Annotated in this window: 179 protein-coding genes, 5 pseudogenes and 2 riboswitches; of the genes and pseudogenes, 80 read left to right on the top strand and 104 right to left on the bottom strand. The window is 70.4% G+C overall.

All coding sequences use genetic code 11. The annotated features are described in order from the left end of the window. Window positions 1-105: 105 nt before the first annotated feature. Window positions 106-711, bottom strand: a complete 606-nt coding sequence (locus ACFYSH_RS28205; RefSeq protein WP_359479315.1) for a class I SAM-dependent methyltransferase — start codon at window positions 709-711, stop codon at window positions 106-108. 121 nt (window positions 712-832) lie between these two features. Continuing rightward, entirely contained in the window at window positions 833-3,079 is a 2,247-nt protein-coding gene (locus tag ACFYSH_RS28200; protein ID WP_359479317.1) for a serine/threonine-protein kinase, read from the bottom strand. Between the two features lie 567 nt (window positions 3,080-3,646). Between ACFYSH_RS28200 and ACFYSH_RS28195 the strand changes: the two genes are divergently transcribed. Together ACFYSH_RS28195 and ACFYSH_RS28190 are read left to right on the top strand one after the other, a co-directional pair. Beyond that, a complete protein-coding gene (locus ACFYSH_RS28195) occupies window positions 3,647-4,039 on the top strand; it encodes an FKBP-type peptidyl-prolyl cis-trans isomerase (RefSeq protein ID WP_359479319.1) in 393 nt (130 codons plus the stop codon). Between the two features lie 421 nt (window positions 4,040-4,460). Beyond that, window positions 4,461-5,882: a serine/threonine-protein kinase gene (locus ACFYSH_RS28190; protein WP_359479323.1), complete on the top strand. Its 1,422-nt coding sequence runs from the start codon at window positions 4,461-4,463 to the stop codon at window positions 5,880-5,882. Between the two features lie 331 nt (window positions 5,883-6,213). Here ACFYSH_RS28190 and ACFYSH_RS28185 read toward each other — a convergent pair whose 3' ends face one another. Both ACFYSH_RS28185 and ACFYSH_RS28180 read right to left on the bottom strand, forming a co-directional pair. After that, a complete protein-coding gene (locus ACFYSH_RS28185) occupies window positions 6,214-6,771 on the bottom strand; it encodes a hypothetical protein (protein WP_388756186.1) in 558 nt (185 codons plus the stop codon). A gap of 50 nt (window positions 6,772-6,821) precedes the next feature. After that, window positions 6,822-7,067: a hypothetical protein gene (locus ACFYSH_RS28180; RefSeq protein ID WP_388756183.1), complete on the bottom strand. Its 246-nt coding sequence runs from the start codon at window positions 7,065-7,067 to the stop codon at window positions 6,822-6,824. Window positions 7,068-7,192: 125 nt separating this feature from the next. On the opposite strand from ACFYSH_RS28180, the gene ACFYSH_RS28175 reads away from it, so the two are divergent. Further along, entirely contained in the window at window positions 7,193-7,633 is a 441-nt protein-coding gene (locus tag ACFYSH_RS28175) for an ATP-binding protein (RefSeq protein ID WP_359473698.1), read from the top strand. 380 nt (window positions 7,634-8,013) lie between these two features. On the opposite strand, the gene ACFYSH_RS28170 is transcribed toward ACFYSH_RS28175, so the two are convergent. Continuing rightward, a complete protein-coding gene (locus tag ACFYSH_RS28170) occupies window positions 8,014-9,048 on the bottom strand; it encodes a hypothetical protein (RefSeq protein WP_388756180.1) in 1,035 nt (344 codons plus the stop codon). 115 nt (window positions 9,049-9,163) lie between these two features. Further along, on the bottom strand, window positions 9,164-9,484 hold the full coding sequence (locus tag ACFYSH_RS28165; RefSeq protein WP_388756177.1) for a hypothetical protein: 321 nt from the start codon (window positions 9,482-9,484) through the stop codon (window positions 9,164-9,166). Window positions 9,485-9,916: 432 nt separating this feature from the next. Between ACFYSH_RS28165 and ACFYSH_RS28160 the strand changes: the two genes are divergently transcribed. Next, window positions 9,917-11,059 (top strand): MarR family transcriptional regulator, encoded by a 1,143-nt coding sequence (locus ACFYSH_RS28160; RefSeq protein WP_388756174.1) that lies wholly within the window; start codon window positions 9,917-9,919, stop codon window positions 11,057-11,059. Window positions 11,060-11,124: 65 nt separating this feature from the next. On the opposite strand, the gene ACFYSH_RS28155 is transcribed toward ACFYSH_RS28160, so the two are convergent. After that, window positions 11,125-11,295, bottom strand: a complete 171-nt coding sequence (locus tag ACFYSH_RS28155) for a hypothetical protein (RefSeq protein WP_359473720.1) — start codon at window positions 11,293-11,295, stop codon at window positions 11,125-11,127. Further along, window positions 11,292-11,653, bottom strand: a pseudogene (locus ACFYSH_RS28150) (hypothetical protein). The gene ACFYSH_RS28155 and the pseudogene ACFYSH_RS28150 overlap by 4 nt, the downstream one beginning before the upstream one ends. Before the next feature lie 606 nt (window positions 11,654-12,259). Between ACFYSH_RS28150 and ACFYSH_RS28145 the strand changes: the two are divergent. After that, window positions 12,260-14,371 (top strand): RNA-directed DNA polymerase, encoded by a 2,112-nt coding sequence (locus ACFYSH_RS28145; RefSeq protein WP_388756171.1) that lies wholly within the window; start codon window positions 12,260-12,262, stop codon window positions 14,369-14,371. Window positions 14,372-14,394: 23 nt separating this feature from the next. Here the strand turns inward: ACFYSH_RS28145 and ACFYSH_RS28140 are convergent, their stop codons facing one another. The 7 genes from ACFYSH_RS28140 to ACFYSH_RS28110 all read right to left on the bottom strand — a co-directional run bounded on the left by ACFYSH_RS28140 (window position 14,395) and on the right by ACFYSH_RS28110 (window position 24,200). Continuing rightward, the gene (locus ACFYSH_RS28140) at window positions 14,395-14,961 is read right to left on the bottom strand and encodes a hypothetical protein (RefSeq protein ID WP_388756168.1); all 567 of its coding nucleotides are present in this window, start codon (window positions 14,959-14,961) and stop codon (window positions 14,395-14,397) included. Then, entirely contained in the window at window positions 14,958-16,148 is a 1,191-nt protein-coding gene (locus ACFYSH_RS28135; protein ID WP_388756166.1) for a helix-turn-helix domain-containing protein, read from the bottom strand. Before ACFYSH_RS28135 ends, ACFYSH_RS28140 begins: the two co-directional genes overlap by 4 nt. A gap of 138 nt (window positions 16,149-16,286) precedes the next feature. Beyond that, window positions 16,287-17,600, bottom strand: coding sequence for a hypothetical protein (locus tag ACFYSH_RS28130; RefSeq protein WP_388756163.1), 1,314 nt, complete (start codon window positions 17,598-17,600; stop codon window positions 16,287-16,289). A gap of 44 nt (window positions 17,601-17,644) precedes the next feature. Further along, window positions 17,645-18,028, bottom strand: coding sequence for a hypothetical protein (locus tag ACFYSH_RS28125; protein ID WP_388756160.1), 384 nt, complete (start codon window positions 18,026-18,028; stop codon window positions 17,645-17,647). 147 nt (window positions 18,029-18,175) lie between these two features. After that, window positions 18,176-21,427: a GH92 family glycosyl hydrolase gene (locus ACFYSH_RS28120; protein WP_388756157.1), complete on the bottom strand. Its 3,252-nt coding sequence runs from the start codon at window positions 21,425-21,427 to the stop codon at window positions 18,176-18,178. Window positions 21,428-22,452: 1,025 nt separating this feature from the next. Then, on the bottom strand, window positions 22,453-23,439 hold the full coding sequence (locus ACFYSH_RS28115) for an aldo/keto reductase (protein WP_388756154.1): 987 nt from the start codon (window positions 23,437-23,439) through the stop codon (window positions 22,453-22,455). A gap of 338 nt (window positions 23,440-23,777) precedes the next feature. Further along, entirely contained in the window at window positions 23,778-24,200 is a 423-nt protein-coding gene (locus ACFYSH_RS28110) for a secondary thiamine-phosphate synthase enzyme YjbQ (protein ID WP_359473669.1), read from the bottom strand. Between the two features lie 75 nt (window positions 24,201-24,275). Between ACFYSH_RS28110 and ACFYSH_RS28105 the strand changes: the two genes are divergently transcribed. After that, window positions 24,276-25,352, top strand: coding sequence for an FAD-dependent oxidoreductase (locus ACFYSH_RS28105; RefSeq protein ID WP_388756151.1), 1,077 nt, complete (start codon window positions 24,276-24,278; stop codon window positions 25,350-25,352). 46 nt (window positions 25,353-25,398) lie between these two features. Here the strand turns inward: ACFYSH_RS28105 and ACFYSH_RS28100 are convergent, their stop codons facing one another. Continuing rightward, window positions 25,399-27,207 (bottom strand): ABC transporter ATP-binding protein, encoded by a 1,809-nt coding sequence (locus ACFYSH_RS28100; RefSeq protein WP_359473663.1) that lies wholly within the window; start codon window positions 27,205-27,207, stop codon window positions 25,399-25,401. A gap of 163 nt (window positions 27,208-27,370) precedes the next feature. Here ACFYSH_RS28100 and ACFYSH_RS28095 point away from each other — a divergent pair, with 163 nt between their 5' ends. The 5 genes and pseudogenes from ACFYSH_RS28095 to ACFYSH_RS28075 all read left to right on the top strand — a co-directional run bounded on the left by ACFYSH_RS28095 (window position 27,371) and on the right by ACFYSH_RS28075 (window position 33,465). Then, a complete protein-coding gene (locus tag ACFYSH_RS28095) occupies window positions 27,371-27,817 on the top strand; it encodes a MarR family transcriptional regulator (RefSeq protein ID WP_359473714.1) in 447 nt (148 codons plus the stop codon). A 184-nt stretch (window positions 27,818-28,001) separates the two neighbouring features. Continuing rightward, window positions 28,002-28,217, top strand: a pseudogene (locus ACFYSH_RS28090) (hypothetical protein); the annotation flags it as partial. A gap of 108 nt (window positions 28,218-28,325) precedes the next feature. Next, window positions 28,326-30,155, top strand: a complete 1,830-nt coding sequence (locus tag ACFYSH_RS28085; protein WP_359473660.1) for an ABC transporter ATP-binding protein — start codon at window positions 28,326-28,328, stop codon at window positions 30,153-30,155. Beyond that, a complete protein-coding gene (locus ACFYSH_RS28080) occupies window positions 30,152-31,933 on the top strand; it encodes an ABC transporter ATP-binding protein (protein WP_359473657.1) in 1,782 nt (593 codons plus the stop codon). Before ACFYSH_RS28085 ends, ACFYSH_RS28080 begins: the two co-directional genes overlap by 4 nt. A 170-nt stretch (window positions 31,934-32,103) precedes the next feature. Beyond that, window positions 32,104-33,465 carry an NAD(P)/FAD-dependent oxidoreductase gene (locus ACFYSH_RS28075; protein WP_359473654.1) on the top strand — a complete coding sequence of 454 codons (1,362 nt, stop codon included), beginning with the start codon at window positions 32,104-32,106 and terminating at the stop codon, window positions 33,463-33,465. Between the two features lie 41 nt (window positions 33,466-33,506). Here the strand turns inward: ACFYSH_RS28075 and ACFYSH_RS28070 are convergent, their stop codons facing one another. Continuing rightward, entirely contained in the window at window positions 33,507-35,042 is a 1,536-nt protein-coding gene (locus tag ACFYSH_RS28070; protein WP_388756147.1) for an ATP-dependent DNA ligase, read from the bottom strand. A gap of 54 nt (window positions 35,043-35,096) precedes the next feature. Then, the gene (locus ACFYSH_RS28065; protein ID WP_388756144.1) at window positions 35,097-35,888 is read right to left on the bottom strand and encodes a metal-dependent hydrolase; all 792 of its coding nucleotides are present in this window, start codon (window positions 35,886-35,888) and stop codon (window positions 35,097-35,099) included. Between the two features lie 156 nt (window positions 35,889-36,044). Here ACFYSH_RS28065 and ACFYSH_RS28060 point away from each other — a divergent pair, with 156 nt between their 5' ends. After that, window positions 36,045-38,558 (top strand): DUF3516 domain-containing protein, encoded by a 2,514-nt coding sequence (locus ACFYSH_RS28060; protein WP_359473645.1) that lies wholly within the window; start codon window positions 36,045-36,047, stop codon window positions 38,556-38,558. Between the two features lie 34 nt (window positions 38,559-38,592). Beyond that, on the top strand, window positions 38,593-39,468 hold the full coding sequence (locus tag ACFYSH_RS28055; RefSeq protein WP_359473642.1) for an acyl-CoA thioesterase II: 876 nt from the start codon (window positions 38,593-38,595) through the stop codon (window positions 39,466-39,468). A gap of 46 nt (window positions 39,469-39,514) precedes the next feature. Here ACFYSH_RS28055 and ACFYSH_RS28050 read toward each other — a convergent pair whose 3' ends face one another. Further along, complete coding sequence (locus ACFYSH_RS28050) at window positions 39,515-39,742, bottom strand: DUF6011 domain-containing protein (RefSeq protein WP_359473639.1); 228 nt, start codon at window positions 39,740-39,742, stop codon at window positions 39,515-39,517. A 359-nt stretch (window positions 39,743-40,101) separates the two neighbouring features. Here ACFYSH_RS28050 and ACFYSH_RS28045 point away from each other — a divergent pair, with 359 nt between their 5' ends. Both ACFYSH_RS28045 and ACFYSH_RS28040 read left to right on the top strand, forming a co-directional pair. Next, window positions 40,102-40,653 carry a GNAT family N-acetyltransferase gene (locus ACFYSH_RS28045; protein WP_359473636.1) on the top strand — a complete coding sequence of 184 codons (552 nt, stop codon included), beginning with the start codon at window positions 40,102-40,104 and terminating at the stop codon, window positions 40,651-40,653. 31 nt (window positions 40,654-40,684) lie between these two features. Beyond that, a complete protein-coding gene (locus tag ACFYSH_RS28040) occupies window positions 40,685-41,173 on the top strand; it encodes a glutathione peroxidase (RefSeq protein WP_359473633.1) in 489 nt (162 codons plus the stop codon). 164 nt (window positions 41,174-41,337) lie between these two features. Here the strand turns inward: ACFYSH_RS28040 and ACFYSH_RS28035 are convergent, their stop codons facing one another. Then, window positions 41,338-42,564, bottom strand: a complete 1,227-nt coding sequence (locus tag ACFYSH_RS28035) for an acyl-CoA dehydrogenase family protein (protein ID WP_359473630.1) — start codon at window positions 42,562-42,564, stop codon at window positions 41,338-41,340. A 174-nt stretch (window positions 42,565-42,738) separates the two neighbouring features. Between ACFYSH_RS28035 and ACFYSH_RS28030 the strand changes: the two genes are divergently transcribed. Then, window positions 42,739-43,389, top strand: coding sequence for a TetR family transcriptional regulator (locus ACFYSH_RS28030; RefSeq protein ID WP_359473627.1), 651 nt, complete (start codon window positions 42,739-42,741; stop codon window positions 43,387-43,389). Between the two features lie 15 nt (window positions 43,390-43,404). Here the strand turns inward: ACFYSH_RS28030 and def are convergent, their stop codons facing one another. Then, a complete protein-coding gene (gene def / locus ACFYSH_RS28025) occupies window positions 43,405-43,956 on the bottom strand; it encodes a peptide deformylase (protein WP_359473624.1) in 552 nt (183 codons plus the stop codon). A gap of 114 nt (window positions 43,957-44,070) precedes the next feature. Here def and ACFYSH_RS28020 point away from each other — a divergent pair, with 114 nt between their 5' ends. From ACFYSH_RS28020 to ACFYSH_RS27990, 7 genes are all read left to right on the top strand, one after another. Beyond that, entirely contained in the window at window positions 44,071-45,309 is a 1,239-nt protein-coding gene (locus tag ACFYSH_RS28020; protein ID WP_359473621.1) for a MurT ligase domain-containing protein, read from the top strand. A gap of 34 nt (window positions 45,310-45,343) precedes the next feature. Then, window positions 45,344-46,072, top strand: a complete 729-nt coding sequence (locus ACFYSH_RS28015) for a glutamine amidotransferase (protein WP_359473618.1) — start codon at window positions 45,344-45,346, stop codon at window positions 46,070-46,072. Window positions 46,073-46,271: 199 nt separating this feature from the next. Further along, entirely contained in the window at window positions 46,272-47,297 is a 1,026-nt protein-coding gene (locus ACFYSH_RS28010; RefSeq protein WP_359473615.1) for a 6-phosphofructokinase, read from the top strand. Window positions 47,298-47,408: 111 nt separating this feature from the next. Then, on the top strand, window positions 47,409-48,359 hold the full coding sequence (locus ACFYSH_RS28005) for a cytochrome c oxidase assembly protein (protein WP_388756137.1): 951 nt from the start codon (window positions 47,409-47,411) through the stop codon (window positions 48,357-48,359). 66 nt (window positions 48,360-48,425) lie between these two features. Beyond that, entirely contained in the window at window positions 48,426-48,584 is a 159-nt protein-coding gene (locus ACFYSH_RS28000) for a hypothetical protein (RefSeq protein ID WP_351280882.1), read from the top strand. 142 nt (window positions 48,585-48,726) lie between these two features. Beyond that, entirely contained in the window at window positions 48,727-49,155 is a 429-nt protein-coding gene (locus ACFYSH_RS27995) for a hypothetical protein (RefSeq protein WP_388756134.1), read from the top strand. 188 nt (window positions 49,156-49,343) lie between these two features. Next, the gene (locus ACFYSH_RS27990) at window positions 49,344-52,694 is read left to right on the top strand and encodes a S8 family peptidase (RefSeq protein ID WP_359473605.1); all 3,351 of its coding nucleotides are present in this window, start codon (window positions 49,344-49,346) and stop codon (window positions 52,692-52,694) included. Between the two features lie 74 nt (window positions 52,695-52,768). On the opposite strand, the gene ACFYSH_RS27985 is transcribed toward ACFYSH_RS27990, so the two are convergent. From ACFYSH_RS27985 to ACFYSH_RS27975, 3 genes are read right to left on the bottom strand one after another with little or no spacing between them, the layout of a single operon-like run. After that, complete coding sequence (locus tag ACFYSH_RS27985; protein WP_359473602.1) at window positions 52,769-53,389, bottom strand: hypothetical protein; 621 nt, start codon at window positions 53,387-53,389, stop codon at window positions 52,769-52,771. Next, on the bottom strand, window positions 53,386-54,858 hold the full coding sequence (locus ACFYSH_RS27980) for a HAMP domain-containing sensor histidine kinase (protein WP_359473599.1): 1,473 nt from the start codon (window positions 54,856-54,858) through the stop codon (window positions 53,386-53,388). Before ACFYSH_RS27980 ends, ACFYSH_RS27985 begins: the two co-directional genes overlap by 4 nt. A gap of 2 nt (window positions 54,859-54,860) precedes the next feature. Further along, a complete protein-coding gene (locus ACFYSH_RS27975) occupies window positions 54,861-55,544 on the bottom strand; it encodes a response regulator transcription factor (RefSeq protein ID WP_359473596.1) in 684 nt (227 codons plus the stop codon). A gap of 458 nt (window positions 55,545-56,002) precedes the next feature. On the opposite strand from ACFYSH_RS27975, the gene ACFYSH_RS27970 reads away from it, so the two are divergent. Then, window positions 56,003-56,296 (top strand): LLM class flavin-dependent oxidoreductase, encoded by a 294-nt coding sequence (locus ACFYSH_RS27970; protein ID WP_388756130.1) that lies wholly within the window; start codon window positions 56,003-56,005, stop codon window positions 56,294-56,296. A gap of 173 nt (window positions 56,297-56,469) precedes the next feature. Here the strand turns inward: ACFYSH_RS27970 and ACFYSH_RS27965 are convergent, their stop codons facing one another. The 12 genes from ACFYSH_RS27965 to ACFYSH_RS27910 form a co-directional block, all read right to left on the bottom strand. Next, complete coding sequence (locus ACFYSH_RS27965) at window positions 56,470-57,030, bottom strand: dienelactone hydrolase family protein (protein WP_359473593.1); 561 nt, start codon at window positions 57,028-57,030, stop codon at window positions 56,470-56,472. Between the two features lie 71 nt (window positions 57,031-57,101). Then, window positions 57,102-57,701, bottom strand: coding sequence for a sugar O-acetyltransferase (locus ACFYSH_RS27960; protein ID WP_388756126.1), 600 nt, complete (start codon window positions 57,699-57,701; stop codon window positions 57,102-57,104). A 115-nt stretch (window positions 57,702-57,816) separates the two neighbouring features. Then, window positions 57,817-59,067 carry a sigma-70 family RNA polymerase sigma factor gene (locus ACFYSH_RS27955; protein WP_359473587.1) on the bottom strand — a complete coding sequence of 417 codons (1,251 nt, stop codon included), beginning with the start codon at window positions 59,065-59,067 and terminating at the stop codon, window positions 57,817-57,819. Further along, window positions 59,064-59,765 carry a YciI family protein gene (locus ACFYSH_RS27950; protein ID WP_359473584.1) on the bottom strand — a complete coding sequence of 234 codons (702 nt, stop codon included), beginning with the start codon at window positions 59,763-59,765 and terminating at the stop codon, window positions 59,064-59,066. Before ACFYSH_RS27950 ends, ACFYSH_RS27955 begins: the two co-directional genes overlap by 4 nt. 236 nt (window positions 59,766-60,001) lie before the next feature. After that, window positions 60,002-61,204, bottom strand: a complete 1,203-nt coding sequence (locus ACFYSH_RS27945; protein ID WP_388756122.1) for a cytochrome P450 — start codon at window positions 61,202-61,204, stop codon at window positions 60,002-60,004. Between the two features lie 72 nt (window positions 61,205-61,276). Then, the gene (locus tag ACFYSH_RS27940; protein WP_359473578.1) at window positions 61,277-62,332 is read right to left on the bottom strand and encodes an NADP-dependent oxidoreductase; all 1,056 of its coding nucleotides are present in this window, start codon (window positions 62,330-62,332) and stop codon (window positions 61,277-61,279) included. Beyond that, complete coding sequence (locus ACFYSH_RS27935) at window positions 62,329-64,113, bottom strand: NAD(P)/FAD-dependent oxidoreductase (RefSeq protein WP_359473576.1); 1,785 nt, start codon at window positions 64,111-64,113, stop codon at window positions 62,329-62,331. The genes ACFYSH_RS27940 and ACFYSH_RS27935 overlap by 4 nt, the downstream gene beginning before the upstream one ends. Further along, the gene (locus ACFYSH_RS27930; RefSeq protein ID WP_359473574.1) at window positions 64,110-65,822 is read right to left on the bottom strand and encodes an NAD(P)/FAD-dependent oxidoreductase; all 1,713 of its coding nucleotides are present in this window, start codon (window positions 65,820-65,822) and stop codon (window positions 64,110-64,112) included. Before ACFYSH_RS27930 ends, ACFYSH_RS27935 begins: the two co-directional genes overlap by 4 nt. Next, complete coding sequence (locus ACFYSH_RS27925; protein WP_388756119.1) at window positions 65,812-75,456, bottom strand: amino acid adenylation domain-containing protein; 9,645 nt, start codon at window positions 75,454-75,456, stop codon at window positions 65,812-65,814. The genes ACFYSH_RS27930 and ACFYSH_RS27925 overlap by 11 nt, the downstream gene beginning before the upstream one ends. A gap of 314 nt (window positions 75,457-75,770) precedes the next feature. Then, window positions 75,771-76,628: a sterol desaturase family protein gene (locus ACFYSH_RS27920; protein WP_359473569.1), complete on the bottom strand. Its 858-nt coding sequence runs from the start codon at window positions 76,626-76,628 to the stop codon at window positions 75,771-75,773. An 881-nt stretch (window positions 76,629-77,509) separates the two neighbouring features. After that, complete coding sequence (locus tag ACFYSH_RS27915; RefSeq protein ID WP_359473566.1) at window positions 77,510-78,676, bottom strand: acyltransferase; 1,167 nt, start codon at window positions 78,674-78,676, stop codon at window positions 77,510-77,512. 149 nt (window positions 78,677-78,825) lie between these two features. After that, entirely contained in the window at window positions 78,826-80,295 is a 1,470-nt protein-coding gene (locus tag ACFYSH_RS27910; RefSeq protein ID WP_388756196.1) for an SMI1/KNR4 family protein, read from the bottom strand. Between the two features lie 312 nt (window positions 80,296-80,607). Here ACFYSH_RS27910 and ACFYSH_RS27905 point away from each other — a divergent pair, with 312 nt between their 5' ends. Together ACFYSH_RS27905 and ACFYSH_RS27900 are read left to right on the top strand one after the other, a co-directional pair. Then, on the top strand, window positions 80,608-81,318 hold the full coding sequence (locus ACFYSH_RS27905; RefSeq protein WP_359473563.1) for a lysophospholipid acyltransferase family protein: 711 nt from the start codon (window positions 80,608-80,610) through the stop codon (window positions 81,316-81,318). 64 nt (window positions 81,319-81,382) lie between these two features. Then, window positions 81,383-82,432, top strand: a complete 1,050-nt coding sequence (locus ACFYSH_RS27900) for an NAD-dependent epimerase/dehydratase family protein (RefSeq protein WP_388756115.1) — start codon at window positions 81,383-81,385, stop codon at window positions 82,430-82,432. A 71-nt stretch (window positions 82,433-82,503) separates the two neighbouring features. Here ACFYSH_RS27900 and ACFYSH_RS27895 read toward each other — a convergent pair whose 3' ends face one another. The 8 genes from ACFYSH_RS27895 to ACFYSH_RS27860 all read right to left on the bottom strand — a co-directional run bounded on the left by ACFYSH_RS27895 (window position 82,504) and on the right by ACFYSH_RS27860 (window position 89,404). Further along, window positions 82,504-84,081, bottom strand: a complete 1,578-nt coding sequence (locus ACFYSH_RS27895; protein WP_388756112.1) for an alpha/beta hydrolase — start codon at window positions 84,079-84,081, stop codon at window positions 82,504-82,506. A 155-nt stretch (window positions 84,082-84,236) separates the two neighbouring features. Beyond that, window positions 84,237-85,022: an urease accessory protein UreD gene (locus ACFYSH_RS27890; protein ID WP_388756109.1), complete on the bottom strand. Its 786-nt coding sequence runs from the start codon at window positions 85,020-85,022 to the stop codon at window positions 84,237-84,239. After that, window positions 85,019-85,696 carry an urease accessory protein UreG gene (ureG, locus tag ACFYSH_RS27885; protein ID WP_388756106.1) on the bottom strand — a complete coding sequence of 226 codons (678 nt, stop codon included), beginning with the start codon at window positions 85,694-85,696 and terminating at the stop codon, window positions 85,019-85,021. Before ureG ends, ACFYSH_RS27890 begins: the two co-directional genes overlap by 4 nt. A gap of 31 nt (window positions 85,697-85,727) precedes the next feature. Next, window positions 85,728-86,393 (bottom strand): urease accessory UreF family protein, encoded by a 666-nt coding sequence (locus tag ACFYSH_RS27880; protein WP_359473553.1) that lies wholly within the window; start codon window positions 86,391-86,393, stop codon window positions 85,728-85,730. A gap of 21 nt (window positions 86,394-86,414) precedes the next feature. Beyond that, the gene (locus ACFYSH_RS27875; RefSeq protein ID WP_359473550.1) at window positions 86,415-88,136 is read right to left on the bottom strand and encodes an urease subunit alpha; all 1,722 of its coding nucleotides are present in this window, start codon (window positions 88,134-88,136) and stop codon (window positions 86,415-86,417) included. Continuing rightward, on the bottom strand, window positions 88,129-88,440 hold the full coding sequence (locus tag ACFYSH_RS27870) for an urease subunit beta (protein ID WP_388756101.1): 312 nt from the start codon (window positions 88,438-88,440) through the stop codon (window positions 88,129-88,131). Before ACFYSH_RS27870 ends, ACFYSH_RS27875 begins: the two co-directional genes overlap by 8 nt. 14 nt (window positions 88,441-88,454) lie before the next feature. Beyond that, a complete protein-coding gene (locus ACFYSH_RS27865; RefSeq protein ID WP_359473544.1) occupies window positions 88,455-88,757 on the bottom strand; it encodes an urease subunit gamma in 303 nt (100 codons plus the stop codon). Between the two features lie 347 nt (window positions 88,758-89,104). Further along, entirely contained in the window at window positions 89,105-89,404 is a 300-nt protein-coding gene (locus tag ACFYSH_RS27860; protein WP_359473541.1) for a type II toxin-antitoxin system Phd/YefM family antitoxin, read from the bottom strand. A gap of 79 nt (window positions 89,405-89,483) precedes the next feature. Between ACFYSH_RS27860 and ACFYSH_RS27855 the strand changes: the two genes are divergently transcribed. The 3 genes from ACFYSH_RS27855 to ACFYSH_RS27845 all read left to right on the top strand — a co-directional run bounded on the left by ACFYSH_RS27855 (window position 89,484) and on the right by ACFYSH_RS27845 (window position 91,447). Further along, window positions 89,484-90,119 (top strand): ATP-dependent Clp protease proteolytic subunit, encoded by a 636-nt coding sequence (locus ACFYSH_RS27855; RefSeq protein ID WP_359473538.1) that lies wholly within the window; start codon window positions 89,484-89,486, stop codon window positions 90,117-90,119. Between the two features lie 7 nt (window positions 90,120-90,126). Further along, window positions 90,127-90,435, top strand: a complete 309-nt coding sequence (locus ACFYSH_RS27850; RefSeq protein ID WP_359473535.1) for a hypothetical protein — start codon at window positions 90,127-90,129, stop codon at window positions 90,433-90,435. Between the two features lie 341 nt (window positions 90,436-90,776). Next, window positions 90,777-90,973: riboswitch (cyclic di-AMP (ydaO/yuaA leader) on the top strand. A gap of 3 nt (window positions 90,974-90,976) precedes the next feature. Next, on the top strand, window positions 90,977-91,447 hold the full coding sequence (locus ACFYSH_RS27845; protein ID WP_359473532.1) for a C40 family peptidase: 471 nt from the start codon (window positions 90,977-90,979) through the stop codon (window positions 91,445-91,447). Window positions 91,448-91,465: 18 nt separating this feature from the next. Here ACFYSH_RS27845 and ACFYSH_RS27840 read toward each other — a convergent pair whose 3' ends face one another. Next, on the bottom strand, window positions 91,466-92,101 hold the full coding sequence (locus ACFYSH_RS27840; protein ID WP_359473529.1) for a LysE family translocator: 636 nt from the start codon (window positions 92,099-92,101) through the stop codon (window positions 91,466-91,468). Between the two features lie 72 nt (window positions 92,102-92,173). Between ACFYSH_RS27840 and ACFYSH_RS27835 the strand changes: the two genes are divergently transcribed. Beyond that, window positions 92,174-93,088, top strand: a complete 915-nt coding sequence (locus tag ACFYSH_RS27835) for a LysR family transcriptional regulator (protein ID WP_388756096.1) — start codon at window positions 92,174-92,176, stop codon at window positions 93,086-93,088. 41 nt (window positions 93,089-93,129) lie between these two features. Here ACFYSH_RS27835 and ACFYSH_RS27830 read toward each other — a convergent pair whose 3' ends face one another. After that, on the bottom strand, window positions 93,130-93,561 hold the full coding sequence (locus ACFYSH_RS27830) for an ATP-binding protein (protein ID WP_359473523.1): 432 nt from the start codon (window positions 93,559-93,561) through the stop codon (window positions 93,130-93,132). A 230-nt stretch (window positions 93,562-93,791) separates the two neighbouring features. On the opposite strand from ACFYSH_RS27830, the gene ACFYSH_RS27825 reads away from it, so the two are divergent. Next, window positions 93,792-94,745 carry a helix-turn-helix transcriptional regulator gene (locus tag ACFYSH_RS27825; RefSeq protein WP_359473520.1) on the top strand — a complete coding sequence of 318 codons (954 nt, stop codon included), beginning with the start codon at window positions 93,792-93,794 and terminating at the stop codon, window positions 94,743-94,745. Continuing rightward, on the top strand, window positions 94,682-94,888 hold the full coding sequence (locus ACFYSH_RS27820) for a DUF397 domain-containing protein (RefSeq protein WP_359473517.1): 207 nt from the start codon (window positions 94,682-94,684) through the stop codon (window positions 94,886-94,888). Before ACFYSH_RS27825 ends, ACFYSH_RS27820 begins: the two co-directional genes overlap by 64 nt. Here the strand turns inward: ACFYSH_RS27820 and ACFYSH_RS27815 are convergent. Continuing rightward, window positions 94,881-96,029 carry an 8-amino-7-oxononanoate synthase gene (locus ACFYSH_RS27815; RefSeq protein ID WP_359473514.1) on the bottom strand — a complete coding sequence of 383 codons (1,149 nt, stop codon included), beginning with the start codon at window positions 96,027-96,029 and terminating at the stop codon, window positions 94,881-94,883. The two genes, ACFYSH_RS27820 and ACFYSH_RS27815, sit on opposite strands and share 8 nt — an antisense overlap. 143 nt (window positions 96,030-96,172) lie before the next feature. Here ACFYSH_RS27815 and bioB point away from each other — a divergent pair, with 143 nt between their 5' ends. From bioB to ACFYSH_RS27795, 4 genes are all read left to right on the top strand, one after another. Further along, entirely contained in the window at window positions 96,173-97,336 is a 1,164-nt protein-coding gene (bioB, locus tag ACFYSH_RS27810) for a biotin synthase BioB (RefSeq protein WP_388756193.1), read from the top strand. Then, a complete protein-coding gene (locus tag ACFYSH_RS27805) occupies window positions 97,329-98,633 on the top strand; it encodes an adenosylmethionine--8-amino-7-oxononanoate transaminase (protein WP_359473511.1) in 1,305 nt (434 codons plus the stop codon). The genes bioB and ACFYSH_RS27805 overlap by 8 nt, the downstream gene beginning before the upstream one ends. Before the next feature lies 1 nt (window position 98,634). Then, window positions 98,635-99,324 carry a dethiobiotin synthase gene (gene bioD / locus ACFYSH_RS27800; protein ID WP_359473508.1) on the top strand — a complete coding sequence of 230 codons (690 nt, stop codon included), beginning with the start codon at window positions 98,635-98,637 and terminating at the stop codon, window positions 99,322-99,324. A gap of 73 nt (window positions 99,325-99,397) precedes the next feature. Further along, on the top strand, window positions 99,398-100,093 hold the full coding sequence (locus ACFYSH_RS27795; protein WP_359473505.1) for a class I SAM-dependent methyltransferase: 696 nt from the start codon (window positions 99,398-99,400) through the stop codon (window positions 100,091-100,093). A gap of 9 nt (window positions 100,094-100,102) precedes the next feature. On the opposite strand, the gene ACFYSH_RS27790 is transcribed toward ACFYSH_RS27795, so the two are convergent. After that, window positions 100,103-100,474 carry a fic family toxin-antitoxin system, toxin component gene (locus ACFYSH_RS27790; protein ID WP_359473502.1) on the bottom strand — a complete coding sequence of 124 codons (372 nt, stop codon included), beginning with the start codon at window positions 100,472-100,474 and terminating at the stop codon, window positions 100,103-100,105. Beyond that, on the bottom strand, window positions 100,471-100,698 hold the full coding sequence (locus tag ACFYSH_RS27785; protein WP_359473499.1) for an antitoxin: 228 nt from the start codon (window positions 100,696-100,698) through the stop codon (window positions 100,471-100,473). The genes ACFYSH_RS27790 and ACFYSH_RS27785 overlap by 4 nt, the downstream gene beginning before the upstream one ends. A 133-nt stretch (window positions 100,699-100,831) precedes the next feature. Here ACFYSH_RS27785 and ACFYSH_RS27780 point away from each other — a divergent pair, with 133 nt between their 5' ends. From ACFYSH_RS27780 to mug, 6 genes are all read left to right on the top strand, one after another. Next, entirely contained in the window at window positions 100,832-101,089 is a 258-nt protein-coding gene (locus ACFYSH_RS27780) for a hypothetical protein (RefSeq protein ID WP_388756090.1), read from the top strand. 209 nt (window positions 101,090-101,298) lie between these two features. Then, complete coding sequence (locus ACFYSH_RS27775; RefSeq protein ID WP_359473493.1) at window positions 101,299-102,636, top strand: hemolysin family protein; 1,338 nt, start codon at window positions 101,299-101,301, stop codon at window positions 102,634-102,636. Then, complete coding sequence (locus tag ACFYSH_RS27770; RefSeq protein ID WP_359473490.1) at window positions 102,633-103,652, top strand: hemolysin family protein; 1,020 nt, start codon at window positions 102,633-102,635, stop codon at window positions 103,650-103,652. Before ACFYSH_RS27775 ends, ACFYSH_RS27770 begins: the two co-directional genes overlap by 4 nt. A gap of 113 nt (window positions 103,653-103,765) precedes the next feature. After that, a complete protein-coding gene (locus ACFYSH_RS27765) occupies window positions 103,766-104,602 on the top strand; it encodes an SGNH/GDSL hydrolase family protein (protein WP_359473470.1) in 837 nt (278 codons plus the stop codon). A gap of 111 nt (window positions 104,603-104,713) precedes the next feature. Beyond that, on the top strand, window positions 104,714-106,156 hold the full coding sequence (gene purB / locus ACFYSH_RS27760) for an adenylosuccinate lyase (RefSeq protein ID WP_359473467.1): 1,443 nt from the start codon (window positions 104,714-104,716) through the stop codon (window positions 106,154-106,156). Between the two features lie 19 nt (window positions 106,157-106,175). Next, window positions 106,176-106,724, top strand: coding sequence for a G/U mismatch-specific DNA glycosylase (mug, locus tag ACFYSH_RS27755; protein WP_359473464.1), 549 nt, complete (start codon window positions 106,176-106,178; stop codon window positions 106,722-106,724). A 78-nt stretch (window positions 106,725-106,802) separates the two neighbouring features. On the opposite strand, the gene ACFYSH_RS27750 is transcribed toward mug, so the two are convergent. The 3 genes from ACFYSH_RS27750 to ACFYSH_RS27740 all read right to left on the bottom strand — a co-directional run bounded on the left by ACFYSH_RS27750 (window position 106,803) and on the right by ACFYSH_RS27740 (window position 109,050). After that, window positions 106,803-107,240 carry a hypothetical protein gene (locus ACFYSH_RS27750; protein ID WP_359473461.1) on the bottom strand — a complete coding sequence of 146 codons (438 nt, stop codon included), beginning with the start codon at window positions 107,238-107,240 and terminating at the stop codon, window positions 106,803-106,805. A 125-nt stretch (window positions 107,241-107,365) separates the two neighbouring features. Then, window positions 107,366-108,109: an ABC transporter permease gene (locus tag ACFYSH_RS27745; protein WP_359473458.1), complete on the bottom strand. Its 744-nt coding sequence runs from the start codon at window positions 108,107-108,109 to the stop codon at window positions 107,366-107,368. 5 nt (window positions 108,110-108,114) lie between these two features. Beyond that, entirely contained in the window at window positions 108,115-109,050 is a 936-nt protein-coding gene (locus tag ACFYSH_RS27740) for an ATP-binding cassette domain-containing protein (RefSeq protein ID WP_388756085.1), read from the bottom strand. Window positions 109,051-109,158: 108 nt separating this feature from the next. On the opposite strand from ACFYSH_RS27740, the gene ACFYSH_RS27735 reads away from it, so the two are divergent. From ACFYSH_RS27735 to ACFYSH_RS27725, 3 genes are all read left to right on the top strand, one after another. Next, entirely contained in the window at window positions 109,159-110,331 is a 1,173-nt protein-coding gene (locus tag ACFYSH_RS27735; protein ID WP_388756082.1) for a sensor histidine kinase, read from the top strand. A gap of 4 nt (window positions 110,332-110,335) precedes the next feature. Beyond that, window positions 110,336-110,986: a response regulator transcription factor gene (locus tag ACFYSH_RS27730; RefSeq protein WP_359473450.1), complete on the top strand. Its 651-nt coding sequence runs from the start codon at window positions 110,336-110,338 to the stop codon at window positions 110,984-110,986. A gap of 130 nt (window positions 110,987-111,116) precedes the next feature. Then, complete coding sequence (locus tag ACFYSH_RS27725; protein WP_388756079.1) at window positions 111,117-112,274, top strand: ROK family protein; 1,158 nt, start codon at window positions 111,117-111,119, stop codon at window positions 112,272-112,274. A gap of 120 nt (window positions 112,275-112,394) precedes the next feature. On the opposite strand, the gene ACFYSH_RS27720 is transcribed toward ACFYSH_RS27725, so the two are convergent. Both ACFYSH_RS27720 and ACFYSH_RS27715 read right to left on the bottom strand, forming a co-directional pair. After that, entirely contained in the window at window positions 112,395-113,162 is a 768-nt protein-coding gene (locus tag ACFYSH_RS27720; protein WP_359473444.1) for a GntR family transcriptional regulator, read from the bottom strand. Between the two features lie 268 nt (window positions 113,163-113,430). Next, window positions 113,431-114,318, bottom strand: a complete 888-nt coding sequence (locus tag ACFYSH_RS27715; RefSeq protein ID WP_359473441.1) for an RNA polymerase sigma-70 factor — start codon at window positions 114,316-114,318, stop codon at window positions 113,431-113,433. A gap of 144 nt (window positions 114,319-114,462) precedes the next feature. Between ACFYSH_RS27715 and ACFYSH_RS27710 the strand changes: the two genes are divergently transcribed. After that, window positions 114,463-115,293, top strand: a complete 831-nt coding sequence (locus ACFYSH_RS27710) for an alpha/beta fold hydrolase (protein WP_359473438.1) — start codon at window positions 114,463-114,465, stop codon at window positions 115,291-115,293. A gap of 5 nt (window positions 115,294-115,298) precedes the next feature. Here ACFYSH_RS27710 and ACFYSH_RS27705 read toward each other — a convergent pair. Next, window positions 115,299-115,815 (bottom strand): annotated as a pseudogene (locus tag ACFYSH_RS27705) (EamA family transporter); the annotation flags it as partial. Window positions 115,816-116,129: 314 nt separating this feature from the next. Here ACFYSH_RS27705 and ACFYSH_RS27700 point away from each other — a divergent pair. Both ACFYSH_RS27700 and ACFYSH_RS27695 read left to right on the top strand, forming a co-directional pair. Beyond that, window positions 116,130-117,710, top strand: coding sequence for an alkaline phosphatase D family protein (locus ACFYSH_RS27700; protein WP_388756076.1), 1,581 nt, complete (start codon window positions 116,130-116,132; stop codon window positions 117,708-117,710). 97 nt (window positions 117,711-117,807) lie between these two features. Next, window positions 117,808-119,214, top strand: a pseudogene (locus ACFYSH_RS27695) (GNAT family N-acetyltransferase); the annotation flags it as partial. On the opposite strand, the gene ACFYSH_RS27690 reads toward ACFYSH_RS27695, so the two are convergent. Further along, complete coding sequence (locus ACFYSH_RS27690; RefSeq protein WP_359473433.1) at window positions 119,135-120,409, bottom strand: PLP-dependent transferase; 1,275 nt, start codon at window positions 120,407-120,409, stop codon at window positions 119,135-119,137. The pseudogene ACFYSH_RS27695 and the gene ACFYSH_RS27690 overlap by 80 nt on opposite strands. 59 nt (window positions 120,410-120,468) lie before the next feature. On the opposite strand from ACFYSH_RS27690, the gene ACFYSH_RS27685 reads away from it, so the two are divergent. From ACFYSH_RS27685 to ACFYSH_RS27675, 3 genes are all read left to right on the top strand, one after another. Then, window positions 120,469-120,999 carry an Lrp/AsnC family transcriptional regulator gene (locus tag ACFYSH_RS27685; RefSeq protein ID WP_359473430.1) on the top strand — a complete coding sequence of 177 codons (531 nt, stop codon included), beginning with the start codon at window positions 120,469-120,471 and terminating at the stop codon, window positions 120,997-120,999. 69 nt (window positions 121,000-121,068) lie between these two features. Next, entirely contained in the window at window positions 121,069-122,754 is a 1,686-nt protein-coding gene (locus ACFYSH_RS27680) for a DUF885 domain-containing protein (protein WP_359473427.1), read from the top strand. A gap of 86 nt (window positions 122,755-122,840) precedes the next feature. After that, window positions 122,841-123,710, top strand: coding sequence for an ATP-grasp domain-containing protein (locus ACFYSH_RS27675; RefSeq protein ID WP_359473424.1), 870 nt, complete (start codon window positions 122,841-122,843; stop codon window positions 123,708-123,710). Between the two features lie 15 nt (window positions 123,711-123,725). On the opposite strand, the gene ACFYSH_RS27670 is transcribed toward ACFYSH_RS27675, so the two are convergent. Beyond that, window positions 123,726-124,214 (bottom strand): rhodanese-like domain-containing protein, encoded by a 489-nt coding sequence (locus tag ACFYSH_RS27670; protein ID WP_359473421.1) that lies wholly within the window; start codon window positions 124,212-124,214, stop codon window positions 123,726-123,728. A gap of 94 nt (window positions 124,215-124,308) precedes the next feature. On the opposite strand from ACFYSH_RS27670, the gene ACFYSH_RS27665 reads away from it, so the two are divergent. Continuing rightward, a complete protein-coding gene (locus ACFYSH_RS27665) occupies window positions 124,309-124,755 on the top strand; it encodes an Lrp/AsnC family transcriptional regulator (protein ID WP_359473418.1) in 447 nt (148 codons plus the stop codon). Here ACFYSH_RS27665 and ACFYSH_RS27660 read toward each other — a convergent pair. The 3 genes from ACFYSH_RS27660 to ACFYSH_RS27650 all read right to left on the bottom strand — a co-directional run bounded on the left by ACFYSH_RS27660 (window position 124,745) and on the right by ACFYSH_RS27650 (window position 129,729). Further along, window positions 124,745-127,798, bottom strand: coding sequence for an AAA family ATPase (locus tag ACFYSH_RS27660; RefSeq protein WP_388756070.1), 3,054 nt, complete (start codon window positions 127,796-127,798; stop codon window positions 124,745-124,747). The genes ACFYSH_RS27665 and ACFYSH_RS27660 overlap by 11 nt on opposite strands. Then, window positions 127,795-128,961 carry an exonuclease SbcCD subunit D gene (locus ACFYSH_RS27655; RefSeq protein ID WP_359473412.1) on the bottom strand — a complete coding sequence of 389 codons (1,167 nt, stop codon included), beginning with the start codon at window positions 128,959-128,961 and terminating at the stop codon, window positions 127,795-127,797. Before ACFYSH_RS27655 ends, ACFYSH_RS27660 begins: the two co-directional genes overlap by 4 nt. 141 nt (window positions 128,962-129,102) lie before the next feature. Further along, window positions 129,103-129,729, bottom strand: a complete 627-nt coding sequence (locus ACFYSH_RS27650; RefSeq protein ID WP_388756067.1) for a YigZ family protein — start codon at window positions 129,727-129,729, stop codon at window positions 129,103-129,105. Between the two features lie 82 nt (window positions 129,730-129,811). On the opposite strand from ACFYSH_RS27650, the gene ACFYSH_RS27645 reads away from it, so the two are divergent. Together ACFYSH_RS27645 and ACFYSH_RS27640 are read left to right on the top strand one after the other, a co-directional pair. Further along, window positions 129,812-130,228, top strand: a complete 417-nt coding sequence (locus ACFYSH_RS27645; RefSeq protein WP_359473407.1) for a CoA-binding protein — start codon at window positions 129,812-129,814, stop codon at window positions 130,226-130,228. A 36-nt stretch (window positions 130,229-130,264) separates the two neighbouring features. Beyond that, window positions 130,265-131,077, top strand: coding sequence for an AAC(3) family N-acetyltransferase (locus ACFYSH_RS27640; protein ID WP_359473405.1), 813 nt, complete (start codon window positions 130,265-130,267; stop codon window positions 131,075-131,077). A 49-nt stretch (window positions 131,078-131,126) separates the two neighbouring features. Here ACFYSH_RS27640 and ACFYSH_RS27635 read toward each other — a convergent pair whose 3' ends face one another. Both ACFYSH_RS27635 and ACFYSH_RS27630 read right to left on the bottom strand, forming a co-directional pair. After that, window positions 131,127-131,711: a helix-turn-helix domain-containing protein gene (locus ACFYSH_RS27635; protein ID WP_388756064.1), complete on the bottom strand. Its 585-nt coding sequence runs from the start codon at window positions 131,709-131,711 to the stop codon at window positions 131,127-131,129. Window positions 131,712-131,820: 109 nt separating this feature from the next. Next, complete coding sequence (locus ACFYSH_RS27630) at window positions 131,821-132,573, bottom strand: acyltransferase (RefSeq protein ID WP_359473399.1); 753 nt, start codon at window positions 132,571-132,573, stop codon at window positions 131,821-131,823. 147 nt (window positions 132,574-132,720) lie between these two features. Between ACFYSH_RS27630 and ACFYSH_RS27625 the strand changes: the two genes are divergently transcribed. Next, window positions 132,721-133,254 (top strand): gamma carbonic anhydrase family protein, encoded by a 534-nt coding sequence (locus ACFYSH_RS27625; protein ID WP_359473396.1) that lies wholly within the window; start codon window positions 132,721-132,723, stop codon window positions 133,252-133,254. An 81-nt stretch (window positions 133,255-133,335) separates the two neighbouring features. On the opposite strand, the gene ACFYSH_RS27620 is transcribed toward ACFYSH_RS27625, so the two are convergent. Together ACFYSH_RS27620 and ACFYSH_RS27615 are read right to left on the bottom strand one after the other, a co-directional pair. Continuing rightward, on the bottom strand, window positions 133,336-133,995 hold the full coding sequence (locus ACFYSH_RS27620; protein ID WP_359473393.1) for a DedA family protein: 660 nt from the start codon (window positions 133,993-133,995) through the stop codon (window positions 133,336-133,338). A 128-nt stretch (window positions 133,996-134,123) separates the two neighbouring features. Beyond that, window positions 134,124-134,561, bottom strand: a complete 438-nt coding sequence (locus tag ACFYSH_RS27615) for a DUF4442 domain-containing protein (protein WP_359473479.1) — start codon at window positions 134,559-134,561, stop codon at window positions 134,124-134,126. 109 nt (window positions 134,562-134,670) lie between these two features. Here ACFYSH_RS27615 and ACFYSH_RS27610 point away from each other — a divergent pair, with 109 nt between their 5' ends. Both ACFYSH_RS27610 and ACFYSH_RS27605 read left to right on the top strand, forming a co-directional pair. Then, window positions 134,671-135,693, top strand: a complete 1,023-nt coding sequence (locus ACFYSH_RS27610) for a hypothetical protein (protein ID WP_359473390.1) — start codon at window positions 134,671-134,673, stop codon at window positions 135,691-135,693. A gap of 67 nt (window positions 135,694-135,760) precedes the next feature. Continuing rightward, entirely contained in the window at window positions 135,761-137,071 is a 1,311-nt protein-coding gene (locus ACFYSH_RS27605; RefSeq protein ID WP_359473387.1) for an MFS transporter, read from the top strand. Here ACFYSH_RS27605 and ACFYSH_RS27600 read toward each other — a convergent pair. The 4 genes from ACFYSH_RS27600 to ACFYSH_RS27585 all read right to left on the bottom strand — a co-directional run bounded on the left by ACFYSH_RS27600 (window position 137,033) and on the right by ACFYSH_RS27585 (window position 140,256). After that, the gene (locus ACFYSH_RS27600) at window positions 137,033-137,878 is read right to left on the bottom strand and encodes a spermidine synthase (protein WP_388756059.1); all 846 of its coding nucleotides are present in this window, start codon (window positions 137,876-137,878) and stop codon (window positions 137,033-137,035) included. The genes ACFYSH_RS27605 and ACFYSH_RS27600 overlap by 39 nt on opposite strands. A 39-nt stretch (window positions 137,879-137,917) precedes the next feature. After that, window positions 137,918-138,769, bottom strand: a complete 852-nt coding sequence (locus ACFYSH_RS27595) for a patatin-like phospholipase family protein (RefSeq protein ID WP_359473381.1) — start codon at window positions 138,767-138,769, stop codon at window positions 137,918-137,920. A gap of 70 nt (window positions 138,770-138,839) precedes the next feature. Then, window positions 138,840-140,009, bottom strand: a complete 1,170-nt coding sequence (gene tuf / locus ACFYSH_RS27590) for an elongation factor Tu (RefSeq protein WP_359473378.1) — start codon at window positions 140,007-140,009, stop codon at window positions 138,840-138,842. Between the two features lie 91 nt (window positions 140,010-140,100). Next, window positions 140,101-140,256, bottom strand: coding sequence for a hypothetical protein (locus ACFYSH_RS27585; RefSeq protein ID WP_359473375.1), 156 nt, complete (start codon window positions 140,254-140,256; stop codon window positions 140,101-140,103). 352 nt (window positions 140,257-140,608) lie between these two features. On the opposite strand from ACFYSH_RS27585, the gene ACFYSH_RS27580 reads away from it, so the two are divergent. From ACFYSH_RS27580 to ACFYSH_RS27570, 3 genes are all read left to right on the top strand, one after another. Next, window positions 140,609-141,355, top strand: coding sequence for a TVP38/TMEM64 family protein (locus tag ACFYSH_RS27580; protein ID WP_359473372.1), 747 nt, complete (start codon window positions 140,609-140,611; stop codon window positions 141,353-141,355). A gap of 171 nt (window positions 141,356-141,526) precedes the next feature. After that, window positions 141,527-142,399 carry an undecaprenyl-diphosphate phosphatase gene (locus ACFYSH_RS27575; protein WP_359473369.1) on the top strand — a complete coding sequence of 291 codons (873 nt, stop codon included), beginning with the start codon at window positions 141,527-141,529 and terminating at the stop codon, window positions 142,397-142,399. Between the two features lie 203 nt (window positions 142,400-142,602). Then, entirely contained in the window at window positions 142,603-143,385 is a 783-nt protein-coding gene (locus ACFYSH_RS27570; protein WP_359473366.1) for an SGNH/GDSL hydrolase family protein, read from the top strand. Window positions 143,386-143,387: 2 nt separating this feature from the next. Here ACFYSH_RS27570 and ACFYSH_RS27565 read toward each other — a convergent pair whose 3' ends face one another. After that, a complete protein-coding gene (locus tag ACFYSH_RS27565; protein ID WP_359473363.1) occupies window positions 143,388-147,506 on the bottom strand; it encodes a bifunctional nitrate reductase/sulfite reductase flavoprotein subunit alpha in 4,119 nt (1,372 codons plus the stop codon). 216 nt (window positions 147,507-147,722) lie between these two features. Here ACFYSH_RS27565 and ACFYSH_RS27560 point away from each other — a divergent pair, with 216 nt between their 5' ends. From ACFYSH_RS27560 to lnt, 3 genes are all read left to right on the top strand, one after another. After that, window positions 147,723-148,586 carry a universal stress protein gene (locus ACFYSH_RS27560; RefSeq protein ID WP_359473360.1) on the top strand — a complete coding sequence of 288 codons (864 nt, stop codon included), beginning with the start codon at window positions 147,723-147,725 and terminating at the stop codon, window positions 148,584-148,586. A 77-nt stretch (window positions 148,587-148,663) separates the two neighbouring features. Next, window positions 148,664-149,131 (top strand): nuclear transport factor 2 family protein, encoded by a 468-nt coding sequence (locus ACFYSH_RS27555; protein WP_359473357.1) that lies wholly within the window; start codon window positions 148,664-148,666, stop codon window positions 149,129-149,131. Window positions 149,132-149,232: 101 nt separating this feature from the next. Continuing rightward, window positions 149,233-150,861: an apolipoprotein N-acyltransferase gene (gene lnt / locus ACFYSH_RS27550; protein ID WP_359473354.1), complete on the top strand. Its 1,629-nt coding sequence runs from the start codon at window positions 149,233-149,235 to the stop codon at window positions 150,859-150,861. On the opposite strand, the gene ACFYSH_RS27545 is transcribed toward lnt, so the two are convergent. Both ACFYSH_RS27545 and ACFYSH_RS27540 read right to left on the bottom strand, forming a co-directional pair. Next, window positions 150,785-151,690: a Gfo/Idh/MocA family oxidoreductase gene (locus ACFYSH_RS27545; protein ID WP_359473348.1), complete on the bottom strand. Its 906-nt coding sequence runs from the start codon at window positions 151,688-151,690 to the stop codon at window positions 150,785-150,787. The two genes, lnt and ACFYSH_RS27545, sit on opposite strands and share 77 nt — an antisense overlap. Before the next feature lie 33 nt (window positions 151,691-151,723). Beyond that, the gene (locus ACFYSH_RS27540) at window positions 151,724-152,935 is read right to left on the bottom strand and encodes an FAD-dependent monooxygenase (RefSeq protein WP_388756052.1); all 1,212 of its coding nucleotides are present in this window, start codon (window positions 152,933-152,935) and stop codon (window positions 151,724-151,726) included. Window positions 152,936-153,017: 82 nt separating this feature from the next. Here ACFYSH_RS27540 and ACFYSH_RS27535 point away from each other — a divergent pair, with 82 nt between their 5' ends. Together ACFYSH_RS27535 and ACFYSH_RS27530 are read left to right on the top strand one after the other, a co-directional pair. Next, complete coding sequence (locus ACFYSH_RS27535) at window positions 153,018-153,653, top strand: TetR family transcriptional regulator (protein ID WP_359473342.1); 636 nt, start codon at window positions 153,018-153,020, stop codon at window positions 153,651-153,653. Window positions 153,654-153,693: 40 nt separating this feature from the next. Next, window positions 153,694-154,206, top strand: a complete 513-nt coding sequence (locus ACFYSH_RS27530) for a DinB family protein (protein WP_359473339.1) — start codon at window positions 153,694-153,696, stop codon at window positions 154,204-154,206. Between the two features lie 37 nt (window positions 154,207-154,243). On the opposite strand, the gene ACFYSH_RS27525 is transcribed toward ACFYSH_RS27530, so the two are convergent. The 7 genes from ACFYSH_RS27525 to ACFYSH_RS27495 all read right to left on the bottom strand — a co-directional run bounded on the left by ACFYSH_RS27525 (window position 154,244) and on the right by ACFYSH_RS27495 (window position 160,348). Continuing rightward, window positions 154,244-154,756 carry a hypothetical protein gene (locus ACFYSH_RS27525; RefSeq protein ID WP_388756049.1) on the bottom strand — a complete coding sequence of 171 codons (513 nt, stop codon included), beginning with the start codon at window positions 154,754-154,756 and terminating at the stop codon, window positions 154,244-154,246. Between the two features lie 76 nt (window positions 154,757-154,832). Further along, window positions 154,833-155,552 carry a uracil-DNA glycosylase gene (locus ACFYSH_RS27520; RefSeq protein ID WP_359473333.1) on the bottom strand — a complete coding sequence of 240 codons (720 nt, stop codon included), beginning with the start codon at window positions 155,550-155,552 and terminating at the stop codon, window positions 154,833-154,835. An 89-nt stretch (window positions 155,553-155,641) separates the two neighbouring features. Then, entirely contained in the window at window positions 155,642-157,222 is a 1,581-nt protein-coding gene (locus ACFYSH_RS27515; protein WP_359473330.1) for an ABC transporter substrate-binding protein, read from the bottom strand. A gap of 120 nt (window positions 157,223-157,342) precedes the next feature. Then, window positions 157,343-158,098 (bottom strand): SDR family oxidoreductase, encoded by a 756-nt coding sequence (locus ACFYSH_RS27510; protein WP_388756045.1) that lies wholly within the window; start codon window positions 158,096-158,098, stop codon window positions 157,343-157,345. A gap of 22 nt (window positions 158,099-158,120) precedes the next feature. Further along, window positions 158,121-158,882 (bottom strand): 3-oxoacyl-ACP reductase FabG, encoded by a 762-nt coding sequence (fabG, locus tag ACFYSH_RS27505; protein ID WP_359473324.1) that lies wholly within the window; start codon window positions 158,880-158,882, stop codon window positions 158,121-158,123. A 201-nt stretch (window positions 158,883-159,083) separates the two neighbouring features. Then, window positions 159,084-159,467, bottom strand: coding sequence for a DUF3037 domain-containing protein (locus tag ACFYSH_RS27500; protein ID WP_359473321.1), 384 nt, complete (start codon window positions 159,465-159,467; stop codon window positions 159,084-159,086). Beyond that, window positions 159,464-160,348 carry a HipA family kinase gene (locus ACFYSH_RS27495; RefSeq protein ID WP_359473318.1) on the bottom strand — a complete coding sequence of 295 codons (885 nt, stop codon included), beginning with the start codon at window positions 160,346-160,348 and terminating at the stop codon, window positions 159,464-159,466. Before ACFYSH_RS27495 ends, ACFYSH_RS27500 begins: the two co-directional genes overlap by 4 nt. 252 nt (window positions 160,349-160,600) lie before the next feature. Here ACFYSH_RS27495 and ACFYSH_RS27490 point away from each other — a divergent pair, with 252 nt between their 5' ends. After that, the gene (locus ACFYSH_RS27490; RefSeq protein WP_388756040.1) at window positions 160,601-160,777 is read left to right on the top strand and encodes a hypothetical protein; all 177 of its coding nucleotides are present in this window, start codon (window positions 160,601-160,603) and stop codon (window positions 160,775-160,777) included. Window positions 160,778-160,888: 111 nt separating this feature from the next. Here ACFYSH_RS27490 and ACFYSH_RS27485 read toward each other — a convergent pair whose 3' ends face one another. Further along, window positions 160,889-162,454 carry an MFS transporter gene (locus tag ACFYSH_RS27485; protein ID WP_359473312.1) on the bottom strand — a complete coding sequence of 522 codons (1,566 nt, stop codon included), beginning with the start codon at window positions 162,452-162,454 and terminating at the stop codon, window positions 160,889-160,891. Between the two features lie 99 nt (window positions 162,455-162,553). On the opposite strand from ACFYSH_RS27485, the gene ACFYSH_RS27480 reads away from it, so the two are divergent. Then, the gene (locus ACFYSH_RS27480) at window positions 162,554-165,388 is read left to right on the top strand and encodes a BTAD domain-containing putative transcriptional regulator (RefSeq protein ID WP_388756037.1); all 2,835 of its coding nucleotides are present in this window, start codon (window positions 162,554-162,556) and stop codon (window positions 165,386-165,388) included. Window positions 165,389-165,685: 297 nt separating this feature from the next. Here ACFYSH_RS27480 and ACFYSH_RS27475 read toward each other — a convergent pair whose 3' ends face one another. After that, window positions 165,686-165,964: a hypothetical protein gene (locus ACFYSH_RS27475; RefSeq protein WP_388756034.1), complete on the bottom strand. Its 279-nt coding sequence runs from the start codon at window positions 165,962-165,964 to the stop codon at window positions 165,686-165,688. A gap of 228 nt (window positions 165,965-166,192) precedes the next feature. After that, on the bottom strand, window positions 166,193-166,843 hold the full coding sequence (locus ACFYSH_RS27470) for a TetR/AcrR family transcriptional regulator (RefSeq protein WP_388756031.1): 651 nt from the start codon (window positions 166,841-166,843) through the stop codon (window positions 166,193-166,195). A gap of 115 nt (window positions 166,844-166,958) precedes the next feature. Between ACFYSH_RS27470 and ACFYSH_RS27465 the strand changes: the two genes are divergently transcribed. Further along, a complete protein-coding gene (locus ACFYSH_RS27465; RefSeq protein ID WP_388756028.1) occupies window positions 166,959-167,657 on the top strand; it encodes a hypothetical protein in 699 nt (232 codons plus the stop codon). Window positions 167,658-167,897: 240 nt separating this feature from the next. Further along, window positions 167,898-168,884, top strand: a complete 987-nt coding sequence (locus ACFYSH_RS27460; RefSeq protein WP_388756025.1) for a hypothetical protein — start codon at window positions 167,898-167,900, stop codon at window positions 168,882-168,884. Window positions 168,885-169,512: 628 nt separating this feature from the next. Here ACFYSH_RS27460 and ACFYSH_RS27455 read toward each other — a convergent pair. Further along, window positions 169,513-170,700, bottom strand: a complete 1,188-nt coding sequence (locus ACFYSH_RS27455; RefSeq protein WP_388756022.1) for an MFS transporter — start codon at window positions 170,698-170,700, stop codon at window positions 169,513-169,515. Between the two features lie 118 nt (window positions 170,701-170,818). On the opposite strand from ACFYSH_RS27455, the gene ACFYSH_RS27450 reads away from it, so the two are divergent. Together ACFYSH_RS27450 and ACFYSH_RS27445 are read left to right on the top strand one after the other, a co-directional pair. Continuing rightward, window positions 170,819-171,676, top strand: coding sequence for a helix-turn-helix transcriptional regulator (locus ACFYSH_RS27450; protein WP_359473298.1), 858 nt, complete (start codon window positions 170,819-170,821; stop codon window positions 171,674-171,676). After that, window positions 171,660-171,916 (top strand): annotated as a pseudogene (locus ACFYSH_RS27445) (hypothetical protein); the annotation flags it as partial. The gene ACFYSH_RS27450 and the pseudogene ACFYSH_RS27445, both read left to right, overlap by 17 nt. A 66-nt stretch (window positions 171,917-171,982) precedes the next feature. Here the strand turns inward: ACFYSH_RS27445 and ACFYSH_RS27440 are convergent. From ACFYSH_RS27440 to manD, 4 genes are all read right to left on the bottom strand, one after another. Beyond that, window positions 171,983-173,113 carry an L-idonate 5-dehydrogenase gene (locus ACFYSH_RS27440; RefSeq protein ID WP_388756019.1) on the bottom strand — a complete coding sequence of 377 codons (1,131 nt, stop codon included), beginning with the start codon at window positions 173,111-173,113 and terminating at the stop codon, window positions 171,983-171,985. After that, window positions 173,110-174,504 (bottom strand): MFS transporter, encoded by a 1,395-nt coding sequence (locus ACFYSH_RS27435; protein WP_388756017.1) that lies wholly within the window; start codon window positions 174,502-174,504, stop codon window positions 173,110-173,112. Before ACFYSH_RS27435 ends, ACFYSH_RS27440 begins: the two co-directional genes overlap by 4 nt. A 64-nt stretch (window positions 174,505-174,568) precedes the next feature. Then, on the bottom strand, window positions 174,569-176,023 hold the full coding sequence (locus ACFYSH_RS27430) for a mannitol dehydrogenase family protein (RefSeq protein ID WP_359473289.1): 1,455 nt from the start codon (window positions 176,021-176,023) through the stop codon (window positions 174,569-174,571). Further along, entirely contained in the window at window positions 176,020-177,228 is a 1,209-nt protein-coding gene (gene manD / locus ACFYSH_RS27425) for a D-mannonate dehydratase ManD (protein WP_359473286.1), read from the bottom strand. The genes ACFYSH_RS27430 and manD overlap by 4 nt, the downstream gene beginning before the upstream one ends. A gap of 225 nt (window positions 177,229-177,453) precedes the next feature. On the opposite strand from manD, the gene ACFYSH_RS27420 reads away from it, so the two are divergent. The 3 genes from ACFYSH_RS27420 to ACFYSH_RS27410 all read left to right on the top strand — a co-directional run bounded on the left by ACFYSH_RS27420 (window position 177,454) and on the right by ACFYSH_RS27410 (window position 179,307). Continuing rightward, entirely contained in the window at window positions 177,454-178,167 is a 714-nt protein-coding gene (locus ACFYSH_RS27420; protein WP_359473283.1) for a GntR family transcriptional regulator, read from the top strand. A 144-nt stretch (window positions 178,168-178,311) separates the two neighbouring features. After that, on the top strand, window positions 178,312-178,752 hold the full coding sequence (locus ACFYSH_RS27415; RefSeq protein ID WP_359473280.1) for a Rieske (2Fe-2S) protein: 441 nt from the start codon (window positions 178,312-178,314) through the stop codon (window positions 178,750-178,752). 84 nt (window positions 178,753-178,836) lie between these two features. Beyond that, window positions 178,837-179,307 (top strand): pyridoxamine 5'-phosphate oxidase family protein, encoded by a 471-nt coding sequence (locus tag ACFYSH_RS27410; protein ID WP_359473277.1) that lies wholly within the window; start codon window positions 178,837-178,839, stop codon window positions 179,305-179,307. Window positions 179,308-179,501: 194 nt separating this feature from the next. Here ACFYSH_RS27410 and ACFYSH_RS27405 read toward each other — a convergent pair whose 3' ends face one another. Beyond that, window positions 179,502-180,833 carry an aminotransferase class I/II-fold pyridoxal phosphate-dependent enzyme gene (locus ACFYSH_RS27405; RefSeq protein ID WP_388756012.1) on the bottom strand — a complete coding sequence of 444 codons (1,332 nt, stop codon included), beginning with the start codon at window positions 180,831-180,833 and terminating at the stop codon, window positions 179,502-179,504. Window positions 180,834-180,868: 35 nt separating this feature from the next. Between ACFYSH_RS27405 and ACFYSH_RS27400 the strand changes: the two genes are divergently transcribed. After that, a complete protein-coding gene (locus tag ACFYSH_RS27400) occupies window positions 180,869-181,570 on the top strand; it encodes a pyridoxamine 5'-phosphate oxidase family protein (protein ID WP_359473271.1) in 702 nt (233 codons plus the stop codon). 515 nt (window positions 181,571-182,085) lie between these two features. Beyond that, a complete protein-coding gene (locus ACFYSH_RS27395; protein ID WP_359473476.1) occupies window positions 182,086-182,997 on the top strand; it encodes a MerR family transcriptional regulator in 912 nt (303 codons plus the stop codon). Window positions 182,998-183,048: 51 nt separating this feature from the next. Here ACFYSH_RS27395 and ACFYSH_RS27390 read toward each other — a convergent pair whose 3' ends face one another. The 4 genes from ACFYSH_RS27390 to ACFYSH_RS27375 form a co-directional block, all read right to left on the bottom strand. Then, entirely contained in the window at window positions 183,049-184,005 is a 957-nt protein-coding gene (locus ACFYSH_RS27390) for a DMT family transporter (RefSeq protein WP_359473268.1), read from the bottom strand. Window positions 184,006-184,157: 152 nt separating this feature from the next. Further along, window positions 184,158-185,177, bottom strand: coding sequence for an EamA family transporter (locus ACFYSH_RS27385; protein WP_359473265.1), 1,020 nt, complete (start codon window positions 185,175-185,177; stop codon window positions 184,158-184,160). Between the two features lie 67 nt (window positions 185,178-185,244). Then, window positions 185,245-185,775: a Clp protease N-terminal domain-containing protein gene (locus ACFYSH_RS27380; protein WP_388756008.1), complete on the bottom strand. Its 531-nt coding sequence runs from the start codon at window positions 185,773-185,775 to the stop codon at window positions 185,245-185,247. A 204-nt stretch (window positions 185,776-185,979) separates the two neighbouring features. Further along, window positions 185,980-186,576 carry a PadR family transcriptional regulator gene (locus tag ACFYSH_RS27375; RefSeq protein WP_359473259.1) on the bottom strand — a complete coding sequence of 199 codons (597 nt, stop codon included), beginning with the start codon at window positions 186,574-186,576 and terminating at the stop codon, window positions 185,980-185,982. 335 nt (window positions 186,577-186,911) lie between these two features. Between ACFYSH_RS27375 and ACFYSH_RS27370 the strand changes: the two genes are divergently transcribed. Then, window positions 186,912-187,733 carry a PhzF family phenazine biosynthesis protein gene (locus ACFYSH_RS27370; RefSeq protein ID WP_359473256.1) on the top strand — a complete coding sequence of 274 codons (822 nt, stop codon included), beginning with the start codon at window positions 186,912-186,914 and terminating at the stop codon, window positions 187,731-187,733. Window positions 187,734-187,906: 173 nt separating this feature from the next. On the opposite strand, the gene ACFYSH_RS27365 is transcribed toward ACFYSH_RS27370, so the two are convergent. Both ACFYSH_RS27365 and ACFYSH_RS27360 read right to left on the bottom strand, forming a co-directional pair. Beyond that, complete coding sequence (locus ACFYSH_RS27365) at window positions 187,907-188,686, bottom strand: type II CAAX endopeptidase family protein (protein ID WP_359473253.1); 780 nt, start codon at window positions 188,684-188,686, stop codon at window positions 187,907-187,909. Window positions 188,687-188,780: 94 nt separating this feature from the next. Further along, window positions 188,781-190,286 (bottom strand): glutamate-cysteine ligase family protein, encoded by a 1,506-nt coding sequence (locus tag ACFYSH_RS27360; protein WP_359473250.1) that lies wholly within the window; start codon window positions 190,284-190,286, stop codon window positions 188,781-188,783. A 492-nt stretch (window positions 190,287-190,778) separates the two neighbouring features. On the opposite strand from ACFYSH_RS27360, the gene ACFYSH_RS27355 reads away from it, so the two are divergent. Then, entirely contained in the window at window positions 190,779-191,393 is a 615-nt protein-coding gene (locus ACFYSH_RS27355) for a hypothetical protein (RefSeq protein ID WP_359473247.1), read from the top strand. 285 nt (window positions 191,394-191,678) lie between these two features. Continuing rightward, window positions 191,679-191,885 (top strand): DUF5999 family protein, encoded by a 207-nt coding sequence (locus ACFYSH_RS27350; protein WP_359473473.1) that lies wholly within the window; start codon window positions 191,679-191,681, stop codon window positions 191,883-191,885. Between the two features lie 66 nt (window positions 191,886-191,951). Here the strand turns inward: ACFYSH_RS27350 and gcvP are convergent, their stop codons facing one another. Beyond that, the gene (gene gcvP / locus ACFYSH_RS27345) at window positions 191,952-194,837 is read right to left on the bottom strand and encodes an aminomethyl-transferring glycine dehydrogenase (protein WP_359473244.1); all 2,886 of its coding nucleotides are present in this window, start codon (window positions 194,835-194,837) and stop codon (window positions 191,952-191,954) included. 193 nt (window positions 194,838-195,030) lie between these two features. Next, window positions 195,031-195,126: riboswitch (glycine riboswitch) on the bottom strand. Between the two features lie 132 nt (window positions 195,127-195,258). Here gcvP and ACFYSH_RS27340 point away from each other — a divergent pair. After that, entirely contained in the window at window positions 195,259-195,636 is a 378-nt protein-coding gene (locus ACFYSH_RS27340; protein ID WP_359473241.1) for a PRC-barrel domain-containing protein, read from the top strand. Here the strand turns inward: ACFYSH_RS27340 and ACFYSH_RS27335 are convergent. The 10 genes from ACFYSH_RS27335 to ACFYSH_RS27290 all read right to left on the bottom strand — a co-directional run bounded on the left by ACFYSH_RS27335 (window position 195,552) and on the right by ACFYSH_RS27290 (window position 205,493). Then, on the bottom strand, window positions 195,552-197,009 hold the full coding sequence (locus tag ACFYSH_RS27335) for a DNA polymerase IV (RefSeq protein WP_359473239.1): 1,458 nt from the start codon (window positions 197,007-197,009) through the stop codon (window positions 195,552-195,554). The genes ACFYSH_RS27340 and ACFYSH_RS27335 overlap by 85 nt on opposite strands. 75 nt (window positions 197,010-197,084) lie before the next feature. Beyond that, window positions 197,085-197,702 carry a MerR family transcriptional regulator gene (locus tag ACFYSH_RS27330; RefSeq protein ID WP_359473237.1) on the bottom strand — a complete coding sequence of 206 codons (618 nt, stop codon included), beginning with the start codon at window positions 197,700-197,702 and terminating at the stop codon, window positions 197,085-197,087. Window positions 197,703-197,870: 168 nt separating this feature from the next. Then, the gene (locus tag ACFYSH_RS27325) at window positions 197,871-198,344 is read right to left on the bottom strand and encodes a bifunctional nuclease family protein (RefSeq protein WP_006123076.1); all 474 of its coding nucleotides are present in this window, start codon (window positions 198,342-198,344) and stop codon (window positions 197,871-197,873) included. A 53-nt stretch (window positions 198,345-198,397) separates the two neighbouring features. Continuing rightward, the gene (locus tag ACFYSH_RS27320) at window positions 198,398-199,138 is read right to left on the bottom strand and encodes a MerR family transcriptional regulator (RefSeq protein WP_359473234.1); all 741 of its coding nucleotides are present in this window, start codon (window positions 199,136-199,138) and stop codon (window positions 198,398-198,400) included. Window positions 199,139-199,179: 41 nt separating this feature from the next. Next, the gene (locus ACFYSH_RS27315) at window positions 199,180-199,896 is read right to left on the bottom strand and encodes an FHA domain-containing protein (RefSeq protein WP_388756002.1); all 717 of its coding nucleotides are present in this window, start codon (window positions 199,894-199,896) and stop codon (window positions 199,180-199,182) included. Window positions 199,897-200,086: 190 nt separating this feature from the next. Then, entirely contained in the window at window positions 200,087-200,923 is an 837-nt protein-coding gene (locus tag ACFYSH_RS27310; protein ID WP_388755999.1) for a DUF881 domain-containing protein, read from the bottom strand. Between the two features lie 5 nt (window positions 200,924-200,928). After that, window positions 200,929-201,261: a small basic family protein gene (locus ACFYSH_RS27305; RefSeq protein WP_003970459.1), complete on the bottom strand. Its 333-nt coding sequence runs from the start codon at window positions 201,259-201,261 to the stop codon at window positions 200,929-200,931. Beyond that, window positions 201,258-202,178, bottom strand: a complete 921-nt coding sequence (locus tag ACFYSH_RS27300; RefSeq protein ID WP_359473226.1) for a DUF881 domain-containing protein — start codon at window positions 202,176-202,178, stop codon at window positions 201,258-201,260. The genes ACFYSH_RS27305 and ACFYSH_RS27300 overlap by 4 nt, the downstream gene beginning before the upstream one ends. Window positions 202,179-202,276: 98 nt before the next feature. Continuing rightward, a complete protein-coding gene (locus ACFYSH_RS27295; protein WP_359473224.1) occupies window positions 202,277-204,772 on the bottom strand; it encodes a mannose-1-phosphate guanyltransferase in 2,496 nt (831 codons plus the stop codon). 112 nt (window positions 204,773-204,884) lie between these two features. Continuing rightward, entirely contained in the window at window positions 204,885-205,493 is a 609-nt protein-coding gene (locus ACFYSH_RS27290; protein ID WP_104790512.1) for a CDP-alcohol phosphatidyltransferase family protein, read from the bottom strand. Window positions 205,494-205,679 lie beyond the last annotated feature (186 nt).

Genomic DNA, 205,679 nt, shown 5'->3' with positions numbered 1-205,679 from the left:
CTGCACACCTACAATCACCACCGCGGACACACCGCGCTCGCAGGCAAACCACCCGCCAGCCGCGTCCCCAACCTCACAGGGCAATACACCTAGGTCCGGCGCAGCTCACCGACGGTGGACGCTGACGGCATAGCCACCGCCGTCGTAGGGGTCGGCCTCCCAGGTGGCGAAGCGGTCGACGAGGGTGAGGCCTGCTGCGGTGCAGCAGTCGTCGTACTCCGACAGCGTGATGCTGGGCGGCACGGGCAGGTGAGCTTCGTCCAGGCCGAAGCCTGCGATCATCAGGCCGCCCGGGCGCAGAGCCTCGGACAGGCGCTCGACCACCGTGGCTTCGGTGCCGGGAGCGAGCAACGGGAAGATGTTGCCGGCGGCGATCACAAGATCGAATCCCGCCGCGATGCCGAGCCGAGCCGGCTCGAACTCGGTCAGATCGACTTGGAACCAGGGGAGTTCCGGCGCGTGCTTGCGCGCCACGGCCAGCATCGACGGGTCAAGATCCACGCCGACACAGTCGTAGCCGAGCTCCGCGAGCCGGATCATGACCCGTCCGGTACCACACCCCGCGTCCAGCACCCGCGCCCCGACGGGCACGAGAGCTGTGCAGAACCGCGCCTCGCCATGCACCTCCTTGCCGCTGCGGGCCAGGGTCGCGAATCGTGCGGCGTAGTCCTCCCCGGACACCTTTCCGGTCAAATCCGTCCAGCGAGTCATGAGACCAACTATAGGCCGACCGTGGGGCGACCCGAAGAAGCGGTTCCACGCTCTCGCGTGTGAACGGCGCGTCGAGAACTCGGCGAGGGCGCAGGCGACCGGGTGGGTGCGGTGCCGCGGGTCAGCCCGACTTCGTCGGCTTCTGCCCGTCGAAGGCGAAGAGGGTGTTCCTGGCCGCAGCCACGATCACCGCACGTCCCGCCACGGTCACGCGCGGGCTCGCGCCCTGCTCGCCCGTCAGACCATCGGCCTGCGGGTCTGTCGTCCACAGGGTTCTGCCGTCGTCAGGTGACAGCGCGACCACCCGGCCGGTGGCCGAGCTGAAGTACAGCGCGTCAGCCCCCGCGACGGGGCCCGACGCGCCCTCCACGCTCGTCTGCCGCGACCACTTCTTCCTGCCGTTCGTGGGGTCGAGCGCTGTGAGGAGGCCGGTCTGCCCGCTCACATAGACGGTGCCGCCCGCCATACCGGGCGTCCCCGCGTACGTCTTGGCCAGCCGGGAGTACGTGACCTTCCGCGAGGCCGGGTCGACCCGCACCACCCCGTCGTAGCCGGCCGACGCCGCTCCTTCCAGGTGCTCCTGGAGGAGTACGAGCCTGCCGTCGGCGACGCCCACCGGCACGGCGGGGCCGTCGACCGCGATGGGCCTGCCCAGTGTCCCCGAGACGCGGTCGAGCGTGTACAGGGTCGGGTGACTCACCCGTGAGGCATCCACCTGCGCATGCGTCGCGCACATGGCGAGGAGCTGTGGTCCCACCGGGACGGGAGCGCACTGGGTGTCCGCGGGGAACGACGTGGTCCAGATGACCTCACCGCTGTGCGCGTCCCGGGCCTCGAGTCGGGAGTTGGAAGCGTCGACCGTCACGACGGCGGAGCCGACCACGACGGCGTCCTGGGTCCGCCCCGTGACGGCCGTCGACTGGGCGCCGGAGGGCACGGACCAGAGCTCCCGGCCGTCGTCCGCGTCCATGGCCACCACCTCGCTGGGAGGGCCCTGCGGGGCGTCCTCGGCGGCGAAACGGTACCCGAGCACCGTGTCGTCGGTGGCGCCCACCAGGTGCATGCCCTGGACGGGGACGCCCGGGCTCTTCACCGTCCACGCCCGCGAGCCGTCCAGGGTCTTGATGCGGGTCGCGACCACACCGCCGCCGCCACAGAACAGCGCGTCGCCGCGCGCGACGCACCGCAGTTCGTCGGGGATGTCCTCGCGCCCGCCCCGTACAGTCACGTGCCACGGCTTGAAGCCGTCCGGAAGCGCGGCAGCCGGCGTCGCGACGCTGTTGCCCTTGTCACCGCCGCTGTTCCCGCCGAAGCTCCCCGTCGCCAGCGTGGCGGCTCCCCCGCCGATCGCCGCCACCGCGACCGCGGCCGCGAGCACGGGACGCCATCGGCGACGCAGCCGGCGGCCCACGGGGGTGCCGGTGCTTGCCGCTTCGGCACCGGCCGGGTCGGTGGTCGGGGCGGTCAGCGCAGGGGTGGCACGCGTCCCGGAGTGATGCTGGGTGTCCATGTCGCGGGTGCGGCCCGTGACATGGACACCCTGCACGTCGGTCCCACCGAGGTCGGCCGGCAGGTCCCGCAGCAGCACGAGGAGTTCGTCCGCCGAGGGGCGCCCCTCGGGGTCCTTGTCCAGACACGACTCGACGACCGCACGCAAGGCCACCGGTACGGCACCCAGCGACGGCTCCTCGTGCACCACCTGATACGCCGTCATATAGGGGCTGTCCGAGTCGAAGGGCCCGCGGCCCGTCGCCGAGTAGACCAGCAGCGTCCCCAGGGAGAAGACGTCGGATCGCGGCCCCACACCACGCGGCGCCTGCAACTGCTCCGGTGACATGAACGGCGGCGTACCGATGACCCGCCCTGTCATCGTCAGCGTCTGCTGGTCCACGGCGCGCGAAATGCCGAAGTCGATGACGCGCGGACCGTCGGGCGAGAGCACGACGTTCGAGGGCTTCAGGTCACGGTGGACGACTCCCACTCGGTGGATGTCGCGCAACGCCTCGGCCAGCCCGATGGCGAGCTTCCGCAGCTCAGCACCGTTCAGCGGGCCCTTCGCGGCGATGTGCTGGGCGAGTGTGTGCCCCTCGATGTAGGTCGTCGCCATCCAAGGCTGCTCGGCCTCAGGAGCAGCGTCGACCACGGCGGCGGTGAACGCGCCGCTCACCCGCCTCGCGGCTGCCACCTCCTGCCGGAAGCGGATGCGGAACTCGTCGTCCCCCGCGAACTGCTGGTGGATCAACTTGATCGCGACAGGCCGCCCCGAACTCGTACGGGCCAGGAAGACCGTGCCCATGCCACCCGAGCCCAGCCGCGCCTCGAGCGGGTAGCCGCCGATCTCCGCTGGATCACCTCCCCGCAGCGACACTCTTCCCGACCTCCGTTCCCCGTGCACCTTCGCCGGCACGGGCCTGCGTACCTGTCCTGCACACAAACTAGCCGCACGGCGGTACGGCAGAGTGAAGCGGGTGACGACCAGGGGCCGCGACAGCGGAAGCACGGGCTCCGCCGCCCCCGACGACTTCGCGGAACGAGCCCGTAACGCCCACACCGCACATAGGCCCGCGCACAGGGCCGCACATCAGGAGCCCTTCGTGAGCCGGTCGTACGATCCCGTGCTCAGGGAAGCTCGATGCCTCTGCCAGTTCTTCTCGTCGTCACTCCCGCGGCCCACCGCGTGGACACGGCCGTGCCCAAGATCGGCGGGCAGCCCGTCCGGCTGGAGCGACCCACCTGGCCGCTTTCGCGGTCGAGCGAAGAGCCGATGCAGTTCCTCGGGCAGTTCGCCGGCGCCTGGCCTACCTGTTCCTGGCTGCCAACGAGGAGGGGTACGTCGAGATGGGCGTTGCCGGTAGCGTGATCGCCTGCCGCATGGAATGTCCATGTGTCCGGCCGGCCCGTGCGGGGGACGCCGGTGGCGAGCGATGGGACCGTGATGAGCGAACTGACGAAGCCCAGAATCGAGGTCCCGGAGGGTGACGCGCCCACCGAGCTGACGAGCCGGGACCTCGTGGTCGGGGACGGACCCGAGGCCCAGCCGGGCAGGGTCGTCCAGGTGCACTACGTAGGGGTCACGTTCGCGTCCGGAAGGGAGTTCGACTCCTCCTGGGAGCGGGGCCAGCCGTTCAAGTTCGCCGTGGGCGGTGGCAAGGTCATCAAGGGCTGGGACCGGGGAGTGAGAGGAATGAAGGTCGGCGGCCGACGCGAGATCATCGTTCCCCCGCGTCTCGGTTACGGCAAGCAGTCACCCTCTGCCTTGATCCCGGCGGGCTCGACGCTGATCTTCGTCGTGGACCTGCTCACGGTCGTGGGCGGGCCCGCCGGGTAGTGACGGTCAGGGCGCCTGTCGGTGGCCGGACTGATCGCGACCGCACCGTGCTGCACGAGGGGCTGCGCAACGGCCTGCCCCGCTACCTCGACCAGGGCCTGCTTAGCCAGCATCGGCCGGTGCTACGCGCCCTGGCCGGTCACACCCTGCGCACGATGCGGGAGGACGCTGGCCCTCAGCTCGCCTCCCGCACACGGGCGGCCTCGTGACAGCCATGTCGACGGCCCCCTCGGCCCCGTCATGCGCGGTTTCCTCTCCAGTCCGTCAGCCAACCGCGCCTCCTCGAGTACGTGCGACAGCCTGGAGCGCCTCTGTCGGCGAGAAGGTGGGGTACTCCAGCTCTTCGTGGGTACCCGCGTTTCCAGGCGCGCCGATCGCGGCGCGCCGAGGGCATTGGCCCTTCGATGCAGTGGGAGAGGGCATGAGGCTTCGTGACTTTGCTCAGGCCACAGCTTCCCTGTGCTCCGCCGACGTGCTGGGCGGCCGGTACCGTCTGGACAAGCTCCTCGGCTCAGGCGGTGCTGCGGATGTCCACCGAGGTTTCGATCTGCGGTTGCGACGACCGGTAGCGGTCAAGATCTTTCGTCCCGACGCCGGCGTCGGCATGGAGGAGACCTGGCACAGCGAAGCGGTGATCTTGGCCCGGCTGCACCATCCTGGGCTTGTCACCGTCTACGACGCCGGGCAGCACGATGGACGCGCCTTCCTGGTCATGCAACTGATCCAAGGTGACACACTGAAGACCCGCATCGCTGAGGGACCGCTGCCACCCGAAGCGGCTGCTGCAATCGGCGCGGACCTCGCTCATGCGTTGGCTCACGCACACGAAACTGGAATCGTCCATCGAGACGTCAAGCCGTCCAACATTCTCCTGGATGACAGGAACCGGCCCCATCTCGCCGACTTCGGCATCTCCCGGCTGCTGGACGCCACCGCCCACACCGCGACTGGCACACTTATCGGCACCGCCGCCTACCTCTCTCCCGAGCAGGTCCTCGGCGAGCCTGTTGGCCGGCCCGCCGACATATACGCCCTCGGTCTGGTGCTCCTCGAATGCCTCACAGGCGAACTCGAGTACGACGGTGCCCCTCTTGAAGCCGCGATCGCACGACTGCACCGACGCCCCGTCCTGCCTCACTGGCTGTCGGAGCAACTGAGCATTCTGCTGCGAGACATGACAGCCCTGGACGCACAGAACCGTCCAACGGCCCGTCATTGCGCGCGCATCCTGACGGCGCTGGCCGACGAGGCCCACATCGCACCCGAACCGTCGGCGCCCGCCACCAACCTCATCGCCGGCAAAGGGTCATCGCGCACGGCCGAGGACACCCACACGAATCCAATGGTCCGTAGAAAACGGGCCGCTCCCCGCACCACGCCCGCGCGTGGTCGCACCCTCATGGCCGGTGCGACCATCGCACTCGCCGCCGTCACGGCAACTGCCCTCTCCGTCACCGGCAGCTCCGCACCACAAGACAACGACCGAAGCGCGACCAGGGCTACCAGCACCCCCACAGGAGAGGCGGAGCCCTCTGGCAGCGCAGGGCAGAAGAAGTCGGACACGACATCCACGGCGGCGCCACCCTCTGAGTCCGCCGAGGGACAAACCACCCACCCCGGTTCTCACGATCCGAAAAGGGAATCCGCTGCCGCCGCAGCCGCACACGGCTCATCGGACAAGGCGACGCACGTCACGCCGACCCCCGACACATCCGCAGCGACAACGCAGGGTGGCGCGCCGACCGCCGCGCCACACGGACCGCCTGGCCAAGCCAAGAAAGCAGGAGAGGCCGCGAACAAGGCCCCGCAGAAGAAGGGCAACAAGAGGGCGCCGCAACGCTGAAGGTGCGAAGCGAACGCCGCCTGACGTCGTCGACCTCGAACAAGCGAGCTACCTGCCCCCTTCGTTCGGTGACACCGTAAACGGTCGCAGGGCCAGCAGCCTTCCGAGACCGAGATCCCCGGGGCGGCCGGCTCCGCAATCCATGGATGCGGATATCACGACCAGTAGGGGCATGGGGTTGGGTGACGTCGCGCCGCTTCGCACTGGTGAGCGACATTGCTGGTGTTTGTATCCACCAACCTCCGTTGAGGCAACCTCGAGGACAGCTGGACGCCGGCCCTTCATGGGCCGACGGCATCGGAAGCGTCACCGGCGTTACGCGACTTGCCCCTCATGACGCCTTGCTGTCACACACATCCGACTTCTCGACCTTCTCGGTGAAGGAGACGATCAGACGCTTCATGGCGTCGGCGTCCCTGTGGTCGGAACCGTAGGCCTGAACTCCGGTGTAAAGCTCTTGCCCGTACTTCTCGTCAACGCAGCCTTCCGTCTTGCCGAAGGCCTGCCAGCCGGAATACATGTACCGCCCCGCGTCCGCGCTCTTCTCCACCCGCTCGAGGGTCTGACTGCCGAGGAAGTACGCCGTGTCAGCGCCGCCCTGCCACCATTTCTGGACCGTTCTGACGGCGAGCTTTCCATCCACGGACACATCGCACCAATTCCCCGAGAGGTGGATGACGGGCTTGACGGAGAGCTTCTTCCCCGGCCGGAGGAACGGAGTGAGTTCCTTGGTGTCGAACGGTATGCCACAAAGGGTGCCTGGCACGGAATAGTCCCTGGTCTCCTCGTCGGCGCCGCATCCTGTGACCGTGGCGGCCAGGACGACGAGAGCGACGGCGGCGAAGGCAGGAGCGGAGCGTGTCCCAGGGACCGGTCGACGGCGGGTCATGGTGGTACCTCTCGAGGGCTGCTTGGCATCTGGAAGGTTTGGCTACTTCATCAGGACGTTGTCCGGCTGCCCGGCGTACGACCGTCGACGATCGCCTGGGCGTCGTTGAAGCCCCGTTCACCGCTTTCGAGGGCCCAGGCCTCGGCGTCGGAGGCGTCGACCATGCCGTATTTTTCCGCGGCCAGCCGAGCTGCCTGGCCCGAGCGGTTGCCGTTGTTCTCCGAGCTATCTTGCCAGCGACCGCCCCGCGCATCCTCGGAGTCCTCCAGTTCCGTGCTCTTGAAGTCCTGGAACATGGATTCGAGGACGGTGCCGGTGATGGTGGTGGTGGCTCCACCCGCGACGGCTCCGATCCAGGGGGTGGCGACGAAGGAGGTTACTACGCCGACCGCCGTACCGAGACCACCCGAGATGCCGCTCCATGAACCACGCGCTGCCCCAAGTCGACCGCCCCACCCGCACCTTTACCCAGCTCCTGTCGTCCACGCGACGCGGCGCCCGGCTGGCCAGGCTGCTCGCCGTGACCGAGCTGCGGACCTGGGGCGCCCCGCAGGACCTCACGGAGCGTGGCGAACTCGTGGTCGCGGAGCTCGCCGCCAACGCCGTCCTCCACGGCCTCGTACCGGGTCGCTGTTTCCGGCTCACCCTCGTCTTCGACCCGGCGGCCGGCCGTCTCCGCGTCGAGGTCACCGACGCCCGCGGGGAGGTGTACCCGCAGCCCCCTCCGGCGGACACCGAACCCGAGGCACTACACCCCGGCGGACGCGGCCTGCTGCTCGTCGCCGCCCTCGCCGACCACTGGGACTGCGTACCTCATCCACCCGGCGATAAGACCGTCCGCGCCGAACTGTCGACGCCTTGACCACCCCATGACCACGCCGAGCGGAGAAGTACGGGACCCTACCTCGGCGCCCTCATGGACCTGCGCTCCACCACCGAGGCCCCGAGGCCACACCGACCCGCGCCTCCTCACCCCTCATCGCCCGCGACCAGCGGTCATCGGTGACGCCTGCCGCTTCCAGACAGGCACCGCAGGGGCCCTCGCGTTCCGAGAGCCACCAAGGACCGGACGGCCGGACGCGACGCGTTCGATCAGCAGACGTCTCCCGAAGACCGTCAGCCGGGCATTGTGGTGGGACGCGAAGACCTCCGTGTGGTGTGTTCCCAGACAGTTCCACCACATCGGAGGTCTTCGCCATGTTCAAGACTCACGACTGTCAACAACGCTCGTGATCAATACGCCTAGCTGATCATGCCCCGCGCCGTCGCAGACGGGGTATGCCCGTCCTGGGCCTGCTGCGCGCGTTCCGCCACCATGCGCGTAAGCGCCTGCAACTTATCCAGCTGGTATCTCCCGAAATACTCTGCAGTCTTGCCCTCCGACACCGCGACGACGACGGTGCCCACCTGCACCCACGATTGGCCCCGTTTGTTCGAATTATCGTCCGCGAACTCGATGGCGATCGACTGGTCACCGAAGGCCGGCATGGCCACCTGCGTGGCTCCTTTCGCCTTCGTCAGCTGCTGCGTAGTGCGCTCGTAGAAGCCTTGCGCGTCGTCGGCCGAACCCCAAGCAGCCACTATGAAGTCCGCGTACTGGTCATAGGGATCGTCGAAGGCCCCCTGCGCCACGCTGAGGAGCCCCGGGCAGTGGTCTGCCGGCAGTTCCTGGCAAGCGGCAGGACCCGTGGTGAGAGAGGTCGAATCTCCGCTGGTCCAGCCACTTGGCATGCTGTGTAGGTCAGGGGCGACAGCCTTGACCATCGTGGAGTCCTTGAGTGCGGTGACCCTGTGCCCCGAAGCAGCTGACGGCGGGCCGTCGCCGTCAGTAGCCAACCGAGCCAGCCCCCAGATCAGCAGTGCCATCACGGCGACCGCCGCGACAACAGCCATCAGCGCCCAGGGATCGCCCTTGCGGATCTTGGTGACCGCCTGATTGCCGAGCACAAAGGTGCCGCGGGCCCGGCTGCCGCGGTCGACGTTGATGCTGTGCGAAATGGTGGACACCACGTTCGGTTCAGGCAGGGCCAGGACGCTCGCCAGATCCGCGGCGAACGCCGGGTCCTCGGACAGCACCTCCGACAGCCTCTCGTGCAACCGCGAGCGCGCGTCGGGATCGTCCGGTGACTCCTGCACCGCCAGAACGGCCTCTTCTCCCTGGCCGATGCCGCTCAATCGGCGGCGCACCAGATCGACGACTGTGTTGCCGATCGCATCGGCAGTCCCCTGTCCCACCGCCTCCACCGCAGCATTCGCAAGGTCCATCACGTCTGTCACGCCCGCCCCCAGACTGTTTGGTTCCCTCAACTAGCCTATGACATCAACGAGTTGTGAGATCCGGTGAATCGTAGGTCTGAACGGGCGGTTCGCAATAATACGAATGGCCCTGGTTTCACCTGAAGGTATGGGTGAGGTAGGAACGTTCCGATCCAGTGCTGGTGCCCTGCGAGTGCCTCCCGGTGTCCACGGCCGCGGAGAACACGGCCGGGTACGACACCGCCGCTGCGGCGAGGGCGCGGCTGTCTGCCCGCGCTCCCGATACCGGCGCCACCATCATGAGCGAGAAGGAGAGCGAACCGACGTACAACCGGGTGTAGCTGCCTTCGGTCCTCGCGGGCCGACTGGCCCGGAGGAGACGTGCCTCGCACGGCACCCCGAAGGGAGCGTCCGCGTCCTCAGCGGTGTGCCATACGACGGAGTTCTGTGCCCGCAAGCCATCTTCTTCAGTCGGTGGCGCCCGACGCCGGTCAGCACCACGACAGCGGCAGCGGCAGCGCGTACGGGTAACTACCTGTCCTGACCCGGCACCCGAACGTCGAGTGCCGAGCTCCGAGCGCCGGGAGGCGCCGACTCACTCGTTCGTGTGTACATCGAGAGGGCCGGGCCCGGCGCTCGAGCTTCGGGATCCGGGTGCCGGGATCCGGACTCCGGGATTCGAGCGCTCTTGGGTAACCGGTAGGTAGAAAAAGGGGGTTGGGAAAACCTCCCCACCCTCCCCACCGCGTCACGGCCAGCAAGTATGACTAAATGTGATCAGCTTGCAACGCGGCGTCATGGCTGCTTACGGTGCCCCCAACGAAACGACCCCGACGCGGTGCTGAAACACCGGCCGGGGTCTCACCCCAAGATCGAACAGGACGATCTCGTGGCTACCGAGAACCTTAGCCCTGCCCTGCGCGCACCCGCACCCTCCCACCCGTACCCGAAGTCCCCCCGCGGCTACGGCAAGCGATCCGCGCCGGACCAACGCCCGCCGGGCGCGCACGACTTCGCGCTGCTGCCCGAGCGTGAACGCCACATCGCGGGTTACGTCGACCATCTCCCGGACGGTGCGGCCATGGACATCAAGACGCTGGCCAAGCACCTCCCGCTGTACGGTCAGATGGCTGTCGGCAGCGCCCTCAGGGCTCTGACCGTCGCCGGTCACCTGCGGCGCGCACAGTGCCGGACCGGTGAGGGCGAGAGCCGTTGGGTCACTCTGACGTACTGGTCCCGCACCGCCCGGGACAACGAGTGGTGGGACGCCTTCGCGGCGGCCGAGAACACCCGGGTCGTAGCCCAGGAAGCAGCAGCGCTCCCGGCCGGGCCGCCACCCCCGTGGACCCCGGTCAACACCCCCGCCGAGCAGGAGATCGTCGCAGGGACGCCGGCCCCGCAGACCGCCGCTCCCGAGGCCACCGAGGCACCACCCACGCAGGCCACCGAGACACACCCCACCATGCTCCACGGGCTCGCACCACGAACGGCCCCGCAACCGGCCCCTCAGCCCGCCCCCGCTCACACCCCGCCCGTACCGCGACAGCGCACCCCGGAGCCGGCCACGGGCGGCCACCCCTCCCCCGCCTACGTCGCCCTGGCCCGACTCGGCCTCACCGACCCCCGCCTGGCCCTCTCAGCCGCCGACTGTGCCGCCCTGGAGGAATCGGCCACCGCCTGGCTGGACCGGGGCGTGAGCACGGACTACCTCACCCACGCCCTCACCTCCGGTCTCCCCACCCAGGTCGACTCCCCGGTCGGCCTCGTACGCCGCCGCCTCCGGGACAAGCTCCCCCCACACCTGCCCGCCGCCCCGGCACCGGCCGCGCCGGACGCCCCCGCACGCCGCCTGCTGGTGGAATGCACCGAATGCGGCAGGCCCGGCCCCTCCGAAACCCTCCCCGACGGCCTGTGCCGCCCGTGCCGCACCCCGGCACCCGAAAGCGCCCCCGCAGACCCCGTGGACCCGCCCGCCGAACGCGACATCCACGCCCTGGTCGGCAACCTCCGCAACCTCATGCGGACCCCTTGAACCGGAAGCCGCATTCCCATGACGGCGGAATCCATCACGCTCGTGCAAAGGCTCGCCACTGCGAACTACTCGCAGACCAGCGCAGGGTTCTCGATGGCGACATCAAGATCGCGGCTGAAGGGTTCGGCCAGACCGTGGGCCTGCACGGCGTATCCGCCGGTGAGGACCAGTGGATAGGGAGAGCCCAGGTCAAGGATGTCGGCGAGGAGGCGCTCGTGGAGCGGCGTGAGCTTCACGCGGCGGTCGCGTCGACCGGGGCGGTGCGGGGCAGCTCGGGGAAGGCGTCCTCCCAGACCTCACGGATATAAGGGCTGACCAGGCGACGCAGAACGGGCCACTGCTCGGCCAGCAGCCGGTGATGGAGAAGGGCCGCCACGTCCTCGTACAGACCCTCGGCAAGGACGGTCCGGTAAAGCGTCATACGGGACTTCGGGCGGTCCAGGCTGTAACTCGTCCGTCCGACCAGGCGATGTGGAGCGGGAGGTCGACGGTGCCCGATACGGGGCCGGCCAGGTCCCGCAGGCGCTCGGGCAGCCGACTCCGGTAGCGGTCCCGCAGTACCTCGGCGCGGGGGGCGGTGTCCGTCGCATCCATGCAGCCAGTATCGCCGACGAAAAGCGGCGGAGTGGCGCACGCGACCTCACGGTGTTCCTGTCTACGTGAGTGTCGGCCCATGGTGCGGGAGCTGCAGAGGGCCGGTCCAAGCAGGCGACCGGTTGGCATCGGGACGAGCGGTGGGGGCCAGACCACTGCGGAGTCGGCGTGGCGACGATAGCGGTCGTCGAGCCGGCGAGGACATGGCACATCGCGGGCAGCGGCGGCGAACCCGGCTCCGGCGGACGGCCTCGTACATCCACCTCCGCGTCGGAAGCCCGCGGCCGACACCCCTGCTGCCGAACAGTGTGGTGAGCCCACTGTGGGAGGTGTCACGAGGTGGCCTGAACCGATGGGGTCGATTCAGTGGCGGGCTACGATCCAACTCGACGCAGTCGGCCGGTCTCAGGAACCCATCCCTTGCGATGGGCCCTCCGGTCCGGGGCACTTTGGTGGTGATCACATCGGGTGCTGGGGATCGGGCTCTGTGCTTGCACAGGGTGGCGGAGGGATACAGCGGACCGCCCGTGGCGTTGCGGTGGAACGACTCAAGGTGAGGCCCGCCGACTGCGTCTCACAGGTGAGGAACGAGGCGGCTCGGTGACGATGGCAGACAACTTCCTGGACCTCGAGCATGCGCAGTTCCTCAAGGCGGTGGTCAGCGGCTCGATCTTCCCGTACACCGAGCACCGCATTCCCAAAAGCCGCGGCGGGCTACGGACCCTCCATGCTCCGGTTCCGCGGCTGTCCGTGTTACAGCAGGGAATTCTGGGCCGTCTGGAGACTCTTCCAGCCAGGTTCCAACCCCACCCGTCAGCGTTCGCCTACCGACGCGGCCGCTCGGTCGTGGACTGTGCCGCCATCCACCTACGTGCCCACACCGTGATCCGCCTGGACATCGCCGACTTCTTCGGGAGCATCCGGGAACGGCATGTCCACGCAGCGCTGAAGGACGCCTGGGCTCACCCGACACAGCGCGAGTACCGGATCGATCTCGTGGAGGACGGCGACGGCCGTCAGAAGATCGGCCTGCGTCGTATCGGCCGCACCATGAGCGCGTACACCACCGCCCGGATGGTCACCGTGTCCCCGCCCGGGCCGAACCAGACGTGGACGAATCGTGGCACCGGGCGTCGCGATGTGTATCTGGAGGCCACGGGGCAAAGCTTCACCGTCAGCCGGCCCGACTTGTTCTACAAGGACACCCGCGAGGGGTTCCTGCCGCAGGGCGCTCCTACCAGCGGATATCTGTCGAACATCGTCATGCGCGACGTCGACGCCGTGATCACGCACCTGGCGGAGTCCTTGGGCCTGCGCTACACGCGCTACAGCGACGACATGTACTTCTCCAGCCGACGGATCGTTCACCACGGGACGGTCGACCGCCTCGTGAGCGGTGTGAAGAAGGCGTTGACTCCTCTGGGCATGAGACTCAACGCGAAGAAGACCTACGTGGCCCGACCCGGTGCACGCCGCAGCGTGCTGGGCATCCTCGTCGACGGCCCTGCCCCTCGCCTGACGCGCGAGTACAGGCGCCGCATCACCAAGCATGTGCGAGGGGCCGCGTCGTTCGGAATCGAGCAGCACAGCCGTCACCAGGGGTTCAAAGGTCTGGCCGAGCTGGACTCCCACGTGACCGGACTGCTGTCGTTCGCGCACATGGTCGAGCCCGGCTGGGCCGAGAAACAACTCGTGGACTGGAAGCGGCTGCGCGAGATCCCCTTCGAGCACGAAGAACCGGTGATCGCGCAGCACGGGCTCGACTGGTACTGGGACGAGGAGGTCGAGGTCTCGCAGTCGGACCTGGCCAAGGCCTCGATCGACGACCTCATCCGCGGCGCCCAGCGCTACCGCTCGTCCTCGGACTACTTGCAGATGCTCGAGTTCGTAGGCCGGTTCAAGCGGTATGCCCCGTTCAACGCGATGGTGGTCCACATCCAGAAACCCGGGGCTCGCTACGTCCTCTCCTCCTCGGAGTGGATGTCGAAGCACCGGCGCGTGCTCAAGCCCGGTGCCCAACCGCTGCTGATCTTCCAGCCGCGTGGGCCCTACATGCTCGTGTACGACGTCGGGGACACCGAAGCACTGCCCGAAGCTCAGCCTCTGCCCAGGTCGATCACCGCCCCTGCGTCGGTCTCCTCTCGCGTCGGCGAGAAGAAGCTCGTCGAGATCTGGCATCACACCGCGTCGAACCTCGCGCCCCTGGGAGTCCGGCTCACCCTGGTCAATGACGGTGCCTCCTCCTACGGGCGTACGTACCGCAGCAGGTCCGACGGGTTCGTCGAGCGTCCCGGCAGCAGGCCCGGCGACCGCCCGGAGACGTACCCGACGCTGTTCGAGATCGAGGTCAACCGGAACCTGCCTCTGCTGGACCGGTACGCCACGCTTGCCCATGAACTCGGCCACCTGTTCTGCGGGCACCTCGGCGCGGGCCCCGGGGGCTCATGGCCCGACCGGCAGTCGCGGCCCCTCTCGGATGAGGAACGCGTCACGGCCCATGCCCGCGATGAGGTCGAGGCCGAGTCCATCGCCTACATGGTCCTCAAGCGGCTGGACCCAGATGTCCAGATGGGCGACTACATCACCGGACACCTCGGTCCCGACCAGCAGGTTCCGGAGAGCGTCGCCCTCAACCTCACGTTCAAGGCCGCCGGCCTGGTCATCGAGATGGGCGGAAAGCGCCTCTCTGCAACCAAGCTCCAGAAGCCCAAGAAATGATCTGGGCACCCGCCCTGGGCGCGTCAGTCCAACAGGCGCTCGGGGCGCTCCGGAACGCCACGGATGTGCCGGCCGCCGTCAACCATGGCGAGGAGGAGACGGTGCCCCTCCGCATGATGGATCTGCCCGGACACGGCGGCCTCGCGCATGAGGGTGACGGTGTTCTTGACGGGAATTCCGCGCGCGGTGGCGTACTCGCCGGCGTCGCGGTCGTCCGTGATCCAGACGGCCCCGGCGAACTCCTCCCTCGTCTGGATGAGGGCGAGGGTTTCGGCTTCGCCGAGGTGGCGCATGGGCTCGCTCGGGGTTCCGCCGAAGACCGCTCGCCGCAGCCGGTCAGCAAAGGCGATCTCCGCCTCGGTGCAGAGCTCGATCGGCTCTCCCAGCCAGCCCTCGACGGGGAGTTGATCGAGGCCGCGGACGTAGGTGGCGGAGCGGCGGGCTTCCTCCGCCACCGCTTCGGTCCAGCGGCCGCACCCGTCGAGCACCTTGCGGAGCAGATCCAGACGGCCCACGGTGCCGAAATTGCAGAGGACCGTGTTGTCGGGGAAGAGGCTGAAGCGGCCGTGAAGGCCAAGGGGACTTGTCATGGTTGGAATACCGGGTCGCCCTTCTCGTCCTCCGGCAGGGGGCGCGGGGCGCGCGCGGGTTCGAGTATGGCTCTCAGGTCGTCGACGGTGCGGTCCAGATAGGCGGCCAGAGGGCGGAGGGTCGTCTCGCCGGCCTCGTACGCGGCGTGCAGCTCCGCCATCGGGACGAGCGGCGGGCGTGCCACGGCGGATTCGGCACGGTGACGGTAGTGGTCGTCGAGCCGCCCCGCGAGGACGTGGCAGATCTCGGTGGTGAAGCCGCGGAACCGGTCCCGGCGGGTGGTGTCCAGGAGCCCGAGCCGGTGGAGTCTCGCGGCCAGCGCGCTCGGTGAGACCTTGAAGGCGACGACGAGCTCACTGAGCTCGATGTCGGTGGGAGCGTTCCGGTCGGTGACCGTGCGCTCCCAAACAGCTCGCAGATCGGCTTCGGGCATCAGGAAGTGGGCGGCGAAGACATTGGCCCTCACCTCGGTGTAGTCCTTCTGCTTGCCGGGTTCCGGTACCGCGTCAGCCCGTAGGTCCTGGGCGTCCCGGGCGAGGAGGTGTCCCACCTCATGGGCCAGGGTGAAACGCGCCCGGGTCCATTCCCGGGTCGTCGCAAGCAGGACGATACGAAAGGCGTCGGACTGCCATGTCGCGCCGGACAGGGCCGCTTGGGCAGGGAAGTCGACGAGCGCCACATCGATTCCGCAGTGGTCCGCGAGAAGGCGGGTGAGGGCCGGGAGATCCATACCGGCGGGGGCCCCCGCGCCTTGCCGCGCGAGGTGCTCCGTGAAGTCGGCCGCGAGGCGTTCCCCCTGGTCGACGTACCGCTCGATACCCGGGCGGGGCTGGGGCAGGTCGGGGATCGCACGGGGTCGGCCGAGCAGGTCCAGCACGTCGTAGGCGTTCTGGAACCGGCAGGCGATGGCCTCGACCTCGGCCCACCGGGCCCCTTCGGCCACCGCACCGACGGAACGGGCGGCTGAGCGGGGGCGCACCGGCTCGCGTCCACCGAGCAGGTAATCCACCGTCGTGCCGGTGGCCTCCGCGATACGGGCGAGATCCAAGGAGCTGAAGCGGCGCACGCCACTGAGTGACTTGGAGAGCTTGTCCGGGGAGAGGCCGACCCGCTCGGCGAACGCGGTCTGGGAGAGGGAGGCTGCGTCCATGACTCCACGTACACGGTCGATCACAGTCTCGGTCATCCCCTCACCGTATAGACGTGTTGCGAAAATCGCAACACTTGCGTCGTCCGACCATCGAGAGGGACTCCCACTTCTCAGCGGCCGGCCACCTTCGCGTCGAGGTCACCTGCGCCCGCGGGGACCTCCACACCGATACGCCTATGCGGGCACCGCAGGGAAGACGACCACCGAGCCGTCCCTGTCGCGGGCGATCTCGATCGCCACGTCTGCGGGGCGGCTGTCGGCCGTGACGCCGTCGCCCAGCTGGTGAATCCGGTGTGTCGCACGCATCAGGCGATCGACTTCACCGGGCGTGAAGACGGGCCGCAAACCGTTCGGGCGGGCCAGCTCCAGCGCCGACAGGCGTAGCAGGACACCGGCGATGCCCGACTCCAGTGCGTCGAGGCGCTGCTGGTCGCGCTTGAGTGCGCGGGTGAAGTTCTCGAACAGGTTGCTCGGGTCGTCCTGGGCATGCTCGACAGCCTGCAGGACGATGACCCGCCGCTTCAGCGCAACGGCCAGGGCGGCGAGTTCGAGGTGGGCCCGGAACGTGCCGCCCTGTTGGTCGATGCCGGGGAACGACTTGGTCAGCGTGCCGATCTCGACGGCCTCACCGTCGGTCAGCTTGTCGAGCGCGCCCTGCCACCGGGCAAGGCGGCGGTCGGCTTTGCCCAGCGCCGTGTCGATGGCATACACCGCCGAGTCCAGTCCCAGCGAGACACCGAGCTTGCCCTGGTCGAGCAGAATGGCGGTGGCTTTGTCGATGGCACCGCGGCAGCCGTCGAGGGCGCTGTGCTCGTCATCGAGCTTGTCTTCGTGCAGTTGCTCCAGCAGTTCCGTGATGTGCTCGATGGCCTGCTGGCGCTGGCGGTCGGCATGCGCACTCACTCCCACCGCTACGGCCATGAGCACGAGCGGCGCGGCCACGGTGAGCGCCGCGCTGCCGGCGACCGCGACGCCGGCTGTCGCACCGGCTCCTCCGGCTGCGCCCGCTGCCGCCGCTTTACCGACCGGCACGTACGTCGCGTGGGCGACGATGCCGCCCATCGGGCCCACGAGCGGACCACGGACACCGCCGGCCACCGCCTTCGACATCATCGGGCGGACCATGCCCTGACCGAACTGGGCGGCGACCTTCGCCGGAACCACCATGCGATACAGGTTCTCGCCGGCGGCGGTCGCCGTGGCCGCGGCGGAGGTGTTCCGCGCTGTCTGCGTGACGAGCTGCGACAAGTGCTGTGCCAGGGGACTCACGGCGTCGAGCGGGATGCCTCGGCTGCGGTCGAGCGTGTCGGGCAGCGGATGTGCCTCGAGTGTGGCGATCGGCTCGTCGGCCAGGGCGGCCAGTACGCCGCGCAGTTCACCCAGGCGCTCAGCCGTCATCGGCCCGTCTCCGGCCACTGCCGGCACTCGGACGTCCCCCGTCGCCAGCGTCCACACCGGAACGGCTGCTGCCTTGCGGTAGTCAATCATCGTCTCCCCTTGTTTTCACACGACACCCTACGGCTGACTGGCCGTCACGCCATGCGATGACCGTCGTGCCGGCTCGCAGCGACGGACGACAACCGCTCCCCGATCGCTCGTCGTTCGGCTCGGCGGCCGTCGGCGTAGGTGCGCGTGGTGCCGCTCTTCTTGACGCCCCAGTCCCAGTCCTTGGCCGTGCGCTCGTTCACACCAACCTGCCGGGCCGCCACCCGACGCGCGACACCGATGGCCCGAAGCCGCTCGTACTCGTCCCGCCCGGGATGCCGCCACCGCTGCGAACGCAGTCCGGCCTTCCGGGCCCAGCCAAACGCAGTGTTCCGGTTCACCCCCAGCTCACGCGCCACCACGGTCACGCTCCCCACGACATCCAGCCGGGCACGGAAACGCTCCCGCAGCCACAAGATCAGCAGGCTCAACGCCCACGGTCCCCGCAACTCCCACAGATGGCGGGTGTTGCGAGGACCGTTAGAACCCAAGCTTTCGCGCCGGGGCCCTGATGAGAGGGGTGCGCCGATCTGGTACGGCGCACCGCCGGCTGGGTTTCGGCGGTCCGCCGTCCCTCTCTAAACGAGCGTCATGGCGTAGATCTCGACGCGGGAGTCGTCCGGCAGCGAGACCGAACGGACCGTCTTGCCCCCATCGAGCTCGGCGGCCGTACCGAAGAGCCGAATGGACGGCCCGTCGACACCGCTGCCCCGCTTGATGCGGTGCGGCATGTCGAGGACGACCGTGCTGCCGTTCGGCGCGGAGCCCGCCCAGTCGCCGAACGTCACCGGTGCCTCCGTGCTGCTGCCGTCCGTGTAGTGCACGGTCAGTGTGGTGGTCACAGGACCGTTGTGCGCCGAGCCGACCAGCCGCAGCGCACTGTGCTGTCCGGCGGGCAGCAGGAGGGCCTGCCCGCTTGCTTCGAGGAAGTTGTTCGCCTTGCCCGTGGGATCCGGCGCGTCGTACGTCACCCCGTCCCAGGTGACCGGCCCCGCCTTGGGCAGCAGGTCGCCGTCATAGCTCCAGCCATGCCCGTCGAAGTCGCCCTCGTCGGAGTTCGCCACCGTGGCCGTGCCGTCGTGGCCGAGGTCTGCGCGCAGGTCCACCGCGCACTGCCCGTTCGCCTCACTCGCGCAGGTCGTGGCGGCTCCCACCGTGACGGTGGCCTTGCGGGTGACCGAGTTCGTCCCTCGGCCCGCGACCTTCACCTCCACCGGGTAGGACCCGGCCGCGACGCCCGGGGGCACGGTGATGTCGAGCGACACCTTCTTCTGGACCGGGAGGTGACCGGAATCGATCACGAGTGGTGAACGCTGTGCCGTCGTGGCCTTCCAGCCGCTGGGCACCTTCGCCGTGACCGACACGTTCAGCTTGCCGGGAGCCTGTCCGAGGACGTCCAGCGTGAACTTCGCGGTCTGTGCGGCGTCACCCGTGGGGACGACCGCCGAGGCGGGACGCAGCGACGCGTCGACGTGCTTGCGGCTGTCGGGGGATGCCTGGTTGACGGAAGGCGGCTGGGCGCCCTTGCCCGTGCCCCAGGAGGAGGGGGAGGTCCCGAGCCGGTGGGCAAGGGTTCCGCCGTGCGCGAGCTTGTTCCAGCTCAGCCAGGTCTGGGGCACGTCCCGGCCGTTCAGGGCCACGCTCTGCACGTACCGCTTCGTGTCGCTCGCTCCGGGTGCTTCGATCGTCAGCGTGCCGCCCTGGCCCTTGGTGCCGGGCGCCTTGGGATAGCTGCCGATCCGGACGGTCGCCGATTCGAACTGCGGGCTGGACACGGCCAGGAAGTCGCCGCCGCTCATCGTCGGGTAGAGGCCGAGGGAGGAGAAGACGTACCAGGCCGACATGGTGCCCAGGTCGTCGTTGCCCGTCATCCCGTCCGGCCCGTTGGTGAACAGCGTCATCGCCGCACGCACCACGGTCGCGGTCTTCGCCGGGGCGCCGACCCAGTTGTACATGTACGGGGCGTGCAGGTCCGGCTCGTTGTTCGGGTTGTACGTCGGCTTGCCGTAGTAGTCGTACGGCTGCGAGATCCAGTCATTCCGGGCGGTGCCCGCCGGGTCGGTGAGCAGCTTGTCGTGGACGAAGAAGGAGTCGAGCCGCTTCTCGGTGGCGCTCCGGCCGCCCATCAGGCTGACGAGGCCGGCCGGGTCCTGCGGTACCAGCCACTGGTACTGGTACGCGCCGCCCTCATGGAACTGGTGCGCCGCCTCGACCGGGTCGTAGGGCGTGAGCCAGGTGCCGTCGGCCGTCCGCGGCCGGAACTGCTGGATCGAGGAGTCCCACAGGTTCCGGTACCACTGGCCGCGCGCGGCGAACATCTTGGCGTCCGACCTGTGTCCGAGCCGGTCGGCCATCAGCGCAAGCGACGCATCGGCGGCGGAGTACTCCATCGTCGCCGACGCCGGGTGCTTGCAGTCGTTGTCGCCGCCCTTGTCCGCGCAGTCCTTGCCGAGCTCGAGACCTGACGGGATGTAGCCGCGCTCGGTGTAGTGGTCCGATCCCGAGCGTCCGTTGTACGGCGAGTCGGCGGGCGGGGTGCTGGTCGCGTTCTTCTTCAGCAACGCGTAGGTCTCTGCCTCGTGTCCGGCGAGCAGACCCTTTGACCAAGCCTCTACGAGAAAGGGCGTGACCGGGTCACCGGTCATGATGTTGGTCTCGCTGTTGGCGAGCGCCCAGCGGGGCAGCCAGCCTCCGTCCCGGCCGGCCGCGACGACCGACAGCGCGACGTCCCGGGCGACCTTCGGCTCCAGCATCTGCAGAAGCTGGTTCTGCGGCCGGTAGGTGTCCCAGAGCGAGAAGTTCTGATACGGCGTGTAGTCCTTTGCCGTGTGCGTCTTGTTGTCGAACCCCTGGTACGTGCCGTCGACGTCACCGGCGAGGTTCGGGTGCATCTGGCTGTGGTAGAGCGCGGTGTAAAAGGCCTTCTGCCGGTCCGCCGCGCCTCCGCCGACCCGGATGGAATCCAGCTGCTTCTTCCAGGTGTCCTGCAACGCCGCACGCGTGGCGTCGAAGTCGAAGGACTCCTTGGTCTCCGCGGCCAGGTTCTTACGGGCGCCCTCCACACCGGTGTAGGACAGCCCCACCTTCAGGACGGCGTCCCGGTCGGTGGTCGCGTCGAAGGTCACCCAGGCGCCGTTCTGGCCGCCTCCCTCCGCGTCGCGGGTGCCGGGCTCGGGGTCTGCGCCGTCCCACGTGCCGTAGCCCTTGAAGGGCCGGTCGAAGGTGGCGCTGAAGTACACCGTGTGCTCGTCGTGTCCGGCACAGAAGCCCCCGGCGTGCACCCGGCCCTCGATGGTGCGGTCACCGACGACGTGCACCTCGGAGTCCAGCACGGACTGGTTGGCCTTGCCCGTGTTGAACAGGACGTTGGCCGAACCGGTGGAGGGGAAGGTGTAGCGCTGCCACCCGGTGCGCTCGGTGGCGGTGAGTTCCGCGTCGACGTCGTACCTCTTCAGCCCCACCCGGTAGTAGCCGGGACCGGCCTGCTCGTCGTCGTGGCTGTACGGGGAGCGGTAGGCGTTCGGGTCCACGGAGTCGACCGCACCCGTGGTCGGCATGATGGGCAGCTCGCCCATGACGCCGCAGCCGACGCCGGACAGGTGCGTCTGGCTGAATCCGTAGATCGAGTCCTGCTTGTAGTCGTAGCCGCCCTGGCCGCCGGTGTCCGGACTGACCTGGACCATGCCGAACGGCGCGCTCGCCCCGGGGAAGGTGTTGCCGAAGTTCTGGGTTCCGACGAACGGATTGACCAGATCGATCGGTTCCGCGCCCGCGGCGGCGGCGGGCTCGGCGATGCCGACCACTCCACCACTCACGAGTACGGCGGCCATCAGACCGGCTGTTATACCGGAAGCACGGGTACGGAACGGTCTGAAAGCAAACCGCATGGGGTATTTCCCTTCGAGTCCTGCTGAACTGACAACGTTGTCACTCTGTTCGTTCGCACCATAATCCCCGGCCGCCCCGGATGTCACTGGGTGAGCGGGGGCAAATTCTGACGCGCTGCATCGATTCTCCGGAGTGGGGCGTCGACAAGCGGCCTGCCTGCCCTGGCGCGCGGCCTGCGGGGCGGATGCGCCACCCAACGGCACACGGAGATGGGCGTAACCCTCGCGGCCGGAGAGGAACCGCGCGACGGCTTGGGCCGAGACCTCGTCGGGCACGTCGAGGTACAGGGTGGGAGGGAATCCCCAGGCCCGGAGCGCCAACCGGCCGGTAGTCGCTGGCGAGCGGAACAATCACGTGACACCCGAGATCCGGCTCCGCCGGCTGCTGCGCGCACATCCGAGCCAAGTCGGCGGATAACGGAGTGGGGTTGAGCAGCTGCCGCTGCCAGGTCCGTCTGATCAGGTGTGCCGTACAGCCGGGTGTGGCACTGCCCGCACAGGGCGATCTTCGTCAGGAGATACTCACGATTCGAGTTGCGTGTCCAAGGCACCATTCGGTGGAGTATCACCTTCTTCAACGCTTCGTGGGTCGCTCGGTCCCACAGCCCCTCACAGGGCCTTACGGGATTCCCATCCTTGCCGAGCACCGGCTTGTACTGGTGCATCAGGTAGCCATGTGACTTCCCGCAGTTGACCCGATCTTCGTTCGGGACGAAGAAGCCGTGGGTTCGAATCCCGCCGTTCCGAAAGCTGAAATGCCAGGTCAGAGGGCCCAGTGTGCAAGTCGCACTGGGCCCTCTGGCGTTGCTGCGTGACTACCGGTCGCGATCGCCCTCGAAGAGGCCGTGCATGACCACGGCCCGGCCTGGATCACGGGGCGGAGCTGCTTCCGGTAGACCTCTTCAGCAAAGGAACGGTCACCCGTCCTGGCTTCGGCGCCGAAGCCCTGCGATCTGCCGCGTGGACCGTCAGTGGACGGCGTCGAGCCGGGCTCGCTGATCAACTGTCAGCTCCAGGTCCACCGCGGCCAGGTTCTCCTCCAGTTGCGCCAGGGACGACGCCCCGGCCAGCGGGATGACCGGCAGCTCGCCGCCGATCTGCCAGGAGAGGACGACCTGGTTGACGGTGGCGCCGGTCTCCCGGGCGACGGAACGCAGCTCGGCGAGCCGGGCCGGGGTGCCCGGGTGGTCGTAGTCCGGCGGCAGCGGCTTGTCCTCGCGTACGTACGCACCGGCAAGCAGCGGGGAGTAGGCGACGAGGGTCAGGGCGGGCTCAGCCCGCAGGTAGCCGAACAATTCGGGGCCGGCGTGGCCGAGGCTGCCGTCCGGGAAGAGGTCGCTCGGCACGTCGAACCGGGGGCGCAGGTGGCTGTGCTGGTACTGGAGCACCTCGTATCCGGGCAGCCCGGCCGCGGCGGCCAGCGCCCGGGCCCGTTCGACCCGCCACATCGCCTGGTTGCTGGCGCCGAGGAGTCCGACCGTACCCTCCGCGACCAAGGCGCCGAATCCCTCAACGGTCTCCTGCTGCGGTACGCAATAGTCGTCGATATGTGCGTACAGCAGGTCCAGCTTGTCGACACCCAGCCGTTCCCGGCTGGCCTCGGCCGCTTCGCGGATCACCTTGGCCGACAGACCCTCCGGGTTGTCGACGAAGCCGGTACCGGGAGCCAGGGGACGGGCGCCGAGCTTGGTGGCGATGACGATCTCGTCACCGACGCCCCGGCTGCGCCGCCACCGGCCCAGGACGTTCTCGCTGTGACCACCCTGTCCCCCGTCGGTCCAGAAGGCGTAGTTGTCGGACGTGTCGATGAAGTTCCCGCCCGCTTCGACGTAGCGGTCGAGAAGGGCGAATGAGGTCTTCTCGTCGGTCAGCGAACCGAACAGCATCGCGCCGAGCGCGAGCACGCTCACCTCACGCCGGTGGGCAGGGTCGGTGCCTATGGTGCGGTATTTCATGGTTGTCCTCCCCTTCGTCCCGGTAGTCCGGGCTCGATGGGGAGTCTGCATTGTGAAGTGCACTCCAGGTCAAGCGTTCCGGGGCTCCTTGGGGACGGAATCCCCGGGCGCCCCGGCGGCGGACGTCAGCCCACTGCCAGCAATGGCCTGACAAAGGTCAGGCCCAGGCATTGTCGGTCAGCACGCGTTCGATGCGGGTGATGCCGAGTTCCTCGCGGATGACATCCTCCCCAGGCGCACATCGCCGCGCAGCACTGCTCATCCAGCCCTGCCCAGAGCTGGGCCTCTCTCACTTGGTGCGGCCGGACATCACTCCTACAGTGACGGCAGACACAGCCCTACCCGAAAAATGACAGGCGGACCTGACGGTTTGCATTGTCGCGATTTGTATCCACCAGGCAGACGGACTGCCACGTCCCCAGCTCCAGCCTCCCCTCGATCACCGGCAAGGTGGCGTGCGGCGGTACCAGCGCCGGAAGCACGTGGTCGCGGCCGTGGCCGGGGCTGCCGTGGCGGTGGCGCCAGCGGTCGTCGGCGGGCAGCAGGGTCTGCAGGGCGGTGAGGAGGTCGTCGTCGCTGCCGGCGCCGGTCTCCAGGATGGCGATGCCGGCGGTGGCATGGGGCACGAAGACGTTGAGCAGGCCGTCCCTGCCGTGAGCGCTGCGGGCCAGGAAGTCTTCGCAGTCCTCCGTCAGGTCCACGACCGTCTCGGTCCGCCCCGTGGAGACGCTCAGCAGATGTGTGGCAAAGGTGTCGGACATGGCCCCATTCTGCCGTCGTCGGAGTTGTTCGCGCCCACCGGGAAGACCTGGGGCACGCCAGGGGTTGGTAGAAAAATGAACAACTTCGGGACGCGTGAGCTGGACGTGGTCGTCATCGGCGCCGGGCAGGCCGGGCTGTCCGCCGCCTACCACCTGCGCCGCGCCGGCCTCGGCCCCGACCGGGATTTCGTCGTGCTGGACCATGCGCCCCGGCCCGGCGGCGCCTGGCAGTTCCGCTGGCCCTCACTCACGTACGGCAAGGTGCACGGGATGCACTCCCTGCCCGGCATGGAGCTGACGGACGCCGACGGCAGCAGGCCGTCCTCCGAGGTGATCGGCGCGTATTTCGACGCGTACGAGCTCCGCTTCGGTCTGCGGGTGCACCGGCCCGTCGAGGTGAGCGCCGTGCGGGACGGCGCAGGCGGCCGACTGCTGGTCGAGACGTCCGAGGGTACGTACGCCCCTCGCGCGCTGATCAACGCCACCGGCACCTGGGACCGCCCGTTCTGGCCGCGCTACCCGGGCCAGGAGACCTTCCGGGGGCGGCAGTTGCACACCGCGAGCTATCCCGGGCCGGAGGAGTTCACCGGCCTGCGAGTGGTCGTGGTCGGCGGCGGCGCGTCGGGTACCCAGCATCTGATGGAGATCGCCGAGGTCGCGGCGGAGACGTACTGGGTGACGCGGCGTCCCCCGGTCTTTCGCGAGGGGCCGTTCGGGGAGGAGGCGGGGCGGGCCGCTGTGGCGATGGTCGAGGACCGCGTACGTAGCGGGCTCCCGCCGCAGAGCGTGGTGAGCGTGACCGGACTGCCACTCAACGACGCCGTCCGGCGCGCACGCGAGCAGGGCATCCTCGACCGGCTCCCCATGTTCGAGCGCATCACACCGGACGGAGTGGCCTGGCCCGACGGCCGCGTCGTCGAGGCCGATGTGATCCTCTGGGCGACCGGCTTCCGGGCCGCCGTCGAGCATCTGGCACCGCTGAAACTGCGCGAACCGGGCGGCGGCATCCGAGTCGAGGACACGAGGGCGGTGCGCGACCCGCGCGTGCATCTCGTCGGATACGGCCCGTCCGCCAGCACCATCGGCGCCAACCGGGCGGGCCGGGCGGCGGTTCGTTCGGTCACCCGGCTGCTGGAGCGCGTACCCGTGTGACCTGCGGCGGATGGCGACTTCAGCATGTCAGCGGTCAGGCAGGGGCTCAGGAGATGACAGCGGGGGCCGGCCTGCTGTCTCGGCGGATCAGGGCCGCATAGCGCCCGTTCTGTGCGAGCAGTTCCTCGTGCGTACCGCGCTCGGCCGTGCGGCCGTCGTCCAGGACCACGATCTGGTCCGCGTCCCTGACGGTGGAGAGCCGGTGCGCGATGGTGAGAGTGGTGCGGCCCTTCGACAGGGCGTCGATGGCCTGCTGCACTGCGTGTTCCGTACGGGTGTCGAGGGCGCTGGTCGCCTCGTCGAGGATCAGCACGGGTGGGTCCCGGAGAATGGTGCGGGCGATCGCCAGCCGCTGCTTCTCGCCACCCGAGAACCGGTATCCGCGTTCGCCGACGAGGGTGTCGTAGCCGTCGGGCAGCCCTGCGATGTGGTCATGGATCTGTGCGGCGCGCGCGGCGGCTTCGATCTCCTCGTCCGTCGCGTCCGGTTTGGCGAAGCGGAGGTTCTCGGCGACTGAGGCGTGGAAGAGGTAGGTCTCCTGGGAGACCACGCCGACGGCCCGGGCGAGGGTGTCGAAGTCCAGGTCGCGCACATCGACGCCGTCGATCGTGACCCGGCCCGCCGTGACGTCGTACAGCCGCGGCACCAGATAACTGAGGGTGGACTTGCCGGATCCGGTGGGACCGACGACGGCGAGGCTGCTGCCCGCGGGCACGGCCACGTCGATGCCGCTCAGGGTCGGACCGCTCCTCGCGTCGTAGCTGAAGGTGACGTCCTCGAAGGCGACCTCACCACGGATCTTCTCCAGCCGGACGGGTTTCTCGGCCTCGGTGATGTCCACGTCGAGGTCGAGGTACTCGAAGATGCGCGCGAACAGGGCGAGGGACGTCTGCATCTGCACCCCGGTGGAGAGCAGGCTGACGGCCGGCCGGAACAGACCTTGCTGGAGCGACACGAAGGCGACGAGGGTACCGATGGAGACGGCCGTGACACCCGTCTGGAGGGTGAGGCCCGCCGCCCAGTAGATGACCGCGGGCATGGCGGCCATCACGATACCGATGGTCGACATCCTCCAGCGCCCCGCCATGTTGGAGCGCACTTCGAGGTCGACCAGGCGCTCCGACTCCTCGGAGAAGGCCCGGGTGAGTGAATCCGAGCGGCCCATGGTCCGGCCGAGCAGAATGCCGCTGACCGAGAGCGATTCGGTGACCGTGGCCGCCATCGTGGCCATCTGCTTCTGGCGCTGGGTGGTGATCTTCTTTCGCTCCCGGCCGACCCGCCGGCTGATCCAGACGAAGACGGGCAGCAGGAGCAGCGAGACGACGGTGAGCCGCCAGTCCAGCGCGAGCATGGCCACCACGGTGGCGATGACGGAGGTGAGGTTGGAGACCAGGGAGGTGGCGGTGGAGGTGACCGTCGCCTGCATGCCGCCGATGTCGTTGGCGATGCGGGACTGGACCTCGCCCGTGCGGGTCCGGGTGAAGAAGGCGAGCGGCATCCGCTGCAGCTGGGTGTAGACAGCGGTACGCAGGTCGTGCATGACGCGCTGGCCGACCGTCGTGGAGATCAGGGTCTGCAGGACGCCGAAGACGCTGGTCATGACCGCGGTGAGGACCATGCCGAGCGCGAGCAATGTGAGCAGCCCCGTGCGTCCCTGGGGGATCGCGGTGTCCAGGATCTCGCGGAGCAGGAACGGGGAGGCGACCGACACCAGTGAGGAGGCGCCTACCAGCAGTCCGACCACGGTGAGTCGGCCGCGGTAGGGGCGGAAGAGCCGGAAGATGCGGCGTAGCTCGGCGGGCGGCTGTCCGGCGTCTGCGGCTGGAGGCGTCCAGGTGGGTTCGTCGGGTTTCATGGGCTCCTTCGAGAGCGTGCGAAGGGTGGGTGCCGGGCTTCCGCGAGCCGACGCGGCGGTCCGGGACGAGCCGGGCGGAAAAGCGGACTTCGAGAGCCTAGCTCATTGTTACCTCTACTCACAATGAACAAGGTCCTGATATTGTTCCCCCATGGATTCCCCCATGGGCTCCCCCGATCCCGACGGCGTGCTGGCCGAGCAACTGCTGCGGCTCACGCGCCGCCTCCAGCGCATCCAGAGCCGGCAGCTGGAGCCGATCGGTATCACTCCGGCCCAGTTCCGCCTGCTGCGCACGACCGCGCACTACGACGGCCCGCCCCGGATGGCCGATCTCGCCGAGCGCCTGGACGTGGTCCCACGGGCGGTGACCACGCTGGTCGACAGCCTGGAGGCGAGCGGCCGGGTGCGGCGTGCACCGGATCCGACCAACCGCCGGGTGGTCCGTATCGAAATAACCGAGGAGGGCCGGGGGGTGCTCCGTTCGATGCGCGCCGCGCGGAAGGCGGCCGCGGAGGAGATCCTGGCTCCATTGACCGCCGCGCAGCGTGAGGTGCTCGGCGGGCTGCTCACCGCTCTGGTGGACGGGATGCCGGAGCGCCGCCGCTGCTGAGGCAGGCGGTCGTCGGCACACCCGCACCCGTGCCCCTCCCCGACTTCCCCTTCGAATTGGCGAAGACCGCCACGCTCAACGGCAAGCACGTCGGCGTCGAGTGTCCGGCCGCCCTGCGGCTCGACCAGCTCTGGCAACTGGTCGACCATTCCGAGCGGACCGGCGGCACCGCATGCAGCGCCTGCTCGTCCCCGACTTCGATGTGTACGACGCGGCCACCTGGACCGCGCCGGTCCCGATGAGCCACCTCTCCGTCAAGGCCCGAGGTGTCCCGCAGCAGATCCCGGACTTCACCCGCGGTGAGTGGAGGAGGACGCGTTCGGGCATGGACTCCCAACAGCCCGCCGAGTATGGCGGATCGGGCCCCGACACCGGGGCCCGGTCCCGCAGGCCGAAATAATCGTTTGCCTCGGACGGGGGCGGGACGCGAACCTTGCACGGTTTGGTCCCCCCACAGTTCCTCGAGATCCCTCGCGGATCTCCGCCCCCTTCCGATCCTTGGGACGTCATGCAGATTCGCGATCTTCCGTACTCGGATCCCGGCGATCCCGATGTCCGGTCAGGCCCTCGTTTTCTGTTCTGGCTCGGGCGAAGTCAGCTCACCGGCCAGCTCAAGTCCCTGTCCTGGGGACTGCTCCACCACTGCGCGATCGCGGGCCTCCCGCTCGCCGTCGGCCTGGCGGTGCAGGCCGTCATCGACCGCTCAGGACGGGACCTCGCGGTGGCCGGAGTCCTCCTCGTCGTCCTCGGTGTCCTCATCGCCGTGGGCGACACCATGCTCCACCGGACGGCGGTCACCAACTGGATCACCGCCGCGGCCAGGGTCCAGCAACTGCTGGCGCGCAGGACGGCCGAGCTGGGCTCGGCGCTGACCCGGAGAGTGGCGGCCGGTGAAGTGGTCGCGGTGTCCACGGGCGACGTCGAGAAGATCGGATGGTTCGTCGAGGCGCTGTCGCGCTTCCTGGCCGCCGCGACAGCGCTCGTACTGATCTGCGTCGGGCTGGTCCTCTACCTGCCCTCGCTCGGCGTCCTGGTCGCGGTTGCCACCCCGGTCCTGGCACTGGCCGTACTGCCCCTGCTCCCCCGGGCCACCCGCCGGGCGGATCTGCAGCGCGAGAAAGCCGGCCGGGCCACGGAGCTGGCCTCCGACACGGTCGCCGGGCTGCGGGTGCTGCGCGGCATCGGCGGCGAGGAGTTGTTCCTGGAGCGCTACCGGCGGGCGTCCCAGGAGGTCCGCAAGGCAGCTGTGCGCAGTGCGCGGATGTGGGCGCTCATCTCGGCGGTCCAGGTGTTCCTGCCGGGAGTCCTGCTGATCTCACTGGTCTGGTACGGCGCGACGCTGGCCCGGGACGGGCGGATCGAGGTGGGCCAGCTGGTCACCGTGTACAGCGCGGCGACCCTGATGCTGTTTCCTCTGCGGAACGTGGAGGAGATCGCCATGGCGTACTCCTTCTCGCGTCCGTCCGCGCAGCGCGCGGTGCGGGTGCTGTCCCTGCGTCGCAGTACGAGTACCCCGACGGCGGACGCCGCGAAACCGCAGGGCGATCTGTACGACCCGGTGACCGGACTGATGGCGCCACAGGGCCTGTTCACCGCCGTGGTCTGCGGGGACCCCGACCAGGCGGGGCGGCTGGCGGAACGCCTCGGCGGCCACGCGGAGCTGGACGACACGGCCGGACCTGTCCCTTCGGTGCTGCTCGGCGGTGTGCCGCTGGACGAGCTGCCGCTCGACTCGGCCCGCGCCGCGGTGCTGGTGCAGGACAAGGATCCGGTGCTGCTCTCCGGAACGCTGCGGGAATTGCTGGACGTACCGTCCTCGGGTTCGGTGACGGCGCAGGACGCGCTTGCCGCCGCCCGGTGCGGCGATGTGCTGGACGCGCTGGCCCAGGCATCCGTCGACGCGGACGGCGACCCGATGAACACCCGGATCACCGAGCGCGGCAGATCACTGTCCGGCGGCCAGCGGCAGCGGCTGGCGCTGGCCCGTTCGCTGGTCACCGACCCGGAGGCGCTCGTGCTCGACGAGCCGACGTCCGCCGTCGACTCGCACACGGAGGCCAGGGTCGCCGCCGGTATCGAGCAGTTGCGACGGGGCCGTACGACGGTGGCGTTCGCCTCGTCCCCGCTGCTGCTGGACCTCGCCGACCGCGTCGTGCTCCTCCACGAGGGCACGGTCGTGGCGGTGGGCACGCACCGCGAACTGCTGAGGGACGAACCGCGCTACCGGGCGGTCGTCACCCGTGAGACCGAGGACGAGTCCGTGGCACGGGACGGGGGCGCCGCGATCGACGGCCTCCGGCCGGCCCGGGCGGTCGAGGAAATCGAGGAGAGCGCATGACCGGCCTGGCACCACCGGAGTACGACCCGGCCGCACCGCAGTCGGCGACGACGCTGCCGGTCGGTACGCCGACGACCGTGCGGACCTATGTGCGCGCCCTGCTGCGGCGCCACCGCAGGCCGTTCGCGCTGCTGATCGCCGCCAACGCGGTCGCGGTGATCGCGTCGATCACAGGCCCGTATCTGCTGGGCGGGCTGGTCGAGGACCTCTCGAACGGCGCCACCGACCTGCATCTGGAGCGCACCGCCGCGGTGTTCGCACTGGCGCTGATCGTGCAGACGGTGTTCACGCGGACGATGCGGCTGCGCGGAGCCATGCTCGGTGAGGAGATGCTCGCCGATCTGCGTGAGGATTTCCTCGTACGGTCGGTCAGGCTGCCGCCCGGCGTCCTGGAGCGTGCCGGTACCGGCGATCTGCTGTCCAGGATCACGACGGACATCGACCGGCTGGCCAACGCGATGCGGGAGGCCGTGCCGCAGCTGGCGATCGGCGTCGTCTGGGCCGGGCTGCTGCTCGGCGCGCTGACCGTCACCGCCCCGCCGCTGGCACTGGCCGCACTGATCGCGCTTCCGGTGTTGGTCGTCGGCTGCCGCTGGTACTTCCGGCGGGCCCCTTCCGCGTACCGCTCGGAGGCGGCGGGTTACGCGGCGGTCGCCGCCGTCCTCGCCGAGACCGTGGACGCCGGGCGGACCGTGGAGTCCCACCGGCTGGGTGCCCGCAGGGTCGCGCTGTCGGACCGGCGGGTCAAGGAGTGGACGGCCTGGGAGCGGTACACCCTGTTCCTGCGTTCGGTGCTCTTCCCGGTCATCAACACCACGTACGTGACGATTCTCGGCGCGGTGCTGCTGCTCGGCGGCTGGTTCGTGATCGAGGGCTGGCTCACTGTCGGACAGCTGACGACGGGGGCGCTCCTGGCGCAGATGATGGTGGACCCGATCGGTCTGATCCTGCGCTGGTACGACGAGCTGCAGGTCGCCCAGGTGTCGCTGGCCAGGCTCGTCGGCGTCCGGGAGATCGAGCCCGACGCGGGTGACGACCTCGTCGGTCCCGACGGCCGGGAGGTGAAGGCCCAGGAGGTGCGCTTCGGCTACCGCACGGGTGTCGACGTCCTGCACGAGGTGTCCCTGGACGTGGCCCCCGGTACGCGGCTGGCGCTGGTCGGGCCGTCCGGAGCGGGCAAGTCCACGCTGGGGCGGCTGCTGGCGGGGATCTACGCGCCCCGCGCGGGTTCGGTCTCGCTGGGCGGCGCCGAACTGTCCCGGATGACGGCGGAGCGGGTGCGGACCCACGTGGCGCTCGTCAACCAGGAGCACCACGTGTTCGTGGGCTCGCTCCGGGACAACCTTCAGCTCGCCCGTACGGACGCCGAGGACGCGGAGCTGTGGGCCTCCCTCGCGGCGGTGGACGCGGACGGCTGGGCGAAGGCCCTCGACGCAGGACTGGACGCGGAGGTCGGCTCGGGCGGTCTGTCCCTCACCCCGGCCCAGGCCCAGCAGATCGCGTTGGCCCGGCTGGTCCTGGCGGACCCGCACACGCTGGTGCTGGACGAGGCGACGTCGCTGCTCGATCCGCGGGCGGCCCGTCATCTGGAGCGTTCGCTGGCCCGGGTTCTGGACGGCCGCACGGTGATCGCGATCGCGCACCGGCTGCACACCGCGCACGACGCGGATGTGATCGCGGTGGTCGAGGAGGGCCGGATCAGCGAATCGGGCAGCCACGACGAACTGGTGGCCGCGGACGGCGCGTACGCGTCACTGTGGCGCTCCTGGCACGGCTGAGCGGGTTCGGGCGGTCGCGGGGGCCGGTGCTGCTGGGCACCGGCCCCCGCGTCCGTCGCCGCCGCACAAGAGGCGAACTCGGTCCCCTCCGGTGAGGATGAGGGAGTGACTGGCCCCGGATCCGGGGCAGGCGAGCGATGACCGCGTAAGCCCGAGAAGGGACGCACACCGTGGCACGACCCAGGATTCTCGTTGTCGGCGCCGGCTTTGCCGGGGTCGAGTGCGTGCGCCGGCTGGAGCGCAGCCTCGCGCCCGGCGAGGCGGACATCGCGCTCGTCACCCCGTTCTCGTACCAGCTCTATCTGCCGTTGCTCCCCCAGGTCGCCTCCGGAGTGCTCACTCCCCAGTCGGTCGCCGTCTCCCTGCGCCGGAGCCGGCGTCACCGCACTCGTATCGTGCCGGGCGGAGCCATCGGAGTGGATACGAAGGCGAAGATCTGCGTGGTACGGAAGATCACGGACGAGATCGTGAACGAGCCGTACGACTACCTCGTGATGGCCGCCGGCAGCGTCACGAGGACCTTCGACATCCCCGGACTGGTCGAGAACGCCCGGGGCATGAAGACCCTGGCCGAGGCCGCCTACATCCGGGACCACGTGATCTCCCAGCTCGATCTGGCCGACGCCAGTCACGACGAGGAGGAGCGGGCGTCGCGGCTGCAGTTCGTGGTGGTGGGCGGCGGGTACGCCGGTACAGAGACGGCCGCGTGTCTGCAGTTGCTCACCTGCAACGCGGTCAAGCACTACCCACGGCTGGACCCCAAGCTGATCAAGTGGCATCTGATCGACATCGCGCCCAAGCTCATGCCGGAGCTCGGCGACAAGCTCGGTCTCAGTGCCCTCGAGATCCTGCGCAAGCGCGGCATCGAGGTCTCGCTCGGTGTATCCGTGGCCGAGGCGGGGCCGGACAAGGTGACCTTCACGGACGGCCGGGTGCTGCCCAGCCGCACCCTGATCTGGACCGCCGGGGTCGCGGCGAGTCCGCTCGTCGCCACCCTGGACGCCGAGACGGTGCGCGGCCGGCTCGCCGTGACGCCGGAGATGACGCTGCCCGGCGCCGACGGTGTGTTCGCGCTCGGCGACGCGGCGGCGGTGCCGGACCTGGCCAAGGGCGACGGAGCGATCTGCCCGCCGACCGCCCAGCACGCCATGCGTCAGGGCCGGAAGCTCGCGGACAACATCATCGCGTCCCTGCGCGGCCGTCCGCTGCAGCCGTACGTCCACAAGGACCTCGGCCTGGTGGTGGACCTCGGCGGCCGGGACGCGGTGTCCAAGCCGCTGGGCATCGAGCTGAAGGGCATGCCGGCCCAGGCCGCGGCCCGTGGCTACCACTGGTCGGCGCTGCGGACGAACGTCGCCAAGACCCGGGTGATGACCAACTGGCTGCTCAACGCGATCGCCGGCGACGACTTCGTGCGCACCGGCTTCCAGGCCCGCAAGGCAGCCACCCTGCGCGACTTCGAGTACACCGACGCCTACCTCACGCCGGAGGAGATCCGCGCGTACACCGCCGGGGCCGACGCCCGAGGCTGATCCGGCTGTCCCGGCCCCCGCCACGCGTGCGGGGGCCGGAGTCATGTCCGGTGGGAGAGGACCGTCTCGACCGTGTCCGCTTCCTGGGCCCGCTTGTCCTCGCGGTAGCGCAGGACCCGGGCGAACCGCAGCGTGACGCCCGCCGGGTAGCGGGTGGAGCTCTGGAGTCCGTCGTAGGCGATCTCCACGACGAGTTCCGGGCGCACCGTCACCACGTGTCCGTCGTCTCCGGTGGCCAGCTCCCGCAGGCGTTCGGTCTGCCAGGTGAGCAGGGCGTCGGTGAGCCCCTTGAAGGTCTTTCCGAGCATGACGAACGTGCCGTCCTCCCTGCGCGCGCCCAGGTGCAGGTTGGAGAGTTTCCCGGTTCGTCTGCCATGGCCCCATTCGGCGGCAAGCACCACGAGGTCCAGGGTGTGCACGGGCTTCACCTTCAGCCAGGAGGCGCCACGGCGGCCCGCGCTGTACGCGGCGGTGCCGCCCTTGACGACGACGCCCTCGTGCCCACGGGTCAGTGTGGCCTCGGAGAAGGCCATCGCGGCCTCGCGCTGCGACTCGTCCGCGGGGTCCTGGACGACGACGCGCCGTACACGCATCGGTTCGGGCACCAGAGCGGCCAGCTCCCGGTGGCGTTCGGCGAAGGGGAGGTCGAGAAGGTCGCGCCCGTCGACGGACAGCACGTCGAAGAAGACGGGGGCCACGGGGACGGCGCCCGCCGCGGTGGCGACGTCGCGTCGGGACCCCACCCGGCCGGCTGTCTCCTGGAACGGCCGGGGCCTTCCGTCGGCCCCGAGTGCGATCACCTCGCCGTCCAGGATGAACCGCTCGGCGCGGAAGCCGGTCACCGCCGTGGCGAGTTCGGGGAGCCGGTCCGTGATGTCGTCGAGCGTGCGGGTGTAGGCACGCACCCGCGGCCCGTCCCGGTGCACCTGGACGCGGATGCCGTCCAGTTTCTCCTCGACGACGCAGGGACCCAGCCGGTCGATCGCCTCGGTCACCGAGCGGGCGGTGTGCGCCAGCATGGGCTGGACCGGCCGGCCGACGGTGAGCCGGAAGGACGCGAGCGCCCCGGGGCCCTCCGCGAGCAGCGTACGGGCGACGGGACCGAGAGATCCGGCGAGCATGACAGCACGCCGTACCTCCGCGGGAGGGGCTCCGGCGGCAGTCGCCAGGGCATCGACGGCGACGGCGTCCAGCGCTCCCTGGCGTACCTCGCCGGTGAGCAGTCCGCGCAGGAAGTACTGTTCGTCCGCGGTGGCGGCGCCGAGCAGCCGTGTCAGGCGCTCCTTACGGGCCGCCTGCGACCCCGGGCCGGTCAGGGCGCCGATCGCGGTCAGCTCCGCGTCGGTCTCCGTCACGGTCAGCGTGGGCGAGTCGGCGGGCGTCACCGGAACGCGCAGGGCACTCCAGCCGATCCCGAGACGTCCCTGCGGGAGGCGGCCGGCGAGATACGGGATGACGATCGGGACGTCGTCCGGCCCGGCTTCCCGGAAGAGTCCGGCCAGCAGGGCCGTCTTCCGGGTCCGGGCCGACGTCGCGGCGACCTCCAGGGACACGTGGGCGAGCCGGGCGAGCAGCATGCGGCCATGGTGCTACGGCGGCGGGCGCGCCGCCCCCGGAGCGGGGCCGCGGGTTCAGATGACGTTGAGCGCCGCCGCGCCGCCCACTCCCCCGAGGATCATGAAGACGGGCATCAGCACCTTGAGCTCCACCCAGCTGCCGGCCCGGAAACGCATGGCCTTGGGCGGCCCGATCGGGTACCAGCGCTTGCGGCCCAGCGGGATCGGCCACAGGATCGGGCAGCCCGAGACGGTCAGTGCGTCGCCGATGTCGTGGACGAGGGCGCCGAGCACGATCGGCAGCCCGAGCCAGAGGTATTCCTGACCGGGTGCGCTGAACAGCCAGTCCGAACCGTTGCCCGGCTCGTCGAGGACTCCCGCGAGGATCCATGCGCTGGTCGCGCCCAGCAGCCATACGAGGACGTCACTGGACACCCGGGCCGCCCGCCACAGCAGGCCTTCCACGGCGAGCACGAGGTGGACGAAGAGGAGGGCCAGCACCGCCCAGCGGCCGCCGAAGACGGCCGCGCCCGATGCTGCGGCGCCGGTCAGCACCGCCCAGAGCCAGGTGTGGGTGAGGGTGCGGTGGCCGCCGTTCCTGCGCGGGTCGCCGGGCCCCCTGGTCGCTTTGTAGACGGCGTACGAGAGTTTGTCGACTATCTCGCAGAGGGCTTTGGAGACCGGTCCGAAAGCCCGTGAGATGGTCGCCGACTTGTGGTCGAGATCCGGGGCGAGCGCGGCGCCGGCGGTGATCAGGGCGCCCACGACCAGGACGGGCCACGGCATCGTGTGGCCGGCGGCGGCGGCCGCGGCACCCACCCCCAGCCAGGCTGCCGCCCCTGACAAGGAGTGTGCCGGTCCCATCATGAGCTTTCCCGCCCCCATCGTGATTCGGCCGTGCGTCCGGGCCGGGCCGCCATTGTCTGTGCGAGGCAGCCGAGTTGAGTGGGAAGCGTATCGCCCGTGATCTTCGCCGGATCGTCCGGTTCCCTCATCCGGGCAGGAGACAGGCAAGATGGGGGCGTGACCCTTATCGATCAGCTGCCCCCGACCGCCGACCCGGACGCCCTCTTCGAGGCCTTCTCGTCATGGACCGAATCGCAGGGCATCACCCTCTATCCGGCTCAGGAGGAGGCGCTGATCGAGGTGGTCTCCGGGGCGAACGTGATCCTTTCCACCCCCACCGGCTCCGGGAAGAGCCTGGTCGCGGCGGGTGCGCACTTCACGGCCCTGGCCCAGGACAAGGTCACCTTCTACACCGCGCCGATCAAGGCGCTGGTCTCGGAGAAGTTCTTCGACCTGTGCAAGCTCTTCGGTACGGAGAACGTCGGCATGCTGACCGGCGACGCGTCGGTCAACGCCGACGCACCGGTCATCTGCTGCACCGCCGAGGTGCTCGCCTCGATCGCGCTGCGTGACGGCAAGTACGCCGACATCGGCCAGGTCGTGATGGACGAGTTCCACTTCTACGCGGAACAGGATCGTGGCTGGGCCTGGCAGATCCCGATCCTGGAGCTGCCGCAGGCACAGTTCGTGCTGATGTCGGCGACGCTCGGCGATGTCTCGATGTTCGAGGAGGACCTGACGCGCCGTACCGGCCGTCCGACGTCCGTGGTGCGTTCCGCGACCCGGCCGGTGCCGCTGAGCTACGAGTACCGGCTGACGCCGATCACGGAGACGCTCACCGAGCTTCTGGACACCCGGCAGTCGCCCGTCTACATCGTGCACTTCACTCAGGCCGCGGCCGTCGAGCGGGCGCAGTCGCTGATGAGCATCAACATGTGCACGAAGGAGGAGAAGGAGAAGATCGCCGACCTGATCGGCAGCTTCCGCTTCACCACCAAGTTCGGCCAGAACCTGTCCCGCTACGTACGGCACGGGATCGGGGTGCACCACGCGGGCATGCTCCCCAAGTACCGCCGGCTCGTGGAGAAGCTCGCGCAGGCCGGTCTGCTGAAGGTCATCTGCGGGACGGACACGCTGGGCGTCGGTGTCAACGTGCCCATCCGTACGGTGCTGTTCACCGCCCTGACCAAATACGACGGGACCCGTGTGCGCACGCTGCGCGCCCGTGAGTTCCACCAGATCGCGGGCCGCGCCGGCCGGGCCGGGTTCGACACGGCGGGCTTCGTCGTCGCGCAGGCCCCCGAGCACGTCATCGAGAACGAGAAGGCCGTCAAGAAGGCGGGCGACGACCCCAAGAAGAAGCGCAAGGTGGTCCGCAAGAAGGCCCCCGAGGGCTTCGTCGCCTGGTCGGAGACGACGTTCGACAAGCTGATCCAGTCCGAACCCGAGCCGCTGACCTCCCGTTTCCGGGTGACGCACACGATGCTGCTGTCGGTGATCGCCCGCCCGGGCAACGCCTTCGCGGCGATGCGCCATCTGCTCGAGGACAACCACGAGCCGCGCCGGGCTCAGCTCCGGCACATCCGCCGGGCCATCGCGATCTACCGGTCGCTGCTCGACGGCGGTGTCGTGGAGCAGCTCGACACGCCCGACGCCGAGGGCCGGATCGTACGGCTCACCGTCGACCTCCAGCAGGACTTCGCCCTCAACCAGCCGCTGTCCACGTTCGCGCTGGCGGCCTTCGACCTGCTGGACGCCGAATCCCCTTCGTACGCCCTGGACATGGTCTCCGTCGTCGAGTCGACGCTCGACGACCCCCGGCAGATCCTGGCCGCTCAGCAGAACAAGGCCCGGGGTGAGGCCGTCGGGCAGATGAAGGCGGACGGTGTCGAGTACGAGGAGCGGATGGAGAGGCTCCAGGAGGTCACGTACCCGAAACCGCTGAGCGAGCTGCTCTGGCACGCCTACGACGTGTACCGCACGAGCCACCCGTGGGTCGGTGACCATCCCGTGTCGCCGAAGTCGGTGATCCGGGACATGTTCGAGCGGGCCATGACCTTCACGGAGTTCACTTCGAACTACGAGCTGGCCCGCACCGAGGGCATCGTGCTGCGCTATCTGGCGAGCGCGTACAAGGCGCTCGAGCACACCATCCCGGACGATCTGAAGTCCGAGGACCTGGAGGACCTGATCGCCTGGCTCGGCGAGATGGTGCGCCAGGTGGACTCCAGTCTGCTGGACGAGTGGGAGCAGCTGGCCAACCCCGAGGTGGAGACCGCCGAGCAGGCACAGGAGCGGGCCGACGAGGTCAAGCCGGTCACGGCCAACTCCCGTGCCTTCCGGGTCCTGGTGCGCAACGCGATGTTCCGCCGGGTGGAGCTGGCCGCGCTGGACCGTGTCCGGGACCTGGGTGAGCTGGACGCCGACGCGGGCTGGGACGAGGACGCGTGGGGCGAGGCGATGGACGACTACTGGGACGCGCACGAGGACCTGGGGACGGGCCCGGACGCGCGTGGCCCGAAGCTGCTGAAGATCGATGAGGACCCGGCGCACGGTCTGTGGCGGGTGTGGCAGGCCTTCGCCGACCCGGCGGGGGACCACGACTGGGGAATTCGTGCGGAGGTCGATCTCGCGGCCTCCGACGAGGAGGGCCGGGCCGTCGTCCGGGTCACGGCCGTGGGCCGGCTGTGACGGCGCACCGGCCAGGAGAGTGGAGAAGAACCGCATGAGGAACCCCGCCGACAGCCTGGTCGATCTGCTCGACCTGGAGCGGATCGAGGTCAACATCTTCCGTGGCCGCAGCCCCGACGAGTCCCTGCAACGGGTCTTCGGCGGGCAGGTCGCGGGCCAGGCGCTGGTCGCGGCCGGGCGCACCACGGACGGGGACCGTCCGGTGCACTCGCTGCACGCGTACTTCCTGCGGCCCGGCCGTCCCGGCGTGCCGATCGTGTACGACGTGGAGCGGGTGAGGGACGGCCGTTCCTTCACCACACGCCGGGTCACGGCCGTGCAGCAGGGCCGGACGATCTTCAATCTGACGGCGTCCTTCCACCGCCCGGAGGAGGCCGGCTTCGAGCACCAGCTCCCGCCGGCCCGCGTCGTACCGGATCCGGACGAGCTGCCGACGGTGGCCGACGAGGTGCGCGAGCACCTGGGCGGCCTGCCGGAGGCGCTGGAGCGGATGGCCCGGCGCCAGCCCTTCGACATCCGCTACGTCGACCGGCTGCGCTGGACGCGTGAGGAGATCGAGGACGCGGACCCGCGCAGCGCGGTGTGGATGCGCGCGGTCGGCCCGCTGGGCGACGACCCGCTCGTGCACACCTGCGCGCTGACGTACGCGAGTGACATGACGCTGCTGGACGCGGTACGGATCCCGGTCGAGCCGCTGTGGGGTCCGCGCGGCTTCGACATGGCCTCACTGGATCACGCCATGTGGTTCCACCGGCCGTTCCGGGCGGACGAGTGGTTCCTGTACGACCAGGAGTCACCGATCGCCACGGGCGGCCGTGGGCTGGCCAGGGGCCGGATCTACGACCGCCAGGGGCAGTTGCTGGTGTCGGTGGTGCAGGAAGGGCTGTTCCGTCGGCTGGACGGCGCGTAGCCGCGCGGCCGGGGCCCGGTCGGGTACCGGGCCCCGGCCGGGCCGGTCAGACGCCGGGCAGGGGGTCCTGGTCGACCTCGTGGCGGCGGGTACGGATGTCCGGCCCCGCAGGATGCAGCTTCGCGTCGCACGCGGGGCCGAGACCGGCCCGCCGTGACTCCGCGCCGGTGAGGGGACGTCCGCACAGGGCGCAGCGCACCGTCCGGTGGCGTGCCGGACGCTCCGGCTCGGCCGGCGGTTCGGGAAAACCGGGGAAGGGTTCGAGGGACTCCACGAAGCGATCCTCTCAAGCCGGTGCGGCGGACGGCGCCCGCAGCGGATCCGTGTCGGATCAGCGTCGTAGGGCTGGTCAGCTCTCCGACGAGTTGGCCGGACTCGGCGCGCCGCCTGGGCGTCGGCGTGGCACAGAGCGGTGCCTGGAGCTCGGTGGTGAGCCTTTCGGCACGTTCCGTCGGGGCAGCAGGGCCGCGGCAGCCCGATGGCGCCCGTCACGTCGTCGGACATGCATGCGTCGCCGAAGTCATGGATGGGGCCGGCCACCGCGTCGGGGACGGGACTCCGTGGTATCACCGTGTGGACCCCGGCGGGACACCACGGCCTGGCGGGGCCCCGACACCGAGGAGACCTGAGACCATGACCGAGATCGCCGCCGTGTCCGGCCCCGAGCTGGTCACGTACGCCGATGAGCTCGCCGCCCTGCTGATCGAGAGCGTGGAGGGCGGGGCCTCGGTCGGATTCCTCGCCTCGCTGGACCGGGCCGAGGCCGCCGCCTGGTGGCGGGAGCGGGCCGCAGCCGTGGAGGCGGGTGACCAGCAGGTCTGGATCGCCCGGGACGCCGAGCGGGTGGCGGGCACGATCGGCCTGGTGAGGGCGGCTCTGCCCAATGCCCGCCACCGCGCGGAGGTCGCCAAGCTCGTCGTCAGGCCCTCGGCACGCGGCCGGGGCGTCGGCCGGGCGCTCCTGACGGCCGTGGAACAGGCCGCTGCCGCGGAGGGGCTGACGCTGCTGGTCCTGGACACCGAGACGGGAAGCGACGCCGAGCGGCTCTACCGCTCGGCGGGATGGACCCCGTGCGGCTCCATCCCGGACTACGCCGCGAACCCCTTGGGCACCCTGAAGGCGACATCGCTGTACTACAAGGCGCTCGGCCCCCGGGATGTCTCCCCGGAAAGGACGGCACAATGAGGGCGACGCCACGCTACCGAGGAGTTCCCGCATGACGCTGCACGACATCCCCCTCCGCTCCCTCGCCGGCGAACCGACCACACTGGGAGCCTACGAGGGCTCGGCCGTCCTCGTGGTGAACGTCGCCTCCAAGTGCGGGCTCACTCCGCAGTACGCCGGCCTGGAGAAGCTGCAGAAGGAGTACGGGGACCGGGGTTTCACCGTGCTCGGGGTGCCCTGCAACCAGTTCGCCGGCCAGGAGCCGGGCACCGCCGAGGAGATCCGGACGTTCTGCTCGACGACGTACGGAGTCAGCTTCCCGCTGCTGGAGAAGACCGACGTCAACGGTGAGAACAGGCACCCGTTGTACGCGGAGCTGACGAAGCTCGACGACGCCGAGGGTACGGCCGGGGACGTCCAGTGGAATTTCGAGAAGTTCCTGATCTCCCCGGCCGGTGAGCCGGTCGCCCGGATCCGCCCCGGCACCGAGCCCGAGGCGCCCGAGGTCGTGGCGCTCATCGAGTCGCAGCTTCCCCGGTAGGGGACGCAGGGCCGGACCGGTGGACGAGACACGTGGTCCGGCCCTGATGCCCTGACACGGCACACAACGTGCCGTGTCGGCCGAGGTCCGCCCCGTCACGGCGCCCGGCACTCCCTCTCGCCGCGACGCCGCTCCCTGACCGGCACACCCTGGCCGACGCGCGACTAGCGGATGGGCATCCCCGACAGGGTGCGGGCGATGACCAGGCGCTGGATCTCGCTCGTGCCTTCGAAGATGGTGTAGATCGCCGCGTCCCGGTGCATCCGCTCGACCGGGTACTCACGGGTGAAGCCGTTGCCTCCGAGGATCTGCACGGCCTGGGCGGTGACCGTCTTCGCCGTCTCGCTCGCGTAGAGCTTCGACATCGAGCCCTCGGCCGCCGTGAAGGGCTTGCCGGCGCTCGCCATCCAGGAGGCGCGCCAGACGAGCAGCCGCGCGGCGTCGATCTGCGTACGCATGTCGGCCAGTTGGAAGGCGATGCCCTGGTTGTCGATGATCGGGCGGCCGAACTGGGTCCGCGTCTTCGCGTAGTCGAGAGCGACCTCGTAGGCGGCGCGGGCGGTGCCGACCGCCATCGCGCCGACGGCCGGACGGGACGCCTCGAAGGTCGCCATGGCGGCGTTCTTCACACGTTCGCCGCCGGACCTGGCGCGCTCGCGGGCCCGGGCGAGGCGCTCGTCGAGCTTCTCCTTGCCGCCGAGCAGGCAGTGCCCGGGGACGCGGACGTCCTCGAGGACGACCTCGGCCGTGTGAGAGGCGCGGATGCCGTGCTTCTTGAACTTCTGCCCCTGCGACAGACCGGGGGTGGCCGGCGGGACGATGAAGGAGGCGTGGCCCTTCGAGCCCAGCTCGGGGTCCACGACGGCGACGACGACGTGGACGTTGGCTATACCGCCGTTGGTCGCCCAGGTCTTGGTGCCGTTGAGCACCCACTCGTCCTTGGCCTCGTCGTAGACGGCACGCGTCCGCATCGAGGCCACGTCCGAGCCGGCGTCGGGCTCGGAGGAGCAGAAGGCGGCGACCTTCACGTCCGACGCGTCGCCGTACATCTGGGGGATCCAGGTGCCGATCTGCTCCTCGGTGCCGTTGGCGAGGACGCCGACGGCCGCCAGGCCCGTACCGACGATCGACAGGGCGATGCCCGCGTCGCCCCAGAAGAGCTCCTCCATGGCCATGGGGATGCCGAGGCCCGTGGGGTCGAAGAACTGCTGGGCGTAGAAGTCGAGGGAGTAGATCCCTACCTTGGCCGCCTCCTGGATGACGGGCCAGGGCGTCTCCTCACGCTCGTCCCACTCCGAAGCGGCCGGCCGGATCACCTCGGCGGCGAATCCGTGCAGCCAGTCACGGACCTGCTTCTGGTCGTCGTTGAGCTCGAGCGTGAACTCGGCCATGGTTCCCTCCATGCACTTCCGGATAAACCGTTACTAGCGGTAACAACAGTCTGTTACCAGCAAGTAGCCCCTGTCAACCGCTCACCTGCGGATCCGCGCATGTCGGAGCAGGGTGTTACGTTGCCCGGGCGTGACGAGATCGCAGGACAGCCGGGTGGGGTGGGAGAGTACGACATGGAGACCACACGAGGGGCCGAACGGCAGCGCACAGCAGCCGAACGCCGCCGTCGGGAGCTGCTGGAAGCCGCGGACCGAGTGGTGCTCAGGGACGGCCCGAAGGCGTCGATGAACGCGATCGCCTCGGAGGCCGGGATCACCAAGCCCATCCTCTACCGGCACTTCGGCGACAAGGGCGGGCTCTACCGCGCGCTGGCCAAACGGCACACCGATGCCCTGCTGAGCGCGCTGCGGGCCGCGCTCGACGCACCTTCCGAGCGGCGCGAACGGGTCGAGTCGACGCTGGACACCTACCTGGCGGCGATCGAGGCGCGTCCGCAGGTGTACCGCTTCCTGATGCACCCGTCCGACGACGCGGCCCCCACGCCCGAGCAGGGCTTCGACGTCGGACGGCACTCGGCACCACTGCTGCGCCGCCTCGGTGAGGAGCTGGGCAAGGTGATCGCGGAGCGGGTCGATCTCGGCCCGGACAGTGAGCAGGTCGCCCGGATCTGGGGCCACGGCATCGTCGGCATGATGCACGCGGCGGGTGACTGGTGGCTCGGTGACCGCCCGTGTTCGCGCGAGCAGCTGGTACGCAGCCTCGCCGACCTGCTGTGGGGCAGGCTGGCCGAAGCGGGCGACCTGCCAGGGGGCCCGGGGTTCTGAGTCACCCCTGCCGGCTCAGCCGGCGGCCGTACGCCCCCATGGCGCCCGCCGGGCCGCCCGCAGCGTCCTGGCACGGCGCAGCCCCGTCAGCCGGTCCGGGTAGACCAGGCCGTCGAGGTGGTCGCACTCGTGCTGCAGACAGCGGGCGAACCAGCCGGTGCCGGCGATCCGCACCGGCTCCCCGGTCACGGTCCGGCCCTCCACCACCGCGCGGTCGAAGCGAGGGGTGCCCGCTTCCAGCCCCGGAAGTGAAAGGCACCCCTCCGGTCCGCGTACGGTGATCCCGTCGGCCTCGACGAGTACGGGGTTGACGAGATGGCCGAGGTGTCGGACCTCGTCGTCGTCCGGGCAGTCGTAGACGAACACCTTCAGCGGCACGCCGATCTGGTTCGCGGCGAGCCCGACGCCGTTCGCGGCGTACATGGTGGCGAACATGTCGTCGACCAGGCGGGCGAGCGACGGCCCGAAGTCCGTGACGTCGTCGCAGGGGCCGTGCAGTGCCGGGGCGCCGAACAGGCTCAAGGCACGAACGCGTCCGGAACTGCCGGGGATCGGGCGGTTTCGCATGGGGAGAAGCGTACGTTCCACGTGACCTCCACGTTCCGCGCGGTGCCGAGGTGCGGTCGTCGCGCCGGACATCGATAGGCTGGGCGCGGACTTACGCAAGGAGGATCTAGGACGATGGCAGGCAACACGGAGCCGTTGTCGCCGCGGGCCAAGCTCGCCGTGACGGCGGGCAAGGCCGCGGCGGCGGTGTCGCGCGCTGCGGGGCGCGGCAGCGGATCGGTGATCGGCGGCCGGGTGGCGCTCAAGCTCGACCCCGACCTGCTCGGGCGGCTGGCGCAGCACCTGGACGTGATCCTCGTGTCCGCGACGAACGGCAAGACGACCACCACCCGGCTGATCGCCGAGGCACTCCGGGCCGCCGGGCCCGTCGTGTCGAACGCGCTCGGAGCCAACATGCCCGCGGGGATCACTTCCGCGCTGGCCGGCGGCTCGGACGCGCAGTACGGCGTGATCGAGGTCGACGAGAAGTATCTCGCCGGCGTGGCACGCGACACGACGCCGAAGGTGATCGCGCTGCTCAACCTCTCGCGCGACCAGCTGGACCGCGCCGCGGAGACCCGGATGATGGCGGAGCAGTGGCGGGAGGGCCTGTCGGGCTCCAAGGCCGTGATCGTGGCCAACGCCGACGACCCGCTGATCGTCTGGGCGGCGTCCTCCTCCCCCAACGTGGTGTGGGTGGCGGCCGGGCAGGCCTGGAAGGACGACGCCTGGTCGTGCCCGTCCTGCGGTGGTGTGATGCAGCGCCCCGGTGACGACTGGTTCTGCGGCGAGTGCGGCTTCCGCCGCCCCGCTCCGAGCTGGGCACTGAACGGCGACTACGTCCTGGACCCGCACGGTTCCGCGTGGCCGATCCACCTCCAGCTGCCGGGGCGGGCCAACAAGGCCAACGCCACCAGCTCGGCCGCCGTGGCCGCGGTCTTCGGCGTGCCGCCGCAGGTGGCCCTGGAGCGGATGTACCAGGTGCAGGCCGTGGCAGGCCGTTACGACGTCGTCAGCTTCCTCGGCCGTGAGCTCCGGCTCCTGCTGGCGAAGAACCCGGCGGGCTGGCTCGAAACGTTTTCCCTGATCGATCCGCCGCCCACTCCGGTGATCCTCTCGGTGAACGCCCGCGGCGCCGACGGCACGGACACCTCCTGGCTGTGGGACGTCGACTACACCCAGCTCTACGGCCACCCGATCTTCGTGCTCGGTGACCGCAAGCTGGACCTCGCGGTCCGGCTCGAGGTGGCCGGACTCGACTTCCGTGTCTGCGAGAACCTGGACGAGGCCGTCCAGATGGCTCCGCCCGGCCGTATCGAGGTCATCGCGAACTACACCGCCTTCCAGGATCTGCGCCGTCGTGTCGGCAACTGACCCCCGCGCGGGCACCCCCCGGAGAGGACGAAGCATGAGCAACAACGGCCTGCGGCTGGTGTGGGTCTACCCCGACCTCCTCAGCACCTACGGCGACCAGGGCAACGCCCTGGTGGTGGAGCGCCGGGCACGCCAGCGCGGTCTCGACGTGTCGCGCGTGGACGTGCGCAGCGACCAGCCCGTCCCGACGTCGGGCGACATCTATCTGATCGGTGGCGGTGAGGACCGGCCGCAGCGGCTCGCAGCGGAGCGGCTGCGCCGTGACGGTGGACTGAGCAGGGCGGCGTCGAACGGCGCGATCATCTTCTCGGTCTGCGCGGGCTACCAGATCCTCGGCCACGAGTTCATCAACGACCTCGGCGAGCGCGAGGCCGGCCTCGGGCTGCTCGATGTCGTCTCGACCCGGGGTGAGGGTGCCCGGTGCGTCGGCGACGTGCTCGGGGACATCGACCCGAACCTGGGCCTGCCGCCCCTGACCGGCTTCGAGAACCACCAGGGCATCACCCATCTCGGCCCGGCGGCACGCCCGTTCGCGCGGGTGCGGCTGGGCCAGGGCAACGGCACGGGTGACGGTACGGAGGGGGCGTACAACGACACCGTCTTCGGCACGTACATGCACGGGCCGGTCCTCGCGCGTAACCCGCTGATCGCGGACCTGCTGCTGAAGCTGGCCCTCGACGTGAACGCGCTGCCGCCGTGCGACGACCGGTGGTACGAGGCGCTGCGCGCCGAGCGGATCGCCTCGGCGACCCAGCCCGCCTGACGCGTTTCGCCCGCACCTCCCGATACGGACCGGCCCTTCGCGAAGGGCCGGTCCGTACGTGTGCGGCCGGTGTACATCCGGTGGACGTCCAGCAGTCGGACAGTGGGTTCGGTACCGACACCCCACGCCGGTAGGGTGGCGGGGATCCAACCGGACGACGTGGTCCGGCGTCGGCCCACGTTGCAAAGGTTCCCGGGCAATGCGAATTGGTGTGCTCACCTCCGGTGGCGACTGCCCCGGCCTCAACGCCGTCATCCGTTCCGTCGTGCACCGCGCCGTTGTCGACCACGACGACGAGGTCATCGGATTCCACGACGGTTGGCGGGGTCTCCTCGAGTGCGACTACCGCAAGCTCGACCTCGACGCGGTCGGCGGCATCCTGGCCCGCGGTGGCACGATCCTCGGTTCCTCCCGTGTCCAGCCCGCGCATCTGCGTGACGGCGTGGAGCGCGCGAAGGGCCATGTCGCCGATCTCGGCCTCGACGCGATCATCCCGATCGGGGGCGAGGGCACGCTGAAGGCCGCCAACCTGCTCTCCGAGGCGGGTCTGCCCATCGTCGGTGTGCCCAAGACCATCGACAACGACATCGCCTCCACGGATGTGACCTTCGGCTTCGACACGGCCGTCGGGGTCGCGACCGAGGCGCTGGACCGGCTGAAGACGACGGCCGAGTCGCACCAGCGGGTGCTGATCGTCGAGGTCATGGGGCGGCACACCGGCTGGATCGCGCTGCACTCGGGCATGGCGGCCGGAGCTCACGCCATCGTCGTACCCGAGCGGCCTTTCGACATCGACGAGCTGACCGCGCTGGTCGGCCGGCGCTTCTCGGACGGCAAGAAGTTCGCGATCGTCGTCGTGGCGGAGGGAGCCAAGCCCCGGGAAGGCTCCATGGAGTTCAACCAGGGCAAGAAGGACATCTACGGCCACGAGCGCTTCGCCGGCGTGGCGACGCAGCTGTCCGGCGAGCTGGAGCAGCGTCTCGGCAAGGAGGCCCGCCCGGTCATCCTCGGCCATGTGCAGCGCGGTGGCACCCCGACCGCGTACGACCGCGTCCTGGCCACCCGCTTCGGCTGGCACGCGGTGGAGGCCGCTCACCGCGGCGAGTTCGGCATGATGACGGCGCTGCGCGGCACGGACATCACGATGGTTCCGCTGGCGGCGGCCGTGGAGACCCTCAAGACGGTCCCGGCCGAGCGTTACGCCGAGGCGCAGGTCGTGCTCTGACGGTCACCACACCCCGTGAACCGCCCCCGGCCGCACCAGCGGCCGGGGGCGGTTCTAGTCTGGACCGGACAACCGGCACGAAACGGGGACGTCCCCAGCGGGAGTGAACAGATGGATCACAGCGGGCACGGCATGAACACGGATCTGCCGCCGTTCACGCTGGGACGCGGGCTCGAATTCTCCGCGGACCCGTTCTTCCTCGTCGGCTGCCTCGCCGCACTCGCCCTGTACGGCTACGGAGTCGCACGGCTGCGCAGCCGGGGCGACGGCTGGCCGGTGAACCGGGTCGTGTTCTTCGTCGTCGGCGTCCTGTCGATCGCCCTGGTGATGTGTACGGGGCTCAACGACTACGGCATGGTCATGTTCAGCGTGCACATGGTGCAGCACATGGTGATCAGCATGGTGTCGCCGATCCTGCTGCTGCTGGGCGCGCCGGTGACGCTGGCACTGCGTGCCCTGCCGGTGGCGGGGCGGGGCCGTACGGGTCCGCGCGAGCTGCTGCTCAAGCTGCTCCACAGCCGCTACATGAAGATCATCACGCACCCGGTGTTCACGATCCCGCTCTTCATCGCCAGCCTGTACGGGCTGTACTTCACGCCGCTGTTCGACTTCCTGATGGGATCGAAGACGGGCCACATCGCGATGATGGTCCACTTCCTGTCGGTCGGCCTGGTGTTCTTCTGGCCGATCATGGGCGTCGACCCCGGTCCCCACCGGCCCGGTTACGTGATGCGCATGCTGGAGCTGTTCGCGGGCATGCCGTTCCACGCGTTCTTCGGGATCGCGCTCATGATGGCGAGCCAGCCGATGGTGAAGGCGTACGAGAGTCCTCCGGCCTCGCTCGGTATCGACGCCCTGAGCGACCAGTCGGCGGCCGGGGGCATCGCCTGGGCGTTCAGCGAGATCCCGTCCGTGCTGGTGCTGATCGCGCTGGTCTTCCAGTGGTACCGCTCCGAACAGCGGACGGCCAAGCGTTCCGACCGGGCCGCCGACCGGGACGGCGATCAGGAGTTGAAGGCGTACAACGCCTACCTCGCCTCGCTGCAGACCCGCGGACAGTAGCGGTGGGCGCCCTTGAGGGGTGACCATGGCTGCAACGGCCGTCGGCCGGGTGAGGAGCGTGTGCTCATGCCTGGATCCACGAAAACCATGGGAGTGCTCACCGTCGGCGCGCTGGTCGCGGTGACGGCGTACACGGTGGCGCTGGGGAGCAACGGCTGGCTCTGGTTCGGCTGGGTGATCCTGGGGCTCGCCACGCTGGGGATGGTCGCCACCCGCGACACCTGAGGTGGTCACAGGGTGGGCGGAGCCCCCGGGGGGCCTCCCTGGTCGCCGAGCGGCAGGCCCGCCTGTCCCGACCGAAAGGAACGGACATCGCGGGCATCCAGGTCGCGTTGTACACGCTGGTGAAGGCGGAGTGGACGGAGGCGTGCCGGTAGACCGCCTCCGGGACCACGGTGTCCGAGGTGCCGAGCAGTGGGGTGGCTGCGCGGGGGGCGGACTGAGCAGTACGTCGAACACGCCGAACGTCGCACCGACCTCCCAGCCGCCCGGCCGTCATCCTCCACACCTCGGCACCTCGGGCCGCCCGAAGGGCGCTGTGCACACGCACGGCAACCTGCCGGCCGTCGTCGAGTACCACCGTAGGAGCGGGGGGCCTCACCCCGGCCTCGGTCAGGAGGTCGCCGCCGTGGCGGTGGTGCTCGCCGCCGGCTCGACGGCCACCGAGGGGGTGCTGCTTGAGCACGCGACGGGCGAACTCGCCTCCTTCGAGGTGCCCCAGCGGTGGCGGCTGACCACCGACGAGCTGCCGCGCAACGCGACCGGCAAGGTGATCCGCCACGGGGTACGCGTCTGACGCACGGGTGTGCGCGGGCCCTCCCGGCTGCGCCCGGTCACTCCGAACGGCTGTTACACAACGATCATTGAGTGCGTCCGAGCGACCCCGGAATACTTCAGAACTCCGGGGATCGCACACTCATCCGAATGTGCCCCCGTGCGGGCCGGGCCTTCGCCCGCCCGATCCACTCCTGAGCAGGGGCAATCTTGCGTAAACGATCAACGAAGGCGCATGCCGCCGTCGCTGCGGCCGCCATCGTCCTGACGGCGGGCATGACCGGACCGGCATCGGCGGGGACCATCGGTCCGGACACCGCGCTTCCGGTCACCGCCGAGGACTTGAGGGCGGCCGGCAAGGCTGTGCACACCGTCACCTTGATCACCGGCGACCGGGTCCTCGTGGACTCCCGTGGCCGGGTCGGCGGCATCCAGCGGGCCAAGGGCCGGGAGGACATTCCCTTCTTCACTGAGACCTACAACGGCCGTACCCATGTGGTCCCGCGTGACGCCCGGCGGCTGATCGCCGACGGCACACTGGACCGGCGGCTGTTCGACATCACCGGACTCGCCGAACCGGCGAGCCGCAAGGCTCACCGGGCCGGGCTGAAGGTGATCGTCGGCTACCGGGGACCGGCGGCCGAGTCCGCCCGCGCCGAGGTGCGGTCATCCGACGGCACCACCGTTCGCCGGACTCTGTCGGCCCTCCACGCCGACGCCGTCACCACCGCCGCTGCCGGTACCGCTGACGGCACGGGCTCGCTGTGGAACGCCCTGACCCGTCACCAGGACGACGGTTCGGCGGCCAGGACCTCCGGCATCGCCCAGATCTGGCTGGACGGCGTTCGGAAGGCGTCGCTCGACCACAGCACCGGCCAGATCGGTGCTCCGGCGGCCTGGGCCCGCTCGTACGACGGCGCCGGTGTGAAGATCGCCGTCGTGGACACCGGGATCGACGCCACCCACCCCGACCTGGCCGGCCGGGTGGTGGCGGAGAAGAACTTCAGCGGCTCCCCGGACGCCCGGGACCGCGTCGGACACGGCACGCATGTGGCCTCCACCGCGGCCGGTACGGGGGCGAAGGACGCCCGGTTCAAGGGCGTGGCGCCCGCAGCCCGGTTGATCAACGCCAAGGTGCTCGACGACCATGGCGTCGGTGACGACTCGAGCATTCTCGCGGGTGTCGACTGGGCCGTCGCCCAGGGTGCCGACATCGTCAACATGAGCCTGGGCAGCCCTGACACCCAGGGGATCGACCCGCTGGAAGCGCAGGTCGAGACGATCTCCGCCGAGAAGGGTGTCCTTTTCGCGATAGCCGCCGGCAACAGCGGTCCGGGGCGGGGTACCGTCGCATCGCCGGGAAGCGCCGACGCGGCCCTGACGGTCGGCGCTGTCGACGACGACGACCGGATGGCCGACTTCTCCAGCGTCGGGCCCCGCACCGGGGACGGCGCGGTCAAGCCCGACATCACCGCGCCCGGCGTGGAGATCACGGCGGCCGCTGCGGCCGGCACCTCGGACCAGAACCCTCCCGGATACATCGGTCTGAGCGGCACATCGATGGCGACCCCGCACGTCGCGGGTGCGGCTGCGATCCTCAAGCAGAAGAATCCCACCTGGACGGGCGCCCAGATCAAGGCCGTCCTGACAGGATCAGCCAAGGACGTCTCCCACTCGGTCTTCCAACAGGGCGCGGGCCGGCTGGCCGTCGACGACGCGATCGACCAGACGGTCGTCTCCGAACCGGGTGCGATCAGCCTGGAGACCCAGCAGTGGCCCCACACCGATGACAGACCCGTCACCGAGAAGGTGACGTACCGGAACAACGGCACCGCCGACGTGACGCTGGACCTGTCGCTGGCGGCGCCCACCGGCGGGGACGGACAGGCCGCCCCTGCCGGGTTCTTCACCCTCGGGACGCAGCGGATCACGGTTCCGGCAGGCGGCGACGCCTCCGTGGACCTGACGGCCGACACCCGGCTCGGCGGCACGGTCGACGGCTCGTACTCGGCCACGGTCGTCGCGTCCGGCGGCGGCCGGACGGTGCGCACCCCGGCAGCGGTGGAGCGTGAGAGCGAGTCGTACGACGTCACGTTCAAGGCCGTCGGACGGGACGGCGCGGCCGGCACCGACTGGCAGGCCGACCTGAAGGGCTACGGCGGGTCCGCCGCGGGCAAGCGGTTCTTCCCGGATCTGTCGTCGGGCTCCGCCACGGTCCGGCTGCCGCGCGGTACCTACAGCCTCGCCGCCGACATGCTGGCCGATCCCGCGGCCCCGGGCAAGGGCGCCGATCTGATCACCAATCCGCAGCTCGCGGTGACCGGTCCCACCACGGTCACCCTTGACGCCCGGACCACCCGGCCGGTGACCTTCAAGGTGCCGGACGCGGCCGCCCGCCCCACGCGCGCCGGAATGATGTACACCCTGAGCACGCCCGAGATCTTCATCATCGAGGGGCGCGACTTCAGCAGTTTCGACAACCTGCGCACCGCGTACCAGGGCCCCGCGCTGGACGACGGCGCCCTTGCCCAGCAGTGGTCCGCGCACTGGGAGCGGGGCACCACCGAATACAACGTCCTCACCGGCGGACCGGTCCAGAAGCTGGCCACCGGCTACAGCAAGACCTACACGACCAAGGACATGGCCCTGGTGAAGGCGAGGATCGGGTCGTCCGTTCCCGGCCTCGAGGGTGCCCTCGCCGCGAACGGTCTCCTCGACTACGGGGGCGGCGTCGATGCCCTGTACTCCGTGCAGTCGGCACCGGGAACCCGCAACGTGTATCTGTCCACGGCCGACGGGGCCGTCTGGAACATCGCCGCGGGTGTCCTGGGTGAGACGGACCCGGCGGGCTACCGGCGCCTGGACTCGGCGTTCCAGCTAGACGAGCCGCAGCGGTTCAAGGCGGGCGCGACGTACACCGAGACCTTCAATGTCGGGGTCCTGGGGCCGCGGATGAGCGCGAACGACGGGATCGTACGGGACGGCGACGACATCTACGGCGCGTTGCCGCTTGTCAGTGACGGGGCGGGCCATGCCGGGTTCGCCGCATACTCGGACGCGAGCACCACCATCCACCGCAACGGCGAACTGCTCACGCGGAAGGACACCGCCATCGATCAGGAGTCCTTCACGCTGCCGTCGGATTCCGCCGCGTACACGGTGGCGACGACGGTCCACCGGAACCCGGCGTTCAACCGCACCGGGACCCGGATCGACGCCTCGTGGACCTTCGACTCGGCCCGCACCGAGAGCCCGACCGCCCTCCCGGTCTCCACGGTCCGTTTCCTGCCGCAACTCGCCTTGGACTCCACGGTCCCGGCGGGCGGCAAGCAGACCATCCCGGTCGAGGTGCAGGGCGCGGCGGCCGGCGCCGGTCTGAAGACCCTGCGCGTCCTGGTGTCGTACGACGACACGACGTGGCTGCCCGTGCCGGTCACGGCGGACAGGATCACGGTGCGCGCCCCGGAGAAGGACAGGGCGATCTCGCTGAAGGCCGTTGTCACCGACACGGATGACAACCGGTCGACGGTCACGATCCACAACGCCTTCTTCGGCAGGTGAGCTGAGCAGAGCGGCCCGCCGGAACGGGGATCCCGGCGGGCCGCAGCCGTCCGTGCGGGTCCGGAAGCCACGGTTCAGCGTGCCGGGACCGCAACCGGGCGGACGGGGCAGTCGGCCGGAGCCAGGCGCCCCTCCTGCCCGACCAGGCTCACAGACACGGCCCCCTGCGCATGCGCCGCGTACGCGGCCGTGCAGACGAGCTGGTCGCGGGCGGGGGCGGTCAGGTGCGCCACCGGCAGACGCAACTCGACCTCGACGGTGCGCTCGCCCTTCACGATCCGGTCCGTGGCGGATGCGGTACGGGGCAGCGAAGGAGCATTGTGGAACCCGGCCCGCCGTTCGGCTTCGTCAGGCCCGGCGAGCAGGGCGGTGACGGCCGCACGCGGCGAGGTCCCCTCCTTCACCGGGAGCGGGTCCCGGCGGGCCGGCGGGTCGTCCGCGCCGACGACGCCCGCGCTGCCGCTCCCCCCTGGTGTGTCGACGGTCCTCGGCACCGGCAGCAGCTCGTTCTCCGAGGAGTAGAAGAACAGCAGGACACGTCCCTCACGTGGCGGAAGCAGATCGGCGACAGCCGGGCTGCCCGCCTCGATCACGGCTGTCTCCTGGATACCGCAGCTGACGAGCGGGCCCGCGGCGAGCACCGTCAGCGCGGCGAGCCGGACCGCTCGACAGGCACGGGAAGCCGGCTTCCTCACGCGGTGGCCTCCGTCCGGTCGCGGCTGTCCGGCGCGGACGCGGGCCCGCCGAAGGGGAGTTCCACAGTGAACAGCGCGCCTCCACCGGGCGCGTTCTCCGCGCGGATCGTGCCGCCGTGCAGCTGTACGTTCTCGTCGGTGATCGCCAGCCCGAGGCCGCTGCCCGATGAGCGGGAACGTGCGGCGTCCGCCTTGTAGAAACGGTCGAAGATGTGCGGCATCGCGTCCGGCGGGATCCCGGGGCCACTGTCGTGCACCTCGGTGATCAGCACACCTCCGCGTGCCGACAGCCGCACGGTGACCGGTTCGGCCCCGTGACGCAGGGCGTTGCCGACCAGGTTGGCCACGATGACGTCGAAGCGGCGCGGGTCGAGGCGGATGCGTAAGCCGACGGGCAGCTCCGCGTGGACCCGGCCGAGCCACTGCCTGCCGGACAGGGTGCTGCGTACGGCCTCCGCCGCGTCCACCTCGTCGGCGTTGAGCTCCACCACGCGGGCGTCGAAGCGGGAGATCTCCATCAGATCCTCCACCAGTACGGCCAGTTTGCCGGTCTCGGCGCTGATCAGGCGCACTGCTCGGGCGGTGTCGGGGTCGAGTGTCCCGGCGTCCTCGTCCACCACGTCCGTGACGGCGAGCATGCCGGCGAGTGGGGTGCGCAACTCGTGCGAGACGTCCGAGGCGAAGCGCCGGGCCCGCGCCCCGGCGTCCCGCAGCTCCTCCACGGAGCGTTCGAGGCGGGCTGCCGACTCGTTGAACGTCCTGGCCAGGTCGGCCATCTCGTCCCGTCCGTGTACCGGGATACGCGTGTCGAGCTGTCCGCCCCCCATGGAGTGCGCGGCACGCCGCAGTGCGCGGACGGGGCGCAGTACGCTGCGCGCCGCGAGGAGTGCGGGCACCAGTGCCACGGCCAGCCCCGGCAGCGCGCCGTCGCGGGCAGCGGTCACCAGCGCGCCGATGTCCGACTCCTCATTCGTCATGGCCATGACGGCGAAGAGAACCAGGCCACTCGGCACCGCGTCGCCGCCGGCGACGACCCGGGTCATCACCGGCATCCCGATCGTCAGGTACGCGCTCCCGTCCTTGACGACCCGCTCGAAGCTCCCGTGCGGCGACGTGTGCGCGGTGCGGCGGAGCTCCGCGGTCAGAACGCCGGAGACGGGCCGGTCGCCCGAGGACGCGCGCAACGAGCCGTACTCGGCGAAGACGATCCACGGATGGGGCTGGGCACGCGCCGCGATGTCGTAGAGGTACCACCGCAGCGAATCCGGGTCCAGGGGCAGGCTGGGGACGAACTGCTCGACCTCCTCGCGGAAGGAGGCGACGGCCGTGTCCTGCGCACGCACGAGGACCGCGCTGCGCGCCTCCCGATAGGTCAGCGCGGCGGTGGTGGCAGCGCTGACCGCGGCCACCAGCAGGAACGCGATCACGAGCCGGGTGCGCAGCCCGAACGCGGCGGTCACTCCGGACATCTTCACAGCGGGCCGAAGCGGTAGCCGAAGCCCCGCACGGTCTGGATGTACCGAGGATCGCGGGACGGATCTTCGATCTTGGTGCGCAGCCGGCGCACACAGGCGTCCACCAGACGCACGTCGTCGTGGTAACTGTGCTCCCAGACGTCCGTCAGGAGCCGCTGTCGGCTGAAGACCTGCTCCGGCTCCGCGGACAGGTGCAGCAACAGCTTCAGCTCTGAGGGTGCGAGGGCGACGCGGTCGCCCGACTTGAGGACGGTGTAACCGGCGCGGTCGATGTCGAGTCCGCCGTGGTGCTCGACTGCGGGCCGCACGTCGACCGGGCCTTCGATGCGGCGCAGTACGGCACGTATGCGGGCCTCGATGACCTCGGTCCGGGCGGGCTTGACGATGTAGTCGTCCGCACCCACCTCCAGACCGACGACGATGTCGACGTCGTCGCCGCGCGCGGTCAGCATGATGATCGGCATCTGGCTGGTCTCACGTACCCGGCGACACACCTGGACGCCGCTCATGGCGGGCAGCATGAGGTCGAGCAGCAGGAGGTCGGGGCCGAAGGCGACCAGTGCCTCCAGACCGTCCTCGCCGGTCGCGGCGGCGAGGACCTCGTGTCCACGCCGGCGCAGCCCGAGCTCGACGCCCTCGCGCACGGAGGGGTCGTCTTCGACGAGGAGGACGCGTGGCATGGCGGTGTCTCCGGGGCCGTGGGAAGGGAAAGTCGTCAATGGTGCGGTGACCGCTGGGCTCGGACGGACCGGAGGCCGGAATGACGGCGTCCTCGATCTGCCCGCACCTCACCGGTCAGCCGGCGCCTGCGTGAGCAGTACCGGTGCTGATCCGCCCGTCGCAGGCGCCCGTGCACGACCACCCGGCGTCGTCCCGGCGCCCGGGCCCGCGGCGTCCTCCGGTCAGAGGCTTGAGGTGTCGCCGGGGCATCGTCGTACTCCAGGAAGTGAGACAGCGGTGAATACTCATACTCCCAGGCGTACGCCGGTCCGGTGACAGGAGGTCAGACGCGTCTCCTCTCCAGCGTATCCCTCAGAAGTCCGCGGGTCCGCGCAGGGACGCTCTGTCAGGACGGAACGCGAGGGCCGGCGGCCATCCAAGGTCTCCCGCCCGGCAGGCGCAGGCCCCGTCCCGGTGGGTGGTGAGCCGCAGCCGGTGCGCCGGGAGGTGCCCGGGTCCCGCTGAACAACGCGGCGCACCGGACCCGCAGCGCCGGTGGGACCTACTGGGGTGCTCGCCTCCTTCGGCTATCGCGGTGCGGGACCGGGTGCCGTGGTGGATCGGGGGCCGCACCCCACGTTCGCTGCGCCGGGCGCTGCCGCACGGCGACGGCTGGATGCCGTTCGGGCTGCCGCTGGAGCGGCTGGGTGAGATGTCGGTGCGGCTTCGAGGTGGTGCTGAGCGCGGGCCGCCCGCTGGACCCGTCCCATGAAGCGGAGGGTACGTCGACGGCGTCGCGGAAGGTGTCCGAGTCGGGTGCGACGCTGGTCAGCGTGTCGCTGACGGCTTGTTTCACTCGCGGCCGACGAGGAAGATCTTGTCGCACGCGTCCGCAGCGGCCCATGGCCCACTGCACATCCGCATCGATCACTTACGGACGGCCAGTCACCCGAGGAAGTCCAGCGCGCGGTTCCAGGTCAGCTCCGCAGCAACCGGGTTGTGGTCGGGATGCTCGAAGTCGGTGTAGAAATGGCCGACACCCGGATAGCGGAAAATCTCGAGACGGATGTGCTTCTCCGTCGCCGCTCGACGGAGTGCGGCCATGTTCTCGGGCAGTGCGAAGTCGTCAGGTTCTGCCACGTGCATCTGCATTCTGAGACCCGGGCGCGCGGAGGCGGGGAGGGCGACGGTGGCGTGCAGAAGGAGGACGCCGCCGGTCTCCGGGCGCTCGGGCCAAAGCTCGGCGACGACGCCTGCGCCCATGGAGAGGCCGGTGAGTACGGTCCCGTCCGGCATACCGCTGAGGCTCTGTCGGGCGCGATGGACCACCGTTTCCCACCCGATGCGTTCGACCAGCCGGAACCCTCCCCCCACAGTGGCTGCGGTCTCGCGGCCGAAGAGGTCGGGCGTGACGACCTCATGTCCGGCGCGTCGCAGTCGCTCGGCGGCGAGAAGTTCGACCGGGCGCAGTCCGAGAACTGAGTGGAACAACGCGACACTCACCATGGCTTCCTCCTCCCCGCAGCACTGCGCAGCGCTGCAACCGTCCGACGCGACGGTGGCCGCGCTGACCTGACCTACGTTCCGGCACGTGTGGCGAGGTCCTCGTCCGTGATGGGTCGCACCACCCGGCATGGCGTCCCGAACGCGACACTCATCGGAGGGATGCTGCGGCTGACGACGCTGCCGGCTCCGATGACCGACCCGTAGCCGATCCGTACGCCGGGCAGGATCACCGCGTTGCTGCCGATCCACACGTTGTCCTCGATCACGATCGGTTCGGAGAACCGCCCGAAGTCCTCGCGTCGCGAGGGGTGCACCGGGTGCCCTGTCGTGGTCAGAGTCACGCTGGGAGCGATCATGACGTCGTTGCCTATACGAATGTCCACGTCATCGACGAAAGTCACGTTCACGTTTCCGAAGAAGTCGTCACCTATGTGGACGTTGCTGCCGAACGCGGCGTGGAACGGTGCGAGCAGCACCGTGCGTTCGCCGACGGATCCGAAGATCTCCACGAGTAGCGACCGGCGTCTCTCCGTTTCGCCCGGCGGTGTTCGGTTGTAGTCGAAGATGTGATCCGTGCGGCGGCAGGGGGCCAGGAAGGCCGCTTCGGACTCTGTGTAGACGAGCCCCCTGGCAACCCGGTCGAGAATGTCTTCGTGGTCGTCATCACTCACAGCGAAACGTTCCCTTCATCTGATTCTGCGGGCAGGCCCCGGACGCCCCCCGTCGAGGCAGCGTCCGGAGATCACGTGCGGGGAGAAGCCACCGTGAAGGCAGGCTGAGCAGGTCTCAGGGGCGGCTGCCGGTTACGGTAGGTGAGGTTCCCAGCTCGGCGGCCCGCGCCGCGTACTCCCGGGCGATCGCACCGTTCGGGGCGACGTTGATCGCCAGCCGGTACGCCTCCGCGGCCTCGCGGGTACGACCGAGGCGGCGCAGCGCGTCCGCGCGGACGGCGGGCAGGGCGTGGTTGCCGTCCAGCTCCTTCGGCGTTCCCAGCGCGTCGACGGCAGCCAGCTGGGCTCGTGGGCCGTCGCGCATGCCGAGAGCGACCGCACGGTTGAGCGCCACGACCGGGTTCGTACGGAGGGCGAGGAGACGATCGTACAGAGCCACGATCGCCCCCCAGTCGGTCGCGGCGGCGACCGGGGCGAGGGCGTGCTGCGCGGCGATCGCCGCTTGGAGCGCGTAAGGGCCGCCCGCCGCGACCGCCTCGCGCGCAAGGGCCTCTCCCTCGGCGACGAGGGCGTGGTCCCATCGTGTCCGGTCCTGGTGTTCCAGCGTGACCAGCCCGCCGTCCGCGTCGAGCCGGGCGGCACGTCTGGAATGCTGGAGCAGAAGCAGTCCGAGCAACCCTCGCGCTTCCGGCTCGTCCGGTGCCTCGGCCGCGACGAGCCGGGCGAGCCTGATGGCCTCCTCGGCCAGGCGGTCGCGGGTCGTCTTTCCGGCGCTGGGCGCGTACCCCTCGGTGAACACGAGGTAGATGACGGCGAGAACTCCGTCCAGCCGTGCAGCACGCGCGCCCGGAGGCGGCACCCTGTAAGGGATTCCTGCCGCCGCGATCTTGCGTTTGGCGCGCAGGATCCGCTGCGACACGGTGTCCTCGCCGACCAGGAAGGCGCGGGCGATCTCACGCGTGGTGAGGCCGCCGACCGCCCGGAGGGTCAGTGCCACCCGGGATTCAAGAGGGAGCGCCGGGTGGCAGCAGGTGAACACCAGCCGCAGCCTCTCATCTCCGGGCGGCCGCAGTTCACGGACCGCCTCGATCGCGGCGACCTCGGCGAGCTTCCCTCGCTCGGCCGTTCGACGACGCAGCGCGTCGAGGGCGCGGTGCCGGGCGGTGGTCACCAACCACGCCCCCGGCTTGCGCGGCACGCCGTCACGCTCCCAGGCCGGCAGGGCGCGGGCGAACGCCTCCTGCGCACAGTCCTCGGCCAACTCCCAGTCGCCGGTCAGGCGCACGATCGTGCCGAAGACCACGCCCCACTCGCCCCGGTACGTCTCGGCGAGCGCCGCCCGCACCTCCGCCGGCCCGGCCTTCACGAGAAGTCGGTCCAGAACTCACGCAGTTCGACGATCCCGGACCGCGCCATGGGACAGCGGGAGAGGTAGTCGATCGCTTCCTCCCCCACGCCGTCGATGAACACGATGCCGGACACCCACTCCGGCACGTCCACGTACGCCCCGTCCGTGACCAGCAGCTCCCCTCCGCGGCGGCGCACGAGGGTGGCGTCCTGGACGGGACGCAGGTGCCAGCCGCCGAGGTAGCGGCCGGAAGCGAGACCGTCGCGGACCCACTCGGCCACTGCGGCGGGGTCGGGCGTGAAGGAAGGCGCGCTGGGGTCCGTCCGCAGGATGCCGAGGAAGCGGGAGGCGGGCGTGCCACCCGTGTGCGGGAGGTTCTCGGTACCCGGCCCGAGATCGAGCGGTGCAACCGGCCGGATCTCGATGCGTCCGCCGGTCGCCATCGGGTGCGAGGCAGCGACCTCGATCGCCTCGTCGAGGTCGGCGGCCTCCAAGAGGTCGTAGCCGGCGATCCACTCGGTCGTCTCGGCGAACGGGCCGTCAGTGACCAGCACACGGTCTCCTCGGACGCGCAGTGTCCTGGTCTCGGCGACCGGCTTGAGCGGCATCCCCTCCACACGGACGCCGCGATCGCTCCACTTGTCGACCCAGGCCCCCGGGTTCTCGTCGGTCGACTCTCCAGTGGGGTCGGTGGCGACGAACAACACGTACTTCATGACCGTTCTCCTTCCGGACGTTTCATGAGGACGACGAAGGGCCTCTGCCGAATCCGACAGTGCGGCGAAGATTACGCCGACATGATTCCCTCTCGCATCGGTGCGGCACACCCTCCCCCGGGCCGAAGAAGCGGCAGGCATGGACGGGACTGACCGGTGGCCTGGTGGATCACCATGCCGAGCAGGCGGCCGGTCATACCGTTCGGGTACGGGGCCGACTCCGGGGGACGGTGCGGCTACCAGGTGACGGCCAGGCCGCGCGGGCTGCGTGAGGTGCTTCCCGTGCGCCACTCGACGCTGTCCGGGTCCTGGGCCAGCCGGAGCCCCGGGAGGCGGGACGCGAGCCTGTGCAGGCCGGTGCGCAGTTCCGTACGGGCCAGCCAGGCGCCCAGGCAGTAGTGCGCGCCCGCGCCGAAGGCCAGGGTCGGCGCCGGGAGCGGGCGGAACAGGTCGTCGAGGCGGGCGTGCGCGAAGACGGCCGGGTCGCGGTTGGCCATGCCACAGTCCGCGACCACGACCGCACCGGCCGGGATCGTCACGTCGCCGACGTCGAGATCGGCCGAGGCGTACCGGGCCGTGCCCCGGTCGTCCCCCAGCGGAACGAGGTGGAGCAGCCGGTCGGCGGCGGTGCCCGCCGCCTCCTCGTCCGCGCCCAGCCGGGCCCATGTCTCAGGGCGTTCCCCGAGGAGGTAGAGGAGGCAGTTGCCGAGCATCGTCATGGTGCTGTCATGGCCGCCGACGACAAGTCCACAGACCAGGCTGACCAGTTGTGCTTCAGGGATTTCGTCCTCCTCTTCGGCGGCCGACCGGACCAAGCCGCTGATCAGGTCGTCGCCGGGGTTGCGCCGCCGCTCCTCCAGCAGCCTGCCGCCGAAGGCACTGAACTCCGCCAGGGCCGACTCGACGTCTCGGTCGGCGTGCGAGCCGTCGGAGAAGGCGTGTTCGCTCCAGTGCCGCATCCGTTCCTGGGACGTCCCGTCGAGTCCCATCAGCCGGCTGATGACCGCCACCGGCAACGGGCGGGTGTACGCCGCCACGATGTCCACGGGGCGGCCGGCCGTGGCCAGACGGTCCAGCAGCTCTTCGACGATCGCGGTGATCCACGGCTGCCAGCCGGCCACGGCCCGCGGAGTGAACGCCTTGCGCAGGGTGCGCCGGAGCCGCAGATGGCCGGGGCCGTCCTGGTTGAACATCAGGTCCGGGTCGTTCACGATCTCGGGCACGCCGGTGAGCGCGGGTGCCTCGGGCGCGTACAGCTCGGCGCGGCCGAAGCGGGGGTCGGAGAGCACCTGACGCACGTCGGCGTACCTGCTGACCAGCCAGGCCACGGAACCGTCCGGCTGTACGAAGGTGCGGGGCGGACCGGGCTCGTCGAAGTGCAGGCGGTGCAGGGGGACCTGGGCGTCCGTGGGGAGGCCGGGGGGTGGGGTGCTGGTCAACGGTGCCTCCAGGGCCATGGGGGTGTGCCGTTCGACGTACGGGTCGGGAGCGGGCAGAGGCGGCGGGCGGTCTCACAGGGCGACCAGAACCTTCCCGCGGTGGGTTCGCCGGTCCTGGAAGAGGCTGTCGTAGGCGGCGGGGACGGCGTCGAAACCGTGGTGGAGGGTGTGGTCGCAGACGATCTCGCCGCGCCGTACCCTGGCACCCAGATCGGAGTGGAGCCGCGCCCAGTTCTCTTCGGTGAACCACTCCATCGAGAAGATCCCGCGCACCGTGGCCCGGGGGAACATGAGGTACGGCAGGAGTCTCGGTCCGACGTCCTCGTTGCCCACCTGGGTCGCCCACTGCCAGCACACGGCCACTTGGCTGCCGACGTTGAGCATGGAGAAGACGGCGTCGGTGACGGCCCCGCCCAGGTTGTCGAAGTAGCGGTCGACGCCGTCGGGTGCGGCCCTGGAAAGCGCCTGGCGTACGGTGCTCGCGCTGTCACCGTGCCGGTAGGTGACGACCTCGTCGAAACCGAGCGCGGTGAGGTAGGCGGCCTTGCTCGGGGAGGAGGTGGTGCCGACGACCCGGCCGCCCGCGCGGGCCGCGAGCTGGCCCACGAGCGTCCCCACCGGTCCGGAGGCTCCGCTGACCACGACGGTGTCACCTGGGTTGACCGTCATGTAGGTGGTGAGGGTTCCCCAGGCCGTCATCCCGGGCCCGCCCATCACGCTGAGTGCGGTGGGCAGCGGCAGGGCGTCGTCGTAGTGGGCCGGGTCCAGCCGACGGTATGCGGGGAAGACCATGGGGAAGGTACCGGTCTGCCACAGTTCGGCCGCTCCCGTGCTGACGAGGTGGGTGCGCCAGCCTCCGAACCCCTGGAGCAGGTCGCCGGGCCGGTGGGCGGCGCGCGGTCCCGCCTCGACCACTTCCATGATCGAGTCGGCGCCCATGTGACTGCCGAGCGGTGTGTCCAGGGTGATGCCCTGGAGGTAGGGGTCGACGGAGATGTAGAGGGTGCGCAGGAGCATCTCATCGGGCCCGAGGGTCACGTCCAGGTCCTCGACGACCTTCTCGTAGATCCGGCCCACGTCGGGCACGCCTTCCACGTGTGCGCGGACCACCCACTTCTGGACCCTCATCGGCGTTCCCCTGTCCTCTCTGCCCGCGCGGGAGCCCCGGTGCCGTTGTCGCCGCCGGGGGTGGCAGGCGGCAGCAGGGGACCCGAGCGTGTCCGTACGGGAATGACACGGTGGGTGGGTGGCGGTGCCGTGTGGTCCACCGAGGCGGTGAAGGTGCGCCCGTCGTCGCGGCAGACGAACTGCATGACATGGCGTCCGGCCGCTGCCGCCCGGATCAGCCCCCCGGTCGTGGCCCACACCCCGGACTGGTAGAAGTCGCGTAGACCGGGAAGCCCCGGACCGTGCTGTTCGACGAGCTGTTCCAGCGTCTCGCCGCTCTCCACGAAGGGCTGCCAGCCGAGGACGGTGCCGTCGTGGTTGCCGGTGTAGCGGACCTGGGTGAGCGGGCTCGACACGTCGCGGACGGCGATGGCGTCCCGCATCCCGGGAAAGCGCTGCTCGAGGAAGTCCACCAGGGCCTCGCGCGCCCGGCGTTTCGCCGCGTAGTAGCCGCGTCCGTGCCGCACGGGGAGCGTGTGGAGTTCCTCGCCGCCACGGGCCCGGGTCACCTGCTCCGCTCCCTCGTCCAGGGCCCGCCAGGGGGCGATGTCGCAGAAGTAGGTCACGTAGACGACGGTGGTGCCGTCCGGGGAGAGCTCGGGGTAGTGCCTGCTGCGGAACTGCACGTTGATGCTGGGGTGACGCAGACCGGTGAGTTCGGCCGCCGTGGCGTCGTCGAGGAGGTAGGTCGTGCAGGGGTCGCCCTCGGGGAACGGGCGGGAGAGACCGAGGAAGAGAGTGAAGTAGCCCGGGAAGACCATGCCCGGTTCGTGGATGGTCTTCGTGTACAGGCGCCGGTAGGTGTCGTCGAGGTAGCGGCCTTCGAGAAATCGCATGGTGGTGGTGTGGCCGTCACAGGCGGACACCACGATGTCGGCGCGCAGTTCGCGTCCGTCACTGAGCCGTACCCCGACCGCCCGGTCCTCCTCCACGAGCACCTTGTCGGCCTTGGTGTTGTACGAGACCTCACCGCCCAGCCGCAGGTAGCGGTTCTCGATCGACCGGGCCAGCCCGAGCGAGCCGCCCTCCGGCACACCGGCCGACAGGTTGGCGTGCGAGGCGAGCTGGAAGTGGAAGGGCAGCACGGGGAACGCCGGGTGCTTCTCGTAGAGGATGAAGTTGAACGCCTCGCGCAGGAGCGGATCCTTGAACCGCGCGGAGTAGTCGGCCATCAGCACGTTGATCGTGGTGCGCACGGTGTTGACGTACGGGAGGAACGAGGCGAGCATCCGCCAGCGTTCGGTGCGGCTCATCAGTCCGACGGGCCTGAGGAACGGGTAGACCGTCAAGGCCTTGCGGAAGGAGCGCAGCTGGGCGCAGAACTTCTTCACCGGGCGGGCGTCGGCAGGCGAGAGCTGGATCAGGTGCTCCTCCAGCCGGTCCGGGTCGGAGTAGAAGTGGACGGCCCGCCCGTCCTGGCCGCGGACGATGTTGAACACGTCGAAGTGGCGTACCTCCTTGCCCTGGAGCGCGCCGAGCTCCAGCCAGATCTGGTGCATCTCATTGCCTGGTCCGCTGCCGAGGAGCCAGCTGACGCACGGGTCCAGGGTGTAGTCACCGCGGTCCCAGGCGGTGCAGCAGCCGCCGGGCAGTTCGTGCATCTCCACGATCCGGGTGCGGTAGCCGTTCATCTGCGCGTAGCAGCCGGTGGAGAGCCCGCCGAGACCCGCCCCGATGATGATCATCGTTTCTCTGGGGCGGGCCGCGATGCCGCGGGCCGCCCTCTTCCTTCGGTCGCTCATGAGCCGGTCTCCTCCCGTGCGGACCATCGGTCGAGCTGCGGCAGGCGGCCCAGCTTCCCCGGGTGCCAGGGTTCGGCGCCCTCGCTCTTCCAGGCCCGGAAGTCCAGGCCCAGCTCCTGGCAGAGGTACTGGGCGGCGAAGCGGCCCGTGGAGGCGGCGCGGATCAGACCGCCCATGCCCACCCACTGGCCGGCCATGGAGAAACCGCTGAGGCCGGGCAGCCGCATGCGGTCCTTGCCGACCAGCCGGGACGCGACGTCATCGGCGTCCGAGAACGCCTTCCACGCGAGGATGGAACCGTCGTGGTTGCCGGTGTACCGGTGTGTCGTCGCCGGCGTGGCCACGTCGACGAGTTCGATGCGGCCCGCGAGCCCCGGCGTACGGCGTTCCAGGAAGGAGCGGACGAAGTCGGCCACCTGGCGCTTACGGGCGCGGTACTCCCTGCGGTCACGGGTGCGGAGTTCCTTCCAGTACGTGTAGTCGCTGAAGTAGGTGCAGTGCACGACCGAGTGGCCGGGCGGGGCGAAACCGTCGGAGTACCGGGAGCGCACCTGCACGACCAGGCTCTCCTGGAGGGCGCCGGGCAGCCGTGCGGCGTCCTGGGGCGGCAGGAGGTGAGTGGTGCTGTGCGACTGCCGCGGGTCGTAGGGGCCCCTGATGCCCGCGAAGGCGGAGACGACCGCGGGGAAGAGCGTGCCGGGGCGCTGGAGCAGCTCGGTGTACAACTGCTCGATGCGCGGGCTCGTGTACCGGCCGTCCAGCAGTCCGTGAAGGGTGGTGCGGCCGTCACAGGCGGAGACGACGTGGTCGGCGTAGTACCGCCGGCCGTCGCGGAGTTCGACCCCGGCCGCCCGGTCGCCCCCACGTTCCCCGGCGCCGCCGGCGACCAGGATCTTCTCGACGCGTGCCCGGTAGTCCACCCGGCCGCCCAGGCCCAGGTAGCGCTCCTCGACGGAGCGGGCGAGGCCGAGCGATCCGCCCTGGGGGAAGCCCGCGTTGCCGTGGTGGGCGGCCGCCATGTTGAACAGGTACGGCAGGAGGGGGAAGCCTTCCGGGTCCTGGAAGAAGATGTTCCGGAAAGCCTTCCGCAACAGCGGGTCCTGGAAGGTGTCGGCGAAGGCGCTCATCGGGGTCGCGGCGGTCCGCCAGAACAGCCGGAAGGCGGGGAGCACCGTCCGCAGCAGCGCCGCCCTTTCCCTGACGGTGCGCAGGGCCGGTGCGGTCAGGAAGGGGTACAGCTCGATCCGGGTGAACCGTCTCAGGTCCCGGGTGAACGCCCGGACGGGCAAGGTGTCGAGGGGGGAGACCTCCAGCAGGTGGGCTTCCAGCCGGTCCGGGTCGTTGTAGAAGTGCACCGAGCGGCCGTGCTCGTCCTCGACCGTGTTGAACACCTCGAAGTTGGTCATCGTCTTGCCGTCGAACGCGCCGAGTTCGCGCCACACCTGATGGGCGTCGTTCCCCGGGGCGGTGCCGATCAGCCACTCGATGCAGTAGTCGAAGAGGTACCCTTCGCGCGACCACGCGGTGCAGCAGCCGCCGGGCAGCACGTGTTTCTCGAGCACACGGGTCGCGGCTCCACTCATCTGCGCGTAGCAGGCGGTGGAGAGGCCGGCCACGCCCGCGCCGATCACGAGGACGCGGGGTGGCGTACCGGGCCGGCGTTCCGGGCGGCCCCAGTCGTCCGTGGTGGTGTCGTCGTCAGCCGTCATGGCCCGCGCCTCCCGCCAGCAGGCCGCGGACCAGGTCCGCGTTCCGTGCGAGATGCCCTGGGTCGAGCATGTCGGCGTGCCGGCCGGACCCACGCAGCACGAGCGTGTCGGCGACGGAACTGCCGTGCCAGGCGCCCGGTGTGCCCGGCGCGTGGAGTGATTCCTTCTCCTCGTCAGTGATGACGCTGACCTGGCCGGTGATCCTTCCGGTGTTGGGGGTACGTCCGCAGAAGGTCAGGTACTCCGCGGCGTGGGCGAGTGTCTCCGCGGTGACGACGTCGGACCCGGTGTGCTTGCTCAGGTGCTCGGCGAGTTCCGCCTCGAAGGCCTGGACGCCGTCGTCACCCGGTTCGTAGGCCTGGAGGATGCGACGCGAGTCGAGGACGACCACATGGGCCACCTGGCGTCCGCGGCGTTCGAGTTCCTTGGCCGTCTCGAAGGCGAGGTTGCCGCCCAGTGAGTAGCCGAGGAGCAGCCAGGGGCCGTCCGGCCGGGCGGACGCCACGAGGTCCGCGTACCGCGCCACCTTGTCGTCACCTGGAAGGTAGTTGAAGCCGATGACGGTGTATTCCGGGAGGTGGGTGGCCAGTCCCCGGTAGACGAGGCCGTGTCCGCCGGCCGGCGGGAAGGCGAAGAGGTGCGGGGTCCGTCCGTCGTTGAAGGTGAGGTAGGGCAGTTCCTCGGCGGCCGTGCCGTGCAGGACGTCCTGCACGGCCGCGGCCATGCCGTGCAGGGTGGTGGTGCGGTACAGCCGGCTGACGGGGACGGTGACCCCGAACTCGGTGCGCAGGTGGTGCAGGAGTTCGATGAGCTTGACCGAGCTGCCGCCGGATTCGAAGAAGTCGTCTTCGAGTCCTGCCTGTTCGAGGCCGAGCAGGGTCTGCCAGTGCTGGGCAACGCTCTTCTCGTAGAGCGTCACCGGCGCCTCGTGGGGCCGCTGTCCTGTCCGGGCCGTGGGAGCGGGGAGTGCGGCGAGGTCGACCTTGCCGTTGGCTGTCAGCGGCAGCCGGGGCACGGCGACGAAGTGGGCCGGGATCATGTACGAGGGCAGGGAGCCGGCCAGGTGCCGTCGCAGGGCCCGCTCGTCGAGCGTGCTGCCGGGAGCCGGCACGCAGTAGGCGCAGAGCGCGGGTTCCCCCTGGGTGTCGGTGCGGACCGTGACCGCGGCCGCGGTGAGTGCGGGCCAGCTGTCCAGATGGGCCTCGACCTCGCCGGTCTCGATCCGGTGGCCGCGCAGCTTCACCTGGCCGTCGGCGCGGCCGAGCAGGTGCACCCGGCCGTGAGCGTCCCAGCGCGCCAGGTCGCCCGTGCGGTAGAGCCGCTCCGGCACGGCGCCCGGTTCGCGGCCGAGGGTGCGGGTGACGAAGCGGAGGGCGGTCTGTTCCGGGTCGGCGGCGTATCCGAGGGCCACGCCGTCACCGCCGATCCACAGTTCGCCGGGGACGCCCGGTGGCACCGGTTCGCCGTGGACGTCGAGGACGTGGAGGGTGCTGTGAGGCAGAGGGCGGCCGATCGGCACCATACGGCCGGGTTCCAGGTCGTCGGTGGGCCCTTCGAAGTACGCGCTGTCGATGGTCGCCTCGGTCAGGCCGTAGGAGTTGACGAGGCGGGTGTCCGGGCCGCACAGCTCGCCCAGACGCCGGTACTCCCCCACGCTCCACGCGTCGGAGCCGACGACGAGCAACCGCAGGAAGTCCAGGCGCAGCCCTTCCCGAGTGCAGTGGTCCATCAGGCCGCGGACCACGGCCGGGACGAACTCGGCGCAGTCGACGCCCTCCTGACGCATCGTCGTGTGCAGTCTCGGGGTGTCGAAGAGGAGGTCGCGGTCGGCCAGGACGAGGGTGCCGCCCGAGCAGAGCGCACGCACCAGGTCGCCGGTGAACACGTCGAACGCGGGGCCGGCCATCTGGAGGTGCACCCTGACGTCCCGCTCCAGACGGTACGTCAGGCGCCAGGCCGAGTAGACCGAGGAGAGGTTGCCGTGGGAGACCCGGACCGCCTTGGGGGTGCCGGTGGACCCGGAGGTGGTGATGACGTAGGCGGGGGTGTCCGGCCCCACGTCCGCGCCCGCGTCGGCGGGGAGGCACGGCCGGGGTGGGAGAGCCGGGCCGGGGGTGGTGGCGCCGGCCGCAGGGCTCGGTGCACAGCTCCCGGACGGTCCGGCCGTCCGCAGCTCGTCGAGCGTGACCACCCGGACGGCGTGCGTGGGGCCGTGCAGCGGCCACGCCTTGTCGGTGACGGCGAGCCGGGCGCCGGTGATGCGCAGGAGCCTGACGAGGCGGTCCGGCGGCTGGTCGGGCTGGACCGGAAGATAGGCCGCGCCCGTCTTCAGTACGGCGAGCAGGGTGACGAACAGTTCGGGTGACTTCTCCAGGAGGACGGCGACCACGGATCCGGCGCCCGCTCCGAGCTCCCGCAGGCGGCGGGCCCGGTCCGCGGCCTGGCGCTCCAGCGTCGCGTACGTCATCCGGCGCGGGCTGCCCTTGCCGTCGGGGCGGGGTACGACGAGGGCCACGGCCTCGGGCCGGGTGGCGGCCATGCGGCTGATCCTCAGGTGCACCGGCACGAAGCCCTCCGGGACCGGACCGGCGCTCCCGCCGCCGGTGACGGGGCGGCCGGTGGCAGGACGGCCGCCGGCGGGACGAACGGTGGCCAGGTGGCGTCCCGTTTCACGCGCCTGGCCGTCCCGGGGCGCCGGCAGGGCAGTGGGCCGGCTCCACTCCTTGAGGAGTTGCCCGCGTTCCCGGTCGTCGAGCATCTCCAGCCGCGACACAGGCATCTCACCCCCGGCCCGGGTCATCCGGTCGAGCAGCCGGGTGAAGTGGGAGGCCAAACGGCGGACGGTGCCGGGGAGGAAAAGGTCGGTGTTGTACTTGAACACGCAGTGGAAGCGGTGTTCCGCCTCGTCCTCGTAGGCGGACAACGTCAGATCGAACTGGCCCTCCTCTTCCGGTAGTTCGATGTACTTCAGCCGGTAGCCGTACTTCTCGGTGGCCACCTTGTGGGTGAGCAGGATGAACATGGCCTGGAACACCGCGGAACGGCTGGGGTCGTGTTGCAGACCGAGTTCGTCGACGAGCAGGACGAAGGGGTACTCCTGGTTGTCCAGGCCGCCCAGCACCGTCGTCCGCACCTGCTGCAGCAGGCGGGCGACCGTCGGGTCTCCCGTCAGGTCGGCGTGCAGGGGCAGCGGGTTGACGAAGTAGCCGTAGACGGCGGCGAAGTCCTGCTGGGTACGCCCGGTCACGGGACTGCCGACGACGATGTGGTCCTGTCCCGAGTAGCGGTGCAGGAGGAGGTAGTAGGCGCTGAGCAGCACCATGAACGGCGTGACCTGGTGGGTGAGCGCCAGGGCGTGAACCCGGGCACTCAGACCGGCGTCCAGCGTGAAGAAGGCGGAAGCGCCGTTGTGTGTCTGCACGGCCGGACGCGGCAGGTCGGTCGGGAGGTCCAGGAGGGGCACCTCGGCCGGCAGGTGGGCGCGCCAGTAGCCGAGCATCCGTGCGGCCTCGGGCCCGGCGAGGAACTGGTTCTGCTCGTTGAGGAAGTCGAGGTAACGAGCCCGCACCGGCGGGAGCTGCGGTTCCCGGCCCTGGCGCAGTGCCTCGTACACGGCGAAGAGTTCCTCGATGAAGGTGAACGTGGAGATGGCATCGGAGACGATGTGGTGCACGGCCTTCATGATCACCCAGCGTTCCGGACCGCGCTTGAAGAGCCGGAAGCGGACGAGTGGGTCGTGTGCGAGGTCGTACGGTTTGCGGTACTCGGCCACGACGGTCCGGTGGATCGTCTCCCAGTCCTGGTCCTGGACGTCGAAGAGCGCGAGGTCGGGCTCCGGGTTCGGGGAGACCCGCTGCACTGCCTGACCGTCCGCCAGGAAGAAGTTGGTGCGCAGGGCGGGGTGGCGTGCGATCAGCCTGCGGACGGCCTCGAACATCAGCTCCGGTTCGAGGGCGACGGTCACCTCGACGGCCCCGCCGATGTTGTAGGCGTAGGCGTCGGGGTCGAGGTGCTTCAGGAACCAGAGGGCCTTCTGGTTCTGGGTGAGCGGGTACTCCCGTTCGTCGTGGTGGACCTCGGTGGTCCGGGCCGCACCGCCGGTGCCGTCCGCCTCGGCCAGGGCCGTCAGCGAATCGTGGAGCTGAGCGGCGAGTTCACCGGCGGAGCTGCCGCTCAGCAGGGCGACGACAGGCATGGCCACGCCGAGCTCCGCGTGGATACGGGCGCGGAGTTCCATGGCGAGGAGGGAGTCGAGGCCGATGCCGCCCAGCCCTTCGGCCGGGTCGATGCGGTCGGTGCCGGTGCGGAGCACGGCGGCGGAGAGGGCGGTGAACCGCTCCAGGACCAAGGCGCGGCGGGCCTCCGGCGCGGCGGCCGTGAAGACATCGAGGAAGGTGCCGTCGGACCCGCTGCCCGCCTGCGGTGCGGCGGCCGCTGCGAGCTCGGCCACCAGCGGCGGCGGCGCGGTGTACCAGGCCAGGAAGGCCGGCCAGTCCACGACGGTGGCCACGACGAGCTGGGCGTGGTCCTGGCCGATGACGCGCTCCAGGACGTTCATCCCGGCCTCGGGGGCGAGCGAACTCATGCCGCGGCTGTGCAGGTAGTGCTCGACAAGGCCCAGTTCCTCGATCATTCCGGTGGCCCAGGGCCCCCAGTCGAGACTCAGCGCGGGCAGCCCCTGGGCGCGGCGGTGATGGGCGAGGGCGTCGAGGAAGGCGTTGCCGGCGGCGTAGTTGGTCTGGCCGGCCGTGGTCAGCAGGGAGGCGATCGAGGCGAAGAGGACGAAGTGGTCCAGAGGTTCGTCCCGCAGGTGCCGGTGCAGCAGCCAGGCACCAACGGTCTTCGGGTCGTGGACGGCGTCGAAGGCCGGCCGGTCCAGCTCGGTGACCAGGGTGTCGCGGACTCGGCCGGCGAGGTGGAAGACGCCGCGGAGCGGGGGTGGCCCGGTGCGACGGTAGGCGTCGAGCCAGCCGGTCAGGGCCTCCTCGTCGGTGATGTCGAGCGGGGCGAGGATCGTCTGGGCACCCAGGGCCTCCAGTTCGCGCACGAGAGCGACGGCGCGGCCTTCGGCGGTGGCCGGGCCGATGCCACCCCATTTCTCCCTGGCCGGCACGGGGGTGCGGCCCACCAGGACGAGCCTGCGGGCTCCCCGGCGTACGAGCGTGCGGCACAGGAGGCGGCCGAGCGCCCCGAAGGCGCCCGTGACCAGGTAGCTGCCGTCGGGCCGGAGCCTGAGCGGCAACGGACGTGTGAGGCCCTCGGCGGGGCGTAGACGGCTGGTGAGCCTGCTGTCGCCGCGCAGGGCGATCTCCTCCTCGTCCTCGGTCAGCGTCTCGTGCAGCAGCACTTCGGCGTCCGCACGTGCCCCGTCCGGCCCGGGGTCCTGGCGCGGGTCGAGGTCGATGAGTTTGCCGGGGTGGCCGGTGAGTTCCTGGTGGCGCAGTACGCGGCCGACGCCCCAGGCGGGCGCCCCGAGGGGTTCGACGTGTTCGCCGGGCAGGACGGACTGGGCGCCCCGGGTCACGATGTGCAGGGCTCCGCCGCCGCCCCGGGCGAGCAGGACACGGGCCAGTACGGTCAGCGCGTAGCTGCCGGGGCCGGTGTGCGCGGTGAGTGTGGACAGCTCGCACCCGTCGAGGGTGGGCCGGTCGAGGTTCCAGAGGTGGAGGACGGCGCCGCGGAAGGTGCCGCCGTCGCGGTCCAGCGCGGTGAGCAGCCGGCGCAGGTCGGCCTCGGAGTCCGGGGCGACGGTGAACGTCCCGCCGGTCGCGGCGTAGGCGGCGCCGGGGCGGACCAGGTGGCAGCGTTCCCCCCTGGTCTTCGCGAGGGCGGCGAAGGTGTCGGCGACACCCTGGCCGTCGGCGAATACCAGCCAGCCGTGCTCCTGCGCGATGGCGGACGGCCCGGTGACGGCGGTGGGCGGCCCGGTGGTGGGAACGGCGGGTCCGGTGGCGGCGGTGACCTCGCGCGTCGGGGCGGGGGCAGGCGTCCAGATGGTCTCGGCGAGCCAGGAGTCGATGGTGCTCCGTGCGACGGCGGTGGCCGCCTTCTCCACGTCGGTGGCCCTGAACCCGCTGACGCGGCCCAGCGGGGTGCCGTCGTCGGCGTACAGGGAGATGTCCCCGAGCGTGGTGTCGCCGTCGCCGGCGTGGAGAGTGGCGTGGGCCCAGAAGGGCTGGTCGCCGACCGGGGCCAGGGCTACCTCGTCGATGGAGAGCGGCAGTCTGATGCCGGTGCCCGGTTCCGCGCGCCCGGCCAGCAGCTGCGGGGTGAGCAGGGACTGGAAGCAGGCGTCGAGCAGGGCGGGGTGGAGATGGTGGCGTGCGGCGTCTGCACCGACGCCCGGGGGTGGACCGATCCGGGCGAGGACGTCGGTGGAGCCGACCCAGACCTCCTCGATGGCCTGGAAGGCGGGGCCGTACTGGTAGCCGAGGGCGGCCAGCGCGGCGTAGCAGGCGGGACCGTCGAAGTGCCGGGCGGTGAGCGCCCGGACGGCGTCGGCGTCGAACGGCCGGCGTTGTGCCTGGTGCTGTCCGGTGCGGACGACTCCGCTGATGTGTACGGTCCGCTCCCCGTCCGCGCCGGACGGGGAGGCGACCGTGAAGGCGGCATCCTCCAGGGAGAGCGAGAGGCGCACCGTGCGGTCCTCCCCTTCGGGCAGGAACAGTGCCTTGCGCAGATCGATGTCGGCGAGGACGACGTGCTTTCGGCCGGTGAGCCGGAGGACGGCCTGGGCGGCCATCTCCAGGTAGCCGGCGGCGGGGAAGACCACGGTGTCCTGGATCCGGTGGTCGGCCAGGTAGGGCAGGACCTCGGTGTCCAGTCGGGATTCCCACGCCGGCTCGGTGTGGCCGGTCCGGCGGCCGAGGAGCGGGTGGTCCATGGCGCCGAGCCGCACCTGGGCCACGGCCGGCGGTTCCGTCCAGTGACGGTCGCGCCGGAAGGGGTAGCGGGGCAGGGTGACGGGATGTCCGGTGGACTGGAGCGTGTGCCAGTCGACGCCGGTGCCGAGGTTGTGGAGCGAGGCGAGCGAGACGGCGAACCGCTCGCTCTCGTTCTCCTGCCGGCGGATTGAGGGCAGGGTCAGGCAGCCGTCCTTCCGGGGTGCGAGGCACTCCCGGATGGAGTGGGCGAGCACAGGGTGGGGTCCGATCTCCAGGAAGACCTGGTGACCGTCGTCGGCCAGCCGGTCGACGGCCGCCCGGAAGCGCACCCGGTCGCGGACGTTCTCCCACCAGTACGCCGCGTCGAGTTCGCGCCCGTCCGCGATCCCGTCCCGACCGGTGAGGTAGAGCGGCAGCGTTGCCTTTCGTGGCGTCAGTGCGCGCAGTTCGGTGAGAAGTTCGGTCTTGATGCGGTCCATGGTGACGCTGTGGTAGGGGATTTGGACAGAGAGGAACTTGGCGAAGAGCTGCTCGGCCGCCAGCTCTTCGGCGAGCAGGGTCAGGGCTTCCTTCTCCCCGGAGAGGGTGACAGCGGTGGGGCTGTTGACCGCGGCGACCGACACACGATCCCGGTACGGGCGGACGCGGCGCTCGGCCTCCTCCTCGGTGAGGCTGACGGCGAGCATGGTTCCGGTGCCGGCCAGGGTGTGCTGGAGGCGGCTGCGGCACGCGACGATTCTGGCCGCGTCCTCCAGGGAGTAGACGCCGGCCTCGTAGAAGGCGGCGATCTCACCGGTGCTGTGTCCGGTCACTGCGTCCGGTCGCACCCCGTACGCCCGCCACAGGGCTGCCAGACCGATCTGCACGGCGAAGTTGGCGGGCTGGGCGAGCCAGGTCTCTCCCATCCGGGAGGTGTTCTCGTCCGCGGACATCTCCGCGAGGAGGGACCAGCCGGTGTGTGCGCGCAGGGCGCGGTCGCACCGGGTGACGGCTTCGGCGAACACGGGCTCCTCGCGGAGCAGCTGGCGGCCCATGCCCCACCATTGGGGGCCCATGCCGGTGAAGACCCAGACGAGCCGGCGTTCGTCGGCTCCGCGCAGACGGTCCTGTACGACCCGGGGGTGGGGCGTGCCCTGCCCGTACGCGGTGAGTGCCTCGTCGAGGCTCTCCCGCGAGGAGTAGACGACGGACAGCCGCTCGGGCAGGTGCTGGCGGCGGTGGGCCAGGGTGTGGCCGAGGTCGTCCAGCGCCACGGCGGGACGGTCCGCCGTTCCGGCCAGTTCGGCCCGGATGCCCTCGGCCCGCTCGCGCAGGGCGTCCGCGTGCCGGGCGCTGAGCGGCAGGATGCTCCAGCTGCGCCCGGTCGTCTCGGGGCCGGTCGTACGCACGGAAGCGGTTCCGGCCTCCTCGGAACGTGCCCGGGGCGAACGCGGTGGTGCCTCCTCCAGCAGGACATGGGCGTTGGTCCCGCCGAACCCGAAGGAGTTCACACCCGCCCGGGCCGGTCCCTCGTGCTCGGGCCACGGTGTCAGACGGGTGGGGATCGCATAGGGGAGGGTGGCCGCGTCGATGGCGGGGTTGAGGCGCTCGAGGTTGATGTGGGGCGGGATCGCCCGGTGCTCGATGCTCAGCGCCGTCTTGATGAGCCCGGCGATACCGGCGGCGGACTCGGTGTGCCCGATGTTGGTCTTCACCGAGCCGACGTAGCAGCGGGCCCCGACGGCCCGCCCTTCGGCGAGGGCACGAGCCAGCGCGTTCGCCTCCACCGGGTCACCGACGGGGGTCGAGGTGCCGTGCGCCTCCATGTACTGGAGCTGCCCCGGGGTGACCCCCGCCCCGGCGCAGACCTGACGGACGAGGGAGGTCTGCGCCTCACCGTTGGGCACGGTGATGCCGTTGGTGCGGCCGTCCTGGTTGACTCCGCTACCGATGATCACGGCATGGACGGGGTCTCCGTCCCGGACGGCATCATCCAGCCGTTTCAGCGCGACCAGGCCGACGCCTTCTGCGCGTACGTAGCCGTCCGCCGCGGCGTCGAAGGTGCGGGAGCGGCCCTCGGGTGAGAGGAAACCGCCCTTCGTCTCGGCGACGGTGTACTGCGGAGCCATGTGGAGAAGGGTGCCGCCGGCCAGCGCGAGGCCTGTCTCCCCCCGGCTCAGTGCCTGGCACGCGAGGTGGACCGCGACCAGGGAGGAGCTGCACGCCGTGTCGATCGAGAGGCTGGGTCCGCGGAAGTCGAAGCAGTGCGAGATCCGGTTCGCCACCATGGTCATCATCGTCCCGGTCGCTGTGTGCGCGGCCAGCGAGGTGAAGCCCAGGTCGGCGAACTGGAGGATCTTGTAGTCCAGCGTGAACGCGCCCACGTACACCGCGACATCACTGCCGGCGAGCTCGTCCGGCCGCTGGCCGCCGTCCTCCAGGGCCTCCCACGCGACTTCCAGCAGTTTGCGCTGCTGGGGGTCCATGTGATCGGCCTCGCGGGGGCTGATGCCGAAGAACTCGGGATCGAATTCGTCGAAGCCGTCGATGTATCCGCCCCGGCCTCCGACCAGACGTCCCGGCTTGTCCCGGTGACGGCTGCCGAGACTGCGGACGTCGTACCGGTCTGGCGGGGTGGGGGTGATGCAGTCCTTGCCCGCCGCGAGATTACGCCAGAAGGACCGGTGGTCCGACGCCCCGCCGGGCATCCGGCAGCCTATGCCGATGATCGCCACCTTGTTCCTTAACGGGCTGGTCATCGCTTCGGTCATGTCGGACTCCTCATGGGGTCGTGTCGAAGGCGCCTGGGGACGGTCGCTGTGGCGGAAGCGGGTGCTGCGTGACGGGAGCCCGGTTGACTCCCCTGGGAGTACGGGCCGGGCGGGGCGTGCGGTGTCGCCGTGCGTCGCGGCACCTGGCTGGGTGACAGGCCTGATCGGTGGGTGCCGGGCGGGGAGCGAACCGAGGCCGGCACGGGAGTGCCGGGTGCACGGCTGCGCCCGAGAGCACGGGCGTGGCCGTGACGCGGCCTTGCTTCGTGGCCGTGTCGCGGCCCGGCGGCCGCGGGGTGGCGGACTGGGCCCGCTCAGTTCGGCCCGCCGCCAGGGCCGGACCGGCCCTTCCAGGCATGGAGGAGGCTGGCGAGGATCTCGCCGGTGCCGGGGAACGCGGCCGGGGCGGCCAGCCCGACGGCTTCGGGTGCGCGGCCGGGCCGCCAGGTGAAGCTGCCGAAGAAGTGGTCCCAGCACGACAGGTCGGAGCCGTAGTGGCCCGCCTCGGAGAGATCGGTGCTGTGGTGCAGGCGGTGCTGCTCGGGACTGGCCAGCAGATGGTTGAGCCGGCCGATGCCCACATCGATGTTGGCGTGCACGAAGTAGCCCTGGGCGGCCACGAACAGTCCCACCACCAGAAGTGCCGGCCGTGAGAACCCCACGAGGGCGAGGGCGAGTTGGACGAGCCCCTGGGCAAGGATGATGTCGAGCACGTGATTGACACCGTTGTTGGCGACGTTGACCTTGTCCGGGACGTGGTGCACCCCGTGCAGTCTCCAGAGCACCGGGTTTCCGTGGCTCAGCCGGTGCACGAGATAGCTGACCAGCGACCCGACGAGGAGAGCACCCGGTATCTCCAACCAGAGCTGGTGACTGGGTTCGGGGGGTGCGATCCACCCGACGACAAGGGCGACCAGCCACTGTGCGACGCCGCTGCCGACCATGGTGAGCAGGAAGTAGACGCCGTACCAACGCCATTCCTCGCTCCGGGGATGCCATTCCCCGGCGTACGGAATCAGCCGTTCGAGGACGGCCAGATAAAGGATGGTTCCGCCGAGGAAAAGCGGACTGACCCATGCCGGGTTCCAGTCCTGGGACAGGGCGGCGACACTCACCGACAACACCGACAGGAGGAGAACGGGATAGGCGGCCACACACAGAATGCCATGCATGGAATATCGACCCACCCCCTCCCGTGCACCAGGAGAGGAATGCGCCGGAATTTCGTCGGCGGCGTAACGCTTGCATCCGTCCTCGAATGCGTCCTCAGGCTCGCACTCAGCCCCGTCCATGCACGACACCCCCACACGGCTGTGACTCAGGAGCAGGAAAGACCGAGACAGGTCTTCCCTGGTAGGAGGTCGCCGCTGTACGCTGCGACCTTGAGCGCCGGAGGCCGTTCACGCGATGACGCCCCCGAACCGACCCGGCGGAACCGGTCGGGACCGGGACCGAGACCCCCGTCGATCCTGCTACGTCATTCCTTCGCTCTTCCGCCCCCTCGGCTTCCGTCTGCGGAGCCACGTAATCCGGAATACGGCGCCGCGTCCGGCGCACAGCATCCATTGAAACCGCACCTCTCCCGTCGAGGGAATAGCGCCGGCCTTGAATTCGCCAATGTGAGCTAATTAGTATGAATATTGCGCACACTGGAATCGATACGCACTCCCAAGAATTCCCACCGCGTACGCCGTGGCGCACTCGCCATCATTGAACGCGCCCCAGGCGAGTGCGGCGGCGCTCCCCTCGAGGCGGCGCATCAAGGGCGGCTGCGGTGATCACCGCGGTGCGTTCGCCCAGGAGGCAGTGCCTCTGCACATGAGGCGGCCGGGCCCGGTCGCCGGGGACGGCCCGTCCGCGGTCCTACTGTCCCGGGCCGTACGTGGCCGGGCGCCGATGCCCCAACGGCAGTGGGGGCCCGTCCCACCCCAGGAACCAGGATCCCCGCTCTCCGCCGGAGCACAGCTGTGAGCGCTCACCCGGGCCCCGGCCACAGCATGCGGCGGCGTCTTACGCAGTCACCGGATCGGCTGACGCCGGCCCGAGTCAGCTCTCATGGGGCGCGTCCGGCCGAGGCGGGCCGGGGCTCGCACCCGGCTCCGGTGCTGGTGGCCGGCCGGTGTCGCCCGAAGCGGCGCATCAAGGGCGCTTCCACGTACCGATACAGAAGCGTGGAACACCCCAGTGCGACTGCGAGCAGGACGAGGACCAGGAACGCTCCGGTCGCCAGGGAGAACGTACGTGTCGGACCGATGATGTGCGCGGCCGCGATGATGACGGTCAGGTGGACCATGTAGAAAGCGAAGGAGATCTCGCCCAGGAACACCATCGTCGGTCTGCGGAACACCGAGGGGCTGTGATGCCGGTCCGCGACCGCGGCGGCGGCGATGAGGGGCGCGGTGCACACGGACGCCAGTCCGCCCCTGCCCGCCAGGTACGGCTCGCACAGGGCGAGCACGTATCCGACGGCGGCCGCCCCGAAGGCGTGCAACAGTCCGATCCGGGGCCACATGCCCGCGATGACGATTCTGGCCAGGAGGATACCCAGGACGAATTCGAGCGCGCGTACCGGCGGGAAGAAGTACACGAACCACACCTGGCCGAACGACACGGGGGCGGTCATGGAGAAGAGGGTGAGCCGTGGCTGGTCGGGCACCAGGAACCTCGCGACGAGGAACGCGACCGCGAGCAGCAGGACCACCACTGCCGCCGCCGGCCACAGCCACTGGGTGCGGATACGGCGCAGAGCGGGCAGCAGGGCCGGGAACGCCAGGTAGAAGAAGAACTCGCAGGACAGCGACCAGCTGACCTCGTTGACGGCCGTGCTGGTCTGCAGGGTCGGGAACCATGCCTGCTGCAGAGTCAGCGACGCCAGCCAGTCGACGGTGGAGGTGGGCCGGGCCACGCTGGTCACCAGGAGCGCGGCCAGGCCGAAGGTGACGAGATGGGTGGGTCCGATCTTCACCAGGCGACGGCGCCAGAACGAGCGTGCCGTGTCGTCCGGCCGTGCGGTCCAGGTCAGGACGAATCCGCTCAGGACGAAGAAGAAGCCGACACCGTAGGGGCCGGCGAGGGAGAAGGTCAGTTTGAGCACCGTCCCGATCTCGCCCGGTACGAGTCGGGTGAACCACAGCACGTGCCCCGTGAAGACGAGCAGAGCGGCCACGAACCGCAGCCCTGTCAGCGACGGCAGCCGGGAGGGGATCGGGGGCGTGGACACACGCGTGCGTCCGGAGTCCTGCGGACGAGCGCCGACGCGCCCGTCCCGGCCAGGACGCAGACGCCCACCTGGACCCACCCACTGGAGGAACACGACACGATCTCCCATCCCACCAGCTCCCTTGTTCGCACCTACGACAGGAGCAACGACTACGACGGCGGCCCGTCACGCCCGATACGGCGGGTGCTCTGCCGGAAAACGCCCTGCTGCCCTCCATCGAGCGTCCCGGTGTCGTCCGTCCGGCCACGCGCTGAGCCGCAGTCGTCCCACGGCTGAGCCAAGGGGCCGAGGTCTCCTTCGAGGACGGTGTGGGTGATCCGGGGCCGGTCCCAGAGCGCCAGGAGCTCGTTGGCGACGGGGATGTCCAGGGAACCCTGATCGCCTTGCCCGCCGATGGCGGCGGCCGACAGGGTGCGTGGGACGACTCCGGCGTCCAGGAGGATGCGCCACTCCTGGGTGCCGAGCTCCAGGAACTCCAGCCCGGTGAGCTGAGCGATTTCCAGAGGGTCGGCGAGCGTGCCGGGGCGTGCAATCAGGGTGCGCAGGCGAGGCAGCCCCGAGAGGGGGACGAGACTGAACGGCGCCCGGTCCCCGGAGCCGATGGTCAGGACTTCCAGGGCGGGGTGCGCGGCGGCCTCGATGGTCTGCAAGCCGCCGTCGCCGACCACGGCCACAAGGGGAAGCTGGGTTTCACGAAGGACGCGGCGTTCCTCCCTCATCCGGTTCAGCACCAGGTCGGTGAGGGAGTCCGCCTTGAGTCCGGCACCGATGCTCTGTTCGTGGTCGATCAGGATGACCTGTCCGGTGTGTCCGCGCGGGCCGGGTGTCAGGTCGATGGCCAGCTCGTCGCCGTGGCCCGCGAAGACGATCCAGCCAGGTGAACCGGCCAGATTCTGCACTGCGGCGCCGGGCGGGGTGACGACCGCTCGCGTCGCATCGGCTCTCCAGTGGGGGTGACGGGTCGCCGCGTCGACGGTGTGCAGGCCGTCCAGCGCCAACAGCTCGCAGCCGACAGCCGCGTCAGCGCGACGGCGCGCCTCGTAGTCGCCGCTCCAGTCGTCCCGCCTTGCCCGAATCACCCGGTAGAGCGCCCTGAGCTCGTCGGGGAACGCGACGCCGAGGCGCGTTTCGGCGGCAGCGATCTCCTCCTCCGTCGCACCGATGGCGTCGGGCAACCGCTCGCGGAGCGTCCTCTCCAGCAGCTCGTGATCCGTCGAGGGGGCCGGCACCGCCCCTGTCACCGGATCGGGAAGTCGGCGCCAGGGCCCGGGGAGAGAACCGTCGACCAGGATGAGCACCCCCGGGTCCGCAGGGCCGAAGGCGGTTTCGACGGCCGGGCCGTGGCGGACCAGGCCGAGCACGGTCTTCCCGCTCGGACGGATCTGCGCCGTGAACGTGACCTCCTCGATCCCTTCGCGCGCGAGCGCCCTCCGCGCGTCCTCCACCACGGCCCGCTCCGCCGACGACATGCGTCCCCTCCGCCGCCGGGGAAGGCTGCAGCTCTGCCGGCCGATACGACCCACTACGCGGACGGACCGGCCGGCATGCCTCTCCGTGTCACCGACCAGCAGGAGCCGCAGGACGGGCTCCCAGGTCGCGAAGTCTCGTGCCGATGGCAAGGGGGGCCTCTGATCAACCATGCTCGGACCGTACGCGGGGCCACGGGCACCGGTGCGATCAGGCACCTGGACGCTGTCGAGCGGCCGGTCGGCCGCGGGCGAGGCCGGGCCTGGGCAGCGTTCCACTCATCGGGAACAGGGGTGTGCGCCGTGGACCTGGGTAGGTGCGCGGCCCCGGCCACCTCTCAGAGGACCGGAACAGGGCTACGATCGATCGCCGGAGAGCAGCGACAAGCTCGTACGGACCGTCGACCGTATGCGACCTGGCAGAACGCGGCCAACAGCCCGGTCCAGAAGGCTAGGAGAGATGCTGTGTTCTATTACGTCCTGAAGTACGTGGTCCTCGGCCCCCTGCTCCGGCTGGTGTTCCGGCCCCGTATCGAGGGACTCGAGCACATTCCCGACGACGGTGCAGCCATCGTCGCGGGCAACCATCTCTCCTTCTCCGACCACTTCCTGATGCCCGCGATCCTCAAGCGCCGCATCACGTTCCTCGCGAAGGCCGAGTACTTCACCGGTCCCGGTGTCAAGGGCAAACTGACCGCGGCGTTCTTCCACAGCATCGGACAGATCCCCGTGGACCGGTCCGGCAAGGAGGCGGGACAGGCTGCCATCCGCGAGGGACTCGGGGTGCTGAGCAAGGGTGAACTGCTGGGCATCTACCCGGAAGGCACCCGCTCGCACGACGGGCGGCTGTACAAGGGCAAGGTCGGGGTAGCGGTGATGGCGATCAAGGCAGGGGTCCCGGTCATCCCCTGCGCGATGGTCGGCACGTTCGAGATCCAGCCGCCCGGGCAGAAGGTGCCCAAGATCAAGCGGGTCACGATCCGCTTCGGGGAGCCGCTGGACTTCTCCCGCTACGCCGGCCTGGAGGACCAGAAGGCAGCTGTCCGGGCGGTCACGGACGAGATCATGTACGCCGTCCTCGGGCTCTCCGGGCAGGAGTACGTCGACGAGTACGCCACCAAGGTGAAGGCGGCGCAGGCCGAGGAGTCCAAGAAGTTCCCGCGGCGGTCACGCTGAGCGGAGAATCTGCTGCGGGCCGATTTCCCTGGTCCGGTCGCTCGGCAGCCGTAGCGTTCCCTGTATGAGCAGAGGGCGAGCGTTCGTGCTGGGCGCGACGGGACAGATCGGCCGGGCCGCGGTGCGGGCCCTGGCCGAGGACGGCTGGGAGGTGGCCGCGGCCTCCCACGGAGGCGGCCGGGACGGCACCTGGGACGACGGGGTCCGCACCGTCGCGCTCGACCGTGAGGAGGAGGGAGCGCTGGCGGCGGCGCTCGGCGACGGGTGCGACGTCCTGGTCGACATGGTCGCCTTCGGCCAGGCACACGCCGCCCAACTGGCCGGGCTCGCGGGCTTGGTGGGGTCCGCGGTCGTCATATCCAGTGGCGCGGTGTACGAGGACGACCGGGGCCGCAGCTTCGACACCCAGGGGGAGCCGGACGGCTTCCCGGAGTATCCGGTGCCGATCCCGGAGGCGCAGCGCACGGTCGCACCCGGGGACGCCACGTACGGGACACGGAAGATCGCGCTCGAGCGGGAACTGCTGGCGATCGGGGACGCGTTGCCCGTGACCCTGCTGCGGGCGGGTGCGGTGCACGGGGAACACTGCAGGACGCCGCGCGAGCTGTACTTCGTCAAACGGCTGCTGGACGGGCGTCGGCGGCGGGTCCTCGCGTACGGCGGGGAGAGCCGCTTCCATCCCGTCCACGCGTCCAACGTGGCCGAGCTGATACGGCTCGCCGCTCTACGGCCGGCCCCTCGGGTGCTCAACGCCGGCGATCCGCAGGCACCGACCGTCGCCGAGATCGGCGCGGCCGTGGACGACGTGTTCGGTCTGAAGACCGAGACGGTGCTGATGGCCGGTGCGCCACCCGAGGGCGGTGTCGGGGAGACACCGTGGAGCGGCGCGCATGACGTCGTCTACGACATGTCGGCTGCCGAGCAGGAGTTGGGCTACCGCCCGGTGACGGGGTACGCCCCCTCTCTTCCGCAGACCGTCGCATGGCTCACCGCACAGCTCGAGGGGCGCGACTGGAGGCGTGCCTTCCCGAAGATGGCGCGCGTCTACGGCGAGGCGCTCTTCGACTACGCGGCCGAGGACGCCTGGCTGGAGGAGTACGACCGGAGGGTGTGACCGCCCTCCGGCCCGGGGTGAGCGGGCGGCCGCCGGAAGACATCGGCCGCCCGCTCACGTTCAGGTGGTGATCACGGCTTCGGTGTGGCGTGCGGAGCACACGTCACATCACGCCGATCGGTCTTGCCCGTGAGCAGGTAGGTGTCCACCCGCTCGTTGATGCAGGGGTTGGCCAGACCGGTGACACCGTGCGAGCCGGCGCCCTTCTCGGTGATGAGTCGGGAGCCCTTGAAGCGCTTGTGCAGCTCGACGGCGCCCTCGTACGGGGTGGCGGCGTCGCGTGTGGACTGCACGATCAGCACCGGCGGCAGACCCTTGCCCGTGCGGACGTCCAGCGGTGTCTGCTGCTTCGACGGCCAGGTAGCGCAGGGCAGGTTCATCCAGGCGTTGGCCCAGGTCATGAACGGGTGGTCCTCGTGCAGCCGGGTGTTGTCGCGGTCCCACTTCTTCCAGCTGGTGGGCCACTTGGCGTCCGCGCACTCGACCGCCGTGTAGACGGCGTTGCCGTTCTCCGAGCTGATGTTGCCGGCGGTGTCCGACAGGTCGGGTGCCGCGGCGTCGATCAGCGCCTGGGTGTCACCGCCCAGGTAGTCGCTCCAGACCCGGGCGGTGGGCGCCCAGGCGGAGTCGTAGTACGGCGCTCCCTGGAAGAACCCGATGAGTTCGGCCGGCCCGACGACGCCTCCGATCGGGTTCTTCTTGGCCGCCGCGCGCAGCGTCAGCCAGGCCTGCTCGACCTTCTCGGGCGTGTCCCCGATGTGGTAGGCCGCGTCGTTCTCGGCGACCCACGCCTTCCAGTCGTTCCAGCGCGTCTGGAAGGCGATGTCCTGGTTGAGGTTGGCCTCGTACCAGATGTTGTCCTTCGCCGGGTTGACCACACTGTCGACGACCATGCGGCGTACGTGCGACGGGAAGAGCGTGCCGTAGACCGCGCCCAGGTAGGTGCCGTAGGAGACGCCCAGGAAGTTGAGCTTCCTCTCGCCGAGCGCGGCGCGGATGACGTCCAGGTCGCGTGCGGTGTTGGGCGTGGTCATGTGCGGCAGCATCTCGCCGCTGCGCTCGGCGCAGCCGTCGGCGTACTCCGCCGCGAGCTTGCGCTGGGCCCGCTTGTCGGCCTCGCTGTCCGGCACCGGATCGGCCTTCGGGGCCTTCACGAACTCCTGCGGGTCGATGCACGAGATCGGCGCCGAGTGGCCGACACCGCGCGGGTCGAAGCCGACGAAGTCGTATGCCTTCGCGGTCTTCGTCCAGAGCGGGTTCTTGGTGACGATGCGCTTCGGGAAGGCCATACCGGAGCCGCCGGGGCCGCCGGGGTTGTAGACGAGTGCGCCCTGGCGCTCGTCCTTCGAGCCTGTGCTGACGTGCCGGTCGACGGCGAGCTTGATCTGCTTGCCGTTCGGCTTGCTGTAGTCGAGTGGAACGCTCACCCAGCCGCACTGGATGGGTGCGGCGATCGCCCAGTCGGCCGGACAGTCCGTCCAGTCGATACCCGCCTTCGCCGCCCGGGCTGCGGCGGTCTGGACACCGCGCGCCTCCTGGTCGCCGTGGTGCCGGCTGTCGGCACCGGCGGCCGGTGCGGCCATCGCCCCCGCTATGAGCGTGCCCGCGATCAGTGTGCCGGCCGAACCGAGCACCGCTGTGCGCCTCAAGTGGAACCTCCCCCTACGTGATGCGCCGCCCCGTGGCGGCGCTTTCGTCTCTGTGTCCAGTCGGATCCTTTCGTCTGTGAGGCTGCCGGGAACAGGGCGTACGCATGTTTCTTTACCGAACCAATAACCGGTGCCCACTGTCCCGCTGAGCGAACTCAGCCCTCGCGGAGGGCCTCGCCTCCGTTCAGCAGTTCCTCCAGCGCCTCGTCAAGCACCGCGCGCAGCAGCCGCGCGTCGGCGCAGAGCGCGGTCACCAGCACCGCGGGACCGGCCAGCGGAGTGAGCGCGGCCGTGGGGCCGAGCAGGCGCGGCGCTGGAGGGGCGTCACCGAACGCGGGGTCGACGTAGAGGAGTTGTCCGACAGCCCGGTGGCCGCTCAGGACGGCCGCACCGTCCCAGCCCCCGGGCGCTCCTGGTCCGTACGACAGGTGCTGGTCGAGCAGTGGCCGTCCGGCTCTGCGTACCGTCAGACGGGTCGAGAGCCTGCCGGTGCGTTCACCGTGCCGGCCCAGGATCTGCTCCTCCCGAAGTACCAGGCGTGCGCTGGCGGAGAGTTCGGCCCGGGTGGTCATGTCGAGTGCGCTGCCGTGGGCGGAGACGAGCTGTTCGGGGAGCCAGTGGAGTTCCGCCCCCTCCCCCACACTCAGCTGTACGTCGTACGAGGCGGGGCCGGCGTCCGGTCCGGGCCCCGGCAGCGCCACGGTGGCGGCGGCGGAGTCCACCGTCACCCGGGCACCGTCCTCGACCCGCACCTCGACGGCGAGCCGGTCGCCGCCGAGTGGTGCGCTCATCGCACCGACCACGGTGACTCGCGCGTACGTGGTGTCCGGCGACCTGGTCCGGCGCAGGGCGAGCGGCCCGTCGCTCTCCAGCACCGGAAGAGCGGTGGACCCCCGCCCGTCGGCGACCGCCGTGATCCGGGCGGTGGCCGCGACGCTCACGCCGCCCAGTCCGCGAGCCGTGCCCGTACCCAGTCCGCAACGGGGGCGACACCGTCTGCCCCGGTCAGGGAGGTGAACACCACGGGGAGTCCACCGCGTTGGTCGGTGGCGTCGCGAGCCATCCGGTCCAGGTCGGAGCCGACGTAGGGGGCGAGGTCGGTCTTGTTGATGACGAGCAGGTCGGCGGTGGTGACCCCGGGGCCGCCCTTGCGCGGGATGTCGTCACCTCCCGCGACGTCGATCACGAAGACCTGTGCGTCGACGAGCCCCTTGGAGAAAGTGGCGGTGAGGTTGTCGCCGCCGGATTCGACGAGGATCAGATCGAGGGGGCCCACGGCGTCCTCCAGGTCCTCGACGGCTTCCAGGTTGGCGGAGATGTCGTCGCGGATGGCGGTGTGCGGGCAGGCACCGGTCTCCACGGCCTGGATGCGCTCGGGCGGCAGCACCGCGGTGCGGAGCAGGAAGGCGGCGTCCTCGCGGGTGTAGATGTCGTTGGTGACGACGGCGATGGAGACGCGGTCGCGCAGGGCCCGGCAGAGGGCGGCGACGGTCGCTGTCTTCCCCGAGCCGACCGGGCCGCCGAGGCCGATCCGCAGGGCGCGACGCGTGCCGTCGGGGCGGGCGGCGTCGGCGCTGACGGCCGCGGGGCCGGGGTGTGCGTGGTCGAGATGCATGGGTGCGGCTCCAGGTCTGCGGTCATGGGAGTCAGGAGGCGAACAGGCGGACCGGCCAGGCCGCGTGGGCCTCGGCCGAGATGTCGAGCATCGGGGCGGAGGCGGCCGGCAGGGCGTCGATGCCGTGCCGTGCGGCCTCGGCGGCCTGTCCGGCGATCTGATCGAGGGCGGGTGCGAGCCGGGCGAGGACCGCGGTGGCCTCGAAGGGGTCGAGGGACAGCAGGCGGACCACCGCGGTCGCCGGCCCGCTGACCGTTTCGTAGGCGACGCAGTGTGCGGCGTCGGCGGGCGTCAGGCCCGCGGCGCGTGCCGTGAGGCCGAGGACCACGGGCTGGTGTGCGCCGCGTGGCCGGGCTTCGGCGAGCGCGGCCAGTGCGGGGCTGGGCCAGGAGGCTCGCGCCGCTCTCATCAGCTGCCGGCCGAGCTTGCGTGCGACGTTCCTGAGGGCGGGCGAGGGCGTCCGGGCGTCGGCGGCCTCGTCGAGGGCGAGCGGGTCGAGGCCGTGGGCCGCTGCGGCGGCCAGGGCCGCGGCGGTGAGGCCGGTGGTGTGCAGTCGGCCCAGGCAGAAGTCCGCCAGGTCCTGGGCGTTGCGGATGCGTCCCGCCTCGACGGCCGGCTCGGCGCCTCCGGAGTGGGCGTGGCCACCGGCGGGGAACCGGCCGTCGGCGAGGACGAGCAGGGCCGCTCGCGTCGTCATGATGTGCTGTCCTGTCTTGGCTCAGAAGAGGAAGTAGCGTTGCGCCATGGGAAGTTCAGCGGCCGGGGCGGGTTCGACCGGATCACCGTCGATGGTGACGGCGAAACTGTCGGGGTCGACCACGACCTGGGGCAGGGCGGCGTTCTCCCGCATGTCCGCCTTGGTGACGCCTCGGGTGCTGGTGATCGGCACGAACGCCTTGCCGAGCCCCAGGCGCTCGGGGAGCCCCGCCTCGATGGCGGACGAGGACACGAAGTTGAGGGAGTTGGATGCGGGAGCCCGGCCCAGGGCACCGAACATCGGGCGGGGCATGACCGGCTGCGGGGTCGGGATCGAGGCGTTGGCATCGCCCATCTGCGCGTACGCGATCTGGCCGCCCTTGATCACGGTCTGCGGCTTGACGCCGAAGAACGCCGGGTCCCAGAGCACGAGGTCGGCGAGCTTGCCGGTCTCCACGGAACCGATCTCCGAGTCCAGCCCCTGGGCCACCGCCGGGTTGATGGTGTATTTGGCGACATAGCGACGCACTCGACGGTTGTCGGCGGGGCCGTCGCCCGGCAGGGCGCCACGTCGTCGCTTCATCACGTGGGCGGTCTGCCAGGTACGCAGGATCACCTCGCCTATGCGGCCCATCGCCTGGGAGTCCGAGGAGATGATCGAGATGGCTCCGAGGTCATGGAGGATGTCCTCGGCCGCGATGGTCGAGGGCCGGATCCGTGACTCGGCGAACGCGAGATCCTCCGGTACCGCCGGGTTCAGGTGGTGACAGACCATCAGCATGTCGAGGTGCTCCTCGATCGTGTTGACGGTGTGCGGCCGGGTCGGATTGGTGGAGCTGGGCAGGACGTACGGCTCCGAGACCACGCTGATGATGTCGGGAGCGTGCCCGCCGCCCGCCCCCTCGGTGTGGTACGCGTGGATGGAGCGCCCCGCGATGGCGGCGAGCGTGTCGGCGACGAACCCGGCCTCGTTGAGCGTGTCGGTGTGGATGGCGAGCTGGGCGCCGGTCTCCTCGCACACGCTCAGACAGGCGTCGATGACGGCGGGGGTGGCACCCCAGTCCTCATGAATCTTGAATCCCAGGGCTCCGGCCCGGAGTTGGGAGTGCATGGCCTCGCGGGACATCGTGTTGCCCTTGCCGAGCAGGCCTATGTTGACCGGGTACGCCTCGAGCGCCTCGAACATCCGGGCAAGGTGCCAGGGGCCCGGGGTGATCGTCGTCGCCTTGGTTCCTTCGGCCGGGCCCGTGCCTCCCCCGACGAGTGTGGTGATCCCGGAGGAGAGCGCCTGGTCGAGGAGGGTCGGCGAGATGAAGTGGACGTGCGCGTCGATGGCGCCGGCGGTGATGAACTTGCCGTTGCCCGCGATGATCTCGGTCTCGGGACCGATGACCAGTGCGGGGTGGACACCGTCCATCGTGTCCGGGTTCCCGGCCTTGCCGATGCCCGTGATACGGCCGTCGCGGATACCTATGTCGGCCTTGACGACGCCCCAGTGGTCGATGATGACGGCGCCTGTGACGACGGTGTCGGGGGCCCCTTCGGCACGGGTGGTCCGTGCCTGGCCCATCGATTCACGGATCACCTTGCCGCCGCCGAACACGGCCTCGTCACCGGCCAGTCCGGGGCCGCCGGACCGGTCCTCCTCGATCTCGACGACGAGATCGGTGTCGGCGAGCCGGATGCGGTCACCGGTGGTGGGCCCGAACAGATCGGCGTACACCGGGCGGCTGAGCTCAGGCATCGAGGGGACCTCCGGTGTCGCCGCGCAGCCCTGGGACGATGCGCAGGCCTGCGATCGGAACGAGTTCGACATCGACGAGGACACCGGGCTCGAAGCGCACAGCCGTCCCGGCGGCGATGTTCAGCCGCAGCCCGTGGGCGGCGCGGCGGTCGAAGTGCAGGCCGGTGTTGGCCTCGGCGAAGTGGTAGTGCGATCCGACCTGAACGGGTCGGTCCGCGGCGTTGAGGACGGTGAGACGGGTGACGGGGCGCCCTTCGTTGAGCGTCACCGGATCCTGCGCGTACAGGATCTCTCCGGGAATCATCGGCCGCTCCTCCGTCAGACGATCGGGTCGTGGACGGTGACGAGCTTGGTGCCGTCCGGGAAGGTGGCCTCGACCTGGACGTCGTGGATCATCTCCGGTATGCCGTCCATGACGTCGTCGCGGGTGAGGATCTTCCTGCCGGAGGCCATCAGTTCGGCCACGGTCCGGCCGTCGCGGGCGCCTTCCAGGAGGTGGGACGTGATCAGCGCGACCGCCTCCGGGTGATTCAAGCGCAGTCCGCGCGCCCTGCGCTTCTCCGCGACATCTGCCGCCACATGGATGAGCAGGCGTTCCTGTTCGTGCGGAGTCAGTTGCACGCTTCCACCCTCTTCGTCTTCCGCCCGGTACCTGCCCCGGACGCAGCGGGACCCGATCCCGCCTTCAACACTCTGTTGAACGGTGAAGGGGGTTCCGCGACCAGGTATTGCACGTTAGGGCGGAAGTTTTTCCGGCGCGTTAACTGATCTTTTGCGGATCCATGGGCATCAGCGCACACGAACGCCCTTCAGGGCGTCCGGCTCACATCACGCGGCGGCCCCCGGACGGCATGCGTCCGCCCGGGCGCGCCAGCGGCGCCGCGAACGAGAACCGCGCCGTATACGGCGCGATCGTGACCACCGGGGCGGGCCCGCAGTCGAGCGGCCCCACCCTCCTCCGGACCGCTTCAGCGGTCCCGGTCCTCCTGCCCGCGGTGTTCCGCGGCGATGCCGAAGCGGCGCCGTTCGCCCGTGGCAGACGATACGGAGCGAAGCGATGACACCGAGCTGATCACCTGCTCCTCCACCACCGCCTCCTCCGCCGCAGCTTCTTCGTTCTCGAGTCGCTGCAGGTCAGCCGCTGACACCAGAGCGATCAAAGGCTTCCCGTGCCGCGTGACCACCACGCGTTCACCCCCGTAGACGACGCGGTTGATCAGTTCGGCGAGCTCCGCCCGGGCTTGCGTCACCGGAATCTCGTAGGCCATTCCTCCATTTTAACCTCCTGTACGTCCTGTACATTTTTTACGTACGTCGATTCACCGTGGTTCGAGGAGAGGCATCGTCATGTTCCGTCCCGCCGCCCGCTACGTACTGCCCGAGTTCACCGAGCGCACCGCTCACGGGTCCCGGAGCACGGATCCGTACTCGAAGCTGCTGTCCGAGCGCATCGTCCTTCTCGGCACGCCCGTCGACGACACGGCCGCGACCGACCTGATCGCGCAGTTCATGTACCTGGAGCACGCGGACCCCGACCGGCCTCTGTCGCTCTACATCAACTCGCCCGGGGGCTCCTTCGGCGCCATGACGGCGGTCTACGACACCATGCACTTCCTCGCCTGCGAGGTGGAGACCTTCTGCCTCGGCCAGGCGGGCGCCGGCGCCGCGGTGTTGCTCGCGGCCGGCGCACCCGGACGCCGACATGCCCTGCCGGGCGCCCGGGTAGTCATTCAGCAACCCGCTCTGGGCGAGCCGGTGCAGGGCCAGCCCTCCGATCTCGAGATCCGGGCCTGTGAGTTGCAGCGCGAGCGCGAGCTGCTCACGGCCATGCTGGCCCGCCACACGGGGCGCTCCACGCGGGAGATCAGCGCAGCCATCGAACGGGACACCGTCCTCGACGCCCCAGCCGCTCTGGCGTTCGGGCTGGTGGACCACGTCACGGAGAACCGCACGCCGTCCCATCCACCGCGTCCCGCGAGGTGAACGCCCCATGCCCTCACCCCAGTTCCCACCACTGCCCGCACTGACCCGCGCCGAGGCCGACTTCATCGACTGCTACCTGGCGGCGCTCGACCAGCTCGGCCGCATCAACCCCGCCCGGGGCACCGACACGTACGGAGCGCTCCGGGCGGCTCAGGCCCTCGCGTCCCGGGCCGTCTCCCTCCGCGACGCACTGGTATCGATGCACGAGCGAGGGGAGTCACAGATCCACGCGGACACCCTGGCCAGGGCTCTGCGACTGCTGGACGGCGAGCGTCGCGCCGGGCGGGTCGCCGTGCCTCCCGCGCCGTCGAGTTGAGCGCTTTCGCCGCCCGACTCGGGTTCCCGGTGGGGTTTCCGACGCCCTTTCACGACACGCCCGGCAGGTCGATGAGTTTTCCTCGCTCGATCGGCGTAGGAGGTCCCCCTACCGAGGGACAGCCCAACTTGCGCACCGAGCACGGACACTGAACGGAATACATCGTTCCGCCCCTGGTACACGGCTGGTCCGGTGCAGCCGCCGCGGCCCCGGGCCGACCGCGTCCACCCGATCGGATCAGTCGTGAGGACTCTCACATATGCCTGCTTCAGCGAGGAAATCCGGCACGGCGTGAGTAAAGATCCCTGGGACGACAAGCCCCCGCCACCGCGGCGGGGCGGTCCGGGCGGACGCCGAGTCCTGCCGCTGTCCGGATGCCTGGTCGACAGGAATGGATCGGCAGGAGTGGAGGACCCGAGCACAACGGGCCGTCCGGATTTCCGGACAGCCCTCGGGGTGAAGCCGCTTCGCGCGGCCGGGCAACTTCGCCAGCCCGAACCCGACAGGTCATCCTTCACAGGCGGCTGACGAAGGGTTGCGCATGACTGCGCAGGTTCATGTCCGCTCTCTGTTCGCCCGGGCCGGCACGGCCTCGGTCCTGACACTCGCCGTAGGGACCACCATGTTGGCCCCCGGTTTCGTGAACGACGCCGAGGCCGCCGCCCACTCGACGAAAGCCCTCAAGATCGCGGCCTCGAAGAAGGGCGCCCCTTACAGCTGGGGCGCCGCGGGCCCCCATCGGTTCGACTGCTCCGGGCTCACGCTCTACGCGTTCAAGAAGGTCGGCAGGAAACTTCCCCGCACGGCTCAGCAGCAGTACAACAAGACCCGCCATATCTCCAGGTCGCAGCGGCAGCGCGGCGACCTCGTCTTCTTCCACGCGGGCCGCAGCGTCTACCACGTCGGCATCTACGCCGGCAGCGGGAAGATCTGGCACTCGCCGAAGACCGGCGCCGTGGTCCGGCTGGAGAAGATCTGGTCCGGCAACGTCTGGTACGGGAGGGTGCGCTGACGGCCTTCGTCGCCCGGTTCAGTGCAGCAGAGGACCGGTGACCAGCACGAGTCCCAGCGCGGTGAGCGCCGCGCCGCTGCCGCCCTCGATCGCACGGGCGGTACGCGGCCGGCGCAGCCACCGGCCCAGGCGGTCCACCAGCAGGGCCACGGCCGGAAACCAGACGAGGGCGAGCAGGACGACCACCGACGCCAGCAGCAGTGTCCTCGGCAGCGGCGGTTGGCCGGCCGGGACGAACTGGGGCAGCAGGCTCAGGAAGAGCACGGGCGCCTTCGGATTGAGGGCGTTGGTGAGGAAGCCCTGGCGCAGCGAACGTCCGAGCCCCGTGGACGCCCCGCCCTCCTCCTCGTCAGCCCCTCCTGCGGTGGCCCGTCGCCTCATCGCGTACAGGCCGCTGAGCCCGAGGTAGAGGACGTACGCGCCGCCGAGCAGCTGGACGGTGCGCAACAGCACGGGCATCGTCACGAGCACGGCGGCGAGGCCGGCGACCGCCAGGGCGGTGTGCACCACGAGCCCTCCGGCGACCCCCACCGCGGTGGCCAGCCCGGACCGCCGGGATGCGAGGGCGTTGCGTACGACCACGGTGAAGTCTGCGCCGGGAAGCGCCACCATTCCCGCGGCGACGGCGACGAAAGCGATCAGTTGTGCGTCCATGGGTCCACCCTGACCCCGTCGGCCCTTTAACGTGTACTTGCAATCTTCTGGGCCTGGCAAAAGGAACGCTTAATGTACGACCCCACGCGGCTGGCCGCGCTGGTGGCTGTGGCCGAGGCCGGCTCGATCACACGGGCAGCCGCACGACTGGGTTACACCGCGCCCGCGCTCTCGCAGCAGCTGGCGAAGCTCGAGCGGGAGGCCGGAGCCGCCCTCCTCGTCCGTCACCACCGCGGGGCGCGGCTGACGGCCGCCGGTGAGCTGCTGGCGGGGCGGGCCCGGCGTGTGCTGGACGAGATGGACCAGGCACGGCACGAGCTGGCACGGCTCGCAGGGCTGTCGGGCGGCCGGTTGAGGGTCGGCACGTTCGTGACGGCCGGGATCCATCTGCTGCCGCCGGTTCTCACCGCGTTCCGGCGCTCCCACCCCGATGTGGAGCTGGCCGTCACGGACTACGAGCCGCCCGCCGGGGTCGCCGCCGTGGCAGCGGGTGATGTGGACCTGGCGCTCACCCATGCGTACGAACCCGCGGCCGCCGGGCCGCTGCCGGCGGGGGTCTCCGCCGAGCCGCTGCTCGTCGAGGAGCTGGTGCTGGTCACCGCTCTCGGGCAGGTGCTGTCCGAGGGCAGCGGCCCGCTGCCTGTGGCCGAACTGGCGGGCCGTCCGCTGATCAGCAGCGCTCCTGATCATCCACCGCGGCGTGGGGTCGAGCGTGCGCTGGCCGAGGCGGGAGCCACCCCCGCCGTGGTGTGCGAGTCGCCCGGCTACGCCCTGGTGTGCGCCCTGGTCAGTGCGGGCATCGGCGTGGCGGTGGTGCCGGAGATGGTGGCCGCGATGTCCCCGACGCCGCTCGCCGTCCGCCGTCTGGAACCCGCCGCTTTCCGGCGGACGATCTCCGTGGTGCACCGGGGGGAGCGGAACACCGCGGCGGCGACGACGCTGATGGCTCTCCTGCGCAGCGGCTTCGGCCGGGCTTCCACCGGGTGAGGACGGTCGCGGCCCCACGCGCGGTGCGCCGGCCGACGGCGTCAGCTCCGCGCGGGGACCGGCCAGGGAAGAGCGATCGACACGGTCTTGCCCCCGTCCGGGGTGGGGCTGACTGCGAGCCGGCCGCCGTGCTCCTTCGTGAGGGCCCGGATGATCAACATTCCGCGTCCGTTGTCCTGGCGCACCGCCGCGGGCAGCCGCTGGGGACGGCGGGGGTGGCTGTCCGTCACACCGAGATAGAACTCCACGTCCCGGTCGAGTCTGAGGTCCACGGTGAAGGTGGGTGACTGCCCCAAGGTGTGCTGGACGGCATTGGTGGCGAGTTCCGAGACGATCAGCCGGATGGTGTCGGCGGCGTCGTCGTCCTGCCTCAGTCCCCATGCCGCGAGCACCTGGGCCACAAATGTCCGGGCCGTGGAGACCGAGGCCGGATCGCTCGGCAGAGTGACAGTTGCTTCCTGATGGTCTGCCATGGCGACGCCGTCCCTTTCCCGCCCTGACCGGCCCACGGCCAGCCCTGGATTGTGCTTCGCGCCAGACTGCCACCGATGTCGGCCTTACTGACGGCGATCGGCCAAGATATGCATATATCTGTCGCTCATTCCGGTGAACTCTGCTCCGCGGGCCGCGTACGGGCGCAACACTGGCCCCTCCCGAGCCGTGCCCGCCGGGGCGGCTCCTCGTACAACGGAAGGTGGGCGCCGTGCGGAACGGCCCTGTGGTGCGCCGTCGCAAGCTCGGTGAGGAGCTGCGCGGTCTGCGTCACTCCTCGGGACTCACGAGCCGGGACGCCGCCGGGATGTTGGGCTGGCATCAGTCGAAGGTGAGCCGGATCGAGACCGGGGCGAGCGGAGTGACGCCGGGTGACGTGACCCGGCTGCTGGACGCCTACGGCGTGGACGACCCGCAGTTGTGCGCGCTGCTGCAGAATCTCGCCGGTTCGGCCGGCGGCGGCGGAAGCGGGTGGTGGCACGCCTATCGCGGGCTCATCCCGCCGCAGTACCGCGACTTCATCAGCCTGGAGTCCCAGGCCGATGCCGCCCGCACGCTGGAGACCTCGGTCGTTCCCGGGCTGCTGCAGACCGCCGACTACGCGCGAGCGGTGACCCGCACCTCACTCGACGGGCTGCCGGTCGCACAGCTCGATTCCCTGGTGGAGGTCAGGCTCGCCAGGCAGGGCGTCCTCCACGCACCCCGGCCCTTGCGGCTCAGCGCCGTACTCGACGAGGCCGTACTACGGCGGCGGGTCGGCGGGCCCCGCGTCATGAAGGAGCAGCTGCACCATTTGACGCAGGTAGCTCAACTGCCTCACGTAACGCTCCAGTTGCTGCCGTTCGAAACCGGGAGCTACATCGGCCTCACAGGGCCTTTCGTTATTTTCTCTTTTCCGAACATCTCCGATCTGGATGTGGTCGTTCTTGACCATTTGATGAGTAGTCTCTATCTGGAGCGGAAAGAAGACCTCGAGGCGTACAGCTCGGCCTTCCGCACGATGCAGGCTCACGCGCTGTCGCCGGAGCGATCGCTGGACCTCATCGCCGCCCTAGGCCGCGGCGATCAGGCGGAACCTTCAGACTGCCCGAGGGGGGCACGATGTCCGACCGTCTCGCACGGCCCGCACCCAGGTGGCGGCGCAGCAGCCGCAGCACCGGGATGAACAACTGCGTGGAGACCGCGCCCCTGCCCGGCGATCAGCTCGCCGTTCGGGATTCCAAGGACACGGGCCTTCCGCCGCTGCGTTTCTCGGCGACGGCCTGGACGTCGTTCGTCGCCGGACTGCACGGTCGTCCGGTCAGCTGACCTGCCGGGGCGCCGTCGCGAGGACCGTACGCACGGCCGTGGCGATCTGTTCGCGCGCCAGGTCCGCCCGGGCGGTCAGCCGCAGCCTGGAGATTCCGTCCGGCACCGAGGGCGGCCGGAAACACCCCACGGCGAGCCCTGCCGCGCGGCAGTCGGCGGCCCACCGCACCGCCGACTCCGCCGAGGGCGCGCGGACCGACACGACGGCGGCGTCCGGGCGGACCGCGGTCAGCCCGGACGCCGTCAGCCGGCCGTGCAGTTCCGCGGCGACGGCCCCCGCCCTGGTCGCGCGTCCGGGTTCGCGGCGCAGCAGACGCAGGGCGCCAAGAGCCGCACCGACGGCGGCCGGTGCGAGACCGGTGTCGAAGATGAACGTACGAGCCGTGTTGACCAGGTGGCTGATGACCCGGGTGGAGCCGAGCACCGCTCCGCCCTGACTGCCGAGCGACTTGGAGAGGGTGAGCGTGGCGACGGTCCCTTCGCCACCCGCGAGTCCGGCGGCCTCCAGCGCGCCTCGTCCGCCCGTGCCCAGGACGCCCAGCCCGTGTGCGTCGTCCACGAGGAGAGCGGCGCCCGCGGCGCGGCAGACATCGGCGAGGGCGGCCAGCGGGGCCGCGTCGCCGTCCACGGAGAAGACGGAGTCGGTCACGGCCAGCGCGCGTCCGTCGTGCGAGTGGAGTGCCTTGCGCACCGCTTCGGGGTCAGCGTGCGGCACCACGGCCGTGGCGGCCCGGGAGAGCCTGCATCCGTCCACGATCGAGGCGTGGTTGCCGGCGTCGGACACGATCAGCGAGTCGTGTCCGGTGAGCGCCGTGAGGGCGGCGAGGTTGGCCGCGTAGCCGGAGGAGAAGACCAGGGCGGCTTCGAAACCACAGAAGGCCGCGAGTTCGCGTTCGAGTTCCGCGTGCAGTGCGGTGGATCCGGTGACGAGCCGCGAGCCGGTGGCCCCCGCACCCCATGTCCGTGCCGCCTCGGCCGCGGCGGTGGTGACCTCCGGGTGCCGGCTCAGACCGAGGTAGTCGTTGCTCGCGAGGTCCAGCAGTTCCGTCCCGGCGGGCCGGGGGCGCAGCGTCCGGACGAGTCCGGCGTCGGCACGGCGCCGGGCCTCGTCGTCGATCCAGTCGAACGGGGCGTAGGACATGGGCGGGTCCCTTTTGTAGGCAGCTCACAGACCCTAACCGGGTGCGCAACAGGCCAGGGTGTGGCAATACACACAGCATCGACCGGCTCTACTGTCCGGTTCCTCCTTGGCCGATGGCGGTGCCGTACGTCAGGATCAAGGCCATGGACCTGCTGAACACGCTGGTGGAAAAGGGGCTGCGGCGCGAACTGCCGACCCGTGACGAAGCGCTCGCCGTGCTGGCGACCTCCGACGACGAACTGCTCGACGTGGTGGCCGCGGCCGGAAAGGTGCGCCGCCAGTGGTTCGGCCGGCGCGTCAAACTCAACTACCTGGTGAACCTGAAGTCCGGTCTCTGCCCGGAGGACTGCTCCTACTGTTCGCAGCGGCTCGGCTCCAAGGCCGAGATCCTCAAGTACACCTGGCTGAAACCGGACGAGGCGAAGAAGGCCGCCGCCGCAGGGGTGGCGGGCGGCGCCAAGCGCGTGTGTCTGGTGGCCAGCGGCCGGGGGCCGACCGACCGTGACGTCGACCGGGTGTCGCAGACGATCGAGGCGATCAAGGAGCAGCACGAGGGCGTCGAGGTGTGCGCCTGCCTCGGCCTGCTCTCGGAAGGCCAGGCCGACCGCCTGAGGTCGGCGGGCGCCGACGCGTACAACCACAACCTCAACACCTCGGAGGGGACGTACGGGGACATCACGACCACACACACGTACGCCGACCGGGTGGACACCGTGCAGCAGGCCCAGGCCGCCGGGCTCTCGGCGTGCTCCGGTCTGATCGCGGGCATGGGCGAGGCGGACGCCGACCTGGTGGACGTGGTCTTCTCGCTGCGCGAGCTGGATCCGGACTCGGTGCCGGTGAACTTCCTGATTCCCATGGAGGGGACCCCGCTCGCGAAAAACTGGCACCTCACACCGCAGCGGTGCCTGCGGATCCTGGCGATGGTGCGGTTCGTCTGCCCGGACGTCGAGGTGCGGCTCGCGGGCGGTCGCGAGGTGCATCTGCGTTCGATGCAGCCGCTCGCCCTGCATCTGGTGAACTCCATCTTCCTGGGCGACTATCTGACCAGTGAGGGGCAGTCCGGACAGACCGACCTCGACATGATCGCGGACGCGGGCTTCGAGGTGGAGGGAGCGGCCACGACGACCCTCCCCGGGCACCGCGCGCAGACGGCAGGAGGTTGTGGTTCGCACGAGGGCGGCCACGCTCCGTGCGGCGACACCGCCGAGATCGCTCCTGAGCCGTCCGAAGGCCTGACGGCGCGTACCGATCTGGTGGCGATCCGCCGTCGTGGGGCCGGGACGGACCTCGCGCCCAATGCCTGATTCGCTCCGCCCTGCGGAACTCCTCGCCCTTGACCGGGCCCACGTCTGGCATCCCTACGGCCCGATGCCTGGCCGGCAGGAGCCGCTGGTCGTCGAGTCCGCCTCCGGGGTGCGTCTCCGGCTCGCGGAACCCGCGTGCGGCCGACGCGAGTTGGTGGACGGCATGTCGTCCTGGTGGTCGGCGGTCCACGGCTACAACCATCCGGTGCTCAACGAGGCCGCCCGCGGCCAGCTGGACCGGATGAGCCATGTGATGTTCGGTGGGCTCACGCACGAGCCCGCCGTCCGGCTGGCGACCCGGCTCGTGGAGATCACACCGGAGCCGCTGCGGCACGTCTTCCTCGCCGATTCGGGCTCGGTCTCCGTCGAGGTCGCGGTGAAGATGTGTCTGCAGTACTGGCGTTCGGCGGGGCGGCCCGCCAAGCACCGGCTGTTGACCTGGCGCGGCGGCTACCACGGGGACACCTGGCAGCCGATGTCGGTGTGCGACCCCGAGGGCGGGATGCACGAGCTGTGGTCGGGCTCCCTTCCCCGGCAGATCTTCGCGGACGCTCCGCCGGACGGCTTCGACGCCGAACCCGACGAGGCCTACGCACGGCATCTGCGTGAACTGATATCCACCCATGCCGGCGAGCTGGCGGCGGTGATCGTGGAGCCCGTGGTCCAGGGGGCGGGCGGCATGCGCTTCCACTCCCCCGCGTACCTACGGGTGCTCCGCGAGGCGTGCGACGCGAACGACGTGCTGCTGGTGTTCGACGAGATCGCGACGGGATTCGGCCGTACCGGGGAGTTGTTCGCGGCCGGACACGCCGGGGTGTCACCGGACGTGATGTGCGTCGGCAAGGCGCTGACCGGCGGCTATCTGACACTGGCGGCGACGCTGTGCACCTCGGAGGTCGCGCAGGGCATCTCGAGCGGGGACGTGCCGGTGCTGGCCCACGGGCCGACGTTCATGGGCAATCCACTCGCCTCGGCGGTGGCCTGCGCGTCCGTCGACCTCCTGCTGGGCCAGGACTGGGCGCTGGAGGTCGCGCGGATCGGCGAGGGGCTGCGGCAGGGGCTGGGAGAGGCGGCCGGTGTGCCGGGTGTGCGTGACGTCCGGGTGCTGGGCGCGATAGGAGTCGTACAGCTCGATCACGAGGTGGACATGGCGGCCGCGACACGGGCCGCGGTGCGTGAGGGCGTGTGGTTGCGCCCGTTCCGCGATCTCGTGTACACGATGCCGCCCTATGTGACCGGTGACGACGATGTGGCACGGATCTGCCGGGCCGTGTGCGCCGCGGCGAAGGAGGGCTGAGATGACGATCCTGGTGGTGACCGGTACGGGCACCGAGATCGGCAAGACGATCGTGACCTCGGCGGTGGCGGCCGCGTCCCGGGACCTCCGCGTCGCGGTGCTCAAGCCCGCCCAGACGGGCGTCGCCCCGGGCGAGCCAGGGGACGCCGCCGAGGTCGTGCGACTGGCGGGCGCCCATGTGACAGCGGTCGAACTGGCCCGTTATCCGGAACCGCTGGCGCCGGGGACCGCCGCGCGCCGCGCCGGGCTCGCCCCCGTACGGCCGTACGAGATCGCCGAGGCCGCCCAGAAGCTGGCGACGGAGCACGACCTGGTGCTGGTCGAGGGCGCGGGCGGGCTGCTCGTACGCTACGACGAGCAGGGGGCCACGCTCGCGGACGCGGCGCGGTTGCTGGCGGCGCCCGTGCTGGTGGTGGCACCAGCGGGCCTGGGGACGCTCAATGCCACCGCGCTGACGACGGAGGCGCTGCGGACGCGAGGGCTCGTGTGCCCCGGGGTGGTGGTGGGAAGCATGCCCGCGGAACCGGATCTGGCGTCGCGGTGCAACATCGACGACCTGCCGGTCGCGGCAGGCGCGCCCCTGCTGGGCGCGGTACCGGCCGGGGCGGGCACTTTGGAACCGGCGGACTTCCGGGCGCGGGCGGCGAGTTGGCTGGCGCCCGAGCTGGGCGGAAATCGTCCGGCCGGGTGAGCGGCTGAGCGGGCCCGTACGGGGAAGAATCCAAGGAGAGCCGTGTCCACGTGCCCTCCGAGGAGGCCCGATCATGCGACGGCGCAGCACATCTGTACCCGGGAACGCCGTACACCACCCGGTATTCGCCCGTTTCTACGCCCGGATGAGCGTGGTGGCCGACCTCAAGGGAGGTGTGGCGGCCCACCGCGACGAACTGCTCGCCGGTCTCTCCGGCCGTGTCATCGAGATCGGGGCGGGTAACGGTCTCAACTTCGCGCACTACCCCGGGGCCGTGTCCGAAGTGGTCGCGATCGAACCGGAGCGCAACCTGCGGCAGCTGGCGGCCGGTGCGGCGCTGCGCGCGGAGGTGCCGGTCGATGTGGTTCCGGGCACGGCCGAAGCACTGCCGGTCAAGAGCGAGGCGTTCGACGCGGCAGTGGCCTCGCTGGTCCTGTGCACGGTGCGGGATCTGCCACGCACCCTGGCGGAGATCAAGCGGGTGCTGAGGCCGGGAGGTGAACTGCGGTTCTTCGAGCACACCCTGGCTTCTGGCCGGGCGCTGGCGGCGGCGCAGCGGACAGCGGACCGCACTTTCTGGCCGCTCCTCTTCGGGGGCTGTCACACAGCGCGGGACACGGTCGCGGCGATCGAGGAAGCGGGTTTCGACCTGGGCGTGTACCGCCGCTTCCGTATTCCGGAGAAGGGTCCGCAGCTGCCGAGCTCCCCTTGTGTGCTGGGGGTGGCCCGTCGGTCCGCCGTGGTGGACCGTGCGGCGGAGCCGAGCTGAGGCCCCCGGTCACGAACTCCACCGGCGCAGCTCCTCGGCGATCGCCCGGACGTCGGCCTTGCCCTCCTTCACCAGACGGGCCAGATCGCGCACCTGCTCGGGAGAGGTGCTGACCTTCAGCCCGGAAGCGACGAGATAGCCGTAGGCGACGGCGGAGGCGAACATCGCGTTGGAGTGCTCGAGCGCGGGCACATGAAGGAGCAACTGCAGCATGGCGGCCGCCCGGGAGTGCGGGTCGCTGTAGACGGGGCTGCCGAAGATCTCCGCCTCGTGCCGACTGACAGCGGCGACGAGCGCACCCCAGTCGACGACCTGGGGATCCCCGGGCGTCTTGTGCTCGGCGACCATGAGCAGCCAGGAAAGGTCGATCTGCAGATTCAACGGGTGCCTTCGCGCTCCGGCCCGAACTCCTCGACGAACACCGACTCGTACTGCTTCATGAAGTCGGCCGCCGCCTCGACGAAGGTGTGTCCCACCTCGCCCGCATCCTGTTTGACGAGCTCTTCTATGTAGCGGTTCACGCTCATCCCCCGCTGCAGGGCGCGCTGCCGCGCCGCCTCGGCGGTGGCCTCGTCCACTCGAACGTTCAGCTGAGTCTTGGGCACTCCATCACGCTAGCGCGTGCACGCTAGCACTCGCAAGAGGAGCGGGGGGAGGACGGGGGCGGCGCGACGCACCCGACAGCGCCCGGCGCGAAACAGATCACCCTTCCCCCGAACGCTCTGATTGGCTCGGGCCATGACCGATCTCGATATCCGCTGCGCGGCCCTCTCCGACATCGACGACGTGCTGCGGTTCTGGCGCGAGGCCGCGGAGGGCGCCAGCATCACCGACGACCACGACGGGGTAGCCCGGCTGATCATGCGGGACCCTCAGGCCCTGCTCCTCGCGGAGCGCGACGGCCGGATCGCCGGGACCGTCATAGCACATCACGCGTGGGGCGCGGCTGGCTACCATCGTGAGGACCACTGGCGGCGCTGGGTCAGGTCCTTGTGACCATGCCCGGAACCGCCGAAAGCCGCTGACCGGCCGCGAGCCGGCTGCCCGTGCAGGGCATTTTGCCGATCCTTTACTATGTATTCTCGACCATCCAACCCTTTCGAAAGGTGTGAGCGTCCGCCCATGGGCGAGCCCCCCAGTAGTAGACACTGCCGACATCGCGCGAACCTTCTGCCCCTGCCCGATCATGGGACGGAGGTGAACCGATGACCGAAGTGCTCCTGCTCCTCGTGGCGCTCCTGCTCTCCCTCGCCTGCGGCGCGTTCGTGGCGGCCGAGTTCTCTTTGACCACCGTGGAGCGCGGCGACCTCGAACGGGCCGTCGAGCGAGGGGACCGCGGCGCGGCCGGAGCGCTCAAGGCCGTACGCAGCCTCACCTATCAGCTCTCCGGCGCCCAGCTCGGCATCACCGTCACCAACCTGGTCGTGGGCATGCTCTCCGAGCCGTCCATCTCCAAGCTGATCCAAGGCCCGGTGGAAGCGACCGGGCTGTCGCCCGCCGTGTCCTCCTCGCTGGCCCTCGTGATCGGCACAGCGCTGTCCACCGTGGTCCTGATGGTGGTCGGTGAGCTCGTCCCCAAGAACTGGGCGATCTCCTCCCCCCTGGCCGTCGCGCGTACGGTCGCCGCGCCGCAGCGCGCGTTCACGGCGGTCTTCCGGCCTTTCATCAGCCACCTCAACAACACGGCCAACCGGATCCTGCGGCGCTTCGGCCTCGAGCCGGCCGAGGAGCTCGCCTCCGCGCGCAGCCCGCAGGAACTGGTGGCCCTGGCGCGCCACTCCGCGAAGGAGGGGGCGCTGGAGGCGGACACCGCCGAGTTGTTCGTACGCACCCTCAACCTGTCCGAACTGACCGCGGAGAACGTGATGACGCCCCGCGTCCAGGTCACCGCCCTGGAGGTGCAGGCGACCGCCGAGGACGTCGCGAACGCCACCCGCGCGACCGGCCTCTCCCGGTTCCCCGTCTACCGCGGCAGCCTCGACACGGTCGTCGGCGTCGCGCACATCAAGGACGTGCTGGCCATTCCCGCGGACCAACGGCCCCGTAAACGCGTGTCGGACATGCTGCGCGAACCGCTGCTGGTACCGGAGACGCTCACCGTGGACCGGCTGCTGGACCGGCTCTCCGGAAAGCTGGCCATGGCCGTCGTCATCGATGAGTACGGCGGCACGGCGGGAGTCGTGACGCTGGAGGACATCGTGGAGGAAGTCGTCGGCGAGGTGCGGGACGAACACGACCCGCACGAGACCCCCGACCTGGCGGCCGCGGGTGAGGACGCGGACGGACGCACCCTGTGGTCCGCCGACGGAGCGGCCCGCACCGACCAGCTCCGGACCATCGGGCTGCGCGTGCCGGACGGACCGTACGAGACGCTGGCCGGGCTCATCGCCACCGAGGTCGGCCGTATTCCGGTGGTCGGCGACACCGTCGAGCTCACGGGCTGGCGGATCGACGTGGTGGACGCTTCGGGGCACCGCGCCGCGCGTGCGCTGCTGCACGCACCGCTGCCCGGCAGCGACGAGTCGGCGGAGGACGAACGATGATCGCCGTCCAGCTCTTCATCGGCTTGCTGACCCTGGTCGTCAACGCCTTCTTCGTCGGCGCGGAGTTCGCGCTGATCTCCGTACGACGCAGCCAGATCGAGCCCGAGGCCGAAGCCGGCAACCGGCGGGCCCGAAGTGTCATCTGGGGCCTGGAGCACGTGTCCGCGCTCCTCGCGGCGGCACAGCTGGGCATCACGCTCTGCACGCTGGTGCTGGGCATCGTCGCCGAACCCGCCATCGCGCACCTGCTGGAGCCCGTCTTCGACTCGGTGGGGGTGCCGCACGGACTGGTGCACCCGATCTCGTTCGTCATCGCCCTGACCGTGGCGACGTACCTGCACATGCTGCTGGGCGAGATGGTGCCGAAGAACATCGCACTGGCCGAGCCCGCCCGCACCGCGCTGCTGCTCGGACCGCCGCTGGTCACTCTCGCCAGGGCGCTCAAGCCGGTGATCTTCGCGATCAACGCCTTCGCGAACGCGCTGCTCAAGCTGTTGCGGGTCGAGACCAAGGACGAGGTCGCAGCGACCTTCTCCGACGACGAACTGGCACGCCTCGTCAAGGACGCGGAGGACTCCGGGCTCGTCGACGACCGCTCGGCGGACCGTCTGCGCCATGCGCTGGAACTGGGCCGCCGCCCGGTCCAGGAGGTGCTCCTCCCGGTCGACAGGGTGCTCTACACCAGGGTCGGTACGACCCCGGAGGAGCTGGAGCGGCTCTCGCACGAGTCCGGCTTCTCGCGCTTCCCGGTGATGGACAGCGAGCAGCGCATCATCGGGTACCTCCATGTGAAGGACGCCCTGGACGCCACACCGCGCGATCTGCCGTTCCCGGTGTCGGCTCTGCGGCCGATCGCCCGGGTGCGGGCGGCGACGCCGTTGGACGATGTGCTCACCGCGCTGCGCAGGAGCCGCACACATCTGGCTGCCGTGCTCGACGAGGACGGACGACTGGCAGGCATGATCACGATGGAGGACGTCCTGCGTGAGCTGGTGGGCAGGCCCCAGGCCCGCTGACAGCGGCTCCCGGCGCCGTGCGCGGAGGCGGGGCACGGCTGGAGCCGTGCCCCGCCTCCGCGCTCCGGCGGCCCGTGGCGGCGGGTCGCTGTCACGGTACGATCGGCAACGCCATGGAATTGAATGCCTCCTACACCAGTCTCGTCGCCGTCGGTGACTCGTTCACCGAGGGCATGTCGGATGTGCTGCCCGACGGTTCCTACCGCGGCTGGGCCGACGTCCTCGCCGCCCGTCTCGCGGCCCACACGCCCGGCTTCCGGTACGCCAATCTCGCCGTACGGGGAAAGCTCATCAGCCAGATCGTGGACGAGCAGGTCCCGGTCGCCGCCGCCCTGCAGCCGGATGTGATCACCCTCGTCGGCGGGCTCAACGACACCCTGCGGCCGAAGTGCGACATGGGCATGGTCCGTGGTCGACTGGAGGAGGCCGTGGAGCGTCTCGCACCGTCGTGCAAGACCCTGGTGCTGATGCGCAGCCCCGGGCGGAACGGCCCGGTGATGGAACGCTTCCGCCCGCGCATGGAGGAACTGTTCGCACTGGTCGGTGACCTGGCCGAGCGCCATGGCGCGCTGGTGACCGATCTGTACGGCGCGGCGTCGCTGGGCGATCCCCGGATGTGGGACGTCGACCGGCTGCACCTGACGGCCGAGGGCCACCGCCGGGTCGCGGAGGCGGTATGGCAGACGCTGGGGTTCCCCGCGGAGAGTGACTGGCAGACCCCCGTGCCCGCCACCGCGCCCGCACGGTGGAGGCAGCGGCGGATCGACGACGTCCGGTTCGCCCGGCAACACCTGCTGCCCTGGGTCGGCCGGCGCCTGACCGGGCGCTCTTCCGGCGACGGCCGGGCCGGCGCACAGTTCGACGCGGATCTGGGGAAAGCGTTCTGGATCACTCCTCAGGACGCTTCCTCCCCCGGACCGGTAACGGGCTGGCGCCGGCTGGACAGCTGATCAGCCCGGGGCACCAGGCACCGGGCACCGGGCACCGGGCAGATTCTCGCAGGAAGCCACAAACCGGCCCTCGGCGCGGACCTGCAGAAACCGCCAGTAGAATCCGGATACGTGACTGCTGTATCTGCGAAGCCTCGCATCCCCAATGTCCTGGCCGGCCGCTATGCCTCTACGGAGCTGGCCGTCCTCTGGTCCCCCGAGCAGAAGGTGAAGCTGGAACGTCAGCTGTGGCTGGCGGTGCTGCGCGCTCAGAAGGACCTCGGGATCGAGGTGCCCGACGCGGCGCCGGCCGACTACGAGCGCGTGATCGACCAGGTCGACCTCGCCTCGATCGCCGAGCGCGAGAAGGTCACCCGGCACGACGTGAAGGCCCGGATCGAGGAGTTCAACGCCCTCGCCGGCCATGAGCAGGTCCACAAGGGCATGACCTCCCGGGACCTCACCGAGAATGTCGAGCAGCTGCAGATCCGGCTGTCGCTGGAGCTGATGCGCGACCGTACGGTGGCGGTCCTGGCACGCCTGGGCAAGCTCGCGGCGGAGTACAGCGAGCTGGTCATCACGGGCCGTTCGCACAACGTCGCCGCGCAGGCGACGACGCTCGGCAAGCGCTTCGCGACCGCTGCGGACGAGCTGCTTGTGGCGTACGGGCGGCTTGAGGACCTGCTGGGCCGTTACCCGCTGCGCGGCATCAAGGGTCCCGTCGGCACGGCGCAGGACATGCTGGACCTCCTCGGTGGCGACGCGGGCAAGCTCGCGGATCTCGAGCAGCGCATCGCCGGGCACCTGGGTTTCGCGCACGCCTTCACCTCCGTGGGCCAGGTCTATCCCCGTTCCCTCGACTACGACGTGGTGACGGCGCTGGTGCAGCTGGCCGCCGCTCCCTCCTCGGTGGCCAAGACGATCCGGCTGATGGCCGGACACGAACTGGTGACGGAAGGCTTCAAGCCGGGCCAGGTCGGCTCGTCGGCGATGCCGCACAAGATGAACACCCGCTCCTGCGAGCGCGTCAACGGCCTGATGGTGATCCTGCGCGGCTACGCGTCGATGACGGGCGAGCTGGCGGGCGACCAGTGGAACGAGGGCGACGTGTCCTGTTCCGTGGTCCGCAGGGTCGCGCTCCCCGATGCCTTCTTCGCGTTCGACGGACTACTGGAAACCTTCCTCACCGTCCTCGACGAGTTCGGCGCCTTCCCCGCGGTCGTGGCGCGTGAGCTGGACCGCTACCTTCCCTTCCTCGCCACGACCAAAGTGCTGATGGCTTCGGTGCGGTCCGGGGTCGGACGCGAGATCGCGCACGAGGCCATCAAGGAGAACGCGGTCGCCTCGGCTCTCGCCATGCGGGAGCAGGGCGCCGAGCGCAACGAGCTGCTGGACAAGCTGGCCGCCGACGAGCGGATCCCGCTCGACCGCGGCGAACTCGATGCCCTGATGGCGGACAAGCTCTCGTTCACCGGTGCGGCGGGCGATCAGGTCACCGCTCTGGTCTCCAGGATCGAGGAGATCACCAAGCAGCATCCGGGAGCCGCCGCGTACACCCCCGGTTCCATCCTCTGACGGCCGGCTCCACTGCCGGATGACACCCGAAGAGCTTCAGGCCGCCCGCGATCGCGTCGTACCCGACGTGGTCGCGGGCGGCCTGCGCGTGCTGTTCTGCGGGATCAACCCGAGCCTCATGACTGCCGCCACGGGGCACCATTTCGCCCATCCTGGCAACCGGTTCTGGCCGGTGCTGCATCTGTCGGGCTTCACACCCCGGCAGTTGCAGCCTTCGGAACAGGGGCAGCTTCTCGGGTACGGCCTGGGCATCACCAATGTGGTGGCCAGGGCCACCGCGCGGGCAGATGAACTGGCCCCGGAGGAGTTCCGCGAGGGCGGGAAAGCGTTGTCGGCCAAGGTGGAAGAGCTGGGTCCACTGTGGCTGGCCGTCGTCGGTGTCACCGCGTATCGCACGGCCTTCGGCGATCGCCGTGCGCGGATCGGTCCGCAGGAGCGGACCATCGGCGGCGCCCGTGTCTGGGCGCTGCCCAACCCTAGCGGCCTGAACGCACACTGGACGGTGAGCACCATGGCCGGCGAGTACGCACGCCTGTCGGCGGCGGTCGACCGGGACGACGCCGGCTGAAAGCCCGCCGGCTTCCCGCCTTCGGCAGCAGCCGCTACGAGAACCGCTGCCGGCCGGGGTGCCGGCCGCCCTTGTCGCTCAGGGCGGGTCGACCACGGTGACCAGGACGCCCAACTCGCAGCCCGCCCCATGGGGATCCTGGTAGAGCACCACTGCGACCCACCGGCCTTCCGTACGCCAGATGTGAAGATATTCGCAGCTCGCGACTGGTTCGGCCCAGGGTTCCGCTATCACCTCCCCCGCCGCCATCCGTTCCTGGGCACTCCACAGGCTGACGACCTGTGGTTCGCCCCGGCGCAGCGTGAGCAGCGTGAGCAGAGCCTCGTGTGCGGCCAGGCATTGCACCCGGCGTTCCACGCGGTCCGCCCCGTCTCCGTCCTCGTGGCAGTCCTCCCCGATGAGCAGCGCCGTGTGGTAGCCAGGTCCGCTTATTCCCGAGCCCGACGGAACGCGCTCCGGGGGAAAGTCCCTGGTGCGCATCCCGTCGATGAGGCGGAGGTGATGTGCGGTGGTCATACCGTCAGTAAACCGCCCGCCACTGACACCTGGCTCCCCACCAGGCAGTCCGTCGCGCTTCCACGGTCCGGAGGCCGACCGTCGGACCGGCGGCACGCTGACCGTTCCCGTCTCGACTCCACGCCTCAGGCGTCCCGTTTCCGCATGGCCCCCCAGCCTGCGGCCAAGGCGACAGCCGCCCAACCTGCGGTGACCGACAATCCCGTCCACGGTCCGAGGCTTCCCTCATGCTGCCCGTGGAGCACCAACTGCCCGGCTCTGTCGGGGAAATACTGGGCGACGCCTCCCGCTATGTCTCCGACCACGAAGGAAACGATCAGAATGAAGGGGATGAGCAGACCGAGCACGGCGACCGCACTGCGCAGGACCGCCGCCAGGCCCGCTGCGAACAGAGCCATCAGAGCCAGGTAGACGCCACCACCGAACACAGCACGCAGGGCGCCCGGTTCTTCCAGACCAATCCTGTACTCACCCATGAAGAGCTGTCCCACCAAGAATGTGGTGAAGCTGGTGATCAGCCCCACGAGCAGGGCGAGGCCGCCCACCACCGCCATCTTCGCGACGTAGAAAAGGCTGCGGTTGGGGACTGCCGTGAGGGATATCCGCAGGGCTCCGTTCAGGAACTCGGACGAGAGGGCGGTCGCGCCAAAGCTGATGGCCGCGATCTGGCCGAAGTTGAGTGCGTAGAAAGCCGAGAAGAGAAGGTCGTTTCCCGGGTTCTCCGCCTCTGCCTGCCCGATGGTGGAGGAGACGAGCACCGTCACGGAGCAGGTGGCGGCGAAGACGGCGATGAGGGAACCGAAAACGGCCCGCACCGATCTGATTTTGATCCACTCGGAGTGCAGTACCGATGTCGTCGACATGGCCATGCTGGTCAGGCCTCCTTGTCGGCGGTGGACGACGTGGTGGCGGTGAATTCCGTCTCGGTCGCCGTGAGATCGAGGTAGGCCTCCTCCAACGTGACTTGTTTCTCGCGGAGTTCGAGAAGTGGAATGCCTTCGCAGGCGGCCAAGGAGCCGATTTCCTGCGCCGTGGCTCCGTCGACCGTCCATCGCCCGTCGTCACCCGGTGCCGGCTCGTACCCCTTCCGGATCAGTGCGTCGCGCAACCTCGTGAGTTCTGTCGTACGGAACCGGACACCGGGCCGGCTCCGGGAAGCGAGGAACTCCCGCATCGGCATGTCGACAAGGAGCCTCCCTTTACCGAGGACGACCAAGTGGTCGGCGAACGAAGAGGTCTCGTTCATCAGGTGGCTGGAGACCAGTACCGTACGGCCCTCACCGGCCAGCTTCCGCATCAGCTCACGGATCCAGACGATGCCTTCCGGATCCAGTCCGTTCGACGGCTCGTCCAGCATCAGCACCTCCGGATCACCGAGAAGCGCCGCGGCGATACCGAGCCGCTGACGCATCCCGAGCGAGAACGTCTTGATCCGCCGCCCGCCGGCCGAGCCGAGGCCGGCCTCGACGAGCACCTCGTCGATCCTGCTGCCCGCTATGCCGTTGCTGGTCGCGAGCGCGAGCAAGTGATGGCGGGCGGTGCGCGAGCCATGTGCCGCCTGAGGGTCGAGCAGTGCGCCGACACGGCGCAGTGGATTGCCCAGCGAGACATAGGGCTGTCCACCGATCGTGGCGGAACCGCCGGTCGCCCGGTCCAGGCCGAGAACCAGGCGCATGGTCGTGGACTTACCCGCGCCGTTGGGCCCGAGGAAGCCGGTCACCCGGCCGGGTCGTACGCTGAACGTGAGTCGGTCCACGGCGCGGGCGGATCCGTAGTCCTTGGTGATCTCATGCACGTCGATGCTGGTCATGACTCCAGCCTGGCCCCCCATTGCGGTGCGTGGCCTCCCCCGCCCGGGTGGGTCGTCTCCCCCTCCCGGGGGAGCCGTTGCCCGGCCCTGTCCTGGCACCATGGCCGCATGCGCCGCTTCTTCGCACTGCTGGGCAGGCCGACCACGTACAGTCGCTGGCTGCACCTGCTCATTCCGGCCGCCGTGGCCAGCGTGTGGTTGTTCATCTCCCCGAGCAAACCGTGGATGCCGTTCATCTTCGCGATACCTGTCGGGCTGCTTCCGGTGATGCGTCTGGGCGAAGGGGTCCAGGCACAGTTGCTCCTCACGCCCGAGCAGCGGAGCCGTCCCGACGCCGCGATCTCCGTCGGTCCTGCCACGACTTGGGCAGACCGCTGGCGCACCGTTGTCTGGCTGGAGGTCCGGCTGGTCCTCGCGGCAGTGGTGTGCTTCGCGACGGTCTGGCTGCCCGGCACGGCGGTCGATCTCGTGCGAGGCGCGTTCGGGACACATCCGAGCGATGTCTGGCTGGCCCGTGATGTCGGTCCCGGCTGGTGGTGCGCCCTGCTCGCACCTATGCCGATCCTGATGCTTCTCGGACTCGTCATCGCGTGCGGGGAAGCGGCCACGGCGGCAGCCCGCGGATTGCTGGGGCCGTCGCCGGCCGAGCGGATGACCGCGCTGGAGGAGCGCACCGAACAACTGCTGGAGCGCAACCGGATAGCGCGCGAGCTTCACGATTCGATCGGTCACGCGCTGACGGTCGCGGTGGTCCAGGCAGGAGCGGCCAGAACAGCGGGGAACCCGGAGTTCACCGCGCGGGCACTCGCCGCCATCGAGGAGACGGGCCGTAACGCGCTGGACGATCTGGAACGTGTCCTGCGTGTGCTGCGGGAGTCAGATGTTCCTGTCGGGGCACGGCCGACCCTGGTCGAAGCCGACCGGCTGCTGGAGTCGGCCCGCGGCTCCGGTGTGAAGCTCGAGGTGGAGATGACCGGGCCACTGGAGCTGGTCCCCGGCCCGGTGTCGCGCGAGGGGTACCGCATCTTGCAGGAGTCGCTCACCAATGTGCTGCGTCACGCCGGCGCCGTTCCCGTACGGGTGAGGATCCTCGTGGTGGAGGAAAGGCTGGAGCTGGAGGTGGCCAACCCGCTCGCAGGATCGCGGCGCGGTACGGGCGGTGGCAGCGGGCTCAGAGGCATGAGGGAGCGGGCCGCCCTGCTGGGCGGCAAGGCAAGAACCGGCCCGCACGAAGGGGAATGGAGAGTGCACGCGAGCCTCCCGCTGGACGGCATACGCTGACCGGATGCCGGTTACCGTTCTTCTCGTCGATGACGAACCACTGGTGCGTGCGGGGCTGCGTGCGGTCCTGGAAGCACAGCCGGACATCGAAGTGGTGGGTGAGGCCGCCGACGGTGCGGCGGTGATCCCCCTGGTGGGTCGACTGCGGCCCGATGTCGTCGCTATGGATGTACGCATGCCCCTGATGGACGGCATCGAGGCCACCCGGGCGGTGCTGCGCACCGTCGCCGCTCCGCCGAAGGTCCTGGTGGTGACGACATTCGAGAACGATGAGTACGTCTACGAGGCACTGCGCGCGGGCGCCGCCGGGTTTCTGCTCAAGCGGGCCCGGCCCGCGGAGATCGTGCACGCGGTACGACTGGTCGCGGAGGGCGAGTCACTGCTGTTTCCCGCTGCTGTCCGGCAGCTCGCCGCGGAATACGGCACGAGCAAGGCGCGGGCCGCGATGGACCGGGCGGCGCTCACCGACCGTGAGGCGGCCGTACTCCGGCTCATGGCACGGGGCATGTCCAACACGGAGATCGCCGCCGAGCTCTTCGTAGGGGTGGAGACCGTGAAAACCCATGTCAGCGCGCTGCTGGCCAAGTTGGGCGCCCGGGACCGCACCCAGGCAGTGATCGCCGCCTACGAGTCGGGCTTCGTGGCACCGGGCTGAAACGGCGTCGCGCTCGGCTGGTGGCCGCTTCGGCAGTGGTTCCGGTTCCCTCTCTCCGGGTGCTGGTCGCCGCGGTCGGGGTCAGCGAGTACGATCCGGCAGACATGCGCACGACCTGGGAGGACACACGGTGGGCCGGCTGACCGGTGGGGACCCGTCTCTGCTGCGGAGAATCAATTCCGCGGTGGTGCTGCACGCCCTGCGAGGGGCTGACTCGCCCACGCTCACGGATCTGACCCGGATCACAGGCCTGTCGCGTCCCACGGTCGAAGGTGTCGTCGAGGGGCTCTTCGCGGCGGGCCTGGTGGTGGAGACTCTGCCGGACGACAGCGGGGCCAGGCGCCCGGGCCGTCCGGCCAGACGGTTCCGGTTCCGAGCCGAGGCCGGACATCTGCTGGGCGTCGAGATCGGTCCGCACCGGGTCTCCGCCCTGCTGTCCGGGCTGGACGGCAGGATCGTCGGCGCCGGCTCACGGGACGTATCCGAAACGGCGTGCGCGGATGACAGACTCGACCAGGTCAGAGGCATGATCGCGGATGTGCTGCGTCGCTCCGGGGTGCAGCGGAGCAGCTTGCGCGCGGTCGGTGTGGGCAGCCCGGGCATCGTGGAGGCCGACGGCACCGTGCGGCTGGGCACGGCGCTGCCGGACTGGACCGGGCTCGCGCTCGGCGAAAGGCTGCGGCGTTCCTTTCGTTGCCCCGTTCTGGTGGAGAACGACGCGAATGCCGCCGCGGTGGCCGAACACTGGAAAGGTGCGGCGACAGAGTCCGATGACATCGTCTTCGTACTCGCGGGCTTGAGCCCAGGTGCGGGTTCGCTGATCGGCGGACGGCTGCACCGCGGCTTCGGCGGTGCTGCCGGCGAGATCGGCGCACTGCATCTGCTGGGACGTGATGTCACACCGGAACATCTGCTCTCCACGACGGACACCCCGCTGGACCCTCTGGACGAGCAGGCCGTCGCCGCTGTGTTCGCCAAGGCCCGCGACGGCGATGCCGGCGCGCAGGCCGCCGTCGCACGGTTCATACAGCGGCTGGTGCACGATGTCGCGGCTCTGGTGCTGGCACTTGATCCGGAGCTCGTGGTGATCGGCGGGTGGGCCGCCGGCCTGGACGGTGTTCTGGATCCGCTCCGCGACGAGCTCGCCCGCTACTGTCTGCGTCCGCCTCGAGTGACGCTCTCACTCCTCGGGGAGGCAGCCGTCGCCACCGGCGCGCTGCGGCTGGCGCTCGACCGCGTGGAGGAGCAGCTCTTCGCCGTGGACGGGACGGCGACGGCCCGCCGCTGAGAGCGACGGGCCGGGGCGAGCAGCGGACTGCGTCACCGGAACGGAGAGTCTGGGGGGCAGGAAGCCGAGGGCGGGAACTCCGGGACGGGCACCGTCCGGAGGGCGGATCTCCCGAGGCCATCAGGAGGCTTTGCGCTCCTGCTCGTCGTGACTGATCTCCAGCGCGCCGGAGTCCCCGAAGGTGAGCCGGCAGGTATCGGCCCTGTAGGTGGCCACCGAGACAGCTGCCGTACCGGCGGCGGCGAGATACCGGGTGGTGACCACGAGGACCGGAGCACCCGGGAGCCGGTCGAGCTCCTTGGCGTCGTCCGCGCGGGCGGACCCGAGTTCGACCGAGCGGTCCTGGCCGTCGAGGTCGAGGCGGTGCAGTTCCCTCAGGACGCTGCGGGCCCGCGCAGGCCCGGAGGGTGCTTCTATGGCGGAGAGTTCGGGCACGGAAGACACAGGGACGTACAGGAGTTCCGCCGCGACGGCCTGTCCTTGGACGACGCGTGTGCGGCGCACCACGTGCAAGGGCTCTTCGGCGGGCGTGTCGAGCATGGCCGCGACTGCTGCGGGAGCGGTCGCCGTGGTGCATCCGAGGGCCTGCCAAGCCTCGTCCGTGTCACCGCCGGCCCAGCCGTGCTGTGCGGTGGCGACAGCCACTCCGAGGCGGGGCGGGGCGACCGTCGTGCCCACTCCGCGGCGTCGCTGCAGCCTCCCTTCGAGCTCGAGCTGCTCCAGCGCCTGACGGAGCGTCGCTCTGGCGACACCGAAGCGCGCCGCGAGGTCCCGCTCGTTGGGCAACACCTCTCCTACCGCGAAGTCCGAGTCCAGTGCCTCGCTGAGCACGCTCTTGAGGTGCCAGTACTTCGGCTCCTGCACCGATTCCAGCTGCGTGGTCCCCACCCTGTCCTCCGCATCCGCCCGGTGGCTCGTATTCCGCGACGTTATTTATTAAAGGTTCCTGCCTTATCGTTCAGACCTTAGGACGGCGAACCACCTTGGTCAAGACCAATCCTCGCCCCGTGACACAGCGGAACGGCCCACTGCCGCAGAGCGTTCACGGGACGTTCGTGAGGCGTCGACGTCAGGCAACACGAAGCCCCGCGGCCGCCGCTTCCCCTGCGGCGCGCGGGGCTCATCGGGCCGACGGTGCCCGGGCTTCGGCTCAGCGTCACCGATCCACCGGCACCCCCGCCAGTTTGTCCGGGTTGCGGATGACATAGACGCACCGGATGGCCCCGTCGCTGACGTCGGCCTGGAACACCGTGTCCACGACCCCGTCCGCGCTGAACACCAGAGCGGGACCGCCATTGAGCTCCAGGACCCGGACCCCCGTGCCGGTGGGCCAGTCCTGTCCCACCGCGATGAGGAAGCGGCCGACCTTGTCCGCGCTCTCCATGATCCGCCGCGGCGCCTTCGCCTTGCCTCCGCTGTCACTGACAAGGCGTACATCGGGTGCCAGCAGGGCGAGCAGTTGCTCCAGGTCCCCGCCCGAAGCGGCGGCAAGGAAGCGTTCGGTGAGATCGCGGCGCACCTCCGGATCCACGTCGTACCGCGGCTTACGCTCCTCCACATGACGCTTGGCGCGGCCGGCGAGCTGACGTACGGCCGCCTCGGAACGCTCGAGGGCGTCGGCGATCTCCGCGTACGGGAAGCCGAACGCCTCGCGCAGGACGAACACCGCACGCTCCAGCGGTGAGAGGGTCTCGAGGACGACGAGTACGGCGACGGACACGGAGTCGGCGAGCACCGCGCGCTCCGCGGAATCGGGGACTGCCTGGCCGAATGCGGTGACCACCGGTTCGGGCAGCCAGGGCCCCACGTACGCCTCGCGCCGGGACCGCAGGTGACGCAGCCGGTCGATGGCCAGACGCGTGGTGATGCGCACGAGGAAGGCCCTAGGCTCCCGCACGTCCTCACGCCCGGCCGACGACCAGCGCAGCCAGGCCTCCTGCACCACGTCCTCGGCGTCGGCGACCCGGCCGAGCATGCGGTAGGCGACCCCGGTGAGGAAGGGCCGGTGTTCTTCGAAGAGATCGGTCACGGTGTCGGCAGTCACTTTTCCATCCCAGCCGACGCGCCTCAGGGTGTCCAGCAGGAATCGCGCACACCCCTTGAACTACAAGCTACCGGTCGGTAATCATTACTGACGAGGCGTCTCGTTCCGCCTCCTCAGCCCGGTTCGTCCGTCCCGAGGAGAAGCATGGCCACCACGGTCTCGTTCACGGTCGACACTCCCGCCGGTCCTCACACGGTCGACGTGGCATATGAGCGCACCGGTACGGGTGACCCGTTGGTCCTGCTCCACGGCGTCGGCCATCACCGTCAGGCGTGGGACCCGGTCCTGGGCATCCTGGCGGCCGAGCGGGACGTCATCGCCGTGGACCTGCCTGGGTTCGGCGCCTCACCGGCGTTGCCCGACGGGCTCGCCTACGACCTGCGAAGCATGGTCCCGGTGCTCGGTTCGTTCTTCGAGAAGCTCGGTGTGACCCGGCCGCACATCGCCGGGAATTCCCTCGGGGGCCTGCTGGCCCTGGAGCTGGGCCGGGAAAAGCTCGTGCGTTCGGTGACGGCTCTGTCCCCCGCCGGGTTCTGGACGCCGGGTGAGCGCCGTTACGCCTTCGGCGTGCTGCGGGCGATGCGCGGAGCGGCTCTGGCGATGCCGATGCCGCTGATCGAGCGGCTGTCGCAGAGCCCGCCGGGCCGCACCGCGCTGACCAGCACCATCTACGCGTCCCCCGGCCGCCGTTCACCTGGTGCGGTCGTGTCGGAGACCGTTGCCCTGCGCGAGGCCACCGGTTTCCGCCAGACCCTCGAGGCCGGCCTGACCGTCGCGTTCACCGACGACGTACCGGACGTGCCGGTCAGTATCGCCTGGGGCAGCAAGGACCGTCTTCTTCTGCGCCGACAGGGTGTCAGGGCGAAGCGTGTGATCCCCGGGGCACGGCTCGTCCGGCTTCCCGCCTGCGGCCACGTCCCGATGAACGACGACCCTGCCGCCGTGGCGCGGGTGATCCTCGACACGAGCCGCTGACGCGCCGGCGCCGGCGCCGGCGCCGGCGCTGCAAGGTGCCAGGACGCCCGAACCCAGCGCTACTCCCAGGCCGACCAGCAGGCTCCTGACACCCTGACCCGCACCGTACGTCCCGGTGCCGACCAGCGGTGCGGTGAGCGCGGCCGATACGGGGATCAATCCGGACAAGAGTGTGGCGCGCTCGGCGCCGATCCGCTGCATACCGCTGTACCAGCACACGAAGCCGATGACGGTGACGACGACCGCCTGCCACAGCAGTGCGAGTGCCTCCGCCGGTGTGGGCACCCGCAGAAGCCCTCCCCCGTCGAGCACGAGCCCGAGCAGCACGGATTCCACGGCCGCGACGGCGCACACGGACGCCGACAGCAGCTTCGGCCCGAGGGGACGCAGCACCGGCACGGCGAGGACCGCGAAGCCGACCTCTCCGCCCAGCGCGCCCACCGAGAACAGCAGGCCCGCCAGGTCGGTCCGCCCCCAGCCCTGGACGGTGAACGCGCCGACCGCCACCAGACCCGCCACGTAGCGGTGCCGGGGGTGCTCGTCGGTTGCGCGCCCATCGTCGTCGGCGTCGTCGTACCCGCTCTGGAAGGGCGCCGCCCCACCCGGGCCGTGCTGGTGCTCGGCCACGCCCGTCTGGCGCCCGCTGCGGTCGAGCACGGCGTCCGGCTCCTGGCGGAGGGCGGTGGTGCCCCGGCGGACCGGTCGCAGGTCGGGACCGACCGGTTGTTCATCTGCGGTTGGCATGCCCGCCGCCGCCGCCGACTAGGTATGAGTCTGCAATCAGCCTGTCGGACCGCGCTGTTCCCACAGCCCCTCTCGCCCATGGAGGCGCATCGATGTCGAACCGTCCCCCCGCCCCGGCCCCGGGCCGCCGCACCGTGCTGCGCGGCTCGCTCCTCGCCTCGGCCGCGGTCGCCGTGCCCACGGCGATCACCACCGCGCCCGCGTTCGCCCTGTCGGGCCGGCCGAGCGCGTCGTGGGGCGTGCAGGTGGGCGATGTGACGGCGTCGTCCGCCCTGGTGTGGGTACGCGCCGACCGCCCTGCCCGGATGGTGGTGGAGACGTCCGCGACGGAATCCTTCCGTCGCGCCCGCACGTGGCGCGGCCCGCTGATAGGCGCCGGTACGGACTTCACCGGCACGACCCCGCTGTACGGCCTGCCGGCCGGCGAGCAGGTCCACTACCGGGTGACGCTCGCTGACCCGCACGACCCCCGCAGGACCGGCAAGCCGGTGTACGGGACCTTCCGCACAGCTCCGGCCCGCCGCCGCGACGGGGTGCGGTTCCTCTGGTCCGGCGACATCGCGGGGCAGGGCTGGGGCATCAACCCCGACATCGGCGGCTACCGGGTGTACGACGAGATGCGCCGCCTGGACCCGGACTTCTTCCTGTGCAGCGGTGACAACATCTACGCGGACGGGGTGATCGAGCCGAGCGTGACGCTGCCCGACGGGCGGGTCTGGCGCAACATCACGACCCCGGAGAAGTCGAAGGTCGCCGAAACCCTGGACGAGTACCGCGGGAACTTCCGGTACAACCTGCTCGACGACAACCTGCGGGCGTTCAACGCGCAGGTTCCGTCCATCATCCAGTGGGACGACCACGAGGTGCGCAACAACTGGTACCCGGGGCAGATCCTCGACGACGTCCGCTACACCGAGAAGGACGTGGACCGGCTCGCGGCGCGTTCGATGCGGGCGTTCCGTGAGTACTTCCCGGTACCGACGCTGCAGAGCTCGCCGGACGAGCGGCGCATGCACCGTGTGGTACGGCACGGTCCCCTGCTCGACGTGTTCGTGCTGGACATGCGGTCCTTCCGCAACGCCAACTCCCCCGGTCGGCAGCCCGACGACACCACGGGCATCCTCGGTGCCGAGCAGCTGAGCTGGCTCAAGGGCGAACTGTCGCGGTCGCGCGCGGTGTGGAAGGTGATCGCCGCCGACATGCCCCTGGGGCTGGTCGTCCCGGACGGAGCCACGGACATCGAGGCGGTCGCACAGGGCGACCCGGGCGCGCCGCTGGGGCGGGAGCTGCAGATCGCCGAGCTCCTGCGTCACATCAAGCACCGGCGCATCACCGGCACCGTCTGGCTGACGGCCGATGTGCACTACACCTCTGCCCAGCATTACGCCCCGGAGCGCGCGGCCTTCAAGGACTTCGCCCCGTTCTGGGAGTTCGTCTCGGGCCCGCTGGCCGCGGGCGGCTTCCCCGCCAACGCGCTGGACGGCACCTTCGGCCCGGAGCAGGTCTTCGTCCGGGCACCGGACCGCGCCAACGTCTCGCCCATGGAGTCGCCGCAGTACTTCGGGGAGGTCGACATCGACGGCGGCAGCGGGGAGCTGACCGTGCGCCTCCGGGCGCAGGGCGGCACGGTCCTGTTCAGCAAGGTGCTGCAGCCGGGACGCGCCGGGCAGTGACCCACGGAAAACGTGCTGAAGGTGACCAGATCCACACGTAACCCATCAGTCACAATGCGTTCGTGATCACGCAACACCGTTCGGTCACAGTAAAGGCATGACTGATGTGACATCCGCGAAGAGTGCCCGCCGTCCGCACCACTGGCGGCGGGACCTGATCGAACTGGCCGCGCTCTTCACGGCGGTCGCCGTGGCCGACGCGATCGCCAACCTGATCGGGCACCAGCCCGACGGCCCCTATCTGCTCGTCGCCTCGGCAGTGGCCCTGGTCGCCACGGCCGCCTTCCACACGTGGTGGGCACGGCGGCACAGCCACGCGCCGCCGCCGGACACCGATAGCGGCACCGGCCTCCCCTCGGCCGGCGCCGATGAGGCCACCGACGAGACCGGCGAAGGCACAACAGTGCTGTGGCGGATGCGGACGACCGTGAGGGATGCCCCAGGCACCCTCGCGGCCCTCTGCATCGCCCTTGCCCGTCACCGGATCGACATCCTCACCCTGCAGACGCACCCGCTGGCCCAGGGCACGGTCGACGAATTCCTGCTGCGGGCGCCCGCCGCACTGCCTGCCCAGCAGCTCACCCGGGAGGTAGCCGCCGCCGGCGGGTCCGCCACCTGGATCGAACGCGCGGACGCCCACGACCTGGTGGACACGCCCACCCGGGTCCTCGGCCTCGCCACCCGCACCGCTCTGGACGCGGCGGAGCTCCCGCTGGCCCTGCGCCAGCTCCTGGGCCGGTGCACCATCCACTCGCTGCCCGCCCTGTCGGTCACGGACCGCCCCACAGGGGAGAGCGCACCGGTGGAAGGTGTCCTGGAGGACACCGTGATGCGGCTCCGCGATCCGTCGGGCGGTGTCATCACCGTCGAGCGCCCCTATCTGCCCTTCACCCCGACCGAGTTCGCCCGTGCCCGGGCCCTGGTCGAGCTCGACGCACGGCTCGGCCCGCGCGTGCCGCGCAGCGAGGACGTCCTCACCCTGCCCGAGGGCGACGAGATCACCGTACGCCGCGCGGACCGCGGTGACCTCGACGCGGCCCTCGCCATGCACGGCCGCTGCTCCGAACAGACCCTCGGCCTGCGGTACCACGGCCCGGTGCGTGACGCGGACCGGTATCTGGACCACCTGCTGAGCCCGCGCTTCGGCCGCACGCTCGCCGTGCAGACGGCCTCCGGCCAGCTGGTCGCGCTGGGTCATCTGCTCTGGGACGGGGACGAGACCGAGGTCGCCCTCCTCGTCGAGGACGACTGGCAGCGCCGCGGCATCGGTTCCGAGCTGCTCGGCCGGCTGGTGGCCCTGGCCGTCGAGGCGGGTTGCGAGAGCGTGTACGCGGTGACGCAGGCGCACAACACCGGGATGGTGGCCGCCATGCGGGCGCTCTCGCTGCCTCTCGACTACCAGATCGAGGAAGGCACCCTGGTCGTCACCGCTCGACTGGCCGGGCCTCCTGCCCAGCGGTCCCAGCCGACAACCGAACCGGCGACCCGCTCGGGCGCTCCTTCGACACTGCGGCCGCTCCCCCGCCCCGAACAGGCGGAACAGCACTGAGCGCCTGACAGAGATCCGCCCAGAGGTCCTCGACGTCCTCGAGGCCGACCGACATGCGCAGCAGACGGTCATGGACGCCCGCGGCCCTCCGGTCTCCCTCACCCACGATGCGGTGGCTGATGGAGGCCGGATGCTGGATGAGCGTGTCCACGCTGCCGAGGCTCACGGCGGGCGTGATCAGCCGGACTCCCGCGATGATGCCGTGCGGATCCCCGAAGACCTCGAACGACACCATCGCGCCGCCCACCTCCGGATAGTGCACCCGCGCGACGCGGGGGTCGGCCGCGAGCCTGCGGGCCAGTTCCGCCGCGGCGGCGGACGCGGCCCGGACCCGTACCGGCAGCGTGGACAGCCCTCGCAGCAGCAGATAGCCGGCCATCGGATGCAGCACGCCTCCGGTGGCGAACCGCACCTGCCGCAGGGTCGCGGCGAACTCCTCGTCGCAGGCGACGACGCCGCCCATCACATCGCCGTGCCCGCCCAGGTACTTGGTGGCGCTGTGCAGCACGATCCGGGCACCGTGTTCGAGCGGCCGCTGCAGTACGGGCGTGGCGAAGGTGTTGTCGACCAGAAGCGGCACGGAGCCGCAGGAGTGCGCCACGGCGCGGATGTCGATCTCGGCCAGCGTCGGGTTGGCGGGCGTCTCGACCATCACCAGACCCGTGTCCGGGCGGATCGCTTCGGCGATGCCCGCCGGGTCCGTCCAGGTCACCTCGGTACCCAGCAGCCCGGCGCCCAGGAGGTGGTCGCTGCAGCCGTAGAGCGGACGCACCGCGACCACATGCCGCAGGCCGAGACTCGCGCGGGCCAGCAGGACGGCGGTCAGCGCCGCCATTCCGCTGGCGAAGGCGACCGCACTGTCTGCGCCTTCCAGCCGGGCCAGTGCTGTTTCGAAACGCGCCGTGGTCGGGTTGTCCAGCCGTGCGTACACGGGCGGGCCGTCGGGCCTGGCCCCGGTGGTGGCGAAGGCGTCGATACGCTCGGCCTCGCCCCGGGAGTCGTACGAGGGATAGGTGGTGGACAGGTCGATCGGCGCGGCATGCAGTCCGAGAGGGGCGAGATCGTCGCGTCCGGCGTGCACGGCTTCGGTGGCGAGCGCCCTGGACCGGAAGGAGGGCTGGGATATCAGCGAGGAGGCTTCGGTGTCCATGACACCAGCCTGAACATCAACCGGCCGATGGCGCCAGCATGCCGTGCTACGTTCGCCGAATGCCTGAATCCGTCGCTCTCGATCCGGTTGATCTGCACATTCTGCGCCTTCTGCAGAACGATGCGCGGACGACGTACCGGGAGCTGGCCGCCGAGGTCGGAGTGGCACCGTCCACCTGTCTGGACCGCGTGGCGCGACTGCGCCGGTCCGGTGTCATCCTCGGGCACCGGCTGCGGCTCGATCCGGCGCGGCTCGGCCGCGGCCTGGAGGCCCTCCTCCTGGTTCAGGTGCGGCCGCACCGCCGGGAGCTCATCGGTCCGTTCGTCGAACGGGTCAGGGCGCTTGCGGAGTCCCGGGCGTTCTTCCATCTCACCGGACCGGACGACTATCTCGTGCACGTGGCCGTCGCCGACCCGACGGATCTGCAACGCCTCGTGCTGGACGAGTTCACCTCGCGCCGCGAGGTGGCCCGCGTGGAGACCCGGCTCATCTTCCAGCAGTGGGAATGCGGCCCGCTGATGCCACCCGCGGCCGGCGCACGGAATCCGGCCGCCACCCCGGAGTCGGGCCCGGGCTCCTGCGCGCCATGAAGGATCTCCCTTCGGCCGAAGTCCCGTCCCCGCGTGACGTGGAGGCCCTCGCCGTACGAAGATGTCCACATGTCAGACACATCGAGCAGCGCTCTGCCGCGCCAGGTCGCCGACGCCTACGTCGACGCATACATCGAACTCGACCCGATCACCGGTACCTATCTCGGTGTCGCGGAAAGCTCCCGCCTGCTGCCCGATTTCTCACCCGCCGGTCAGGCCGCCATGGCCGACCTCGTACGCGCCACCCTGGTGCAACTCGACGCCGCGGAGCAGGTGCCGGGCGCGGACAGCGATGAGGAGAGGCGTTGCGCGCGGCTGTTGCGGGAACGCCTGACGGCCGAACTCGCCATCCACGACGCCGAGGAGGGGCTCCGGGCCGTTTCCAACATCCACTCCCCGGCCCACAGCCTCCGTGATGTGTTCGCGGCGACACCGACCGCGACGGACGAGGACTGGGCTGCGGTCGTGGACCGCCTGCGTGCGGTACCGGCCTCGCTGGAGGGGTATCGCGCCTCGCTCGCGCTCGGTCTGGAGCGCAAGCTGTACGGTGGCCCGCGTCCGACCGCCACGTTCATCGGCCAGCTGGGTACCTGGGCGGGCGAGAACGGCCCGGGATTCTTCCAGGAGTTCGTGACCGAGGGCCCCGGATCGCTGCGCACGGAGCTGGACGAGGCGGCCGGGCAGGCCACCGCTGCCCTGGTCTCGCTGCGTGACTGGATGAGGGAGGTGTACGCCCCCGCCGTCGAGGGCGCCCCCGACACCGTCGGCCGGGAGCGCTACGCCCGCTGGTCGCGCCAGTTCAACGGCACGGATCTGGATCTCGACGAGGCGTACGCGTACGGCTGGTCCGAATACCACCGGCTGCTGGCCGAGATGAAGACCGAGGCGGACAAGGTTCTGCCGGGCGCGGGCCCTTGGGAGGCGCTCGCCCACCTCGATGTGCACGGCAAGCACATCGAGGGCGTGGACGAGGTCCGCGTCTGGCTGCAGAGCCTGATGGACGAGGCCATCGAGGCGCTCGACGGCACTCACTTCGAACTCGCCGAGCGGGTCCGCAAGGTGGAGTCGCGGATCGCGCCCGCGGGGGGCGCCGCCGCTCCGTACTACACCGGGCCCTCGGAGGACTTCTCGCGACCCGGCCGCACGTGGCTCCCCACCATGGGTGAGACCCGCTTCCCCGTCTACGACCTGGTGTCGACCTGGTACCACGAGGGCGTGCCGGGCCACCACCTGCAGATCGCGCAGTGGACGCACGTCGCCGACAGCCTCTCGCGCTACCAGGCGTCGGTCGGCCAGGTCAGCGCCAACGCCGAGGGCTGGGCCCTGTACGCGGAGCGGCTCATGGACGAACTGGGCTTCCTGCCCGACGCGGAGCGCCGCCTCGGCTACCTGGACGCGCAGATGATGCGTGCCTGCCGGGTGATCGTCGACATCGGCATGCACCTGGAGCTGGAGATCCCCTCGGACTCACCGTTCCGTCCGGGTGAGCGGTGGACGCCCGCTCTGGCTCAGGAGTTCTTCGGCAGCCACAGCGGCCGGCCCGCCGACTTCGTGGAGAGCGAGCTGACCCGCTACCTGTCGATGCCGGGGCAGGCGATCGGTTACAAGCTGGGGGAGCGAGCCTGGCTGCTGGGCCGGGAGAACGCCCGGAAGGCCCACGGCGACGCGTTCGACCTCAAGGCCTGGCACATGGCGGCCCTGTCGCAGGGGTCGCTCGGCCTGGACGACCTGGTGGACGAGCTGTCCAAGCTCTGATCCAGGCGGGGCCGGGGGGCCGGACACGATCGTCCGGCCCCCGACCCCTTTCGCTCTTCCGCCGACGGCCCGAAGGACGCTTGCGTATGGCTCCGCCCGGTTTCCTGTTCTGCTGCGACCCGCTACGGCCGCGGCACCCCGATCCGCAGTTCGGCCGGGAGGCGGCTGCGGCCCGGCGCGCCGGTGCGCAGATCTCTCCGGTCGATCACGACGCGCTGCTGGCCGGGGACGTGGAGACCGCCGTCGCCCGGGTGGGGCGTGACTCGGGACCGTACTGGTACCGGGGCTGGATGATCCCGCCCGCCCGCTACGCGGAGTTGGGGCGCGCTCTCACCGCCCGTGGCTGCGCGTTGCTCACCGACGCCACGGCATACCGCACCGCCCATGAACTCCCGGGCTGGTACGAGGTGTTCACCGGTCTCACCCCCCGCAGCGTCTGGTGCTCCCTGTCCGCAGGAGAGGTCCTGCCGCATCCTTCCGTGTGGTCGGAGCTCGCCGGGGATCTCGGGCCCGGCCCCGGCATCGTCAAGGACTTCGTGAAGTCCCGCAAGCACGAGTGGCTGGAGGCGTGCTTCGTGCCGGAGCTGGGGGACGCGGGCCGGCTCGCCCGGGTCGTCGAGCGCTTCGTCGAACTGCAGGGGGAGTTCCTGGCCGGCGGTGTGGTCCTGCGCGCGTACGAGCCGTTCCTGCCGGGCGGCGAGGCACGCGTGTGGTGGGTGGACGGTGAGCCCGTGCACGTGACCGCCCACCCCGACACCCCCAACCAGGTGCCCTCACCCGAACTGGACGCCGTCGGTGAGGCCGTGCGCGCGCTCGGCTGCCGATGGGTGACCACCGACATGGCGCTACGGGAGGACGGGACGTGGCGGGTGGTGGAGGTCGGTGACGGGCAGGTCAGCGGCCTGCCCGCCGACGACGACGGGCGCCGCCTGTTCACCGCGCTCCTCGGCCCGTGAGCCGCCCGCGCCCGTTCAGCAGCCGCAGTCCTCTGCGCCCGCGGGCGCGGTGAGCGTATCGGCGGTGCGCCGCTGCGGTCCTTCCCAGCTCTCGAAGGCGAATCCCTCGCGTACCCAGTACTCGAACCCGCCGAGCATCACCTTGACCCGGTAACCGAGTTCGGCGAGCGCCAGAGCGGCTCGCGTCGCGCCGTCGCAGCCTGGGCCCCAGCAGTACGTGACCACGGGGACGGACGGGTCGAGGAGTCCGGGCGCCTGCTCCGCGATGATGGCGCTCGGCAGGTGTACAGCGCCGGGGACGTGCCCCTGGTCCCAGGACACTGCGGACCGGGAGTCCAGTACGACGAAGCCGGGGTCGCCGTCGGCTTCCAGGGCTGTGGCCACGTCGGAAACGTCCGTGTGAAAGGCGAGCGAGGCGCCGAAGTACGCGACGGCGGCGGCCGGGGAGGCGGGAGGCACCTGGAGGACGGAGTGGCCGTTGGCAGCGGTGTTCTGTGCGGTCATGACCGAAAATCTACGGTTGTCCCGCCCTCTCCGGAAGCGGTGATCCCCGGCACACCGTTTGATCTCCAGTGGATTTCCCTGTTGTCTGCCGTCCATGACCGAGTATTCCCCGGACGCCACGGACTGGCGCATCCTCGACGTCCTGCAACGTGACGGACGCGCGAGCTACGCCGACCTGGCCCGCGCAGTGGCGATGTCCCCGAGCGCCGTCACGGAGCGGGTCCGCCGTCTCGAAGAGGTGGGGGTGATCAGCGGGTACGCCGCCGTGGTGGACCCGGAGCGACTGGGGCTGCCGATCCTCGCCCTGGTACGGCTGCGCTACCCGAACGGCAACTACAAGCCGTTCCACGATCTGACGGGCACGACGCCCGAGATCATCGAGGCCCACCATGTGACCGGGGACGACTGCTTCGTCCTGAAGGTGACCGCCAGGTCGATGCGGCACCTGGAGGAGGTCACGGGAAGGATCGGCACCCTCGGCTCCGTGACCACCAGCATCGTGTACTCCTCGCCCCTGCCCCGTCGCCCGATCAGCCGCTGAGCGTGCCGCCCGCCCGGTGGACCACCGCCGATCCGTGCCGTTCCTTCACGACCTCCAGCTGGGCGGGGATCCGGCGCCGCAGGTCTGCCACGTGGCTGACGATGCCGACGCTGCGGTCGCGTTCGCGCAGCGAGTCCAGGACGTCGAGGACCTCGTCCAGCGTCTGGTCGTCGAGGCTGCCGAAGCCCTCGTCGATGAAGAGCGTGTCCAGTCGTACGCCGCCCGCCTCGTCCGTCACCACGTCGGCGAGGCCCAGGGCCAGCGCGAGCGAGGCGAAGAAGGTTTCTCCGCCGGACAGCGTGGCCGTGTCCCGCTCCCGGCCCGTCCATGAGTCGACGACATGCAGTCCGAGCCCCGCCCTGCGCGCGCCGCTGCGCTCATCGGAGTGGACCAGCGTGTAGCGGCCCGACGACATCCGTTGGAGGCGCACCGTCGCCGCGGCGGCCACCTGTTCGAGGCGAGCAGCCAGGACGTACGCCTCCAGGCGCATCTTGCGCTCGTTGTCCACGGAGGTGCCCGCGGTCAGACCGGCGAGACGGGCCACGCTCTCGTGCTCCTGCCGCAGTGGCCCCAAGGCGCGCACCTCGTCCTCGGCCCGGCGGGAGAGCCTGACCAGCTCCGCACTGCGCTCCTGCGCGGCGGCGTGCGCCGAGGCGCTGTCGCGCAGCGCCTTCGAGGCCAGGTCGTATGCCACCTGGGCCTCTTCCGGCTTGGCGGGCGCCCGGGCGGCGGCGGATCGGGCATCCTCCTCGGCCAGCCGGTCGGCGATCGTGGCGGCCTCCGTCTGCCAGGTGTCGATCCGGCGTTGCAGCTCCCGCTGCGCGGTGTCGCCGAGGAGCCTGGCGGCGGCGGCCTGCGGCGTGTCGAATCCGGCCCGGAAAGCGGCGTCGGCCAGCCTGCCGTCTGCTTCCTTGAGCCGCTCGGCCGCATCCTGTTCGGCGCGGAGCGCCTCCGCCGCGTCGGCCAGCAGCCCGGCACGCCGTTCCAGCAGCTCCGCGTGCTCGGCCACCGTGGCACAGGCACCCCGGGCCTTCAGCAACTCAGCCTGCAGTGCGTGTTGTTCGCGGTCGAGCGCCTCGCGGTGCGAGGTGCGGGCAGCCGCACGCCGCTCGGCCTGTTGCCGGTCGTCGAGCCGGCCGAGGTGCTCACGCTCCGCGGCGGCGAGGGCTTCCCGGGCCGCGTGTGTTCCCGCCGCCAGACGGTGCGCGTCCGTGTGATCCCGGGTCAGGCGGTCCACGACCGCCCGCAGTTCGGCCACGGACGCGGAGTCGCGGCGCGCCGGCCCGGTGGCATCGGTTCCGTCGTCCGGGGCCGCCGCCTGCGCCCGCGCCGCGGCAAGGCGTTCGCGCAGGACCCCGAGCTCGCTCTCGGCCTCCGCACGGGCCCGGTCGGCCCGCTGGTGGGCGGCGAGTGCCTCCTCCTCCGTGGCCCGGTCCACATGGCCGGCCTCCGCACGGGCCGGCTCGGGGTGCTCGTCCGAGCCGCACACCGTACAGGCCACACCGGCGACGAGCTGACCGGCCAGTTCCGCCGCGATGCCACGCAGCCGCTGTTCGCGTAGCGCCAGCCACCTCTCGTGCGCGTCCACCGCACGCTCGCGGGCTCTGGTCAGGGCCGCGGCCGTGGTCTCCTCCTGCGCACCGAGCGCGTCGCGCCGGCGTGCCGCCTCCAGCCTCCTGCGCGCGGGGTCGAGACGGCCTGCCAGCTGTTCCGCGCGGGTCGCGGCGTCCTGCGCCGTCTCCACGGCCTCCCTGAGGGTCCGGTGGGTGGTGTCCCAGCCGGCCAGCCATTCCGCCGCCTCCTGGATCAGCTCCTCGTCGGAGCAGGTCTGCCGTTCCAGGCCGTCCCGTTCGGCGTCGATCTCCCGGCTGCGCCGTTCGGCCCGCCGGGCGGCGTCGAGTGCGCCCAGCTCCACCCGCAGTCCGCGTTCCCTGTCGGCCAGCTGTTCGAAGCCCGCCTCGGCCAACTCGGCAGGCAGCCCGGCGCGGGACCGCTCAAGGGCCCCGACAGCCGCGCGGTGGGCCCGCTCGGCCTCGTCGCGGAGATCGAGCGCCGGGGCCACCAGATCCGCCTTGCGCGCCCGTGCCAGCTGTTCGTGGCAGCGGTCGCGTTCCGCGCGGCGGTCCTCCAGTCCCGCGGCACGGCGGCGGGTCTCCTCGTACCGCTGCTGCAGCCGGGCGAGTTCGCGCTCGGCCTCCAGTGCGTGGCCGGCCGCGGTAGTCCGCTCTTCCGCCTCGGTCAGGACGCACCGGGCGATGTCGAGCCGTTCACGCGCTCCGCTGCGCGCGGCGGCGGCCCACTGCAGGACCCCTTCGGCGAGACCGGGTTCACCGGGCCGTTCCTCGGGCAGCGGCGTCTCCTCCGCCGCGGGCCCGGCCGCCTGCGCGATGCGCTGGGCGAGAGCGAGGATCTGCTCGTCCCCTGCCCTGACCCTGGCTTCGGCCGCCCGTCGCAGCTCCGCCAGACGGTCCTCGACGGCCGCGAAACGGCGGGTGTCGAAGAGTCGGCCGAGCAGCTTGCCGCGTGCCTCGGCGTCGGCCCGCAGGAACCGCGCGAAGTCGCCCTGCGGCAGGAGCACCACTTGGCAGAACTGGTCGCGGCTCATCCCGAGGAGCCCGCCGATCTCCTCGCCGATCTCCTGGTGGGAGCGGCTGAGCGCCTTCCAGCCGTGCTCGGCGTCGTACTCGCGCAGCCAGCTCTGTGCCTTCTCGGTCGTGAAGCCGCCGCCCCTCTTCTTGGGGCGGGGCTGGGCGGGCCGCCTGGTCACTTCCAGGCGCCGCCCCCCGACTGTCAGCTCCAGGCGCACCTCGGTCGGCCGGTCCACCGGGGCGTGGTCGCTGCGCAGCGAGGTGCCGGGGCTCTGCCGGGCACCGGGCACCGCCCCGTACAGGCCGTAGCAGACGGCATCGAGAACGGAGGTCTTGCCCGCGCCGGTGGGGCCGTGCAGCAGGAATATCCCGGCCGTGGACAGGGCGTCGAAGTCGACTTCCTGGGTGGCGCCGAAGGGCCCGAACGCGGTCAGGGTGAGCTTGTGCAACCTCATCGGGACACCTCGTCGACTCCGTCGGCGACCCGTACGTCGTCGAAGGCCGCGCTCAGCACAGCCCGTTCCTGGGCGCTCGGGCCGCTTCCGCCGCGTACATGGGCCACGAAGTCCTCCGCCACCTGCTGGTCGTCACGTCCTTCGAGCCGCTGGGCGTACGACGCGAGGGGGTCCTGCGGGGCACGCTCGGGGTCGAAGACCAGGCTGAGGGTGTGCGGGAATCGCTCGACCAGGCGGGCCATCGGATCGTCGGGCCGCGCCGGATCGGTGAGGGTGGCTTCCACCCAGGATTCCCGGTGCCGCTCGAGGGCCGGGTCGTCGAGCAGCGTGCCGATGTGCCCGCGGAGCCGGGCGAGCGGGCGCGGCACCGGGCAGTCGACGCGTTCGGCGGTGAGTGCTCCGCCGGATCCGAGGTCGACCAGCCACATCGTCTTGCGGTGCGCGTGCTCGGAGAAGGAGTACGCGAGGGGTGAGCCCGAGTAACGCACGCGTTCCGTGACCGTCTGGCAGCCGTGCAGGTGACCGAGGGCCACGTAGTCCACTCCGTCGAAGACCCCGGCGGGGACGGCGGCGACACCTCCGACCGTGATGTCGCGCTCACTGTCGCTGGGGGCGCCGCCCGCCACGAACGCGTGGGCGAGCACCACGGACCGGGTGCCGTCCGGCCGGGCGGCCAGATCGGCCCGGACCCGGTCCATGGCCGCGGTGAGGACGGCTTCGTGCCCCGCCTTCGACGCGCCCAGGCTGTCCTTGACGAGGGCCGGTTCCAGGTAGGGCAGCCCGTAGAACGCCACGTCGCCCTGTGCGTCGTGCAGTACGACCGGGGTGGCGCAGTGGCCTGGATCGGTGCGCAGATGGATCCCGGCCCGCGCCATCAGTCCGGCGCCGACACCGAGCCTGCGGGCGGAGTCGTGGTTTCCCGAGATCATGACGGTGGGTACCCCGGCGGCGGCCAGTCTGTGCAGCGCGCCGTCGAACAGCTGGACGGCTGACAGCGGCGGTACGGCCCGGTCGTAGACGTCGCCCGCCACGACGACCACGTCGACGGCGTGTTCCCGTACCGTCGCGACGAGGTGGTCCAGGTAGGCGGCCTGGGCGTCGAGCATCGGGACCCGGTGGAAGGACCGCCCGAGGTGCCAGTCCGAGGTGTGCAGAATCCTCACGACGTCACTCCGACGGCTACGACCCGCATGTTCCACTTCCTCCGCCCCAGGACCGCACCGGTCCGGCTCCCCGCCCACCCCGGGTATCCGCGGCGGGCCCGGCCGCGCTGATGCCGCACGGCCCCTGCTCCCTCATCGGGCTCAGACATCCCCGTACGCCTCGCCGCCCAGTGTGAGCGTCGCGGAACCTGCCGTGGCGTCGGCCAGCCATGCGCTGAAACCGTCGACGTCGGCGTCCGGCAGCCCGATGGCGAACGTCACGGCCTCCGCGTAGGTCACCTCGCGAACGGCCCGCCCGGTGGCGCGCAGGTCGTTCTCCAGCTTGCCCGCCCGCTGGTGGTCGACCGTGACGGTGGCGAGGCGGAACCGGCGGCGGGCGGTGGTGCCGAGCGCGTCGAGCGCTTCGCCGACCGCACCCCCGTACGCCCGGATCAGCCCGCCCGCGCCGAGCTTGACACCGCCGAAATAACGGGTGACGACGGCGGCGGCGTACCGCACCTCCCGGCGCATGAGCATCTGCAGCATGGGGACGCCCGCCGTACCGCCGGGCTCGCCGTCGTCACTCGCCTTCTGTACGGAGGCGTCAGCGCCGATGACGTAGGCGAAGCAGTTGTGGTTGGCGGTGGGGTGCTCCTTGCGGATGCGCGCGATGAACTCCTGCGCCTCCCGCTCGGTGGCGGCGGGGGCGAGCGCGCAGAGGAAGCGCGATCGGCTGACCTCGGTCTCGTGCACGCCCGCGCGGGCGACTGTCCGGTACTGCTCCTGCATCGGTCCACCCTATGTGCCGTTCCGGCCGGGTCTTCCCATCGCCCGTCGGGAATGGTCCGGCGGGGCCGTCCGTTGTCCGGGCATGTACGCAGACGATGAGACGGTTCGCAGGATCCTCCAGGAGACGGGGGACACCTGGGCGGTGGTCGGCCTGTCCGCCAACCGCTCCCGCGCGGCCTACGGGGTGGCAGAGGTCCTCAAGCGCTTCGGCAAGAAGGTGGTGCCCGTCCACCCCAAGACGGAGACGGTCCACGGCGAACAGGGATACGCCTCGCTGGCGGACATCCCCTTCCCCGTCGACGTGGTGGATGTCTTCGTCAACAGCGACCTGGCGGGCGGTGTCGCCGACGAGGCGGTGGCGGTCGGCGCGAAGGCGGTCTGGTTCCAGCTGGGTGTGATCGACGAGGGGGCGTACGAGCGCACGCGCGCGGCGGGCCTGGCCATGGTGATGGACCGCTGCCCGGCGATCGAGATACCCCGCCTGGAGTCCCGCGGCTGACGGGCGGGGTGTCGCCGAATGCTACCGGCCGGGAGAATGTCCGCTGTGCCCCAGCCCCTCCACCGCGGCGGTGAACGCGCCGCCACCCAGCTGTACGAGCTCGGCGTGCGGCGGGGCGGTGTGCTGCTGGTGCACGCCTCGATGCGCTCCGTGGGCGGGGACGCGGACAGCATGGCCGCCGCCTTGCGTGCGGCTCTGGGCCCGGAGGGAACGGTGGTCGTCCCTGCCTTCACCCCGGAGAATTCCGACACTTCGCGCTCCTACCTGCAGCGGGTCCGCGGTCTGGGCGTGGAGGCCCGTGCGGCGGTGCGTGCGGCGATGCCCGCGTTCGACCCGGCGGTCACTCCCGCACCCACGATGGGCGCGCTCGCCGAGGCGGTGCGGCGGGCTCCGGGCGCGCTGCGGAGCACCCATCCTCAGACCTCGTTCGCCGCGCTCGGACCGGCGGCCGGGCAGCTCCTCGCCGGCCACCGCCGGGACTGCCATCTGGGCGAGGAGTCCCCGCTCGCCAGGCTGTACGAGGCCGACGCTCAGGTCCTGCTCCTGGGCACGGGCTTCGACAGCTGCACGGCGTTCCACCTCGCGGAGTACCGCCGCCCCGGTCCGCCCCGCCGTCTCTACCGCTGTGTGGTGGCCGCGGAAGGCACGGGCGGACTCTGGTGGGAGTACGAGGACATCGCTCTGGACGACAGTGACTTCGCCGCCCTCGGGGACGACTTCGTGCGCGCGCGAGCCGATGCGGTGGGCACCGGCGGGGTGGGGGCGGCCCGAAGCCGACTGTTCCCCCTCCGCGCGGCCGTCGACTTCGCGGCACAATGGCTGCAGGACCATCGGGCCGACGGCTGCTGAGTACGCCGCTCCCCGGCCGCCGAAGGTGTCCGGGCAGCGCGCGACCCGCTCACCTGCCTTCCCGGCGGACCGGCGGAATCGACACCACCATGGTCAGATCGGTGGGCTCGCTGCCGTCGTTGCGGTAGCTGTGCGGCACATGGGCCTCGAAGGCCGCCGAGGTGCCGGCGGGCACCGTGTGGGCCTCGCCGTCCACGACGAGAGTCAGCGCACCCGCCGTGACGTGGAGGAGTTCCACCGTCCCTTCGGGGTGCGGATCCGACGCGCTGCTGTCGCCTGGCATCAGATGCCAGGACCAGAGCTCGACCGGCCCTCCGGCCTCCGTGCCCACCAGCAGGGTGCTCGCGCTGCCGGCCTCCGTCGACCACATGCGCACCGCCTGGATCTCGGGCACCAGCCGCACATGGGGCCCCTGCTCGTGGTCGAGCAGGGTGGTGATGCTGATGCCCAAGGCGTCGGCTAGCTTGACGGTGGTACCGACGCTCGGGTTCGTACGCGCCTGCTCGATCTGGATGATCATGCCGCGGCTGACCCCCGCTCGGGCCGCGAGAGTGTCAAGGGTGAAACCGCGCTCGCCTCGCCAGCGCTTGAGGTTACGCGCGAGCGCCTGGGTGAGCTGATCGAGGTCAGACACGTTCCGTCCATCATTCTGGATGCCAGAGTCGAAAGTACTGCACCGAGGAGCGGCCCACCCACCCGATCGACGCACTGTACTGCGAGGCGCCCCCGTAGGAATGCCCCGGTCAGGTGCCCTCGGCCGCGTCCTCCAGCAGCAGCGCCACGGCGGCCAGCTGCTCGGGTGTGACCCCGTCGGGGATCGGCACCGGGGCGGGCGTACGAAGCGGCGGCTGCCAGCCCTGGTCCGGGTCCCAGCTCCGCACCACCCGGGCGGGCGCCCCCGCCACCACCGCGTGATCGGGGACCTCTCCGCGGACGACGGCTCCTGCCGCGACCACCACGTTGCGGCCGAGCCTGGCCCCCGGAAGGATCACCGCTCCGGTGCCGATCCAGCATCCGGGGCCGATCACGACCGGCTCCATGCGCGGCCATTGCTTGCCGACCGGCTCGTGAGGATCGTCGTAACTGTGGTTGGTGGAGGTGATGTAGACGTACGGCCCGCAGTAGGTGTCCGAGCCGATCGACACGGTGGTGTCGGCGATGACATGGCTGCCCCGGCCCAGCACCACACCGTCGCCCAAGGTCAGGACGGTCTCGGTGCCCAGGTCAAGATCGGGCATCAGTCCCGCCGTGAGCGTCACCTGTTCACCGATGATGCAGTGGTCGCCCAGTTCGATCCACGGCTCCCCGAAGACCGTGCCCTGCGGGAAGGCGAGCCGCGTTCCCGTACCGATACGGCCGAAACGCAGCCGTCCGGGGTGCTGCGCGGTGACCGCTCCGGTCTCCTGCACCCAGGCCCAGACGCGATGGACGGCGCGGGACGTCACACCACGCCGCCGGATGGCCAGGGTGGAGAGCAAGTTCCGGTTCTTCGGCACCCGTTCACGGTAGTCGGCCCGGCCGGAGCGGATCCGTGCGACGAGCTGTGATGTTCACCCCACCCGTCCGGTACCCGGGCCCGTCCATTACGGTTCGTGCGGAGCAAGGGGCGCCGAGCGCACCACACCCCAGCGGAGGAGCAGGCGATGGCAGAGCGGGCATTGGTCACCGGTATCGGTGGCAAGGAACCGGACATCGACCCGGACGCCTTCCTCGCGCCGACCTCCGTCGTCGTCGGCGAGGTGTCGATGGCCGCGGGCTCCAGCATCTGGTACCACGCCGTGCTGCGCGGCGACGGCGGCCCGATCTCCCTCGGTGCCCAGAGCAACATCCAGGACAACTGCAGCGTGCACACCGACCCCGGCTTCCCGATGACCGTGGGCGCCAGGGTCTCCGTCGGTCACAACGCCGTCCTGCACGGCTGTGTCATCGAGGACGACGTCCTGGTCGGCATGGGCGCCACGGTGCTCAACGGCGCGCACATCGGCGCGGGTTCACTGATCGCGGCGCAGGCCCTCGTACCGCAGGGAATGCGTGTGCCGCCGGGCTCGCTCGTCGCCGGCGTCCCCGCCAAGGTCAAGCGGGAGCTGACCGCCGAGGAGCGTGAGGGCATCGCCCTCAACGCGGCCGGTTACGTGGAGCTGGCGAAGGCCCACCGTGAGGCGCACCAGCAGGGCTGATCCCACCGCACGGCCGGCCCCTGACCAGGGCTCGCCCCCGGCGAGGGCTGATCCCTCCGCACGGCCAGGGTCCGCGCCGGGTCAGTCGGCCGGGACCGCCTCCGGCTCGGGCGCCGCCACGGACCGGCCCGCCTGCTCCGCGGCCTTCTTGGCACGGTTCTTCAGCACCAGCATGGAGACCACACCGATCAGCACGGCCGCCAGCAGCCCCAGCCACGAGAAGCGCTTGAGCCAGGCCTCGGCGACGACCCCCACCGAGTAGACGACCGCGGTGGTGCCTCCGGCCCAGACGATTCCACCGAGCACATTGGCGATCAGAAACTTCCAGTACGGCATGCGCAGGACACCGGCCAGCGGCCCCGCGAAGATGCGCAGCAGGGCGACGAATCGGCCGAAGAAGACCGCCCACACGCCCCACTTCTCGAACGACCGCTCCGCCATGGCGATCTGTGGTTCCCCGAAGTGCTTGGGGAACTTCCCGCCGCACCAGGCGAGCAGCGGGCGACCTCCCTTGCGGCCGATGGCGTAACCGATCGAGTCACCGATGATCGCCCCGGCCGACGCGCAGGCGCCGAGCACCACGGGGTCGATGTCGCCGTGCTGGGAGGCGAGGAGCGCCGAACTCACGAGGATGATCTCGCCGGGCAGCGGAATACCCAGACTCTCGAGTCCGATGACGACCCCCACCAGGAGGTAAATGCTGACCGCGGGGACGGTCTCGAGCCACTCCTGGACGTGCAACGCGGGTCCTTCCCGTAAGAGATCTGCAGCCGTGCACCACGGGTGGTGCACGGCGGGCAGCCTACCGGGCCGGACGGCCGTGACAGCGACCGCCGCCCCCGGACCGGGGGCGCGCGGTCGGGACGCGGTCAGCGGTTCGGACGCAGCGTCCAGATCACGTTCATCTCGCTGGTGACTGCACCGTCCGCGCGCCGGATCTCGACGCTCACAGGGAATTCCGGACGCCTCCCCTCGTCCAGTTCGGCGACGACCTCGACTGCCGGGCGGCCCAGCACGGCGGTCGCGGTGAGGGCTCCCATGGCCACCTTCTTGAAGGCCATCTCCGTGGTGACGGGCAGCGGTACGGCCCTGGACATCTGGTCGCCGAACGCGGCGACGACGATCGCGCCGCTCGCCGACTCGGCGAGCGTGAACATCGCTCCGGCATGGGGGCCGCCGAGGTGGTTGCGGTACTCGTCCCGGTCGGGGAGCGAGAGGACGGCGCGCTCCGCGGTCGTCTCCAGGTAGGTGATGCCGAGGGTCCGGACCATCGGGACGCTCGCGGACAGGATGTCGCCGACTGTCATCTCTTCAGTACTCATGACGGCGATGTTACTAGCGGGTAGCGCATGTTGACCATCCCCTCACAGGGGTGCCCGTAGCAGAGGCTGCCCCGCACCTCTATGGTTACTGGCCATGTGGCCAGGACAGCAGCCGCCCGGGGGCGAGCAGAACCCGCAGGACCAGAACCAGAACCCGTACCAGCAGCCGGGGTACCAACAGCCGAACCCCTACCAGCAGCCGGGATACCAGCAGCAGGGCCAGCAGGGGTACCCGCAGCCGAACCCGTACCAGCAGCCCACCGTGCCGCAGTACGCCGTACCCGGCGGGCCGGGCGGCCCGCAGCCGGACAAGAAGAAGACGACGCTCGTCGCCGTCCTCGCGGCCACCGCGGTCGTCATCGCGGCGGTCGTCACCGGTGTCGTCGTCATGAACAAGGACGACGACGAGGGCGGCTCCGAGGTGGCCGACGGCAAGGCGTCCCCGTCGGCGAAGACGTCCGACGCGGCGTCCACACCCGCGGCGAACCCACGGGGCGGCGAGGACGCCGCCCCGACGGTTCCGGGCTGGAAGGTCGTGACCAATCCCAAGTGGGGCACGCAGTTCGACGTGCCCGGCGACTGGGAGGTGGCGAGCACCGGTGTGATCTCAGGTTTCGAGGACGCGAAGGATCCCACGGGTCCGCCGGTGGTCGGCTTCTCCGCGCCCGCGCACTACAAGAGCAAGTGGTGCGTCGACGACACGGACAAGGACGGCTCCAAGGAGGACACCGGCCTCGCCGGTGTCGGTACCAAGGGCGGCCAGGGCGCCAAGAACACGGACGAGGCTGCCACGAACGAGGCGGGCAACTGGGTGTGGGCCGCCTACGCGCAGGAGGACCCGAAGGAGAAGCTCAAGATCGGCAAGCCCAAGCCGTACACGACCAAGTCCGGCCTCTCGGGCAGCGTCGTCACGGCCACCGCCACCGGTCTGGCCAAGAAGAACAAGTGCGACACCGACGGCAAGTCGATCGCGTTCAGCTTCAAGAACGCCAAGGACGAGTACTCGTCCTGGATCCTCTACGCCAACGCCGGTGTCGACGACGAACTCCCGGACGCCACCATCCAGAAGATACTCAGCACGGTACGTCTGACGGAGGGCGCGGAGACCGCGTCCTGAGCCTCCGGCCCACCCGGCCCGGTCCACCCGTTTGGCGGGAGGGGGCGGATGCGGGGATAGTCCCTTGGTGACTTCCGCCGACTCCTCGCCCTCTCCGGCCCCGCCGTCCGCGCCGGCAGGCCGCAACTTCGGTCTGCTGACCGCCGCCGCGATCATCACGAGCCTGGGCACCAACGGTGCGCTGATCGCGGCGGCCTTCGCGGTTCTCGAGTCGGGCGGCGACAGCGGCGACGTCGGTCTGGTCGCCGCCGCGCGTACGGCGCCGCTGGTGCTCTTCCTGCTGATCGGCGGCGCGGTCGCGGACCGGCTGCCGCGTCATCGGGTGATGGTGGCCGCGAACACGCTCAACTGTGTCTCGCAGGCGGTGTTCGCCTGGCTGGTACTCACCGGGGGCGCCGAACTGTGGCAGATGATGCTGCTGACGGCGCTCTGCGGCACCGGGCAGGCCTTCTTCGGTCCGGCGGCCGAGGGCATGCTGATGTCCAGCGTCACCGGTGAACAGGCAGCCCGTGCCTTCGCCTTCTTCCGGATGTCGATGCACGGCGCGGCCATCGGCGGCGCCGCACTCGGCGGCGCCATGATCGCGGCCATGGACCCGGGATGGGTGCTGGCGGTCGACGCGGCGGCGTTCGCGGTCGCCGGGGTGCTGCGGGCCTTCCTGAACGTGAGCCACATTCCCGCGCGCGCACCGGGCGGCGGACTGCTCGCCGATCTCCGGGAGGGCTGGCAGGAGGTCGCCGGGCGCCCCTGGCTGTGGGCCGTCGTGCTGCAGTTCTCCGTGGTCGTGGCCGTCGTCGGTGCCGCCGAGGCGGTGTACGGGCCGCTGGTGGCGCGGGACGAGCTCGGAGGCGCCCGCCCCTGGGGATTCGCCCTCGCGGCCTTCGGGGTCGGCACGCTGGGCGGGGCGCTGCTGATGATGCGGTGGAAACCGCGGCGGCTGCTGCTGGCCGGGACGCTGTGCGTGTTCCCGCTCGCCCTGCCGTCAGCTGGGCTCGCGATCCCGCTGCCGGTGACCGGCCTCTGCGCGGTGATGTTCCTGACGGGGGTCGCCATCGAGGTGTTCGGTGTGTCCTGGATGACGGCCCTGCACCAGGAGATACCGGAGGAGAAGCTGTCCCGGGTCGCGGCCTACGACTGGTTCGGCTCGGTCGCCATGGTGCCGCTGGCCACGGCTGCGGCCGGCCCGGTGGAGACGCTGGTCGGCCGCAGTGAGGCCCTGTGGGGCTGTGCCGCGCTGATCGTGCTGGTGACGGCGGGCGTGCTGCTTGTCCCGGACGTACGGAATCTGACCCGCCGCAGCACCGTGAAGGAGGTCGGCGTCCCCGCGCGGGCGAGGGAGTCAGCCGATGCTGAAGGCGCCGTCGGGGGGCTCGGGTGAGGCCACGGCCTCACTGTCCCGCACCGGCTTCGCACCACCGATGAGCCGGGTGAGCGCCGCACCGTACTCGACCCGCGCGGGAAACGCGTCGGCGGCGCACAGCCTGGCGAGCGGCGCGAGATCGAGGGTGCCCCGGGAGGCGAGCAGCACGGCGTTGCCGAACCGCCGACCGCGCAGGACGGCCGGTTCGGCGATGAGCGCCAGCTCATCGAACACTTCGGCGAAGTTGGCCAGTTGTGCGCGCAGGAAGGTGAACGGAGCGCTGTCGGCCAGGTTGGCCGCGTAGACGCCGTCCTTCCGCAGCACCCGTCCGGCGGCCCGCGCGTACTCGACGGAGGTGAGGTGCGCCGGTACGCGTGAGCCACCGAAGACGTCGGCGATCAGGAGGTCCGCGGAACCTTCCGGCGCCTCCTCGATCCACTCCCGCGCATCGGTGCCGTGCACGGTCACGCCGGCCCCCTCGGGCAGCGGCAGATGTTCGCCCACCAGGTCGACGAGCCCCCGGTCCGCCTCGGCCACGTCCTGCCGTGACCCCGGCCGGGTCGCCGCGACGTAGCGGGGCAACGTGAGTGCGCCACCCCCGAGATGCACCACGTCCAGCGGCGTCCCCGGCGCGCCGGCCCGGTCCACGACGTGGCCGAGCCGGCGTACGTACTCGAATTCGAGGTGCTCCGGTGCGTCGAGATCGACGTACGACTGCGGGGCGCCGTCGACCGTGAGCAGCCAGGCCCGGTCCCGGTCGACGTCGGGCAGCAGCCTGGCGGTACCGCAATCGGTGTCCCGGATGACGGGTATCGGCTCGTGCACTCCCTCATTGTGCCGGGCGCCGGGGGCTCTTCCCGCCGGTCAGCCGTTCCACACCGCGGCGACCGCTTCGGTGTGCGCGGCGGACTGGGCGAGCCCGGCCCGGGCTGCCGCGGCCCGTCGTGCGGGGTCCAGGGAGTTACGGCCGATGGCCCTGCGGGTGTCGGCGTCCGGTGTGATGACCTCGACTCGCGCCCCGGCGGCCTCCAGTTCGGCGGCTTGTGCGCGGGGCGAGACGATCACTTTGTTGCCACTGGCGGTGGGGGCGATCACGACGACGCGTTCGTAACCGGCGGCCAGATGGGCGTTGGCCGGGGAGTGCACGCCCCCGTCGATCCAGTTCCCTCCGTCGGCGCCGACGACGGGCCAGACGGCTGGAACGGCGCAGCTGGCGGTGACGGCGTCCGCGAGCGTGACCGTGCCCGTCCGGTCGAAGGTGTGCAGCGCGCCGGTGTCCGCGTCCACGGCGGTGACCAGCAGTTTCCGTTCGGGCCATTCCGACGACGGAAGCAGACTCGCGATCATCTCGCGCCGTTCGTCCGCGGTCGCACCGGGCCGGCTGTTCAGGGCCAGGGCTCCCAGCTTCCGGCCGTACTCGTCGGGCGTACGGGAGGAGAGCACCGCTCTCGCGTAACGCAGGACGGTGACGGGGCCGAGCCGGCCGGTCGGCCCCTTCTCATCCTCCGGGGCGGCCAGTTGCCGCGCGTAGAGGTCGCCGACGCCGGCAGGTCCGAAGGCGAGTTGCGTCCCGACGATGGCGCCGGCCGAACTCCCGACGATCAGGTCGGCGGTGGAGAGGTCGACGCCCGCCTTGGCGAGTCCGTGCAGGACGCCGGTTTCCCAGGCGGTGCCGGTGACGCCTCCGGCACCCAGTACGAGAGCTGTGTCTGCCATGGGCCCAGTCTGCCGCAGAAGGTGCGGCCCGCCCTCCCGGGGGCGGGGAAGGCGGGCCGCGTCGGTGCCGTCAGAGCAGGCCGGTGACCGTACCGGCGCCGACCGTGCGTCCGCCCTCGCGGATCGCGAAGCCGAGACCGGACTCCAGCGGGACGTCACGGCCGAGCTCGACGGTCATGGTGACCGTGTCCCCGGGCCGTGCCACCACCGCCTCGCCGAGGTCGACGTCCCCGACGACATCCGCCGTACGGATGTAGAACTGCGGCCGGTAGCCCGTGGTGACCGGCGTGGTCCGGCCCCCTTCCCCGGCCGACAGGACGTACACCTGCGCGGTGAAGCGCCGGCTCGGAGTGACGCTGCCGGGCGCCGCCACCACATGGCCGCGACGGACCCGGTCGCGCTCGACCCCACGCAGCAACAGCGCGACGTTGTCTCCGGCCTCCGCGGACTCCATCGGCTTCCCGAAGGTCTCCAGGCCGGTGACGACCGTCTCCACCTCCGCGCCGAGCACCGACACCCGGTCCCCGACACGCACCGTGCCGCGTTCCACGGCTCCGGTGACGACGGTGCCGCGGCCCGTGATGGTGAGCACGTTCTCCACGGACAGGAGGAACGGCGCGTCGGTGTAACGCACCGGCATCGGTACGTACGTGTCGACGGCGTCCAGCAGCCCCTCGATGGACGCCGTCCAGCGTGGGTCTCCCTGGAGCGCACCGAGCCCCGACACCCGCACGACGGGCACGGTGTCCCCGCCGTAACCGTGCGCGGAGAGCAGTTCGCGGACCTCCAGCTCGACCAGGTCGGTGAGTTCGGGGTCGCCCGCGTCGGCCTTGTTGAGGGCGACGACGATGTGGTCGACGCCGACCTGACGGGCCAGCAGGACGTGCTCCGCGGTCTGCGGCATGATGCCGTCGAGTGCGGAGACCACGAGGATCGCCCCGTCGAGCTGGGCCGCTCCGGTGACCATGTTCTTGATGTAGTCGGCGTGTCCGGGCATGTCGACGTGCGCGTAGTGCCGCGTGTCGGTCTCGTACTCGACGTGCGAGATGTTGATGGTGATGCCGCGCTGCGCCTCCTCCGGGGCCCGGTCGATCCGGTCGAACGGCACGAAGGTGCCGGTCCCGCGGTCGCTGAGCACCTTGGTGATGGCGGCGGTCAGGGTGGTCTTGCCGTGGTCGACGTGGCCCATGGTGCCGATGTTGAGGTGGGGCTTGGTGCGCACGTATGCCGTCTTGGGCATGGCTCGTTCCTTGGTTCTCGAAGCTGAAGAGAAGACCCCAGGGCCCCGCCGACCCTCCCCTTGCGGGGTCCGCCGGACTGTCGGGGGAGGGTCAGCTTCGGGCGCCGCCGAAGGGCGCTGCGGCAGCGGCGAACGCTGCGTCGGTTGCTGCTGCGACTGCTGCGGTGCGCGCGGCCGCGAGGCTCACGGCAGCCTTCGGCGCGTCCGCGACTGCGGACTGCGCTGCGAGGAAGGCGTACCGGAACATGCCCTGATCATGGCGGAGTGGCGGCACGGCGTCGAATGGTTTTCACGCCGTCCGAACCCGCCTGCCGCGCGGCGCTGTGGAGGGAACCCGTGGATCCGACGGCGCGTCACACGCTGGAGCGATCGTCGGAAGATCGCAGCGCGAGGGGGAACGGGGGCTGTTGTCGTCACCTCGGTGGACTTCCGGGGTCCGCGCGGCGACTGACTGCGGCCTGGGGCGACCGCGCCTTGTTCCGGGCCGGCCGGGCCGCCGGGGTCACCGCCCGGACGGACCGGGGTGCGTGACGAGTGACTCGTCGTCCGCCGCCCGCACGCTACGGCGATCACACACCTGTTTCGGTTACGCTCCCCAAATGTTCGACCCCGTCCCCGCAACACGGCCCTCCACCGGCCTAGCAGTGCGCTGTACGAGGGCGCTGCTCTCCCCCTGGTCCCGGTTTTCCCTGCTCGTGGCGGTCCTCGTGGCTGCCGCCACCACGATGCTGCTGTTCGAACCACAGCGGTTGCTGGCCTCCGGCTGGCCACCGCAACTCACGGGTTCCACCGCCGCGATGCTGTTCGGACTCGCGTACGGCGTGTGTACCGTGGCTTTTGTGCCGCGCCCGCTGCTCAATCTGGCCGCCGGTGCGCTGTTCGGTGCCCAGGCCGGGCTCGCGGCGGCGCTGGCCGGTACCGTCCTTGGTGCCGGTGTCTCCTTCCTGCTCGGCAGGGTGCTCGGTCAGGACGCGCTCCGGACACTGTTGCGCGGCAAGTACCTGAAGGCTGCGGACGGGCTGCTGAGCCGGCACGGGTTCCGGTCCATGCTGGCGCTGCGGCTCTTCCCCGGGGTGCCGTTCGCCGCGGCCAACTACTGTGCGGCGACCTCCCGCATGGGATACCCCCCGTTCCTGCTGGCCACGGGGCTCGGCTCGATCCCGAACACGGCCGCGTACGTCATCGCGGGCAGTACGGCCTCCTCACCGACGTCGCCGGTGTTCCTGGCAGCGATGGGTTTCATCGTGCTGTCCGGCGCGGGAGCGGCGCTGGTGGCCTGGCGCCGGCGGCACCGACTGGCGGGCACGGACGGCGCGGCGTCCCAGGAGGCGGACGGCGCGGCATAGGCAGGGGCAGGCGGAAGTCTGTTCACCTGCAGGCGATACGCTGCGCGCGACCGACAGAGGATGTCCGGGGCCGTGGCGTCCCGTCCCCCTTTCTGACCGCATCCGCACGCCGCCGACGGCCTTCGCGTCCGTCGGCCGTTGCATGAGTACCTCCGGGATGGCCTAAGCCCCATGAGCTGGTTCGAATCATTCGTCCTGGGCCTCGTTCAGGGACTGACCGAGTTCCTGCCGATCTCCTCCAGCGCGCATCTGCGGCTGACCGCGGCATTCGCGGGCTGGCACGACCCGGGAGCGGCGTTCACCGCGATCACACAGATCGGCACGGAGACCGCGGTCCTCATCTACTTCCGCAAGGACATCGCCCGGATCATCTCGGCCTGGTCCCGGTCGCTGACCAATTCCTCGATGCGAGGCGATCACGACGCCCAGATGGGCTGGCTGGTCATCATCGGCTCGATTCCCATCGGTGTACTCGGCATCACGCTCAAGGACCAGATCGAGGGTCCGTTCCGTGATCTGCGTCTGATCGCGACCACGCTGATCGTGCTGGGCATCGTCCTCGGCATCGCGGACCGGCTCGCGGCCCGTGACGAGACCGGCGGCAAGCACCGGGCGATCAAGGAGCGCAAGTCACTGAAGGAACTGGGTGTCAGGGACGGTCTGATCTTCGGCTTCTGCCAGGCGATGGCCCTGATCCCGGGTGTCTCCCGCTCGGGGGCGACGATCAGCGGTGGCCTGCTCATGGGCTACACCCGTGAGGCGGCGGCCCGCTACTCCTTCCTGCTGGCGATTCCGGCGGTGCTGGCCTCGGGGGCGTACGAGCTGAAGGACGCGGGCGAGGGGCACGTCTCCTGGGGGCCGACCATCTTCGCGACGATCATCGCGTTCGTGGTCGGCTACGCGGTCATCGCGTGGTTCATGAAGTTCATCACGACGAAGAGCTTCATGCCGTTCGTCATCTACCGCGTCGTTCTGGGCATCGTGCTGTTCGTCCTGATCGCAGCCGGTGTGCTGAGCCCGCACGCGGGCGAGTCCGCCGGCTGAGAAGGGCGACGGGTGACGAACCCGTCCGGGCCCCGCCCGCAATCGTCGGTGCCGGTCGCGGGCGGGAGTCATCCGGATCCGCCGTCGGTCATTTCGCCGATGACGCCGGGGCCCGGGGGCGGGAAGTTGGGCGTGGGCACGGCGGCCGGCATCGCGCGGCAGCCGTGCGACTGCGTCTTCGCTCCCCACACCTCGGAGGACCCATGCCCTTGTCCCGCACGGCCGGAGCCGCCCTCACGGCCCTCGCGCTCGCCTCGGTGACCATGTCCACGGCGGCAGCCACGACGGGAGCCGCCGAGGTGAACTACGTGGCCCTCGGTGACTCGTACGCCTCCGGTACCGGCGCCGGTGACTACTCCGACCTCGCGTGCACGCGGAGCCGCAACGCCTATCCCGCGCTCTGGGCCGATGCCAACGACCCGGCCTCGTTCACCTTCGCCGCGTGCGGCGGTGCGAAGATCCCCGACGTGCTCGGCGACCAGGTGGGCGAACTGGACGGGGACACCACCCTGGTGAGCCTGAGCATCGGAGGCAACGACTCCGGGTTCGCCTCGACCATGCTCAGCTGTCAGTACTCCACACAGTCGGCGTGCCGGCGGGCCCTGGACACCGCCGGGGAGTACGTCGTGAACGAGCTGCCGGGCGAGCTGGACAGTCTCTACGCGACCGTCCGCGCCCGCGCGCCCCACGCCGAGGTCGTCGTCGTCGGATACCCGCACCTCTACAAGGAGGGTGGCCTCTGCCTCGACGGTCTCAGCTCCGCCAAGCGCACGGCCGTCAACCAGGGTTCGGACCTGCTCAACGAGACGATCGCGGAACGCGCGGAGGCTGCCGGGTTCACGTTCGCGGACGGCCGGCCCGCCTTCGCCGGGCACGAGATCTGCACGAGCGACGCATGGATCAGCAGCTCGAACGTCCACCCGACGTCAGAGGGCCACGAGTCCGCGTATCTCCCGGCCTTCACCGCGGCCGTGTCGGGGAGCTGAGCTCAGTACACGTCGCGCACGTACCGCTTGTCGGCGGCGAGCTGCTTGACGTACGCGGCGGCGGCATCCTCCTGGAGTCCGCCGTGCGCCACGGCGATGTCCCGCAGTGCCCTGTCCACGTCCTTCGCCATCCGGGAGGCATCGCCGCAGACGTAGAAGTGGGCACCGTCCTGGAGCCAGGACCACAGCTGGGCGCCGTGCTCCCGCATCCGGTCCTGGACGTAGATCTTGGCCCGCTGGTCGCGGGAGAAGGCGGTGTCCAGCCGGGTCAGGGTGGAGTCCCGGTGCAGCGAGTCGAGTTCGTCCCGGTAGTAGAAGTCGGTGGCCCTTCGCTGCTCGCCGAAGAACAGCCAGTTCGGGGCGCGGTGGCCGAGGGCGCGCCGTTCGTCCAGGAATCCGACGAAGGGTGCGACTCCGGTGCCGGGGCCGACCATCACCATCGGGGTGGCGGGGTCCGTCGGCGGACGGAAGTGCGGGGCGCGCTGGACGAATACGGGGACGGGGCTGCCCGGTTCCGCGTCGGCGAGGAAGGTGGAGGCCACGCCCTTGCGGACGACTCCGTGCCGGTTCTCGTAGCGGACGACGGAGACGGTGAGACGCACGAGGCCGGGGTCGGTGAGCGGGCTGGAGGATATGGAGTAGAGCCTCGGCCGGAGACGTGTGAGGGCCCCGGCCCACTCGGCGGCGGTGGCCCGGGCGGAGTGTTCGGCGATGACGTCGACGGCCTGCCGGCCCCAGGTCCACTGCGCGAGTTCGCCCTTGTTGTCCGGGCGCAGCAGTTTCTTGAGCGTGCGGTCGTGGGTGCGTTCGGCGACCAGGCGCAGCAGCCCGGGTGTGATCCGGGTGATGTCCAGGTGGCGGTGCAGAGCCTCCCCCAGCGGCACGGAACCGAAGCCTGACACGTCGACGGGGTCCTCGGGATCCAGTCCGGTGACGGCGAGCCATTCCTCCACGAGTCCCGTGCAGTTGAGCGCTTCCACGCCGAGTGCGTCGCCCGCGTCGTAGGTGAGCGGTACGGGGCTGTCCTGCGTGTCGAAGGTGAACTGGCGCACTTCCTTGGTGGCACCGGGGAGGCTGAGCAGGGTGTTGCCCACGAGACGCCCGGTCGCCGTCCTGGTGGAGCGGGCCGGTGAGGAAGGGGCCGTGCGGGAGGCGGGAGCTGTGGGGGAGGCAGGGGCGGGCGCGGTGCCCAGTGCGGCGAACACCGCGTCCAGCCACTGCCCGGCCGGCTCCTCGTAGTCCGGTTCGCAGTCCGTACGGGGGACGAGCCGCACGGCGCCCAGCTCACCGAAGCGTTCGTCGAGCCGTCTGCCGTGCCCGCAGAAGTCGTCGTATGAGGAGTCCCCGAGGGCGAGTACGGCGTAGCGCACGCCTTCCATCCGGGGCGTGTCGGGCGCGTTGAGCGAGTCCCAGAAGCCGGAGCCGTTGTCCGGGGCGTCACCGTCGCCGAAGGTGCTCGTGACGATCAGCAGATCGGCTGTGCCCGGGAGGCTCGCCAGGGGGCTGTCGTCCATCCCGAGGAGGGTGGCCTGCCGTCCTTCGGCGCTCAGCCGACGGGCCGTGGCGGCGGCGACCTCCTCGGCGTTCCCGGTCTGCGACGCCCACAGGACCATGATCTGCCGGCCGGATCCGTCCTCGGGTTTCTGCGCCCTCCCGACGGGCTCCGCTCCGGCGTCGCCGGACGCACGGGAGAACAGACCGGCCAGCACCCCGTTGACCCACAAGGCGTGGTCCGGGTCGAACGGCGCGTGCACCGGCAGGACGGGGGTGCCCTCGGCCTGCGTCCCGAGTCCCGCGAGGAAACCGGAAAGGTAGCGTCGCTCGTGAGTGGCCAGGACGGGCGGAGCGGTGTCGGCGATCCCGAACACTCCGGCGAGGGCGGCGGCGCGGGAGCCGGCGGGCACCGCGGTGGGTGCCGGTACGACGGCGGCGACCTTCACCAGTGTCACGGCGCAGATCTTGTATCCGGGCTGGAAGGACACCGGGTCGACCGCGTCGTCGGTGACGGCGTTGACGCTGAGGTACTCGCCGAAGAGGTCGTTCCAGTGGAACGGTGCGAAGCAGTTCCCGGGCCGCACCCGTTCGGTCACCACGGCCGGCAGTACGGCCCGGCCACGCCGGGAGGCTACCTCGACCGAGTCGCCCTCCCCGATCGAGAGGGCCGCCGCGTCCTGCGGGTTGATTTCGACGAAGGGGCCGGGGTTCAGCCTGTTGAGCTTGGCGATCTTCCCGGTTTTCGTCAGGGTGTGCCACTGGTGCTGCAGACGGCCCGTGTTGAGCACGAAAGGGAAGTCCTCGTCGGGCATCTCGGCCGCGGGCATGTGCGGGCGGGCATGGAACACCGCCCGCCCGCTCGCCGTGGGGAAGGACAGCCGGGGCACGCTCCCGTCGGGGCGCACGGTCAGGGTCTGGCTGACGCCGTCGTTGAGGTAGCGGACCGGGTTGCGGTCCGGTCCGTCCGGGGCGGCGCTGGGCCACTGGACGGGCGTCCGGCGCAGCCGCTCGTAAGTGACTCCCCGCAGGTCGTATCCGGTCCTCGGGTTGTGGGCCCGCTTGATCTCCTCGAAGATCTCTTCGGCGCTGCCGTAGCCGAAGGCTTCCTCGTACCCCATCTCGCAGGCTGTCCGCGCGATGATCCGCCAGTCCGGCCAGGCCTCCCCCGGCGGATCGGCGGCCTGTCCGCCGAGCGTGAGGTTCCGCTCCGAGTTGACCATGACGCCCTCGGCCTCGCCCCACAGGGCGGCGGGCAGGGCGACGTCGGCGTACGCGTTGGTCTCGGTGTCGGCGAACACGTCCTGGGTGACGACGAACTCCGCCGCTTCGAGCCCCTCGATGACGGTCCGGCGGTTGGCCACGGACGCCACCGGGTTGGTGCAGATGATCCAGCAGGCCTTGATACCGCCGTCAGCCATGCGCCGGAACATGTCGACGGTCCCGGTGCCCTCCGTGTCCGTACGCAGGGTGCCGGGGGCGATGCCCCAGAGCTGTTCGGCGTGGGCCCGGTCGTCGTCGGACTGCAGGCTGCGCTGGCCGGGCAGGCCCGGGCCCATGTAGCCCATCTCGCGGCCGCCCATGGCGTTGGGCTGGCCGGTGAGCGAGAAGGGACCGCTGCCGGGGCGGCAGATCGCTCCGGTGGCCAGGTGCAGATTGATCAGGGCGTTGGAGTTCCAGGTGCCGTGGGTGCTCTGGTTGAGGCCCATGGTCCAGCAGCTCATCCACTCGCCCGCCTCTCCGATCCAGCGGGCGGCCCGGCGGATGTCCGCCTCCGGTATGCCGGTGGTCTCCGCGACCACGGCGGGGGCGTAGTCCCGCAGGAAGGCGGGCATCGCGTCCCAGCCCTCGGTGTGCTCGGCGATGAACTCCGGGTCGGTGTGGCCGTTCTCGACGAGGAGGTGCATGAGGCCGTTGAGCAGAGCCAGGTCCGTGCCCGGGCGTATCTGCAGGAACAGATCGGCCTTGTCGGCGGTGGCGTTGCGCCGGGGGTCGACCACGACGAGTCTGGCGCCGGCCTTCACGCGCTCCATGAGCCGGAGGAAGAGGATGGGATGGCAGTCCGCCATGTTCGAGCCGATGACGAGGAAGGTGTCGGCGTGCTCGAAGTCCTCGTACGAGCCTGGCGGGCCGTCGGCACCCAGGGAGAGCTTGTAGCCGCTGCCCGCACTGGCCATGCAGAGCCGGGAGTTGGACTCGATCCAACTGGTGCGGACGAAGCCCTTGGCCAGCTTGTTGGCGAGGTACTGCGCCTCCAGCGTCATCTGCCCGGAGACGTACAGGGCGAACGCGTCGGGCCCGTGCTCGTCGACGATCGCGCGCAGCCGGCGCGCGGTCTCCTTGACCGCGGCGTCCATCGGCAGCGGCGCGGGCTCCTCGCTGCGGTCGGCCCGTACCAGTGCCGTCGTCAGCCTGCCGGGGGCGGCGAGCATCTCGGCGCTCGTCGCGCCCTTGGTGCAGAGCCGCCCGCGGTTCGCCGGGTGCGTCCTGTCGCCCGTGGCCTTCAGGACGGTACGCCGCCCGTCAGCGCCTTCGCCGATGTCGAGGACCATGCCGCAGCCGACACCGCAGTACGAGCAGACCGTCCGGACCTGGGCGGGGGTGTCCGGCTGCGGGTTCGGCTCGGTCATGGGCGGCCTCTCATGGTGCGCTGATATCGCGAAGGTACGAAAGGTGCGTTTCGCAGGTGTCACGGCGGACGATCAAGCGTGGTTACGTCCGCTGCACAGTCGTCCCCGTACGCCGGTGAGGCCCGCCGGGCCGCTCCTCCGTGAGCGGGCGATAATCGCGAGTCGGGGCTGCCCCGCCCCGAGATCCGCTGATGCCCGCACTGCCTGGGAGGATTCATGACCGCCGACGACCTTCCCGTGATCGCCGCCGTGGACGGTTCCGCGCACGGTTGGGAGGCGCTCGACTGGGCCGTGGACGAAGCCGCGCGCCGCGGCCTGCCGCTGCTGATCGTGCGCGTCCGTCCGCCCACCGGGCGGGCCGGGGAGGAAGCGGGGCTGCGGGAGGCCGAGGAACTGCTCGCACAGGCCGAACTGCGGGCCTCCCGGCTCGCCTCCGGCCTGCCCACCTCGACGCTTGCGCCGCTGGACTTCCCCTCGGCTGCACTCGTCTCGCTCAGCCGTGACGCCTCGATGGTCGTGGTCGGGTCGCGCGGTCTCGGTGGATTCCGCTCGCTGATGGTCGGATCCAACAGTCTGGCCACCGCGTCGATGGCGCGGTGTCCGGTCGTCGTCGTCCACACCGGCCGGTCGGACGAGAGCGAGGCGGAGACGGCGGATTCCCTCCCGGACGTCGTCGCGGGGGTCGCCGCTGACGAGAGCAGTGGGGCGGTCCTCGATTTCGCCTTCGAAGCCGCCGTCTCCAGGCCGGGCGCACGGCTACGGCTTGTGCACGGGTGGACGATGTTCTCGTCGATGCTGTCCGGCGGCCCCCTCTTCGACAGCGAGGCCGCGGCGGACTCCGCCGAGCGGACCCTGGCCGAACTCACCGCGGGCCGGCGTGAGAGGTATCCGCAGGTGGACGTCGTCCGCGAACCTGTCCGGGGCTCGGCGTCGCGCACCCTGGTCACGGCGTCGGCCACCTCCGCGCTGACCGTGATCGGACGGCGTAAGGGCGGCGAGTCGCTCGGGCTCGGCCTTTCCCCCGTCGCGCAGACGACGGTGACGCACGCACTCGGCCCGGTGGCCGTCGTCCCCACCTGACGCCCCAGCCCGGGGCCGTGGCCACGGGGCGAGCGCGGCCCCTTGGCGTGCGGGGTCCGACAGCCGAGACTTGGGCGATGACACAGCGCGTGGCTCTCGCGACGGTGATGGACCGGCTCTCCATCGATGCAGTGATCACCGATTACGCCGTGGCGCTGGAGGACGGCGCCTGGGCGGACTACGGCGCCCTGTTCACCCCCGACGGGCGCGCCGACTACCGCCAGGCGGGTGGCGCCGAGGGGGCGGCCACCGAGGCCGCGCGGTGGCTGGCGGAGAGTCTGCGGCTCTCCCCCGCCCGCCAGCATCTGATCGTCAACCGGCGCCTGGACCTCCAGGACCTGGGCGGTTATCCCGGCGACCGGGCGCGGGTGCGGGCCGACTACCTCAGCTCTACGGGCCCGGAAGCATGGGACGGGGAGTCCGCCCCGGCCCTGGTCACCGGCGGCCGGTACGCCTTCGAGCTGCTGCGTAGGGAACCGGGCTGGCGGATCCGGACCGTCACGGCGCACCGGAAGTGGGGGTACGCGCCCGGGGCCGCCGGCTGATCCGCGGCCGGTGCGACGCCCGCCGCCGCACGCCCCCCTGTGCGCTGCTGATCTTCTGCACCACACTGGGATCAAGCGCTGGACGGTCGAGGAGGAGGCGCATGCCGATGCGGAGCGGGTGGCTTCCGGCCGGGCGGGCCTCCGAGGGCGGTGCACGTCCGTTCGGGCGGCTGCTGCGTTCCGGTGCCGGGCGCGGTGCAGCGGCTCTGTGCGCGGGCGCGCTGCCCGCCCTCGCGTATCCCGCGCCCTCGCTCTGGTGGTTCGCCTACGTCGCCCTGGTGCCCTGGATGCTGCTGATCCGGTCGGCCGGCACGGGCCGCCGCGCGGCGGTCGACGGCTGGCTCGGCGGTACGGGCTTCGTCCTGGCCGTGCACCACTGGCTGATGCCGAGCCTCCATGTGTTCATCCTGCTGCTGGCCGCCCTGCTGGGACTGCTGTGGGCTCCCTGGGGCCTGCTCGTGGCCCGGCTCCTCGGCGGCTCGCCTTCCGCCCTGCGGTCCGTGGCCGCTGTGGCCGTGGTGCCCTCCGGGTGGCTGATGATCGAACTGGTCCGCTCCTGGGAAGGACTCGGCGGCCCCTGGGGCCTGCTGGGCGCCAGTCAGTGGGACGTCCCGCCGGCGCTGCGCGTCGCCTCGGTGGGCGGCGTATGGCTGGTCAGTCTCGGTGTGGTGGCCGCGAACACCGTGGCCGCGCTGCTGATCGCCGTACCGGCGGCCCGCAGGGCCGCGGCGGTGTGCCTGGTGGCCGGGGCCCTGGGCGTGGTCGCGACAGCGCTCTGGGCGCCGCGGCCCGAGGAGACCGGTACGGCTCGGATCGCCGTCGTGCAGCCGGGGCTGATCGAGGGCCCCGGCAGCATCGACCGCCGCTTCACGCGCGGCGAGGAGCTGACCCGCAGCCTGGTCGGCCGGGACGTGGACCTGGTGGTGTGGGGCGAGAGCAGTGTGGCCGTGGACCTGTCCCGGAGCCAGGAGACGGCGGACCGCGTCGCGGCGTTGTCCCGTCTGGTCGGGGCCGATGTGCTGGTCAACATGGACGCCCGGCGCACGGACGGCCCTGAGCGTGCCGGGATCTTCAAGTCCGCGGTGCTGGTGGGACCGGACGGCCCGACCGGGGACCGCTACGACAAGATGCGCCTGGTGCCGTTCGGGGAGTACGTCCCGGCCCGTGCGCTGCTCGGCTGGGCGACCTCGGTGGGCAAGGCGGCGGGCGAGGACCGGCTGCGTGGCAGCCGACCCGTGGTGATGGACGTGCGGGACGGCCTGCGGGTGGGACCGCTGGTGTGCTTCGAGACCGCGTTCCCGGACATGAGCCGGCAGTTGACAAAGGACGGGGCCCAACTGCTGGTCGCCCAGTCGTCGACGTCGACGTTCCAGCACAGCTGGGCCCCCGAGCAGCACGCCTCGCTGGGTGCGCTGCGGGCGGCCGAGTCGGGCCGCCCGATGGTGCACGCCACGCTCACGGGTGTGAGCGCGGCGTACGGCCCGCGGGGCGAACGCCTGGGAGCACCGCTGGGTACGGACGTCAGCGGGACCGCCGTGTACGACGTACCGCTCGCCCGGGGCACCACGCTCTATGTCCGGTGGGGTGCCTGGCCCGTGTACGGCGCACTCGTGGTGCTGGCCGTCTTCCTCGGAGTGGCGGGACGACGATCCCTCAGGACGCCTGCTCCGATGCGTCCAGGACGACCCTCTCGCACAGCCGGTGGGTCTCCAGGGCGTCCTGGGCGCTGAGCACCTTCCCTTCTCGCACCGCGTCGAGGAAGGAGAGCACGCTCTGTTCGATGCCGCGCTGACGGGCCACCGGCACCCAGTCGCCGCGCCTTCGCAGGGTCGGCTGCCCCTTGTGGTCGATGACGTCCGAGAGGTTGATGATCTGCCGCTTGGTGTCCTGGCCCGAGACCTCGAGGATCTCCTCCGTGGACCCGTTGAGCCGGTTCATCATGCCGATGGCGGTGAATCCGTCCCCGGACAGCTGAAGCACCACGTGGTGCATGAGCCCCTCGGCGATCCGTGCCCGCACGACGACACCGGACACGGGACCGGGGACCAGGAAGCGCAGGGTGTCGACGACATGGATGAAGTCGTCGAGCACCATGGTGCGGGGGTCCTCCGGCAGGCCCACCCTGTTCTTCTGCATGAGGATCAGCTCGCGTGGGTGATCGGCGCATCCGGCGTACGACGGGGCGAGCCTGCGGTTGAAGCCCACCGCGAGTGAGACACCGCGGTCCCCGGCGAGGGCCACCAGCCGCTCGGACTCGGCGAGTTCGTAACTGAGCGGCTTGTCGACATAGGTGGGGACGCCCGCTTCGAGCAGCCGCCCGACGATCTCCGCGTGCGCGGCGGTCGGTGCGTGCACGAAGGCCGCGTCGAGCCCTCGGTCCAGGAGCGACCCGAGATCCTCGTGGCACTGCGCCGCGGGGATCCGGTGGGCCCCGGCGACAGCCGCCAGTGTGGCCGGGGTGCGGGTCTGCAGATGCGGTTCGACACCGGGCAGGGCCGTCAGTACCGGCAGATACGCCTTCTGCGCGATGTCGCCGAGCCCGATGCAGCCGACCTTCACGAGGTTCTCCCTGTCGCTTCGACCAGGGCCTTGTCACGGTTGTGTCGTCTGCCCCTGCCTGGTCACGGCAGCATACGTGCGCTGCGGCGGCTGCCAGTCGCAGATGCCGTCGAACGTCCGCAGGACGAGGCCCGGACCGAAGCGGGAGACGGTGGACATCAGCCCGTTCCTGAGGGCGACGGCCGGCGCACTGGTCAGCCCCGTCATCCGGGAGACCTGCGCCGCCTTGCGCACCATGGCAGTCGTACGAGGATGCCTGGCAGCGCTGTAGGCGGCCACTCCCGCTCCCAGGTCACCGTCCGGCATGACGTGGTGGGCGAGTACGACGCCGTCCTCGACCGCCTGGTTACCACCCTGCCCCAGGAAGGGCACCATGGCGTGCGCGGAGTCGCCCACGAGCACCGTACGGCCCCGGTGGAAGGACGGCAGCGGATCGGCGAGGTGATACACGTCGTGGCGCAGGACCTGATCCGGCTCCACGGCGTCGATGATCGCGGGGATCGGGTCGTGCCAGTCGCCGTACCGGCGTACCAACTCCGCCTTCTCGTCGTCGGCGGCCCGGGCACCGGCCGGGACGGCGGCCGCGGCGTAGGCGTAGACCCCGCCGTCCTTCAGTGGGTGGCTGCCCCACAGGGCGCCGCGGCCCCAGGTCTCGTGCGAGCTGAAGGCGTGGCCCACTGCGTGGGCGAGGACCCGCCAGGTGGTGAATCCGCTGTACGCGGGGCCGGGGTGGCGTGGGAAGAGCGCGGTGCGCACGGCTGAGCCGATGCCGTCGGCACCGACCACCAGATCGGCCTCGATGTCACCGTCGTCCGTTCCGACGAGGGCCGGGCTCCCGCCCGCATGGCCGGGATCCACCAGCCGCGCCGGTGTGCCGGTGCGCACGGCGTCCTCGGGGAGCCGTGCCCGGAGCAGGTCGATGAGCGCCGAGCGGCGCAGCAGGACGAGCGGCCCGCCGAACCGTTCGGCCGCGGCGGCACTGTCCGTGCGGGCGAGCCAGCGCCCGGAGGGTGTACGCATGCCGCCGTCGCCCTGCCAGGCCGCGAGAGACCTGACCTCGTCACCGATCCCGATGACGTCGAGGGCACGCTGGGAGTTGGGGGCGAGGCTGATGCCGGCGCCGATGGGTTCCAGTGAGGGGGCACGCTCGAGCACCGTGACCTGCCACCCGGTCCGGTGCAGCGCCGCTGCGGCGGTGAGCCCGCCGATGCCGCTGCCGATGACCACCGCTCGGGACGTCGTCATGTCCGACTCCTCCTTGGAACTACATCTGTAGTCAACAAGGTCCACCGTACTACAGATGTAGTGCGGACGGTAGGTTGGTTCCATGCCCACTCGTGCAACGCCCCTAGGCGCCGCCCCGGCCGACGGTGCCCGGCCGGCCGCCTCCTCCCGAGCCGACCTGATCGCCGACGCCGCGCTCTCCCTTCTCGCCGAACGAGGGATGAGGGGCCTCACCCATCGAGCGGTGGACGAGCGGGCCGGGCTCCCCCAGGGTTCGACCTCCAACCACGCCCGCACCAGACAGGCACTGCTGGAAGCCGCGGTACGTCGGCTCGCCGAGCGGGAGGCGCGGGTGCTCGCGCCCGGGGAACTGCTCACGGGCGGCGATCCGGCCGGTGCCGCCGCAGGGCTGGCGCACGCGCTGCACCGCTATCTGACCGGCGGCACCGAACTCCTGGTCTGCCGCTACGAACTGGCACTGGAGGCCGGCCGACGCCCCGGTCTCCGCGCCTTCTACGACGACGCGGGCCGGCGGTTCCGCGAGCCGCTGGTGGCTCTGATGACCGTGGCGGGATCGGCCGAACCCGAGCGCCACGCGCTGTCCGTCGTGGCCTGGGCGGAGGGAATGATGTTCGCGTGCGCCGTGGGTTCCTACCACCGGGCCGTGCCGACCGAGGAGGAGCTGCGCAGGGGCTGCACCGAACTACTGCGAGGGATGCTCGGTACGCAGGCCGGTTGAGCGATGGCGCCACCGGTCATCACTGCGCGAGAATCCCCCCATGACTACAGGGGAACGGTCCGAGCCGGCGGTCGACGCAGCCGAACGACAGATGCTGGAGGGCTGGCTGGACTATCACCGGGCGACTCTGGCCAGGAAGTGCGAAGGGCTGACCGACGCCCAGCTGCGGGAGGCATCCGTCCCTCCGTCCGAGTTCACCCTGCTCGGTCTCGTACGCCACCTGGCCGAGAACGAACGCGGCTGGTTCCGCGAAGTGCTGGCCGGTGAGGACCTGCCGCCGATCTACGGGACGGACGAGGATCCGGACGGGGAGTTCCACCTCACCGACGCGGACACCTGGGACGAGGCCCGGTCCACCTGGCTGGGGGAGATCGAGGCGGCCCGGGCCAACGCCGCGAAGGTCGGCCTCGACGGGCTGTCCGTCGGCATGGGCAAGCGGGGCAGACCTTTCAGCCTCCGCTGGATCTACACGCACATGATCGAGGAGTACGCCCGGCACAACGGCCACGCAGACCTCGTACGGGAACGGATCGACGGCGCGACCGGCGCGTGAGCGGCCCGGGCCGAGCACCGGGAGGGGCCGGCCCGCGTCATTCCCCCGCCGCGCTCCCTCGCATGCGCTGTTCCATGCGCCCGATGGCGGCACGGATCCCTTCGCCGTACCCATCACCCTCCAGCACGCCCACAGCGTCCCAGGCCCGGTCCAGATGGACCCGGGCCAACTCGAAGCGCTGCAGCTTCAGGTAGTCCGCCGCCAGATTCAGGTGCAGCGAGGGGACGAGGGCCCGCACAGCGGTTGCGTCCCGGTGCTCCGCACCCGGCCCCGGCCCCACACCCGGGCTCGTGGCCACCGCCCCGGCCAGGCCCTCCGCGGCCGTCAGCGCCCTCAGGTCCCAGGCGAGCCCGTCCCCGGGATCGTCCTGGGCGCCTGCCATGTAGTGGGCGAGGGTGCATCGGTGCAGGGCGTCGCCGCGCTCACCGATCTCCGACCAGATGATCCCGAACCGGTTGCGGGCCTCTTCCCTGTCCCCGGCATGGAGCAGCATGACCGCCTGGCCGATCCTGGTCATGACGGCGTCCCCCGGCATTTCCCGCTGCTCCACTACAGAGGTCTCCCTCATCCACCGTCCGGCCTGTTCCGGTCGCTCCGACGCTAGCCGCAGCCACCGGCAAACCCGCTCAGGCGCGGGCCACGGCGGTCGGCCGGGTCGTCCGCAGGCCGAGGTCCGGGATCCGCCAGTCGATGGGCTCGTGGCCCTGCGCCGCGACGGCCTCGTTGATCTGCGTGAAGGGACGGGAGCCGAACCACTTCTTGGCGGAGAGTGGTGAGGGATGCGCGCCCTTGACCACGACATGGCGGTCCTGGTCGATCAGCGGGATCTTCTTCTGGGCGTAGTTGCCCCAGAGGACGAAGACGGCCGGGTCGGGCCGCTCGGCCACTGCGCGGATCACCGCGTCGGTGACCTTCTCCCACCCCTTGGCCTTGTGCGAATTCGCCTCGCCGGCCCGGACCGTGAGCACCGCGTTGAGCAGCAGGACTCCCTGCTCGGCCCACGGCATCAGATATCCGTTGTCCGGGACGGGCAGGCCGAGCTCGTCGTTCATCTCCTTGTAGACGTTGCGCAGCGAGGGAGGCGTCTTGACGCCCGGCCGGACCGAGAAGCACAGGCCATGGCCCTGCCCCTCGCCGTGGTAGGGGTCCTGGCCGAGGATGAGAACCTTGACCCGGTCGTACGGCGTGGCCTCCAACGCTGCGAAGACCTGCTCGCGCGGCGGATACACCGGTCCCTTGGCCCGCTCCTCCTCGACGAAATCGGTGAGCTCCTTGAAGTAGGGCTTCTGCAGCTCTTCGCCGAGGACGCCGCGCCAGGACTCGGGCAGCAGGTCGGTGTCGGTCACGTCCACAACCTCCGGTAAGCAATCGGTTCTTGTGCAAGAACCTACCGGGGGGCACTGACAACGGACCCGCCGAGCCTGCCGCAGCCCTCCTACCAGCTGGTCTTGCGGTACAGCTCCCACATCTGCATGACCGTCTGCGGGTCGAGCGCGCGCTCGCCGCCACCGATGTCCTCACCCGCCGCCACGTACAGCTTGCCCTGCCACAGCGGCAGCAGCCGCACATCCTTGACGAGGATCTCCTGGGCCCGCTTGAACTGCTCGGAGACCGCGCCGCGGTCACTCTCCTGTCGGGAGGACGGCAGCAGCTCCTGGGTGATCTCTTCGGACCGGTACGGGGTGCCGGTGACGCTGTCCTGGCCAACGAAGGGAGCGACGAAGTTGTCCGGGTCCGGGAAGTCGGGGAACCAGCCACGCCCGAAGACCGGGTACTCCCCCTTGGTGAAGCCCTCCTGGAAGGACTTCCACGGCGCGTTCTTCAGCGTGATCCGGAACAGCCCTGACGCCTCGAGCTGTCGCTTCAGCTCGGCGAACTCGGGAGCGGTGGAGGAGCCGTAGCGGTCCGTGGCGTACCAGAAGGTCATCTCGACCGGCTCGGTGATCCCGTCCTCGGAGAGGATCTTCCTGGCCTTGGCCACGTCAGGGTCGCCGTACGTGTCGAAGAAGCTGGTCGCGTGCCCGGCGATGCCCTTCGGCACCATGGAGTAGAGCGGTTCGGCGGTGCCCTGGTAGACCTTGGCGACGAGGGCGTCCCGGTCCACCACCTGCGCGACGGCCTGCCGCACCGCGAGCTTCCCGGCGGCGGGATCCTGGGGGTTGAAGACGAGGAAGCGGATGTCCGCGCCGACCGACTCGACGATCTGCAGACCGTTGTTGTCCGTCTCGTCGTCCTCTAGCCCGACGACCTCCTCCGCGGTCAGGCCGCGGTAGGTCGCGTCGATCTCCTTGTTCTTCAGCGCCTGCACCATGGGGGCGGAGTCGTCGAAGTAGCGGATCGTGACGGCGTCGTTCCTCCGGTCGGCGAAGCCCTTGTAGCCGGTGTTCCTGGTCAGCTCCGCCTGCTTGCCCGGCTCGTACGCATCCAGGACGTACGGCCCCGATCCGGTGACCTCGCCGTCGTCGCGGATGCTGTCCGCCGGGTAGTCGTCGGGGGCGACGATCGACATGGCGGGGGTGGCCAGGATGAACGGGAAGGTCGCGTCCGCCTTGCCGAGGTGGAAGACGACGGTGTCGTCGCCCTTGGTCTCCACCCGGTCGAGCGAGCCGAGGAGACCGGCCGGGCCGCCCTTGACCTTGATCTTCTTGATCCGGTCGATGGAGTACTTCACGGCCTCGGCGTCGATCTTCTCGCCGTTGGAGAACTTCAGGCCCGAACGCAGGGTGCACCGGTAGGCCAGGCTCGAGGCGTCGGTGAACCGGCATTCCTCCGCCGCGTCGGGCTCGGGGCTCGTGCTGCCGGTCGGGAAGCTCACCAGGGTCTGGAAGACGTTCCTCATCAGCTCCCAGGAACCGTCCCACGCCGCCGCCGGATCGAGCGTCGAGGGCGAGCTCGTCGTTCCGACCGATATCCGCTGGTCCGCTTCCGCACTGCTGTCGGACAGCAGACCGCAGCCGGCCAGCACAGAAAGGGAAGCAAGGGCTGCAACAGCCTGCAGACTGGCCCGGTAGAACACGCGCACGCTCCTCGATCGGCCTTAAGGTCGGCAGACCATACCGCAGTGCCCCACCGGGTCAACCCGCAGACACGGCAGGGCACTTGAGCAATCAAAGCCAAACTTGCGCAGGTCTCTCCCTCAGGCCACGCCCGCGTTCAGGGCAATGCCGCCGTCGACCACTAGCGTCTGGCCGGTGACCCAGTCGGACTGCGCGGACGTGAGGAACGCCGCCGCACCACCGATGTCCTGCGGGACACCGAGCCGGCCCAGCGGGTAGGCGGCCGCCGCCTCGGCCTCCCGGCCCTCGTACAGCGCCTCCGCGAACTTGGTCTTCACCACCGCCGGGGCGATCGCGTTGACCCGGACGACCGGCGCGAACTCGTGCGCCAGCTGGAGGGTCAGATTGACCATCGCGGCCTTGCTCATGCCGTAGGCGCCGATGAAGGGTGACGCGGAAACGCCTGCGACCGAGGCGATGTTGACGATCGCCCCGCCGTTCTCCTTCTGCCATGCCTTCCAGGTCTGCTGGGCGAACCCGAGCGCCGAGATCACATTGGTCTCGTAGACCTTGCGGGCGACGTTGAGATCCAGTTCGGCCATCGGCCCGAAGACCGGGTTCGTGCCGGCGTTGTTGACCAGGTAGTCGACCCGGCCGAACGCCTCCATGGCACGCTCGACGGCCGCGGCCTGGTGCGCCTCGTCGTGCGCCTTGCCCGCGATGCCGATCGCCCGGTCCGCGCCGAGCTTCTCGACGGCCTCCTTCAGGGCGTCCTCGCCACGGCCCGTGATGACGACCCGGTCGCCCCGGGCGACGAGCGCCTCGGCGATGCCGTACCCGATGCCCCGGCTCGCGCCCGTGATGAGCGCGACCTTGCCACTGTCCTGCACAGTCATGTTGTCCGTTGCCCTTCCGGGGTCAGTTGAGCGGTCCGCCGGCGACGTACATGACCTGTCCGGAGACGAAACCCGCGTCCTCACCGGTGAAGAAGGCGATGGCGTTGGCGATGTCCTCGGGGCGCCCCACGCGCTGCACGGGGATCTGCGTCGCGGCGGCGGCCTGGAACTCCTCGAAGCCCATGCCGACGCGAGCCGCCGTCTGGGCGGTCATCTCGGTGACGATGAAGCCGGGGGCCACGGCGTTGGCGGTGACACCGAACTTGCCGAGTTCCTTGGCGAGGGTCTTGGTGAAGCCCTGGAGACCGGCCTTGACGGCCGAGTAGTTGGCCTGACCCCGGTTGCCCAGCGCCGAGGAGGACGAGAGCGAGACGATACGGCCGAACTTGGCCTCGACCATGTGCGACTGGACGGCCTTCGCCATCAGGAACGCGCCCTTGAGGTGCACGTTCATCACGAGGTCCCAGTCGGACTCGCTCATCTTGAAGAGCAGGTTGTCGCGGAGCACACCCGCGTTGTTGACGAGGATCGTCGGGGCGCCGAGCTCGGTGGCCACACGCGCGACGGCGGCCTCCACCTGAGCGCTGTCCGACACATCGCAGCCGACAGCGAGGGCCTTGCCCCCGGCAGCGGTGATCTTCTCGACCGTGTCCTTGCACGCCGCCTCGTCGAGATCGAGTACGGCGACGGCGCGGCCCTCGGCCGCCAGGCGTACGGCGGTGGCGGCGCCGATGCCCCGTGCCGCTCCCGTCACGATGGCGACGCGCTGCTCGGTGGTGGACATGCTTGGTTCTCCTCGCCCTTGGATCGCGGCTCAGCGGACGTCAGGAAGTTCCCGATAACTGAGCAACCGCTTAGTACCTTCAGCAGACGAGACGCTAGAAGCCCTGGCACCCGGTGTCAACGGCACACGGGAGGACGGGCGCATGTCACACCTAGAGACTCCACCGCCGCGCACGACCCGCGTGGCGACACCGGGCTTCGGTCAGCGCACCAGCACGTCGAGCAGCCGCTCGAGTTCGGCGGCCGGATCCGCGGTCAGACCGCTGTGCACGACGCCGGGCTGGACGACCGTGGAGCGCGGCGCGATCAGCCAGCGAAAGCGCCGCCCCGGGTCGTCACCCGACGCCTGGCCCGCCGCCTCACCGCCGCCGCAGACCCCCTCGACCGCTCGCAGGGCTGCCCGGACACCCTGTACGTCGGCCTGCGGGTCCAGCGCCTGGAGCTTCCGCTCGTCCAGGTGGGTCCGGGCGGCGACGAACGACTTGGCCCGGCAGTAGACCAGCACCCCGGCGTTGAAGCACTCACCGCGCTCCACGCGCGGCACGACGCGCAGGACCGCGTACTCGAAGACATCGCGCTCACTCATCGGCCGCCGTCCTTGCTGTTCCGTCCGGCGCCGGCCTGTGCGTCGCGGTCCTTCTTGGTCTGGTGCGGCCAGGAGCCCAGATGATCGGTGAGCCACCCGGGAGCCTGGGAGGGCCGCGTCTTCGTGGGCGCTTCGAGGACGATGCGTTCGTGGATGCTCCCGGCGCGGGCCAGCAGCGGCTCCACGTACGCCCGGCGCAGCTGGTCCGTCGACTCGAAGCCCGGTTCACCGGACAGCCACTCGTCCGGTACCTCGGCCGCCACCTCGGTGAGGAGTTCTTCGGTGACGAGCGGCGCCAGCTCGGCGGCCGCGGCGGTGATGTCCGGCCCGAACGGCGCGAGTACGTGGTCGGATGCGTTGTACGGCTTCGCGGCGGAAGCCTGCGCGCCCGGCCAGTTGTGGTGCCAGATCATGGTGGCGCCGTGGTCGATCAGCCATGGGTCGCCGTGCCAGACAAGCATGTTGGGATTCCGCCACGACCGGTCCACGTTGTTGATCAGCGCGTCGAACCAGACGACTTTTCCGGCCTCCGCCGGGCCGACCGCGTAGGCGAGCGGGTCGAAGCCGAGTGAGCCGGGCAGATAGTCCATCCCGAGGTTCAGCCCGGCACTGGCCTTGAGGAGCTCCTGCACCTCCTGGTCGGGCTCGGCGAGACCGATCACGGGATCGAGCTGGATGGTCACCAGCTCCGGCACCCGCAGCCCCAGCCTCCGGCCGAGCTCCCCGCAGATGACCTCGGCAACCAGGGTCTTGCGGCCCTGTCCCGCTCCGGTGAACTTCATGACGTACGTGCCCAGGTCGTCGGCCTCGACGATCCCGGGCAGCGAGCCACCCTCACGCAAAGGCGTGACATAGCGGGTTGCTACGACCTCTTCCAGCATTTTCCCAGGCCACCTATCTCTACAGCCTTGCAATCCACGGACGCCCCTCCGGGGCGCAAGGACGAGAACCGGCGGCCAACGATGCTGGGGAGAATGTGGGGAGTACCGACTGGCGTGCCGCTCTCCCCGCTCCCCCAAGCAGTCCGTCGATGGTGCCCCGCCCCGTGCTGCCGGCCTCCGGCATGAAGTGAGCATAGTAACCGAGGGTGATCGCGGGCGAGGAGTGCCCGAGCCACCGCGCCAAGGTCACAGATGAACCTCTCCCTCTCCCCCCAGAGCTACAGCGCCGCCGGTCTCGGTATCGGCGTGACCCCGGCCTCCCCCGTCTGGATGCACCCGCGTGCCGAGATCAGCTACCTCCCTGTCCGCGACGCGCCCGCGGTGCCGGTCTACCTGGCCCGGGCGTCCAGAAGTCGCATCCACCACTGAGCCCTTTCGTCCAGTTGGCACGTGACGTGGTCGCTGAGGGTGCCGAGTAGCCCGGTTCGCGTCGCCCCACGCCCCTGCGGGCGTGGTCCGACGAGCGCGGACCCGGCCACGTCAGACGTTCGACTTCGCGGGTTCCGCCGGTACGTCCCCGTCGGCCTCGGGCTCGTCGCCACCGATGACGCCGACGTGCCGCAGCACGACGGCGGAAAGGAACGAGAGCACCACGGTGCACGCAGCGGCCACGGCCATCGCCGTGTTCATCCCGGAGGTGGCGGCTTCCTTGGCGAGGTCCAGCCAGCCGGCGGGCATCTGCTGGGCCGAGGAGACTGCGCCGGCGAGGCTGTCACCCGCGGCGTCGGCCGCCTCCGGCGGGGTGCCGGCGGGAATCTCGTCGTCGATCTGATTGCGGTACACCGCGGTGGCCAGGCTGCCCAGGATCGCCACGCCCAGGGCGAGGCCCAGTTCCTGCACGGTCTCCGACATCGCCGAGGCCGAGCCGGCCTTCTCCGCCGGTGCGGCTCCGACCACCAGGTCCGTGCCCAGGGCCGCGATCGCCCCGAGCCCGAGATAGACGAGGCCGAAACCGATCACCATCAGGGTGACGCCGCCCGGGGAGCCCACCAGGGCGAGCAGCACATACCCGACGGTGGACAGGGCAAGGGTGCCCGCCACCACGAGTCCCGGCGGCACACGGCGCGCGACCAGGGGCGACCCGATCGCCGCCAGGAACATCATCAGGGCCGGCGGCCCCATCCATAGACCCGCTTCGACGGGGGGCAGCCCCTCCACGAACTGGAGCTGCTGAGTGATCAGCAGCATCGAGCCGCCGACGCCGACGAGGCCGATGAGCAGCACGCTCAGCGCGGCGCTGAACGTCCGGTTGGAGAACAGGCGCACGTCCAGCAGCGGGCTCTCCAGTCTGCCTTGGCGACGGAAGAACAGCACCGCGAAGACCACGCCGATCAGCGCGGCGGCGATCATCGGCACGTCGAAGCCGTCCTTGGCGAATTGCTTCACCGCGTAGACCACCGGCAGGATCGCGATCAGCGACAGCGCGACGCTGGGCAGGTCGAACCTACCGCTCTGCGGCGCCCGGTACTCGGGGATCAGGACCGGTGCTGCCAGCAACAGCACGATCGCGACCGGGACCGCGAGGAGGAACACCGAACCCCACCAGAAGTGGTTCAGCATCGCTCCGCCGACCACCGGCCCGAGCGCCATGCCGAGCGCGAAGCTCGTCGCCCAGACGCCGATGGCCACGGAGCGCTGGCGCTGGTCGGCGAACATGTTGCTGATCAGGGCCAGCGTGGACGGCATCAGCGTGGCACCGGCGATCCCCAGAGCCGCACGCGCGGCGATGAGCATGTCGGCGCTGGTGGAGTAGGCCGCCAGCACCGAGACGAACCCGAAAGCCGCGGCCCCGAACATCAGCAGCCTGCGACGGCCGATGCGGTCGCCCAATGTGCCCATGGTGAGCAGGAAGCCGGCGATCAGGAAGCCGTAGGCATCCATGATCCACAGCTCTTGGGTGCCCGACGGGCGCAGATCCTCGGCCAGTGAGGGAAGAGTCAGGTACAACACGGTGACGTCGAGGCCCAGCAGCACGGTGGGTATCGAGAGGACGGCCAGCCCTCCCCACTCCCGGGCCCCCGCCCTGCCTACGGTCGTTGTGCTCATGGCACTCCCCTGCGTTTCTGGTCTCGTCGACGTGCGATCGCCACTGTGCCGACCCTCACGCACGGTTTCCTGAGGGTCCTTCGGCGATACACTGCGGCCATGCGTTACGGGGTGCTCGGTCCGCTGGCCGTCTGGGACGCCGAGGGGCGGCCGGTCAGGGTCCCCGAATCGAAGGTGCGCGCCCTGTTGGCGAATCTCCTCGTCCACGGCGGCGGACCGGTGCCGGCGGACCGCCTGATCGAGGGCCTGTGGGCGGGCAATCCACCGGGCGGGTCCACCAACACGCTGCAGACCAAGATCTCCCAGCTGCGCCGTGTGCTGGGCCGGGAGCACGTGGTCCGCGAGCCCACCGGCTACCGGCTGCTGCTCACGGACGACGTGGTCGACGCGCTTCAGTTCCAGGAGCTGGCCGAGCGCGCCCGCGCCCACCGGGAACCGGTGGTGAAGGCAGACCTGTTCGCCGACGCGCTCGCGCTGTGGCGCGGCCCCGCCTACGCCGATGTGGCCGAGTCCCTGTTCGCCCACGGTGAGATCACCCGGCTGGAAGAGCTGCGCCTGGGCGTCGTCGAGGACCACGCCGAGGTGCGGCTGGCCCTGGGCGAGCACACGGCGCTCGCGGCGGAGCTGGGAACACTGGTGGTACAGCATCCGCTGCGCGAGCGGCTCCGCATGGCCCATATGCGCGCCCTCTACCGGGCCGGGCGGCAGGGCGACGCGCTGCAGAGCTTCCAGGCCCTGCGGCGGGAGCTGGCCGAGGAGCTGGGGGCGTCGCCCGGTCCGGAAGCCTCCGCACTGCACAGGGCGATCCTGCGCCAGGAGCCGCACCTGGCCACGCCCGCGATCGGGTCACTGTCCTGCCGTACGAACCTGCCCACCCCGCTGACACCGCTGATCGGCCGGCGCGAGGCGGCCGTGCAGGTGCTGGCCCGGCTGGACCCCGGCGCGAACACCCGCCTCGTCACCCTCACCGGCCTCGGTGGAGTGGGCAAGACACGGCTGGCGATCGCGGCGGCGCGCGACGCGGCCGGGCAGTTCGCCGACGGGGTGTGGCTGGTCGAACTGGCCGGCCTGGGCGCCACGTCGGCCCCGGACGACATCGCCGAGCGAGTCATCACGACGCTGGGCCTGTGCGACACCGCGGCGACGGAGCCGAACCTGGACGACCTGGTGGGCTGGCTGTGCCAGGCAGTGGCCGACAAGCAGTTGCTGATCCTGCTGGACAACTGCGAGCACCTCATCGAGCCGGTCGCCGTGATCGCCAACGCCGTGCTGTCGGCCGTACCCGCGGCACACCTCCTGCTCACCAGCCAGGAAGCCCTGGACATTCCGGGCGAGGTGGTTCATCCCGTACCGCCGCTGGCGCTGCCGAAGCACACCGATCCGCAGACGGTCGCCCGGTCCAGCGCCGTCGAACTGTTCGTGGAGCGGGCCTCGGCGGCGGCGCCCGGCTTCGTACTGGACGCGGACAACGCGGCTGCCGTCTCCGCCGTCTGCCGTCGCCTCGACGGTATTCCGCTCGCACTGGAACTCGTGGCGTCCCGTCTGCGGACACTGAGCCCGCACGAGCTCGCCGCCCGCCTGGACGACCGCTTCGCCCAGCCCGACGTCCGGGTGCGCGGACTTCCGGACCGCCAGCAGACACTGCGGGGCATGCTCGACTGGAGCTGGCAGCTGCTGACCGCGGACGAGCGCACCGTCCTGCGCCGCCTCGTCGTGCACGCGGACGGCTGCGTCATGCGGTCCGCCCAGGTGGTCTGCGCCGACGCGGGTCTTCCTGCCGGGCGGATCCCCGACCTGTTGTCCCGGCTGGTGGACCGCTCGCTGGTGGTCCGCGAGGGAGACCGGTTCCGACTGCTCGAATCGGTGGCCGCCTACTGCGCCGAGCGACTGGCGGAGGCCGGCGAGGAGAGCGTCGTACGCGCGCGCTTCGTGCGCCACTCCACCGAGTTGGCCGAACGGGAGAACGAGCGGCTGCGCGGCCCGGACCAGCGGTGCTGCCTGGAGCGCCTCAACGCGGAGACCGTCAACCTTCGCCGCGCCCTTGATCTCGCGGTCACCCAGGGCTCCGTGGGATACGCGGTACGGCTCGTGAACGCGCTGGCCTGGTACTGGTTCCTGCGCGGGCGGCTCACCGAGGCCCGGAGGTCGCTCCGGACGGCGCTGGCGACCGACGGCGGGGCCGCCTCGGCCGGGCGCCTGACGGCGCGGGTCTGGCTGGCCGGCATCGAGCTGCGCACATCGCAGACCGGTGCGCCGCCGGCTCCGGCAGGCGAGGACCTTACCGCCGGTGTCGGGGATCCTGTGCTGCGAGCCCGGCTCCAGTGGTTCGTCGGCACCGGGCTGACCGGCCGCGGTCACCACCGCGAAGGGCGGCAGCTGGTGGAGGCGAGCCTGGCCGGCGCACGCGCCGCCCGGGACCGCTGGGGTGAGGCCGCGGCACTGGTCGAACTCGCGAGTCATGCCCCGGCCCAGGACGGAGCCGCGGAACTGGGCGCCGCGCTGTTCCGCGAGGTCGGCGACCGCTGGGGCCAGCTCCGGGCCACCCGGTCACTGGCGCTCGCGGCCGAACGCGAGGGTGACCGCGTACGGACGGAGCGGCTGCACCGGGAAGGTCTCCTGATCGCCGAGGAACTCGGCCTGTGGACCGAGGTCGTCGAGACGCTGACCTGGCTCGGCAAGACCGCTCTGACCGGCGGCCGCACCGAGCGGGCGACAGAACTGTACGAGCGCGCGCTGTCCGTGTCGGCCGAACGCGCCTACACCAGGGGCGAGATCCGTGCCGAGATCGGCCTGGGGCACGCCGCACGGCTCCGCGGCGACCGGGACGCCGCCAAGGGTCATCTGAACCGGGCACTGGCCAAGAGCCATTCGTCGGGCCACGCCGCTCATGCCGCGGCCGCGCTGGCGGAACTGGACCTCGTTCCCCGGGCGTGACCGGACCCGGTGACCGTCCCCCGGCAGGGACGGCCCCGGGCCTCGACGTCCCGCGGCGTCACTCCCGCGCCGGGCGGACACGGCGCCCGGCGGCCCCCCGCAGGAGGGCCGGGGCGACTACGCATGCGTTCGCAGCCTTACTCGATTACACCGCAGCCGCACGAACCCGTTCACCCCTGAGGGCTGTCCCAAGCCGTTGTTCGTCGCGGACGAATGGCAGGCGAAGGAGTGGCGCCCGGCTTCATCCGAGCGTTGCCCGGGTTCGACGGCGACGGACTCAGGGCGATGCGACGACGACTACGCCGTACACGACGCACCCACCGCGGTGAGGACGATCAGGCCCAGTCGCAGCAGTGACAGCAGCAGTCCGATCCGCCGCGTGCCGTCCTTGTCAGTGCGCAGCACGGAACTCGCGGCCAGGGAGCCGAGCAGGATCACCGCTCCCATGGGGAAGCCGGCCGTCCATGGCGCCGCGGAGTCGTCGTAGTCCTCGGTGCAGGCGGGCATCAGCAGGCCGATGCCCGCCAGAACCATGGCGCTCACACAGGTCAGGACGAAGTCGAGCGAGAGGGCCACCGCCCAGGTGACCGGCGCATGGCCAGGCCGGGGTCAGTGGTCCTGCCCGGTACGACGCGCACCGGCAGTGGGCGGTGACCGGCTGCGCACTGACCTTCGGCGGACTGCTGCTCCTGCCGGCCACGTCGTGGACTTCGTCGGGCGCGAGCGCGGCGATCCTGTTCACCCCGACGCGCCTCCGTCCTGACGGCGCGATGTGAACCCAGCTCGTCACGAGCGGCGGACAGCTCAGGCGGGAGCGGTGCGGCGGCGGTCGGGAGTGAGGAGGTAGGCGATCGCCATGTCGCTCAGTTCGTCCGCGTACCGGTGCCGGGCCTCCTCGCCGTAAGCAGGGTCGGGGCGTACGGAGTTGTGGAAGCAGGCACCCAGGACGGCGCGGGCCGCGGTGTCCAGCGCCGTTTGCGGGTCCGAACGTCGGATCTGGTGGGCGTAGGGCGTCGCCGCTTCCAGCAGGAGGCGGTGGATCTCGGTGATGGCACGGGCCCCGCGGTCCAGGGCATCGGCCCCTCGGGCGCGCAACAGCTCCGGAAAGACGTTGCTGCTGTCGGCGAAAGACTGCAGCAACGCGTGCGCGTAGGCGTCCATCACGCCGGAGAGTGACGGCTCGGCCGCACGCAGCCGCTCGGCCACGTACTCCTCACGCCGTTCCAGCATCCGTTCGGTCAGGGCGCTGATCAACTGGCCCTTGTCCTCGAAGCGGCGGTAGATCGTGCCGACCGAGACGCCGGCGCGGTCCGCGACGCCCGCCATCGTCATCTCCTCCAGACCGACCGAGGAGGCGATCTCCTGGGCAGCCCGCAGCACACGGGCCAGCGTCGCGGCGCTACGCGCCTGCCGGGGCTCGCGGTAAGGCGCTCGGCGGTCCGGGTCGTCAGTCATGTCCCGCATGGTATCGGCGGTGGTCCCGGCAGTTGCTTTTGACAAGTGGCCTCCCCTCGCGGGTAACCTCGATAAGCGAACGTGAATTCGCGTTCACATATCGAAGGGTTCGACCATGACCGACAACAAGGCCTCCCTGTCCGTAGCCGTCACGCTCGAGTCGGGACCCACCGGCCCCGGAAGCATCGACGACTTCGAGCTGTTCTACGCACGCCGCGTCCTGAACCGCTTCAGGGCGCGTCTGGGGCGCCAGGGCCTGCTCGACCTCCTGGCCGCGGACATCGAGGAAGGCAATTCCTTCCTGCGGGAGAGCGCGCGCACCTCCGACGGACAATTCGAGGCGGGCACGACGGTGCTCTCGGCCCGGGGCCTCACATCGGGCGAGTTCCTGGCCTGGATGGAGACGGCGTTCGCCGCCGACGAGAACGCACTCCTCACGGCGCACCCCGAGCACTACGCGATGACCCCCGCGGGCGACGGATCCTTCAACGTGGTGGAGAACATCGGCCCCTACGTCTGCTCCTTCTACATGGGGGGCTGGGGAACGGACTCCATGGCCTGGGCCGCGGACGCGCAGGAGCTCCTCCCGGAGACCGAGTTCCCGCACAAGATGTCCTCGAACCTCTTCCTGGCGGACGGCACCGTCGTCGGGCGGGCGCTGACCCAGTTCGGTGACACCGCTGACGGCTTCACCGCAAACCTGACCGTCTACATGCCCACGTCGTGCCCGAAGGACGTCCTGGAGCACCACCTGCGGCACTACGCCGTCGAGTTCAGGAACTGGATCTGCGCCGCCGCGGCAGTGCGCGCGTGAGGACCGCGGACAACGCCCGCTGCCAGTAGGCCACCGCAAGGCGACGTCGGGCCGTTCCCTCCCCGGCCAGGGCGGCCCTGTCCGATGTTTTGTCTGCTGGCACGCGTCCGCCGCAGGATCAGGGCCACACAGATCACCGCTTCGGCCTCCGCGGCCTCGGGTCCGCGGCGCCAGGGCGGAGCCCCTCCCCTACCCCGGCGGAGTAGTGGCTCCGCCCTCCCACTCCAAGAAAGTCGCAGGATGTCGAGCCACTCCTCCCCGCCCGGTACGGGCCGCAAGCTGACCTGGGTCGTCCTCGGCCTGGCCGCTCTGGTCACCACGATGCTGTGCGCATTCGCGCTGCCCTCGCTGCACAGCGGCCCGCATCACATCCCCGTCGCCGTGACCGGCCCGCAGGAGGCCACCGAAGCGCTGCGGGCGAACGTCGACGCAGACGCATGGGACGTACGCCTCTACGAGACGTCCACCGCTGTGCAGTCCGCAGTCGAGGACCGTGAGGTGACAGGGGGCCTCGCTCTCACCGATCACGGTGTCGATGTCTACACCGCGACCGCCGGCGGCCCCTCCGCCACCAGCGCTCTCACCACACTGGGCGAAGGCCTCGCCGCACAGCACACCACGCACGCCACCGTCCACGATCTGGTGCCCTTCACCGACGACGACCCCCGTGGCGCGGGGCTGACTTCCGCGCTCCTGCCCATGATCTTCGGCGGCATCTTCCCCGCCATGATTCTCAACGGCACCTTCCCCGGTCACCGGGGCATACGGACCCGCTTGACCGGAGCCCTGCTCTTCTCGGTCGTCGCGGGGGCAGCCGTCGCCGCCGTCCTCCAGTTCGCCACGCACTCGATCGACGGCACCTACGGACTCACCTCCCTCGGGATCGCCCTCGGCGTAGCCGCCGTGTCCGCGACTCTCCTCGGCCTCCAAGCGCTCCTCGGCACAGCCGGGTTCGCCCTCGGCAGCTCGTTGATGATGCTTTTGGGAAACCCCCTGGCCGGCCTCGCCACCGGCCCTCACTGGCTCCCCGGCGGCTGGGACACCCTCGGCCAGCTCCTCCCTCCGGGCGCCTCAGGCACCCTCCTGCGCGTCAACGCCTTCTTCGACGGTGCCGGCGCCGGCCCGCCCGTGCTCGTCCTCACCCTCTGGGTCGTCGTCGGCGCCGCCCTCGCCCTCCTCGCCGACCGGCGTGGGACACGCACCACCGCCCCCCGGCTCACCGGCTGAACCGGCCGCCCGACAGCCGCACACACCCTCTACGAGGAGCTGGCTGAAGAGCGGGCCGGAGGCCGTTCGCAGCTCCCGCCGGAGGGATGCGTCACAGGGGCGGAGCCGGCTCCGTAGGGAATGAGGGGGCATGGTGTCGTCGGGTACGTGCGGCTCGACCGCCTCGGACTTCATGGAGCGGGGGACTTGTAACGGCAGCGTCCTCGGGCCCGGACCGGCCGAGCACCACGGATGCTCGCGGCCGCCGGCAGCGGTGTGATCGGCGCGTCCGACGGCCACGGCGGCCGGTCCACGTCCACGTGGGGGCGTCGAAGAGACCGAGGACGGACCTCTCCCGCAGAAGACGGAGCGGGAACACGTCGAGGCGGTGCACGGGCACGCGGCCCGACTCGGCATCGCCTGGGGTGCTTCCCGTCAGCGCGCGATGGACGTGCGGGTCCTTCGCGACTCCCACGGCCATCCGTTCTGCCTCTTCCTTCCGGGCGCTTGAACACCACGGGCTCCGCACCGCCTCGCAAGATCCGGAGGGCAGTCCCCCGCCCGGCACTGTGTGCGTCACCCATCCGGTGACGCACCGGTCGGCAGGGGCCAGCCCTGCTGAGAGCCGGCGGCGGTGATCCGGCGCCGGTCAGGCGTGCTGGACCACCGGATCGCCCTGCGGTGTGGCTCGGCGTGCCTGGTGCCAGTGGTGGGTGAACAGGAAGAGGATCAGTCCGAGCAGGGTCATGGAAGCGCCCACCAGAGCCAGCACCGGGTAGTGGGGTGCGCGGTTCAAGGCGAGGCCGCCGACTGCCGAGCCGAGGGCGACGCCTCCGTTGAACGCGGCGGCCGCGAGCGCGGAGACCAGGGCGGACGCGGTACCGGCGATGTGCAGGACATAGGACTGCAGCGGGGGCACCATGCCGAAGCCCGCACCGCCGAGCAGCACCAGGAGTACCAGCACGGCGGGCAGGACCGTGCCCAGCGCCCACAGGGCCAGCAGTCCGAGGATCAGAATGCCGAGGATGACGATCACCGTGCGGGACACCGAGCGGTCGGCGTAGCGGCCGCCGAGGGTGTTGCCGAAGATCAGGCCCGCGCCGAACAGGAGCAGCAGCCAGGTGACGGATCCGGCGGCCACGCCGGTGACGGTGGTCAGGTACGGGGCGACGTAGGTGTAGACGACGAACAGGCCGCCGTAGCTGAGCGCGATGGCGAGGAACGCGGTCCAGAGGGCTCCGCTGCGCAGGACGGTGAAGCCGCGGTCCTCGCCCGCGCCGTCGCCGCCCGCGGATGTGCCGGGCAGAAGGAGCCACATGGCGAGTGCGCCTACGGCGGCGAGGCCCGAGACGACCCAGAAGGCCGACTCCCAGCCGGCCGCACGTCCGACGATGTTGCCGATGGGGACGCCGATCACGTTGGAGACGGTGAATCCGGTGAAGACCACGGCGATGGCCGTGGCACGCCGGGTGGGAGCGACCATGCCGCCGGCGATGGTGATCGCGATGCCGAGGAATCCGCCCAGCATCGCTCCGGCGAGGGCTCGGGAGAGGGACACCACCACCAGGCTTCCGGTAAGGGCGGTGATGGCGTTGGCGATCAGGAAGATGAGAGCCAGGACGATCACGAGGGGCTTGCGGGGAAGGCGGAGGGTGACGGCGGCGACGAGCGGTCCGCCGATCATCGCGCCGAGCGCGAAGCTGGTGGTCACCCAGCCCGCCTGGGACACCGAAACCCCGAGATCGTCACTGATGAGGGGCAGCAGACCGTTGGGGACGAGCTCGGCGGTTCCCAGGGCGAAGGCGGTCAGTGCGAGAGCGAGGATGGGTGGAGGCATGCTCCCGACCGTGAAGGATGTGCAGGTCAGCTACCAGATCCCGCTCCTTGCACCCCTCGGGAAGGGTGGCACCGGCAGGGATATGGTCGCGTCCGGGCCCACCGCATACGGTTGATATATGAATGATCCCGGTGATCTTGCTGTTTTCCTCCGGGCGAAGCGTGCCGCCCTCCCGCCGGAAGCGACCCCCATGAACGGGTTCGGTGTCCGCCGACGGGTGCCCGGCCTGCGGCGGGAAGAGGTTGCGCAGCTGGCCGGGGTCAGCGTCACGTACTACACACGTCTGGAGCAGGGCCACAGCCGCCGCGCCTCCGACGAGGTCCTGCTCGCCCTGGCCCGGGCGCTGCAGTTGTCCGTCACCGAGACCGAGCACCTGCTGGACCTCGCGCGGACCAGACGCACTCCCGCCGCAGGCACGGGCTCCGGCCCGGAAACCGTCAGCCCGAACGCACGGACCCTGCTGTCCCTGGTCGCCGCGCGCCCCGCGGTCATCCTCGGGCGACGCAACGACGTCCTGGCCTGGAACGCATCCGGGCACGCGCTGATCGCCCCGCACCTGCCCGTTGACGCCCCCGACCGCCCGGACCACCGTCCCTCCCTGCCCCGCCTGCTCTTCCTCGACCCCCAGGCCCGCGCCCTGTACCGGGACTGGGGCCAGGAAGCCGCGGACTACGTCGCCTACCTGCGGCTCATCAGCGGAAAGTACCCGGAGGACGAGGCCCTGACCCGCATGATCGGTGAGCTGTGCGTCCGTGACGACGCTTTCGCAGCTCTGTGGGCCTCAGGGCGCGTCGGCGAATGCGTCGCCGGAACCAAACGCATGCTCCACCCCCGGGTCGGCGAGATCACCGTCGACTTCCAGCTCTGGGCCCAGGCGGACCGGCCCGACCAGCGCATAGAGATCTACGAACTGCGTGACGACCCCGACGGCGCGCGTACCCGCGCACTGCTGGGCACCCCCGCTCGGCGAACCTGACACCGTCGAGCACCCGAAACCGGGTGAGACCGTCCACGCGGACCCCACCGGCGTCCTGACCCGGCACCGGAACCACCGCGACGCCCCCCGCACCCGCGTCACCGAGCACTCCATCGTCGGCCTCGCCCCGAATTCCTGCACGCCGCCCGCGACGGCCACCTCCTCGCGGCCGCAGTGCGGGAGCCGCGAGCGCTCCTGGAAGCTCCCTCAGGACAGACCGCCGTACACCTCCTCAACCCTGACCCGTCCCCGGGCCGCCGTCCGGGGACGAAGGACGGGCCGCGGGGCGGACGTGCGGGTGGTGCATCACGCGTCGGACAGGCGCAGCATGACCTTGCTGCTGCCGGCCGCCGGGTCGGCGGCGATCGCCAGCGCCTCCTCCGCGCGTGCCAGCGGGAAGCGGTGGGTGATCAGTGGGGTCAGGTCCAGTCCTTCCTGCAGGGCACGCAGGGCGTCGTCCATCTCCTCGACGAAGCGGTACGACCCGATCCACGTGATCTCGCGGGTCACCAGGTCACCGAGGACCGCCGGTGCGGCAGCCCCCGGCAGGTTGCCGACCTGGACGAGCGTGCCGCCCCGCGCGGTGGCGCGCAGTACCGGGCCCAGGGCGGCCGGGGCACCGGACGCTTCGAAGACCACGTCCACCTCCTGCGGGAGTACATCGCCCCGCGCCAGGTCGCGGGTCTCCTCGGCACCCATCGCACGGGCGACGGCGAGGGCGGCCGCCGACAGGTCCGCGGCGATGACGGTGCCCGCTCCCCTGTGCCTGGCGGCGGCCACGACGAGGGAGCCGATCGGTCCGGCGCCGTTGACCAGGACGGTCCGGCCGCGCAGGTCGGGGACCCGGCCGACTGCGTGCAGGGCCACGGCCAACGGCTCGGCCAAGGCACCTTGTTCGGTGCTCACCCCGTTCGGCAGAGGCCGGATCTGCTCCGCGCGGACCGTGCGGTATTCGCTGAACCCGCCGTCGGTGTGCGGGGTGAAGGCCGCGGAGCCGAAGTAACGGACGTGCGGGTAGAGGTTGGCGCGCCCGGCGATCCGCTCCGGCAACACCCCGTCACCGACGAGTCGGGCCGGGTGGACGGTCACCGGTGTTCCTTCACCGAGGCGGGTGTCACCGCGTTCCGCGACGCCTGGACCGAGCGCGGCGACGCGGCCCGCGACCTCGTGACCGAGTACCAGGGGATGCGCGAGCGCGGCCGTACCGGATGTCCCGTTCCTCCAGTAGGCGATGTCGGAACCGCAGATCCCGCCCCATTCCATGGCCAGGAGCACCTCTCCCGCACCCGGCACCGGCCGGTCCCTCTCGTCGACACGCAGATCGCCCGCACCGTGCACCACGACGGCCCGCATGCGCCGTCCGCCGGCGTCCGGCGCAGTACGGGATTCCTCGCCGACTGCCGCACGCCTGCGGTCTTCTCCAGCAACGGCGGTCATATGGCGTCCTCCAGGCGGACCAGGTCGCGTCCGCGGGTCTCCGGCGCGAGAAACGCGCTGACGAATGTGATGAGCGAGTAGACGACGAGCATCGCCGCGATGGGCCACCAGCTACCGGTGAGGGCCGTGAGCGTGGCCGCCAGTACGGGGCCGATAGCAGTGGCGAGGATGCCGCCGATCTCCTTGGCGAGGGCGAGCTGGGTGAAGCGGGTTCGCGAGCCGAAGAGTTCCGCCATCGTCACGCTCTCCAGCGAGAACAGTCCGAGAACTCCGACGTTCAGACCGAGCACCATGCCGATCATCACCGCCGGGGTCGAGCCGGAACTGATCAGGAACATCACCGGGAAGGCGATGACGACGGTCAGCAGGCTGAGTGCGAGATAGAGCACGCGCCGCCCGAAACGGTCCCCGAGCAGGCCCACGACCGGCACGGTGGCGAAGCCCAGCAGGGAGCCGTACACGATCGCGTCCGTCGGGACGGAGCGGCCGACGGCGAGCTCGGTGGCGATGTAGCCGATGAGGAAGGTCTGGATCAGCCCCGAGTTGCCCGCCTGGCCGAAGCGCAGTCCCAGCGCGACGAAGAAGGCCTTGCCCTTACGCTGCCGGATGCCGGCCGCCAGGACGTCGGCCGCTCCGCGGTCGGCGTCGGCGATGGCCGACTCCACCTCGTCGCGGGCCAGCGCCACACCGTCCACCACATCGGGGCGTTCCTCGAAGACAGGGCTCTCCTTGAGCCCTCGGCGCAGCCAGACGGCGAAGAACATCAGTCCGAAGCTGAGCAGGAAGGGCAGGCGCCAGCCCCAGGACAGCAACTGCTCCTCGGTGAGCACCGCGAGCAGGATCGCCCAGAGACCCGAGGCGGCGAGTGTCCCTGAGTTGGTGCCGAGCGAGACCAGTGAGGCGACCAGGCCTCGTCGGCGGACAGGCGCGTACTCGACGAGCAGTACGGTAGCCCCGGCGATCTCCGCGCCGGCGCCGAACCCCTGCACCAGCCGGAGCAGGACGAGCAGGATCGGCGCGAGGATGCCGATGGTGGTGTAGGTGGGCAGGGCGCCGATCAGGGTGGTGGAAGCGCCCATCATCAGGACGGTGAGGTAGAGGACCCGCTTGCGGCCGATCCGGTCTCCCATCCGGCCGAAGTAGACGGCACCGGCAAGGCGTGCGACGTATCCCACCCCGTAGGTGGCCATCGCGGCGATCAGACCGATGGCGGGACTGACGTCGGGAAAGAAGATCTTGTTGAACACGATCGCCGCGGCCAGCGAGTAGAGCTGGAAATCCATGAACTCCATGGCCGTGCCCAGCCAGCCCGAGACGGCGGCTCGGGTCAGGTCACCCGTGGTGCGCTGCGCGGGGCGCTTCTGCTCCGCGGCGACAGCACTGTCCTTCATCGTGAACTCCGTTGTTCGGGGACGTCGATCGGTGTGGGGGACGAATGGGTCCGCAGTCGGCGGCTCAGATCTCGACGCGGCCGGCGCGCAGTGCCGGCAGTCGGTCCGCGACAGCGGCGGTGAGGTCGTCGTCATCGGCCAGGTCCGCCGCGCCGAGGACGCGCAACAGCGCGCGTACCGTTTCCGCGGGCCGGGCCGGAGCCGACCAGCAGGCGGCGAGCGCGCCGGCGGCGGGGTCGCCGGCGCCGATGGCTCCAGGGCGTGTGCCGTGCGCCCAGGCGGCGAGGGCCAGTTCGAGGACCGGAGTGGCCGTACCACGTCCGCGCAGCTCGCGCAGGGCGGGAAGCCAGCGTTCCACGATCTTCAGCGAGCCGTCGGAGCCGATCTGCCGCAGGAGGTGGTGCATCGCGGGATTACGGAACCGCCCGACGAGGTCGTCGGCATAGGTGACGGGGTCGGGGCCTCCAGCGGGGAGGGTCGCGGCGACCTCCGCGCACAGGGCGCGCACGACGCTCTCTCCCCACTGCGTCGCCATCGTGCCCGCGATCGTGACGCATCCGGTGGCGAGGCCCAGATGAGCGAGCGCGGAGTGCGAACCGTTCAGCAGCCGCAGCTTGGTGAGCTGGTACGGCGTGACGTCCGGCACGAACAAGGCGCCGTCCCGTTCCCAGGGCGGCCTTGGCGCGATGAACGAGTCCTCCAGGACCCACTGCCGGTAGGGCTCCCCGGCCACGGGCAGGGCGTCGTACACCCCCAGCGCGTCGGAGGCCGTCTTCAGGTCGGCCTCGCAGGACGCGGGCACGATCCGGTCCACGACGGTCGAGGGGAAGGCCACGCTCCCGGCCATCCGGTCCAGTACGTCGTCGCGGTCCGGCCAGGCCGAGGCCCGGACGAAGTCGCGGACGACCCTGCCCAGCACGTCGCCGTTGCCCGCCATGTTGTCGCAGGACACGACGCCGACCGGCGGCGCTCCGGCCCGCGTCCGCGCGGCCAGCCCTGCGGCCAGCCGGCCCACCACCGTGGTGAGAGGGCCGCCGGGCGGCGCCTCGAGGTCGGCGGCCACGGGCGCCGCCGTGAGGTCCAGCCCACCGGTCGACGGGCACCGGTGGTAGCCCCTCTCCGTGACGGTCAGGGTCACCACGGTGACGTCCGGGTCGGTGAGCAGGGCGTCGACGGCCTCGGCGTCGGGCCCCATCGTCAGGGCATCGACGACCGCGCCCACGACGCGGCTCACGCTGCGGCCGGGGCGGCGTTCGGTGAGCGAGTAGAGGCAGTCCTGGTCCCGCAGGGCACGCACGGTACCCGCCGAGCGGGGCGCGACGGCGGTGATGCCCCAGGGCTCACCGGAGCGGGCGGCGGCGTTCTCGGTGTATACGGCTTGATGGGCCCGGTGGAAGGCACCGAGTCCGAAGTGCACGATGCGCGTGCGCAGTTCGGCCGGGTTCACGGCGGGGCGCAGGTCCGGAGCGATCCGGGACAGCGACGCGTGGTTCAGCGGAGGCAGGTGCGAGGCGCTCACCAGTCGTGCACCGAGCCGTCGAGACGGCGCGCGACCGGGAGGTAGCGCCGCCGATAGGGGAAACGCTCGGCCGCCTTCTCGTCGTACTCCACGCCCAGACCCGGTTCCTCGGACGGGTGGAGCATCCCGTCGGCGAAGGTGACACCGGTACGGAACACCTCGGCGGCCTCCTCGGGATGGCCCATGTACTCCTGGATGCCGAAGTTCGGCACGGTCACGTCGAGGTGTACGGCGGCGGCCATACTGACCGGGGAGAGGTCGGTCGCCCCGTGGGATCCGGTGCGTACCTGGTAGAGCGCGGCGAGGTCGAAGATCCGCCGCAGGTGGGTGATGCCGCCCGCGTGGGCGACGGTGGTGCGTACGTAGTCGATGAGCTGTCCGGTGATGAGGTGCTGGACGTCCCAGATGGAGTTCATGACCTCACCGACCGCGATCGGTGTGGTCGTGTGCTCGCGGATCAGCCGGAAGGACTCCTGGTTCTCGGCCGGGGTGGGGTCCTCCATCCAGAACAGCCGGCAGGCTTCGACGCTCTTGCCGAACCGTGCCGCCTCGATCGGGCTCAGCCGGTGATGGACGTCGTGCAGAAGGTGGAATCCGAAGCCGAAGCGCTCACGCACCGCCTCCAGGTAGGTGGGCGCGAAACCGAGATACGCCTCCGTGTCCCACGGCTGCTCGTCCGGCAGCTCGGTCGCGGCCGGCTCGTAGACCTTTCCCTTGCGGACGCCGTAGGTGCCGCCCACGTCGGGCACCGCGGCCTGGGCCCGGACTGCGCGGTAGCCCAGCTCCAGGTAGCGCTCGACGTCGTCGAGGAGGGAGGGGACATCGGTGCCGCTGGCGTGCGAGTAGACCAGCACACCGTCCCTGGAACGCCCGCCGAGAAGCTGGTAAACGGGGAGCCCTGCGATCTTGCCCTTGATGTCCCACAACGCGGTGTCGACGGCGGAGACGGCTGTCATCGTCACGGGCCCTCGGCGCCAGTACGCGCCCTTGTACAGGTACTGCCACATGTCCTCGATGCGAGCGGGGTCCTTGCCGATCAGGAGCGGTGCCACATGGTCACGCAGATAGCTCGCCACCGCGAGCTCCCTGCCGTTGAGCGTGGCATCGCCGAGGCCGGTCACACCGTCCGTGGTGGTGATGCGCAACGTGACGAACGTACGCCCGGGGGAGGCGACGAACACGTCGACGCGTTCGATCTTGCTCACGGGATCTCCTTGCGGTGGCGGACGGGCCAGGAGGCCGGGCCGGGGCCCGAGCGGTCCCGACCAGTCGGGCACGGCTGTCGTGCAGGGCTTGTATACAAGCACTTGTCGTGCAGCCCGGCAAGAGTTCGGCCACCGCTGTCCACCCGGTGCGCGACCTGCCGCGCCTTGCTCCGACCCCCTCCACCGCTGGTCGGGCTCGGTGCGACCGGTACGTAGGATGGGCGCATGGCTCAAGCGAACGGGCGGCGGACCAGCAGGCACAGCATCTACCTGAAGCTGCGTCAGATGGTGCTGACCCTGGAACTCCCCCCCGGTGCGGCCCTGTCGGAGAACGAGCTCGCCGCCGCCCTCGGGGTGAGCCGCACCCCGGTGCGGGAGAGTCTGATCCTGCTGGCCCAGGAGGGCCTGGTGCAGGTCTTCCCGAAGGTCGGGTCGTTCGTGTCCCGCGTGGACCCGGCGCAGGTCGCAGACGCACAGTTCCTGCGGGAGGCCGTGGAGCTCGCCTCCCTGGACAACCTGCCACCGCAGCTCGACCCGGCCGTCGTCGGCGAACTGCGGGACAATCTCGAACGGCAGCAGCATCCGGACCTCGCCCTCGAAGAGTTCTTCGCACTGGACGAGGCGTTCCACCACGGTCTGATGCGCCTGAGCGGTCATGGCGACGTCTGGACCACCGTCGCCGCGGCCAAGGGACATCTGGACAGGGCTCGACGCCTCGGCCTGCACGAGAACGTGTCGCCGGCCGTCTTCACGGCCCAGCACCGGGATATCTTCGAAGCCATCACCGCCGGTCACGTCCCAGTGGCCCGCTCCCGCATGCGCGACCATCTACGGGCGGTCTTCAACGACATCGAACGCATCCGTGCCCACTCCCCCGAGCTGTTCGCGACGGGCCCGTCAACCGTGCCGGTACGGCGCAACGTCGTGGTCTGGGAGTGACGGCGCCCCGTGTCCGCGAGCGGTCCGCCGATCAGGGCCGCCCGGCCACCCGGTCGTTATCCTGGCCGGGCGCCACCGAACGCGCGGGGCCGCCGGCGCCCACCGCCCCTGAGGTCCCGTCACTCCGTCGAAGGGAAAGCCGGCATGAGCGCTTCGCAGAGGAGCAAGGCCCGCTTCGGGCGCCGCACCGTCGTCGCGGCGGTCGGTGCGGCGGGAGCGGCCGCCGCACTCACCGCGTGCGGAGGCTCGCAGGACACCTCTGAGTCCGACACGGCCCGGCCGACGGAGGAGGGAGACGGTGCGGCTCTCGCGAAGACGGCCGACATCCCCGAGGGGGGCGGTGTGGTCTTCGCGGACGAGGGTGTCGTGGTGACACAGCCCGAGCCCGGCACGTTCAAGGCGTTCTCCTCGAAGTGCACCCATCAGGGCTGTGCGGTGAAGGGGATCGCCGACGGCGTCATCAACTGCCCGTGCCACAACAGCACGTTCGACGCCGCTACGGGTGAGGTGACAGGCGGCCCCGCGACCAGGCCGCTTCCGGAGAAGCAGATCCGCGTGGAGAACGGTTCCATCTCCCTGGTGTGAGGCCGGCCGACCGTTGCGTGATCACCGACCAGGCCCCATGATTCTGCGCAACCATCCGGAACCCGGACCTCAGGAGGGCGCCACATGACCGTTGCCCAGCGTCGCGGCCGTCGGATCATGATGACCGACCCGGAACGGGACGCCTACCTCACGGAACAGCGCACGTGCCGGGTCGCCACGGTCTCCCCCGAAGGCATGCCGCACGTCGGGGCCCTGTGGTTCGTGTGGGACGGCACCTCCGTCTGGCTCTACTCCCTCATCCGGAGCCTGCGCTGGGCACAGCTCAGGAACGACCCGCGGATCAGCGTGGTGGTGGACGACGGGGTGGAGTACGGCGAGCTGCGTGGGGTGGAGTTGTCCGGCGAGGTCTCCTTCGTCGGCGAGGTCCCGCGCACGGGCCAGGACTGCGCAGAACTGAGGTGCCCGGAGCGGCTGTACGCGGCGAAGTACTTCGGCCTGGACTCCCTGCCGCACGACGAGCGGCACGCGTGGCTCCGCCTCACCCCACAGGCCGTGAGGTCCTGGGACTTCAGGAAGCTGTCCGGCCCGCGGTGACTCCGGCTCGCCGCCCGGCAGATCTTGGGGGGCAACGGGACGGGGCGGATCCCGCCGGAACCGGCGCATGCAGCGCCCGGTCCGTGGAGGGCACGTCCGCGGCGGCTCCGACGGCGGCCTCCGGTCCGCGGCCTCGCGCACACCGCCCGGCACCGCAGGAACCGGCCGGCCCGCCGTCGCGCCGCCCGGGCCGTTCAGCCGTGACTGACCGGACGGGCGGGTGGTGCCGCCGCCGCGACAGCGTCGGCCAAGGGCTCGATGTCGGCGGTGGACAGTGACGAGACGGTCAGGCGCAGCCCCTGCCGCGAGGTCATCCGGAACCGCGCCCCGGGGGCCACCGCCCAGCCGGAGTGCAGCATCCTGGCCACCGCCCCGGTCTCGTCGCCCACGGGCACCCACACATTCATCCCCGTACGGCCGTACGCCTCGATCCCCCTCTCCTCGAGCGCCCGCACGAGGGCGTCCCGGCGCTCCCCGTAGGAGCGGGAGACCGCCGCCGTGTCGACGGCGCCCGTCTCCCACAGGTGCGCCACGGTCCGCTGCAGCAGTCCGCTGACCCAGCCGGGTCCCAGTCGCTGACGCCCGGTCACCCGGTCAACGGTGAGCCCGTCCCCGGTGAGCACGGCGACCCGCAGGTCCGGCCCGTACGCCTTGGAGACGGACCGCACGAAGGCCCAGCGCTCGGTGACCCCCGCCAGGGGGTGCACCGGCAGGTCGACGATGGCGTGGCCGTGATCGTCCTCGATCAGCAGCACGCCCGGGTGCTCCGCGAGGACGGACCGCAGCTCCTTCGCCCTGCGGCTCCCCACCGTCGCGCCGGTCGGGTTCTGCGCCCGGTCGGTGACCACCAGAGCCCTGGCACCCGCCCGCAGCACCCGCTCCACCTCGCCGGGAAGCGGGCCGTCCTCGTCCAGCGCCACCGGAACCACGCGCATCCCGAGTGCCGGAACGAGATCCAACAGCGCCCCCCATCCTGGGTCCTCGACAGCCACCGCGTCACCGGGCTTGAGGTGCGCGGTGAGCACCCGCTCGATCGCGTCGAGAGCCCCGGAGGTGACCGCTACCGGCCCGTCCGGCACACCGTCCGCGTCCAGGCCGGCCCGGGCGAGTTCCGCGAACCGGGGGACCACTGCCGCGTCGCCGTAGAGGCCGAGCTCCCGGCCGTATGCCTCCGCGGCCGCCGCCAACGCCTCACCGAGGACGGGCAGCAGGGCGGGGTCGGGGTTGCCGTCGCCCAGGTCACGCACCCCCGGAGGCGCTTCCACCCGGAGCGAGCCGCGCGCCGTACTCGCGGGCCTGGGCCGCACCCGGCTCCCCCGCCGCCCTGCCGTCTCGATCACTCCGCGCTCCCGGAGGGACCGGTAGGCGGCGGCCACCGTATTCGTATTGACGCCGAGGAGGGACGCCAACTCCCGCATGGGCGGCAGCACATGACCCGGATCGAGGTCACCCGACGCGACCCCGCGCTCCACACTCGCGGCAATGTCCGATGCACGCCGCCCACTGATCCGATACTCTCCTAGCACAAAGAACATTATGTACTAGTGCAATGGAGTACGCAATGCCGGACACTTCCACGCCCGACAGCACCGGCCTCCCCGAGGCTGCCGCCTACCAGCCGACGGACCGCACGGTCCCGAGCCGCGCCAGGGAGCGCGCCGCGTACGACCAGGAGACGGTGCACTCGATACTCGACGCGGCCTACCTCTGCCACCTGGGTTTCATCCGCGACGGCGCACCCGTCGTCCTGCCGACCCTCTTCGGCCGGGTCGGCGAGCGGCTGTACGTGCACGGCTCGACCGGATCACGGCCACTGCGGGCGACGGGCGCGGCGGACCCAGGCCTCGCCGTCTGCCTGACCGTGACGCATGTGGACGGTCTGGTGCTGGCCCGTTCGGCCTTCCACCACTCGATGAACTACCGCTCCGTGGTGGTCCACGGCATCGCCCGGGCCGTGACCGACCCGGAGGAGCGTCGCATCGCACTCGACGCCCTCGTCGACCAGGTCGTACCGGGCCGCTCGAAGGACTCCCGGCCTGCGGACGCCAAGGAACTCGCCGCGACCGCGGTGATCCGCCTGGACCTCGACGAGGTCTCCGCCAAGATCCGTACCGGCGGCCCGAACGACGCCCCGGAGGACCTCTCGCTGCCGTACTGGGCGGGCGTGATTCCGCTGACGCGCGGACACGCGGCACCGGTTCCGTCCGACGACCTGGACCCGGCAGTCCAGGTGCCGGGCTACCTCACAGGGCAATACACCTAGGCCGCGTTTCAGGTTCGGATTCCTGTGCGCGCCCTGCCCGTGGACGAGCACGATATGGGCGAGGGACTCTTCCTGAGGAGCAGTGGTCGGTGCTGGAGTCGGTGGCGGGTAGGGACCTGAGTTCCGTGGCGGGACCTGACGTTCGAGTACGGACCGCGGCAGACGCTGTATGGACTGTTCCGGAGATGGCAGCGTCGGGGTGTGTGAGCCCGGCTGCTGACGTTGTCACAGGCCAGGGCTGCTGCGGCCGGGCTGGTCCTCCGGGAGGTCGATGTCGACTACACCATCTGCCGGGCACACCAGCATGATGCCGGTGCCCGCCGGCGCGGTGCTGTGCAGAAGGAACGCCAGGCGGAGTGAGCGCCGAACCTGAAGACCATGGACTGGGCAGGTCGCGAGGCGGGGTCACCACGAAGACGCATGTGGCGGGGCGGTGTGTATGGAGTTGCACCTTCCGTAGCGGCACGTGGTCCGGTGGACTTACGTCCCGACCCCTTGAGGAAAGGTCCCTGCTCATGCATTCGTCTTTCATGCCGCCCCGCCAGGTCAAGATCGGTGACGCGGCGGCCTTCGCCGGCAGCACGCCACGGGCGCTTCGCCATTACCACGCGATCGGCCTGCTCCCCGAGCCTGAGCGGGGCGGCGATGACCGCCGCCGCTACGGGTACGACGACATGATCCGCCTGCTGTGGATTCGCAAGATGGCCGACGCCGGGATCGCCCTGGACGACATCCGTGACGCCTTCACCACCGGCATGGCTTCCACCGGTGCGGACAGCGGAGACAGTATCGCGGGCATCCTGGAGCGGTTGGAGGAAACCCTCGCCGAGCAGGAAGCGGAATTGCGGCGGCAACGGACCGCCGTGCAGCGGATGCGCACCGAAGGCAGCCGGATGGGCCTGCTCTCCGACTTCGTCTCCGAACGCCTCAAGGGCCTGCCCGAGGGTTCCCTGCGTCAGGCGGACCTGGACAGTCTGCTGGTCACTGAGCGGATCTTCGGCCCGCTCGGCGCGGCCGTCCAGGCCACTCGCTTCGTCGTCCTGGCCACGCATCCCACTCTGCGGGAGGATTCCGACCGCATCGATGACGCCGAGGAGGCACTCGATGACAGCGTCGCCGTCGATGATCCACGGGTGGCCCAAGTGGCCGTCGAGCGCCACGCCTTCGAATGCGCCCTGCAGGCCGTCATCGAGGAGTCCGGTCTGGGTGAAGACGACGATGCCCTCTGCGGCGCCTGGGATGCTTTGCACCCTGCTGCCGCCGATGACGGCGAGGACGAAGCCGACCTCAGCTCCGGCAGGCGGGAGGCTGACTCCTTGAGTGCGCTCGAAGCCACCGGCAAGATGCCCTACGACTTCTCCCCGGCCCGCCTGCGCTGTATGGAACTGGCCGAAGAGCTGTCCGCCCAAGACTCACCCGCCACCTGAAACACGGCCTGTACCCGGCAGCTGCCGACCGCACGCCCTTGTGCCCTCGGCTCAGGCCGCCACGGCGGTCCGGCGACGGGCGGCCGCGGTGCCACGTGCCTCGGCGAAGGCCAGCCCCGCCACGGCGGTGAGCAGGAGCAGCGTGCCGATGACCGTGGCCGCGGTGAGCCGCTCCCGCAGGACGGTCACCGCGATGACAGCCGCGCTCACCGGCTCGAGGAGCATGATGACCGAGACGGTCGCCGACCGGACCGCTGCGGCGCCCGCGAAGTAGAGGGCGTAGGCGAGTGCGGTCGGCACCGCCGCCACATAGACGAGCAGCCACAGCACCTGACCCGTCTCGGCGGTGTGCGGCAGGAGGCCTTCGGCCGCCGCCATGGGCAGCAGTCCCACGGTGCCGATGGCGAAGGCCCATGCGCTGGTGGACAAGGAGTCGCCCGCCGCGCCGTCCCGGCCGAGCCATCGGGTCAGCAGGGTGATCGCCGCATACCCGGCGGCGGACAGTACGGCCAGCAGCAGTCCGCTGGGCCGTACTTCGGCCGGTTCGCCACCGAGCACCAGCACGGCGAGGCCCGTGAGCGCACCGGCCACGGCGGTGATCCCGCCCTTGCCCAGCCGCTCCCCCATGGTCAGCCGCGCGCCGACAGCGATGAGGACGGGCCCCGCCCCCAGCGTGACCACGGTGCCGACGGCGAGTCCGGTCGCCTCGACGGCCGCGAAGTACGCGCTCTGGAACACGGTGAGACCGACACCGGTCCCCAGGATGCGTAGCAGCCGCCGACGGCGCGGCTCGGCGGCGGCACGCGGGCGGCGGGGACGCAGCGCGAGCGCGCCGGCCAGCAGGACGAGACCGCCGACGCAGCGCCAGAACGACAGGGCGAGGGGACCGAGATCGCTGATCCGGAAGAGCAGGGAGGCGGCCGCACCGGCCGTACCCCAGGCAATACCGGCGACGACGAGATAGACGAGGCTCCGCCCGACAGGCAGGCCGGAAACAGGGTGGGACATGTGACGCTCCAGAAGAAGGGGTGGTCGCTCGGCTCCGCGCGCGGGCAGCGACGAACCGCTCGGGGCGTACCCGAGCCGGGTCTTCGTCCGGAGTGGCCGCCTCGCGCTAGGCGGCAGGAGGCGGAAGTACGGTCTGCGGCATGATCGACACCCTACGGCGATGCCGGAGGCCGGGACAACTCGCCTCCGGTCCCGGCCGGCTCGCGCGCACCCTTCGCCCCATGAGCCGACGCGACCGGCCCCGACGGGGGCTTGGGCGCGGACGACTGCGCGATGAAGGCGCCGATCAGCACCACTCCGCCGCCCACGAGCTGCGGTGCCGAGAGGTGCTCGCCCAGGAGCACCCAGGCGAGCACGGTCGCGACGACCGCCTCGAGACAAGCCACGACACCCGCGACCTGGGGTGAGAGCAGCCGCACCGACACCACACCGGTGCCGTAGGCCAGCACCGTCGCGAGCAGCACGATCCAGCCGAGGAGCAGCCACGCCGGGACGTCGTGGCCGCCCATGTCCGCACTTGCGCCGAGGACCGCCCAGTCCATGCCCCAGGGCCTGGCCACCACCGTCAGCACGGCCGCGCCGGCCAGCAGTCCGTACGCGATCACTCCTACCGGGTGCGGCGGTTCGGCGTCGGCCGTGTCCCCGTGGCCGGCGCCCTGGTCCGACAGGACGAAGTAGCCCACCTGGCAGCATGCCGCGCCGAGAGCGAGCAGCAGCCCGATCACGTCGAAGCTGAGACCGGCCCACACCTCGACGACGCAGGCGAGCCCGCCGACCGCCAGCACCACACCGGCCGCGGCGGCGCGGGTGACAGGCCGTCGCTGCACGAAGCGCACCCAGCCGAGGACGAGTGCGGGCGCCAGATACTCGATCAACAGGGCGACGCCGACCGGGATACGAGAGAGCGAGGCGAAGTAGAAGGCCTGCACCCCGGCCACGGCGAACAGTCCGAAGCCGGCCAGCAGGACGGGCCGCTCCCGGACCAGATGACGGTGCCGCCAGGCAACCGGCAGCATGACCACGGCGGCGCCGGCCACCCGTAGCCACACCACGTGCAGTGGGCCGAGTCCCGCCTCGATCAGCGGCTTGGCCGCAACCCCTGAACCACCGAATGCGAAAGCCGAGACAAGGGCCAGGCCCAGACCCGCTCTTCTCCCCTGAGACGCGTGCATCGGCACATCATGGCAGCAGGCGTCAGCAGCGTCATCACCGTCACACCTGTCCGTCGCGTGTTCATGATCACCGCTGCGAGCCGCTCACGGCCGCGCGGCCGGCCAGCCACTCGGCTGCGACCCCTGCCCGCTCCAGCACCTCGACCGCCCGGCACCGCGGATCCGCGACCAGGGCCGCCAGCAGATCGAGGCCGTCGGCGTACGGTTCCCCGCGCGAGAGCGCGGCACGTGCGGCGCGGTCCAGCGCCGCTGCCGCAGAGGGCGACCACCCTTCACCCGCGGGCTCCCGTACGGCCGGAAAAGCGCCCGAATCCTCCTGTGTCCCCTGCCAGCTGAGGCCGTACCCGATGCTGCGCTGGACGAGATATCCGAGCACCTTGGCCAGTCGCGGCCCACCGTCGAAGGCCTCCCGCACCTCGGGGTCCGACTCGACGAGGGAGTGCAGGAGATGAGCAGTATCGACATGCCGGTCACCGTCGCGCACGGCCCGCCTGCGCGCGCCGCTCACGACACCGGTCATGGCAGCGCTCAGCCCGGTACCGGACCACGGATGGTTCGGCGGGGTCGGTTCGGGGAACCTCGATGTCCGGATGTGCACACCTCCACCCCATCAGTCCCAGGGAGGGAAAACATCCCCGGTGCGACCCATCCGCCATCCCGCGAAAGGCGGGGAACGGAGAGGGAGCCCTCATCCTTGCGGATGAGATCGCGCCGTACGAGGCAGTTCGGCGTCGTGCGCAGCGAACAGAGAGAAGAAGGGTCCCCGGCCGGGGACCCTTCTCGGTTCGCAGACACCTCACGCTCAGTGTTCGTCGGCGAGGATCAGGTACAGCTTCTTACGGGCGTCGTTGATCACCGTGAGAGCCTTCTGCCGCTGGTCGGCCGAGCCGGTCTTCCAGACCTGGCCGAACGCCTCCATGAGGCCGAAGCCGGCCTGGCGGATCTCGTTCACACCCTCCCAGTCGACACCGCGCCCCGCTTCCTCCCAGGGGGCGTCGGGGCCGGACTCGGCCTCGCCGTGTCCCAGGTCGGTGAGCGTGAACAGCTTCTTCCCGCCCTCGCTGGCGCTGGTGATCAGACCCTCGTCCTCCAGCATCTGAAGGGTGGGGTACACCGAGCCGGGGCTGGGCTTCCAGGCCCCTCCGCTGCGCTCGCCGATCTCCTGGATCATCTCGTAGCCGTGCATCGGGCGGTCCTTGAGCAGCGCGAGGATGGATGCGCGTACGTCACCGCGCCTGGCCCTCCCCCGCCCGCCCCCTCGGCCGCGTCCGCCACCGAAGGGCCCGCCACCGAAGGGCGGTCCGAACGGCCCGAACGCGGCACGGCCACCTTCGAAGGGGCCCCTGCCGGCGCCTCGGCGACCCGGGCCGTATCCGTGGTCGTCTCCATGTGCACGCATGACTGCGCTCCTCTCCTCCTTGCGGATATGCGACTGTTCAGTGAACGATCGCGATGCCTCAACGATATATCGGAAGCTATCGCCTGGCAAGGCCGCCTCGAGAGGTACCGACATCCCGCCCGGTGCAGGTCGAGCGCGACGACGGACGGGCGCCCTTCGCGGACTCCCGGTCCGGACCGTTCCGTTCAGGCATTTGAAACAGTGCGAGGCCCGTGCACAGCGCCCCCGGCGGGGGCAGCGCCCCGCTTCCGGGCGCCCGCGGCGCACCACGATCGGGCCGCGTTTCCCCGATTGGCCTTGGACCGCGCGCAGCGACCCCGCCTACGGTCGGCTGCATGAAGATCCGCATCGTTGACGCGTTCGCCGACCGCCCCTTCGCCGGCAACCCCGCCGGAGTCGTGATCCTGGACTCCGGCACCTTTCCAGGGGCTGACCGCCTCCAGCTCATCGCCTCCGAGGTCAATCTCTCGGAGACCGCGTTCTGCCACCCCCTGCCGCCCGGCGGTGAGGCGGACTGGGCGCTGCGGTGGTTCACTCCCGCCACCGAGGTCGATCTCTGCGGGCACGCGACGCTGGCCACCGCCCATGTACTGCACACCACCGGCACCGCGAGCGGCACGGTGCGCCACGCCACCCGATCCGGCGTCCTGCGCACCACCGCCCACGACGACGGCAACGTGACGTTGGACTTCCCCACAGCCCCGCTGACGTCGGTGCCCGCCCCACCCGGGCTGGCGGAAGCGCTCGGTGCGGTGCCCCTCTCCCTGCACGACACGGGTGAGCACGTCGGCGATCTCCTGGTGGAACTGGCGGACGAAGCGGCCGTGCGCGCCCTACGGCCGGACTTCCACGCGCTCGTCGCCTGCTCCAGGCGGGGCGTCATCGCCACAGCGGCGGCCGCGGACCCCACGCGCGGGTACGACTTCGTCTCGCGTGGCTTCTTCCCCCGGGTCGGCATCGACGAGGACCCGGTGACCGGAAGCGCCCACACCGCGCTGGCGCCCTTCTGGTCGGGCAGGTTCGGCCGCGACGACCTCATCGGCCTCCAGGCCTCCGCCCGCTCGGGCGTGGTCCGTACCTCGCTGCGCGGCGAGCGCACACTGCTGACCGGACGGGCCGTCACGGTGATCGACGGGGAACTGCTCACCGGGCTCTGAGGTGTGGACCGGCACCTCCCAGTGGATGCCGCGAAGCGCACGATCGGACGGGGTGGGCCAACCACGCCACTGTGGGAGCGGAACGGTGCAGCACCGGGTCGAACTCCGGAGTGATGCGGCTCATCGACATACGGACACCTGTGCGCGCGATGCTCTTCCTGTCAGGGGCAGGCTTACGGTGTGGGCAGCCAGCCCACTTCTCCCGCGAGCAGCGCGTAGCCGACGAACGCCCCGATGTCGAGCAGGGCATGGGCCACGACCAGCGGCCCGATCCGCCCCCAGCGCCTGTACAGCAGCACGAAGACGACGCCCATGACCATGTTCCCGATGAAACCGCCGATCCCCTGGTACAGGTGGTACGAGCCGCGCAGCACTGAGCTAGCCACCAGGGCGGCCATCGGTGACCACCCCAACTGCCCCAGTCTGCGCAGCAGATAGCCGACGACGATGACCTCCTCCACGAGCGAGTTCTGCACCGCGGAGAGGATCAGCACCGGAAACTTCCACCACACATCGGGCAGTGACTCCGGCACCACCGTCAGGTTGAACCCCGCCGCCCGCGCCACCAGGTAGAAGGCCAGCCCCGCGCTGCCGATCCCCGCCGCGACGAGGGTGCCCCGGCCGAGGTCCGGCCATGGTCTGGTGCGGTCGAGGCCGAGGGACCGCAGACCGGCCCGTTCCCGCATCAGCAGATGAGCGACCAGCGCGACGGGCACCAGGGCCGTCGCGATGCCGAACAGTTGCCAGGCCAGGTCCAGCCACGGCCGCCCGGGGGCGTACGACCCGTTCAGCGTCGCAGCCTGATCCTTGAGGCCACCCGGTTTCGTCAGCGACCCGATGAAGCTGATCAGGGCAGAGACCGCGCTGGCCCCGAGTGAGAGAGCCAGCACGAGCAGGGTCTCCGACCGGAGGGTCCGCCGGGACACCCCCACGTGAGGATTGGAATCAGCCACGCGCCCCGCCTCCACCCGTACACCTGCCGTCAGCCATGCGTCGTCATAGCTTGCCCGACGGGCACGGGGGGCGGGACACCGGGCGGCCTGCTCCTCAGGGTGCGGGAAAACCGACGGGCCAGGTGTGCACCGGCTCACCGGCCTGCATGAGCTCACCGTAGCGCCGGGTGGTGGCTGCCAGCGCACCCTCCCGCTCGAGACCGGCCTCCAGGGCACGATGGTACGTATCGACCTGCCAGGAGGCGCCGTTCACCCGGAGCCTGCACCGCTCCTCGATGACGCCGAGGTAGCGGTCCCGGTCCGAGGGTTCGATGTTCCAGGCGTCGAGCCCGGCGGCCGCGAGCGGCAGCAGTTCGTCCCGCACGAGCTTGACCGCGGGCACCTTCGCCACGCCACCGGAGCGGCCGGGGCGCGGCCAGAGCAGTTCGGCGTCGATTCCGTGACGGCAGGCGGCGTCGAAGTTCTCGGCCGCCGCCTCGAAGGGCAGCTTGGACCACACCGGCCGGGGCTCGTCGGCGAGCGCGCGCACCAGGCCGTAGTAGAAGGCGGCATTGGCGATCACATCGACGACCGAGGGGCCGGCCGGCAGGACCCGGTTCTCCACCCGCAGATGGGGAACACCGTCGGCCAGCCCGTACACCGGGCGGTTCCATCGGTAGACCGTGCCGTTGTGCAGGACGAGTTCGGACAGTGCCGGTACACCGCCCTCGTCCAGGACGCGCAGCGGATCCTCCTCGCCGCAGATCGGCAGCAGGGGCGGGTAGTAGCGCACGTTCTCCTCGAAGAGCTCGTACGCCGAACTGATCCAGCGCTCCCCGAACCAGGTCCGGGGACGCACTCCCTGATTCCGCAGTTCGGGCGGCCGCACGTCTGTGGCCTGCTGGAACAGGGGTGGCCGCGACTCGCGCCACAGCTCTTTACCGAACAGGAAGGGCGAGTTGGCCCCGAGGGCGATCTGCACGGACGCGACGGCTTGGGCCGCGTTCCAGACATCCGCGAAACGGTCCGGTGTCACCTGCAGGTGCAACTGGACCGATGTACACGCCGCTTCCGGGGCGATCGAGGCGGAGGTCGAGACCAATCGCTCGACACCTTCGATATCGAGGGCGAATTCCTCTCCGCGCGCAGCCGTCATTTGATCGTTGAGAAGCGTGTACCGGTCGACGTCCGACAGGTTCGCCGACACGACATCGTCCTGTCCGAGAGTCGGCAGGATGCCGATCATCACGATCCCCGCGTCGACCTCCGCAGCCTTACGGTGGGCATACGCCAGTCCTGTGCGCAACTCCTCGGCCAGCTGATCGAAAACCCGGCCGCTCAGCCGGTGGGGAAGAATGTTCACTTCCAGATTGAACATCCCCAGTTCGGTCTGAAAATCCCGGCTGGCGATGCGCTGGAGCACCTCCGCATTCCGCATCCTCGGCATGCCGTCCGAACCCGCGAGATTCAGCTCGATCTCCAGCCCCATGAGATTTCTGGGGCGATCGAACCTCCGCTCCGACAGGAGCCTCCCCAGCCCGGTCAGGCACTGGGTGAGCTTCTCGCGGTACGCCTGCCGATCGGACGGGGCAAAAGCGCCCGCCACGACCTTCTCACCCATCGAAGGGTCCCTCCTCGAGTAGGCGGCCCGAGGCACAGGGCCGCTCGTATCACGATCGATAATGCCCCGACGAGATGATCCGTAACGCCCGCACGACCCACGGGTACCCGGTAGTCTGGTGACTGAAGCCGGAGGCACATTCCGAAGGCATGAGGCATATGCAGGGTGCGCGATCGATGCGCACCGCGGAAACACCGATGAGTTTCAGCCTACCGCCGCACCGAGAAAATAGCTGGCGGCGAGGGTCGGAAGCGGCTCGAATCCACAGAAACCGCGCAATTCAAGGGCTCAAATCCTCCTTGCGCACAATATGCGGTACGGCTAGCCGAAACATCGTGTGAACATTTGTCGTATAAACTCTGCGAACGAGGCAGAGAGTTGACGCACCGGCCCGTCCGCCCGTCACCGGCCTTCCTCTGGCCCCGCACGCCGACAGCGCCGTCTGCACCCGCCCGCGCATCACCGTGTCTCCGAAGTGAGAGGCAACCCACCATGCCGCTGCATGTTTCCCCGGCCCCAGCGCCCGCACTCCGCAGCGTTCTCGCGGCACTCGGTTCTCCCACCGCAGTCCGCGAGGCCCACACGCCCGCTCTTCGTTCCGTCCAGGGATCGCTGAGCCCCGAACTCCCGCTTCCCGTCCACGTACTGGACCGGATCATGCCGAACGACGCGGCGCCGCGCACCCGCCTCGCCGGCTGGCGCTTCCTGATCCGGAGCGGTGGGCGCGCCATCGCCGCCGCGGACACCATGCACACCGCCGACGGCTGGGCCTTCTCGCACTTCCTCGAGGGTCCCTACATCGCCTCCACCGAACTCGCCGTACGGCAGACGGAGTCGACGGCGACGTCCTACCAGCCACGTCTGCTGTCCGTGCCCGAGCTGTACATGTTCACGCTGTGGCTGCACCACGACGTCGAGGCCGACGCAGGAAGCGGCGCTCTCGCACCGACCGATGTGCTGGTGCCCCTGGCACCCGCGCCCCCGGGCATCACGGCCCATCGACCGCACCGGGTCGCGGACCTGCTCCCGGTCATGACGCTACGAGTCACCCCGGCGGCTCTGCCAGATGTGCCCGGGCTCCCCGGTCTCCTCGGCTCGCCCGCCTGACCCGCCTTCCCACCCGCCCCCGCCGAGCCGCTCGGTGGGGGCGGGTCCGTGCCAGATCGGACTAGTCCGCTCAGGCCACCCCGAACCATCCGAACGGACAGTCCAGTTGGATAACACCCTCCGGCCGGGTGACACGTCGTCGGAGGAGAGCGGCGGCTGCCGCGAAATCCCTGCGGACAGACGCCCGCAGGGCAACACTGGGACCGGACCGACTGATACGGGGCGGCCATGAACACCTCACCCAGCCGCAGGACCCTCGACTCGACGCAGCGAAAGAACCCACCCATGTGCCAGCACAAGCCACCCTGTCCGACCGCCGACTCCAACGACCGGGAAGCCGCGCGCCTGATGGCGCACCACCCGGAACAAGGCTGGAGCCTGCTGTGCAACGGTGTCCTGCTCTTCGAGGACACCGGCGAACTGCTTCCGGACGGGCAGATCATCGCCCCCCACCGCCCGCTGAAGAACGGCCAGGTGGTGAAAGCCGCCTGACCGCGGCCGCCACGGGCACGGGGCCGGCCCGGAGAAGTCTCCGCACCGGCCCCGACACGTGTCCGCCTACTGGTCGTACGCGTCCAGCGGCGGGCAGGAGCAGACCAGGTTGCGGTCACCGAACGCGCCGTCGATCCGGCGCACCGGCGGCCAGTACTTGTCCGAGGGCGTGACGCCGGACGGGAAGACCGCCTCTTCACGGGTGTAGGAGTGGTTCCACTCGCCACCGAGCGCCGCAGCCGTGTGCGGGGCGTTGCGCAGCGGGTTGTCGTCCGCGCTCCACGCACCGGACGCGACCTTGTCGATCTCACCGCGGATGGCGATCATGGTGTCGCAGAACCGGTCGAGCTCGGCGAGGTCCTCGCTCTCGGTCGGCTCGATCATCAGCGTCCCGGCCACCGGGAACGACATGGTCGGCGAGTGGAAACCGTAGTCGATCAGCCGCTTGGCGATGTCGTCGATGCTGACGCCGGTCGCCTTGGAGATCGGCCGCAGGTCCACGATGCACTCGTGCGCGACCAGACCGGCCGGGCCGTTGTAGAGGACCGGGAAGTGCGGTTCGAGGCGCTTGGCGATGTAGTTGGCCGCGAGTACGGCGACCTGCGTCGCACGCTTCAGCCCCTCTCCCCCCATGAGGCGTACGTACGCCCACGAGATCGGCAGGATACCCGCCGAGCCCCACGGCGCCGCCGAGATCGGGCCGACGCCGGTCTCCGGGCCCGCCGCGGGCTGGAGGGGGTGGTTGGGGAGGTACGGCGCCAGGTGGGCCCTCACCCCGACCGGACCGACGCCCGGACCGCCGCCGCCGTGCGGGATGCAGAAGGTCTTGTGCAGGTTCAGATGGGAGACGTCGCCGCCGAAATGCCCCGGCTTGGCGAGGCCGACCAGCGCGTTGAGGTTGGCGCCGTCCACGTACACCTGACCACCGGCGTCATGCACCTCGCCGCAGATGTCCGCGACGTGCTCCTCGAAGACACCGTGCGTGGACGGGTAGGTGATCATGAGGACGGCCAGCTCGTCGCGGTGGGTCGCGATCTTGGCCCGGAGGTCCTCTATGTCGACCTCACCGTCGTCCGCCGTCTTCACCACGACGACCTTCATGCCGGCCATCACGGCGCTCGCGGCGTTGGTGCCGTGCGCGGAGGACGGAATCAGGCAGACGGTGCGCCCGTGCTCCCCGTTGGCCCGGTGGTAGGCGCGCACGGCCAGCAGTCCGGCGAATTCGCCCTGCGAGCCCGCGTTGGGCTGGATGGAGACGGCGTCGTAACCGGTGACCTCGGCGAGGCGCTCCTCCAGCTCACGGATGAGGGTGAGGAAGCCCTGTGCCTGCTCGGCCGGCGCGAAGGGGTGCAGCGCACCGAATTCGGGCCAGGTGATCGACTCCATCTCGGCGGTCGCGTTGAGCTTCATGGTGCAGGAGCCGAGCGGGATCATGCCGCGGTCCAGCGCGTAGTCACGGTCGGCGAGCTTGCGGAGGTAGCGCAGCATCGCCGTCTCGGAGCGGTACCGGTGGAACACCGGGTGGGTGAGGACGTCGTCGGTGCGCAGTAGACCCTCGGGCAGCACATCGGCCGCCTCGGCGTCCAGCGCCTCGATGTCGCCACCGGTCCCGAAGGCCGCCCAGACCGCGGCGACACGGGTGCGCGTGGTGGTCTCGTCACACGCCACGGAGACGTGGTCGGCGTCCACGAGGCGCAGGTTGACCCCGCGCTCACGCGCGTCGGCGACCACATCGGCCGCCGTGCCCGGCACCCGGACCGTGAGGGTGTCGAAGTAGGTGTCGTGCACGACCTCGGTTCCGGCGGCGCGCAACCCCTCGGCCAGGACGGTGGCGAACCGGTGGGTGCGCCGGGCGATCGTCCGCAGCCCCTCGGGCCCGTGGTAGACGGCGTACATGCCTGCCATGACGGCGAGCAGCACCTGCGCCGTACAGATGTTGCTGGTGGCCCTCTCGCGGCGGATGTGCTGCTCGCGGGTCTGCAGTGCCAGACGGTAGGCCTTGTTGCCGTCCGCGTCGACGGAGACCCCGACGAGTCGGCCGGGCAGGCTGCGGGCGAACTTCTCGCGTACCGCCATGAAGCCGGCGTGCGGTCCGCCGAAGCCCATCGGGACACCGAAGCGCTGCGTGGTGCCGACGGCGATGTCCGCCCCCAGCTCACCCGGCGAGGTGAGCAGCGTAAGAGCCAGCAGGTCAGCGGCGACGGAAACGATCGCGCCCAGCTCGTGCGCCTGGTCGATGACGGGCCTGATGTCCCGTACGGCACCGGAGGCGCCCGGGTACTGGAGCAGCACACCGAAGACGCCGCGCTCGGCGATCTGTGCCGGGATTCCGTCGCTGAGGTCGGCGACGACGACCTCGACACCGGTCGGCTCGGCGCGGGTCTCGATCACCGCGATGGTCTGCGGCAGGGTGTCGGCGTCGACCAGGAAGACGCCGTCCTTCACCTTGCCGACCCGTCGCGCCAGCGCCATGGCCTCGGCGGCGGCCGTTCCCTCGTCGAGGAGTGAGGCGCCCGAGGTCGGCAGTCCGGTGAGGTCGGCGACCACCGTCTGGAAGTTCAGGAGAGCCTCGAGCCGGCCCTGCGAGATTTCCGGCTGGTACGGCGTGTACGCCGTGTACCAGGCGGGGTTCTCCATGACGTTGCGCAGGATGACCGGCGGGGTGAACGTGCCGTAGTAGCCGAGCCCGATCATCGGGGCGAGCACCTGGTTGCGGTCGGCCAGGCTGCGCAGCTCGGTCAGGACCTCGGCCTCGGTGCGGGCCTCGGGGAGGTTCAGCGCCTCCGCGCTCCTGATCACGTCGGGCACCGCGGCGGCGGTGAGCTCGTCGAGGGAGCCGTAGCCGACCTGGGCGAGCATCTTCGCCTGCGCCCCGGCATCAGGCCCGATGTGGCGCTGCTCGAACGGAATGCCCTGCTCCAGCTGGGAGAGCGGAGTGCGACGGGGGGTCATGATGGAGGCCTCCTGGTCTGTCACGACCTGCGAGGGGCGCCACGGCGTGGCTGCCCGAACGGCCTCCCCATCTGTCATCTCGACCTGAGAGCTTCACCGGCGCGCCCTGGGGCATACCGGCTTTCACCGTCGGTGAGGGAGGTACCCGTCGCGGCGCGTGCCGTACGGATTCCGCCCTGCTTTCCAGAGTGACCTCGTCCGTGCGGTACGGGGGCCTGAGAGATTCCGGGGAGGAGTTGCTCCTTCGGCGCCTCCGGATGACTCCGGAGAACTCTCCCGCACAGGGTCAGCAGCCGTGTTCCAGCCTACCAGCGAGGCCGGCGCGGGCCGTCTCGAGTGGCCGACCACACGGATCTGGCCTTTCGTAGTGCTGTGGAGCAGCCGCGACCACCTGATGCCGTCGTGACCAGTGGGAGGCACCGTGCAGACCGACATCGATCCGCGCAGCCTGATCGGCCGCAAGGCCTTCGACCGTCAAGGGGCAAAGATCGGAACGGTGGACGAGGTCTATCTCGACGACGCCACCGGGGTGCCCGAGTGGGCCGCCGTACGCACCGGTCTCTTCACCAGGGACGCGTTCGTCCCGCTGGACCCGAGTGAATTCGTCGACGGTTCCCTGCTGGTGCCCTTCGACCGGGCCCTGATCAAGGACGCGCCCGACTTCGGCGTGGGCCGCCATCTGTCTCCTGAGCAGGAACTGCAGCTCTACCGTCATTACGGGCTGGACACCTCACCCTCGCCCTCCGCCGGGACGGGCCCGGACAGGGATTTCGGCAAGCTCGCCGGCCACGAGGAGTAGTCCGCCGGGTACCGCACGAGGGGCAGCGGATCGGCCGGCTGCAGCTCCGGATCGTCGATGCGGAACGTACGTACCCGGCCGGGACGCGTCCACGGCTCCTCGAAGCGCACGGTGACCCGGCCGACGCCGCTGCCCTGCACCCAACCGTGGCCGTGGACGTCGTGCCGTACGTCGTGTCCGGCCGGCCAGCGGCGGGAGGCCGGCGGCTCCTCGCCCTCCCGGTCTTCCGCCCCCTCCACCGTGGTGTCCCGCTCGCCCGGGGAGTCGGCGGCCGCCGACTCCCCGGCGGCGTGCTCCGCGTCGGCCGCCTGGGCGAAGAGGTCTTCCTGGGTGAAGTCCGCCAGCCCCGTGACGCCGACGCCGAGCAGGCGTACGCCGCCGGTCGTGTCCACGGCCTCCAGAAGCCGTGCAGCGGCCTCCCTGACCACCGTGGGGTCATCGGTGGGGCCGCGCAGGGTCTCGGACCTGGTGAGCGTGGAGAAGTCGTAGCGGCGGACCTTGAGGACGACGGTCCGCCCCGACCGTCCGGCGTCTCGCAGCCGCTGCACACAGCGGTCGGCGAGACGCACCACCTCCGCCCGGACGCGCACGCGGTCGTGCAGGTCCACGTCGAAGGTGTCCTCGACCGACACGGACTTGGCGTCCCGTTCGGCGACGACGGGACGGTCGTCGTAGCCCTGCGCCATGCGGTGGAGCGAGACGCCGTGTGCCTTGCCCAGCAGCCGTACCAGCTCCGCCTCGCCCGCCTCCGCGAGGTGGCTGACGACGGTCATACCGGCGCGTCGGAGATGGTCGCCGGTGGCGGGCCCCACACCCGGAAGGGTGCGCACGGGCATGGGCGCGAGGAGCTGGCGCTCGGTGCCGGGTTCGATCAGGAGCAGCCCGTCAGGTTTCGCCTCCTCGGAGGCGATCTTGGCCAGCATCTTCGAGCCGGCGAGGCCGACCGAACCACTGAGTCCTGTGACGTCCCTGATCACGGTGCGCAGGTGCTCACCGACCGCACGCGCGGAGGCCGAGTCGTCGGCCACGCCCCCGGCCTCAAGATCGACGAAGGCTTCGTCCAGGCTGAGCGGCTCGACGAGCGGTGACAGCCGTCCGAGAAGCTCCATCACCTGATCGCTGACGGCCCGGTAGAGGGCGAATCGCGGGACGAGGTACGCGGCGTTGGGCGCGAGCCGCCGCGCCTGTGCCGTCGGCATCGCCGAATGCACGCCGAGTCGCCGAGCCTCGTACGAGGCGGTGGCGACCACTCCGCGCGTCCCCAGTCCACCCACCACCACGGGTTTGCCACGGAGGCTGGGCTTCGCGGCCTGCTCCGCGGAGGCGTAGAAGGCGTCCATGTCCAGATGCAGGATGGTCGGCGCGGCTCTCACATGGACCGATGCTGCCCTACACCACTGACAACCGCCCTGCCCGGCACTCGCACCACCCCGCTCTGCCCCGGCTCCTCAGCCCGCGCGATTGCGCCGCCGTGCCAGTTCGTCAGCGGGGTTGTGACCGATCAGGGTCTCCCCGGTGTCGACGCGCTCCCCGTGCAGCTGGGACAGGGCCGCGTCGACGTCCTTCCAGACGACACCGACCGCGATACCGAAGATGCCCTGGCCGCCCTGGAGCAGGTTCACGACCTCGTCGGGCGAGGAACACTCGTAGACCGTCGCCCCGTCACTCATGAGAGTCATCCGCTCGAGATCCGAGAATCCGCGGGCTCTGAGGTGCTGAACGGTGGTGCGGATGTTCTGGAGGGCGACGCCCGTGTCCAGGAACCGCTTGACGATCTTGAGGAGGACCACGTCCCGGAAACTGTAGAGACGCTGTGTCCCCGACCCGTACGCCGGACGCACGCTCGGCTCCACGAGTCCCGTACGCGCCCAGTAATCGAGCTGGCGGTAGGTGATCCCGGCCGCCGCGCACGCCGTGGGCCCCCGGTAGCCGATGTCCCCTGCCACTGCCACACCGTCCGCCGCCACCGCCGCCGGCTGAACCGGCTGTCTGATGGAATGGTCGGCCGCACTGCCGTGCTGCCGATACGGTCCACCCGCGACCGTACCGTCGCCGCTGCTTCTCACGCCGACCTCCGTCCTTGACCTGCCACCTCGAAGGTAGGCAGTCACCAGGGGTGCGTCAACGATCGCCACACTCGGCACGCCGAGTGATAATCACCCTGAGGGTGGTTTCCCCTGAGTGCTTTCAGGGAACGGCTTGTCGAATGCGCTGACACCGCCACCGCAGGACGGTCACTGACTGTTCGTGCCGAAGTCCTCCGGCGAGATCTGGTCGAGGAACTCGCGGAACTTCTCCACCTCGTCCTCCTGCTCGTCCGGAATGGCGATTCCCGCGTCGTCCAGCACACCGTCACTGCCGTAGATCGGCGTACCGGTGCGCAGGGCGAGCGCTATGGCATCGGACGGCCGGGCGCTCACCTCCACCCCACTGGCAAAGACCAGCTCCGCGTAGAAGACCCCTTCCCGCAGGTCCGTGATGCGGACCTCGGTGAGCTCCTGGCCTACCGCCTCGAGCACATCCTTGAAGAGATCATGGGTCAGCGGCCTGGCCGGAGCCATGCCCTGCTGGGCGAAGGCGATCGCAGTCGCTTCCCCAGGGCCGATCCAAATGGGGAGGTACCGGTCGCCTCCCACTTCACGCAGGAGCACGATCGGTTGGTTGGAGGGCATTTCCACCCGGACACCCACAACGTCGAGCTCGTTCACACAGCAACCCTAGGACGTGCCCGCCATGTTTGGATAGTCGGGCTCCTGCGCCCTCAGTGGAAGTCGGCCTTCAGAGCACTCTGCACGAGCGCGGCGTGGAGCCGGATCGAGAGCTCCGCAAGCTCCTTCGCTGTGGCTTCCGCATGGGCCCTGGTCTGCGGATTCCGATGCCGACGCAGCGGCGCGACGACCTGCCCGACCAGCCCCGCCTCGCGCTCCGCGGCAGCCTTCACGGCCCGCAGATGCCGAGGTTCCAGACCGAACCTGCCCAGGTCCGCCACCAGACGCGCCACCGTCACCGCCTCGGCGTCGTAGCTGCCCCCCGGGGCGCGCACGATCAGCCCGTACGACTCCCACTCGTCGAGCTGCTCCTCGCTGGCCTCAGCGGCGGCCAGGAGCTCGGAGCGTCCGATACGGGCGGCGGTGGCCTGCCCCGGCCCCTGGTCGCGGAAGGCGTCCACGGGCTCACCCTGCCCACCGGAAGGCAGTACCGCCTGCTCACCGCGGGCCAGGGCTTCCAGGTGCTCACGGATGACCTTGAGCGGCAGGTAGTGGTCCCGCTGCATGCGCAGCACCTGAGCAAGCCGCTCGATGTCCGCAGGGCTGAACTTCCGGTAGCCCGACGGCGTCCGCTGAGGCTCGATGAGGCCTTCCGCCTCCAAGAAGCGGATCTTGGAGATGGTGACTTCGGGAAATTCGTCGCGCAACTGCAGAAGCACCGTGCCGATGCTCATCGCGCGCTCGCCTGCGGCGGCGGTGCCGTTACCGGCACCGCCTGTGGGTGTTCGCAGCATGGACCTTCCTGAGGGTCCCCCCGGACGGAGTCCGAGGGAGGTCACACGCCCCGCTGGCTCGCGTAGAAGACCAGCCGGTACTTTCCGATCTGGACTTCGTCGCCGTTGGTCAGCGCGACGGAATCGATGCGCTCGCGGTTGACGTACGTGCCGTTCAGGCTGCCGACGTCGCCCACGGTGAAACTACCCTCCGGGCTCCTGCGGAACTCCACATGACGCCGCGACACGGTCACGTCGTCGAGGAAGATGTCACTCTCCGGGTGACGGCCGGCCGTCGTGAGGTCGCCGTCCAGCAGGAAGCGACTGCCGGAGTTCGGTCCCCGTCGGACCACCAGCAGCGCGGATCCGGCCGGCAGGGCGTCGACCGCGGCCTGAGCCTCCGGGGAGAGCGAGGGGAGGGCCGTCTGGCCCGTCGCCTCGGCCTCGTACGCCTCGATACCGGAGATCGAGATGGTCGAGGTCGTCTCCGAGGCACGCTCGGGCACTCCGCCCCTCAGCGGCGCACCGCAGTTGGAGCAGAAACGGCTGGCCTGGGCATTCCGATGCCCGCACCTCGAGCAGGCCGACATGGAACCTATGCCCGCGCCTCCGGGACCGGACGGCGCGCCGGCCCCGCCGACGGCTCCCTGGACCTCGTCGCGGAAGAGCGGGCGCTCCGAGCCCTGCTCCTCGGCACCCTGACGCGGAGCGCGGTGGCGGGCAGCGTTGTTGCTGTCCTCGCGGGCACTCTTTCCGAACAACTTCGCAAACAACTTCACGGGCGTTTCCCCTTGACCGAAATAGACCCGCCCGTGGGGCAGGACGAACCCTGAATGAACACACCTGCCGACCCGGACATCTTCACAACGTCCGTATCCACCCGACAGTTTCCACCACGCGTCACCGATCCGTTGCGCCGACCCCCCGCAACCCGGTGGCCGTGTCCTTCGAAGACCGCGCGCCCCCGCCTCACCGGGACGACGACCGAGCGTAGTCAGGCTGCTTCGCCGGTCGCAAGGCGTCCACGACGATGTCGTCGGCACGCGTCACCTCTGCCGTGGCCTGCTCCTTCTCGAGCGTCTGCACCACGCCGCCGGGGATGTTCAGCGCCGGCTCCAGGTCCTGCGGCTTGCCGATGACTTCGAACGCGTAGGGCGCCTCGATCTTCCGGCTGTCGACTCTCAACTCTCCCCCGTCACCGGAGAAGTATGTATTGGCCACCACCCGCACACCGTTGATCTCGATCGCCTCGGCGCCTGCGGCGCGCAGCTCCTGGATGGTGTCCAGGAGCATGTCGGCCTCCACCGCACCGGTCGGATCACTGATGGTCAGGGTGATGCCTGGACCGTGCGCCACCACGGTACCTGCCAGGATACCGAGCTGACGCTCCTTTTCGAGCGTCTGCTTCCGCGCCTCCTCCGCCTGGTCGGAGCTGTTCTCGAGTTCCGTGCGCTGGTCGTCGAGACGCTGCTTCTCGTCCTCGAGGCGCTGGGTTCGGTTGTCGAGCTCGTCGAGGATACGGACCAGGTCCTCCTGGCGGGCGCCACGCAGAGCGCTGTTGTCGCTGTTCGACCTGACCTGGATGGCCAGCCCCAGACCTAGGACGAACAACAGCAGTGCGACGATCAGTTGGGCCCTGCTGACCCTGGGCGGCCAGAGACCGGCCCGAAGCCGCTGCCGACCCGAGATCTCCTCGGAACGGGCCGGCGGTGACGGCTCCGGCGCGGGTGCTTCGGCCGGGAGTGCCCCGGCGTGTACCCCGCCGGAGTTCCGTTCGCTGTTCGAGTTCTGTTCGTTGTCGCTCATCGGCCTCACGCCCGGAAGACGTGCCGGCGGATGGCCGCGGCGTTGGAGAAGATGCGGATGCCGAGGACGACCACCACTCCGGTGGACAACTGGGCGCCGACGCCGAGTTTGTCGCCGAGGAAGACGATCAGGGCGGCCACCACGACGTTCGACAGGAACGACACCACGAAGACCTTGTCCACGAAGATCCCGTCGAGCATCGCCCGCAGACCGCCGAAGACGGCGTCGAGCGCGGCCACCACGGCGATCGGCAGATAGGGCTCGACCACCGCCGGCACTTCGGGCCGGACCAACAGTCCGACCACGACTCCCACGACGAGGCCCAGTACGGCGATCACGATGTGCCCTTCCCTGTGTCTGCCGCACCACTGCCCGTGTCTGCGGCCTGAGGCTCTGCTGTGCGTACGATCAGGCTGGGCGCGGCCGGGAGGCGCACCTTCTCCTGCTCGGACATGCTGGTGCGGATGCCGAAGCTCTCGTGCAGCGCCTGAAGATACTGGCCGTCAGCACTGTCCCGGAAGGCGGTGGCGAGTCTCTGTCCGTCCCCCACCGCCAGCACCGTGTACGGCGGCACCAGCGGCCTGTTGTCGACCAGTATGGCGTCGCCCGCCGCGCGGATCGCGGAGAGCGCCGTGAGCCGCTGCCCGTTGATGGAGACCGCCTCGGCCCCGGACTGCCACAGCCCGTTGATGACGCGTTGCATGTCCCGGTCACGTACCCGTCCGGTGTCGGCGAAGCCGGTGGACTCTCGCGGCCCACCACCGCCCTGGTCCGTGTCCTCAGCGTCGTCCACGACCAGTTTGATCCCCGGGCCTTCGACCGGGGTGGCTCCCGACAGCAGAGCCACCAGGGCGCCCTGGTCCCCGCCGTGCTCCTGAAGTGCTTTGCGCTGCCGCTCGCCGACGTCCTTGCGCAACTTCTCGACAGCCGCCTCGAGCGTGTCCGCCGTGGAGGTCTCGGCGTTCACCCGGTCGATGAGCTCTTCACGCTCCTTGGCCACGACCGGCGCCGCGACCTGCGCCTCCGCGGCTCCGAGCGTCACTACGAGAGCGGCCAGTACCAGGCCCCCGGCGAGACCGAGCTTCGCCTTCAGCGTGCGCGGCATTCCCTGACCGCCCTCGGCCCGGCGACGGGCCGACGCCTCGGCGTATCCCTCGTCGAGGCTGTGTTCCATCACCGTGGTCAGCAGCGACATGGAGGCGTCGGGGCGAGGACGCGGCGGAGCGCTGCTCCGATCGGGGGGCGGCTGCGACATGCCGCACATCGTCGCACGTCATGCCTGCTGCCGCCGAATGGCCCCACCGTCGGTCCGGAAGCCGCGGCACGCCGGCTTCCGGACCGACGGGCACCGGCTCAGTCGCCGGCGCTGTCCACGACCGTCGCCCATTCGTCGAGCAGTGCCTGGGCCGAGGCGTCATCAGGGCCTTCGGCCCACAGATGAGTGACCGCTTCCGACGGGTCGGGGAGCACCATCACCCAACGGCCGTCGGTCTCGACGACCCGGACACCGTCGGTGGTGTCCACACTGCGCTCACCGGCGGCCTCCACGACCCGGCGCATGACGAGTCCCTTGACCGCCCAAGGTGTGGCGAGGTCTCGTCGCAGTACATGGGCGCGCGGGATGCGGGCGTCGATCTGGCTGAGGGTGAGCTGCGTCCTGGCCACCAGACCGATGAGCCGGACGAAGGCCGCCGCACCGTCGAAGACGCTGCTGAACTCGGGCACGATGAAGCCGCCTCGGCCGTCACCGCCGAAGATCGTGGTGTCCTCGCGGCCCACTCTGGTCAGGTCGTCGGGTGACGTGGTCGTCCACTCCACCTGCGTCCCGTGGTAAGCCGCTACCTGTTCGGCGACGCGCGTGGTCGTCACCGGCAGGGCCACCCGCCCGCTCCTCCGCTCGGCAGCCACGAGGTCGAGCATGACCAGCAGCGCCCGGTCGTCCTCGATGATGCGTCCCCGCTCGTCGACGAGGGACAGCCGTTCACCGACAGGGTCGAACCGGACGCCGAAGGCGGCCCGTGCGGACGACACGATCTCGCCGAGGCGCACCAGTCCCGCGCGCCGGGACTCGGCGGACTCGGTCGGCCGTGACTCGTCGAGCCCCGGGTTGATGGTCAGGGCGTCCACACCGAGGCGGCCGAGCAGGCTGGGCAGAACAAGCCCGGCGCTGCCGTTGGAGGCGTCCACGACCACCTTGAGGCCCGCGTCGGCGATGCCTTCCGTATCGACGTTGCGCAGCAGTGAACCCGTGTAGGAGTCGAAGACGCTCGACGGGAAGTGCAGGTCCCCGATCTCTCCGGGGAAGGCACGGCGGTATTCCTGACGGGCGTAGACCCGGTCCAGCTTTCTCTGGCGTGCCTGGGAGAGATCAGCTCCCCGCTCGTCGAAGAACATGATGTCGACCGAATCCGGCACGCCGGGAGACGTACGGATCATGATTCCGCCGGCGCTGCCCCGCGCGGTCTGCTGGCGGGCCACCGGCAGCGGGACGTTCTCCAGGTCGCGGACGTCGATGGCGCTGGCCTGCAGCGCGGAGATGACCGCTCTCTTCAGCGCACGGGCACCGCGGGAGTGGTCACGGGCGGTGGTCACCGTCGCGCCCTTTTTCAGGGTCGTCGCGTATGCGCCGGCGAGCCGGACGGCGAGCTCCGGAGTGATCTCGACGTTCAGGATCCCGGAGACACCGCGGGCTCCGAAGAGGTGCGCCTGGCCGCGCGACTCCCAGATCACCGAGGTGTTGACGAAGGCACCGGCCTCGATGGTCTTGAACGGGTAGACCCGGACATTGCCCTGAATGATCGATTCTTCACCGACCAGGCACTCGTCGCCGATGACCGCGCCGTCCTCGATGCGGGAGGCCCGCATGATGTCGGTGTTCTTGCCGATCACACAGCCGCGCAGATTGCTGTGCTGTCCGATGTAGACGTTGTCGTGCACGACCGCCCGGTGGAGGAACGCACCGGATTTCACGACGACGTTCGAACCCACCACGGTATGTTCGCGGATCTCCGCGCCTGCTTCGATCTTGGCGTAGTCACCGATGTACAAAGGCCCGCGCAGCACCGCGTCGGGGTGGACCTCGGCGCCTTCCGCGACCCAGACGCCCGGAGAGATCTCGAATCCGTCGAGTTCGACGTCGACCTTGCGCTCCAGCACGTCGGCCTGTGCCTTCACGTAGCTTTCGTGCGTGCCCACGTCTTCCCAGTAGCCCTCCGCGATGTAGCCGCAGATCAGCTTGCCGTCCTTCATGAGCTGCGGGAACACGTCGCCGGACCAGTCCACCGAGGTGTCGGCCTGGACGTAGTCGAAGACCTCGGGCTCCATCACGTAGATACCCGTGTTCACCGTGTCCGAGAAGACTTGACCCCAGGTCGGCTTCTCGAGGAAGCGCTCTACCCTACCTTCCTCGTCCACGATCGTGATGCCGAATTCAAGGGGATTCGGGACCCGGGTCAGGCATACCGTGACGAGGGCACCCTTCTCCTTGTGGAAGGCGATGAGGTCCGTGAGGTCGAAGTCGGTGAGAGCGTCGCCGGAAATGACCAGGAAGGTGTCGTCCTTCAGAGCTTCCTCGGCGTTCTTCACGCTTCCCGCGGTACCGAGGGGCTTCTCCTCGTTGGCATAACTGAGCTCCATCCCGAGCTCTTCGCCGTCACCGAAATAGTTCTTGACGAGGGAGGCGAGGAACTGGACGGTCACCACGGTCTCATTGAGCCCGTGCCGTTTGAGCAACCTCAGCACATGCTCCATGATCGGCCGATTGGCCACGGGCAGGAGCGGCTTGGGCATGCTTGAGGTCATGGGGCGAAGGCGAGTGCCTTCGCCGCCTGCCATCACGACGGCCTTCATGTCGGAAACGTCCTCCTCGAAGAGACGACGGTCTGGCCGACTTCACCCGTCGGGGCGACACCACAACTATCCGGTGCGGGCCGGCGACTCTGCACGGCGCCTCGTCGACGAGCTAATCGGCTACTTCATCCGCCTTGACCAGACGGCGGACCTGGACCACGTACAGGATCCCTGCCCACCAATAGAGGGTTGTACCCCACCCAGCGAACGCCCATCCGAAAATGGTGCCCAGCGAAGCAAGCCAACCACTTCCGTCACTGAGCAGCAACAAGGGGAAGGCGTACATCAGGTTGAATGTTGCAGCTTTGCCGAGGAAGTTCACCTGAGGCGGCGGATAGCCGTGCCGACGCAGGATTCCGACCATGACGAGGAGCATCAGCTCACGGGCGAGGAGCGCGGCCGTCAACCAGAGCGGCAGGATTTCCCGCCAGGTGAGCCCGACGAGGGTCGAGAGAATGTAGAGGCGGTCGGCGGCCGGATCCAGGAGCCGGCCGAGACTGCTGATCTGGTTCCAGCGACGGGCGAGCTTGCCGTCGAGGTAGTCACTGACCCCGCTCAGCATCAGAACCAGCAGGGCCCAGCCATCGCTGTTGGGCCCGCCGAACACGGGGCGAAGAATCAGCCACAGGAAGAGCGGTACGCCGACGAGGCGAGCCATGCTGAGGATGTTGGGGATGGTGAGTACTCGGTCCGTCTGAACTCGAGTCTCCTGGACCTCCACCCGGGGGCCTCCTGTGAAGAACGTGCCAATGATGCCCCCTGACCTTACCCTCACCGTCCGAACGTCGATGCACAGGGGTGCTGGCAGAAGGACTGTGAACGCAGAAAAGCCCCGTGCCACAAGGGCACGGGGCTTTCCCGGAATAATTGTTCGGCGGCGTCCTACTCTCCCACAGGGTCCCCCCTG

The organism is Streptomyces sp. NPDC005791, from assembly GCF_042871485.1.
Taxonomy (GTDB): Bacteria; Actinomycetota; Actinomycetes; order Streptomycetales; family Streptomycetaceae; genus Streptomyces.
The sequence above is the reverse complement of the archived record's forward strand: the minus strand, read 5'-3'. Positions and strand labels throughout refer to the sequence as shown.

Coding starts and splice junctions, on each gene's coding strand:
- ACFYSH_RS27470 (WP_388756031.1), bottom strand. CDS start 166,843: ATGACTGACGACCCGGACCGCCGAGCGCCTTACCGCGAGCCCCGGCAG.
- ACFYSH_RS28005 (WP_388756137.1), top strand. CDS start 47,409: ATGGATCACAGCGGGCACGGCATGAACACGGATCTGCCGCCGTTCACG.
- ACFYSH_RS27645 (WP_359473407.1), top strand. CDS start 129,812: ATGTACGCAGACGATGAGACGGTTCGCAGGATCCTCCAGGAGACGGGG.
- ACFYSH_RS27875 (WP_359473550.1), bottom strand. CDS start 88,136: ATGCCTGAGCTCAGCCGCCCGGTGTACGCCGATCTGTTCGGGCCCACC.
- ACFYSH_RS27530 (WP_359473339.1), top strand. CDS start 153,694: ATGACTACAGGGGAACGGTCCGAGCCGGCGGTCGACGCAGCCGAACGA.
- ACFYSH_RS27310 (WP_388755999.1), bottom strand. CDS start 200,923: ATGAGCGACAACGAACAGAACTCGAACAGCGAACGGAACTCCGGCGGG.
- fabG (WP_359473324.1), bottom strand. CDS start 158,882: ATGTCCACCACCGAGCAGCGCGTCGCCATCGTGACGGGAGCGGCACGG.
- ACFYSH_RS27370 (WP_359473256.1), top strand. CDS start 186,912: ATGAAGATCCGCATCGTTGACGCGTTCGCCGACCGCCCCTTCGCCGGC.
- ACFYSH_RS27840 (WP_359473529.1), bottom strand. CDS start 92,101: ATGGACGCACAACTGATCGCTTTCGTCGCCGTCGCCGCGGGAATGGTG.
- ACFYSH_RS27595 (WP_359473381.1), bottom strand. CDS start 138,769: ATGGCAGACACAGCTCTCGTACTGGGTGCCGGAGGCGTCACCGGCACC.
- ACFYSH_RS28105 (WP_388756151.1), top strand. CDS start 24,276: ATGAACAACTTCGGGACGCGTGAGCTGGACGTGGTCGTCATCGGCGCC.
- gcvP (WP_359473244.1), bottom strand. CDS start 194,837: ATGACCCCCCGTCGCACTCCGCTCTCCCAGCTGGAGCAGGGCATTCCG.
- ACFYSH_RS27295 (WP_359473224.1), bottom strand. CDS start 204,772: ATGAAGGCCGTCGTGATGGCAGGCGGCGAAGGCACTCGCCTTCGCCCC.
- ACFYSH_RS28110 (WP_359473669.1), bottom strand. CDS start 24,200: ATGTCCGACACCTTTGCCACACATCTGCTGAGCGTCTCCACGGGGCGG.
- ACFYSH_RS27575 (WP_359473369.1), top strand. CDS start 141,527: ATGAGCTGGTTCGAATCATTCGTCCTGGGCCTCGTTCAGGGACTGACC.
- ACFYSH_RS27940 (WP_359473578.1), bottom strand. CDS start 62,332: ATGAGGGTCCAGAAGTGGGTGGTCCGCGCACACGTGGAAGGCGTGCCC.
- bioB (WP_388756193.1), top strand. CDS start 96,173: ATGGACCTGCTGAACACGCTGGTGGAAAAGGGGCTGCGGCGCGAACTG.
- bioD (WP_359473508.1), top strand. CDS start 98,635: ATGACGATCCTGGTGGTGACCGGTACGGGCACCGAGATCGGCAAGACG.
- ACFYSH_RS27700 (WP_388756076.1), top strand. CDS start 116,130: ATGTCGAACCGTCCCCCCGCCCCGGCCCCGGGCCGCCGCACCGTGCTG.
- ACFYSH_RS27935 (WP_359473576.1), bottom strand. CDS start 64,113: ATGAGCGACCGAAGGAAGAGGGCGGCCCGCGGCATCGCGGCCCGCCCC.
- ACFYSH_RS28195 (WP_359479319.1), top strand. CDS start 3,647: ATGAGCGAACTGACGAAGCCCAGAATCGAGGTCCCGGAGGGTGACGCG.
- ACFYSH_RS27455 (WP_388756022.1), bottom strand. CDS start 170,700: ATGCCTCCACCCATCCTCGCTCTCGCACTGACCGCCTTCGCCCTGGGA.
- ACFYSH_RS27870 (WP_388756101.1), bottom strand. CDS start 88,440: ATGATTCCCGGAGAGATCCTGTACGCGCAGGATCCGGTGACGCTCAAC.
- ACFYSH_RS27815 (WP_359473514.1), bottom strand. CDS start 96,029: ATGTCCTACGCCCCGTTCGACTGGATCGACGACGAGGCCCGGCGCCGT.
- ACFYSH_RS28135 (WP_388756166.1), bottom strand. CDS start 16,148: ATGACCGAGACTGTGATCGACCGTGTACGTGGAGTCATGGACGCAGCC.
- ACFYSH_RS28065 (WP_388756144.1), bottom strand. CDS start 35,888: ATGATGGGACCGGCACACTCCTTGTCAGGGGCGGCAGCCTGGCTGGGG.
- ACFYSH_RS27395 (WP_359473476.1), top strand. CDS start 182,086: ATGCATTCGTCTTTCATGCCGCCCCGCCAGGTCAAGATCGGTGACGCG.
- ACFYSH_RS27930 (WP_359473574.1), bottom strand. CDS start 65,822: ATGACGGCTGACGACGACACCACCACGGACGACTGGGGCCGCCCGGAA.
- ACFYSH_RS28175 (WP_359473698.1), top strand. CDS start 7,193: ATGAACCACGCGCTGCCCCAAGTCGACCGCCCCACCCGCACCTTTACC.
- ACFYSH_RS28030 (WP_359473627.1), top strand. CDS start 42,739: ATGGAGACCACACGAGGGGCCGAACGGCAGCGCACAGCAGCCGAACGC.
- ACFYSH_RS27460 (WP_388756025.1), top strand. CDS start 167,898: ATGTCGAGCCACTCCTCCCCGCCCGGTACGGGCCGCAAGCTGACCTGG.
- ACFYSH_RS27950 (WP_359473584.1), bottom strand. CDS start 59,765: ATGAAGTACGTGTTGTTCGTCGCCACCGACCCCACTGGAGAGTCGACC.
- ACFYSH_RS27730 (WP_359473450.1), top strand. CDS start 110,336: ATGCCGGTTACCGTTCTTCTCGTCGATGACGAACCACTGGTGCGTGCG.
- ACFYSH_RS28115 (WP_388756154.1), bottom strand. CDS start 23,439: ATGAAATACCGCACCATAGGCACCGACCCTGCCCACCGGCGTGAGGTG.
- ACFYSH_RS27540 (WP_388756052.1), bottom strand. CDS start 152,935: ATGACGACGTCCCGAGCGGTGGTCATCGGCAGCGGCATCGGCGGGCTC.
- ACFYSH_RS27555 (WP_359473357.1), top strand. CDS start 148,664: ATGACACAGCGCGTGGCTCTCGCGACGGTGATGGACCGGCTCTCCATC.
- lnt (WP_359473354.1), top strand. CDS start 149,233: ATGCCGATGCGGAGCGGGTGGCTTCCGGCCGGGCGGGCCTCCGAGGGC.
- ACFYSH_RS27710 (WP_359473438.1), top strand. CDS start 114,463: ATGGCCACCACGGTCTCGTTCACGGTCGACACTCCCGCCGGTCCTCAC.
- ACFYSH_RS27560 (WP_359473360.1), top strand. CDS start 147,723: ATGACCGCCGACGACCTTCCCGTGATCGCCGCCGTGGACGGTTCCGCG.
- ACFYSH_RS27900 (WP_388756115.1), top strand. CDS start 81,383: ATGAGCAGAGGGCGAGCGTTCGTGCTGGGCGCGACGGGACAGATCGGC.
- ACFYSH_RS28140 (WP_388756168.1), bottom strand. CDS start 14,961: ATGACAAGTCCCCTTGGCCTTCACGGCCGCTTCAGCCTCTTCCCCGAC.
- ACFYSH_RS27675 (WP_359473424.1), top strand. CDS start 122,841: ATGGCTCCGCCCGGTTTCCTGTTCTGCTGCGACCCGCTACGGCCGCGG.
- ACFYSH_RS27980 (WP_359473599.1), bottom strand. CDS start 54,858: ATGTCCGGAGTGACCGCCGCGTTCGGGCTGCGCACCCGGCTCGTGATC.
- def (WP_359473624.1), bottom strand. CDS start 43,956: ATGCGAAACCGCCCGATCCCCGGCAGTTCCGGACGCGTTCGTGCCTTG.
- ACFYSH_RS27750 (WP_359473461.1), bottom strand. CDS start 107,240: ATGACCACCGCACATCACCTCCGCCTCATCGACGGGATGCGCACCAGG.
- ACFYSH_RS28010 (WP_359473615.1), top strand. CDS start 46,272: ATGCGAATTGGTGTGCTCACCTCCGGTGGCGACTGCCCCGGCCTCAAC.
- ACFYSH_RS27670 (WP_359473421.1), bottom strand. CDS start 124,214: ATGACCGCACAGAACACCGCTGCCAACGGCCACTCCGTCCTCCAGGTG.
- ACFYSH_RS28185 (WP_388756186.1), bottom strand. CDS start 6,771: ATGACCCGCCGTCGACCGGTCCCTGGGACACGCTCCGCTCCTGCCTTC.
- ACFYSH_RS27765 (WP_359473470.1), top strand. CDS start 103,766: ATGGAATTGAATGCCTCCTACACCAGTCTCGTCGCCGTCGGTGACTCG.
- ACFYSH_RS28190 (WP_359479323.1), top strand. CDS start 4,461: ATGAGGCTTCGTGACTTTGCTCAGGCCACAGCTTCCCTGTGCTCCGCC.
- ACFYSH_RS27570 (WP_359473366.1), top strand. CDS start 142,603: ATGCCCTTGTCCCGCACGGCCGGAGCCGCCCTCACGGCCCTCGCGCTC.
- ACFYSH_RS27880 (WP_359473553.1), bottom strand. CDS start 86,393: ATGACGACGCGAGCGGCCCTGCTCGTCCTCGCCGACGGCCGGTTCCCC.
- ACFYSH_RS27920 (WP_359473569.1), bottom strand. CDS start 76,628: ATGCATGGCATTCTGTGTGTGGCCGCCTATCCCGTTCTCCTCCTGTCG.
- ACFYSH_RS27925 (WP_388756119.1), bottom strand. CDS start 75,456: ATGACCGAAGCGATGACCAGCCCGTTAAGGAACAAGGTGGCGATCATC.
- ACFYSH_RS27640 (WP_359473405.1), top strand. CDS start 130,265: ATGTCCGCTGTGCCCCAGCCCCTCCACCGCGGCGGTGAACGCGCCGCC.
- ACFYSH_RS27975 (WP_359473596.1), bottom strand. CDS start 55,544: ATGCCACGCGTCCTCCTCGTCGAAGACGACCCCTCCGTGCGCGAGGGC.
- ACFYSH_RS27845 (WP_359473532.1), top strand. CDS start 90,977: ATGACTGCGCAGGTTCATGTCCGCTCTCTGTTCGCCCGGGCCGGCACG.
- ACFYSH_RS27860 (WP_359473541.1), bottom strand. CDS start 89,404: ATGGCCTACGAGATTCCGGTGACGCAAGCCCGGGCGGAGCTCGCCGAA.
- ACFYSH_RS27355 (WP_359473247.1), top strand. CDS start 190,779: ATGCCGCTGCATGTTTCCCCGGCCCCAGCGCCCGCACTCCGCAGCGTT.
- ACFYSH_RS28015 (WP_359473618.1), top strand. CDS start 45,344: ATGAGCAACAACGGCCTGCGGCTGGTGTGGGTCTACCCCGACCTCCTC.
- ACFYSH_RS27680 (WP_359473427.1), top strand. CDS start 121,069: ATGTCAGACACATCGAGCAGCGCTCTGCCGCGCCAGGTCGCCGACGCC.
- ACFYSH_RS27625 (WP_359473396.1), top strand. CDS start 132,721: ATGGCAGAGCGGGCATTGGTCACCGGTATCGGTGGCAAGGAACCGGAC.
- ACFYSH_RS27420 (WP_359473283.1), top strand. CDS start 177,454: ATGGCTCAAGCGAACGGGCGGCGGACCAGCAGGCACAGCATCTACCTG.
- ACFYSH_RS27740 (WP_388756085.1), bottom strand. CDS start 109,050: ATGACCAGCATCGACGTGCATGAGATCACCAAGGACTACGGATCCGCC.
- ACFYSH_RS27535 (WP_359473342.1), top strand. CDS start 153,018: ATGCCCACTCGTGCAACGCCCCTAGGCGCCGCCCCGGCCGACGGTGCC.
- ACFYSH_RS27565 (WP_359473363.1), bottom strand. CDS start 147,506: ATGACCGAGCCGAACCCGCAGCCGGACACCCCCGCCCAGGTCCGGACG.
- ACFYSH_RS27360 (WP_359473250.1), bottom strand. CDS start 190,286: ATGGGTGAGAAGGTCGTGGCGGGCGCTTTTGCCCCGTCCGATCGGCAG.
- ACFYSH_RS28080 (WP_359473657.1), top strand. CDS start 30,152: ATGACCGGCCTGGCACCACCGGAGTACGACCCGGCCGCACCGCAGTCG.
- ACFYSH_RS27485 (WP_359473312.1), bottom strand. CDS start 162,454: ATGAGCACAACGACCGTAGGCAGGGCGGGGGCCCGGGAGTGGGGAGGG.
- ACFYSH_RS28130 (WP_388756163.1), bottom strand. CDS start 17,600: ATGATTGACTACCGCAAGGCAGCAGCCGTTCCGGTGTGGACGCTGGCG.
- ureG (WP_388756106.1), bottom strand. CDS start 85,696: ATGCATCTCGACCACGCACACCCCGGCCCCGCGGCCGTCAGCGCCGAC.
- ACFYSH_RS28040 (WP_359473633.1), top strand. CDS start 40,685: ATGACGCTGCACGACATCCCCCTCCGCTCCCTCGCCGGCGAACCGACC.
- ACFYSH_RS27450 (WP_359473298.1), top strand. CDS start 170,819: ATGAATGATCCCGGTGATCTTGCTGTTTTCCTCCGGGCGAAGCGTGCC.
- ACFYSH_RS27745 (WP_359473458.1), bottom strand. CDS start 108,109: ATGGCCATGTCGACGACATCGGTACTGCACTCCGAGTGGATCAAAATC.
- ACFYSH_RS27830 (WP_359473523.1), bottom strand. CDS start 93,561: ATGGCAGACCATCAGGAAGCAACTGTCACTCTGCCGAGCGATCCGGCC.
- ACFYSH_RS27495 (WP_359473318.1), bottom strand. CDS start 160,348: ATGCTGGAAGAGGTCGTAGCAACCCGCTATGTCACGCCTTTGCGTGAG.
- ACFYSH_RS28180 (WP_388756183.1), bottom strand. CDS start 7,067: ATGTTCCAGGACTTCAAGAGCACGGAACTGGAGGACTCCGAGGATGCG.
- ACFYSH_RS27775 (WP_359473493.1), top strand. CDS start 101,299: ATGACCGAAGTGCTCCTGCTCCTCGTGGCGCTCCTGCTCTCCCTCGCC.
- ACFYSH_RS27615 (WP_359473479.1), bottom strand. CDS start 134,561: ATGACAGTCGGCGACATCCTGTCCGCGAGCGTCCCGATGGTCCGGACC.
- tuf (WP_359473378.1), bottom strand. CDS start 140,009: ATGCCCAAGACGGCATACGTGCGCACCAAGCCCCACCTCAACATCGGC.
- ACFYSH_RS27835 (WP_388756096.1), top strand. CDS start 92,174: ATGTACGACCCCACGCGGCTGGCCGCGCTGGTGGCTGTGGCCGAGGCC.
- ACFYSH_RS27435 (WP_388756017.1), bottom strand. CDS start 174,504: ATGAAGGACAGTGCTGTCGCCGCGGAGCAGAAGCGCCCCGCGCAGCGC.
- ACFYSH_RS27850 (WP_359473535.1), top strand. CDS start 90,127: ATGCCCTCACCCCAGTTCCCACCACTGCCCGCACTGACCCGCGCCGAG.
- ACFYSH_RS27660 (WP_388756070.1), bottom strand. CDS start 127,798: ATGAGGTTGCACAAGCTCACCCTGACCGCGTTCGGGCCCTTCGGCGCC.
- ACFYSH_RS27855 (WP_359473538.1), top strand. CDS start 89,484: ATGTTCCGTCCCGCCGCCCGCTACGTACTGCCCGAGTTCACCGAGCGC.
- ACFYSH_RS27795 (WP_359473505.1), top strand. CDS start 99,398: ATGCGACGGCGCAGCACATCTGTACCCGGGAACGCCGTACACCACCCG.
- ACFYSH_RS28095 (WP_359473714.1), top strand. CDS start 27,371: ATGGGCTCCCCCGATCCCGACGGCGTGCTGGCCGAGCAACTGCTGCGG.
- ACFYSH_RS27805 (WP_359473511.1), top strand. CDS start 97,329: ATGCCTGATTCGCTCCGCCCTGCGGAACTCCTCGCCCTTGACCGGGCC.
- ACFYSH_RS27410 (WP_359473277.1), top strand. CDS start 178,837: ATGACCGTTGCCCAGCGTCGCGGCCGTCGGATCATGATGACCGACCCG.
- ACFYSH_RS27965 (WP_359473593.1), bottom strand. CDS start 57,030: ATGGTGAGTGTCGCGTTGTTCCACTCAGTTCTCGGACTGCGCCCGGTC.
- ACFYSH_RS28055 (WP_359473642.1), top strand. CDS start 38,593: ATGAGGAACCCCGCCGACAGCCTGGTCGATCTGCTCGACCTGGAGCGG.
- ACFYSH_RS28145 (WP_388756171.1), top strand. CDS start 12,260: ATGGCAGACAACTTCCTGGACCTCGAGCATGCGCAGTTCCTCAAGGCG.
- ACFYSH_RS28100 (WP_359473663.1), bottom strand. CDS start 27,207: ATGAAACCCGACGAACCCACCTGGACGCCTCCAGCCGCAGACGCCGGA.
- ACFYSH_RS27385 (WP_359473265.1), bottom strand. CDS start 185,177: ATGCACGCGTCTCAGGGGAGAAGAGCGGGTCTGGGCCTGGCCCTTGTC.
- ACFYSH_RS27735 (WP_388756082.1), top strand. CDS start 109,159: ATGCGCCGCTTCTTCGCACTGCTGGGCAGGCCGACCACGTACAGTCGC.
- ACFYSH_RS27510 (WP_388756045.1), bottom strand. CDS start 158,098: ATGACTGTGCAGGACAGTGGCAAGGTCGCGCTCATCACGGGCGCGAGC.
- ACFYSH_RS27490 (WP_388756040.1), top strand. CDS start 160,601: ATGAACCTCTCCCTCTCCCCCCAGAGCTACAGCGCCGCCGGTCTCGGT.
- ACFYSH_RS27665 (WP_359473418.1), top strand. CDS start 124,309: ATGACCGAGTATTCCCCGGACGCCACGGACTGGCGCATCCTCGACGTC.
- ACFYSH_RS27300 (WP_359473226.1), bottom strand. CDS start 202,178: ATGTCGCAGCCGCCCCCCGATCGGAGCAGCGCTCCGCCGCGTCCTCGC.
- ACFYSH_RS27415 (WP_359473280.1), top strand. CDS start 178,312: ATGAGCGCTTCGCAGAGGAGCAAGGCCCGCTTCGGGCGCCGCACCGTC.
- mug (WP_359473464.1), top strand. CDS start 106,176: ATGACACCCGAAGAGCTTCAGGCCGCCCGCGATCGCGTCGTACCCGAC.
- ACFYSH_RS28205 (WP_359479315.1), bottom strand. CDS start 711: ATGACTCGCTGGACGGATTTGACCGGAAAGGTGTCCGGGGAGGACTAC.
- ACFYSH_RS27585 (WP_359473375.1), bottom strand. CDS start 140,256: ATGTTCCGGTACGCCTTCCTCGCAGCGCAGTCCGCAGTCGCGGACGCG.
- ACFYSH_RS27690 (WP_359473433.1), bottom strand. CDS start 120,409: ATGGACACCGAAGCCTCCTCGCTGATATCCCAGCCCTCCTTCCGGTCC.
- ACFYSH_RS27770 (WP_359473490.1), top strand. CDS start 102,633: ATGATCGCCGTCCAGCTCTTCATCGGCTTGCTGACCCTGGTCGTCAAC.
- ACFYSH_RS27400 (WP_359473271.1), top strand. CDS start 180,869: ATGCCGGACACTTCCACGCCCGACAGCACCGGCCTCCCCGAGGCTGCC.
- ACFYSH_RS27480 (WP_388756037.1), top strand. CDS start 162,554: ATGCGTTACGGGGTGCTCGGTCCGCTGGCCGTCTGGGACGCCGAGGGG.
- ACFYSH_RS27820 (WP_359473517.1), top strand. CDS start 94,682: ATGTCCGACCGTCTCGCACGGCCCGCACCCAGGTGGCGGCGCAGCAGC.
- ACFYSH_RS27465 (WP_388756028.1), top strand. CDS start 166,959: ATGACCGACAACAAGGCCTCCCTGTCCGTAGCCGTCACGCTCGAGTCG.
- ACFYSH_RS27580 (WP_359473372.1), top strand. CDS start 140,609: ATGTTCGACCCCGTCCCCGCAACACGGCCCTCCACCGGCCTAGCAGTG.
- ACFYSH_RS28045 (WP_359473636.1), top strand. CDS start 40,102: ATGACCGAGATCGCCGCCGTGTCCGGCCCCGAGCTGGTCACGTACGCC.
- ACFYSH_RS27610 (WP_359473390.1), top strand. CDS start 134,671: ATGTGGCCAGGACAGCAGCCGCCCGGGGGCGAGCAGAACCCGCAGGAC.
- ACFYSH_RS28085 (WP_359473660.1), top strand. CDS start 28,326: ATGCAGATTCGCGATCTTCCGTACTCGGATCCCGGCGATCCCGATGTC.
- ACFYSH_RS28000 (WP_351280882.1), top strand. CDS start 48,426: ATGCCTGGATCCACGAAAACCATGGGAGTGCTCACCGTCGGCGCGCTG.
- ACFYSH_RS28070 (WP_388756147.1), bottom strand. CDS start 35,042: ATGCTGCTCGCCCGGCTCGCCCACGTGTCCCTGGAGGTCGCCGCGACG.
- ACFYSH_RS27780 (WP_388756090.1), top strand. CDS start 100,832: ATGACCGATCTCGATATCCGCTGCGCGGCCCTCTCCGACATCGACGAC.
- ACFYSH_RS27375 (WP_359473259.1), bottom strand. CDS start 186,576: ATGCGTGCACATGGAGACGACCACGGATACGGCCCGGGTCGCCGAGGC.
- ACFYSH_RS27650 (WP_388756067.1), bottom strand. CDS start 129,729: ATGCAGGAGCAGTACCGGACAGTCGCCCGCGCGGGCGTGCACGAGACC.
- ACFYSH_RS28035 (WP_359473630.1), bottom strand. CDS start 42,564: ATGGCCGAGTTCACGCTCGAGCTCAACGACGACCAGAAGCAGGTCCGT.
- ACFYSH_RS27500 (WP_359473321.1), bottom strand. CDS start 159,467: ATGAGTGAGCGCGATGTCTTCGAGTACGCGGTCCTGCGCGTCGTGCCG.
- ACFYSH_RS27320 (WP_359473234.1), bottom strand. CDS start 199,138: ATGCTGCGAACACCCACAGGCGGTGCCGGTAACGGCACCGCCGCCGCA.
- ACFYSH_RS28020 (WP_359473621.1), top strand. CDS start 44,071: ATGGCAGGCAACACGGAGCCGTTGTCGCCGCGGGCCAAGCTCGCCGTG.
- ACFYSH_RS27390 (WP_359473268.1), bottom strand. CDS start 184,005: ATGTCCCACCCTGTTTCCGGCCTGCCTGTCGGGCGGAGCCTCGTCTAT.
- ACFYSH_RS27685 (WP_359473430.1), top strand. CDS start 120,469: ATGCCTGAATCCGTCGCTCTCGATCCGGTTGATCTGCACATTCTGCGC.
- ACFYSH_RS27440 (WP_388756019.1), bottom strand. CDS start 173,113: ATGACCGCCGTTGCTGGAGAAGACCGCAGGCGTGCGGCAGTCGGCGAG.
- ACFYSH_RS27350 (WP_359473473.1), top strand. CDS start 191,679: ATGTGCCAGCACAAGCCACCCTGTCCGACCGCCGACTCCAACGACCGG.
- ACFYSH_RS28120 (WP_388756157.1), bottom strand. CDS start 21,427: ATGGCCGCCGTACTCGTGAGTGGTGGAGTGGTCGGCATCGCCGAGCCC.